Consider the following 228,709-nt stretch of genomic DNA (forward strand, 5'->3'; position numbering starts at 1 on the left):
ATCGAACCCTACGAGAACCGCAAGCTGTGGCTCCTCAACGGCGCCCACTCGCTCCTGGCCTATGCCGGACAGCTGCGCGGCCATGCCACGGTGGCGGCGGCATTGGCGGACCCGGGGTGCCTGCAGGCCGTCGAGGAGTTCTGGGACGAGGCTGCCGCCAATCTGGCCACTGCGGACCGGCAACGCGCAGAGCTGCGGATCCCGGAGTATCGTGCCCAACTCCTGGCCCGCTTCCGGAACGCCCGCATCGCCCACCACCTCGCCCAGATCGCCGTGGACGGAAGCACCAAGCTTCGGATGCGGGCCGTTCCGGTGCTGCAGGCCGAGCGCGCCACGGGCCGTACCGGCGGGGCGGCCGCGCGGCTCATTGCCGCCTGGATGGACTACACCCGGCTGGACTTCCCCGGCGCGGCACCGCAACTCGCCGACCCTCTCGCCGCAGAAATCCGGGTCGCCAACAGCCTGTCGGGCACCCGGCGGATCGCCACCCTCCTGGGACTGCTCAGCCCAGGACTCGGCGAGGATGCCGCCGTCGTTTCGCTCATTGAGAACCTCTGCGGAACGCTCACGGAGCCGGCTGTCTCCGAATAGCGTCCCGCAGGGCCTCACTGCCCGGCGTCCGGTCATGCCGGAAGCCGGGCAGTGTCGTAAACAAACTGGCAACCGCTTGCCAAATGATTGCCAAGTGACTAGCATTACATTCAGAAGCAAACCCCTGCGGCCCGGCCGCCTATTTCTTCCCTCCCGGCTCAGCCGCAAAGATGCGTTAGGACCCGAAAAATGCTCAAGCCCCAAGCCAGCGAAACCCGCGAAATGGTCAATCTGGACGGAATCTACCGGTTCAAGGTTGACTTCGACCGCGCCGGCCACCGGCAGGAATGGTTCAAGACGCCGCTGGCGACGGACCTCGAAATGGGTGTTCCGGCCAGCTACAACGACGTCTTCCCGGACAAAGCCATCCGCGACCATGTGGGCTACGTCTGGTACCAGCGTGAAGTGCGGGTGCCCCGCGGCTGGGCAGGGGAGCGGATCCACCTCCGCCTCGACTCCGCCACGCATGAGGGCATGGTCTGGGTGGACGACGTCCTCGTTGCCCAGCACACCGGCGGTTACATGCCCTTCAGCGCGGACATCACCGATCACGTGTCACCGGGACAGGCGTTCCGCCTCACCATCTCGGTCAACAACGAATTGACCCAGGCCACGATCCCGCCGGGCAGCATCACGGTCACCGGCGACGGCCGCCGCCAGCAGAGCTACCTCCACGATTTCTACAACTACTCGGGCCTGCACCGGAGCGTCTGGCTCTACAGCACGCCCGCCGTCACCGTCGATGACATCACGGTCGTGACCGGTTTCGAAGGCGGCACCGGCACGGTGGATTACACCATCGCAACCGCCGGCGGCACCGGAAGCGAAACGGTGAAGGTCTCCCTTCGCGCTGCGGACGGCACCGAAGTGGCCACCGGGGAAGGCGCCGCGGGCGCCTTGGCGATCGACGGCGTCGTACTGTGGAAGCCGGGTGCCGCGTACCTGTACAGCCTGACAGCTGAAATCCGCGACGGCGGCCGGCTGGTGGACACGTACACGCTGCCGGTGGGCGTGCGGACCGTTGAGGTCAGCGGCAAGGAATTCCTCATCAACGGCGAGCCGTTCTACTTCACCGGCTTCGGCATGCACGAGGACCACGTGGCGATCGGCAAGGGCCACAGCAACGCCCAGATGGTCAACGACTTCCAGCTCCTGGACTGGGTGGGCGCCAACTCGTTCCGAACCTCGCACTACCCGTACGCCGAAGAGGTCATGGAGTTCGCCGACCGCCACGGAATCGTGGTGATCGACGAAACGGCCGCCGTCGGGCTGCACCTCGGCTTCGGTGCCGTGTTCGGAGGCATCGCCAAGAAGACCTACGTCGACGGCGGCGTGGACGCCAGGACCGCGGAGAACCACCGGCAGGCCATCGCTGAGCTCGTGGCGCGGGACAAGAACCACCCGTCTGTAGTGATCTGGTCCATCGCCAACGAGCCCAACGGTTCAGAGGAAGGCGCCCGCGAGTACTTCCAGCCGCTGGCCGAACTCACCCGCCAGCTGGACCCGACCCGCCCGGTGGGCTACGTGAACGTCATGTTCGACACCCCGGAGAAGGAACTGCTGGGCGACCTCTTCGACGTCATCATGCTCAACCGCTATTACGGCTGGTACCTGAACAACGGGGACCTCGAATCCGCCGAGCAGGCCCTGGAGAAGGAACTGCGGGAGTGGGAAGCCAAATACGGCAAGCCCATGATCATGACCGAGTACGGACCGGACACCATGCCGGGCCTGCACTCCATCTATGAACAGCCCTGGAGCGAGGAGTACCAGGCCGCGTTCCTGGCCATGTACCACCGCGTCTTCGACCGCGTCGATGCCATGGTCGGCGAGCAGGTCTGGAACTTCGCCGACTTCCAGACGTCCAACGGCATTATGCGCGTGGACGGCAACAAGAAGGGCGTCTTCACCCGGGACCGCCGCCCCAAGCCAGCCGCGTTCGCCCTCCGCCAGCGCTGGACCGGGCTGGCCGGAGTCAAGAACGTCAGCGACAAGAAGCTTAACAACAACTAGCGTTTTCACCATTTTTTCGCCTGCCCCACCGGACAGGCACCGGGTAAAGGAGCCCATCCATGAAAAAGCTGAACAACCTGAGCATCATCGGCTACGGCGCCGGCGACGCCGCCAACAACCTCGCCTTCACCACTGCAACCATGTTCCTGCTCGTTTACTACACGGACGTGGCCGGCATCTCCGCGGCCGCCGCCGGCACGCTGCTGCTGGCGGTCCGGATCTTCGATGCCTTCGCCGATGTCTTCGCAGGACGGGTGGTGGACCGGGCCTACAGCAAACGCTTCGGCAAGTTCCGCCCGTTCATCATGTTCGGCTCCCTCCCGCTGCTCCTGCTCAGCGTGGCAACGTTTTCCGTGCCCCAGATCGGCGAAACGGGCACCCTGCTGTACGCCTACGTCACGTACGCGGCACTGGGCCTCGCCTACAGCCTGGTGAACATCCCCTACGGCTCGCTGGCCGGCGCCATGACGCAGGACCCGGGGGAGCGGGCCAAACTCGGCTCCGCCCGGATGGTCGGCGCCCTGCTGGTCGGTTCCGCCCTCGGCATCTTCGTGGCCCCGCTGATCAAGCCCGGCGCGGACCTGCAGTCAACGTTCACCACGGTCACGCTGGTCTTCGTCGTCATCGGCGCGGCGCTGTACTTCTTCACCGTGCTCACGGCCAAGGAACGGGTGCACCGAGCCGTCCCCAACGTCACCTTCAAGCAGAGCATGGACACCCTCAAGGGCAATAAGCCGCTGCTGATGCTCTGCCTGAGCTCATTCTTCTTCCTCACCGGCTACCTCGCCCTGACCTCCGTGCAGCTGTACTACCTCCGCGACGTCCTGGGCCGCCTGGACCTCTATCCGGTGCTGTCCATAACGCAACTTGTCCTGACTTTCGTGCTGGCCGCCTTCATGCCCAGGCTGGTCCGTTCGCTCGGCAAGAAGCGCGTGTACATCCTCTCGTCACTGCTGACGGTGGCCGGCGGCACCCTCATTTTCCTGACCCCGGCCAGCCAGGTCTGGCTCGGTTTCACCGGCCTGGTGATCAGCCTTGTGGGCGTCCTGGCCGTGAACATCGTGGTCTGGGCGTTGGAAGCCGACACCGTGGAGTACGGCGAATGGAAAACCGGTGTCCGCACCGAAGGCATCACCTACGCGCTCTTCTCCTTCACCCGCAAGAGCGGACAGGCCGTCGGCGGAGCCCTCGCCGCCTATGCCCTGGCCCTGGGCGGCTACAAGTCCGGTGCCGTGCAGACGGCGGATGCAGTCTTCGGCATCCAGGTAGCCGCCGGCGCCATGCCCGCCATCATGACCATCCTGGCCGTGCTGGTGATGTCCAAGTACAAGCTCACGGACGCGATGCACGCCCGCATCCTCGACGAGATCACGGCCCGCCGCGAACGCGGCGACGGTCCCCAAACGTCCGGTGCCGCCGAGCAATCTTCCGACGGCACCGGAACCGCCACTTCGCCCACGCCGCTCGCGGCGCGCACCAACTGACCCTGACCAGTCCCTCCGAAAGGACCTGTTGTGAAAATCATTGCCGCGGAAGTCTTTGTGACCAGTCCCTCCCGTAACTTCGTGACGTTGCGGATCACGACCGAGGACGGGGTGACCGGGATCGGGGATGCGACCTTGAACGGGCGTGAGCTCGCGGTCGCGGCGTACCTGAAGGAGCACGTTGTGCAGCTGCTGATCGGGAAGGATCCGCACCGGATCGAGGACACCTGGCAGTTCCTGTACCGGTCCTCGTACTGGCGGCGGGGTCCGGTGACGATGGCCGCGATTGCCGCGGTGGACATGGCGCTGTGGGATATCAAGGGCAAGCTGGCGAACATGCCGGTCTACCAGCTCCTCGGCGGGGCGTCCCGGAACGGGCTGCGGGCGTACGGGCACGCCTCGGGGGCGGACCTGGAATCGTTGTTCGATTCGGTGCGGGAGCATTTGGAGCTGGGCTATAAGTCGATCCGGATCCAGACCGCGGTGCCGGGGATCAAGGCCGTGTACGGGGTTGCGGCGCAGGCGCAGGCCTCGGGGGAGCGGTATGACTACGAGCCGGCCGGGCGGGGGGCGTTCCCGCTGGAGGAGGACTGGGATACCCGGGCGTACCTGCGGCACCTGCCCTCGGTGTTCGAGGCGGTCCGGAACGAGTTCGGCCCGGAGCTGCCGCTGCTGCACGACGGGCACCATCGGATGACTCCGATCCAGGCCGCGAAGCTGGGCAAGGCGCTGGAACCGTATGACCTGTTCTGGCTGGAGGACTGCACGCCGGCGGAGAACCAGGAGGCGCTGCGCCTGGTCCGGCAGCACACCACCACGCCGCTGGCGATCGGGGAGATCTTCAATACCGTGTATGACTACCAGAGCATCATCAAGGAACAGCTGATCGATTATGTCCGCGCCGCGTCGACGCACTTCGGCGGGATCTCGCCGCTGAAGAAGGTGATGGACTTCGCCGCGCAGTACCAGATCAAGTCCGGCTTCCACGGGCCCACGGACATCTCCCCGGTCGGGTTCGCCGCTCAGCTGCACGTGGGCCTGGCGATCCATAACTACGGGATCCAGGAGTACATGCAGCATTCGGACGCCACGAACACCGTGTTCGAGCAGTCGATGACCTTCGTCGATGGCTACCTGCACCCCGGGGACAAGCCCGGCATCGGCGTCGAGTTCAACGAGGAAGCCGCCGCGGCCTACCCCTACCAGCAGGCCTACCTGCCCTACAACCGCCTCGTCGACGGAACGGTCCACGACTGGTGATGAGCCCTTCAGGTTCCGCGGCCGCCGTGGTGCGGGCGCCCCGCGTGATCGTCATGGGCGTGTCCGGCTGCGGCAAGACCACCATCGGCGACCTCGTGGCCCGCGAACTCGGTGTCCGCTTCCTCGACGGCGATTCGCTCCACCCCGTGGAGAACGTGGCCAAAATGGCTGCCGGCACTCCGCTGACCGATGAGGACCGCTGGCCGTGGCTCGCGACCGTGGGCAGCGAACTGGCTGCCGCCGGTTCGGACGGCCTGGTCCTGGCCTGTTCAGCCCTTCGCCGCAGTTACCGGGATGCCATCCGCGCCCAGGCACCGGACACCGTGTTTCTGCACCTCCACGGCAGCAAGGAGGTGCTGGGCTCCCGGCTGGAGGGCCGGAGCGGCCACTTCATGCCGGCGGCCCTGCTCGAGTCGCAGCTGGCAACGCTGGAGCTGCTCGGCCCGGGCGAAGCCGGCGTCGTCGCCGACATCGCCTCACCCGTGGCTGAGGTGGTGCGTGACGCGCTGGAGGGCCTGGCGCGCCTGCGTCCCGGGGCACAGTCCGGCCTGGCCGGGCAGCTGAAGTCCCTGTAGGCCCGAAGCAGCTGATGCCGCCGGCCGCGGAGGGCCGGCAGCATCAGGAAAGCGAGGGCGGCAGGTGGCCGCCCCGCCGCGTGCCCGGTCAGGTCAGCTGGCCGGGATCACCAGGCCCTTGAACTTGGTCTGAATGAAATCCTTCATCTCCTGTGAGGTCAGGATCTTGTACAGCTTCTGCACGCGCGGATCGTCCTTCATCTCGGCCTTGACCGCCAGGACGTTGTAATAAGCGCTGTCACTGCCTTCGACCAGCAACTGCTTGTCAGCGCTCAGGCCGGCGGGAAGGGCGAATGCCAGCGTCACGATGGCCGCGTCCTTGTCGTTGAGGGCCTGCGGCAGGCTGGCGTTTTCGATCTCCGTGAACTTGAGGTTCTTCGGGTTTGCCTTGACATCTTTGAGGGTGATCGGGTTGTCGGTGACTTCGATCAGTCCCTTGGACGCCAGCAGCTTCAGGGCGCGGGACTCATTGGTGGGGTCGTTCGGGATGGCGACGGAGGCGCCGTCGGGAAGTGCCGCAAGGTCGGCCACGTTGTTGGAGTACAGGGCCATCGGCGGGAGGTACACCTTGCCGACGCTGACGAGGTTCTTGCCCGAGGCCTTGTTGTAGGTTTCCATGAATGTGGTGTTCTGGAACAGGTTGGCGTCGATGTCGCCGTCGCTCACGGCCGGGTTGGGCGTGTTGTAGTCGCTGAACTCCTTGTACTCCACGGTGAGCCCCTCCTTGGGGGCGAGCTCCCGCTGGACATGTTTCAGCATGTCCCCGGCCGGCACGGCCAGGGCGCCCACCTTGATGGTCTCGGTGGGTCCGGCGGAGGTGCTGGAGGTGCCGGCCCCGCAGGCGGACAGGGCGAGGATCGCGGCCACTCCGGTTGCGGCGGCCTTCAGGATTGGGAAACGGAACATTGGAACTCTTTCGCAGAAGGGGTTGTGTTGTGGGGATGGACACTGCGGTGCGGGGCGGCGGCTACCGGTGGGATAGGCGCCGGGCCGCGAAGTTGCCCAGGGACTGGAACACCTGCACCATCAGGACCAGGAGGATGACAACGCCGAACATGTATTCGGGGCTGTAACGCTGGTAGCCGTACCGGAAGGCGACGTCCCCGAGGCCGCCGCCGCCCACGGCGCCAACCATGGCCGAGTAGCCGATGAGTCCGACGACGGTGGTGGACAGCCCGAGGGCCAGAGCCGGAACTGCCTCGGCAACCATGACCTTGGTCAGGATGGTCCACCGAGTGGCGCCAAGGGACTGGGCGGCTTCGACGAGTCCCACGGGCACTTCGCGGATGCCGATCTCCACCAAGCGGGCGAAGAAGGGTATGCCGGCGATGGTCAGCGGGACAATAGCCGCGGTGGGTCCGATGAAGGACCCGACCAGCAGACGGGTGAACGGAATCAGCAGGATCATCAGGATGATGAACGGGATGGACCGCCCGATGTTCACCAACAGGTCCAGCACACGGTTGACGACGAGTCCCAGCGCCCGGCTGCCGAAGAGCTTCGACAGCAGGCCGCCGGACTCGGTGGTCACTAGGAGGACCCCCGCGGCCAGGCCGAAAACGACAGTGAAGAGCAGGCTCAGGCCCACGGTGTAGAAGGTCTCACCCGTTCCCTTCAGGATCGTGTCCAGAAGGTCCGACCAGAAGTAGGGGTCATTGCGGTCGATCACTTGATTACCTCCACGAAGAGTCCCTGGGAACGGAGATCGGCCACGGCGGCCGCCACGGTCCGCTCGTCGCCGGGCAGCTCGAGCCTGGTGCGTCCTGTTTGGTGTCCGTGGATGGTTTCAACCGCAGCACCCAGGATTCCGACGTCGATGCCGTGCTGGCGCGCCAGCTGGGCGATCACAGGACGGTCCGTCTTGACCCCGTTGAAGGTGATTTCAACAATTGCGTTGGACGTCTCCGGGATTTCCCCCAGGGGGAACAGCGCCTGGCCCAACAGCGACTTCTCCGTTGTCAGCAGCTGTTCCACGGGCCCCTGCTCCAGGATCCGCCCCCCGCTCATGACGGCGGCTGAATCGCAGATTCTTTTCACGACATCCATTTCGTGCGTGATGAGCAGCACCGTCAGGCCCAGGTCCTTGCTGAGCTGGCGGATCAGGTCGAGAATCTGCCGCGTCGTTTCGGGGTCCAGTGCCGACGTCGCCTCGTCACTGAGCAGGACTGAGGGATTGGACGCCAGCGCACGGGCAATCCCCACGCGCTGTTTCTGTCCGCCAGACAGCTGTGCGGGATAGGAGCGGGCCTTGCCGTGGAGGCCTACCAGTTCGAGGATCTCGAGAGTCCGGGTCCGCCTCGCTTCGCGCCCCGCGCCGGTGATCTCCAGGGAGAGCTCCACGTTTGCCTGCACGGTCCTGCTGCTGAGAAGGTTGAAGTGCTGAAAGATCATGCCGATGTTGTGGCGTGCCTCGCGCAGCTCTTGGCCGGCCAGGGTGGTCATCTCGCGGCCGTCGACTCTGACGCTTCCCGAATCGGGACGTTCCAGTGAGTTGATCGTGCGGATCAGCGTGCTCTTGCCGGCGCCGCTTTGGCCAACGACGCCGAAAATCTCGCCGCGAGCGACGGACAGCGAGACGTCGTCAAGTGCCCGGACCGCGGTCGACCCGGAGCCGTAGCTCTTCGAGACCCGGTTTACGGAAATCATGGTGTTCCCTGTGGTGGATGGAATCTTCACGAAAGCCTCCGCAAAGCTGGCGGGACGTCGTCCGCACCCAATCTATAAATTCTGCCAAGGCGGGGTTGCCGGCAACAAATCCGAATTTGTATCGCAGAAACCCGCGGTCGCGCCCGGATAATTCTATGGATCCACGGAGGCTGGCCCGGAAGCGGCCGCCGCGTATGGAAGTGCCCGGACAATCGGGAAGTCCGCCGGTATCCACCGGAGACTGAGAGCTTCGTCACTGTGACCGCGCGGGAAGACCCTGTCCGGTCGTGCGGTTCCGTGCAAGCATGGGTGCTCAGCGAAGATGCCACCTGAGGGGACTTGATGAAAGCCAACGAAGTGCTGCTGGACGCCTTCGGCCGGATCCGTGAGACCGTGGCCGCGACACTTGAAGGGGTCGACGACGAATCTCTGGTCCGTCGTCCCGCCGGCACCGGCAACTCGATTGCGTGGTTGATCTGGCATCTCGGCCGGGTGGAGGACGCGCAGGTTGCCGCCGCCGGCGGCCTGGAACAGGTCTGGATCTCGCAGGGGTTTGCCGGCCGCTTCGAGCTGCCGCTGCCCGAACGTGACACGGGCTACGGCCATTCCACCGGCCAGGTCGACGCAGTGCAGGCCGCGCCGGAGCTGTTGCTGGAGTATTACGACGCCGTCCACCGGCAGACTGTGGAGCTACTGGAAACGCTCGGCGACGACGACTTCGACCGCATCGTCGACACCCGCTGGGACCCGCCGGTCACGCTCGGGGTGCGGCTGGTCAGCACTATTGCCGATTGCCTCCAGCACGTGGGCCAGGCCGCGTATGCCAAGGGCTTGAACGCCGGGCAGGATTAGCCGCGCCCTTGCCAGGTCGCGATGTCTACGACGTTGCCCTCGGGGTCGATCAGCGACACCCACGCGGGCGCGTAGCGATCTCCGAGGACCCGGCCGCCGGCCGCGACGATCGCATCGATACGAGCTTGGGCCTGGTCGTGCGGAACCGACACGTCGATGTGGATGCGATTGCGGGGCGTCCGATGCTCCTTGTCCTGGAACCAGGCCGAAGGTCCGATGAGATTCGGCTCGACGAGGTCCTCCTCGCTGATGGGCAGGTAGTTGAGCGCTGCACGCCAGAAGCCCATCACGGCGCGGCGGTCAGTTGCGTCGAACGCGAGCTGGACATGTTGCACGGCCGACGGGTCCGCCGTCAGTCCGAGCCGGGCCGCGGCGGTCGAAATACGGCGGGCAAGCTCCAGGTCGAGGTCGCTCAAGCCCACCCCTGGTGTGACGACCTGGACTGTCACGGTCTCCTGCCTCAAATCGACGAGAGGGGAGTGGCCGAGCGAGTGCTCGATCTCCGCGATCGCGGTGACCAACCGTGCACCGGTGGCGAAGTCACCTGTCTGATAGAGGGTTTTCGCACCCCAAAAGAGCACCCGCCAGTCCGCGACGCCGTCGGCGGACGAGAATTCGGCATCGGAAATCAGTGTGGCCATACCCTGAAACTATTCGGGTCCCGGGATCACCAGTCAATGCCCGGGAGGAATTTTTGCAGCAATCCCGGAAGGCTGCCGCAAAGTGCTGATCGGCAACGCATCTTCCAGAAGGTCAGCCGGCGCCGCGGGCCGGTGGTCGGGGACGTTGGCCGGAGCGAAGGCGAGCACGACGAGCGCCGACGCGAGGATCGCCATGCCGGCCCAACCGATGGTCCCGAGCCGTTCTCCCACCACGATAACCGCAAGCAGGGCGGCGACCGCCGGTTCCGCCAGGGTGAGGGTGGTCGCCGTGCTCGGGCGTACCCGGGCGAGCCCGACGCCGAACAGGAAATACCCCAAAAACATCGGCACCAGGGCCATATACGCCGCGACCGCAAATGACTGCGCCGACGCGACCAGCGGCGCCCCCGTGACGAGCAACACGGGGATCAGGAGTGCCCCGCCGGCCCCGAAGACCGCGCCCATCGACGCCGCCCGCCCCACCTGGTGCTGCATCAGGCGGTGGACTACCCACGAATACAGGGCATAGGTTGCGCCCGCCACTAACCCGAGCCCGACGCCGGCGGCAGTCGCCGCGGTCGACACCGCCGGCTCGCCGGCCCGCGACACGCACAGCAGGACGCTGCCGAGGACGCCCAGGAAGGCGGCCAGCATCCACCACCGGCTCAACGGCCTGCGCTCGAGGACCCGTTCCAGGATGCCAGAAGCCAGCGGAGCCGAGGCAAGCGAAACGACCGTCCCGATTGCGACCCCGCCCAGATGCATCGCGCTGTAGAACGCCAGCGGGTAGACCGCCACCGCAACTGCCCCAACGGCCACCAGTCCCGCGTGGGCCCGCAGCGCCTGCCGGGCGCGAGCCAGCGAGGGGAGCGCGATCGCCGCTTGCAGCAGCCCGCCAACACCCAGGGCGGCCGCCCCGATCGCCAGCGGGCCGGCGTCGGGAGCGAACGTCGCGGCGGTTCCCGTGGTTCCCCACAAGAATGATGTGACCAGGATCGCGGTAACGCCGCCGGTAGCCCGGTTCACAGCGCGGTCAGCATCTCGGCGGCGAACTCGCGGGCGTGGAGCAACCGCGTCGACTTACCCTCCAGCCCGGCCCGGGCCATCGCCCCCTCCAGCAGAAAGCTCAAGCGTTCCGCCAGCCGCTGCGCCGCTGAAGGGTCGGTCAACGTGCTCAAGTGTTCGGCGAGGAGACGCTCGACCTGCTCCTTGTGCCGGCGGACCGCGGTCCGCGCAGGGTCGTCCGCACCAAGTTCAGCTGCGGCATTCAGCAGTCCGCAGCCGCGAAATCCGTGGTCGTAGGCGGCCGCGGCGTGATCGATGTAGGCATCGAACACGGCCAGAACACGCTCCTGCGCTGTGGCCGTGTCCGCGATCCGGGCTCGATAGAGGCCCAGCCACTCCTCATGACGGACATCGATGTAGGCCTCGACCAGCGCAGCCTTGGACGCGAAGTTGTTGTACAGGCTCATCTTCGCCACGCCGGCCGACGCGGTGATTACATCGATGCCGGTCGCGGCAATGCCATCGGCGTAGAAATGCCGGGACGCAGCGTCCAGAATCCGCGCGCGGGCAGGGCTCTGGCGGGAGCCATCGCTCCCTGGGCTTTTTGTCATGGCGCTCCCCCTTGACTAGGTAGACCAGTCTACCTATTCCAGCACTGTGCAGCAATCGTCACAATTAGTCCCTGCGGACCTCCACAAGTTGGACATCCACTAGGTTGCCGCCGTCGACGCTGGCGGTCAGGTAAGTGCAGGCCGGCTGGCGCCGGCGGTCGGTGGGGGAGCCGGGGTTCAGCAGGCGGAGGCCGTTCGGGCCGGTCGTGTCCCAGGGAATGTGGCTGTGGCCGAAGACAAGGACGTCGGCGTCCGGGTACATTGCCTCGGACCGTTGCTCCCGGCCTTTGGCCGGACCCGTCTCATGCACCATGGCGAATTTCACGCCGTCCAGGGTCACCGAGGCGATTTCCGGCAGACGCCTGCGGAGCTCCGGGCCATCGTTGTTGCCGTAGACGGCAATAAGCCTTCGGCTTCGCTGTTCAAATTCGTCCAGCAGGGAGGCTGTCACCCAGTCACCGGCGTGGAACACCACATCGGCGCGCTCGACGGCGGCCCAAACCTGGGAGGGAAGCGTCCGCGCGCGGTTGGGGACGTGGGTATCGGAAACGAACAGGAGGCGTAGCGGCATGGCGGAATCCTCCCACGAAAGCCGGGCACCGCACCGCATGACGGGTGCCCGGGCAGCTCAGTGTCCCGGTCTTGCCACACGCATGTAGCGTCGGGGCAGGAGAAGCCGGGGGGAGCAGATGACCGAGAGCAATAGGGCCCAGCGCCGCCGGCGGTGGTGGATCGTGGTGACCGTCATGGCGGCGCTGGCCGCCGTTCCCGCGCAGGACGTCACACCGGCGAGCTGTGGATAATGACGCCGATGGTCACCAACTTGAGAGAAGCCGAAACGTCGTCACTCTCGCCAAGTAGTTGGGCATCCGGTCGCCGGCGTCATGGCAGAAATGCCGTCTGGCACGACTGTCGAATTTCTTCTTCTCCATGTATCGCGTGCTCGACGGCGTGCGTCAGCGGTCGGTGATCAGGTCGTGGGTCACGTGCCGTGTGCGGCGCGAACCGCTCTGCGATCATAAGACGGTGGCGAAAAAGTTGACGGTGCGAAGGATCATGCCGCTCGCGACCGTGTTCGTCGTCGTCGGGCTCCTGATTGGCATGCCGTGGTTCTTCCAACGCTCGCTCATCTATTTTCCCGACCGCGGCCAGCCACGCCCGGCCGCCGAGTTGTTGCCCGGAGCCCAGGAAGTCACGCTCACGACGAGTGACGACCTCGAGCTCGGTGCCTGGTACGTGCCAGCCGCAGTCGGCTGCCGCGCGACCGTGCTCGTCGCACCGGGCAACGGCGGCAACCGGGCTAATCGGGCAGGGCTGGGACGAGCGATCAGCGAGCTCGGCTTCGGCGTGCTGCTCTTCGACTATCGCGGTTACGCGGCGAATCCCGGGTACCCGTCCGAGGACGGTCTCGCGCGCGATGTCCGCGCCGCTCGCGAATTCCTGACAGGTGCGGCAGGAGTACCGGCGGACTCGCTCGTCTATTTCGGGGAGAGCATCGGCGCCGGCGTGGTCACGGAGCTCACCACCGAGCACCCTCCAGCCGCGATGCTGCTGCGCTCACCTTTTACCTCGCTCGCCGACGTCGGCCGGGCGGCCTACGGCGTGCCGGTGGGCTGGATGCTTCGCGATCACTACCCGGTACGCGAGAACGTAGTGCGAGCGGACATCCCGACCGCCGTGGTCTACGGGAGCGCGGACACCATCGTGCCCGCCCAGCAGAGCCGGGACGTGGCTCAGGCGGCCCGGGACGCCGGAAACTACGTCATCGAGGTGGAGGTAGCGGCGGCGAACCACAACGATGCAGCACTGGCGCTGGGTCCCGAACTCATCGGTGCCCTCGTCGACGTGGCTGGCCGCGGCGGGGCGACCGGGTGCCCGTGACGGCTCAGGAGGCCGGGTACACGCGCGTTTCGGCCGCTCACCACACACGCTTCACCCCAATGGCCAGGTGGAAGTCCCCGGCGGAAGGCGTCCAGACGCCGCAAGAGCACATGTGTCTCCAACTTTTCCCATTGCACGGACTCCCACCAGACGGGCCCAACGGAACGGTAGCGTCGGATATTCCACTAATTCACAAGCCACCCCGGCTAGGTCAGATCGGTAGCGTTGGTATTTGGGCCGGGGCCGATAGCCGCGGCAACCAAACGATCGAAGCTGGCGGTGCCGTTCTCCGGAGGAATTACGGTGAAGACCGCAGACCATTTTTCCGGGGCATTTTTCTCAACTACCGGAGCCCGTTCCACATGCAGGCTCAACCCCGGCACGCCGCTGACAGGCAGCGGAAGCGGCTCGCCGCTTTTCACCAGGTGACGAAACTGCTTGACCGACAGTTGGGCACCAGGCGTGCTGGTCACTTCAACGATCGTGTCATTGACCCGCTTGGTCAGCCCCTGCGTCAATCGCCTCTGGCTCGACACCGTGGGAGCCGTGAGAATTAGCGCGAAAATGGCCGTGAACGAGGCAACAGCACCAAAACTTCTGAGGCCGGCCAGGACGATCATCAGGATCAGGCACAGGATTAAACCGAAGATGCTGAACTGCACGAACTTCACAAAGGGATCTTGGCCTGGTTTCTTCGACCATCTGACCAGAGTGACGGCATTCTTCCCGGGCTCATCGTGCACCGAATTATCCATTCCTAGTGCCCCTTCACTTCCATAAGCGCTTCAGCCAAGATGACGGCCTCGCGTGCTTCCTTGAGATCCCCAAACAGGCCCAGGTCGGAGATGGTTCCGGCGGCATCGGCGGAGCCAGCAAGCTCGGAAAAGACCCTGCTGAGCTTCTCGCGGTCCTGCGACAGCATCCGGGACGAATTCAGTTTGACCCTGCTCATGTCGAGCTCCAGCAGTGACTTGTCGATGGCAACGCGACGCCCCTGCATGATCATTAACTTTTCCGCGACACTCTGGGTACGGGCACGCAGCATCGCTTCCATCTTCACAGCCATCTCGTGGAGCTCGCTCAGGGCGGTGTAAGTCTGCGGGGTTCCCGGGTGACGGTCCAGGTGCTCACCAACCTGGACGCGGCGCCGTTCCCATTTCCGGACGGCGGATTCATAGGGACCCAGGAGCAAAGTAACGGCCGATATCGCTTTATCCAGCGCGGCGGCCCGCGTGCTCAAGCTTGTTGTAGCAGCGTCCAGCCTCGAAAGGAATTCGTCATAGTTGTCCGGCGGAGGGGCGTTTCGGGAATTCATGTGCCGCTCGATCGCGATACTTCGCCGGACAACTGGGCTAAACGTCCGGCCGGGAGTAGCCGCCGGTGCACCGGATCGCGCTCACGCTGGCGCGATTCCCCTCGCCAACATGCGCCCCCGGCTCTCATGGCAAGAGAATAGAGGCTCGGAGCCGGATGGGATAGAGCCGGACGTGAACCTTCGCGAACATCAGCGTCGGCACGCTTGTTGAGTATGGCGTGGGGGCTAACGCCGGGGGGTCGCTAGCGGTCTAAATTGACCGTGATGTCGAGGCGGATGCCGTTGGTGAGCAGCCGGTCCTCCAAATACCTGGCGAGGCTCACCTCGTTCGCGGTGTGCTCACCTTTGGCTATCGCGCCCCGCAGGCACGCCATCGTGTCCGTCGACCTGACCGTGGACAACGGCGCGCGGTGATCCGATGTCAACCGTTCGATATCTGTCCGGAAGGACGGCTGGTGGCCTTCTCGGGCTGTGGCGCGCAGGGTGAAGGGGATATAAGAAGTGGGCAAGAGGCATCCTTTTTTCTGGCGGCGGCCACCTGGCCCCGCTGTCTGGAACAAGCCCTCCAAGGCTCCTGCTATTCCTCCGACAGCACTTCTGAGGCTGAACTCACGCCGTGCTCCCCGGCCCTCCGAGGAGCCACGGTGACGGAGGCGACCCGTTCCAGCCGGGGGTGCAGGTGGTCGCCGTCGTTCACCACCCCTGTCTGCCACCACAGTTTCAGCCCCTCCGGCACCACCTCGAGGCAGGCCAGGTTGTTGTCAAACCACGGCCCCTTGATGCCTGACCAGCGGAACGGCGGGTCCGGGACCTTCGCGGAGCGAGCGGCCAGGGAACCTGCCGCTTCGCCCAGGCCGTAGGACGTGATGGCCGTGAAGGACCTCAACAGCCGGGGGAGCGGGTTGCGGATAGGGGAGCAGACTGCCTGCACGATCCGGCTGCCCGAGGAGCGCTCCACTTCCGAAACGTAGGAGAAATGTACGTCTCCGGAGAGGAAGGTGACGGTTTCCGGTGCCGGGCCCCGTTTGCCATCGGCGACTTCAGCCGTCATGGCCGCCACCTTCTGGAAGCTCCTCTGGAAGGCGCCCCAGTGTTCAAGGTCCAGCGCCTGGCGCAGCTTCTCGCCGGCCCGGGCGGCCAGTTTCCCCCACGCACCTTCGGACACGGCCTCATCCCAGGCCTCGATGTGGTGCAATCCCATCGGCAGCAGGAAAGGCAGCGACGTCGCCACCAGCAGGTGGCGGAAACCGCCGCGCATCCGGCCGTCGAGCCAGGCTATTTCCGCTTCGTCAAGCAGGGAGCGGTCTTCCGGCGCCAGGTTCCGGGCGGCGCGGGAATCCACCACCACCAGCCGTGTGTCCCCGAAATCCCGGCAGAAGCTCCACCGGTAGGATGTCGGGTCCTGGTCTGCCCGTTCCGCGAAGGTGTCCAGTTCCGCGCTCAGGTCGAGCTCCGGCTCGCCACCGTGCCGGGCGATCCGCTGCCAGATAGGGTCCTCGACGCGCTCCTGCGGCGACAGGTTCCCAAGATGCTGATAGACCCAGTACGAGGCCAGCCCCGCGACAATCCGTTCACGCCACCAGGAGGTGGCCTCCATTGCCTTTTTCCAGGTCAGCGAGGAGTTCCAGTCGTCGCGGACGTCGTGGTCGTCGAAGATCATGGCGCTGGGCAGGGTGGACAGCAGCCACCTGTTCGCCGGGTCCGACCAGGCCAGATAGTAGAGGTGGGCGTATTCCTCGTAGTCCCTGAGCTCCCCGCCTGGCGGTTCTGCGATGTCCCGGCGGGCGCGGATGAACTGCTGCATCTGCTCGCTCGTCGAGTCGGCGTACACCTGGTCCCCGAGGAAGGCCACCAGATCCGGCCACGCCAGGTCGTGGCCGAAGGCCATCCGCAGCGCGTAGGCACGCAGCGAGTCGACGCCGTGGGTCCGGTTACCGGACGCATCGTGCGGCACGCTGGTGCGGCACGAGCCGAAGGCCATCCGCAGCGGCTTGCCGGGCTTCAGCGTGGTGATCATTGGCGGCGGGAACCCGGACGTGGGGTCGGGCCAGACCTGTGATCCGTTGATCTCGAGGGTGTAGGGCGTGACCGTTCCCGGCTCCAGTCCGTCCAGCTCCACCAGCGCGTAGTGATGGCCGTGCACCCCGAATGTGCGCGCCTCCCAGTCCTTGCCGTCGGCATGGACCGAGACCCGCGCAGGAGTCCGGGTCTCCACCCAGATACTCGCCGAGGTCTCATCCACGTACCGCATCATCGGGCCGAGCGCCAGGGGCGAGGTCGTCATCACTCAGTTGTACCTGCTTCAGCCCGCTCCGGCCATGGCTCAGGGGCACGCAGTGCTTCCAGTGGCCGTGACATGACCCCACCGCGGGTGTGGTCGCTCATTCCTGGTGTCAGCAACCAGACGAAGCACGACCGCGCAGTTGAAGGCATCAAAACCCTGGTCACCGACCCGGGCTCCATCGACTGGGGAGCCGTATGGTCCTCCGCCATTCACGAGGAGGAGGCCAAGACCAACCCGTCCTGGGCCGGAGGGGCGAACGTCTTCAGCGTGGCGTCGCTGTTCATCCCGGGAATCGGCGTGGGAGCCAAGGCCGGGACAGTGGCGAACAAAGCCGGTTCGGTTGCGGGAAAGATCGTCACCGCCACGGCGGACAGTACACGGCTCGGCAAGCTCTCCCCGCTTTTCGGAGGCGCTGCCCAGGGTTTGAGTACCACCGGGGCCTTCCTCTCCAAACCCGGATCCTTCGCCGTGAAGGTATCCAACCTCGTCATGCCCCAAACCGCCGCCAAAGTCCTTGACACCCTGGCAGCCATTAAGGTCAAGGTAGCTCCCGGTGTTGCCCTGCCGGATCCGGCGGGGGGTATTCCTGACGCAGCCAAAATCGCTCCGGCCCATGTCGCTGACGACGTTGCAGCCGCTCCGCCTCATGTTGCGGACGACGCCGTTGACGCCGTGCCGGCTACCGTTGGGGACGATGTTGCAGACGCCGTTGACGCACATGCAGAGCAGGAGGCCGCTGATACCCCGATCGACCCGGACCTGACGGATGAGTCGGTACTCGCGGAGGCAGCAACCAAAGTAGAGATCCTCGACACGACAGACATCGCCCACTACGCGCCGGACGGCAGCGCCACCCACACCAGTGATCTAGTCCACCCCCGGGCGGACCAGGGGACCTACCCGAACGGCGCCCCTAAGATCAAATCCGATGTCTGGCCCGACAAAGAGCTGCATCCCCAGGGGTTCCTCGCCCCGGAAGCCAGGACCCCCGTGGTCTCAAACCCGGACACCTCATCGACCGCTACGGCTTACCCAGGGGAAACTTCACTTCGCCTGTCGGTGAGAATTTCCCCGACCGCGCACTGCCGGACTTCAGCCTGGAAAAATTCGGACGGCGGGATGGATACCATCAGTACGAAGTCCTCCACGAGATTCCTGCGTGGGCCGGACCTGCCGCACCGGCCTTCGGCAAAGCCGGAGGCGCCACCCAGTACTACACCAACCTCAAAATCAACGAGCTGTTGGACAAAGGTTTTATAAGAGAGGTCACAGCATGATGATTCCGATGAACGTCGGCGAGCTGGAATACATGCTTCAGCAGGCCGGCATCGACCCGGAGGCGTACTGGATCGGCGAATTTAGAGAAGAATACGCATGCATCATGCAAGCGGATGACGGTATGTGGGAAACCTTTGTGGGGCAAAGAGGCGAAAAAGACGATCTCCGACGGTGGGACAACGAAGGCGACGCCTGCGTGTTCTTCATCGGCATGCTCTGGTCAGAGATCTCCAGCGAACTTCGTAGGCGAGCACGCCACTAGGCTCTGATTCGCCGATGGATAGACGTCAGGCGAATGAAGCACTGGGACGGGTCGCTGAACCGTATATGAGTGCAACTAACAGGGCGAATGTCCGGGGATGCGTTGGCGGCCGAAACCTTGGCCGCTTCAATTGGTTTGAAGATCGTGGCCCCCGCGCTAATGAGGTTGGAATTGTCGCGCAAAGTGCGGGGTGGCGGGTTTATTCGACTGATGAAAGGGCCTACGAACAATATGAGGAAGTCTATGGAGACGAGGAAGAGGCTCTCGCCGATTTCCTGAAGAAGGTGCGAGCAACGAATCGCTATTTCGCCCGGCGTGCGGAACGCCTGCAAGGTGAGGTCACACCGTAATGATTCCACGGAGCGTTCGTCAGCTCGAATATCACCTGAAGCAAACTGCAATTGACCCAATGTCGTCGTATTCCACGGTGAATTCGCGGATGACTGCGCTTTCATCGTTGCAACCGAGGATGGGATGTGGGAAACCCTCACGGGGGAACGAGGAAAAAATACGTCCTCAGACGGTGGGACAACGAAGGCGACGCCTGCGTGTTCTTCATCGGCATGCTCTGGAGAGAGATCATGGATCTTATTTAGGCCTTGGCCGCTTTAACTGGTTCGAGGACCGTGGTCTCGAAATCGAGGAGGCGGGAATTGCGCGGGTGCGAGCAGTTAACAAACCGTTTTTCTGCGCGACCAACGTCTTCGGAAGCCAGCAGACGCCTGGGATGCCTTAGTGGTTCTAAGCGCTGGTACTCGGAACGCGACGATTGCATCTTCATGCCCGGCGGATCGCGTGCACCAAGGGGTTGTTGCCAAAGTGACCCCCAGAGGCCAAAGTGAAGGTGTTCCACCGCGGCCGGAAATCTGACCCGGTGGTCTAGGTTTCCGCGTAGCGACTGTGGAGGTCAATATGAGCACGACTTCTGAAGAAGTGTTTGATGCGACTCCCGAAGGCGATGAGCCCGAACTCAAGCGGGTCCTCGGACCCAAGCTGCTGCTCCTGTTTATCGTCGGTGACATCCTCGGCGCCGGGGTCTATGCCGTCACGGGAACCATGGCCGGCACGGTCGGTGGCATCGTCTGGCTGCCGTTCCTGCTCGCCTTCATCGTCGCGACGCTGACCGCCTTCTCCTATCTGGAGCTGGTCACGCAGTACCCCCAGGCAGCGGGAGCGGCGCTGTACACCCACAAGGCGTTCGGCATTCATTTCGTGACCTTCCTGGTCGCGTTTGCCGTGGTCTGCTCCGGCATCACGAGCGCCTCGACGTCGGCGAACGTACTTGCGCAGAATCTATTCGGGGGCCTCGAGCTCAACGGCTGGATGGGCGCACCCGGACAGGGCGTGGTCACCGCCGTTGCGCTGGGCTTCATGCTGCTGCTGGCGGCCATCAACCTGCGCGGCGTGGGTGAGAGTGTGAAGTTCAACGTGGTGCTCACCCTGGTCGAGATGATCGCCCTGTGTATTGTGATCGGCGTCGGGTTCTACGTCATGGGCCAGGGCACCGGGAACTTGGAAGAAATCACCGTCTTCAACGACTACCAGGACAAGGGTTTGTTCCTGGCTGTCACCGCGGCCACCTCCATCGCGTTCTTTGCGATGGTCGGCTTCGAGGACTCCGTGAACATGGTGGAGGAGACGCAGCACCCCGAGCGGATTTTCCCCCGGACCATGCTGACCGGTCTCGGCGTCGCAGTGATCCTCTACATGCTTGTGGCCGTCTCCGTGGTCAGCGTGCTCTCGCCCACCGAACTCGAGGGGATCCGGGAGGCCGAAGGGGCCGCGCTCCTCGAGGTGGTGCATAAAGGCTCGCCGGACTTCCCGATCGACAGGATCTTCCCGTTCCTGGCGGTCTTCGCGGTCGCCAACACCGCGTTGATCAACATGCTGATGGCCAGCCGCCTGATTTACGGCATGGCCCGCCAGAACGTCCTGCCGCGGCCGCTTGGAAAGGTGCTGCCGGGCCGCCGGACGCCGTGGGCCGGCATCGTGTTCTCGACCATCCTCGCACTAGGGCTGATTTTGTACGTCACCAGCGACCCGGACAGCAACGTCGTCGCCAACCTCTCCGGAACGACGGCGTTCCTGCTGCTGTGTGTGTTCACCGTGGTGAACGTGGCCTGCGTTGTACTCCGTGGCAAGCGGGACCCCAACCGCAAGGTGTTCTTCACGTCTCCTGGGCCAATGCCGCTCGTGGCGGCCCTGCTGTGTGCCTTCCTCGCCGGTCCGTGGGTCGGCCGCAACATCATCCAATACCAGATCGCCAGCGGCCTGATGGCGATCGGCGTCGTGTTGTGGTTCATCACCTGGTTGATCAACAGGAGGACCAACAGGAGGACCAACAACGGTCAGGGCGAACCGGTCGACACGCAGCACGTCGCTAAGGACGACTAAGTCCGGCGGCCGCCCGGCCGGTGGATCAGGGCTTGGTCATGGATTCGGGCGGCGGCGGAAAGGCAGCGGCCGGGTAGAGCCCCGCAACCTGTTGCATGTAGTTCGCCCACTGCGGGCCGGCGAGCATGTATCCGTCAATGGCCTTGTAAAAATTGCCGTTGATGGTGACGTTCTGGCCGGGCCGTTTCTGACCCTCGAGGGTGTCACCGAAGAAGGAGGCGGTGGCGAGGCCGGAGGTGTAGCCGACCACCCAAGTCGCGCCGTTGTTGTTGGAAGTGCCGGTCTTAGCAGCCACCGGGACCTGGTTCTGGACCTTCGGATTGATGTACACCCCGGACCCCCGCTTCAGCACGTCCTGAAGCACGAGATTCACGCCGCGGGCCACCTCGGGTTTGACGGCGTCGCGGCAGTTCGCGGCCTCCGCCGGAAGCTTCCGTCCCGTTGCATCGGTCACGTCCACAAGGGCGATCGGCGTGCAGTACTTGCCGTCACTGGCAAACGTCGCAAACGCGTTGGCCAGGTGGAGCGGCGCCACGCCAATGGCACCAAGGAGATTGCCAAGCTGGTGCATGTTCACCGGGGCGTTATCCACGCCGCTGTGGAGCCCCACGGCGTCCACCATTTTCTGGATGCCGCAGAAATCAAGTTGCGCCGCCTCGGCGAAAGTTGCGGTGTTAATTGAGTTGTAGAGCCCGTAATCGACCGCCATAGGGCGGTAGTACCCCTCATCGTTGTTCTGAAGGTCGTCTGCGGCGCCGAGGCCGGCGTTCTTCTGTTCCGTGCTGTAGGCACCGAGCACCTTGCCGCAACTGGACTTCCACGGAAAATCGAGTGGGTACGTCCGCCGGGCGGCGTCCACCATGGCCGTCAGGGACTTGCCCTCATTGAGCCATTGGGCGAAGGTGAACGGTTTCATGGTGGATCCGGGCTGGAACCCGCCGGCGCCGTTCAGGTCGTTGCCCTGGGCGTCCTTGGCGTCGACGTTGAAGTTCAGCTGGGTGTCGAATTTTCCAGGTTGCGGGAGAAATACGGTGTTTTGCGCCATTGCCAGGATCTTGCCGGTTCCGGGGGCGACGGAGACCAGTGACGCACCCCACCTGTCCGGGTTAGCCCCGGCGGTGGCATCGACCTGCGCCTGCGCGGCCGCCTGCAGCCGACTGTCCAGTGTTGTGGTGATGGTCAGGCCGCCGCGGTACAGCTTCTTCTCCCGTTCGGCCGGGCTGGCGCCATAGGCCGGGTTATTGAGGATGAGGTGGGAAACGTAGTCGCAGAAGTACGGGGCCATGTCCGCGTGGGCGCAGCCCTGCTTGCCCGGAGTGATCTTGAGTTCCACTCCGGTGGCAGTGGCGGCGTCGTGTTCAGCCTGGGTAATCTTCTGCTGGTTGAGCATGCTGTCCAGCACCTGGTTGCGCCGTTGGATGGCATTCTCGGGGTGGACGGTGGGGTCGTAGACGCTGGGGCCGTTCACCAGGCCCGCGAGAAGGGCGGCCTGGGGGAGGGTGAGGTCCTTGGCGGTGGTGCTGAAGAAATACCGTGCCGCGGCTTCAACGCCGTAGGCGTCACGGTTGAAGAACACGATATTGAGGTAGCCCTCCAGGATCTGGTCCTTCGTGTATTTCTTCTCCAGTTCGATGGCGAGCTTGACTTCCCGTATCTTGTCGCCCACGCTTTTTTGCCCGCTGAGGATCACCTGACCGGCCTTGTCCGCCGACAACAGGGACTCGTTGATCACGTTGGTGACGTATTGCTGGGTCAGCGTCGAGGCGCCCTGCCGCTCGCCGCTGGTGACGTTGGACGTCAGGGCCCGGAGTATCCCTTGCGGATCCACCCCCGCGTGCTCGTAGAACCGGCTGTCCTCGATCGCGATAATCGCGTCCTTGATATAGGGGGACATTTGGTCCAGCCCGACCTTTACACGGTTCTCCGCGTAGAAGGTGGCGATGGGCTTTCCGTCAGCGCTCAGCACTTTGGTTGACTGCGACGGCGTCTCCACTGTCAGTTCGGACGGCAGGTTGTTGAAGAAGATGATCGAATTCCGGACGGCAACGCCGGCGGCAGCAACGCCCGGAACCACCAGGCTGGCGGCCAGAACCCCGCAGAGCACGCTGACTGTCAGCAGTACGAGGACCCTCCCAAGGGCCGCGACCAGGCGAGATCTTATTCGGTTGTTCCGCGCCATCTTTTGTCCAGCCATCGCGCTCGAAAACGTGTATTCAGGATACGCCGGAAAGGCCACTCCTGTGCAGACGGAGGCACGGATCCAGGACCTAGGGCCTCGTGCTGGATGAGGGCGTCCGATGATTTGTGGCTGCTCCTTGGGTGAGGGCTTATGGGAGTGTGAGTACTTATGAAACGGATCGGTTTTCTCTCCTTCGGCCACTGGCGCGACGTCCCGGGTTCGCGCGTGCGCTCCACCCAGGACTCCCTCCTGCAGGGATCGAGTTGGCCGTGGCCGCTGAGGAAGCCGGCATCGACGGTGCGTACTTCCGCGTTCATCACTTCGCTGAGCAGCAGGCCTCGCCGTTTCCCCTGCTCCCCGCGATTGCCGCCCGCACCTCCCGTATCGAGATTGGCACCGGAGTCATCGACATGCGGTACGAGAACCCGCTCTACATGGCTGAGGAGGCCGCCGCCGTCGACCTCATCAGCGCAGGGCGTCTGCAGTTGGGGGTGAGCCGTGGTTCCCCCGAGTCAGTGGTGGCCGGCTACGAGGCCTTCGGTCACCTCCCGGCCGAGGGCGAGTCCGCCGCCGACATGGCCCGCCGGCACACTGCGCTCTTCCGGAGCGCCATCTCGGGCGCAGTCATTGCCGCTGCCGATCCGCAGGCCAGCGGGCCGCATCGGACTTGTCCCGGTCCAGCCGCTGTCCCCTTCGCTCCCCGAGCGAATCTGCTGGGGTGCCGGCAATCGTGCCAGCGCCCGGTGGGCCGGGCACGAGGGCATGAACCTCATGTCTTCGACCTTGCTGACCGAGGATACCGGGTTCCCTTCGACCAGTTGCAGGCCGAGCAGATCGCCGGCTACCGCGAGGCCTGGGCAGCCGCTGGCCACCGGCGCACTGCGCGGGTGTCTGTGTCGCGAAGTATCGTTCCGCTGATTGATGACGACTCCCGCCGATACTTCGGCCTGCGCGCCCAGGCCGAAGCCCGGGACCAGGTGGGGTACATCGACGGCGGGCTGGCCCGCTTCGGGCGGCGCTACATTGGTGAGCCCGAGCGGCTCGTTGAGGAGCTGTCCCGGGACGCGGCGGTGGCCGCGGCGGACACGTTGCTCGTCACCGTCCCGAACCAGCTTGGCGTGGACTTCAACGTCCGGCTGCTCGGATCGATTTCCCGCGACCTCCGGCCCGCCTTGGGCTGGGACTGACCCGGACGTGTACCAGCTCGGGGGGCCGGCGGTGCTAGCTCCCGGGATGGGAGGCGGTCGGCCCGCCAAAGTCCGGTCCTCCCGGGAAGGGCCCTCTGAAGTCTGGTGCTCCCGGGAAGGGCCCGCCCAAGCCATCTCCTGCGCCACCGGTCCCGCTGCCGAGGAGGCTCCGGGTCAGGGCTTCGCCGTCGGCCATCAGGTCCTCCACCGCCTTGGCCAGGTGGCTGTCCCCGACCGGAACGCCATCCAAGGCGGCCGCGACGACGGCCCGGCGCACGAGCTCGCGTGCGAACGAGGCCGTTGTTCCCGCGGTCCGCGCTGCCGCATCCTGAACCGCTTCCCGGCTGAACGGAATCTCACGGGCGTACAGGTTCACCAGCCCGACCCGCTCCGCCTGGGCCGGGAGGGGAATATCCACGGCCAGATCCACACGTCCGGGCCGCTGCGCCAAGGCGCGTTCGAGCATGTCCACGCGGTTGGTGGTGAGAATGAACGCAACATCGGCGTCATTGTCCAGGCCGTCCATGGCGTCCAACACCTCGAACAGCAGCGGCTGGGGGCCGTGCCCAAAACTGCGGTCCTCGGCGATGAGGTCGCAGTCCTCAAGTACCACGATGGAGGGCTGCAATGCCCTGGCCATGGTGGCAGCCTCTGAGATCCGGGCCAGTGATCCTCCGGACAGCAAAATTGCGGTGGCGCCTTCGCTCTGGCTCAACAAATACTTCACTGTGTGCGTCTTGCCGGTCCCCGGCTTGCCATAGAGCAGGATTCCCCGCTTGAGGTGTTGCCCGTAGTGGTTGAGGGAGTCCCGGTGCTTGGCGATGCCGACGGCGTGGTCCGACACCTTCTGCAGCAGGCCCTCCGGCAGGATGACATCAGACGCGGAGAGGGCAGGCCGGGCATGGAAGGTCACTCCCGCCGCGCTCGGGCCATACTCGCCCATAACAAGTGAGATGACCTGGCCCTTCAGGACACTGCGGTTCTGCATCCGTCGACGGAACGCCGAAAGGAAGCCCGCGGCGTGGCTGGTATCGCCTGCCAGCACTTCGAGCGAAGCCGACTGCCGCCCGTAGCGGGGGTTGGCGTCGCGCTGCAGCACCGCCACCGGGCTTCCTGCGTGGCTGAACAACCACAGCCCCAGGGCCACCACCTGCCGCTGTTCGTCCGGGCCCACCGCCAGATTGGTGTAGTCAGGCTGGGAAATCGGGAATTGGGGGAAAAACTGGGATTGCTGCAGCATGTCGCTGAGCGATTGATGGTGGCGCGGGTCCCCGCCACCGACACCCAGCAGCCGGAAATCCGCGTCCTCGGCGGCGAGCCCGGCCATCAGGATGTCTGCGTCGACGAAGCGGTGCGGCGGAATCTCTTCCACCACGACGGACAGCGATTCCGCCGGAACCGCCAGATGGTCCGTCAGGGTTGTCAGCAGCTGGATTCCTGCCGGCACCCGGTGCTGTCCCGACTGCGCCAGTTGCACCAGCTCGGCAAAATTGTCGATGAACTTCCCCAAATTTTCATCCATGGGCAGACCCTATCAGCGGCATGGGGATCACTGGGCGGGAAGGTTTGATGAAGTCCTATGGGCCTGCGGTCTGCGCTTGCCACATCCATAAGGTTCTCACGGTCCCTTGAGGATGTGGCCGGCAGGCATAAACTGGAATCTCCATATCGCATCTATTGCGGAGGCTGGAATCGCAATCACCGGCGCATGTCCGATGCGCTCTCTCTTCCAAAGTTCGGCCTTTGCAGCCGCTGATTCCTCGGAGAATCTCGTGAAGAATTTCAGAAACCTGAAATTCCGGGCAGGTGTGTCCGTCCTGGCTTCAAGTGCCGTGCTGGCCCTTTCGGCCACGCCGGCGGCAGCCGCTCCTCCGCACCACTTCGTGTTCGCCGAAGTCTGCAATTACGTTGCAGCCCCGTACGATCATCTCGTCTGCATCAGCCAAGCCGGACGGTTCAGTCAAACCGATACCCCCAGCGGTAAGACCATCACCCAGTCTGCCGTCACGACCAGCACCACGGTCTACCAAGGGGCCAGCAAGAATGGCATTGTGACCGCCTGGTCGGATAGTACCCAGCGATTCAGTGCTCTGGTGAAAAGCGGCGAACCTGCCCTGTTCCAACTGCGGCAGGTGATCAAGGACGATAGTGTCCTCTCGAAAACCTCCTGCATGATCAATGTTCGGTTCGTCATAAGGGGAACGCAAATCCGGCAGACCCACACCGAGGCCAGCTGTCAGTGACGTACGACGGCGTCCCGGTGAGGCGCGCGTCTCACTGGCCAAAGCGGCCCCGCACGCGGGCGGGGCCCTTTCCACGGGGAAGCCCCGCCTAGTGTCCTGCGCCTGAAATTCGCTTCGTAATTATAAAATCAGGATATGGCGAATGTCGGGCGGCCGAAGGCCTTGCTGGATCTGTCGGCTGAAGAACGCGGGACGCTGGAGCGGTGGGCCCGGAGACGGAACTCATCCCAGGCGTTGGCGACACGGTCGAGGATCGTGCTGGCCAGCGCCGAGGGTCTGACGAACGTGGCTGTCGCAGCCCGGTGCGGTGTCGAGCCGCATACTGTGGCGAAGTGGCGGCGCCGGTTCCTGGAGCACCGGCTGGACGGACTGGTCGACGATCCCAGGCCCGGACGGCCGGCCTCGATCACCGCCGACCAGGTCGAGGACGTGGTCGTTGCGACGCTCGAATCCACGCCGGCGAACGCCACGCACTGGTCGAGGGCGAAGATGGCCGAACGCTCCGGGCTCTCGAAGTCCACGATCGGACGGATCTGGCGGACCTTCGAACTCAAGCCCCACCGCGCCGACGGCTTCAAGCTCTCCAACGATCCCTTGTTCGTCGAGAAGGTCTACGACGTGGTCGGTCTCTATCTGAATCCCCCGGAATCGGCGGTCGTGCTCAGTGTGGACGAGAAGTCCCAGGTCCAGGCGCTGGCCCGGTCCCAGCCTGCGTTCCCCATGATGCCCGGCATGCCGGAGAAGCGGACCCACGACTATGTCCGGCACGGGACCACCACCCTGTTCGCCGCCCTGAACACCGCGGACGGGTCAGTGATCTCCAGCCTGCACCGCAGGCACCGGGCCGCCGAGTTCAGGAAGTTCCTGGCCAAGATCGACACCCAGGTCCCCGAGGGCCTGGACGTCCATCTCATCTGCGACAACTACCAGACCCACAAGACCCCGACCGTGAAGACATGGCTTGAGAATCACCCGCGTTTCCACATGCATTTCACCCCGACCTACTCCTCCTGGCTCAACCAGGTCGAGCGGTTCTTCGGATTCGTCACCGAGGACCTGCTGCGCCGCAGTGACCACCGCAGCGTCCAGGCCCTCGAAGCGGACATCCGCAAATGGGTCAGCGAATGGAACACCAACCCCATACCCTTCACCTGGACAAAGACCGCGGAACAGATCCTCGAATCCCTCGGGCGACTTCTGAAGCGAATTTCAGGCGCAGGACACTAGTTTTTGTCGACGGACTACTGCCTCGACGGACTACTGCTCAGCGCCGCCATGCAGGGCGTCGTCGCTGCTGTCGCTGGACCGTGAGGTGCCCGTGTTGTCGGGAGGCAAATCCAAGTTCCCCCGGGCCTCCTCCAACGTGGGCCCACCGGACGGGACGCTGTAGGTGTCCGGCCGGATGCCGTGGGCCTGTTCCTGGATCAAAGCCTGTTCTTCACTGAAGCGGATCACGTTCGCTTCATCGCCGGCGTCGCCTGGGACGTCCTCGCGGAGCTTCGAGGGATCCGGAACTATAAAACCGTCTTCGCTGTCGTTTTTGCCAGTCATGGTCTCGTCCTTTCCGTGCAGCACTGTCCTTTATATCGTAAGCCTACTTTCCATCTGGTGAGCCAGCCCTGCCCGACGCTCCCAACCACTGCGTGGGCCTTGCGCTGCAAAGGCAGCAGGTGCATGTCCCGGAGACGGGACATGCACCTGCTGCTGGTGATGGTTCACTGATCGCGTTCGCGGCTAAGGGGTAGAACTGCCTCGGCGGTGGGGAGTAAAGTCTCCCCACCAAGCAAGGAGGCCCCTCATGGCAATGAAGGTTCACCACGTCGCCCAGTTGGACAGGGACGTATCGGGGGACGTCACCCAATGGCTGGAATACCTGAAGGGCCAGGTGACAAGCGTTCAGTTCCTCACCACCGCTGTACCTGACCCCCAGGCTCCCGAGAAATGGCGCGTGCAGTACGAGGCCTACATCACTTACCAGCAGTAAACGGCCCTCGTGGCAGCGTCGTTCCTTAGCTGGCTTGGGTGTAGCTTCCGGCGGTGTCGTCCCCGCGCCGGTTGGCGAGGGTGACGTAGTGCCCCTGGGCGCGGTGGCGATTTCCCGATCCTCCACCGGGCGTCGTCACGTAGCTGCCTTCTGTGTGCGAACCCGCGGGGAAGGTGCTGGTGGTTACGTAGTTTCCTCCCCGGGGCGCCGTGGGGACGGATTCGGGGCGGCGGGTGGTGGGGCGTGCGGTAGTTCGGTCGGCCTGGAAAGTCATGGTCTGCTCCTAATTAAGCGAGGGTAGTAGGTCGGTGGTCTCTTTCGGCGGGCACCGGCGTCCAAACAGCGGGCCGCTGTGCCGGGCAGCGGGCCGCCGGCGGTGCGGCCACAACTGCCGTGCGTCCGTCGCGGACGTCGGCATAAGGTCGCGGACGTCGGCATAAGAAGGAGTCGGTTGAACCATCAGCCCGTCGCTAGAGCTGCCTGCTCCTGGCAGGTCCTGCACAGCCCGTTGTAGGCAACGTCGGCCCGCGAAACAACAAAACCGGAATCATCCGACGGCTGCAGGCATGGTGCCTGGCCGGCGACGAAGTACACGTGGTTAACCGGGCCGCAGCGCAAGTCGTGGCGCTGGGACCTTCAGTCCGGCTGCGCGGATGGTCGGGGGCTTCAATATCCGGCCCCATATCCTGCCGTTGCCCGCTGTTGTAACGCTAGCAGTTATTGTGACTAGATCAAAATAAGAACTTCCCCAACAGGTATTCCCTGGGAGGAGATCTTGCTATCGTCGGTATTGGACAGCCGGCGGGCAGTGCAGCCGGCGAGCCCTGCCGGCTCCAGGATTGAGGACCAACATGAAGCGCACACCACTTTCCGCTATCGGTCTCTTTGCCGCTGCAGCACTGGCCCTGGCCGGGTGCGGGTCGGGGCCGACGACTCCGGTCAACTCGACGCCGGCGGGTGGCGCAGACACTTCCCTCAGTGACGTCCAGAGCGCGGGCACTCTTAAAGTCGGCACCGAAGGAACCTATAAACCCTTTTCGTTCCACGCCGACGGCAGCGGCGAACTGACCGGCTACGACGTCGAGATGATCACCGCCGTCGCCGGCAAGCTTGGCGTCGAGCCGGCCTTCCAGGAAACCCAGTTCGACGCCATCTTCGCCGGCCTCGAGGCCCGGAGGTTCGACGTCGTCGCGAACCAGGTCTCCATTACGGATGAACGCAAGGCGAAGTACGAATTCTCGACCCCGTACACCGTGAGCACGGGGGTCGTGGTGACCAAGGCCGACAACAACGGCATCAACTCGTTCGAGAGTCTCAAGGGCAAGACCACAGCCCAATCGCTGACGAGCAACTGGTACAAGCTGGCGCAGGAAAGCGGCGCCACCGTCGAGGCCGTAGAGGGATGGGCGCAGGCGATCACACTGCTCAAGCAGGGCCGTGTCGACGCAACCATCAACGACAAACTGACGTACCTGGACTACCAAAAGACCGCGAAGGACAGCGAAATCAAGATCGCGGCCGAGACCACGGACAAGTCGCTGAGCGCTTTCGCCTTCCGCAAAGGATCAACCAGCCTCGTGGAGGCAGTCAACAAAGCCCTCGGCGAGCTGCAGGCCGACGGTACGCTGACAAAAATTTCGCAGAAATACTTCGACGCGGACGTCACGAAGTAGCCGGGCGGAAGCCGTCGGCGAACGCTGCGTCAGCGGATGAATATCAACTGGGATCTCGTATGGGGGTCGCTGGGTCCAATTCTTGTGGGCGCGGTCACCGGCACCATTCCCTTGGCGCTGGCCTCGTTCGGTATCGGCCTGTTGCTGGCCCTGCTGGTGGCACTGATGCGGCTAAGCCGCAATCCAGTCTTTGCCGGTGTCGCCCGGATGTACATATCGGTTATCCGCGGCACACCTCTCCTGGTCCAACTGTTCGTCATTTTCTACGGGCTGCCTTCCATCGGACTCACCATCAGCCCCTGGCCCAGCGCGATCATCGCCTTCTCGCTCAATGTGGGCGGTTACGCGGCAGAGGTCATCCGCGCCGCCATCTTGTCCGTTCCCAAGGGGCAATGGGAGGCCGGACACACCATCGGCATGTCGCGCCGGCAGTCGCTGGTACGGATCATCCTGCCGCAGGCCGCCCGCGTCTCGGTCCCGCCCCTGTCCAACACGTTCATCAGCCTGGTCAAGGACACCTCGTTGGCTTCCCTGATCCTCGTGACCGAGCTGTTCCGGCAGGCGCAGCAGGTGGCCGCCTTCAGCCAGGAGTTCATGCTGCTGTACCTGGAGGCCGCCGTCATTTACTGGATAATCTGCCTGTTCCTGTCCGGCGGACAGTCCGCCCTGGAAAAGAGATTGGACCGCTATGTCGCACACTGACTCCACCGCCCCGGACGCGGCCACCATCCTGACGGTCCGGGGGCTGCGCAAGGCGTTCGGTCGGCACGAGGTGTTGAAATCGATCGACGTGGAGGTGCGCCGCGGCGAAGTCGTTACCCTGATCGGGCCGTCAGGGTCCGGTAAGACGACGGTCCTGCGGTGTCTTAACGGGCTTGAGGTGCCCGACGCCGGCATCGTTTCGTTCGCGGGCGAACTCACCGTCGACTTCTCCGCACCGGTGGCGAAGAAGCAGTTGAATGCCATGCGGGACCGGAGCGCCATGGTGTTTCAGCACTACAATCTCTTCCCGCACAAGACCGTCGTGGAGAACATCATCGAAGGCCCGGTCCAGGTCCAGAAGCGCCCCAAAGCCGACGCCATGAAAGAAGCCCGGGAGCTATTGGCCCGCGTTGGTCTGGACGACAAGGAGAACAGCTACCCCTTTGAGCTCTCCGGCGGACAACAGCAACGCGTCGGCATCGTGCGTGCGCTTGCCCTGCGCCCGCAGCTGCTGCTTTTCGATGAGCCGACGTCGGCACTGGACCCGGAGTTGGTGGGCGACGTCCTGACCGTCATCAAGGAACTCGCAGACGAAGGCTGGACCATGGTCGTGGTCACCCACGAGCTCGCCTTCGCCCGCCAGGTCGCCGACGAAGTCATCTTCATGGACGGAGGCGTCGTCGTCGAACGCGGCCACCCGGACACCGTGCTGCGCGACCCGCGGGAGGAACGCACCCGGCAGTTCGTGGACCGGCTGCTGAACCCGTTCTGAGCCAGCGGACGATCCGCCCTCCGGATTGGCAAGGAAGCACACATAGAGCGGTCGACCGGCTGCCATCGGCGGCGTTACCGTTGAGGTGGAGCCCCGGATGGACGAGTTCGACGAATTGCTGGCCTTGGCGCGGACGGCGTACGCCCGTGGGGACTGGCATGCCGCCCACCGGCAGCTCACGCAGGCCCGCACATTGTCGGAGCTGGCCACCGGGGACTTGAATCTTCTGGGCAGCGCGGCGTGGTGGCTCGGACGGGTCAAGGAATCGTTGGGGATTTCCGAGGAGGTCTACCAACGCTTCCAGGACGACGACGATGCCCCCGGTGCCGCCATGAAAGCCGTGAACCTCGGGCTGCTATGGTTCATCCGCGGGGACCTGGTCATCGCTTCCGGTTGGGTAAACCGCGCCCGGCGGCTGCTGCAGGAACTTCCCGAAGGCCCGGAGCACGGCTATCTGCTCTACCTCGACGCCGCCCTCGCGCTGGGCATCCCCGACCTCGCGCCGGCCCGGGAGGCCGCGGCGCAGCTGCAGGACTTAGGACGGCGCCTTCGCGCCCCGGCGCTCACGTCATTCGGCTTGGTTCTTGCCGGCCTGGCGGACGTGCGCAGCGGCGGCACCGCGTCCGGTTTTGCCCAGCTGGACGAAGCAATGCTGCCGGTGCTCGCCGGCCAGCTGCCGCCGGAATGGGCTGGCGAAATTTACTGCACTGTGATCCATGCGTGCCACGAGCTGGCCGACCTGCACCGGATGCGGGCCTGGACCCAGGCCACGGAGCAGTGGTGCGAGCAGTTCCCCGGCGAGGTGGTGTACTCGGGCATCTGCCGCATCCACCGGCTGCAGCTGCTGAGCATCGAAGGCGGCTGGGAGGCGGCGGAACACGAAATCGAGCGGAGCGGGACAGAGCTCGTGGGCCGGAACAACTGGGTTGCGGGCGAGGCCTTCTATCAGGTGGGCGAGATCCGTCGGCTGCGGGGGGACAGCAGCGGCGCCCAGAAAGCCTATGCCCGGGCCCGCGACCTGGGAACCGAACCCCAGCCTGGCGAGTCCCTGCTCCAGCATGCCGCCGGGAAGAGTGACGCCGCGTGGGCCGGTCTGCGTGCCGCCCTGGCCGGGCGGGACCGGCTGGCGTGCGCACGGTTGCTGGAGTCCGGCGTCGAAATCGCCCTCGCCCTCGGGAAAGTGGAAGAGGCGGAGCGGCTGTGTGGCCAACTGGAGGAAACCGCCGCCGTGTTCGCCACCGCAGGCTTTCGCGCCTGGGCCGGCCAGGCCCGGGCCGCCGTGCTGATCGCGGAGTCGCGGCATGCCGATGCCCTGCCCGTGCTGCAGGCTTCCGCCCAGGAGTACCGCGGGCTGCATGCCCGCTACGAAACGGCCAGAATCTACGAACTGCTCGCTCAGGCACACCGCGGGCTGGACCTCCCCAGCGTCGCCGCCGCCGATTCGGCGACAGCGCTGGCTATCTACCGCGAACTAGGCGCACTTCCGGACGTTCAGCGGCTCGACGGCGGCCGGCTGCCCGGAGGGCTGACCGAGCGCGAGGCGGACGTGCTCGCTTACACCGCCGCGGGGGCCAGCAACAAGGACACCGCCGAGGCGCTGTTCATCAGTCAGAAGACGGTCGGCAGACACTTGGCCAATATCTTCGCCAAGATCGGCGTCTCCTCACGCACAGCGGCCGCGGCCTGGGCCCACGAACACGGTCTGCGGCCGCGCCGGTAATCATGCTGCATCCAGTAAAACGGCCTGCACCCGCAACACGGTCGGGACGCACTGAGCCAGTTTGGCCACCGGCTGCATCATTCGCCCCATCGGCCTCCGGACAGAACGCATTATTCGCCCGATGCCGGCCCCCTGCCGGCATTCCTACGCTGGAATCAATCGGGCGGGGAAAGCCCGTAGCAACCGGAGGAAGAAAATGACTGTCGATCAAGAAACATCACCAGTGGAGTTTGACGCCGAGGCCTCCCAGGCCTTCGCCGGACGCTTCGTGGGCATCCTCAACGATGCGGCAATCGCCCTGCTGACCAGCGTCGGTCACCAGACCGGCCTGTTCGAGACGCTGGCGGGACTGCCGGCCGCCACCAGCGAGCAGATCGCGGACGCCGGCGACCTGGATGAGCGCTATGTGCGCGAATGGCTCGGTGGCATGACCGCGGCACGCGTGGTCCGCTATGACTCGGCCGCCGGGACCTACTGGCTGCCGCCCGAGCATGCGGCCGTGTTGACCAGAGCTGCAGGCCCGGACAACATGGCGATCCTGATGCAGCACATTTCGATGATGGGCGAAGTGGAACAGAAGATCATCGAGCGGTTCCGGCACGGCAGCGGGCTGTCGTACGCGGACTACCCCCACTTCCACAAGAACATGGCCGAGACCAGCGCAGCGGTGCACGACGCTGCCCTGCTGGACGTGATTCTGCCGCTCGCACCGGGACTGCCCGGGCGGCTCAAGGCCGGGATTGACGTCGCCGACTTCGGCTGCGGCAGCGGCCACGCGATCAACCTCATGGCCCAGGCCTTCCCTGCCAGCCGGTTCACCGGCTATGACTTCTCCGAGCGGGCCGTCCTGACGGCCCGTGCCGAGGCCGAACGGATGGGGCTGGCGAACGCGGGCTTCGAGGTAGCTGACGTGGCCCGCCTGGACGTTGAGGCCTGCTTCGACGCGGTGACCGCTTTTGACGCCATCCACGACCAGGCGCATCCGGCAGCGGTGCTGCGCAACGTCCGCCGGGCGCTGCGGCCGGGCGGAATATTCCTGATGGTGGATATCAAGGCCTCCAGCAAGGTGGAGGACAACCTCGACATCCCGTGGGGCAGCTACCTGTACGCCATCTCGACCTTTCACTGCATGAGTGTTTCGCTGGGGCTCGACGGCGACGGGCTGGGCACCGTGTGGGGCGAACAGCTTGCGCTGTCGATGCTCGCCGACGCCGGCTTCGGGAACGTGGAGTCAAGGGAAATCGACTCGGATCCGTTCAACGCCTACTTCATTGCCAAGAAGTAACTCTGGGAGCCGCGTCAGTCCGAAGCCACGGAATCCGGGCTTCGGACTGACGCCCTGTCCGGAAGGCGTCACTCCGCAGGTATCGCTGTGAGCGGAGGGTTGCCGGATGTCGGATCGGCGCTCATACTGGCAGCGTCGCGGACCGGATGAAGGAGCTGGGGGTCGCGTGGAGCACAGACTGCAATTGCGTAGACGGAGTTTGCACGGGCAGGGGCGGCAGTCCCGGAACGACGACGGCGCGCTGGCCGGGCGGCCCGGGGTCCACCATGGGTTATCCCTGCAGCTGCTTCCCTCCGTGCTCGTCTCGTTGTCCGGTTTTGTTCTTTTTGTGCTGGAGCACAAAATTGCCGGCTTTGGCCTCCTGGCGCTGGCGCTCCTGCTGGCAGCTTGGATAGACGCGGCGCTGCTGCGGGATCTGGCCCTTATCGCCGTCGGACTCATGGCAATGAGCCTCGTTCCGATCACCACCGATATCAGCACGGAGCACATGGCGGTCATGGGATTCGCCATGATCCTGGCCGTGGGAATTCCCTACGCTGTCTCGCGCTTTGCCTTCAAGGACTATGCGATCAGGTTTCCGGTGCTTACCGGGAAGGCCTGGACCCGGGCCGAGAAGTGGTATCTGCCCGCCGTCGTCATCATGGGGTACGCGGTGCTGCCGGCCTACATGGTCAATACCGGCGTCTACCGTAATTGGCCCGCGGTTTCGGATCCGGACGGAATCGCACGACTTTTCCTGGGTACTAATGTCCTGGGCATTTGGGACGAGCTCTTCTTTATCTGCACGGTCTTTGCGCTCCTGCGCCGGCATCTGCCCGTGGGCCAGGCGAACGTGCTCCAGGCCGTCCTTTTCACCTCGTTTCTGTGGGAATTGGGATTCCGCGCCTGGGCGCCGTTGTTCATCTTCCCCTTCGCCCTCCTCCAGGCGCTCATATTCACGCGAACCAAATCCCTGTCCTACATCGTGAGCGTCCACCTGCTCTTCGATTTCGTCCTGTTCCTGGTCCTGATTCATGCCCACAACCGCGCCTGGATCGACATCTTCATCTACTGAGGAAACGCAGATCCTCGAAAGCGAGGCTGACTGGAGGCAAACGTGATCACAGGGACGGACCGGAGGGCGTCCGGCTTGAATCCCGGCGCTTCGGGAACAGGATCCGGTCAAGATCGTTTGCGGCCACGACGGTGGCGCCGCCCGCGCGAGCACGGGCTTGCCCGGCGAGTGGCGCGATGTCGCCGTAGCGCGACGAGAAGTGGGTGAGGACCAGGGTGCCCACGCCGCCGTCGGATGCCAGGACGCCGGCCTGTCCGGCGGTGAGGTGACGATACTGAGCCGCGAGGTCGGCGTCGTCATCGCTGAAGGTGGACTCGGCCACGAGCAGGTCGACCCCGTGGGCAAGGTCTTCGGCGCCGCGACAGGGCGCGGTATCCATGACGAAGGAGAAACTCTGGCCTGGGCGTGGGACGCTCACGTCTTCCAGCCGCACTCCGTTCAGGCTTCCTTCGCGCTGCAGGCGGCCGACGTCCGGCCCCGACAGCCCCGCGGCAGCCAGCCGGTCAGGCAGAAGAGTGCGGCCGTCCGGCTCGACGAGGCGATAGCCGTACGTCTCGATGCGGTGCCGCAGGGGCCGGACCTCTAGGCCCGGCGCGACCGGACCGGCACTTCCGTGTGGGTGCAGCCGCAGGTCGGGGCCGGGGGAGGAGAGCGACACGAGCGCGCGGACCGCCCCGTCCCCGGAGGCGGGATAGTGCAGATGGATCGGGTGCGTCACACCGTCGAGGGCCAGGCGGGACAGCACACCGGGTAATCCGAAACAGTGGTCGCCGTGGACATGCGTGAGGCAGATGCGCGTGATCTGGGAGGCCGACACGCCGGCATGGATCATTTGCCGCTGGGTGCCTTCCCCGGGGTCAAAGAGCATGCCCTCACCGTCCCAAAGCAGCAGGTAGCCGTTCTGGTTCCGTGTCCGGGTGGGGACCTGTGAGGCGGTGCCGAGAATGACCAGTTCGCGCATGGAACCGAGTGTCTCACCCGGTTGCGGGCCGGACCACTGTGATTAATCTGGAACGGCCCCGCACGCCGAGGCGTGCGGGGCCGTTCCCCTCCGTCAATAGCAACGGGCGGAGTCGGTGTTCTCTACTTGTAGACGCGAACCCAGTCGACCTGCATCTCGGATGGCTTCGTGGCGGATCCGTCAGGGAACCAGTCGAGCTGCAGCGTCTGGTGCATGCCCACGGTGGGCTGGTGCGCCGGGTTGGTGTCGCTGAAGGTCTTCACTCCGTCGATGTACCCGGTGATGCCGGCCGGGGTCCACTCCACGGCGTAGTTGTGCCACTGGGTGCTGTCGACAGGCTTTGCCGCGTGGGTCTGGAAATCCTTGCCATCGCACTCGTAGTGCAGGAAGAACTTCATCATGGACGTGTCCGTACTGCTTTCGGCATAGTCGATTTCGGCACAGTTGGGCGACGAGTTGTCATTCGGCCAGAGGATCAGGACCGGGTGGTACTCCGGGTCCCGATCGTTGGTCCTCATGCGGGTTTCCCAGCGGCCGTACTTCTGCTGGGCAAACTTGGCGGACATGCCGCCCGTGGTGCCGGCGGCGTCACCCTTGACGGTGGCCACGCCGTTGCCGACCGACCAGGCCTGCGGGCTGCGGATGCCTTGGCGGTGGTGTCCGGGACCTTTGAAGACACTCCACTTGGTGGAGTCCGGTGCGCCGGTATTAGAGAACTCGTCCCCGGCCAGGACCGGGCCCCAGTTGAAGTTGGTGGCTGCCTGGGTGCCGCTGCCCGTTGTTGCTGCTGCTGCAGCCGGGGGAGCGGCCGGGGGCGCTGCCGCCGGGGGAGCGGCGGGGGCTGCCGGAGCTGCAGTCGGAGCTTTGACAGGCGCTGCAACAACCGGTGCTGCTGCACTCGGAGCCTTTGCAGCTGAAGCTCCAGCAGCCGGTGCTGCGGCGGGCGCCGGGTCCGGAACAGTAGCAGCAGCGGCATCAGCCTCGGCCAGGGCGTCCGTGGCAGGCGCTCCGGCGGAATCGGTGGCCTTGGTGGTCTGCCCCGGCGCCGGGGTAGCTTTCGCGGTCTTCGCCGCTGCAGGGGCCGACTTTGCCGGCGCTGCCGATTCGCTGGCACTCGCTGGCGGTGCGGCCCCATCGGATGGGGGAGCGATGCTGCACCCGGTCAAGGACAGCGCGCCCATCGTGAGCGTGATGGCTATTTTCTTAAGCAAGAGACCCCTTCGGGCTTAGGACTGACGCAAACGGCAGCCTGCACTGAGGCGATGACGAGTGCTCGAAGCTTCGTTCGAGCCCCTGCACTGGGCGGGAGCGAGCAGGCGCCGATCGGCGCAGCGGTGCCCGGCATCCGGACCTCCGGGGCCCTGCGTGCGGGCCAACCCCTCAGGGCCAGCCGCCACGTTACCTGACCGTGACCTTCGCCCGCAAACTGCGGGATCTCCGGATCATCGGCATACGAGACTCGGGAGCGAAGACCGGGCGGCTCGCCGGCTCGGAGTCGAAACTGGTGGCTCGACGCAGCATGCCTATCGAAGGCAGCTCGAGCGGCCACTGCCCCCACGAGTGCCGCTACGCCGCCTTCAGCCGGTGGGCGCGGGCGTTTCTCTCGACCTTGGCGTCGTGTCGCTGGCGCCGGCCGTGTTGAGCGTCGGGTCTCGCTGGTGCGGTGGTGCGGTGGAGTGGTGGCTGTGGCCGGTGGGGGTGGTGAGGTCGAGGCCCTGCCTGTGTTTGTTGGTGCCGGCGGGCCCGGGGCGTGGCCGGCTTGTCCAGCCGGGGGTTTCCTTGGTGTAGTTGCAGGCTTCGCAGCGCCCGGCACCGTTGGCCGAGGTGGTCGGCCCGCCGTGCTGCCACGCAATGATGTGGTCCAGATGCCGGATCGGGGCGTCGCAGTAGGGGGTGCGGCAGGTGTCGTCGCGGGCCTGGAGGAAGCGTCGGAGCCCGGCGGGGAAGAGCCGGGCCCGGGAGTCCATCGCGACCAGGTCCCCGGTGCCGGGGGCGGTGTAGAGCCGCCGCAGCCAGGTCTGCAGCTGGCGGTCGCCGTCGCCGCTGTCGCCGCCGCTGCCGCTGCCGCTGCCTTTGCCTCCGGTCCCCGGACCCGAGTCGCCGGTGCCCGGCGCTGCGCCGGCGTTTTTGATCAGCTCGCGGGCCCAGCCGGCGGGGACGATGCCGTAGCCGGGGAGCCGGGCGGGTTCGCTGTCGCCCTGGAACAGGGTCCGGTCGGTCGGAACGAGCTGGATCTCGATGCCGGTGATACCGCCGGGGGTGCCGGTGAGGCGTTCGACGAGCCCGTCGGCCATCAGCTGCCCGCGGCCCCGGGGATCCCCGCCGGCGCGGAGCGACTCGGCCTGCCTGGACAGGGCGGCGTAGGCGGCGACGCCGGCGGAGACCGGGAGCAGCGCGGTCAGGTACGTCATGGTGTCCGGCGCGGGGCGGAGGCTGACGTGCCGGTCACCGGCGGCGTGGCTGGCCCGCTCCGTGACCGAGCGCGGGTCCCGCCGGTAGGCGCAGGCCCGGGCCGCGGCAACAACGGCCCGGTCGCCGGCGCCGGTGAAGGATCCGGTGTCGGCGGCGAGTTCCTCGTCGACGGCGCAGCGGTCCGCGGCGGACAGGCACGCGGTTTCCCTGACCAGGAGGGTGGCGCGCCATTCGTTGAGCTGCCCGGTCTCGAGCGCGGCGAGGGTGTGCGGCATTTCGGTCACGAGGGCTTTCGCCAGGCCCAGGAGCCGGCCGCCGCGGGCGGGGGATTCGCGCCGGGCGAGGGCGACCTGCGCCGCGACCCCGGCCCCGAGCTCGGCCGCCGGCATGCCCTGTGCCCGCTAGGCGCGGCGCTGGACCAGATCGAAGGCGACCGCGATCCGGGCCTGCAACGCTGCCGCGGCGGACTTCAGGTCCTCGAGCTCCCGGAACTGGTCAATCAGCCCGGCCCCGGCACCGCCGCACCGGCCCCGCCGTCGTCGTCGTGTTCGGCACCGAAGGCCCCGCCGCCGTCGTCGTCGTCGCCGAAATGGGAAACACGGACCGTGGCGAGCAGGCGGGCAACATCCGGGACCGTCGCGCCGCGTCCAGCGCCGCCCCGTCCTCCCCGAACCACTTCGGGCTCCTGATTGCCGTCCATGGAAACACTCTGCCAGCGACCTCCGACACTAAAGGCCCGGGGGAATCACCGGACAGTGCCGGTGAATTCGTCCGTCGGGACTGAGGGGAAGCCCCGCGGAAATGGGAAAGAATGGACGCATGAGCGACGCCGGCGGCCTTATCGATGCATCGCTTCAACGGGAAGGATCCTGGCTTCGGGCAGAGGACCTGCAATCCCGGTGGGGGAGCGGACTCCAATATTACGGCGCTTCCGTTGGCGCGGTGCGCGGAACAGTCCGTGACGCCTTGCGCCGGCACCGGGACCTGACGCATGACGAGATCACCGCGCTGAGTTCCGAGCTGTGGTCGGTGCCGGTTTTCGAGCGCCGGCTATCGGCTGTTGTTCTTCTGCAGTCCAGGGTCAGGATGCTGGACAACGCCGATCTGACCCGGATTGAAGGCTTCCTGAGAACCGCACGGATGCGCGAACTGTCCGATCCCTTGGCCATCGACGTCGTCGGTCCGCTGGTTTCAGCGCTGGACCTGCCGGGCAGGGTGCGGGCAGACAGTGTGCTCGACCGCTGGGCTCGGGAACCGGACGCCTGGCTGCGCCGGAGCGCCCTGCTCTCGCCGCTGCGGGCGCTCCGGGCTGGAGGGGGAGATTGGCCCGCGTTTGTCCGCCATGCCAAGCTGGCGCTTGCCCACCCCTCGAAGCAAGACGATGAGACCGCCCTCGTCCGGGAGGCGGTCGCCGTCGTGCTGGATGACGTGGCTAAACATCGGCCCGAGCTGGAATTCACGGCGGATGCGACGTGATGGAAGTCCTGTGCCTTAGCCGCTAATCCGTCGTTCCACCACCGCATAGGCCTTGCCGTCCAGGAACTGCCAGTCGGTCACGACCATGAATCCGAGGGCATCGGTGCGGTCGTTCAGCATTTTGACATCGAAGCCTCCGTCGCGCGGTTCGGCGTCCCAGGTTGAGATGCGGACGGCGTCGCCCTCGAGGATCAGCAGCTCTGTGTTGATGTCAAAATCCTCCTGAGGCTGGTCGCTCAGTTGGCAGATGGCAACACAGTGGCTGGTCATTTTCGAGCCTCCGCTTCAAGAGACACTGATCACTTAATCCTATGTCGCCGCCCCGTGATTCCAAGGGACTAGGATCTGGACGGTGCACCGGCCCGTTACCTCGATGTGACTTTTCGTAATCATCCCGTTACCTTTGTCAGGTGCCTGTTGTCTCCGATACGGGCGCTCCCCTGCCGATTGCCTAACTCTGCCGCGGCCCGGGGACACCTCGCATCAACATCCGGCAGAGACGGGGAAACCACTTTTTGACCGGATATGCCGGTCTTGGGGTGAAGTCGCACGGCCCGCCACGCGGGCCCCTGCGGCCGGGTGCCTCCCATCCGAATCCGACAGCTCACCTCGCAGGCATTGGGAGAGGCTACATTCATGACTTCACGCAACACTTCCGCGCGCCATCGTGGCGTCAAAACCACCAGCCGACTTTCGGCAATTTCCTCCGCCTTTGCCGGCAACGCAGGCACCATCGGCCGCCAGGCGGCCGTGATTGCAGCCGCGTCCGGTCTGGTGCTCAGCAGCGCCATGGTGGCAAACGCGGCTGAAGCCCCCGTCGAGCGCGACTCCGCACCGGCGTCCGTCGACGTCAAGGACCAGCTTTCGGCTCCGGTCAGTGCGGATTCCACCGTGCAGGTCACGTTCGAGCGTCCGGCCGTCATCTCGACCCCGGCGCCCGTCGTTGAACAGCCCAAGCCGGTTGCTGCTGTCCCTGCCATCGCCCCGCAGGTGGCTGCCGCCCCGAAGGCGACAGTCAAGGTCCAGGCGGCTGCCCCCGCCGCTGCCCCCGCCCCGGCAGCTGCTCCGGCGGCCGGCGGCGCAAACGCCGTTCTGCTTTCGGCCGCCTACGGCCAGGTCGGAATCACTCAGGACTGCACCGCGATGGTTGAAAAGGCCCTCGGCGCAGCCGGCATTCCGGTTGGCAACATCGGCCCGACTGCTTTCCTTAAGTACGGCAAGGTCGTTGCGACTCCCCAGCCGGGCGACATCATCGTCCAGTCCGGCCACGTGGCCATCTACGCGGGCAACGGACAGGCCGTCAGCGGCGGCATGAACGGCGTCAACGCAACCATGGCCCACCCGCTCTCCTGGCTGACCGCCACGGGCGGCGTGACCTTCGTCCGCGCCGGAGTCTAACGCGCCCGGAGCCTCAGGTCTTGAAGCCTGGAGCCTCAGGACCGCGGCTAAACCTCGGTCCAACCCGCCAGGCGGCATGTAGGCCGGTGATCAGTTGCCTTGGGGGCAACGGATCACCGGCCTCTGCCGTCCCTGCCGGGCGGCGGCAGTCGCGGCGGTCCCGCCTTTGCCCCTGGCGGCATGCAGGTTCCCTGGCGGCCGGCCCTGTTCCCGGCCGTTGCCCGTCCCTGCGCTATTCCCGGCCTTGTTCCCGGCCCTCCGGCCCGTCCCGGCCGACTCCAACTGTCCTACCTAGCCGGCGTTGCGCGGGGAAAACATGATGACCGCGACTCCGACCAGGCAGATTGCCGATCCGGCGATATCCCAGCGGTCGGGCCGGAACCCGTCGAAAACCATCCCCCAGGCCAGGGACCCCGCCACAAACACGCCTCCATAGGCGGCCAGGATCCGGCCGAAGTGCGCGTCCGGCTGGAGCGTCGCGGCGAAGCCGTAAAGCCCCAGGGCCAGGACCCCGAGTCCGGCCCACCACCAGTCCTTGCCCTCCCGCACCGCCTGCCAGACCAGCCAGGCGCCGCCGATTTCCGCGGCGGCGGCCAGGACGAACAGGAGCACGGTTTTCGCGATAGTCACCGGCTCATCATCGCAGGCGTCGTCAGGAAGTGCGTGTCGTCCCCAGCCGCAAGCGCAGCACGCGGTACACGACGCCGGCCGCGAACATCAGCAGGCCCGCGATCACGGACTCCGCCGGCAGGGTGGCGACCAGGACGGCGCACGCGACGGCGCCGGTGAACTGCAGGGCCTTGGGGTAGCGGCGGTTTTCGCCGGTCTGCGTGTACGCGGCGACGTTGGCCACGAGGTAGTAGATCAGGACGCCAAAGGACGAAAATCCGATGGCGCCCCGCAGGTCGGCCACGCTGATGATCACGCAGATGACCGTAGCCAGCACTAGCTCGGCCCGGTGCGGGACTTTGAAGCGTGGATGGACGGCGGCCAGCCAACGGGGCAGGTCAGCCCCGCGCGCCATGGCAAGGCTGGTCCGGCCCAGACCGGCGATCAGGGCCAGCAAGGCGCCCAGCGCTGCCAAGGCCGCCCCCACCCGGACAACCGGCGAGGCCCAGTCCCATGAACCGACGGCGACGGCGGCGGCTAGCGGCGCCGGTGTGCCCGCGATTCCGTCCGCGCCGAGCACAGCCAGGATACTGATGGCGATGGCGGCGTAGACGACGACGGCGATCCCCAGCGCCGTCACGATGGCGCGCGGGATGGCCCTGCTGGGGTTGATGACTTCCTCACCCATCGTGGCAATCCGGGCGTAGCCGGCGAAGGCGAAGAAGAGCAGGCCCGCGGACTGCAGGACGCCGTACCAGCCATGGGCGAGGACGCCGCCGTCGAACAGTCTCTGCGGATCAGCCGCACCGGGGACGACCCAGCAGGCGGCAACGACGATGGCCAGGACCACCAGTACGGCGACGACGATGATCCGGGTCAGGCCGGCGGTGCGGGTCACGCCCCGGTAATTCACGGCCGCCAACAGGACGACGGCGGCGATCGCCACCGGCCTCTCCCACCCGGCCGGTGCCGCATAGGCGGCGAAGGTCAGCGCCATCGCCGCGCTGCTGGCTGTCTTGCCGATCACGAAACCCCAACCGGCCAGGAACCCCGGCCAAGGGCCAAGCCGTTCGCGCCCATAGACATACGTCCCGCCCGACGTCGGATACTCCGCCGCGAGCTGGGCCGATGCGGTCGCATTGCAGAACGCGACGGCGGCGGCGAGCAACAGCCCGATGAGCAGCCCTGATCCGGCGGCCTGGGCCGCGGGGGTAAAGGCCGCGAACACGCCGGCGCCGATCATCGAGCCGAGGCCGATGACGACCGCATCAAAGGTCGTCAGCCTGCGGGCCAGCCGGGGATGGGGACTCAACGCTGGCAGCCTTCCTTGGAGTACGGCGATGACGGCCTGCGGACCGCCTGTCCCAACTTTAGCGAGCGCAGCGCGCCGGCTCACGTCGCGTAGCGAAGCAGCACCACACCATTTCCGAACGCACGGGTTTCCACAAGGCGAAGTGGGGCGTTGGCGCCGGTCGGCTGGAACAGGCGCTTGCCGCGACCGATCAGCACGGGGTGAACGTAGATTCTGTACTCATCGATCAGGCCAAGGTCACGGAAGGTCGCGGCGAGATCAGCGCCGCCGAGGGCCAGGTCCCCGCCTGGCTGCGCCTTGAGCGCCATCACATCGTCAACGACGACGTCCCGCACCACCGTGGTATTCCAGCCTGCTGACTCCAGCGTCCGGGAGTACACAAACTTGGGCATGTCACGCCAGATGCGGGCGAATTCGACCTCCGGTGGGGTGCTTGCCGGGTCGCTGTCCGCTGTCGGCCAGAAACCTGCCATCAGCTCGTAGGTGACCCGGCCATGCAGGAACGCCCCCAGCGTCCGGAGCTCGTCGTTGAAGTGGCTGTGGAGTTCGTCGTCGACCCGATGCCAGCTCAGGTCCTGGCCTGGCCCTTCGAAATAGCCGTCCAGGGACACCTGCATCATCAGGATGATTTTCCGCACAAGGACTCCTCCCGTTTCTACCGACTCAGCGTACGCCGTTGTCCTTGCAACCGGGGCTCGACCCGAGACTTTTCAATGGTTCAGGCTTGCGTTCGCGTCCCGCCTGGGCAACAATTCAGGAGATCCAAAGTCCTGTGCAGCTTTACATTCGGAGGGAACGCATGCCTGCGGACGTACGTCTGGCGTCAGCCATTACGGGGAGCGTTCCCGCTATCCGACATAGTCCGATATGCCGGGAATGAGATCCTATGGAATCGATAGACCCGCGCCCGCAACTTCGTTCCGGCCGCCGCAGACAGGGCGCCGATAGTCCGGTTCGCGGGCTGTTCCGCAACCGCCGCGCCCAAGTCCTGACGGCAGCTGCGGCGGCCTTGACCCTGCTTTCTGCGACCGCTGTCTACGCTTCCATCCAGGCAGGTCCGTCGGCTGACGCGGTAGCACCGCCGGGATCGTCGGTCTCGGGAAGCCCGACCATACCGGGCACGGCCGACGCAGGAAGCAACGGGGGCGCCACGACAGAAGCGACCTCGCCCACTTCGGCATCGCCCGCGTCGCCGACTACGGTACCCCCGACAGCTCCGCCAGCCGCCGCCGCTCCGGACGGTGGCGCGGCGCCTTTCAGCCCCGCCTTCGATGCCCCGATCAACGCCATCATCGACGCCAACAGCCGGTACGCCGTGGGAGTGGCTCTCATAGATGTGAAGGACGGCGTGGTCCATGAATACGGCGACAAAACCAAATTTGTAGCAGCCAGTACGGCCAAGATCCTGGCGGCTGCGGCCTACTACCATCTGGTGGAAACCGGCCAGGCCTCGCTGGCCACCCGGATGGGATCGTCAACTGCCGCGGTCCAGATCCGGCAGATGGTCCAGCAGAGCAACAACGACTCGTGGGCGCTGATCCTCCGCGCCGTCGGACATCAGGGTTTGACGGCGTACGCGGCGTCGTTGGGCATCAGTTATGACCGCACCGTTAATCACCTCTCCCCGGCCGAAACAGCAAAGACGCTCTCTCTGCTGTACTCCGGCCAGCTGCTCAACCCGGAAAATAGCCGGCAACTGCTCTCCTATATGCAGCAGACCAACTACGAGACTCTCATCCCCGCCGCGGTCCCGGCGGGCATCGAGGTCTTCCACAAGTACGGCCTGCTCTCCGGGAACCTGCACGACGCAAGCATCCTGGTCCAGGGCGACAGGGCGTTCGTTTTCGTGGTGTACACCCTCGGCCAGAGCGGGGCGGACATGCCGGCCCGCACCCGCGTCATTCATCAGCTGACGCAAACCGTGGCCGAAGGGCTGTTTTGAGGGGCCGTCGCTCGGCCCTGAAGAGGGTTCTCCGCCCTCGCGGGATGGCCCGGAATGGGCTGCCCGTTCCGCGCAGGGGCGGAGAATCGTAGGCTGGATTAAGGAGGTGATTGGAATGAAAGCAGCTGAAGGAGACCGCATCATTATCCGGGGCCACACCGTGGAGTCCGCGGACCGCCACGGCGAGATTCTCGAAGTCAGGGGCGCCGACGGAGCGCCGCCGTACCATGTCAGGTTCGACGACGGCCACGAGACAATCCTGTTTCCCGGTGGTGACTTCGTCGTCGAAAGCAGCCAGAAGGGCTAGCGACCGCCCCTTGGCGCCGCAGCCCTAGAACTTCGACGAGCTGCCGGAGCCGGAGAAACTTCCGCCGCTGCTCCCGTAGCCGGTGGTGCTGCTCCCGCTGCCGCGGGCACTGGTGACACTGCTCACGCCTGTGTCAAAGCCGGAGTTAAAGGAGGACACCGAGAAGAAGTAGTAGGACGGGTAGACCGTGCCGAGGATGCTGGGCTCGTAGGTGCGGCCGTACCTGGCTTTCGGGCCGGCTTTGACCTTCTCCATTTCCTCACGCATCAGACCGGCCTCCGTTTCGTTCCGGGCGAAGCCCTCGATGACGGCGTCGGCATGGTCCTTCAGGAGTTCGGAGAGGTGCGTGCGGGCGTTCCGCAGCCGGTCGAGCGCCGTTTCGGGGGTGATGGTGCCCTCGGCGAGTTCCGAGGTCCATCGTTCCAGCTCCCGGTCACTCTCCTCGCGGAACGACCGCAGGGCCGCAGCCGTTGTGGTGTCGCCCCCGGCGTGCCGCTTGCCGAGCATCGGCTCAAGGGCGGCGAGGTCGTTGCGGAACGGTGCCAGCTGCCGGTCCCAGGCCGTTGCCCACGACGATCCGCGGTTGAGCAGCGCGTTGGTGTCGGCAATGACGTCGTCCAGGGCGTCCAGTTCTGCGGCAGCGTCGGCGTAGCTCCGGACCAGTTTCAGTTTGGGCCGGCGGCCCAGGTCCTTGGCGGAGAGTGCGTGTACCTGGTTGGAGAGATCCGTGGCCGTGCTGTACTTCGCCAGAAAGTTGCGGTGCTTCTCCAGTACGACGCTGCCGTAGCGTGACGATTCCGGGATGGTGCTGGCGTTGAGCTCGGTGACCGGCAGGTCCATGCTGACATTCGCGTAGCTGGCATCCCCGCGGGCGAGCTCCTTTCGGCTGCTGACCCGGGTCCGCCAGCGGACGATCAGCAAGGTTGCGGCGCCTGCCAAGGCCGCCGCCGCCGTCGTCCACGCCGTAACGACGAACGCGGTGGACCGGTACCACGGCTGGTTGATCAGCTCGGCCCCGCGCCTGATGCCTGCGATGGTGCCGTCGGTCCACTGGGCGTCACGGAGCAGATCCTTGGACGCGTTCTGGATGTCATCGCGCTGTTCAAGGCTGACCTTGCGGTCCTCGCCCATATACGTCCCCACTTGCCGGCCCACCGGGTCCAGCGCAAAGATGAAGAGCCCGTCCGCCCACTTCTGCCCGTCCGCGCTGATCCAGTCTGCATGCTCGGCGCGGGCAAAGCGAAGGACTTCCTCGTTGAGGTTGTCCGAGGCCGCTCCGTTGTAGGTGTATACGGCCACCGTGGTGGGCTGATGGAAGTCAACGGACTGCACCGCAGACAGGAGGGTGTTGCGGTCCAGTACCCCCGCTCGGTCCTCCACCACCACGTCGGCCGGCGGGACGGCGAGTGCGGCCGTCGCGGCGCCCGTCAGCCCGAGGATCAGGCCGAGGACCATGCCGCCGAAGAGTTTCCGCATGATTCCCATTTGCTGAGCGTAGTGCTTGCCGAAGACGCCGTCGACGGCGGGTGGGCATCACCGCGGGCTGCGGTTCGGCTAGGCTGGCCACACCGCCGTCCGGCTCAAGGAAGGGGCGCGCAGCCGAATGTTCGAGAATTCAATCTGATGGCGGGCACCAAGGAGGCCACCAGCCCCGTTGACGACCTCACCGGGATCGTCGGTTTTGCCGCCCGCGCCGTCGACTCGCTGGGCGAGTGGGGCGTTGGTCTGTTGATGCTGGCCGAAACGGTGTTCCCGTTCATTCCGAGCGAGGCCGTTCTGCCGCTGGCGGGTTTCCTCGCCCGGCTGGGTTCAATGAACCTCCTGCTGGTCCATCTCACGAGCACTTTAGGTGCCTACGCAGGCGCGCTGGTGCTCTACTGGCTCGGCGCGAGGCTGGGACTGGAGCGTTCGATCCGCTGGCTTTCCAGGTTGCCCCTCGTCGACCGGGAGGATTTCGAGAAGGCGGCCGGCTGGTTCATGCGGCATGGCCGGTCCGCAGTTTTCTTCGGCCGCCTGCTGCCGGGCGTGCGGAGCCTCATTTCGCTGCCGGCCGGTGCCCAGAGGATGAACCTTGGCACCTTCAGCCTTTTCACCGTCGCGGGAAGCGGTCTCTGGAACGGCCTGCTGATCGGGCTTGGCGCCCTGCTGGGACCGCAGTACCGGCTCATCGATGAGTACACGCGCTTCCTGAACTATGCCGTCTCCGCCGCCGTGGCTTCCGTTGTCGGCTGGTTGATCCTGAGAAGCATCCGCCGCCGACACGGCCCGCCGTCCGGGCGGGATGGGGCGCAAGGGCGCGGCGGAGCGTAAGGGCGGCCCGCTACGAGGAAGCGGGCCGCATCCGTAAATCCCGGATTAGGCCTGGACTGTCGGGAGCATGAGCTCTGCCGGGTCAGTTCAGGGATCCCCTGTCGGGGTCAGTAGGCCTCCAGCTTCTATACCCTGCTTCTGCGGCCAGCAACGGCGCCGTAGATCAGCAGCACGATGATGGAGCCGAGGATGGCGAGAAGCCAGGTCCGCAGATCGAAGAATTCAGCAAGGCCTCCGCCGAAGATCAGAGAACCGATCCAGCCTCCCAGTAACGCGCCGACGACGCCCAGGACAAGAGTGACGACCCAGCCTCCGCCCTGCCTGCCGGGAAGGATGGCTTTAGCAATTGCTCCTGCGATAAGTCCGAGAAGGAGAAATCCGAGGATTCCCATGTCTGTACTTCCTTTCGGTCTGACGGTCGCGCAATTGCGGCCGTAACCATGAGTTTCCCAGCATGCTTACGGGCGTTCAAGACCCTACGCTCTACGCATCGACGATTAGTGGTGATCCGTGACAGATTCCCCTGCTGGGTGTTCTTCCTTTGCCGGATGCCGGGCCTGTTCCAGGTGGTGTGCCAGCTTTTCCTCAGCCTCCGCGCGCCGCTGCCCGACGATGCGCATTTGCTGAGTTGTCGGGTTTTCGTGACGGACAGAATGACCGGGCTGGCGGGCTCGTGCCGTGCCCCCCGGGACGCCGTCGGGCGGGTGAGGATCGGTGTTTTCGCTCATAAACGAATCGTCCCACAGCACTTGTCGGAGAAGAAGAGTATATTTCGGCCGGTGCGGCCGTGCGCGCCTGTCTGCATTCCGGCCCGAGCTACCCTGATGATTGCGGGCAGCCGGCTGCTACCGCGGGATGCGCCGGCCGCCGGAACGGGCCAGGATGAAGAGCAGAACGGCGGTCACCAGAAGAACCGGCGCGATCCAAAGGAGAAACGAGACCGCCTGGATGGTGCCACCGAGAAGGAGAGCGACGATGGCCAACACGCCGACGATCCAGATCAACCTATTCATGACGTTCCTGTCTTTGCTCCGCTGAACAGATCCTTGTGGTTTGCCGGCGTTGGCCGCTAAACCTGATCAAATGGACTCTGTCGGGGTGCGGACGGTCCGCCGGTGGCCGGTGGGGTGGCGTCGGAATGCCCTGGCGCGGTGGCTTCGCTGGTGGTGTCAGACGTGCCTAAGCCCACTGACTCTTCACCAGAGGCTGTGGCCGTGCGGCTCACGGGGACCTTTCGGCTGGGACTGGCAGCTTGTTCCGGTGTGGGAACGCGGACTTCGAGGACGCCATCGGTATACGACGCCTTGATGTCTTCCTCCCTTGTGCCCTGCGGCAACTGGATACTGCGTGTGAACGCGCCATACTGGAATTCGGAGCGGTAGTTGTGCTTGCCCCTGTACTCCGACCTTTCCTCACGCCTGGCCTCGATGGTGAGCGTAGTGCCCGAGACGGTGATATCGACGTCCCGCTCGGGGTCAATTCCGGGCAGTTCGGCCCGGACCACCATTGTTGAGCCGTCCTGGAATTCCTCGACCCGGAGCATGGATCCGGTCTCGCCGTGCAAGAATCGGCGGAATGGCTCGGGCACATCGAAAGGGACGTGCCGCATGATGTCGCTCATGATTTCCTCCCGGGGATAAAAAGAAGTTGGCCGACGATGATGGGCTAGTGGCGTCGCCCAGCCGGTATCAGTAAAGCTACGCCTGCGGCCGAATATCCGAAAGGGAGTCTTAACGCCGATCGGCTAACCTCCGGCCCGAAGCGTGGGCGTGTATATCCGGTCTCCCCGTTGACGGAGTAAGTTGCGCTGTGTAGCCGGTAATCCGGCGTACCTCCCGGGCGGCCGGGAGCTGACTGTAGACCTGAAGAGGGCGAGTGCATGACAGCTAAGCTCAGCGGTGCAGCGGGACTGGCGTTTGCCGCCGTGTTCAAAGCGATTAAGATCCTGCGCCCAGACCGGCCCATACATCCCTCGGGGGTTGCTTTGACCGGTACCATCGAAAGGCGCCCCGGCGACACAGCGAGCGGAATCAGCTGGATCGACTCCCCGGGCACCGACCAGGTGACTGCCCGGTTATCACGGTCCCTCGGCACGCCGCCGGGCTGGCCGGACGTCATCGGACTGGCCATACGAATAACCACGGAGGCCGGGCCTGCGGACGTTCTGCTGGCTTCCACACTGCTGCCGTGGCCCGGCCGCGTCTTGCTCATTCCCCACCGCCATGCCAGCAGGAGTAACCTGACCTCGCTCATGCCTTACAAAGGGGCTAGCGGCCCGGTCCTGCTGGCGGCGCGCACGGAACCAGGAAATCCGAGCCTTCCCGCTGCACCGGACGGCTTCCGCAAAATGCTGGGTGGCGGAACATGGACCCTGGGCCTTTATCACGCCCGGCCCACCCGGCGCTGGATCCGCTTCGGCACCCTCACCCTTGCCCTTGATCCTGATACAGCGGACACCGCAACGCGGTTTGATCCGCTGGTTAACACGCTGCCGGGCGCAGGAAATTACCGATGGGCGAGCAGGCTCCGTGAGCCGTCGTACTCCGCTGCCCGGAAGCCGCTGGGGTAGCATCCGCGAGCCCTGCCGGGACTCTGCCTGGAACGGTCAGCCGGTGGCCGGGGCGTCCTGACCGTACTCGGCCGATATCAGGATGGGGAGGTGGTCGGAGGCGCCGCGGGGGAGGGTTTCGACATTTTCGATCACAAGGCCCTGCGACGTGGCGAAGTCGAAGTGTCCCTTAAAGACCTTGTACCGTGTGTAGGTCCGCCGGTCGCTGAGGGTCAGGTCGTAACCGGCGTCTTTCATCTGGGCGGTGAGGTACTTGGTGAAAAACGGGTAGTTGAAGTCACCCACCATGAGCGACATCAGGCCGCCGCCCATGCTGAGCAGTTCGGCGTGCGCCGCGTGGATCTGGTTTCGCCGGAGCGAATTCGAGGCGGTCAGCGGGGCCGCATGGAACGACGCGATGACGAGATCGTGGTCCGTTTCCCTGTCGATCACGCGTGTGCCGATGAGGCGCTCGTGCGCGGGCGACAGGATGCGGTCATGCATGGACTTCTTGAGCGCGAAGGTCTTGGTTTCATAGGCAGTGAACCGGCTCATGCGGTAGTAGATCGCCAGTCCCAGCCGGTTGCCCTTGGTGGCATCGGCCAGGTGCAGATCGCCGATGGTTTCCGGTAGATCCTTGGTGTCGCATTCCTGGAGGCACAAGGCGTCAATCTCGAAATCGCGGGCCAGATCAATCAGCTCACCACTGGCCTTGTGCTTACGGAGGTTGTAACTGATGACTCGGATCAGGAGAGCACCTCTTCGGAGGATAGTCGGAGAAACCTGATTCCGAGTTTACCCAGTCCTGCCGTTCCGGTGGCAATACCGCCGGCGCGCATCCGGCGGGTCCGTCGGGATGGCGGGTCCACGCCGGAAATGAACTGGGACCTCCCTGACCGCTCCCCCAACAGGGCGGTGTGTCTAAGGCCGCTCATTTTTGAGGGTTCTATACGCGTAGGCCTGGGCCTGGGCGCGGGTGTTAAATCCTAGTTTGGCTAGAATGCTGCCCACATGGTGCTCCACGGTCCGCTTGCTGATGAACAGGCGTGCTGCGATTTGGATGTTCGAATGCCCCTCGGCAACGAGCTGCAGGACTTCGGATTCCCGTGCTGTCAGGCGGCCTCCCAGCCGGGGAGCGGTGAGGGAGCCGTGTCCGAGCCGGCGAAGTTCCTGTGCAGCAGCGTCCACATCGTAGGCGGCGCCGAGCAGCTGGAAGTCCCTTATTGCGGTACGAACTTCGGAGGCAGCAAGCTCCGGTTCGGCGGAGGCCATAGTTCGGGCCAGTGCGAGCCGGCAGCGGGCCTGTTCGAGCGGCAGACCGGCCTCGCCGAAGAACGCCAGCGCCGCCTCCAAATGTGCCCGGGAACCGGCGTCGCCGGCCGCAAGACCCGCTATTCCCAGTGTGTACTCGGCAAGGGCGCGGTACTGCGCCAACCCCACGGCAGCGGCGATAGCATTCAGCTTTAACCCGAGGGTGGCCGCAGCATCGAGGCGTCCTGCAGCCAGATGCACCTCGGCCAGCAGCGCGAGTTCGGAGGCAAGGAGCACGGACCCGCCGGAATCTGCCACATGACGAACCAAGACGCTGGCCGCGCTGTCGATTTCACCGTTGGCCAGCCAAAGCCGGGCCAGTGGGCCCACCGCGTAGGAATCGGTTTCGTTGTTCTTGAGCAGGGAAGCCGCTTCCTCCAGCCGACCCTGGCGCAACCGCAGGTCGGCGAGCCGCACCACTGCGGCGGAGCGCAGGCCCCGAAAGCCGGCATCGTAATCATGGATGGCTGACACCAGGCGGTCCTCCGCCTCGGACCAGCGACCGGCAGCCGTAAGGATCCCCGCGTAATGCGTGCCGCAGATGGCCGGTACCCAGACTGCGTGAGCGCGTTGGCCGAAACGGTCAGCGACCTCCATCCACTGCTGAGCGCGTCGTACATCAAGAGTCAGCTCGGAACACAGGAGCATCTTGCAGTAAATCTCGCCGGCGGCCTGATAGTCGCGGACCTCGCCCGCGGTGGCCGCGGCGGCCGCCTCGTCGACAAGCCGCATGCCTTCGACGATGTGACCATCGAGAACCAACGACAGCCCCTCGTAGCTGCGGGCGCAGAACTCCAGATCCGGGTCCGCGAAGCGCTTGCCGAGTTCCGTTGCAGCGGCGGCATGGTCCCGGATGTGGGCTGGATTATCTGTAGCGAGGCATTCGGCCAGATGGACCCAGCCTCGCTCCACACATTCACCCGCTTCGCCCACCAAACGCAGGGCCTGTGCCATCCAGCCGTCCGCGGCCGCGGCGTTCGCGTAGACCGCGCCGTAGAGAAAGCTCAGCTCGCGAGCGGCGATAAGGGCCGGAAAGCGCACCTGGCCCTGCCTGCGGTACATCACGAAGGCTTTTTCATAGAGGCGGATGGCGCTTTCGAATTCTCCGGCCCATTCCACGGCCCTCGCCAACCCATACGCCGCCTCCGGCCCCGGTTCCGTCTTGAGCGCGAGCTCAAACAGCGAACGGGCGCTAAGCCAGTCCCCAGCATCGAGGGCGATACAGCCGTCATCGAGCAATTGCCCCGCGGCGGAAGCCATTCCTCATTTTACTGCCGGCTCACCCGCAGAAGCTGCAGACGTGTGAGGCCCGACGGGCGCCAGAGTCCGCATGGGGAGTCGAAAAATAGGTGCAAGCACCCATGTGGGCCTGTCGATGCGGAGCGGATCCTTGTGAATAACAGCCATTACCGGAGGGGCGATAACGATGACATCAGAGACATTCCAACTGGAACTTGCCGCGGCAGAGGCATATGAAGAGCGCTTTGTGCCGGCAATATTCGCAGAGTGGGCGCAGCTGCTGGTGGCAGAAGCCGGAGTCGCGCCCGGTCAGCGCATTCTCGACGTTGCCTGTGGAACAGGCATCGCGGCCCGCCGTGCCGCCGAAATTGCCGGGGCCTCCGCAGTGACCGGCGTCGACATCAATGACGCCATGCTTACGGTGGCCGCGCGCGTTCGCCCGGACATCACGTGGCTGCAGGGCGATGCAGCAGCGCTACCTTTGCGCGACGCGGACTTCGACACGGTACTTTGTCAGATGGCATTGATGTTTTTCCCTGATGCGGCGGGCGCTCTCAGGGAAATGGGTAGGGTTGCCGCCGTTGGCGGAACGATCGCGGCTGCAGTCCCCAGCCGGCTCGAGGACCAGCCGGCCTATGGGCCCTTCGTGGAGCTGGTGGCCCGGCATGCCGGGGCGGAGGCGATGTCCCTCTTGAGGGTGTACTGGGCTTGCGGCGATCCCGCACGACTCCAGCGGCTTTTCGTCGAAGCAGGCCTTACGGTCACGGCCATCCGGACCCACGTCGGAACGGCGCGCTATGCGTCAGCGGATGATTTCGTCGTGGGCGAAGTGGAAGGCACGCCCCTGATGGATCGGATGAACCAGGAGCAGTACGCCCAGGTGCGCCATGGAGCAAACGCAATACTCCAACCTTTCACGGACAGAGACGGATCAGTGGCGGCGCCGCTGCATGGCCTCATCATCGTCGCCCGGAGGTGACAGTTCCGCCCCTGCTGCACCGCGGTTCCCACCTGGATTGTCGAGGACCGGGCGCGCGACGGCGTCAGGATGCCCTCGCCCGCACAAGTGCATCCTGAGTGGCCTGTATGTGGCTACGTCGAGCAGTGCCGCTTCGACCAGGAGGTTGGCGGGAACGGCCCCAACGGCGACCTGATCCAGCGCATCAGGACCGGGGCTCCGGTGCCGACGGCCCGAAGGGATAGGGTGTTCTGAAATCACCAGCCACGCGAAAGGGCGGACGTTGACTGCTGTATTACCGGAGCTTGCCGAGGGCGACTTCTACTACGAGGTGCTGGGGGAAGGTCGATTCCGCTCCACCATCCACGCCCAGGGTGCATGGAATGACCACGAACAGCACATGGCGCCCGCGTCCGGAATTCTGGCGGACTGCCTGGACCGTCACGAGCCCCGTGAGGACATGCGCATGGCCCGCCTCAGCTATGAGATCCTCGGCCTGATCCCCGGCGGCGAGTTCGAGGTCATCACCACGACGCTGCGGCCGGGGCGGACTATTGAGCTGGTGCAGGCCGAGCTGGTGGCGGACGGCCAGGTGGCCATCCGTGCGACGGCATGGCGGATGATCATGTCCGACACGTCCGCGATCGCTGCCGTCGAAGATCCCCGGATCCCCGCGCCGGAAGCCTGCGAGCCGTACGACGCCGCGAGCGTCTGGCCGGGCGGGTACATCGCCTCGTTGCGGATGCGGATTGCCGAGGGCCACCGCGCCGGTTCGGGCACCGTCTGGCTGCACACCGAACATCCGCTGACAGACAAGGGCGACAGCAGCGAACTGGCCCGGCTGATCGGCCTCGTGGACACCGCCAACGGGATTGCGGCGCGCGTCCCGCCGGGCAGGGGCAGCTACGCCTTCCCGAACCTGGACCTGCAGGTCCACATGTACCGGCGGCCCGCGGGGGAATGGCTGGGGCTGGACAATGAAGTCTCGTTCGGGACGGACGGCATCGGCCTGACCTCGACGGTGCTGCACGACCTTCAGGGGCCGTTCGGCCGGGCGGAACAGATCCTGACCCTGCGGGCGTCCTAAGCTTCCCAGGGCGGCGCCGTAGCCCAGGGCGGTGAGCCGGCTGCCGCCGTCCGGCGCCGGGCAGCGCGAAGAAGACGATCCCGATGATGTACAGGACGTAGAACACGACGGCGTACCCTAGATGGGGCTGGTCCGCCATGAGGTGCCCGAGATTCCGCCGGTAGAACTTGCTCGTCGACTTGAGCCGGACGGAATCGAGAACGGCAAACGCGGCGGCAACAACGAGGAACTGCCAGATGATCATAAGGGAGCAAAACAACATGCCGGAGGCCGCTGGCGGACCACGGACGCTGACGATTGTCCGGCAGGAGGAATCCCTCGGTGCGGCCGGGGACCTGGACTTCGCGATCGAGCTGCTGCAGAAGGTCAAGGCCGGCCATCTGGGACCCACGCTGCGGCTTTACCGGCCGGTGCCCACCGTCGCCTTCGGGCAGCGGGACACGCATCTTCCGGGCTTCGACGCCGCCGCCCGGGCCTGCCGCAGCCTCGGCTTTGAGCCCCTGGTCCGCAAAGCCGGCGGCCGGGCCGCGGCCTATCATCAGGGGACCCTGGTGATCGACCACCTGGAACCGGAACGGGACGCGATCGTCGGCGCCAAGGGCCGTTTTTCCTTCTTCGGCGAACTGCTCGCGCAGGCACTCCGCAGCGCCGGGGTTGACGCCGCCGTCGGCGAGATCCCCGGCGAGTACTGCCCCGGCGAATTCAGCGTCCACGGCCGGAATCCGGAGCTGCCCTCGCACCAGGTGAAGCTGGTCGGCACCGCCCAGCGGGTTGTCGCCGGCGGCTGGCTGTTCAGCTCAGTGATCGTGGTGGAGGACTCGGCCCCGATCCGGGCCGTCCTGGAAGCCAGCTACGCCGCGCTCGGCCTGGCTTGGGACCCGGCGACGGCGGGAGCCGTCAACGACCTCGTCCCGCAGCTGGATGTCGACGCCATTGAGGCGGCCGTGATTGGAACCTACGCCCGCTACGCGCAGCTCGGCCACGGAGCCTTCGCCGGCCTGCGCGGCTGAGCGGCATAGGAAAGGCCGGGCACCAGCGGTGCCCGGCCTTCGATGTCAGCCCTCTATCGCCGGGCTCAGTGCCCCCGGGTGATCCATTCCTCCAGCTGCGGCGCCTCGGCGCCGACCGTTGTCGGGTCGCCGTGGCCGGTCAGCACCACGGTGTCCGCCGGGAGCGTCAACAGCTTGCTCCGGATGGATTCGATGATGGTGGGGAAATCGCTGAAGGACCGGCCGGTGGCGCCCGGCCCGCCCTGGAACAGCGTGTCGCCGGAAAAGACGGACCCTTCGCTGTGCAGGTAGAAGCAGGTGGAGCCGGGTGAATGCCCCGGCGTGTGCAGCGCCACGAGCCGGGCTCCGGCGACGTCGAAGGTGTCCCCGTCCGCGATGGCGTGCTCCGGTTCGGTGCCGGGGAACACGCGCTCCCAGAGCATCCAGTCCTCGCGGTTGAGGTACACCGGAGCTCCGACCCGGTCACGGACCTCGCCGACGGCACTGATGTGGTCATCGTGGCCATGAGTCAGGAGGACGGCGGTGACCCTGCGGCCCGCGACGGCGGCCTCCACCGCGGCCGGATCGTGCGCCGGGTCGATGATCAGGCATTCCTCGTCGTTGCCGACGATCCAGACGTTGTTATCGACATCCCAGGTGCCGCCGTCGAGCGAAAACGTGCCCGAGGTGACCAGCCGATCGATCCGCACGGTGCCCCCGGTTCCGGCGCTCACAGTTCGACGACCGAGCGCAGCACGGAGCCGGCGTGCATCTTGTCGAACGCTTCCTCGATCTGGTCGATGGTGATCCGTTCGGTGACGAAGGCATCGAGATCCAGCTTGCCCTGCCGGTAGAGGCTGATGAGCATCGGGAAGTCGCGTGAGGGCAGGCAGTCGCCGTACCAGGAGGACTTCAGCGAGCCGCCGCGGCCGAAAACGTCCAGGAGCGGCAGCTCCAGGGTCATCTCCGGGCTGGGGACCCCCACCAGCACCACGGTGCCGGCGAGGTCGCGGGCGTAAAACGCCTGCTTGTACGTCTCGGGGCGGCCGACGGCGTCGATCACGACGTCGGCGCCGAAACCGCCGGTCAGTTCACGGATCGCCTCGACCGGGTCGACCTCGGAGGAGTCAACGGTGTGGGTTGCGCCCAGTTCCTTGGCCCGGGCCAGCTTCTTGGCGTCGATGTCCACCGCAATCACGGTGGTGGCGCCGGCGAGCGCGGCGCCGGCGACGGCCGCCGTGCCCACTCCGCCGCAGCCGATGACCGCCACGGAATCGCCGAGCGAGACGTTTCCGGTGTTGATGGCGGCGCCGAGGCCGGCCATGACGCCGCAGCCCAGCAGGCCGACGGCGGCCGGGTCGGCGTCGGAGTCGACCTTCGTGCACTGGCCGGCGGCAACGAGGGTCTTTTCGGCGAAGGCGCCGATGCCCAGCGCGCCCGTGAGTTCGGTGCCGTCCTCCAGCGTCATCTTCTGCGTGGCGTTGTGGGTGTTGAAGCAGTACTGCGGTTTGCCGCGTCGGCAGGACCGGCATTCGCCGCAGACGGCACGCCAGTTCAGCACCACCCGGTCGCCGGGGGCCACCTCGGTGACGTCGGGTCCGACGGCGCTGACAACGCCGGTAGCCTCATGGCCCAGCAGGAACGGGAAGTCGTCGTTGATGCCCCCGAGCTTGTAGTGCAAATCGGTGTGGCAGACGCCGCTGGTGAGGATATCCACCAGCGCCTCGCCGGGTCCGGGATCGGGGACCAGGATGGTCTCCACCGTGACGGGGGCTCCCTTGGAGCGGGCTACTACGCCTTTGACTTTGTGGACCATGAGAATCTCCCTCTTGCGCGTCGCAACACGCGGTAAGGCGCGGCCCCTGAGGGGCCGCGCCGTCGTGGTTGAAGTCGTGCGTAAACCTGGTGGTTCTAGGCGGCGAGCCGGTTCTTGACCTCTGCCGCGGAAGGGTTGGTGGCTGCGGTGCCGTCCGGGAACAGCACGGTGGGGACGGTGCGGTTGCCGCCGTTGAGCTTCTCCACGAGATCGGCGGTGCCATCAACTTCTTCGATGTTAATCTCCGTGTACCCGATGCCCTGAGCGTCCAGTTGCTTCTTCAGGCGGTTGCAGTACCCGCACCAGGTGGTTGAAAACATGGTGATGGTGCCGGATTCGGGGGTGAAGTCCACGAAGTTCTCCTCAAAGCTGGTTGACGGTGCTGGTTGAGCGCCGGTTGCCGACACAAGTCGGACGTCACTCCCAATAACCGTAACCCGCGGCCCGCTATTCCCGCTGAGCCGGCGCGATGGCATGCTGGTGCCATGTGCGGACGCTATGTGATGGCCCGGGCCGTCGGAGACCTGTTGGCCGAGTTCGACGCCGGGCTCGAGGAGGAGATCGCCATCCCGCCGTCGTGGAATGTGGCCCCGACGGCAGACGTGCCCATCCTCCTGGAACGGCTGGTGGACGGCGAGCCGGTCCGCCAGCTGCACATTGCGCGCTGGGGCCTGGTGCCATCCTGGGCGAAGGACCCGGGCATCGGCTCGAAGATGATCAACGCACGCAGCGAAAGCGTGTTGGAGAAACCTGCTTTCCGGAAGGCCACGCGCTCCCGGCGCTGTGCCGTCCCGGCCGACGGCTATTACGAATGGAAGGGTGAGGGGCGCAGCAAACAGCCCTATTACGTGCACCCGAAGGATGGGCGCCCCATTGTCTTCGCCGGCCTCTATGAATGGTGGAAAGACCCGTCAAAGGCCGACGACGACCCGGAGCGCTGGATGCTCTCGACCTCGATCATGACTACAGACTCGCCGCCGGAAGGTTACGCCGGGGGGATGCTGGCGGAACTGACCGCGCTGCATGACAGGGTTCCACTGCCGATGGACCGCGAGACCATGCAGACGTGGCTGGACCCGCAGGCCGACGATGCCCCCGCCCTGGTGGGGCTGGTCCGGGCGGGGGCGCACGACGTCGCGGAGGGCTGGACCATTGACGCCGTGGGCACCGCCGTCGGGAACGTGAAGAACGACTCCCCGGAGCTCATCCAGCCGGTAGGAAGCCTGTTCTAAGTCAGAAGGCGAGCGTCAGAGCGTTACCCTGCCGCCGGCGTCGACCGCCCAGGTGGGATTGAAGGCGACCTCCCAGCGGTAGCCGTCAGGATCGGCAAAGTAGCCGGTATAGCCACCCCAGGGCTGGGTCTTGGCCCCGGCGACGATGATGGCACCGGCCGTCTCGGCGTCCGCCATCACCCCGTCGACCTCCACGGCACTGCCCAGGTTGTGGCTCAGCGTGATGCACGGAATGCCCGCCGGGGGATCGGTGGCCGCTTCGGACTGCATCTGCCCCGCATCCCAGAGCGAAAGGACCAGGCCGTGGTTGGCCTGGATGAAGAGCACTTCACCCGGGGCTTCCCGGTGGACGGGCCAACCGAGGCCGTCAACATAAAAGCGGCGGGAGGCGTCAACACTGCGGACACCCAGTGAAATTAGGTCGACTCGTGGCTGCATATTTCGATACTGTCATGCACATGTCCACAAATCACGCAGACGACAAGACCAGCCAGGCCGACCGGGAACAGCTCGCCGCCGTGCGGGTTGCAGTCGATGAGGTGGATGAGCAGATTGTGTCCCTGATCGGACGCCGGGAACGGCTCATCCGGATCGCCGGCACCCTCAAGGCTGACAGCGCCGAAGTGCGGGCGCCGGGGCGGGTGGAGCGTGTCATCGAACACGTCCGGGCCACGGCCGAACACAAAGACATCGACGTCGACCTGGTTGAAAAGACGTACCGGGCCATGATCGATGCCTTCATCACGCTGGAGCTGGAAGTCTACAAGGCCAGCTCCTAGCGGAGGCTTAGAGCGACTCTTCCACCGGAACGTTGGCCTGGTAGTCCCGGCCGTCACAGTCGCTGAAGGCGGTCATGAGGTGTCCTTTGGGGAGGCCGAGCACCGTCTCTATGGGGAAGCTGCCGGTGATGGAGTTGCCGGAGTGCTCCACGCCCTTGAGGTCGAAATTCTCTTCAGTTCCGTCGTGGTTGAAGTAGTAGAAGGAAATGGCCTCGCCGTTCATGAACTCAATCCCCAGCCTGCGTTGGTGGGAATAGTCCGGTTCGGCGGCTAGAAGGCCTACCACGAAGGCGCCCTGGCCTGGGATATTTCCGTCTATATCGAACTTCGCCACCAAGGCGGTGTCCTTGGCGGCGATGCTGACGTGCTTCAGGAGTGCGTTATGGGAGCTCATGGCTCAATCCTGCTACCTGTGCAGGCGTCCGTCCACCCCCGATCTAGGTTTTGTCCCGGCCCCGGCGTAGACTGGAACTGTTCGAAGATATATTCGAATAGCTGCCGGATGGTTTTAGCTACCGGGGTTTTACCGGTGGTTTTACTGGTGGGTTCTTACAGGGGTTGGTCCGGGAGGCACTTTGGGCATGTTCAGCGAGTCGGTTGACGTTGTCTGTACCCCTTCCGGAGTCCCGTTAAAGCTGGACTGGGCCGGCCGTCAGTACAGTGTCTGCGCCGAGCCGGTCCGCTGGTATGAGCGGCGCCAATGGTGGGCCGAAGAACAGCGGGCCCCGCTGGGGAGCGGCCCCGGGCTGGTGGACCATGAGATCTGGCGGGTCCAGGTACGCCGGTCCGGGTTCCCGGATCCGGAAACCCTCACCCTTGACCTGACCCGTCATGTCGGCAGCGGCCGCTGGCGGCTGTTGCGGATCCACGACGCACTGCTTCCTTTCCGGAAGCCCGAATCAGCATGAGCTTCACCCATCTCCACGTCTCCACCGCCTTCAGCGCCCACTACGGGGTTTCCTGGCCGGATGAACTGGCCGCCGCCGCTGCGGCCGACGGCGCCACCGCGCTTGCCTGCACGGACCGCGACGGCCTGTACGGGACGGTCAAGCACCTGAAGGCCTGCATGGCCGCGGGACTGGATCCGGTCGTCGGGGTGGACCTTGCGGTCTTTGACGACGACGGCGATCTCCGCACCCAGGTGGGCGGACGTGTCCTGGTCCTGGCCCACGGGCACAACAACGGCGCCGGCTACCGGGCACTGTGCCGGCTGATCTCCGACGCGCATGCGCGCACCACCGGCAAGGCCGGGGGAGCGGTGCCCGTCGCCGTAACCCGGGCGGAACTGGCCTCCCGGACCCTTCACCCGGAAACCCTGCAACCGGTCCTGACCGTCCTGATCGGGCCGGACTCCGACGTCGGACGGGAGATGGGCGGCCGGCGCTACCTGCGCCCCCGCACCCTGTTCAAACGCTGGCTGGACGCCATGCCGCCGGGGACGCTCGCCGCCGAGGTGGTCACGCAGCTCAGCCCGCCCGGCGAGCCGCTGAGCACCGCCCACGCGGTGCGGATGCTCAAACTCGCCGCGGAGCACGGCGTGCCCGCCGTGCTGAGCAATGCCGTGCGCTACGCCGCCGAGGACGGGGCCGCCACGGCCGATGTGCTGGACTCGGCCCGGACCCTGAAGTCGCTGCCGGAGCTTTCCGCCGCCCCGCTGCTTCAGCCCAACGGGCAGGGCTGGCTCAAATCGGCGGCGCAGATGCTGCAGCTGGGCAAAGAGATCATGCAGGCGGCGGGATACGGTACCGCGGACCTGAAACGGCTGATGGCCCAGACCGAGGCGCTCGCGGACCGTTGCCGGATGGACCCAGTCCGCGACATGGGGTGGAAGCAGCCGGTGGTTCCGGAGGCTTCCGTGATCGGAATCGCCGGGGATCCCCTCGTCGAGCTCAGCCAGCGGTGCGAGGCAGGTATCAACCGCCGCTTCCCCGGAATCGTTGGGAAAGCCGCCGAGCAACTGCGCAGCCGGCTCGAACACGAGCTGCGGATCATCGACAGCCTGGGCTTCGCATCCTATTTCCTCACCGTCGCCGAGGTCTCCCGGATGATCCTGGACCTGGGCGTCCGGGCCGCCGCCCGGGGATCCGGGGCTTCCAGCCTGGTCAACTACCTGATCGACGTCAGCCAGGTGAACCCCCTCCAGCACGACCTCATCTTCGAACGCTTCCTGTCCCGGGACCGTGCCACCTTGCCGGATATCGACATCGACGTCGAAAGCGCCGAACGGCACAACGTCTACCGGAAGATCTTTGAGCGCTTCGGCTCCGAACGCGTCACGCTGATGAGCATGCAGAACGGCTACCGCGCTCGCGGTGCCGTGCGGGATGCCGGACTGGCGTTGGGCATGGAGGAAGGCGAAATCGGGGATATTGCCAAGCAGCTGTGGCGGTTCTCTGCCCGCAACTTCCGTGAGGCGCTCGAGGAGAAACCGGAGCTGAAGGAATTCGCCGGCCGGGTGGAACAACGGGACTTCAACGGAAACCAGCAACTGGATCTGCTGGTGGACCTCACCGAGCGGCTGGACCGGCTCCCGCGCCACATCTCCATGCACCCGTGCGGCGTCATTCTCGGCGATGCCACCCTGCTGGACCGCACCCCGGTCCAGCCCAGCGGCCTGGGCCTGCCGATGAGCCAGTTCGACAAGCACGACATGGACCCCATGGGCATGCTCAAACTCGATGTGCTGGGGGTCCGGATGCAGAGCGCCATGGCGTTCGCCGTCCGCGAGGTCATCCGGCTGCATCCGTCCAAGGCCGAGGTGGTGGCGGCCGGGGCGCATCCGGCCGGTCCGGACGGTACGGGACCCGATTACATTTCCGCGGACGGCCATATTGACCTGAACACCGTACCGCTCGATGACGAACCGACGTACGAGCTGATCCGCAGCACCCACACCCTGGGTTGTTTCCAGATCGAATCCCCGGGACAGCGCGAGCTCATCGGCAAACTGGCGCCCCGGGAATTCAACGACCTCATCATCGACATCTCGCTGTTCCGCCCGGGGCCGATGAAGTCGGACATGGTGCGGCCCTTCCTGGAGCACCGGCACGGCTTCGCGCCGGAGGTCTATCCGCACCCGGATCTCAAACCGGTCCTCAAGGAGACGCACGGCGTCACCGTGTTCCACGAGCAGATCCTGAAGACCTTCGACGTGATGACCGGCTGCGGGCTGGCGCGGGCCGATGAATTCCGCCGGGCCTTGGGCAACGAGGTCCTGGAAGGCAGGGTCGAGGAGTTTTTCCGGAAGGAGGCCCGGGCCCGGAAGTACAGCCCCGAGGTGGTTGACAAGGTCTGGGGGACGCTGAAGGCCTTCGGGAGCTTCGGTTTCTGCAAGGCCCACGGGGCTGCCTTTGCCGTGCCCACCTACCAGTCGGCCTGGCTCAAGACCCACCACCCGGAGGCGTTCCTCGCCGGGCTGTGGGAGCACGATCCCGGGATGTATCCCAAGCGACTCCTGGTCGCGGAGGCCCGGCGGCTGGGGATCCCGATCCTGCCCCTGGACATCAACCTGAGCCGGGCCGAGTACCGGGTGGAGCGCGTGGCAGCCGGCCCCGACCGCGGCAAACTGGGCATCAGGCTGAGCCTGAACGGCATTTACGGCCTTTCCGGCACCGAGCTGAAGCGGATCGTGGCGGGACAGCCCTATGACTCCCTCGCGGACCTGCGCGCCCGGTCCCGGCTGAGTAAGCCGAGCATCCAGCGGCTGGCCCAGCTGGGGGCCTTCGATTCCCTGCACCGGGCGTCGGGGAATTCCGGCAACCGCGCTGACCTGGTCCAGCACCTGCAGAGCCTGCAGGGCCGCCCCCAGCGGAAAGGGACCGAGGTGATCGACGGCCAGCTGTCCCTGCCGCTGGGCGACGTCGAACTCAGCAACCTGAAGGCCGCCCTCCCGGCCCCGACCCTGGTGGACACCGTCCGGGCGGAACTGGATCTGATGGCCGTGGACGTCAGCGACCACCTGATGTCCAGCCACCGGCCGTTACTAAACCGGCTGGGTGTCACCACGGCCGACAAGCTGCTGGGGCTGCGCAACGGCACCGAGGTGCTGGTGGCCGGCGTCCGGATCGCCACCCAGACCCCGCCGATGCGCGGCGGCCGCCGGGTGGTGTTCATCAGCATCGACGACGGCACGGGCTGCGTGGATTCGGTCTTCTTCCATGAGGCCCAGGAGCAGGCAGGAGCCTTGCTGTTCGGCACCCGGCTGCTGCTGATCCGGGGGACCACCCGGCGGACCGGCCCGCGGGGGATCAGCATCAGCGCCAGCATGGCCTGGGACCTCAGCAACACCGGGACCCTGCCGTTCCCGGAGCCGGCCCCCGGCCTGCCCGCCTGCCGGGAACCGGAGCCCCCGGGCGCGCTGGACGGGATCACCCGGAATCTGGCCATCACCGGGCTGGGCAGCTGAAGACCCGGTCTCCGCCGCTCTCCAGGCGGCAACCGGGCGGCAACCGCCACGCCGCCGGCGGCGTTGGTTGGCCTCCGGAGAAACCGATAGCATGGACGAGGCTGGCTGTGGTCCCCGTACGCCACAAGCTACGAAGCCTTAACTTTGAAATAGGAGACACCCGTGTCAGATGCCCAGCAGATCACCCTTCTCGTCGATGGCGAAGAGACCAAGGTGACTATCGGGACCACCGGCGCGGAACTCTTCTTTGAGCGCCGCGACGTCGTTGTGGCCCGCATCAATGGCGAGCTGAAGGACCTTGACCAGCCGCTGCCCGAGGACGCCACGGTCGAGGCCGTCACCATCGATTCCCCGGACGGCCTCAACGTCCTGCGCCACTCCACCGCCCACGTCATGGCCCAGGCCGTGCAGCAGCTGCGCCCTGACGCCAAGCTCGGCATCGGCCCGTACATCACCGACGGCTTCTACTTCGACTTCGACGTCGAGGAGCCGTTCACCCCGGAAGACCTGAAGACCCTGGAAAAGATGATGCTCAAGATCATCAACCAGAACCAGAAATTCGTCCGCCGCGTCGTCAGCGAGGACGAGGCCCGCGAAGCCATGAAGAACGAGCCCTACAAGCTCGAACTGCTGGGCAGGAAGAACGACGCCGCCGACGCCGGTGAAGGTGTCAACGTCGAGGTCGGCGCCGGAGACATCACCATCTACGACAACGTGGACCGCAAGAGCGGGGACAGCATCTGGTGCGACCTGTGCCGTGGCCCCCACCTGCCCAACACCAAGCTCATCTCCAACGCGTTCGCCCTGACCAGGTCCTCGGCCGCCTACTGGCTGGGCAACCAGAACAACCAGCAGCTGCAGCGCATCTACGGCACCGCCTGGCCCACCAAGGACGCCCTCAAGGCCTACCAGGAGCGCATCGCCGAGGCCGAACGCCGCGACCACCGCAAACTGGGCGCTGAGCTGGACCTGTTCTCCTTCCCGGACGAGCTGGGTTCGGGCCTGCCGGTGTTCCACCCCAAAGGCGGCATCATCCGTAAGGCGATGGAGGACTACTCCCGCCAGCGCCACGTGGATGCCGGCTACGACTTCGTCTACACCCCGCACATCACGAAGGGACACCTCTACGAGGTCTCCGGCCACCTGGACTGGTACAAGGAGGGCATGTTCCCGGCGATGCACATCGACGCGGAACTGAACGAGGACGGCACCGTGCGCAAGCCCGGCCAGGACTACTACCTGAAGCCGATGAACTGCCCCATGCACAACCTGATCTTCCGGTCCCGCGGACGGTCCTACCGCGAACTGCCGCTGCGGCTGTTCGAATTCGGCTCCGTCTACCGCTACGAGAAATCCGGCGTCGTGCACGGCCTCACCCGGGTACGCGGCATGACCCAGGATGACGCCCACATCTACTGCACCCGTGACCAGATGAAGGACGAGCTCACCAGCACGCTGAACTTCGTGCTGGGCCTGCTCAAGGACTACGGCCTGGACGACTTCTACCTGGAACTCTCCACCAGGAACGAAGACAAGTTCGTGGGCGACGACGCCGCCTGGGACGAAGCCACCCGCACCCTCGCCGAAGTGGCCGAAGCCTCCGGCCTGGAGCTCATCCCGGATCCGGGCGGAGCCGCGTTCTACGGCCCCAAGATCTCCGTCCAGGCAAAGGACGCCCTCGGCCGCACCTGGCAGATGTCCACGATCCAGCTGGACTTCAACCTGCCGGAGCGCTTTGAACTCGAGTTCCAGGCCGCGGACGGCACCCGCCAGCGCCCGGTGATGATCCACCGCGCCCTGTTCGGTTCCGTGGAACGGTTCATGGGCGTCCTTACCGAGCACTACGCCGGCGCCTTCCCGGCCTGGCTGGCACCCGTGCAGGTCGTCGGCATCCCCGTGGCCGAGACCTTCAACGACTACATGTTCGACGTCGTGGACCAGCTCAAGGCGGCGGGCATCCGCGCCGAGGTGGACATCTCCTCGGACCGTTTCCCGAAGAAGATCCGCACGGCCAGCAAGGACAAGATCCCGTTCGTGCTGATCGCCGGGGGAGACGACGCCGACGCCGGCGCCGTGTCCTTCCGCTTCCGCGACGGCAGCCAGGACAACGGCGTGCCGGTGGCCGAAGCAGTCCAGCGGATCATCGACGCCGTCCGCAACCGGACCAGCTAGGGGCACGGCGTGCAGGAGACCACAGGAGCCGGCCCGGGGCATCCGGGCGACGACGTCGTGACAGACGACTTTGGCCTGGTTGGGGTGCCGGACGCCTTCCAGCGCCTGTGGACCCCGCACCGCATGGCGTACATCAAGGGCGGCCAGCATCAGTTCAAGAACCAGGACGACTGCCCGTTCTGCGTCGCACCGGACCGGGACGACGAGGATTCACTCATCGTGTACCGGGGCCGGACCAGCTACGTCGTGCTGAACCTGTTCCCTTACAACCCGGGGCATCTGCTGGTCTGCCCGTACCGGCACGTCCCGGACTACACGGATCTGACGGTGCAGGAAACGGCGGAGTTCGCGGAGCTGACCCAGACAGCCATGCGGGTGTTGCGCAAGGTGGCCAATCCCACCGGGTTCAACCTGGGCATGAACCAGGGTGTCACCGGCGGGGCCGGCGTCGCCGCCCACCTGCACCAGCACGTGGTGCCGCGGTGGGGCGGTGACGGGAACTTCTTCCCGATCATTGCCCAGACCAAGGCGATCACCCAGACCCTCGGGGAGGTCCGCGAGCAGGTCGCGGACGCCTGGCCGCAGGAGACGGGCAGCCCGCAGAAAACCGGCGGTGCACGGGAAACCCCTGCCGGGGAGCCAGATGCTGAATAGGCACGCACGTGGATTCTTCACCGCATTGTTTTCCCCGCTCGCCCGCTGGCTGCTCAGGATCGGTGTCTCGCCGGACGCCGTCACCGTCGTCGGAACCCTCGGCGTCGTCGTCGGTTCGCTCGTGTTCTACCCGCTGGGACAGCTCTGGTGGGGCACGCTGTTCATCACGGCCTTTGTCTTCTCCGACGTCATTGACGGCATCATGGCCCGGATGCAGCAGCGCGAGGGCCGCTGGGGCAACTTCCTGGACTCCACCCTGGACCGTGTGGCCGACGGTGCCCTGTTCGCCGGCGTCGCGGTCTGGTTCTTCACCGGCGGTGCGGACACGCTCATCGCGTTTGCCGCCCTCATCTGCCTGGTCCTCGGGATGGTGGTCTCCTACGCCCGGGCCAAGGCCGAGGCGCTCGGCTTCCACGCCAACGTCGGCATTGCCGAGCGCGCCGAGAGGCTCGTTTCCGTCCTCGTCGTCACCGGTTTCACCGGGCTGGGCCTGCCAACCGTGGTGCTTTTCATAACGCTGTGCCTGCTGGCCCTGGCCAGCCTCGTGACGGTGGTGCAGCGGATCATCGCGGTGCACCAGCAGTCGCTCGCGGAGCCTGAGGGCACAGCCTCGGAACAGGCCGCCTGAAGGTCCCGGTATCCCTGCTCCTGCGCCGGTAACGGGAATTCAGCCGTGTCGCGGCAGGGGACTAGTATTAGCACTACCGGCCAATGGATCCGGTAATCCGGTGTGTGCGGGAACGGCAGCTGTATGCCGTCCGCGCCCCGGCGAGGTCATCTATCTACCCATAGGGGTTTTTGTGTCTACACCAGATGTAAGCAGCGAAGCCGGCGCATCCGCCCAGAACGTGACGGGCAGCAACCGCGTCAAGCGCGGCATGGCGGAGATGCTCAAGGGCGGCGTCATCATGGACGTCGTCAACGTCGAGCAGGCCCGCATCGCTGAGGATGCCGGAGCGGTCGCAGTCATGGCGCTGGAACGCGTGCCCGCCGACATCCGCGCCCAGGGCGGCGTGTCCCGCATGTCCGATCCCGACATGATCGAGGCGATCATCGGGGCCGTGTCCATCCCGGTCATGGCTAAGGTCCGGATCGGCCACTTCGTCGAAGCCCAGGTCATCCAGACCCTCGGCGTGGACTACATCGACGAATCCGAGGTCCTGACCCCGGCCGACTACGCCCACCACATCGACAAGTGGAACTTCACGGTTCCCTTCGTCTGCGGCGCCACCAACCTCGGTGAGGCCCTGCGCCGCATCAACGAGGGCGCGGCCATGATCCGCTCCAAGGGTGAAGCGGGCACCGGCGATGTCTCCAACGCGACCACCCACATGCGCCAGATCCGTGCCGAGATCAACAAGCTCTCCGGCATGGCCGAGGACGAGCTCTACGTCGCCGCCAAGGAACTGCAGGCACCGTACGAACTGGTCAAGGAAGTTGCCGCCACCGGCAAGCTCCCTGTTGTCCTGTTCACCGCCGGCGGCATCGCCACCCCGGCCGACGCCGCCATGATGATGCAGCTCGGCGCCGACGGCGTGTTCGTCGGCTCCGGCATCTTCAAGTCCGGCAACCCGGCCCAGCGCGCCGCCGCCGTCGTGAAGGCCACCACCTTCTTCGATGACCCGGAAGAGGTCGCGAAGGCCTCCCGCGGCCTGGGCGAGGCCATGGTCGGCATCAACGTCGACGAGATCCCGGCCCCGCACCGCCTCGCCGAGCGCGGCTGGTAATTCGCGTTTCTTGGGGGCGACAGACGGCGTGATCCTCTGCGCGCTATTCCCCGCGCCCTGCTAGGCCGCTTCGCGGCGAGCTTGGGCGGGGGCCCCTTTTACGCGCGCTGCCGGATCAGCCCCGCCCTTTGCCTCTGCACTCCTGATGTACGACGCCGGTCCCTCACCTTCCTTGGGTGGGGGACCGGCGTCGTTGTTTCGTCGTTGTTTAGGGCTCAGTCCAGGCCGCGGCGCTTCAGCAGCGGTTCAAGTCGGGCGTCGCGGCCGCGGAAGGCGCGGAACGACTCGAGCGGATCCCGGCTGTTGCCGCGGGAGAGCAGCTCGGCCCGGAAGAAGTCGCCGTTGGCCCGGCTGAGCCCGCCGTTTTCCTTGAACCACTCCACCGTCTCGGCGTCCAGGACTTCGCTCCAGATATAGGAGTAGTAGCCCGCGGCATAGCCGGCGCCGGCGAAGATGTGCTGGAAGTACCCGGTCCGGTAGCGCGGCGGGATCAGGCTGTGCGCCACTCCCGCGGCGGCCAGCGCCTTGGCCTCGAACTCCAACACGTCCTCGGGCACCTCGGAAACGTCCAGCACATGCCAGGCAAGATCCAGCAGGGCCGCCCCCAGGTATTCGGTGGTCGCGAAACCTTCGCCCCAGAGCCGGGCGGCGTCGAGCTTCTCGACCGCCTCCTGCGGCAGCGCTGCACCGGTCGCGTAGTGGCGGGCATAGTTGGCCAGCACCTCCGGCCACATGATCCACATCTCGTTGACTTGCGAGGGATACTCCACGAAGTCCCGGGGCACCGAGGTGCCGGAGAACCGCGGGTACGTCACCGAGGAGAAGAGGCCATGCAGGGCGTGCCCGAACTCGTGGAAGGTTGTGCGGAGCTCGTCGAGGGTCAGGAGCGTGGGCTCCCCGGCCGGCGGCTTGGAGATGTTGAGGTTGTTGATCACCACAGGCCGGGTGTTCAGCAGCCCGGACTGGTCCACGAGGGAGTCCATCCAGGCCCCTCCGCGCTTCGATTCGCGGGTGTAGTAATCACCCAGGAACAGGCCCAGTTCCGTGCCGTCCGAATTCCGGACTTCCCAGACCCGCACGTCCGGGTGGTAACCCGCGAGGTCGCTGCGTTCGGTGAAGGTGATGTCGTAGAGCGCGTTGGCGGCGAAGAACACGCCGTCGTTCAGGACGCGGTCCAGCTCGAAGTAGGGGCGCAGGGCCTGCTCGTCCACCGCGTACCGTTCCCGCTTGACCTTGGCCGAGTAATACGCCCAGTCCCAGGCCGCCAGGGGGTGCCCGGCGACCTCGGCGAGTGCTTCTGCCTCGGCGTCGGCGTTCCGGACGGCGGCGGGGGCGAGCCGGTTCAGCATGGTCCGCACCGCCTCGAAATCGGGGGCGGTCTGCTGGTCCACGGTCAGCTCGGCAAAGTTGGTGAAGCCCAGGAGCCTTGCCTTCTCCGCCCGCAGCCGGACCATCTGCTTCACCAGGTCCAGCACATCGAGGCTGCCGCCGCCGCTGCCGCGTCCGGTCGAGGCCTCGTACAGCCGCCGGCGCACGTCCCGGTTTTCCAGGGCGGCCAGCGCCGGCTGGTTGCCGGGCTGGATGAGGGTGAGCAGGAACCTGCCTTCGTGTCCGGCGGCGCGGGCCGCCTCGGCGGCGCTGGACACATCGTCGGCCGGCAGCCCGGCGAGTTCGGCGGCGTCGTCCAGGAGCAGGGACGCGGACTTCATCCCCTCCTTGACCCGCTGGCCGAACTCCGTGCCCAGCCGGGCGAGCTCCGCGTTGACGGCCTTGAGCCGCTCCTGGCCCGGCCCATCCAGCTGGATTCCGGACTGGCGGAACTCCTTGAGGTAGTCCTCGACGAGCCGGGCGGATTCGGGATCGAGCTGGTCCGTCGGAATGGCGGCGAAGCGCTCGTACAGTCCGCGGTTCAGGTAGACGGCGTCCTGATGGGCCGAGAAGCGGGGGGACAACCGGGTCTCCAGCTCCAGGATCGTGTCCGAGGCGTCGGCGGAGACGAGGGTGAAGAACGACGCCGCCGCACGCTGCAGCAGCTGCCCCGACCGCTCCATCGCCAGTGCGGTGTTCTCGAAGGACGCCGGCTCCGGTGTCTCGACGATCGCCTGGAGCTCGGCCAAATGCTCGGCGAGGCCGGCCGCCACGGCTTCGGCGTAGTGCTCGTCGTCGATCTCGGCGAACGGAGGCAGGCCGTAAGGCAGCGTGCTGGGGCGCAGTAGGGGGTTGGTCATGAAGGAACTCTTTCATGCAAGCGGGAAGTTCTCAACGGTGGCTTCAGCGTTTTCGAACGGCGGCACCGTAGGATGTCCGGCATGGGGAACACCTCAGCAACGCCCCGCGGCCGGCTGCGCGCCGCAGCCGCCGCGGCGGCACTTATGGCATCCTTGGCCTCCTGCGGCTTGTTCGCGGCCGGGCCGGACGACAACACCTCGAGTCCCTCGGCGGGCGCCGGCGGGACCGCGGGGAACGCGGAGCCTCCGTCCCGCGCATCGACGCCGGCCACCCCGACACCAACCCCGACACCAACCCCGACACCAACCCCGACGCCGGGCCGGGGGCCCGGCTGCGCCGCCCTGCGTTGCGCCACCGTCGTTGTCACCGGGGACATGCTGGTCCACGCCCAGCTCTGGCAGCAGGCCCGCGAGGACGCCCGCAGCACTGGTGTGCCCGGGCTGGACTTCGGTCCGCTGCTGGAAGGACAGCGGCGGTACCTCGCAAGGAGCGATCTCGCGATCTGCCATCTGGAGACCCCCGTGGCTGACCCTTCGGGCCCCTTCTCCGCCTACCCTTCCTTCAACGTGCCGCCGCAGATCATCCCCGCCGCACGTGCCGTGGGCTATCAGGCCTGCACGACGGCCAGTAACCACACCATTGACCGCGGCACGGAGGGACTCGTCCGCACCCTCGATGCCCTCGACGCCGCCGGAGTGCAGCATACCGGCTCCTACCGCACGGAGGCTGAATCGCAGGGCGTACTGATCCTGCAGACCCCCGCGGCCAGGATCGCGGTGGTGGCCGCCTCGTACGGCCTCAACGGCCAGAGTCCCGAGCAGTCCTGGCAGGTGGACCTGCTGGAACCGGAGGCGATGATCGCCAAGGCGCGCCGGGCCAGGGCACTGGGCGCGGACATCGTGCTCGGGGCTCTGCACGCCGGCGACGAGTACTCCAGTGAGCCGAACGCCCAGCAGCACGACGTCGCCCATGCGCTCGTGGACAGCGGGCAGTTCAGCATGATCTACGGCCACCACAGCCACTCGGTGCTGCCGATCGAGCAGTACAAGGGAACCTGGATTGTCTACGGCCTCGGCAACGGCATCACCGAACTCTCGCCGTGGTATGTGGTGAACAACGAAGGGCTGCTGGTCCGGGCGCAGTTCAGCCAGAACGCGGCGGGAACGTGGGCCGCCTCGGACCTGGCCTGGGCGCCATCGGTGATGGTCCGCGGACCCTACCGCTGGTGCTCGGTAGCGGCCGACGCCCCGCAGGGCCCGTGCGCCGGCCCCGCCGCTGACGCCGCAACGCGCCTGCGCACCAAATCTGTCGTGGAATCACGGGGTGCCGCGGCGGCCGGTGCCCACGAGCTGCTCATCTCCAGGGAGCCCTAAGCTTGGGGACCATGGAGACTTTGAATGAACGACGGCGCACGGTCGCCTCGAAGGGCGCCGAACTCGCAGTGTTCGAGTTCGGCGCGGAGCCAGGACCGGAGGTGCCGACGCTGCTGTTGGTGCACGGTTACCCGGACGACCACCGGCTGTACCTGCCGGCCATCCGCGACCTCGCCCGGACCCACCATGTCGTGGCCTACGACACGCGGAACGCCGGCGCGTCCGCCGTCGTCGAGCTCCCGGGCGACTTCACCCTGACAACGCTCGTCGACGACATGTTCGCCGTGCTGGCAGCCGTCGACGCCGCCGACGTCCATCTCGTGGGCCATGACTGGGGATCGATCCAGGGCTGGGCCGCCGTCCAGGACGCCAGGGCCGCGGGCATGATCGCCCGGTACACCAGCATCTCGGGCCCGGACCTGCGGCACTTCGGACGCTGGGTGCGCAGCAGGTTTTCGCGGCCCCCCGCCTGGCCGCAACTGGCGGGACAGCTGCTCCGCCGCTGGTATATCGGCGCCTTCCTGCTGCCGAAGCTGCCGGAGGCCGCCTGGCGGCTGTTCCTCACCCGGCGTTATGAGCAGACGGCGAAGCGCGACGTCGGCAATGATCCCGTCCGCGGGCTGGCGCTCTACCGCGCCAATTTCTTCTCGGCCGGAAACTGGCCGTCCGGCGGCCGGGTGACGATTCCCGTCCAGGTGGTGGTGCCGATGAAGGATTCCTTCCTGACGCCGAACCTCGTGGAGGGGCTGGAGTCGTGGGTGCAGGACCTCACCGTGATCCGGGTGGACAGCGGCCACTGGTGGCCCGCCTCCCGGCCCGCGGAGTTCGCGGAACTGCTGCGGGGCGGCTACATCGGCCGGTGACGGCGGGCGCGGCGGGAAAACTCCGGTCGCGCCGGGGACAGGAGGCATGGATGGCACGAGTCGAGCAGGTCGAAGGTGCTGCCAGGACCGGAACGTTCCGGAACGGAATGGACTACCTGGGCTGGGGCATTGGTCCGAGGACATTGTTGCCCATTCAGGGCGGTCCGGGCAGTGCGGTGCCCCGGTGGCTGATGCGCCGGATGTTCCGGCGCCGGGCTGATTCCCGACTGCACCCTGGTCTGCTACGAGGGGCAAGGGCACCTCCGGGTCGGGTGCAGCAGCCGGGTAGCCCGCGACGTCCTGGCGTTCGTCAACCGTTCCTGAGCTCACGGGTCATAAAGACACTGTTCGGATCCAGGACGTAGCCGGCAAACGGGGCGCATTCGAGAAATCCGTGCCGGTGGTAGAGCCGGCGGGCGGGGGCGAAGAACTCCTGGCTTCCGGTCTCCAGAAACAACCGCGTGTAGCCGCTGTCCGGGGCCTCGGCCAGGATGCAGGAGAGCAGACGGCCGCCGATTCCCCGGCCACGGGCGTGGGCCGCCGTGCGCATGGACTTGATTTCGCCCTCGCCGGGTCCGATTTCCTTCAGCGCTCCGCAGCCGAGCACTTCGGCGCCCTGCCGGGCGGTCCAGAAGGCGATGGCGGGATCGGAGAGTGCTGCCGGCGCGAGGGCGTGCACGCTTTCGGCGGGCGAGGTGGCGAACATGTCCGCCAGATGCCCGGCCAGGAGTTGCTGGACGTCCTCGCGTCCAGGGTCATCCCGTTCGATCCGGATCATGGCCGCTGGCTCCTCTCCAGAGCGTTCCATCAGGCCCCGTTCAAATTCCGCGACGGCGGTCAGCGCGGCCGGCGGGCCGCGTGGTCGCGGGCCAGGACCGCGTAGGAGTCGTCCGGGCTGCCGGGGGAGAAGGTGCCGTACTTGCGTTCGACGGCCGTGCTGATCAGGAAGTCTGCCAGCTTCGGGTTCTTCGGCAGCAGCGAACCGTGCAGGTAGCTCGCCACGATGTTGCGGTAGCGGGCGCCCTCCTGGCCGTCGCTGCTGTTGTTGCCGGTGCCCTTGGCGGTGGTGCCCAGCGGGGCGACGCCCGGTCCCAGGGTGGTCTGGCCGCTGTGGTTTTCGTACCCGAGGATGCTGCCGAATTCCGGGGAGGACACCGCGACGTTGCCGATCAGCCGCTGGTCGGTGCCGTGCGTTTCCACGTCCAGGATGCCGATGCCCGGGATGACGGACCCGAGCCGGGTCTTGAAGAACCTCCCGAAGAGCTGGTAGAGGCCGCAGATCATGAGCATGGGCGTACCGTCCTCGGCGAGCTGCTTAAGCGTGGATTCCCGCGAGAGGAGATCGTCCTTGATGATCAGTTGTCCGCTGTCCTGCCCGCCGCCGCCGACGATCAGGTCCACGTCCGCGGGGAAGTCGTCGCCCACGTTGTATTCCAGGAGCTCCGGCGTGTAGCCGTGCCAACGGAGGCGCTGGGCGAGGACCAGGGCGTTGCCCCAGTCGCCGTAGATGTTCATGTCCCGCGGGTAGAGCTGCAGGATCCGGATGGTTCCCTTGCCCGGGGCGGGTTCCTCGGGCGGCAGCCTGTGTCCGAAGGAGAGGTGTTGCCCGGACTGCGGGTCGGACCGGGGGGTCATGAGACCACCTCCACTGTGGTGATTTTGGACAGCTCGCGGCGGATTGCGAGCATGGCGGTGTAGGTGCAGAAGATCCGTTTCGGCTTGTCCCCGGCGCCTCGGATGAAGGCCGCCAGCGCGGGCGCGATCTCGGTGTTCACGGCGCCGATGGGCACGTCGTCGTACTGCAGCCGGAGGGCCATGTCGTAGGCGCGCGAGCCGCTCAACTGGTCCACGCCGCCTTCCCGGAGGGTGTCGAATTCCACGTCCCAGAGCCAGGACATGTCCCGGCCGTCGGCGTAGTTGTCGTTGATCGCGATCATGGTCGCGTAGCCCGCGGCCGGGAAGGACTTCAGGCCCAGCCGGAAGCCGCTCGGGTTCTTCACCAGCACGAGTTCCAGCGGCAGGCCGTCGACCACGAGGCTTTCACCGCGGCCGAATGCCGGCGCCACCCGGGACAGCGCCGCGAGCAGGCCGTCGTTGTCCGGGACGGCTGATGTCCCCTTCACTGCGGTGGCCCGGGCCAGGGTCAGCGCGGCCGCGGCGTTGAAGATGTTGTAGACGCCGCGCAGCTTCATCCCGGTGGTGACGGTGACGCCGTCGTACTCAAAGTCAGCGTCGTCGGGACCCACCCGGCGCAGTACGACGTCGGCGTGCGGCCTTTCCGGCGCCGGCGGGACCGGGCTGCCGGGGGACGCCCGCATCTCGTCATCGTTGGGAAAGGTGCTCAGCAGGGAGTCGTCCAGCCCGAAGTACAGGACCTCGGGCCCGCTGAGGGTGTCCGCGATCCGCGCCACCCGGGGGTCCTCCCGGTTCAGTACGACGGTCCCGGTGGTCCTGGACGCAACGTGCTCCAGGAGCTGCGCGGTTTTATCGATTTCCCCGAAGCGGTCCAGCTGGTCCCGCAGCACATTGAGCAGCAGGCAGTAGCGGGGCGGCACCTGGTTGACGAAGTGCACGGCGTGCGCCTCGTCCAGTTCCAGCACGGCGATGTCGGCGTTAAGCCGGCCGCGCCAGTCCACCTCACCGAGCAGGGCGGCCGCGACGCCGCGGGTGAAGTTGCTGCCGGTGCGGTTGGTGAAGACCTTCAGGCCCTGGCTTTCCAGCAGCTCCACGACCATTTTGGTGGTGGTGGTCTTGCCATTCGTCCCGCTGACGACGGCGACGCCGAGCGGCAGCGTTGACAGTGTCCTCTGCATGAAGCCGGGGTCGATTTTCTCGACCACCAGCCCGGGAAGGGCGGAGCCCCCACCCCTGAGCCGGGAGACCCTGCGGACCAGCTTGCCGAGCGGAACACTGAAGTAAAACATGCTCTGTAATATATCCCAGCGCCGGCATGGAAGCCTGCCGGGCCGCTGTCCGGGTGCAGTTCCGGAAGACCCGGCAGCACTATGCTGGACAAATGACCAAACCCCTTTCTGTGCTTCCGTCCCGCGCGGGTGCAGGCCTGCGGATCGGAGTCCTGGCCCTCCAGGGCGACTTCCGCGAACACCTGCACGCGGTGGAGGAGGCCGGCGCCACCGGCATCGGAGTGCGCCGCCCGTCCGAGCTCGACGGCCTCGACGGCCTCATCATTCCGGGCGGGGAATCGACCACGATTGACAAGCTGTCCAGGATTTTCGAGCTTCGGGACCCGCTCTGTGACCGCATCCAGGGCGGGCTGCCGGTCTACGGATCCTGCGCGGGCATGATCCTGCTGGCCAGGGAGATCACCGATCCGGCCAAGGACCTCGCCGGCAATCCGCAGCAGACCTTCGGCGGCCTGGATATTACCGTCCGCCGCAACGCGTTCGGCCGGCAGCGTGAATCCTTCGAGACGGACCTGGATTTCAAGGGGCTGGAATTCAGCGCCACCGAACACGGCGTGCCCCCGGTCCATGCGGTCTTCATCCGCGGGCCTTGGGTTGAGCGCGTCGGGGACGGCGTGGAAGTCCTCGCCAGGGTGGAACAGTCCCGGGCCGGACACCCCGAGCCGTTGGACGGGACGGCTAGAATTGTTGCTGTGCGTTCCGGCCAGCTGCTGGCGACCTCGTTCCATCCGGAAGTCACGGGGGAGAAGCGTGTGCACCAACTGTTTATTCGAATGATCAGAGGAGAAGCGTAAAGCATGTCAGGCCACTCCAAATGGGCGACGACCAAGCATAAGAAGGCCATCCTCGACAGCCGCCGGGCCAAGTCGTTCGCCAAGCTGATCAAGAACATCGAAGTCGCAGCGCGCATGGGCGGGCCGGACCTCGCCGGCAACCCGAGCCTGGAACTGGCCGTCACCAAGGCCAAGAAGACCTCGGTTCCGGCGGACAACATTGACCGCGCCATCAAGCGCGGCGCCGGCCTCACCGGTGAAGTCGTGGACTACACCGAGATCATGTACGAATGCCGTGGCCCGCAGGGCTCGGCGCTGCTGATCGAATGCCTCACCGACAACAAGAACCGTGCCGCCTCGGAAGTCCGCCTCGCCATCTCCCGTAACGGCGGCACTATCGCGGATCCGGGTTCCGTCAGCTACCTCTTCAGCCGCAAGGGCGTTGTCTCACTGCCGAAGAACGGCCTCAGCGAGGACGACGTCCTGATGGCGGTCCTTGACGCGGGTGCCGAGGAAGTCAAGGACAATGGCGACAGCTTCGAGATCCACTCCGAGCCGACCGACCTGCAGGCCATCCGCGACGCACTCAAGGAAGCCGGCATCGACTACGAGACCGACGAGGCCGAGTTCGTGCCGTCCATGCAGGTGCCGCTGGACCTCGAGGCCGCCAGGAAGTTTCTGAAGCTCGTGGACGCCCTCGAAGAACTCGACGACGTCCAGAACGTTTACAGCAACGCCGACTTCAGCGACGAAGTGCAGGCCGCACTGGAATCCGAGTGACCCTTCGCGTCCTCGGCGTCGATCCGGGCCTCACCCGCTGCGGGATCGGCGTCGTGGACGTCGAGAAGAACCGCCGCGCCACCATGGTGGCGTTCGGCGTCGTCGGTACCTCGCCCGAGGAAAGCCTCGACCAGCGGCTGCTGGTCATCGCCACCTCCATCGATGACTGGCTGGACAAATACGAACCCCACGTCCTCGCCGTCGAACGTGTCTTCTCCCAACTCAATGTCAGCACCGTGATGGGGGTCGCGCAGGCCTCCGGCGTGGTGATTGCCGCCGCCGCGCGCCGCGGGATCCCGGTGGCGCTGCACACGCCGTCCGAGGTCAAGGCCGCCGTCACGGGCAGCGGAACGTCCAACAAGGACGCCGTGACCAAGCTCGTGACCAAGATCCTCCGCCTCGACGCCCCGCCCCGCCCGGCCGATGCCGCCGACGCCCTGGCGCTGGCGATCACGCATGCGTGGCGCGCCGGCAGCGGATCTTCCAACAAGGGCGGCGCAGCCACCTCCGGGCCGGGCAGCCAGTCACTGACGCCGGCCCAGCGCGCCTGGGCTGATGCCGAGGCCAAAGCGCGCCGTGCACGGTGAATGTCAGACTGTGCCGCCGCAGAGCTTGGTAGGGTATTCGTAGATATGTTCGGATAGCCGGGTTCTTCCCGGTTATATTGTCAGCTGTATTTTCGCTGTAAACCCAGGAGCCCGGCTTTGATCAGTTTTCTCCGCGGAACCGTAGCGCACGTCGGCCTGTCCTCGGCAGTGATCGACCTCAACGGGGCCGGCATGAGCGTGAACGCGACCCCGCAGACCCTCAGCAGCCTGAAGGTGGGTGAGGAGGGGAAGCTGTTTACCTCCCTGATCGTCCGGGAGGACTCCCTCACCCTGTTCGGTTTTTCCAGCGACGACGAACGCGAGGTGTTCGACATCCTGCTCAGCGTCAGCGGCGTCGGCCCCCGCCTGGCGCTGGCCGTGCTGGCCGTGCACGAACCCGAGGCCATCCGGGTTGCCGCCCACTCGGGCGACGGCAAGTCCTTCACGAAGGTGCCCGGGATCGGGCCGAAGGTCGCCGGCCGGATCGTGCTGGAGCTGGCCGGCAAGCTGGTCCCGCACGGGACCGGCGGCAGCACCGGAGGCGCAGCCGCCGTCCGGTCCGCCGAAACGGTCTGGAAGCCGCAGGTGGTCGCCGCGATGACCAGCCTTGGCTGGTCCGAAAAGGACGCCACTTCCAGTATCGACAAGTCCCTGGCTGATTCCCCCGGGCTGGCAGAGCAGGGCAATGTGGCGGAAATCCTGCGCGCCACGCTCCGCTGGCTGGGCCAGGACGGCGCCCGCGCCGGGAACAGGGTAGGCGCCCGTGGCTGAACCGTCCCTTGCCGGCGGGGGAGAGGAACCGGAGGAGCGGGTCATCGAGGCCGCGCTGCGGCCCAAGAACCTGCACGACTTCGTGGGCCAGCACCGGGTCCGCAAGCAGCTCTCCCTGGTCCTGGAGGCTTCCCGGATGCGCGGACGCAGCGCGGACCATGTCCTCCTCTCCGGACCTCCCGGGCTGGGCAAGACCACACTCTCCATGATCATCGCGGCCGAAATGAACGCCCCGCTGCGGATCAGCAGCGGTCCGGCCATCCAGCATGCCGGCGACCTTGCCGCGATCCTCTCCTCCCTTTCTGAAGGTGAGGTCCTGTTCCTCGACGAGATCCACCGGATGTCCCGGCCGGCCGAGGAGATGCTCTACATGGCGATGGAGGACTTCCGCGTCGACATCGTCGTGGGCAAGGGTGCCGGTGCCACCGCCATCCCGCTCGAGCTGCCGCCGTTCACCCTGGTCGGTGCCACCACCAGGGCCGGGCTCCTGCCGGGGCCGCTCCGCGACCGCTTCGGCTTCACCGGCCACCTTGAGTTCTATTCGGTGGAGGAGCTCGAACTCGTGCTGCGCCGCTCGGCCGGGCTATTGGACCTCAAGGTCAACTCCGCCGGTTTCAGTGAGATCGCCGGACGGTCCCGGGGCACACCCCGCATCGCCAACCGGCTCCTGCGCCGGGTGCGCGACTGGGCACTGGTGCACGGGATTGAGCAGATCGACGCCCGGGCGGCGTCCGCGGCACTGGACATGTACGAGGTGGACAAACGCGGCCTGGACCGGCTGGACCGTGCCGTCCTCGAAGCATTGATTACGAAGTTCGGCGGCGGACCCGTGGGTCTGTCCACCCTCGCGATCGCCGTCGGCGAGGAGACGGAGACCGTGGAAACAGTCGCCGAGCCGTACCTCGTTCGTGAGGGGCTGCTGGGCCGAACGCCCCGGGGGCGGATCGCCCTCGCTCCCGCCTGGACCCACCTCGGCTATGCGGTGCCTGCCGGGATCTTCGCGCAGGACCCGCTGGAGCTGTTCCAGGCCCCGGACCTCAGCGAAGAGCCCGGTGAGACAGCGGACCCGGAATGGATCCGTAACAGTCAATAACACCTTGCCGGAACGATTTCCCTTTAGACTGGAATAACGCTCGGCACGTTCGGGTCTTTGCTCTGTGGGCGGCAGGTATCTGGCCGCCGCTGGCCGGGCATGGTTTTCTGGCAGGTTGAACTGCCGGACAGTCTGCCCGATGGCCCGGAGTGAAGCGGACGTTGCTGAAACCCAGCTACGCAAGTACAGAACGGAACTATCCCTGTGTTCGGACTAATTTCTGCCCAGACCCAGCCGCAGGCCGGCGGCGGCATCGACATCATGACGATTCTCCTGTTCGTCATGCTCGGACTTTTCATCTTCATGATGTTCCGCCGCAACAAGAAGACGCAGCAGCAGCAGACCCAGCTCCAGTCGAAGTTCGCACCCGGTGTCGAGGTTATGACCAGCTTCGGGCTGTACGGCCGCATCGTGGAAATCGACGAGGAAGAAAACAAAGTCCTGCTCGAGCTCTCCCCGGGCAACACCGCCACCGTGCACCGCCAGGCCGTCACCAAGATCGTTGAGCCGGTTGTTGCAGCCGAGGAGCCTGCCGTTGTTCCGGACGACGCTTCCTCGCTGACCACCGAAACGGTGGACAGCCCCGCGCCGGCCGCTGACGAGCCGCGCAATGAGACACCCGACGAAACCTTGCGCCGCCTCAATGACGAAGGCAAAAAAGACAGCTAGTCTGCCTATCTGAGCTATCCCGCGTAGTAACGGCTGCGGGCATCCGTCGGTGGGGGTCTCCGTACCCGCACCGGCGGTTCCTCCGTAAATAAAAGAAAGATCGACAATGGCACGAACTGGCCCCAAAAACTCAGCCCTCAGGGTGCTGGTCTGGCTTGGCGTTATTCTCGCCGTCCTGACTGCCGTCCTGGCGGGCGGCACGATTGCCGGCCAGGCGAGCTGGGCTCCCAAGCTCGCCCTGGACCTTGAAGGCGGCACCCAGATGATCCTGGCGCCCAAGGTTGAGGGCGGTTCGGACATCAACGAAGAACAGCTCAACCAGGCCGTGGCGATCATCCGTCAGCGTGTGGATGGCTCCGGCGTCGCGGAAGCTGAAATCAGCACGCAGTCCGGCCGCAACGTTGTGGTCAGCCTCCCGGGCACGCCGTCCAAGGAAACCCGTGCGCTGATCCAGGCCTCGGCCGACATGAACTTCCGGCCGGTCCTGCAGGCCGGTCCCGGCGCAGCAGTCCCGGCGGAGTCACGGGCCCCGGCCGAGCAGCTGCCGCAGCCCACTGCGGAGCCGGCCAACGGCAGCGACGAAAACTGGATCACCCCCGAGATCTACCAGCAGTTCGAGGCGCTGGACTGTGACAACCCGGCCCAGGACCAGCAGGAGCGCTCCGACCCGGCCAAGCCGCTGGTCACGTGCGAACCCGCCTCCGCCAACTCTCCGGCCATCAAGTACATTCTTGGCCCCGTTGAAGTGAAGGGCTCGAACATCAAGAGTTCGTCCTTCCAGCTCCAGCGCGGAGCCCAGGGCGCGGTGACCAACGAGTGGGCTGTGAACATCCAGTTCGACGATGAAGGCACCGCGAAGTTCAAGGAAGTCACCGAGCGGCTGTACGAGTTCTACACCGCCGGCGGCGGGCAGACCGGTTCGGACCCGAAGGCCCAGTTCGCCATCGTCCTCGACGACCAGGTCATCTCGGCCCCGCGTTCCCTTGCCGTCATCACCGACGGCCGCCCGCAGATCACCGGCGGGTTCACCGAGGAATCGGCGAAGGCCCTCTCCGACCAGCTGCGGTTCGGTGCCCTGCCGATCAGCTTCGAAATCCAGAGCGAACAGCAGATCTCGGCAACCCTTGGCGGGGAACAGCTCCGCATGGGCATGCTCGCCGGCCTGATCGGGCTGCTGCTCGTGGTGGTCTACTCGCTGTTCCAGTACCGGGCGCTTGGCCTGGTCACTGTCGCCTCACTTGTGGTGGCCGGCGCGCTGACCTATCTGGCCATCGCCATCCTGGGCTGGACCGAGAACTACCGGTTGTCCCTCGCCGGCGTGGCAGGCATCATCGTTGCCATCGGCCAGACGGCGGACTCGTTCATCGTCTACTTCGAACGCATCCGTGACGAGCTCCGTGAAGGCCGTGGCCTCGTATCCGCGGTGGAGAACGGCTGGAAGCGCGCCAAGCGCACCGTCCTGGCGTCCAAGGCTGTGAATCTGCTCGCCGCCCTGGTGCTGTACTTCGTGGCGGTCGGCAACGTCCGCGGCTTCGCGTTCACCCTCGGTCTCACCGCGATCGCGGACCTTATCGTCGTCTTCATGTTCACCCACCCGACCCTGAAACTGCTGGCCCGCACCAAGTTCTTCGGTGAAGGCCACAGGTTCTCCGGGCTCGACCCGAAGCGCCTCGGCGCAGTTCCGCTGTACCGGGGAGCCGGCCGGATCCGCACTCCGGAGGACAGGCCCACGGTGGCGGTCCGTGCCAAGAACACCGGCGCCGCGGCCGAAGCCGAGCGCCGGATGACGATTGCGGAGCGCCGCCTCGCGGAACGTCAGGAACAGGAAAAGCAGGGCCAGCTCGCTGGTTCCTCCAAGAGCGCGTCCAAGGAGGGCAAGTAAATGGCCAGCTTCTCTAATTTCGGTAACGAGCTGTACACGGGCAAACGCTCGTACGATTTTGTCGGCTCCAAGAAGATCTGGTTCCTGATCGCTGCGGTCGCCGTGGCGGTCTCGATCCTGCTCCCGGTCGCCAAGGGCGGCTTCAACCTCGGCATCGAATTCCGGGGCGGGTCCGAATTCACCGTTTCGAATGTGGTGACCACGGATCCGGCGGTCGGCGAGAGGGCTGTCGAGGAAGTTGTTTCCGGCAGCGTCCCGCGCGTGGCGAACGTCGCCGGTAACACGATGCGCATCCAGACGGACAAACTCACGGACGACGAGACGCTGCAGATCAGGGAAGGCCTCACCCAGGCCTACGGCGTCACCGAGAACGAGGTGACGTCCACGTTCATCGGCCCCACCTGGGGTGCTGATGTTACCAGGCAGGCACTGTTGGGCCTGGTCATCTTCGTCGCCTTTGCCGCCGTGCTGATGGCGCTGTATTTCCGCACCTGGAAGATGTCGCTGTCAGCGATTGCCGGCATGCTCGTGACGATGTTCATCACGGCCGGCGTCTACGCCCTCAGTGATTTCGAGGTGACGCCGTCGGCCATCATCGGATTCCTGACGGTTCTCAGCTACTCGCTGTACGACACCGTGGTGGTGTTCGACAAGATCCGTGAAAACACCGACGACCTGCAGGCCTCCACGCGCCGGACCTTCGGTGAGGAAGTCAACCTTGCGGTCAACCAGACGCTGGTCCGCTCCATCAACACGATGATGGTGGCCATCCTGCCCGTCGGCGCGATCCTCTTCATCGGTGCCGGGCTCCTGGGTGCCGGAACGCTGCGGGACCTCTCGCTGGCGCTGTTCGTGGGCATCCTGATCGGAACGGCCGCGACGATCTTCATTGCCGCACCGCTCTACGCGTGGCTGCGCCAGAACGAACCTGATCTGGTCAAGCAGGCCAAGCGTGTTGAGCAGCGCCGGGCCGAGACTGCCGCCAAGAGCGCGCAGCCGGCCACGGCCTAGCCTGCGGCGGATCCGCCAGGTGCGGTCCGACGGGCCGGAGAACGTCATCCGTGACGCTCTCCGGCCCGTCGCCGTATCCGGCTCGGTTATCGAAGTATCCTGCCGCGGAATAGACTTGAGTAATTAACGGGTTGTGAGGGGTGCTTCATTGGAAGAACGTTCGACGCCGGTGCAGGCGGCACCAGCGGATAAGAGTGCCGGCCAGGCTTCACATACTGGCCTGGTGGCTCCTGTGCGCGCAGAGCCAGCCGTCCCGGTCGACAGCCCGGGGGCCCGGCCCACGTTCCCCGGCCGCCGTGAACGCACCCGGTCCCGGCTCGCCCGGTTGACGGGGCGCGGCGCCCCCGCGTATTCGCCCATCCTCGAGCCGTTGTTGCGCACCGTCCGCGCCAACAACCCTAAAGAGGACTTCGACCTCATCCAGCGCGCCTTCGTCGTGGCGGAGCGCTGCCACCGCGGTCAGAAGCGCAAGAGCGGCGACCCCTACATCACCCACCCTGTGGCGGTGGCCACCATCCTCGCCGAGCTGGGCCTCAGCGGCACCACCCTGGCCGCGGCGCTGCTGCATGACACCGTAGAGGACACCTCCTACACCCTGGCGGACCTCAAGGCCGAGTTCGGGCCCGAAGTTGCAATGCTGGTTGATGGCGTCACCAAGCTGGACAAGGTCAGCTTCGGCGAGGCCGCCCAGTCCGAAACGGTCCGCAAGATGGTCGTGGCCATGGCCAAGGACATCCGCGTGCTGATGATCAAGCTCGCTGACCGGCTGCACAACGCCCGCACCTGGCGCTTCGTCTCGGCGGAGTCCTCCGCCCGGAAGGCCCGGGAAACCCTGGAAATCTTCGCGCCGCTGGCCCACCGGCTCGGCATGAACACGATCAAATGGGAGCTGGAGGACCTGTCCTTCGCCGCCCTGTACCCGAAGGTCTACGAGGAAATCGTGCGGATGGTCGGGGACCGGACGCCGGAGCGCGAAAAGAACCTCGGCGTCATCCGCAACCAGATCACCGAGGACCTGCGCGAAGCCAAGATCAAGGCCACCATCACCGGACGGCCGAAGCACTATTACTCGATCTACCAGAAGATGATCGTCCGGGACAAGGACTTTGACGATATCAACGACCTGATGGGTGTCCGGGTCCTCGTCGACTCCGTCCGGGACTGTTACGCCGCCCTCGGCGCCATGCACTCCCGCTGGAACCCCCTGCCCGGGCGGTTCAAGGACTACATCGCGATGCCAAAATTCAATATGTACCAGTCACTCCACACCACCGTGATTGGTCCGGGCGGCAAACCGGTGGAGATCCAGATCCGCACCCATGAAATGCACCGCCGCGCCGAGTACGGCGTGGCCGCGCACTGGAAGTACAAGGACCAGCCGAACCGCACGGCATCCGGACCGGGCAGCCCCCGCGACGGCGACATGGGCTGGCTGCGTTCCCTCGTCGACTGGCAGCAGGAGACCTCGGATCCCGGCGAATTCCTTGACTCGCTGCGCTTCGAAATCAACGCCCGCGAAGTCTTCGTCTTCACCCCCAAGGGCGAAGTCATGGCCCTGCCGGCCGGTTCCACGCCGGTCGACTTCGCCTACGCCGTGCACACCGAGGTGGGCCACCGGACCATCGGCGCCCGGGTCAACGGCAAGCTGGTGCCGCTCAACAGTGAACTGAACCACGGCGACTGGGTGGAAATCTTCACCTCCAAAGCCGAAGGGGCCGGCCCCAGCCAGGACTGGCAGCACTTCGTCAAGAGCGCCCGGGCCCGCAACAAGATCCGGCAGTGGTTCAGCAAGGAACGCCGCGAAGAGTCGATCGAGCGCGGCAAGGAACTGCTGACGAAGGCGATGCGCAAGCAGAACCTCCCGCTGCAGCGCCTGATGACGCACGACGCCCTGGCCGCGATTGCCGAGGACTTCAAGTACGTTGACATCTCCGGCCTCTACGCCGGGGTCGGCGACGGGCACACCTCCGCCCAGTCCGTCATGGAACGCCTCGTGGAGAGCCTCGGCGGCAACGACACCCCTGAAGACGACCTCACCGAAGTGTCCATTCCGACCCAGGTGACCAAGGCCCGGTACTCCGATTCCGGCGTCGTGGTCCGCGGTGTGGATGACGTCTGGGTCAAACTCGCCCGCTGTTGCACTCCGGTCCCGCCGGACCCCATTCTGGGCTTCGTCACGCGAGGCTCCGGCGTCTCGGTGCACCGGACGGACTGCACCAATGTGAGCGGCCTGCTGGAGCAGCCGGACCGGATTGTTGAGGTGGACTGGGCGCCCACGCAGTCCAGCGTCTTCCTGGTCGAAATCCAGGTCGAAGCGCTGGACCGCAAGTCCCTGCTCTCGGATGTCACCCGGATCCTCTCCGAAAACCACGTCAACATCCTCGCGGCCAGCGTGCACACTTCCACGGACCGGGTCGCCATTTCCAAGTTTGCCTTCGAGATGGGCGACCCCAAGTACCTGAGCCACGTGCTGAGCGCCGTGCGCCGGATCGATGGCGTCTTCGACGTCTACCGGACCACCGGGAACCGGCGGCGCAGCTAAGGCGGCTGTGCGGTCTCGAGAACGGCGAGTCGCTCCAGCGCCGCCTTCTTGTGCGGCACCCGCGGGCTGGCTTCCACGGCGAGCCTGAGCAGGCGCAGCCGCACGCCGAGCTCGGTCCGGTCCAGAAATGCGGCCAGGACCGGCAGCGCCCGGTCCGATTCCACATGCAGGGCGATGTCGAGGGCAGTCCGCAACGGACTGGAGACCATCAGTCCGCCGAGGCTCACGACGTCCAACGCGCCCAGCCGCACCTCATGGAAGGTGCATCCGCGCGTGGACCTCAGGCTCGAAATTCTCCGGCTGGCATCCACCAGCAGCGCCAACCGGTCCGGTTCCTGCGCACAGCCGTAGACCCAGGCGGCCGTCAGCCTGCCTGCCACCACGCGCTGCCTGATCGGCGGTGGGATCATGGCGCCCAATGCGCGGGCCCGGAGTTGCGGGGTGGAACGGGTTCCCGGTGGCAGGTAGCCGCGCTGGTACAGCTGCGTCAGCACGCCGTCGGACGCCATTGCCTGCAGCTCAGGCCAGGAGAAAAGCAGACCGGGTGAGTACAGCTCTGCCGGGAGGGCAACGGGGGCAACCGGGTCAGCGGCGCCGGGCGGGTGGACCATACAGCAATCGTCCCGGCTGCCCGGACAAGGAAACAGGCCCCGCGGCGGTCATGTGGATAACCGAAACGGGGCCTGGATTGTTTTCCGGCGGAGCGCTAGGAGAGCTCGCTCGCTGAGCGTTCGAGCTGTTCCAGCCACGCCTGGCGGGCTTCGAGAGCCTCCCGGGCTGCCTTGATCTTGCGTTCGTCGCCTGCCTTCTCCGCCTTGGCAAGGTCATCCGTGAGACCGGCGATGGCGGATTCCAGCTGACTCAGCGCGCTGTTGGTGCGGGCCTTCGTTTCCGGGTTCGACCGCTTCCAGTTCTCCTCCTCGGCATGGCGGACGGCGTCCTCCACCTTCCGGAGCCCGGCTTCGACGCGGCCCATGTCGGCGCGCGGCACCTTGCCCGCTTCTTCCCAGCGGTCGCGGATGGACTGGAGGGCCTTCTTGGTGGCAGCGAGGTCCTTGATGGGCAGCAGCCCGCTGGCTTCCACCAGCAGGGCTTCCTTCACGGCCAGGTTCGCGCCGTACTCCTGGTCGATCTCGTCGTTGGCGGCCTGCCGGTTGGTGAAGAAGACGTCCTGCGCGGCCCGGAATCGTGCCCAGAGGGCGTCGTCGTCCTTGCGGCTCGCGCGGGGTGATGCCTTCCACTGGTCCATGAGGCGGCGGTACTCGCCGGCAGCGAAGCCCCAGTCGGTCGAGGAGGAGAGCGCCTCCGCCTCCGCGATCAGTTTCTCCTTGGCGGCCTTGGCTGCCGAGTTGTTGCTGTCCAGCTGCGAGAAGTAGGCGCGGCGGTGCCGGTCAAAGACGGTGCGGGCAGCGCGGAAGCGCTTCCAGAGGGTGTCTTCGTTGCTACGCCCCAGCCGAACGCCGCTCTTCTGTGCCGTCTTCCAGCTCTCGAAGAGCTCGTTCATCCGGGCGCTGGAGGTCTTCCACTGGATCTGCGCGGGGTCATGTCCGGCAATCTCTTCGGCTTCCGCAACGATGGCCTCGCGGGCAGCCAGTTCGGCGGCCCGGACGGCGTCGTGTTCGGCTTTCTCGGCCTTCTCGAGCTCGCTGATCTGCGTGACCAGGACATCCAGGCGGGCCTCGGCGGAGCGGATGTCGCCCACCATGTTCCGCTCGGCCAGCTGTTCGCGCAGGTGTGTGACGGTCTTCTGCATGTCGGTGGTGGGCGCTTTGGAGCTGACGCGCTGTTCCAGCAGGACGATCTGCGCGACGACGTCGTCGTACTTCCGGGCGAAGTAACCCAGGGCCTCATCGTTGCTGACATCCGGGTACTGTCCGACCGGGTGCTCCTCGCCGTCCACGGTCAGGAAGACGTGGCCGTCGCCTTCGACGCGTCCCCAGCGTGCGGCCTCGGCAAGGGAGGCGGCGGAGGAAACGGAGGCCGGTGCGGCAGCCGGTGCGGCGGGGGAGGGCTTGGCCTTGGGCCGGGCCGCGAAGGCTGCCGGCGACGGCGCAGGCCGGGCCGGGGCGGGGGCGGCTGTCTCGGCAGCAGCCTCAGCGGCGGGTGCTGTGGCAGGGGCGGGGGCTGCAGCCTCCGCGGCGGGTGCTGTGGCAGCCTCGGCGGCTGCCTCAGGCTCAGCGGCAGCCTCGGCTGCCGCTTCCGGGGCAGCCTGAGCGTCGGCCGGCGGCTCCGTGGCGTCGGCCGGCTCGGTGGCGTCGGCCGGCGGCTCGGTGGCGTCGGCCTCGATTGCCTGCGGCTCTACTGCCGCTTCCGGTGCTGTGTCTGTGGCAGTGTCGGTCGCCTTTTCTGCCTCTTGTCCCGTTGCCGGTCCTGGGGCTTGTCCCGGTGCTTGTCCTGAGGCTTGTCCGTTGGACGTTGCCTCGGTTTCGGTCTCGTTGGCAGCTGCTGCTGACACTGTTTCGTCGGATTTCTGACTGTCTGTCACCGCTAGAAGTCTTTCGCTTGGAGGGAAATACCGGCACCGCGGCCACGGGGGCCGTGGCTGGTTACTTCAGTGAGAACGAGTCTATCGTGACTGGTTCCACAGGTGCGCCGTCGGTGGCGTTATCACCGGGTTTGAGGCCTGCGGCAGCGATCCCGGCGACCACCTCCAGGCCGGAGGTAACCCTGCCGACCACGGTGTAGCCGCCGGCGGCGTCGGCCGGAATAACGGTGTCCTTGTACACGATGAAGAACTGGGTGCCGTTACCGTTGGCATTCCCGCCTGTCCTGGCCACCGCGATGGTGCCGGCCGGATAGTTGTTGTCCGGCGGGGTGTTTTCCAGCGGGCCCCAGGTGTAGGCCGGATCGCCGCTGCCGTCGCCGGACTTGGAGCCGCACTGCAGCACGCCGAAGGTTTCGCCAGTGGTGAGCCGGTGGCAGCTGAGGCCGGCGTAGAAGTTCTGGTCCGCCAGGGACTTGAAGACGGCCGCGGCCTGCGGGGCCCTGGTGCCGTCCAGTTCGACGCCGAGCGTGCCGGCGTTGAGCTTGAGCTCGCCCGTGAAGGTCCGGCCGGCCGCGGTGTCCGGTTTCGGGATGTTCTCGCCGTTGCTGGGCGAGGCCGACGGCGTCGGGGACGGGGACGCCAGGTCGGCCTGCACCGCGGCGACCTCCGCCTCTGTCGGGTTGGAGGAAAAGACCGTCAGCTGGAGGACGAGGGCGAGGGCCACCGCCGCGGTGCCGGCGCTTATGGCGAGGACGTTGTCGCGCTTCCGGCGTTTGTCCTGTTCCCGGCGCAGCTCGCGCTTCGCCTCCATCTGCTGGACGCGCCGCTTGGCATCGCGGGCGCTCCGTGAACTGGCCGCCAAAAGTCCTCCTGGTTGTCGGGCCGGAACCCCGGCGGGCCGTGGCGCCGTCGCGGTTTCAGCTGTAAAGCTGGAGGCAGCCCCACGCGTGCCCGGCCGCATTAGAGAAGCCGGCGTTCAACGCATAAACTGACTGCCGCACACAGTTTATGCACGACTGGCCGGTCTGCCGCCTATCCGTTCCCCGTTTCGGACAACCCGTTACGGCCCGGACGCGGCGCCAGTTCCCCGGCCGGTGATACCTGAGGAGAAAATTTCCACCATGGCACGCACCGCCTCCCTGTCCGGATTCCCCGAGTGGCTTCCCGAGGAGCGGCTGGTGGAGCTGCACGTGCTGGACACCCTGCGCCGCGTCTTTGAGCTCCATGGCTTCTCCTCGATCGAGACGCGGGCCGTGGAGACGGTGGGCCAGCTGCTGCGCAAGGGTGAGATCGACAAAGAGGTCTACGGCCTCAGCCGGCTGCAGGATGAGGAAAGCGACGAAGCCAAGTCCCACAAGGGCGACCCGCACGCCCTCGCCCTGCACTTCGACCTCACAGTCCCGTTCGCCCGCTACGTCGTGGAGAACGCCGGCTACCTCGCCTTCCCGTTCCGCCGCTACCAGGTCCAGAAGGTCTGGCGCGGCGAACGGCCGCAGGAGGGCCGCGCCCGGGAGTTCACCCAGGCGGACATCGACATCGTCGGCGACGGCGAACTCCCGTTCCGTTACGACGTCGAGATTGCCCTGGTGATTGCCGAGGCGCTGGGCGCCCTGCCGATCCCGGACTTCCTGCTCCGGATCAACAACCGGAAGCTGGCCGAAGGCTTCTACAACGGCATCGGCCTTACGGACACCGCCGGCGTGCTGCGCAGCATCGACAAGCTGGAAAAGATCGGCCCCGCCAAAGTCGCCGGGCTGCTGCAGTCCGAACTCGGTGCCTCCCCGGAGCAGGCCGAGTCGGCGCTCAAGCTCGCCTCGATCCGCACGGAGGACACGTCATTCGTGGAGCAGGTCCGGGCGCTGGGCGTGAGCAACGAACTGCTCGAGGAAGGCCTCAACGAGCTGGAGCAGGTCATTGCTGCCGCCGCCCAGCGCGCCCCCGGCAGGGTGGTCGCCGACCTTAGCATCGCCCGCGGCCTGGACTACTACACCGGCACCGTGGTGGAGACCGTCCTCGTGGGCCACGAACAGCTCGGCTCGATCTGCTCCGGCGGACGCTACGACGCGCTGGCCAGCAAGGGCAACCGCACGTTCCCCGGCGTCGGGCTCTCCATCGGCGTGACCCGGCTGGTCTCCCGGATCCTCAGCCAGGACCTCGCCAAGGCCTCGCGCTCCGTGCCCACCGCCGTGCTCGTGACGCTCGCCAGCGACGACAGCTGGGGAGCGGCCCAGGATGTCGCCGAGCAGCTGCGCGCACGGGGCATCGCCACCGAGGTCGCCGCGAAGGCCGAGAAGTTCGGGAAGCAAATCAAGTTCGCCGACCGCCGCGGCATCCCCTTTGTCTGGTTTACCGACGACGGCGGCAAGCACCAGGTCAAGGACATCCGCTCCGGCGAACAGGCCGACGCCGATCCGGCCAGCTGGGCCCCGGCGGACGAAGACCTGCACGTCCGGGTCACCACGGCCTAGGAGTGGCCCCGCCCTGGCGGCTGTCATTCCGGGACGGGCCCCGCCAGCGGGTAAACTCGGACGGGACCGTTCCCGTAGCGGTCAACTCCACCTTGATTCTGTCTTCCCTCTGTCTTCTTCAGAAAGGCGTGCTGTGCTGCGCACACATGACCTCGGATCCCTTCGCTCCGAGCACATTGGACAAACCGTAACCCTGGCCGGCTGGGTCGGCCGGCGTCGTGACCACGGTGGTGTCGCATTCGTTGACCTGCGCGACGCTTCGGGCGTCGCCCAGGTCGTCGTCCGCGAGGAAGAGGTCTTCCACGGACTGCGCAACGAGTTCGTGCTGCAGATCATCGGCACCGTCTCCCGGCGCCCCGAGGGCAACGAGAACGCTGCGCTGGCCACCGGCGAGATCGAGGTGCTGGCCGAAAAGGTCACGATCCTCAACACCTCCGATCCGCTGCCGTTCCAGATCGATGAGCACGTTGAAGTGGGCGAGGAGGCACGCCTCAAGCACCGCTACCTGGACCTGCGCCGCCCCGGCCCCGCCCGCAACCTGCGCCTGCGCTCCGAAGCCAACCGAGTTGCCCGCGAACTGCTCCACGAGGACGGCTTCGTCGAAATCGAAACCCCCACGCTGACGCGTTCGACGCCGGAAGGCGCCCGCGACTTCGTCGTCCCGGCACGCCTGGCCCCCGGCTCCTGGTACGCGCTGCCGCAGTCCCCGCAGCTGTTCAAGCAGCTCCTGCAGGTCGGCGGCTTCGAGAAGTACTACCAGATCGCCCGCTGCTACCGCGATGAGGACTTCCGCGCGGACCGCCAGCCCGAATTCACCCAGCTCGACATCGAAGCCAGCTTCGTGGAGCAGGATGACATCATCCGCCTCGGCGAAGCCATTGTGAAGGCACTCTGGAAGCTGATCGACGTCGAGATTCCGACGCCGATCCAGCGCATCACCTACCACGACGCGATGGCCCGCTACGGTTCGGACAAGCCGGACCTGCGCTTCGGCCTGGAGCTCACCGAGCTCACCGAATTCTTCAAGGACACCAACTTCGGCGTCTTCAAGGCTCCCTACGTCGGGGCAGTCGTCATGCCTGGCGGCGCCTCGCAGGCCCGCCGGGCGCTCGACGCCTGGCAGGAATGGGCCAAGCAGCGCGGCGCCAAGGGCCTGGCGTACGTCCTCTTCAAGGAAGACGGCGAACTGGCCGGCCCCGTCGCGAAGAACCTCACCGACACCGAGCGCGCCGGCCTGGCGGAGGCCGTCGGCGCCACGCCGGGCGACTGCATCTTCTTCGCCGCCGGGGAGAAGTCCGCGGCCCGTGCCCTGCTGGGTGCCGCCCGCGTGGAGATCGGTCACCGCACCGGTTTGATCAACCCGAAGGACTGGGCGTTTGTCTGGGTCGTGGACGCCCCCATGTTCGAACCGGCCGCAACCGCCGTCGCTTCCGGCGACGTCGCCGTCGGAGCCGGCCAGTGGACCGCCGTGCACCACGCGTTCACCTCACCCAAGCCCGAGTTCATGGACAGCTTCGAGAAGGATCCCGAATCGGCGCTGTCCTACGCCTACGACATCGTCTGCAACGGAAACGAAATCGGCGGCGGCTCCATCCGTATCCACGAGCGCGACGTCCAGGAACGGGTCTTCGAGCTGATGGGACTGGACAAGGCAGATGCCCAGACCAAGTTCGGTTTCCTGCTCGAAGGCTTCAAGTTCGGCGCGCCCCCCCACGGCGGCATCGCCTTCGGCTGGGACCGCGTGGTCGCCCTGCTGGCCGGGGTTGAATCCATCCGCGACGTCATCGCCTTCCCGAAGACCGGCGGCGGCTTCGACCCGCTGACCCAGGCGCCGGCGCCGATCACGGCGCAGCAGCGCAAGGAAGCGGGCGTGGACTTCAAGCCGGAAGCCAGGAAGGCAGAGCCAGTGGCCACAACGGCCGAGGACGCCACCAAGTAGCTGCACTGACGGCGGCAGGGCTCTCCGGGGAACCGGGGGGCCTTTGCTGTCCCGGAAGTGCTTTCCCAGCAGTGCTTTCCCAGCGGTACCGGACCGGAGGACCCCAGTGGAACGCGTAACGATGCCCGGGCTTGAGGCGCTGATGGACGCCGCCTGGCCTGCCGCCGAGCGGGAGGAATCCGGCGGCTGGATCCTCCGGGCGGCCTCCGGCGTGACGCAGCGGGCCAACTCCGTCTGGCCCCGCGAACCCGGCGACGACGCGCACCGGCAGCTCGCGGCCCTCCGTGACGCTCGGCTCTGGTACCGGAGCCACCGCCTGCCGCTGATCTTCCAGATCTTCGAGGACCCGCGCTCGGCATCGCTCAACGCCGTCCTCGACGCGGAAAGCTTCACCCGGCAGTCCGAAACCCTCGTGCTGGTCCGGGAGGCCGGGGCGGAGTCCGGACTGGCGGATGCGGGCGTCGAGCTTGCAACGACGCCCTCTGCTGAGTGGCTGCGGCTCTGGTGGAGCGTCGACGGCCGCGGCGACGAGGCGGCGATGGCTGTCGCCCGGGGAATCCTCGAAGGCTGCCCCGCGCTATATGCGCTGCTCCGGGACGACGACGGCGTGCCCGCCGCCGTGGGACGGCTTGCTGTTCCTCCCGGCGGGGCAGGCGGCCGGGGCGGGCTGTATTGCCTGGCGGCCCGTCCGGACGCCCGTCGTCGGGGCTATTCCACCCGGATCCTGCAGGCGCTGATGGGCGCGGGGGCGGACCGCGGCCTGGGCGCTTACTGGCTGCTGGTGACGGCCGCCAACACCGGGGCGCGGGAGCTCTACGCCCGGTCAGGTTTCTTCGAGGCCGGCCGGTACCTCTACCGGCAGGAGCGGCCCAAGCGGCACCTGACCGGCTGCTGATCCCGGTCGTTTACGACGGCGGGTCGGTCACCCGGATCCGCACCGCGCACAGGTCCGCGGCGGCCTTCTTCAGCACCGCGGCGCGGGGGTCCGGGACATCCAGGAACGGCAGCCTCGCCAGGGCGGCGTACGGCTTCAGCACCGGCTCGGCGAGGACCAGTTCCGCCAGGGTCTGGTCGCCGCCGGGGGCGAGGTACTCGATCCCCTGATCCGCGAAGATCCGTGCGGCATGCTCGGCGACGGCCTCGACGAGTGCATCGGCCTGGTTGGCCCGACGCCGGGCGAAGCGCTGCTGCGACCAGCCGCCGGCCGCCGTGCGGGACTGGACGTGCCGTGTCCCGGTCTTCGCGGCGAGCACTGCACCGCCGCTGACCGCCGCCACCGAGTAGCCGCCCCGGCGGACCAGCACGGCGCCGATACGCCGCGGCTGCCCGGCGAGGGTGGCCAGCCGGGACACCGCGTCGCCGCCGCGCCCGGGCCGTCCGTCCACCGGCCACGGCGCCTGGAGCAGTGCGACCGCTCCGTCGGCGGCGCGCAGCTGCAGTCCGCCGTCGAGCTCCTCTTCGGCCACCGCGCCGTGGCTCACGGCGAAGCGCTCCACCCAGCCGGGCCAACCTGTCACCGGAAACGAACGCCAGGCGGGTGTCGGGGGTGGCCATGAGGCGGGGCTCCGTCGGTAGGTGTCGGGGCGGGCAGGAACTAGACGTAGCCTATCTAGGTGGATGATCTCTTTGGTGCAGGGCAGGATAACGCCGGTGGAAACGACGACGACGCCGAAGAGTCCGGGGACGGCCGGCCTGCTGGCGGCGGCACCTCGTCGCCCCGCAGCCCGCTGGCCGTCCGGATGCGGCCACGGACGCTGGACGACGTGGTGGGCCAGCAACATCTTCTGGGCCAGGGGTCCCCGCTGCGCCAGCTCGCGGCCGGAACGGACGCGACCGGTCCCGCCGGCCCGAGCTCGCTGATCCTCTGGGGGCCTCCCGGCACCGGCAAAACCACGCTCGCCCATGTGATAGCCAAGGGTCCGGGCCGGAAGTTCGTGGAGCTCTCCGCGATCACCGCCGGCGTCAAGGACGTCCGTCGCGTCATGGAGGAGGCCCTGACTGCCCGCGACCTCTTCAAGACCACCACCGTGCTGTTCCTGGACGAGATCCACCGCTTCAACAAGGCCCAGCAGGACGCCCTGTTGCCCGGCGTCGAAAACCGTTGGGTGGTGCTGGTGGCTGCCACCACCGAAAACCCCTCCTTCTCCGTTGTCTCCCCGCTGCTCTCCCGATCCCTGCTGCTGACCCTGAAGCCGCTCACCGACGCGGATGTCGAAGGCCTGCTGCTGCGCGCCACGACGGATGTCCGGGGGCTTAACGGAAAGGTCGAACTCAGCGCCGCGGCCCTGGCGCACCTTGTCCGGCTTTCCGGCGGGGACGCCCGCCGGGCGCTGACAGCCCTTGAAGCGGCCGCCGGGGTCGCGTTTGGTGACGCGGACGATACTGACGCAGTCGTAGCCGGCGCAGCCGCCGGGACGGCCGGGCCCGCTCCGGTCGCGATCGAGCTCAAGCACACGGAGCGGGCCCTCGACGTCGCGTCGGTACGGTACGACCGGGCCGGAGACCAGCACTACGACGTCGCCAGTGCCTTCATCAAGTCCATCCGGGGCTCCGACGTCGACGCCGCCCTCCACTACCTCGCGCGGATGCTCGAGGCTGGGGAAGACCCGCGGTTCGTTGCCCGGCGGATCGTCATCTCCGCGGCCGAGGACGTCGGCATGGCCGATCCCACGGCGCTGCAGACCGCCGTCGCCGCCGCGCAGGCCGTGCAGCTGATCGGGATGCCCGAGGGCCGCATCATCCTGGCCGAGGCAGTGGTGCACCTGGCCACGGCGCCCAAGTCCAACGCCGCCTATCTCGGCATTAACCAGGCGATCGCTGACGTCCGGGCCGGGCTGGGCAACGGCATCCCCGCGCACCTGCGGGACGCCCATTACCCCGGCTCCAAGCAGCTGGGCCACGGGAAGGGCTACAAGTACGCCCATGACGCACCGCACTCGGTGGCGGCCCAGCAGTACCCGCCGGACGACCTGGTGGGCCGCAACTACTATGAACCGACCGCCAACGGCGCGGAGCGGGACATCTCCACCCGGCTGGAGCGGCTGCGGAAGATCATCCGCGGCCAGTAATCGCGGTCGGCCTAACTGCCCGTTGACTTACTGCTCGTGAGGTCTAACGTTGAAATACGGCAGCATGATCTGCTGCACGTGCGTGCTCGTCAGCGTCCCGTCCCGGGTCGTCCCCGTTCTCAGGTTGAGTCCCATGTCCGTAAATTTCGTCACAGCTATGGCTATCAAGTCCTTCGATGTTCCCGACAAGAAACGGTGTCCGGACGACAATGCCGAATTCGATCTCGTCACTGTGGACGACTACTCCGTGGCACGCCTCATCCTGGGCCCGGGCTGGCGGTGGTCTGAGTGCATGAAGCCGTTCGAGCAGACCGAGCAGTGCCAGCACCACCATCTCGGATTCTGTCTTTCCGGGGCGATGGACGTGGAAACCACGGAGGGCCTGCGTTCCAGGATCCAGGCCAACGACACATACGCGATCCCGCCGGGCCATGACGAGTGGGTGGTGGGGTCCGCCTCGTTCGTGGCCGTGGAATTCCTGGGTGCGGCCTCGTTCGGACGGCGCGGCAGCCGCGGCGTGCACGCGAGGATCTGACGGCCCGCCGGTCCCACCGTGGTAGGCTTGTTCGTTGTCTGGCAAGGCACGGACGCACAATCCACCGGTATTCAGCATTTTATGCTGTCCTGAGTCTTTTTTCCGGTGGGCTGGCGCCCGGCGCCCAGTAGCAAAAGGCAGCGGTTGGCCGATGCTCTCCATCGTGGAGGCCAGTAACACTGACACACCGCAGATATTGGAAGGACACAAGTGGCTAACAACACTCGTGCTCGCCGTACCGCACGCCTTTCGCGTGCACTCGGCATCGCTCTGACCCCCAAGGCCGCCAAGTACATGGAGCGCCGCCCGTACGGCCCCGGTGAGCATGGCCGTGCCCGTAAGAAGCAGGACTCCGACTACGCCGTACGTCTGCGCGAAAAGCAGCGTCTGCGCGCCCAGTACGGCATCCGCGAAGCCCAGATGACCCGCGCCTTCGAAGAAGCCCGCCGCACCAAGGGCCTGACCGGTGAAAACCTGATCGAACTGCTCGAGATGCGTCTCGACGCCCTCGTGCTGCGTGCCGGCTTCGCCCGCACCATCGCCCAGGCCCGCCAGCTGGTTGTGCACCGCCACATCCTGGTTGACGGCATCCGCGTTGACCGCCCGTCCTTCCGCGTCGCCGAGGGCCAGCTGGTCCACGTCCACAGCCGCAGCGAGACCATGGTTCCGCTCCAGGTTGCAGCAGCCGGCGCCCACCGCGACGTCCTGCCGATGGTTCCGGCATACCTAGACGTCAAGCTTGACGCCCTGCAGGCACGCCTCGTGCGCCGCCCCAAGCGTTCCGAGGTCCCCGTGACCTGCGAAGAGCAGCTCGTCGTGGAATTCTACGCCCGCTAGATTCAACGCAACACCTTACAAAGAAGCCCGTGGCAAGCGCCGCGGGCTTCTTTGTATGTAAGGTACTTGGGGGAGTTCTGCGGCTGCCGGCTGTGCCAGTCGGAGCAGGCCGCAGGAATACGACGTAACAAGGAGATGAACGACTATGTCTGGTGGCGATATTGCCGGCCTGATCGCGGCCGGAGTGTTTGCACTGCTGGTCCTGCTGCTCGCCGTGCCGATTCTGAAGCTCGGGGGAGTCTTCGACGAAGTGCGCTCTTCCATCCGCTCGATCAGCGACGGCGCCACCCCGCTTCTGGACGAAGTCACCGCCACCGTCTCCACGACAAACGAGCAGCTGAAAAAAGTCGACGGGATCGCGAACAACGTCTCGGACGCCTCGGCCAACATCTCCGCGCTGTCCTCCCTCGTGGCCGCCACCGTGGGTTCACCGCTGATCAAGGTTGCCGCGTTCAGCTACGGCGTGCGCTCCGCCCTCACCGCCCGCCAGAAGCCCACCACCGGCCGCCGCAGCCGCTAGTCCCGCTGGAGACACTGATATGAACAGAATCATCTGGATGGGAATCGGCGTCGCCATCGGCGTCATCGCCTTTCGCAAGGTCACCGAGGCGCAGTCCAATCTGGGCCCCGCGGGCCTTAACCGGGCCGTAGGCCGGCTCGCCGACGGCCTGTTCGACTTTGCCGGCGCCGTCCGGGAGGGCATGCAGGAGCGGGAAACCGATCTCCGCACGGCCCTTGGCCTCGACACAGGCCTCGACACAGCCCTCGATAACGGCGCAGCCCCCGGCGGCACCGGCCGCAAGGATGCAGTCCGGCGCTAGCCGGGAGAGAATTAGTAAAGGGCCGTGCCCCGTCAGGGCGGCCAGGCCGGTCCGCGGACCGGAAACCATATTGTCCCGCGGCGTACACGCGTGGACCACGAACGCAGTGCATATTGAAGGGTAAGTAATCAGCTCATGAAGTCGCAGGAGATCACCAAGCGCTGGATCGACTTTTTTGTCAGCAAAGGGCACACGCCGGTCCCCTCCGCCTCCCTGGTTTCCAGCGACCCCTCCCTGCTGTTCACCGTGGCCGGCATGGTGCCGTTCATCCCGTACCTGACCGCGCGGGAAGAAGCCCCCTACCAGCGGGCCACCAGCGTGCAGAAGTGCATCCGTACCGGCGACATCGAGGAAGTCGGCAAGACCGCCCGCCACGGAACTTTCTTCCAGATGTGCGGCAACTTCTCCTTCGGCGATTACTTCAAGGAAGACGCCATCAAGTTCGCCTGGGAACTGCTCACCGCCAGCGTTGACGACGGCGGCTACGGACTGCCGCCGGAACTCCTGTGGGCCACCGTCTACGAAGAGGACGACGAGGCCGAGCAACTCTGGCTCAAGAACACCGGCATGCCGGCCGAGCGGATCCAGCGGATGGGCAAGGCGGACAACTACTGGTCCACCGGCCAGCCCGGTCCCGCCGGCCCCTGCTCCGAGATCTACTTCGACCGCGGCCCCGCGTACGGCGTCGAAGGCGGTCCGATCGCGGACGAGAACCGTTACGTTGAAATCTGGAACCTCGTGTTCATGCAGTACCAGATCGACAACGTCCGCTCCAAGGTGGACTTCGACATCGTCGGCGAACTGCCCAAGAAGAACATTGACACCGGCCTCGGCATGGAGCGCCTCGCGATGATCCTGCAGGGCGTCGAGAACATGTACGAGACGGACCAGGTCCGCCCCGTGATCGACAGGGCCGCGGCGCTGTCCGGCCGGGAGTACACCTCCGCCGAATCCGCCGATGACCCGCACCACACCGACGACGTCCGGATGCGCGTCGTCGCCGACCACATCCGCTCGGCCCTGATGCTGATCGCCGACGGCGTCACCCCCTCCAACGAAGGCCGCGGCTACGTGCTGCGCCGCCTCATCCGCCGCGCCGTACGCTCCATGCGCCTGCTCGGCGTCGAAAAGGCCTGCCTGCCCAAGCTGCTGCCGGCCTCCCGGGACGCCATGAAGGGCGTCTACCCGGTCGTGGAGACGGACTTCGAGCGCATCAGCCGGATCGCCTATGCCGAAGAGAAGGCGTTCCTACGCACCATCGCCTCCGGCACGGCCCGGCTGGAGGACGCGGTCCAGGAGTCCAGGACGGCCGGCCGGCCGCTCTCCGGAGCGGACGCGTTCGCCCTGCACGACACCTACGGCTTCCCGATCGACCTCACCCTCGAAATGGCCGAGGAGGCCGGGCTGAAGGTCGACGAGCCGGAGTTCCGCAAGCTCATGCTGGAACAGCGCCAGCGCGCGCAGGCCGATGCCAAGGGCAAGAAGGGTTCCCACGCGGACCTCAGCGCCTTCCAGGAGCTGCTGTCGGCCGGCGAAACCGTGTTCACGGGCTACACCGAACTCAGCGGAGAATCCAAGGTCCGCGGCATCCTGTCCGGCGGCCGGAAGGTCTCCCAGGCCGCCACGGGCGATGAAATCGAACTGGTCCTCGCCGAGACCCCGTTCTACGCCGAGGCCGGCGGCCAGGCGGCCGACACCGGGCTCATCACCGGCGACGGCTTCGTCGTCGAGGTGCTGGATGTGCAGCGCCCGATCAAGGGCCTGAGCGTGCACAAGGCAATCGTCCGTGAAGGCGAAATCGGTGCCGAGTCGCTCGTCCAGGCGGCCGTGGACCGGGAACGCCGGCACGCCGCCGAGCAGGCCCACACCGGTACGCACATCGTGCATGCGGCCCTGCACCAGATTCTCGGCCCGGAGGCGCTGCAGCGCGGTTCCTTCAACAAGGCAGGCTACCTGCGCTTCGACTTCGCCTGGGGCGAGGGCCTCAGCGCAGCCACCCGGTCCGAGGTCGAGGAGGTTTCCAACCTCGCCATCCGCAACAACTACCGCGTCGAAACCAAGGTCATGGGCCTGGCCGAGGCGAAGGCACTCGGCGCCATGGCACTCTTCGGCGAGAACTACGGCAACGAAGTCCGCGTCGTGGAGATCAACGGCGCCTGGTCCCGGGAGCTCTGTGGCGGCACGCACGTCGAGAACACCTCGCGGATCGGCAGCCTGTCCCTGCTTGGGGAGCAGTCCGTCGGTTCAGGAAACCGCCGTGTCGAGGCCTTCGTGGGCATGGACGCCTTCCGGCACCTTGCCGCGGAACGCGCCCTCGTCACGGAGCTGACGGAAATGCTCAAGGTTCCGTCCGGACTGCTCGCGGACCGGATCGCCACCACGCTGACCAAGCTCAAGACGGCCGAGAAGGAACTGGAGCGCCTGCGCAAGGAACAGCTCACGGCTGCCGCCGCACAGCTCGTCGGAACCGCCAAGGACGCCGCCGGGGTCAAAGTCATCGCGCACGACGCCGGCCAGGTCAGCGGCGCGGATGATCTGCGCGGTCTGGCGCTGGACCTCCGGACCCGTCTCGGCTCCGAGCCCGCCGCCGTCGCGGTGGCCGGCGTCAGCAACGAGCGCCCGGTCATCCTCATCGCCACCAACGAAGCCGCCCGTGCGGCGGGGGTCAAGGCCGGCGCGCTGGTGCGGCTCGCCGCCGGAATCCTCGGCGGCGGCGGCGGCGGCAAGGACGACGTCGCCCAGGGTGGCGGCACGGACGCCGCCAAGGTCGGCGCGGCCCTGGCCGCCGTCGTGGACTCCATTACCCGGCGCTAATGGACAACCGGTGAACGAAGCTGCTGTGCCCGGCGACTACCCCCAGGGCGTGAAGCTGGGGGTGGACGTCGGCACCGTCCGGGTGGGTGTGGCGGTCTGTGACCGCGACGGCATCCTGGCCACACCCCTGCGCACGCTGGAACGGAACGCGAAGAAGAATACCGACGTGCGGATCCTCGCGGCGCTGGCCGACGAGCTCCATGCCGTCGAGATCTTCGTGGGCCTTCCGCGGACGATGAAAGGCGAAGAACACGCTTCGGCGCGGATGGCCACGGACTACGCAACGCTGCTGGCGGATGCCCTCCGGAACCGCGGTTCCGAGGTCCCGGTACGGCTGGTCGACGAGCGGTTGAGCACGGTCACCGCACACCGCAACCTGCACGAAGCTGGCATGAGCAGCCGGAATCACCGTAAAGTAGTTGATCAGGTTGCGGCCGCAGGTATCCTGCAACATGCGATCGATATGCAAAAGGCCAGGGGAACGGAGATCGGAAGCCGCGTTTACGCGGAAACCGCTCCGGGGCCAACCGGGGGCGGCGCTTCTGCCGGCCCGGACGTACACACGCAATCTGCAGAAAACGGAAGGCTACAGTGAGCCCGGTCAACAGTGACGACTCCCCAGGGGACGCGTTCGGCGCCTCCGGCCGACCGCTGACGCGCAAAGAGATCAGGGCCCGGGAAAAGTCCCTGATGACCCAGGGCCACGAGATCATCCCGCCGCAGGCCTTCGAGACCGGGCAGGACAGCCCGACGGCGACGCCCGCCGCAGCCCCGCCCGCCGCACCCGCGCCCGGTCCCGCGGCGCCCGCGGCAGCGGCACCGCCAGTCCATGCGCCCACATCTCCGGCCGCCGGGCCGGCGGCGCATGAGGATACTGCGTCCCAGGACACCGTCCCGGCGGAGTCCGCATCCCAGGACGCGGTGCCTGAGGACGCAGCGCGCGAGTACGCCCCGCGCGAGTACGCCCGGCGCGAGTACGCCGGCGGCGTCATTACGGCGTCCGGGCCACACCACGAAACTGACCTTCAGCCCGGCTACGCGGCGCACCCGGGTGCGGGGTACTCCGGCTACGCGGCCCACAGCGACGATGTCTATGGCGATGACTCCAACCGCCACCCTGACTACCACCACGAGGAAGCCGGACACGAAGTAATGGCCGGAGCTTCCGCCAAACCCAACGGCAAGGCATCTGCCAGGAAAGTCCGCCGCCGCCGTTTCCTCGCCCTTGTGCTGACCCTGTCGGTCTTCGTGGCCGCGATCGCTGTGGGGGCGCAGTTCATCAAGCCCTTCCTTGGCGGCGACACGGTGGCCGACTACCCGGGACCGGGAACCGGCGAGGTGACGATTACGGTTCCCCCCGGTGCGGGACCCAAATCCGTGGCCTCGGAACTCCAGGACAAGAAGGTCGTGGCCAACGCCGACGCCTTCCTGAAGGAATTCGCAGCCTCCGGCGGAGCCCTGAGCCCGGGCGACTTCAGCCTGCGCCACGAGATGAAGAATTCCGACGCCGTAGCCGTGCTGCTGAACCAGGACAAGGGCAAGGTCATGTACTTCGCCCTCAACGCAGGCCTTCGGATCGGCGAGTCGCTGCAGGCGATTTCCGAGGGCACCGGGGTTCCGGTCGCCGAGCTGAAGAGCCTCAGCGACTCCCCGGCCCAGTTCGGCGTTCCGTCCAGTTCGAAGAACCTCGAGGGCTTCCTCGCGCCCGGGGAATACCGCTTCCCGCTTGGCACCCCGGCCAAGGATATCCTGCAGGAACTCGCGTCCACCACCCTGGATGAGCTCGAGGCCCAGGGCATCACGGACCCGGCCAAACAGTACGACGTCGTCACGGTCGCCAGCATTGTCCAGGCTGAGGGCGGACAGGCGGAATACGGGGACGTGGCCGGCGCGATCTACAACCGGCTCAAGCCCGGCAACACCGAAACCAACGGGCTGATCCAGTCCGACGCAACCGTGACCTACGGTCTCGGAATCCGGAGTTTCCATATCGACGAGGCGCAGAAAGCCGATACCTCCAATCCGTACAACACGTACGCAAACACCGGCCTGCCGGCTGGGCCTGTCGGCTCGCCCGGAAAGACAGCCATCGATGCCGCAGCGAAGCCCAAGTCCAACGACTACCTCTACTGGGTGACCATCAACCTGGACACCAAGGAGACCAAGTTCTCGAGGACCCTGGCGGAACACAACGGCTACGTGCAGCAGTACAACGCCTGGTGCGAGGCCAACGCCGGACGCTGCGTATGACGCTGCGGGCCGCCGTGCTTGGGCACCCCATCAGCCATTCGAAGTCACCCGCACTGCACCGGGCAGCCTATGCCCATCTCGGTGTCGAGATCGCATACTCGGCGATCGACGTGACCGAGGAGGACCTGCCGGCCCTCATGGCGCGCGTGCGGGAGGACGCCCGGCACGGCGAGGGCTGGCGCGGCCTGTCCGTCACGATGCCCCTGAAAACCGCAATGGTCGCCGAAGTCGACGAGGTCCGCGGCGTGGCCCGCGCGCTCGGCGTCATCAACACCGTGGCCTTCGAGCCGTCCGCGGCCGGTGGCCACCCTGTCGGGAACACCCCGGGATCCCCCCGCCTGGTCGGCTACAACACCGACGTCGCCGGCATTGTCAACGCCCTGCGTCACGCGGGCGCCTCGGCCGCCCCCACCGCCGCCATCCTCGGCGGCGGCGGGACCGCTGCCGCAGCCATCGCAGCCCTGAGGGAACTCGGCGCCCCCGGCGCGGATGTCTTTGTGCGCGATGTCGGCCGCGCCGTCGAAGCGCGGGCCGCCTCCGCCGCCGTCGGGCTGCCGATTCGGGTGCGTCCGATCACCGGAGCCGCGGCGGGCGTGGCCGCCGCCGACGTCGTCATCTCCACGCTGCCGCCCCGCGCCGCCGATACCTTGGCAGCGGAGCTGCAGCAGGCCTTTGCGGGGGAGCGCGCCCCGGAAACCGCCCGCAACCGTCCCGGCGTGCTGCTGGATGTGGCCTACGATCCCTGGCCGAGCCGGATCGCCGCGGCGTGGCAGGATGCCGGCGGCACGGTGGTCCCCGGACTCGAGATGCTGATCTACCAGGCGGTGGAACAGGTACGCCACTTCAGCCGGCTTGGCGACGCGGTCCCGGAGGAAGTCATAGATGTGATGTGTGTCGCAGTGGGGGCACCCCGACGGGTGTTCTGAGGACCTTACATGGCAGGATGGAAACTATGTTGCGTTGGTTGACTGCCGGAGAATCCCATGGTCCGGCCCTGGTCGGAATTATTGAAGGCGTGCCCGCCGGTGTTGAACTCACCAGCGTCCAGATCGCGGATGCGCTGGCGCGCCGCCGGCTCGGTTACGGCCGCGGGGCGCGGATGAAGTTCGAGCAGGACGTGGTGACCATCCTCGGCGGCGTCCGTCATGGCATCAGCCAGGGCGGACCGGTAGCAATCCAGGTCGGCAACACCGAATGGCCCAAATGGGAGCAGATCATGTCTGCCGACCCCGTGGACCCGGAGATCCTCGCTGACCAGGCCCGCAACGCCCCGCTGACGCGGCCGCGGCCGGGTCACGCTGACTTTACCGGCATGCAGAAATACGGCTTCGACGAGGCACGTCCGGTGTTGGAACGCGCGAGTGCCCGCGAAACCGCCACCCGGGTGGCCCTCGGCACCGTGGCCTCGGCTTTCCTGAAGCAACTCGGCATCGAACTGGTCTCCCACACCGTCTCGATCGCCAGCGTTGCCGTCCCGGAAGGCCGTCCGCTGCCGCTCCCGGGCAACGTCCTGGCCCTCGACGCGGACCCCTTGCGCTGCTTCGACCGCGAAACCTCCGACGCCATGGTGGCCGAGGTCGACGGCGCGCATAAGGAAGGTGAGACTCTCGGCGGCGTGGTCGAGGTGCTCGCCTACGGGCTTCCGCCCGGACTCGGCAGCTACGTCCACTGGGACCGCCGCCTCGATTCGCGCCTCGCCGGTGCCCTGATGGGCATCCAGGCGATCAAGGGCGTCGAAGTCGGCGACGGCTTCCTCACCGCTTCCCGCCGCGGCTCGGCTGCCCATGACGAGATCGTCAAGGACGCGGACGGCAGGATCATCCGCACGTCCAACCGGGCCGGCGGCATCGAAGGCGGCATGAGCATCGGCGATGTACTGCGCGTCCGCGCGGCCATGAAGCCGATTGCCACCGTGCCGCGTGCCCTCCGGACCGTGGACGTCAGCACGGGGGAGGCCGCCAAGGCCCACCACCAGCGCTCCGACGTGTGTGCGGTCCCGGCGGCCGGCGTCGTCGCGGAAGCCATGGTGGCCCTTGTCCTCGCCGAAGCCGTCACGGAAAAGTTCGGCGGCGACTCGGTGGAGGAAACCGCCCGCAACATCAAGGGTTATCTGGACAGCATTCCGGCGGCCCTGGACTCGATCGGCCAGTAGTGCCGGCCGAGAACAATGCCGCCTTCCGACCCATCGCGCTGATCGGTCCGATGGCCGTGGGCAAGTCGGCCATCGGACGGCAGCTCGCCGAGCAGCTGGGGGCGGCCTTCGTGGACACCGACGTCGCGATTGTCGCGACGCACGGGACCATCGCCGAAATCTTCGCGGTCCGGGGCGAGCACGCCTTCCGTGAACTGGAGGCCCGGACCGTGGCGAAGGCCATCGAGGACGCGCAGCTCACCAGCACGGTGGTGTCCCTGGGCGGCGGCGCCGTGCTGGACTCCGGAACCCAGCAGCTGCTGGAGCAGTGCACCGTGGTGTACCTCGAATGTGACGCGGAAACGGTAGCGGAACGCATCGCCAGGAACTCCGGCCGCCCGCTGCTGGCGGGTGACGCCATGGAACGATGGAAGGCCCTGTTCGCCACCCGCCGGCCCGTCTACGAGCGGCTGGCCGATTTAGTATTCGACGTCCGGAGCGGATCCGTTCCGGACCTCGCCCACCGGCTGCAAGATGCGCTGGGTGGGTCCGTCGCCGCGAAAACCGCGGCAGGATCCACGCCGGCGGCGACAAAGGAAGTTGAAAAGTGATTACCGAATCAACCGTCATCAAGGTCACCGGCCAGACGCCCGGCGAAAACTACGACGTCGTGGTGGGCCGCGGCCTGCTGGCCGGGCTTCCGGCCCTGCTGGGGGAGCGCGTCAAACGGGTCCTCGTCATCCACCCCCGCGCCCTGCGGCTCACCGGAGACACCGTCCGCGAGGAGCTGGCCTCCGCCGGCTTCACCGCACTGACGGCCGAAATCCCTGACGCCGAAGAAGGCAAGCACATCGAGGTGGCGTCCTTCTGCTGGCAGGTGCTGGGACAGAACGACTTCACCCGCTCGGACGCCGTCGTCGCCGTCGGCGGCGGAGCCGTCACCGACCTGGCCGGCTTCGTGGCAGCCACCTGGCTTCGCGGCGTCAAGATAATCCACATGCCCACCAGCCTCCTGGCCATGGTTGACGCCGCGGTGGGCGGGAAAACCGGGATCAACACGGCCGAGGGCAAGAACCTCGTCGGATCATTCCACCCGCCCGCAGGGGTCCTCGCGGACCTCGACACCCTCGACACGCTGCCGAAGAACGAGATCATCTCCGGCATGGCCGAGGTCATCAAGTGCGGCTTCATCGCCGACCCCGCCATCCTCGAGCTGATCGAACGGGATCCTGCCGCGGTCTCCGATCCCCGCTCCGATGCCGTGCGTGAACTGATCGAACGCGCCATCACGGTCAAGGCCAGGGTCGTGTCGGCGGACCTCAAGGAGGCCGGCGAGCGTGAAATCCTCAACTACGGCCACACCCTGGGTCACGCGATCGAACTCGTCGAGCGCTACTCCTGGCGCCACGGCGCAGCCGTCTCCGTCGGCATGATGTTCGCCGCGGAGCTGGCCCGCAGCGTCGGCCGGCTCAGCGACGCCGACGCCGATCGGCACCGGAGCATCCTGGAAAGCCTCGGGCTTCCCATCACCTACCGCCGGGACCGCTGGCAGGCGCTGCTGGACGGCATGCGGCGGGACAAGAAGTCGCGCGGGGACCTGCTGCGTTTCGTCGTGCTCGACGGCATCGCCCGTCCCGGTATCCTCGACGTCCCGGACACTTCGCTGCTGTTCGCCGCCTACCAGGAGATCGCCTCCTGATGAACGGCCTCGGGGCCGGCACCAGCGAATGGCCTGATGGCGGGTTTGCCGGGATAAGGATCAATCCGGTCAGCCTGATGCCGGAGATCGTCAACGAGGACGCCTGCGCCGAGGCGCTGTCGGCTTCCGCGGATCCCGCGGACCTGATCTTCGTGCGCCTCGTCGAGGGGCACGCCGGCGAAGCAGCGGAGCTGCTGGCCGAGGCCCGGTACAAGGACCCGGATTCGCTCCGGCTGCGCATCTTCGAGGCTGACGTGCTGCGGGTCTCGAACAGCTCCGACCGGGCCGTCGAGCTGTTCCGGCAGCTGCTGGCGGAAACCCGGGGTACCCCGGACGAAGCCGTCATCCGTCAGCAGCTCGGCCGCTCCTACTTCGCCGGCGGCAATATCGCCGCCGCCGTGGAGTCCTTTGCAAGAGCGCTGGATCTCCGCGTGGCCGGTTCCGCCGACGCGGCGCTGATCTACGCCTCCACGGTGGCCCTGCAACGGGCCCGGGACGTGCTGGATCTCGCCTCCTAAGCCTCGATCCACCGGTTGTGTTTGATGGGGCAGGGTCGTTCTGATCTGGGTCCGGGTTCGGTCGATGGGCATGACGGGGTTGCCGGCCTTGCTGCCGGTGGTGTTCCTTGGTCCTGGTTGCGCCGAGTCGGCTGGGTGGTCAGATGGTGGCGGTCCGTGGTGGCCCGCAGGCCGCTTCGAAGAGATTTGACCAGCTGGTTTCCCAGGGCCAGTTGGCGGGCAGGTGCAGGATGATTCTCCGTGCCGAGGTCGCGATCCTGGCGGGGACGGTGATGATTTTTCGGCGGATGGTTCCGCTGCGTGCCTTGCCCAGGTCGGTGCTGGCGAGGGTGCCGATGGCGCGTGAGAGGTTGAAGGCGATGGCCGCCAGGACCAGCCAGGCTGCGTTGGCGGTGAATTTTCCCGAGGGCAGGTGCGCCAGGGCACTGTCTTTGAGGTCTGCGTTGACCTGCTCGATTATGGCGTGTTGGCGGTGGGTTTTGTCTGCGGTGACGGTGTCTAGGGCGCTGGTGGTGAAGAAGGCGTGGAAGCGGTGGGTGTCGAACAGGGTCTGTTGCCCCGCGCTGGCTTTGGCGTTCAGTTCCGGGATCCGGCGCACGACCAGGCGCCCGTGGATGCGTTCGGCTTTCTTTCGGCCCACGAAGGCAGTGAAGGCGGTTTCGGCGACTTCCGCCGAGGAAATCCAGGCTCCGGTGGTTTCATCGCGGACTGCGTCGGTGTATTGGATTGTGGTCCAGGCCTGCTCGTTGATGGTGGCGATGGAGCGTTTGACGGCCGGGTCCATCCTGGCGGTAATGGACACTTTTGCGCCTGCGCGGTGGGCAGCGGCGACAACTGAGTGGCCGTAGAACGCGCTGTCGGCACGCAGCAGCACCAGCCCGGTGGCGTCCTTGCCACGCAGCCGTTTCACGGTGGCAAGGATGTCACCGATGAACTTCCCCGCCCCGCGCGGGGACCCGGAGCTTCCCTTGCGCAGCCTCGCGCCGATGATGACCGGCGCCGCGGTCGCGGTCGAGAGGATCCCGATCAGCGCGTTCAATCCCCGGACCCCTGAGTAACCGTATCCGGAACCCTGTTTCCGGTAGCCGTGGACTTCCTTGATGGTGTCGTCGATATCGACCAAAGCGTAATCATCGATACCGGAGGCGATCGGGGCCACGGCGGCGACGTTCACCAGCCACCGGGCCGCGAGGGCGTCGAGCTGGCGGACATGGCCGAAAGTGAACGCCCTCAGGAACGATCCCAGAGTCGACGGGGCATATGCGCCGGCGAAGAGTTTCTTCATCCCGCCGTGCCGCAGCAAGGCCATGTCATCGATGGAATCGGCCCCGGCGACCATGCCCGCGACCATCGCAGTGACCTTCAACCCCGCATTTGCGCCGAAGTATCCGGGCAGCGTCAGCCACTGATCAGCGAGTTCGCCCAGGCAGGTTTTCATCGCCAGCGCCATCGCCGGGACCAGCCCTGCGGCCGACACGAGATTGGAATCATCGAACGCGGCTGACACGCGCGTGGATCTATGGAAAAGTTGCACCTACGAGATGCCTCTCGGATTGGCCAAACGGAGTTCTAGACAAACCCCATTTTTGCCGATCCGACAGGCATTCTCCGTTTAAACCGCCGCTCCAACCTCAACCCGACCGGTGGATCGAGGCTAAGGCGCCGTGCCGGAGGCAGCCAGGAAGCCCGTCCGGCGGGGGGCCGCCGGACCCGGTAGAATGGTTCTTGGATTTTTGATAATTACGCGCTGGCGGGCCGCATGGCATGCCTGCCCGACATAAGCAGCTGGCAGCCAGAACCAGTTCGAAAAGAAACCAGAGGATACAGTGGCAACCACTAACGACATCAAGAACGGCACCGTCCTTAAGCTTGAGGGCCAGCTCTGGAACATCATCGAGTTCCAGCACGTCAAGCCCGGCAAGGGTGGCGCGTTCGTGCGCACCAAGATGCGCAACGTGATGTCCGGCAAGGTCGTCGACAAGACCTTCAACGCCGGACTCAAGATCGAGACCGCCACCGTTGACCGCCGCGATTACCAGTACCTGTACCAGGACGGCGCCGACTTCGTGTTCATGGACACCACGGACTTCGACCAGCTGACCGTGCCCGGCGCCACCGTTGGCGACGCCACCAACTTCATGCTCGAGAACCAGATGGTCAACATCGCCATCCACGAGGGCAACCCGCTGTACATCGAACTTCCCCCGAGCGTCGTGCTCGAGATCACCTACACGGAACCGGGCCTGCAGGGTGACCGTTCCTCGGCCGGCACCAAGCCCGCCACGCTTGAGACCGGTTACGAGATCCAGGTGCCCTTGTTCGTCGAGAACAACACCAGGGTCAAGGTCGACACCCGCGACGGCAGCTACCTCGGCCGGGTCAACGACTAGTGAGCGCCCGCGGTAAGGCCCGCAACCGGGCCCTGGATGTACTCTTCGAGGCCGAGCAGCGCTCCGTCTCGGCGTTCGACGTGCTGAAGTCCCGTCGCGAACAGACGGACCAGATCGTCAATCCGTACACCCTCGAAATCGTCGAGGGCGTCGTCTCCCACCAGCCGGCGATCGACGAGTTCCTGGAAACCTATTCACAGGGCTGGACCCTGGAGCGGATGCCGTCCGTAGACCGCATCATCCTGCGGATCGGCACCTGGGAGCTGCTCTACAACGATGATGTGCCCGACGGCGTTGCCGTGAGCGAGGCCGTGGCGCTGGCCAAGACCCTCTCCACCGACGAGTCGCCGCAGTTCATCAACGGCCTGCTGGGCCGCCTGCAGCAGCTGAAACCTTCGCTGCTCGCCTGACACCACGCAGAAGGAACCCCGTTCAGCTCACCTGGACGGGGTTCCTTTTTTGTCCGCAACCTCCTTTGACCGGCAGCCCCGGGCGGATATCGTGGGCGGGTGACTCAAGATCCAGTGCTCGCTGCGGCGCTCAGGACCGGGCTCGGGCCGCGGCCTTCCCGGTTCGCAGCCGCCGCCGTGACCATCGATGATGTAACTCTGGCGGTCGACGGCGTCGCACCCGATGCCGACTTCGAAATTGGCTCCATCTCCAAAGGGATCACCGGCCTGTTGTACGTGGACGCGTGCGCGCGGGGCGAGATTCGTCCGGACGCGACCCTGGGGGAGTTGTTGCCGCTGGGCGGCGGTGCCGTCGCTGGCCTCAGGCTCCTGGACGTGAGCCGGCATTCCTCCGGGCTCCCGAGGCTGCCCCCGGGACTTCCGGGGGCGGCTTCCCGGCTGAAGCGCACGGTTTCATACCTCGTGCACGGGACAAATCCTTACGGCGGGAGCCTCGTGGAACTGCTGGAGCAGGCACGCGCGGTTCGGCTCCAGCCGCCGCGGCCGCGGTACTCCAACCTCGGCTTTGAACTCCTCGGCCACGCCATCGCTGCCGGGGCCGGGATGGGCTACCGGGAACTCGTCGCCACCCGCCTCTGTGCGCCGCTGGGTCTCGACTCGGTCTACCTGCCCGCCACGCCCGCCGAGCTGCGACCGGAAGCCCTCACCGGCTGCAGCCGCTCCGGTCGCGCGAAGGAACCCTGGACGGGGGAGGCCCTGGCACCCGCCGGAGGCATCCGGGCGTCCATCCGCGACATGGCCAGGCTCACCCAGGCGCTTCTGGACGGTTCGGCCCCGGGGCTGTCCGCCCTGGACCCGGTGGCGGACTTCGCCGGTCCGGCGGCTCGCATCGGCGCCGCATGGATCACGCTGGAGGTCAAAAGACGCCGGATCACCTGGCACAACGGCGCGACCGGGGGATTCCGCAGCTGGATCGGCCTGGACCGGGAGGCGGGTGCCGGTGTCGTGTTGCTGTCGGCTTCCTCACAGCCGGTGGACCGCCACGGCTTTGCGCTGCTGCGGGAGCTGGCGGCGCACTGAAGGCGCTCCCCTTCGGTTAACGGACGACGGCGGCGCGCAGGCCGACGACGTCGGAGAGCAGGCGTTGCTCGTCGTGCTGGTGGGCCGGTACGTCCCGGCCGCTGAGGATCCGCTGCCGGGTGAAGGCAAGTTGCGTCGCGGCGTGCAGGAAGGCCTTCATCTGCGGACCCCGGTCGACGGATCTGGCCCAGCGCAGGGCCGTACGCCGGCCCGCAGGTGTGGACACCATTTCCACCTCCGCGGGCGTGAACCAGCCGGTCGCCGCGTACTCCTTGAGCCGCTGGCGGGTCAGCCGCCGTTCCGCGACCCGCAGCAGCACAATGACCAGGACCGCCAGCAGGAAGATCGGCACCTGGACCAGGATGTACTGCGCCAGGAAGTCCTCTCCCATGCTGTTCCAGCCGCTGTGCAGCAGCATTGCGGGGATCAGGCCGACGGCGAACGCCACCACGGACAGCCCGTTATGCCAGCGCCGTGCGGCAATGCCAAGAATGAGTCCGGTGGTCCCGGTGAAAATGGCGTGCGCGAAGGGCGACATGACGCCGCGCAGGAAGAACACCACCGCGAGATCGGTGCCGGGGTCGGAAGATTCGGCGATGGCCCGGCCGAAGTACAGGATGTTCTCGGTGAACGCGAAGCCGCCGGCGACCGTGAAGGCGAACACCACGCCGTCGACCGGGCCGTCGAAGTGCCGGCGCGCGAACAGCAGGAGCAGCAGCAGGCCCAGCGACTTGGCGAACTCCTCGACCACCGGCGCCTGCACGGTGACGGCGAAGGTCCGGTAGTCCAGTCCGGACGCCGGTCCGGCGGCGAGCGAGAAGTATGGCTGGATCAGAAGGGTGACCGAGATGGAGACCACCGCCCCCCAGACGAAGGCGAAGAGCAGCAGACGCTTGGGCTCGGGCTCCCAGCGGTCGATCACGCGCACGGCGAGCAGAACCGCGCCAAGCGGCAGCAGCGAAGCGACGAAGCCGACGACGAAGCCCGCGATACCGGTGCTGCCCAGGACGAACGGCAGGACCGTGAACAGGCTGATGAAGCCGAGCGCCCCGCCGCCTGCCACCAGCCCCACCGCGCCGGTGGAACGCCGGCTGCTGCGGGCGGCCGGAACGGCGGGAGGCAGGGCGGTCTGGGGCCGGCCCGCGTAGTTCGCCGGTGCCGGCCGGTAATGCTGTTCCGGGACGTGCCCCATCCAGCTCGGGTTGGCTTGCTGCGGCAGCGGCGCGTGGCCGCCGGAATGCGGATTGGAGCTCGTCATGGACAAGAGCCTAGGGGATTTCCTCGTTAGCGGGGGTGAGACTCCCGGACCTGCCGGTCAGGCGCTGTTTCGGCAGGTTCCGGGCGTGGTTTACTTCAGCACCGGGTGCGGATGAGGTGACTTTCTGGGCCAGTTGGCGAGGTTGGTCCTGCGTTGGAGTGGTCTCGCTGAGCGTCCGTCAGGTCAAGCACTATTTCCGTCAACCGAACATCGGCCGCGCCGCCAGCCCCGGTGGGATTGGCGAAAGGCTTCGGGAACTTGCGGTGGCCTGCCCTGCCCTGGCTTTTGCCGGGGAGCCTCCGGCGGGCAATGAGTGCCAGGCGGTGAAGGAGTGCCGGGCTGTGAATTGGTGCCAGTCCGGGAAGGGATCGGTGGGCAGTTCCGGTTCGGGATTCCGGGACAGTTCCGGTTCGGGATCGCGGCCGGGGTCCTGGCCGGGGTCCTGGCCGGGGTGCCCGATGGGCGCCGGGTCCGGCTGATGGCCTGGATCTGCGGGCAGGCCGTGGTCCGGGCCGGGGTCTGGGCCTGGGTCGGTGTCTGTGTTTGGGTCGGTGGTCAGGATGTGGTGTGGCCAGTGGGGTGGTTCCCAGTCCTGGTGTTCGCTGGGGTAGTGCCGCCGTGACGGGGAGGTCCACCCGGGTGGGTTGTCTTTGCTGGCCCCGGTTGGTTTCCAGGCGGAGCCGTGTTTGAGGCGGTGGTGCCGGGGGCAAGGTTGGCCGAGGTTGGAGATGCCGGTGGTGCCTCCGTCGGCCCAGGCCAGGAGGTGGTCTGCTTCGTTGTCCAGGGAGTGGTTGTTGCAGCCGGGGAAGGGGCACCTGCCGTCGCGGAGGCGGAGCCATTGGCGCTGGGTCTTGTTGAGGCGGTAGCTGGTCCGTCCGATTTCCAGCGGGGCGCCGTCGCGGGGGTCGGTCAGGACGCGGTAGAAGGAGTCGGCGCCGTCGGTGATCAGGCGGCGGGCCATGGACGGCGGGATCGGCCCGTACCCGTCCAGGGTGGCTGGTTCCTCGGTGACGCCCAGGAGGGACAGGACCGGGACGGTGATCAGGACCTGCGCCCGCGGGGACGGCACACCCCCGCCCCCGGCAATACCGCCCCCGGCAATACCGCCCCCGGCCATGCCGCCGGCGCCGGTGCCGGTGCCGGTGCCGGTGCCGTGGCTGGTGAGGAGCCAGGTGGCGGTGATGTCGGCGCGGAGCTGGGAGAGGGGCCGGGCCTCGTGGGGGCCTTGGAGGGCGCGGGCGGCGGCGGTGGTCCGTTCCCAGATCCCGGCGGGCGTGTCGGCCGGGAGGTAGGCGGAGAGCCAGGCCATGCCGTCCCGGTCCGGGAGGAAGTCGACCCGCCGGTCCCCGGCGCTTGTGCTGTGGCGTTTTTCGATGCTGACCGGGTGGTGGCGTTCGCGCCAGGCGCGTGCCTTGGCGCGGAACCGGGCCGGGACGAGGTCCCCGGCCGGGGCCCCGCGGGCGGGGTTTGAGGCGTCGGGGTCCAGGAAGTGCGCTTCCAGCGCGGCCGCTCCGTCCGGGTCCAGGCCGCTGGTTTCCTCGACGATGATCCGGGCGTGCTGCCAGGAGATCGCGCCGGCCTGCAGGGCCGTCAGGGTCAGCGGCAGCGCCGTCGTCAGTGCCTGGCATTCAGACAGGAGGGCACCGGCGGTCCGTTCACTGACGGTCAGGACACACGCGACCTCAGCGACCAGGGCCATCTCCTGGACGGTGCATTCCCGCGGGGACGCCGCCGGTGACGCCAGGGCCCGGGTTGCCTGCACGTATTCCGCCGCCAGCCGCACCTTCAGCGCCGCGGTCCGGGCTTCCAGCCGGGCCACCTCGGCGAGAGCGTCCAGGCAATCATCCGCCAGATCCCGCAGCGGATCGGCGTCGTGCAGGGAAACGACGCCGGGCGGATCCGGGCGGTCCGCGCCGGAGCCGGTGCCGGCAGCAAGCACAGCAGCGGACGCGGCGACGGCCTCCAGGGCCTCCCTGCTTTCGACACTCCAGGCTGTTCTGCTGTCCATACCCCCACCCTAAGAGGAGGCACCGACATTCTAAGGAGGCACGTCTTAGGTCATACACCTAGGGACTGGGAATCCCTTGCTGACCTCCCAGGGAGGCGAGAGTGCGCCCAAGCTGAGGTGTATGCCGGCCTGTTCGGCCTGTTCGGCCTGTTCGGCCTGTTCGGCCTGTTCGGCCCGGCGGCGCGGCTGTGACGCACAACGCCCCGGTCCGGGGCAGGTCCGGGGCGGCCGCTGTGGTAATTTGAAAGGGCAAATGATCCTTTTTTAATTCCGTCCCGTGAGGCGGGGAAAGGGGAGACGAGCGTTGACTTCTGTTCCAGAAGCACCGGTTCCGGCCAAGGTTGTTCTTACCCGAGTGGTACTCAGCCAGGCGGACATCGACCGTGCACTCACTCGTATCGCCCATGAAATCCTCGAGTCCAATAAGGGCTCCCAGGACCTGGTCCTGCTGGGCATCCCGCGGAGGGGCTACCCCCTCGCCGTCCGGCTCGCCGAAAAGATTGCCGCCGCAGATCCCACCGTGGACGCCGCCGCGATCGTGGGCCAGCTGGATGTCACCATGTTCCGCGATGACCTCTCCCACCAGCCGACCCGGCCGCCGTACCCCACCCAGCTTCCACGCACCGGAATCGACAACAAGGTCGTTGTGCTGATCGACGACGTCCTCTACTCCGGGCGCACCATCCGCGCCGCCCTCGACGCGATCATCGACCTCGGCCGTCCGCGCATTGTCCGCCTCGCCGTGCTGATCGACCGGGGCCACCGCGAACTGCCCATCCGCGCTGACCACGTCGGCAAGAACCTGCCCACCTCCTCTTCAGAAAAAGTCCGGGTCCGGCTCGAAGAAACCGACACCGTCGACGGGGCGCCCGACGGCGTCCGCGTCAATGAAGTGGTCATCGAGGCCACCGCATGAGGCACCTGCTCTCCACCGAAGACCTGAGCCTGCACAACGCCGTCCGCATCCTCGACACCGCCGAGGAAATGGCCGCCGTGGGGGAGCGTGAGGTCAAGAAGCTCCCCGCGCTGCGCGGCCGTACCGTGGTGAACCTGTTCTTCGAGGATTCCACCCGCACCCGGATCTCCTTCGAGGCCGCCGCCAAGCGGCTCTCGGCGGACGTCATCAACTTCGCCGCGAAGGGCTCCTCCGTGTCCAAGGGCGAGTCGCTCAAGGACACCGCCCAGACCCTGGCCGCGATGGGCGCCGACGCGGTCGTGATCCGGCACTGGGCTTCGGGCGCGCCGCACCGGCTTGCCGCCACGGACTGGATCGACGCCGCCGTCATCAACGCCGGCGACGGCACGCACGAACACCCCACGCAGGCGCTGCTGGACGCGTTCACGATGCGCCGGCACTGGTCCAGGCTTGCCGGAACCCCGTCCGCCGGGGCGGACCTCACCGGCATGCGGGTTGCGATCGCCGGTGATGTCCTGCACTCCCGGGTGGCCCGCTCCAACGTCTGGCTGCTGCGGACCCTGGGCGCCGAAGTCACCCTCGTGGCGCCCCCGACCCTGCTGCCGATCGGCGTCGAAAAGTGGCCCTGCACCGTCAGCTACGACCTCGACGAGACCCTCGCCAAGGGCGTGGACGCGATGATGATGCTCCGCGTGCAGGGCGAGCGGATGAACGCCTCGTTCTTCCCGACGACGCGCGAGTACTCCCGACGCTGGGGCTTCGACGACAACCGGCTCCGCGCCCTGGACGGCCTGGGCCTCAAGGACACCATCATTCTGCACCCCGGCCCGATGAACCGGGGGCTGGAAATTTCCGCCGCAGCCGCGGACTCGCCCCGCTCCACTGTGCTCGCGCAGGTGCGCAACGGCGTCTCCATCCGGATGGCCGCCCTTTACCTGCTGCTCTCCGGGGACACCCGCGAACCAGCCGCCAATTCCACGAAGGAGAGCCACTGATGGCATCACAGCAACAGGACACCGGCACCAACGGCGCCTACCTGATCCGTGGCGCCGCCATCCTCGGCGGGGTCGCTGAAGACCTCCTGATCCGGGACGGCGTCATCGCCGAACGCGGCCACGGTCTGTCCGCCGACGGGGCGACCGTGATCGAGGCCGCGGGCCTCGTCGCACTGCCCGGCATGGTGGACATCCACACGCACCTGCGCGAACCCGGCCGCGAGGACGCCGAAACGGTCGAGACCGGCACCCGCGCCGCGGCCCTGGGCGGCTACACGGCCGTGCACGCGATGGCCAACAGCACCCCGGTGGCGGACACCGCCGGCGTCGTCGAACAGGTCCTGACCCTCGGCCGCACGGCCGGCTGGGTGGACGTGCGCCCGGTCGGGGCCGTCACCGTGGGCCTCGCCGGGGAACAGTTGGCCGAACTCGGTGCCATGGCCGATTCCCGCGCCCGCGTCCGGGTCTTCTCCGACGACGGCATCTGCGTCCACGACCCCGTGCTGATGCGCCGGGCGCTGGAATACGTCAAGGCGTTCGACGGCGTCGTGGCCCAGCACGCCCAGGAACCCCGGCTGACCGCGGGTGCCCAGATGAACGAGGGCGAAGTCTCAGCCGTCCTCGGGCTCACGGGCTGGCCCGCCGTCGCCGAGGAAAGCATCATTGCCCGCGACGTCCTCCTCGCCCAGCACGTCGGTTCGCGGCTGCACGTCTGCCACGTCTCCACCGCCGGGTCCGTGGAAATCATCCGCTGGGCGAAGTCCCGCGGCGTCAACGTCACGGCCGAGGTCACCCCGCACCACCTGTGGCTCACGGACGAGCTGGCCCGCAGCTACGACCCGGTCTACAAGGTCAACCCGCCGCTGCGCACCGACGCCGACGTCCAGGCCCTGCGCGCCGCGCTGGCCGACGGAACGATCGACGTCATCGGCACCGATCACGCCCCGCACCCGAGCGAACACAAGGAATGCGAGTGGGCGCAGGCCGCGATGGGCATGACCGGGCTGGAAACCGCGCTCTCCGTGGTGCAGCACACCATGATCGAAACCGGGCTGATGGGCTGGGCGGACTTCGCCCGCGTCACCTCCGCCGCCCCGGCCGCGATCGGCCGGCTGGAGGACCAGGGCCGCCCGCTCGACGCCGGTGAACCCGCCAACGTCACACTCGTGGATCCGGCTGCGCGCTGGATCGTGGACCCTTCTAAGATGGCAACCATGGGCCGTAACTCTCCGTTTGCCGGCCGGGAACTTCCGGGCAAGGTGGTGGCGACGTTCTTCAAGGGCCACCCCACCGTCCTCGGCGGCGAACTCAACACCCCGTACCGGTGGCTCCCGGAAGCGCCGGGCAGGTCCGACAGCGCCGCGGCGGGCCGCAACTGATGGTCAAGGACCTTTCTTTGCTCCTCACACTGGTCCTGACCGGCGTCGCGCTTACGCTGATCTGGCTCGGCTGGCGGAACCGCCTGCGCCGCCAGGCCTACGTCGAGCCCTTGCCCGAGGTCCCGGCGGAACTCGGCTCCCCGCTGGCGGCGGCCGAAGGCCAGTACGTCGCCTCCACCACCGCCGGTGACTGGCTGGACCGCATCGCGGTCCACAACCTCGGAATCCGGACGAACGCCGAACTCAGCGTCCACCCCGAAGGAGCGCTCTTCGAGCGCTCCGGCGCCGGCCCCGTCTTCATCCCGGCCGCCCGGCTCACCGGCGTGCGCCAGGAAAGCGGCATGGCCGGAAAGTTCGTCGAAAAGGACGGACTCCTGGTTCTCAGCTGGATGCTCGGCGGCCATGAGCTGGACACCGGGTTCCGCACCCGGCACGCCGACGACAAAACGACCCTCCTCAACGCCCTGCAAGATCTGATCTCCGCAGCCCCTCAGGCCAATGCCGATAGTGGAAAGTAACAACGTGACGGAAAACCCCACAGTGACAGAAGCGGAAGCGACGGCAAACGCAGCCGCCTCCACCCCCGCGGCCCTCGTGCTCGAGGATGGACGGATCTTCCGCGGCACCAGCTACGGCGCCACCGGAACCGCGCTCGGCGAGGCTGTGTTCGCCACCGGGATGACCGGCTACCAGGAGACCATCACCGATCCCTCCTACGCCCGCCAGCTTGTGGTCCAGACGGCCCCGCACATCGGCAACACCGGCGTGAACAAGGACGACGCCGAGTCCCGGCGCATCTGGGTGGCCGGCTACATCGTCCGCGACGCCGCCCGCCGCCCGTCCAACTGGCGCTCCGAGCGGTCCCTCGACTCCGAGCTGGTGGAGCAGGGCATCGTCGGCATCCAGGGCGTGGACACCCGCGCCATCACCCGCCACCTGCGTGAGCACAAGACCATGCGCGCCGGGATCTTCTCCGGCGATGCCGCCCGCGCCACGGACAAGGAACTCGTGGACACCGTCCTGGCCAGCGCCCCGATGGAAGGCTCCCGCCTCGCCGAGGAAGTCAGCGTGGACAAGGCCTACACCGTCGAGCCGAAGGACTGGGGCTGGGACGGCGAACCGCGCTTCAGCATCGCGGCGATCGACCTCGGGATCAAGCGGATGACCCCGATCCGCCTCGCCGAGCGCGGCGTCCGCGTGCACGTGCTGCCGGCCACCTCGACCATCGAGGACGTCAACGCGGTGAACCCGGACGGCTTCTTCATGTCCAACGGTCCGGGCGACCCGGCCACGGCGGACAACCAGGTGAAGCTGCTCCGTTCGGTGCTGGACGAGAAGATCCCGTACTTCGGCATCTGCTTCGGCAACCAGATCCTGGGCCGGGCCCTGGGTTTCGGCACGTACAAGCTCCGCTACGGGCACCGCGGTATCAACCAGCCGGTGCTGGACCGCCGCACCGGCAAGGTGGAAATCACCTCGCAGAACCACGGCTTCGCCGTCGACGCCCCGCTCAACGGCGCCACCCAGGCGCCCGAGGAACGGTTCGGCCGCGTCGAGGTCAGCCACGTAAGCCTCAACGACGACGTCGTCGAAGGCCTGTCCTGCCTCGACATCCCGGCATTCTCGGTGCAGTACCACCCCGAGGCCGCCTCCGGCCCGCACGACGCCGCCTACCTCTTCGACCGCTTCATCGACCTGATGGCGGACAGCAAGAAGGAAACGGCCAAAACTTCCACCGAATCCAAGACTGAGGACAAGAAGTAATGCCTAAGAGAACTGACCTTAAGAGCGTCCTGGTCATCGGTTCCGGCCCGATCGTGATCGGCCAGGCGGCCGAATTCGACTACTCCGGCACCCAGGCACTGCGCGTCCTCAAGGAGGAAGGCCTGCGCGTCATCCTCGTCAACTCCAACCCGGCCACCATCATGACGGATCCCGAGTTCGCCGACGCCACCTACATCGAGCCGATCACCCCCGAGGTGGTTGAAAAGATCATCGCCAAGGAACGCCCGGACGCGATCCTGCCCACCCTGGGCGGCCAGACCGCACTCAACACCGCGATCGCGCTGGACAAGAACGGCGTGCTGGAAAAGTACAAGGTGGAACTGATCGGCGCCAACATCGCCGCGATCGAGCTCGGCGAGGACCGCGAGAAGTTCAAGGGCGTCGTGGAACGCTGCGGCGCGGAATCGGCCCGCAGCCACATCATCCACACCATCGACGAGGCCCTGACCGCGGCCGAGGATCTCGGCTACCCGATGGTCGTCCGGCCCTCCTTCACCATGGGCGGCCTCGGCTCCGGCCTCGCCTACGACGAAAACGACCTCCGCCGGATCGTCGGCCAGGGCCTGCAGTACAGCCCCACCAGTGAGGTGCTGCTCGAAGAGAGCATCCTCGGCTGGAAGGAATACGAGCTCGAGATGATGCGCGACAAGAACGACAACGTCGTGGTCGTCTGCTCCATCGAGAACTTCGACCCGGTCGGCGTCCACACCGGCGACTCCATCACCGTCGCCCCGGCCCTGACCCTGACGGACCGCGAATACCAGCGCCTGCGCGACATCTCCATCGCCGTGATCCGCGAAGTCGGCGTCGACACCGGCGGCTGCAACATCCAGTTCGCCGTCGAACCGGACACCGGCCGCGTCGTCGTGATCGAGATGAACCCGCGCGTCTCCCGGTCCTCCGCCCTCGCCTCCAAGGCCACCGGCTTCGCGATCGCCAAGATCGCCACCAAGCTCTCGCTGGGCTACACCCTGGACGAGATCCCCAACGACATCACCCAGAAAACCCCGGCCTCCTTCGAGCCGACCCTGGACTACGTCGTCGTGAAGGTCCCGCGCTTCGCTTTCGAGAAGTTCCCGGCGGCCGACCCCACCCTGACCACCACCATGAAGTCGGTGGGCGAGGCCATGGCGATGGGGCGTAACTTCACCGAGGCCCTGCAGAAGGCGCTGCGCTCCCTCGAGCAGAAGGGCTCCCAGCTGGACTTCAGCCACGTCCCGGAGTGGGAAGTCGCCGAGCTGATCGAGAAGTCCAAGCGCCCCACCACCGACCGCCTGCACCAGGTCCAGCGCGCCCTGCTCGGCGGCGCCACCGTCGAACAGCTTTTCGAAGCCACCAAGATCGACCCCTGGTACCTGGACCAGCTCCAGCTGCTGAACGAGATCTCGCTCGAAATCCGGCAGGCATCCGCCCTGACCCCGGAGATGCTGCAGCGCGCCAAGCGCCACGGCTTCTCCGACGAGCAGATCGGTGCCCTGACCCACAACTCGGAGGACGTCGTCCGCGGCGTCCGGCAGGCCCTCGGCATCCGCCCGGTCTACAAGACCGTGGACACCTGTGCCGCCGAGTTCGCCGCGTACACGCCGTACCACTACTCCTCCTACGACGAGGAGGACGAGGTCGCGCTGCACGCCAAGCCGTCCATCATCATCCTCGGCTCCGGCCCGAACCGGATCGGCCAGGGCATCGAGTTCGACTACTCCTGCGTGCACGCCTCGATGGCGCTCCGCAAGGCCGGTTACGAGACCGTGATGGTCAACTGCAACCCGGAGACCGTCTCGACTGACTACGACGTCTCCACCCGGCTGTACTTCGAGCCGCTCACCCTCGAAGACGTGCTCGAGGTCATCGCCGCCGAGGAACGCACCGGCGGCGTGATGGGCGTCTTCGTCCAGCTCGGCGGCCAGACCCCGCTCAAGCTCGCCCAGCAGCTCGCCGACGCCGGCGTGCCGATCCTCGGCACCTCCCCGGAAGCGATCGACCTTGCCGAGCACCGCGGCGCCTTCTCCCGCGTCCTCGACCAGGCCGGGCTCGTCTCGCCGAAAAACGGCACCGCCGTGTCCTTCGAGGACGCCAAGAAGATCGCCGACGAAATCGGTTACCCGGTGCTGGTCCGCCCGTCCTACGTCCTCGGCGGCCGCGGCATGGAAATCGTCTACGATGAGCCGAACCTGTCCCGCTACATCGCCAACGCCACCGAAATCACCACGGAGCACCCGGTGCTGATCGACCGCTTCCTCGAGGACGCCGTCGAAATCGACGTCGACGCGCTGTACGACGGCAAGGAGATGTACCTCGGCGGCATCATGGAGCACATCGAGGAAGCCGGCATCCACTCCGGCGACTCGGCCTGCGTGCTCCCGCCGATCACGCTGGGCAACAACGTGCTCGAACGCGTCCGGACCGCCACCCTGGCGATCGCGGAAGGCGTGGGGGTCCGCGGCCTGATCAACATCCAGTTCGCCCTGGCATCCGACGTGCTCTACGTCCTGGAAGCCAACCCGCGGGCCTCCCGCACGGTCCCGTTCGTCTCCAAGGCGACCGGCGTGCAGATGGCCAAGGCCGCTGCCCTGATCGGCACGGGCGTCACCGTCAACCAGCTCCGCACCGCCTACAAGATGCTGCCGGAAACCGGCGACGGCTCGACGCTGCCGCTCGACGCCCCGGTCTCGGTCAAGGAAGCCGTGCTGCCGTTCAGCCGCTTCCGCACCCCCGAGGGCAAGGTGGTCGACTCGCTGCTCGGCCCCGAGATGCGTTCCACCGGCGAGGTCATGGGCATCGACAAGCACTTCGACACCGCCTTCGCCAAGAGCCAGGCGGCCGCCAACAACGCGCTGCCGACCGAGGGCAAAATCTTCGTCTCGGTCGCCAACCGGGACAAGCGCTCGGTCATCATGGGCGTCAAGCGGCTCTCGGACCTCGGCTTCGAGATCGTCTCCACCGGCGGCACCGCCGACGTGCTGCGCCGCAACGGCATCCAGGCCACCCCGGTCCGGAAGGTCGCCGAGGGTTCCAGTGCCGAAGGGGAAGGCACCATCGCCGACCTCGTCATCGCCGGCGAGATCGACATGGTCTTCAACACCCCCTCCGGTGGCGAAGCCCGCAGCGACGGCTACGAACTGCGCGCCGCCGCGACCTCAATCGGCATCCCGTGCATTACCACGGTCGCGGAGTTCAATGCCGCGGTCCAGGCGATCGAGGCGCTGCGCACCTACGAATGGTCCGTCACGAGCCTGCAGGAGCACGCTGCCGCCCTGGCGGCCTCGCAGGCCGCCTCGCGAAATTCGGCCGCGCAGACCGCTTCGCAGATCGCGGCCCCGCAGAATGCCTGAGCCTGAGGCACCAGCAACGGCCGGCCGGAAGTCCTTCGGCTTCCGGCTGGGCCGGGCCATGGCCGAGCGCGGTCCGCTCTGCGTCGGGATCGACCCGCACCCGGCGCTGCTGCAGCGCTGGGGCCTGAACGACGACGCCGCGGGGCTGGAGCGCTTCTCGCTCACCGTGCTGGAAGCGGTGGGTCCGCTCGCTGCCGCGGTCAAGCCGCAGGTCGCCCTGTACGAGCGCCACGGCTCCGCGGGGATGGCCGTGCTGGAACGGACCCTGGCCGCGGCCGCGGAGGCCTCGGTCCTGACCATCGCCGACGCCAAGCGCGGCGACATCGGCTCCACCATGGCGGCCTACGCCGATGCGTGGCTGCGGGACGGTTCGGCCCTGGCCGCCGATTCGGTAACCCTGAGCCCGTATCTGGGCTTCGAGTCACTGCGGCCGGCCCTCGACCTGGCGGCGCAGAGCGGGCGCGGAGTGTTTGTTCTCGCCCTGACCTCCAACCCCGAGGGCGCGTCGGTGCAGCACGTCGGCGGCGCGGATTCCGTGGCCCGTCGGATCGTGCAGGCGGCAGCGGCGGAAAACCTCCGGTACTTCGCTTCTGCAACCGCCGGGGATCTGGCGTCCGTCGGTCTCGTCGTCGGCGCCACGGTCGGCTCCGCCCTCACCGAACTGGACCTGGACCTCGCCGCCGTCCGCGGCCCGATCCTGGCCCCCGGCCTGGGCGCCCAGGGTGCCACCGCGGCGGATCTGCGCCGGACATTCGGGACGGCCTACGGGCAGGTGCTGGGAACCTCCAGCCGGGAGATCCTCGGCGCCGGACCGCGGATCCAGGACCTGCAGAACGCGGCCCTGCGCACCCTCGAGCAGCTGCGCGCGGCCTGACCTTCGGACAAGCTGGGACCGGGGCAATCATCCATTGATTTCTCCCGCGTCCAGACTGTAGGTTCAGGACACGCCCACGGCAACGGCCTTGGGCGCTGTCTCGCAGGGCCATTCCACCGGAGCCTTTTGACGTACCGCCAGACAGGCCCGGCAGCGCAGCAGGGAGGACTTCAGTGAGTTTGCGACCCCTCACTCCGCAGGAGCGTGCCGACGCCTTGGGTAAGGCGGCTGCCGCCCGGACCACCAGGGCGGCGGCCAAGGATCGGCTGAAGTCCGGGGAGCTGAGCATCGCGCAACTGCTCAGCTCCGGCGACACCGATGACGCCATCGCCCGGATGCGGATCGTGGAACTGCTCGAGGCCTTGCCTGGGATCGGGCGGGTCCGGGCCGCAGCCATCATGGAGCAGCTCGGGATTGCCGCCTCGCGGCGGGTCCGCGGCCTCGGCGTTCACCAGCGCCGGGCGCTGGTAGATTTTATAGACGACAAATAGCTTCACCGGCTATGCCAAAACACCGCCCAAAGGAATACGTGAGCAAGAATCCGGGACTGACAGTCCTCGCCGGCCCGACGGCTGTTGGTAAAGGCACTGTGTCCACTTACATCCGGGACAACTATCCCGGCGTCTGGCTTTCCGTCTCGGCGACCACCCGGCCGCCGCGCCCCGGGGAGGTGGACGGCGTCCATTACTTCTTCAAGACCGCCGAGGAATTCGAATCCCTGGTGGAAAACGGCGAGCTGCTGGAGTGGGCCGTGGTCCACGGACGCAACCGCTACGGCACGCTCCGCAGCACCGTGGAAGCCGCGATCGCCGAGGGCCGGTCCGTGCTGCTGGAGATTGACCTACAGGGCGCCCGGCAGGTCAAGCAGGCCGTCCCGGAGGCCCAGTTCGTGTTTCTGGCGCCGCCGAGCTGGGATGAAATGGTGCGCCGCCTGGTGGGCCGCGGCACGGAAACAGCCGAAGAACAGCAGCAGAGGCTGGAAACCGCTAAACTAGAACTTGCCGCTGAACCGGAGTTTGACCACACCGTCATCAATGATGACGTTCGACGGGCAGCGGACGAGCTTGTTTCACTCATGGGGCTGACCCCGAACCCACGCTAGGCGCCGGGACGTATCGGCCCGTTAGAATTTGGAGAATTCGTGTCCACGAACCTTGAAGGCATCATCAACCCGCCGATCGACGAGCTGCTGAAGGCCGCCGACTCGAAGTACGGACTGGTAATCTTCGGCGCCAAGCGCGCACGTCAGATCAACGCCTACTACGCCCAGCTGCACGAGGGCCTGTTCGAGTACGTCGGCCCGCTGGTCGACACCAAGCTCAACGAGAAGTCGCTTTCGATCGCCCTGCGCGAAATCAACGAAGGCAAGCTCGTCTCCACGCCGGTCGAAGCTGCCGAGTAATTACGTAGCCGTAGACGGAGGTCACGTGCGCATAGTCCTCGGAGTCGGGGGAGGGATTGCCGCCTACAAGGTGGCGTCGCTCCTCCGGCTTTTTACTGAAGCGGGCCACGACGTCACGGTCATCCCTACGGAGGCCGCAACGCGCTTCGTCGGCGTTGCCACCTGGGAAGCCCTGTCCGGGCATCCGGTCAGCAACAGCGTCTTCGACGACGTCCACACCGTCAACCACGTCCGCCTCGGCCACGAGGCCGAGCTGATTGTGGTGGCCCCCGCGACCGCGGACCTGCTGGCGCGCGCGGCAACGGGACAGGCTGACGACCTGCTCACCAACACCCTGCTGATGGCCGGCGGCTGTCCGGTGCTGATGGCACCCGCCATGCACACCGAGATGTGGCAGCACGCCGCCACCCAGGCCAACGTCGAGACGCTGCGCAGCCGCGGCGTCACCGTGCTGGAACCGGCCTCGGGCCGGCTGACCGGCACGGACTCCGGGCCCGGCCGGCTGCCCGAACCCGAGGCCATCTTCGAGGCGTCCATGGCCCTCGCCGGCGCCCCGGCGGTGCCCAACGCCCCGGCCGGGCTGCCGGCGGAAGACCTGCCGGCGGGGGGCCTGCCGCTGTCCGGGCTGACGGTCACCATCAGCGCCGGCGGCACCCGCGAACCGCTGGACCCGGTGCGTTTCCTCGGCAACCGTTCCTCCGGCAAGCAGGGCGTGGCCCTCGCGGTCGCCGCCCGCGAGGCCGGCGCGAAAGTCAGACTCCTCGCCGCCCACATGGAGGTCCCGGCTCCCGAGGGCGTTGAACTGGTCCGGGTGGAGACCGCCCTGGAGCTGCGGAAGGCCGCGCTGCAGGCAGCCGCGGACTCCGACGTCATCATCATGGCCGCGGCCGTCGCCGACTTCCGCCCCGCGGACATCTCCGGCACCAAAATCAAGAAGCGCGACGACGTCGCCGATCCCGTCATCTCCCTGGTCCGTAATCCGGACATCCTGCGGGAGCTTGTCGAGGTCCGCGACGCCGCGTCCCGGAACCAGTTCATTGTCGGCTTCGCGGCCGAGACCGGGGACGCCGACGGTGACGTCCTGGCGTACGCGGCGGCCAAGCTGCGGCGCAAGGCCTGCGACCTGCTGGTGGTCAACCAGGTGGGCAAGGACCGGGTTTTCGGCGAGGACACCAACTCGGTAGTCATCCTTTCCCGCTCCGGCTCCGAACCCCAGGAGGCCTCGGGTGCCAAATCCGATGTTGCGGCTGCCGTCATCGACCGGATCAGCGCCGAGTTAAGCCGGCTTGTGCCGCCGGCCTAGCCCTGGCGTAAGCAACGTCTCCTTAGCACAGGGACACACGCCGCCGGACGCCCGTTTTCCAACCAGTAAGGTAGTTGAGTGACTTTACCGCTGCACATCCCCGACTTCCACGGGTCCACGCCCGCTTCGCTCCGGCTGTTCACGTCCGAGTCGGTGACCGAGGGACACCCAGACAAGATCTGTGACCAGATCAGCGATGCGATCCTCGACGCCCTGCTGGCCAAGGACCCCGAGTCCCGGGTGGCAGTGGAGACCCTGGCCACCACCGGGCTGGTGCACGTGGCCGGCGAGGTCACCACGGACGCCTACGTTGAAATCCCGCAGATCGTCCGCGAGACCATCCTGGGCATCGGCTACGACTCTTCGGCCAACGGCTTCGACGGCGCCCGCTGCGGCGTGTCCGTGTCCATCGGCCAGCAGTCCAACGATATTGCCGGCGGCGTATTCAACTCGCTGGAAGCCCGCGAAGGGCGCCAGGAAGATGACTACGACCTCCAGGGCGCCGGCGACCAGGGCCTCATGTTCGGCTATGCCAGCGACGAGACCGCCTCCTACATGCCGGTCCCGATCTGGCTCGCGCATCGGCTCTCCGAACGCCTCACCGAGGTCCGCAAGAGCGGCGAACTGGCCTACCTCCGCCCGGACGGCAAGACCCAGGTCACGGTCGGCTACGACGGGGACCGTCCCGTCTCGGTCGAGACGGTCGTCATCTCCAGCCAGCACGCCGAAGGCGCCAGCCTCGAACAGCTCCGCGCCGACCTGGCAGCGTACGTCGTCGACCCGGTGCTGGCGATGTCCAACCTGGACATCTCGCGGGCACGCAACATCCTGAACCCGGCCGGTGCCTTCGTCATCGGCGGCCCCGTTGGCGACGCAGGCCTCACCGGCCGGAAGATCATCGTGGACACTTACGGCGGCATGGCCCGCCACGGCGGCGGTGCCTTCTCCGGCAAGGATCCGTCCAAGGTGGACCGCTCGGCCGCGTATGCGATGCGCTGGGTCGCCAAGAACGTGGTCGCTGCCGGACTCGCCAAGCGCGCTGAAATCCAGATCGCCTACGCGATCGGCCAGGCCCGCCCGGTCGGCACCTATGTGGAGACCTTCGGCACGGAGACCGTTGACCCCGCGAAGATCAGCGCCGCAATCGCCGAAATCTTCGACCTGCGTCCGCGTGCCATCATCGACGCCCTGGACTTGAAGCGGCCCATTTACGCCAAGACCGCCGCGCACGGCCACTTCGGCCGGGAGGATCCCGACTTCACCTGGGAGCGGCTCGACCGGGTGGACGAGCTGAAGGCTTTCTTCAACGCCTGAATGTCATAGCCGTGTGATGGACTTTAGCCAGGCCGCCGTTCCGGGGGCCTGGCTGGTCTTTTTGTTGATGTGCTGCCGTTGAACTGGCGCCGATGAGCTGCCGTTGGGCTGCCGCCGCTGCCGCCGGACTGCTGCAGCGCTGTCGCGGAACTGCTGCCGGCCGAGTTGGAACGTCTGAACGGAGGTAGGTGCCCATGGCCCAGGTCCCTTCCGGCGTGCCGGCGCATGATGAGCCCTTCCAGCTGTCGCTGCTCTCCGGCTTCCCAAGCTCCTCCACTGCCGCTGCGACCTCCGGACCTGCCCTCGCCGCCGAACTGCCGGTGGCGCGGGTGCTGATCGAGTCATCCCTCCCGCACCTGGACCGGCCCTTCGACTACAGCGTCCCCGCGGACCTCGACGCCGCGGCCCGGCCCGGTGTGCGCCTGAAGGTCAAATTCAATGGCCAGGAACTTCCCGGCTACCTGTTGGAGCGGGTCGCGGAATCCGACGCGGGCCACGCCCTCGTGCCGGTGCACCAAGTCGTTTCGCCGGTCCCCGTTCTTATGCCCGCCGTTGCGGAGCTCGCCGGGCGCGTGGCGGCCCGTTACGCCGGAACCACCAGCGACGTCCTGCGCGTCGCAGTGCCGCCGCGGATGGCGAAACTGGAAAAGGAATTCGCTCCGGACGGTCACCTGGACCCCGCCCTGTTTGCGGACGCCGGGGCTGACGGCGGTGCCGGAGCGGCAATTCCTGCCGGCCTGGAGGCCTCCAGCTGGGCGGGTTACCGCAACGGTCCCGCGTTCCTCCAGCATCTCTGCGCGGGGGAGTCGCCCCGGGCCGTGCTGGCCGCGCTCCAGGGCTACGGCGCCGGGGGCTGGCCCCGGATGATCGCCGAGGCGGTCGCTGCCGTCCGTCTGTCCGGCCGGGGCGCCGTCGTGGTGGTGCCCGACTACCGGGACCTGGACCGGGTGGAAGCGGCCCTGCTGGATCTCCTGCCCGCCGGGGACGTCGCCCGGCTCACCGCCGACGACGGCCCGACACCGCGCTACCGGAGCTACCTGCGGATCCTCAGTGGGGCCGCCGGAGTCGCCGTCGGCACCCGCTCCGCCGCGTACGCGCCGGTCCACAACCTTGGTCTCGTGGTCTGCTGGGACGACGGCGACGACCTGCACATCGAGCAGCGCTCACCGTACGCCCACGCCCGCGAGGTCCTACTGCTCCGTGCCGGCCAGGAGGGGGCAGCCTGCCTGCTCGCAGGACATACCCGCAGCACCGAAACGCAGCGGCTCGTCGCCTCCGGCTGGGCGTGGCCCGTCGAGGCGGACCGCACCGTGGTGCGCCGCACCGTTCCGCGGGTGCAGAACACCGCGGACAGCTTCGAGCTGGAGCGCGACCCGCTGGCCCGGGTCGCCCGCCTTCCCGGCGCAGCCTGGCGGGCTGCCAAGGAGGGCCTGGAACGCGGGCCCGTCCTCGTCCAGGTAGCCCGCGCCGGCTACGCCCCCTCGCTGGCCTGCGAGACCTGCCGCGAACCCGCCCGGTGCACCGCCTGCAGCGGTCCGCTGGCGATTGCGGGGTCCACCGGTAACTCCGCCGTGCCGCAATGCCGCTGGTGCTCGGCGCCGGCTCCGGCCTGGCGCTGCAGCACCTGCCACGGGATCCGGCTCCGGCGGGGCGCCACGGGGGCACTCCGCACGGCAGAGGAACTCGGCCGCGCGTTTCCAGGCACACCCGTTCTCACCTCCTCCGGCGACCGGGTGCTGGCCGCCGTCCCGGACACGAAGGCGCTCGTCGTGGCGACCGTCGGGGCGGAACCGGTCGCCGCCGGCGGTTACGCTGCCGCCCTGCTGCTCGACGGCGACTCGCTGCTGCGCCGCGAAAACCTCCGGGCCGGGGAAGACGCCGTCCGCCGCTGGTTCAACGCCGCGGCCCTCGTCCGGCCTGCCGCCGAGCGGGGCCTTGTGGTCATCACCGCGGACGACACCGCTGGCGTGGGCGCCCTGCTGCGCTGGGATCCCGCCGGCTACGCGCAGCGGGAACTGGCGTTGCGGCAGGAGCTGCAACTGCCCCCGGCCGTGCGGATAGCCTCCGTCACCGGCGGCCGGACCGCCGTCGGACACTTCATCCAGGCCGTCGAGCAGCGGCTGGGCGGGCAGGGGATCGTGCTGCGGGCCGCCGGACCGGCACCACTCGTCCTCGCGGCCGGGCCAGGCGCCGGGACAGGCACCGGGGCAGGCGCCGGATCCGGCGGTGCCGTGAAGGCCGCGGCCCGGGCCGGTGAAGACGTCCGCACCCTGCTGTTCATTCCGTATGCCCAGGCCGGGGATGCCACCAGGGTGATGCGTGCGGTGAAGGCCGCGGCGGCCGCGAAACGCAGCGACGACCCGGTCCAGCTGCGCCTGGACGGGGTCGACGTCCTCTAGGACGTTCCCGGTGGGTCAGCATTGTTTCCTGACTGGTTCTTCCGGCGCTGGCGCAGCAAGCCGGTGACCGGCCCCGCCCTCACAGCGCCTGAAGCCCTGTCGGGTGCTGGCATCTTCAGCCCGGAACCGCACGGCTGAGGCGCTGGCGACACCATCGCCGGACGGGCCGACTCCAGGACCACGGGGATTGCATGGTTGTGCCCGCTCGCCGCCCATTCGCCGCAAATGGCCGGAATGGCGGTCCTATTGCGGCCATCTATGGCAAATGGGTGCTCCGCGGAGTCCGGCCCTACTCGTGGACGTGCCGGCAAGTACCCCCTCGCCTTAGGTGTCAGGTCGGCGTTGATATGCGAACGGCGCCCTGTTCACAACCTCCGGGAGGAACTACCTGCAGGACAGTTCCCGGCCGTCAGGCTTGCTGACGGTTTGGTTCTTCGGGGCGGCTATCTCCGTCCCGGCTCTTTCCGGGGTCCGGGGCGCCGTTGCTGCGGGAGCGTTCGCTTGGAACGGCCCCGGCGAAGTGCCGCGGCCTCTTCGGCAGCTACAAGCAGCCTTCGCGCGGACTCGTCCCAGCTGAAGTCGGCCGCGCGTTCCACCGAACGGCGTGAGCGTTGCTTCCAGATCTCCGGTTCCTCCAGTTTGCGCACCGCCGCCGAGAATTCAGCCGGGGAGTCCGGGTGGACATAGCTGACCGCGTCGCCGCCGACCTCGCGGAAGATCGGGATGTCACTGGCGATCACGGGCGTGCCGTGGGACATGGCTTCGACGAGGGGCAGCCCGTAGCCTTCCGCCCGGGAGAGGCTGATCAGGGCGGTGGTGCGGGCCAGCATAGCCTCGTACTCGGCGTCCGTTACGCCGTTGTGGAACACGATCCTGGCGCCGGCCGGGGCCAGGGCTTCCAGCTCCGCGCGGCGCTCGGGCGTGATGCGGCTGAGCAGGTGCAGCGTGAGGTCGGGCAGTTCGGCCATGCCCCGGATCATCGTCTCCACGTTCTTGTAGGGCATGAACGATCCCATGTAGAGCAGCGTCTTGTCCGTCCCGGCTCCGGGATCACGGGGACTGTGGCCGGACTGCGGGGCGTTGCCCACGATCCGCACCGGGCGCCTGGTGAGCCGGTATTTGGAGATCAGCGCCGCTGTCGTGGAGCTGATGGTCGCGACGACGTCGGCCCGGTTCAGCAGGAGCCGCTGGGGCCAGTAGGCCTTATGGTACAGGCGCCACAGGATCCGTACCGGCGCCGGGAGGAAGCCGGGCGGGGCGGGGTGCTCGTAGTAGATCAGGTCGTGCAGCGTCAGGACGAGGGCGTATTTCCGGCCCCAGCTCCCCATCGTCTGCATCGGGCACACGACGACGTCGGCGCCGAGTTTGTTGATCCGGCCGGCGACGAACAGCTCGGCCGGGGACAGCGGGCTGTTGATCAGCGTATACGGAACATCCGGCAACAGGGCCAGCTGCCGGACGTCACTGACCAGCATGGAAACGTCCGCGATCCGGGCCGTGGCGGCGATGAGGCTCGCACCGTAGCGGCTGATCCCGTCGTGGTGGTCCAGGCGGGTGAAGCGGGCATCAATGAGGATTTTCACGCGGTGTGGTCCTTCACGAAGCGGCGGATGAAGCCGGCGGCGGGCTCCGGAGTTTCATAGTGGATCAGGTGCCCGACGCCGGGGATCACGTCGAGGTGGCCGTCCGGCAGCAGGGCGAGGAGTTTGTGCTGGTCCGCGAGGGCGGCGATCTCGTCCTGTTCGCCGGCGATGAGGAGGACCGGCAGGGTGAGCCGGCCGGCGACCTCCGCGACGTTGTTCCCCACGGAGGCCTTGAACGCTTCCAGCAGGCTGTCGCGGTTGGCGAAGGCGGAGAAATAGGCGCTGTGTTGGGCGTGGACGAAACGCCGCAATGCCTTGTCCGGGGTCTTGGCCATTGCCTCGCTCATCACGCGGACGATCAGCCGGCTGCGCAGCAGGGCTTGCCCGAGCCGCCGCGGGAGCCGGGCAGCGGCCTCGTAATAGAGGATGGCAAGCTTCGTCATCAGTCCCTTGGCGCCCTCGAGGGCAGGGGCCGCGATGGGATTGATGAGGATCAGCCCGGCGACGGCCCCCGGGTTGGCCGCCACGAAATGGCCCGCGACGATCGACCCGAACGAGTGGCCGAGCAGCACCGTCTCCGGGCCCAGGTCCAGCGCGGCCATGAGCTCGGCGATGAAGCGTCCGTAGCGTTCCACGCTGTGTTCGTCTGCCTCGAACGCCGCGGAGCCTCCGAAGCCAGGGAGGTCGGGCATGATCAGGCGCATCTCGGGGAGCTGGTCGGCCACCCGGAGCAGGCCGTGGTGGTCACCTCGGAAGCCATGGATCACCAGGATCGTCCTGGTTTCGGGCGTGACGCGGAGCGGTTCGTAGCTCCAGCACGCCACGCGCGCGCCGCCCAGGACCACTTCGGCGGGTACGGTGCGTCGCTCGAGGTCGCTGCTGAACAGGGGCGTAGGGGAGGACTCGGTGTCCACGGTGTCCATTCGGTTGGGTCCTAGTTGACGTTGTCGGGGTGGGAGCCGGTGCGGAAACCGCGGTCCACCGCTGCGATGTCGGCAAGATCCGTGGCGGAGAGTTCGAAGTCGAACACCGCCCGGTTTTCCCGGATCCGGTCGGAGGAGCTGGCCTTGGGAATCGTGATGTTGTCCAGCTGAAGATGCCAACGAAGGATGATCTGGGCCGGCGTGCGCCGATGTTCGGCGGCCAGGGACAGAATCACCGGGTCGTGGAGCACCTGTCCCCGGCCCAGCGGGCTCCAGGCCTCCGTGCGGATGCCGAGTGCGTCGTGTTTCTTCCGCAGCTCAGCCTGCTGCAGCCAGGGGTGCAGCTCAACCTGGTTGACGGCCGGGACCACTTCCGCGGTCTCCATCAGCCGGTCCAGATGGTCGGCTTGGAAGTTTGACACGCCGATCGCCCGGACCTTGCCCTCATGGTAGAGCGTTTCCATGGCGCGGTAGCTTTCCGGAAACAGCCCTTTCCGGGGGCAGGGCCAATGGATCAGGTATAGGTCGATGTACTCCAGTCCCAGGTTGGCCATGGATGTATGGAACGCCCGCAGCGTCGCGTCGTATCCGTGATCGTCGTTCCAGACCTTGGTGCTGACGAAGAGGTCCTCGCGGGACAGGGCGGGGAACAATTCGCCGGACCCGCCACCGGCTCGCTCGGACCCGGCGAGGCCGCCGATGGCCCTGCCGACTCCGCTTTCGTTGCCGTACATGGCTGCGGTGTCAAAGTGCCGGTAGCCGGCTTCCAGTGCCATGGTCACCAGCCCGGTGGCCTTCCCGGGCGGGACCTTGTAGAGCCCGAATCCCAGCCGGTCGATCAGCACGCCGTTGTTCAGGGTCGTCCGGGGGGAGATTCTCATAGCAACGACTCTACCCATTGCCCCGGCCGCGCCGCCGCGGACAGGCCGTCGCGGACCCCCACGTCGCTGCCTGTCCGCCGGTCAGGAGACGCCGTCGAACCGTACCAGCCGCCGGGCGCTGGCCTCATCGAGGATCAGGTCCGTGGCCAGACCGGCGGCGAGCGCCCCGCGCAGCCCGTTGATCTTGGACGCCCCGGATACCACGCAGATCCGCCGCCGGACCTGGCGCAGCTGCGCGATGTCCGGCCCGGTGGACCGCTCGTTGAGGACGATTCCGTCCGAGGAACCGTCCGCGCGGAAGAACACGGTCGCCACGTCACCGACGACGTCGGAGCTGGCCAGGATGTCCAGGTCGTCCTCGTCGAGGTAGCCGCCCGCATAGACGTGGCTGGGGTAGTCGGCGTCGACGGATCCGACGCCGAAGATGGCGATGCTCATCCGGGCCTGCATTGCCAGAATGCGCTGCACACTTCGCTCATTCCACATCGCCTTCTTTGTTGCGGCGTGGTCAAAAAACGCGGGCACCGGGAACTGCTCCACCCGTGCCCCGTACGCGCTGCCGAAGCGGCGCATGATGTCCGAGGCGTAGGTGATGCCGGTGGTCTGCATGTTTCCGGCCCCGTTGAGCTGGACGATCACGCTGTCATGGGTGATCTTCCGGGTCAGATGCCGGCTGACCGCGCTCAGGGTTGAGCCCCAGGCGACACCGATGATGGCGTTCGAATCCACGAGCGGGCCGATGGTGCGGGCCGCCTGCATGGCCACTCTGTCCAGTGTTTCCGCCTCATTGAGAGTGTCGACCACTGGAACGACATGAACGTCCACCTTGTACTCGGCCCGGATCATGTGCTCCAGCTCGGGGCCGGTGTCCAGCGGATTGCGGATCTGGACCTGCACCAGACCGGATTCCCGCGCCGAGGAGAGCAGCCGGGACACGGTCGACCGGGAGGTCCGGAGTTCCCGCGCGATCGCGTCCATGGTCAGGTCCTGGAGGTAGTACAGCTGGGCGGCGCGGAGGGCGTCGGACTGGCGTGAACTCAATTCGGATCTTCCGTTCTGCACGTTTGTGCATAGAGCTTGACTCCATTTTCCATTATTCCAAACAATAGTCTTGAACGGCGACGCGCCACGGGGCGCGCCGCGCAGAGCCAAACCCAAGGGAGCAGTTTTGGGACAGAAGGATTCAGCCCGCAACCACCGGCCGGCAAGCACCCGCGCGCCGGTGCAGAGGCTGCGGATGCGACCGAAGGCCCAGGTGCTGATCATCGGCGGCGGAATCAACGGAGTGGGCACGTTCCGGGACCTTTCCCTGCAGGGCGTGGATGTAGCGCTCGTGGAGCGCGGCGATTACTGCCAGGGCGCCAGCGGTGCCTCCTCGCACATGATTCATGGCGGCATCCGGTACCTCGAAAACGGGGAGTTCCGGCTGGTCCGGGAATCTGTGGTCGAGCGCAACCGGCTGCTGCGCATCGCTCCGCATTACGTCAAACCGTTGCAGACCACGATCCCCGTTTTCAGCACCTTTTCCGGCGTCCTGGCGGCGCCGCTTCGTTTCCTGACCCACAAGCAGCAGGGTGCACCCAAGGAGCGCGGCGCCTTCCTGATCAAGCTGGGACTGAGCCTTTATGACTTCTTCTCCCGCGACGGCGGAACGGTACCCCGCCACCAGTTCCGCGGGCGCAAGCGGGCCCTGGCGGAGCTGCCGCGGCTGCATCCGGGCATCAAATATGCCGCCACGTACTTCGACGCTTCCGTCCACAACCCGGAGCGGCTCACCCTCGACGTGCTGCAGGACGGCGAACGGGCCGGCGGTTCCGGGGGCACGGCCCGCGCCAGCAACTACGTCTCGCTCGATTCGATGGAAGGAGCGGCCGGTTCCGGGCCCGGCAGTACGGTCCGGCTCCGCGACGAACTTACCGGGGAGCTCTTCGACTTCAGCGCGGACGTAATCGTCAACACCACGGGCGCCTGGGTCGATCTGACCAATGAAGCCCTGGGTGCGGCGTCCTCCTTCATGGGCGGCACCAAGGGATCGCATATCGTCCTGGACCACCCGGAGCTGCTCGCGGCCTGCAACGGCCGCGAAATCTTCTTTGAGCACAACCGACGGACGGATTGTGCTGATCTACCCGATGGGGGACCGGGTCCTGGTCGGAACCACGGACGTCGACGCGGACATGGCCGAGGAAGCTGTCTGCACGGAGTCCGAGATCGACTATTTCTTTGACCTGATCGGCCACGTTTTCCCCGACATCCAGGTGGACCGGGGACAGATCGTCTACACCTTCTCCGGGGTGCGTCCGCTGCCCAAGCACGACGCGACCCAGCCGGGCTTCGTCAGCCGGGACTACCGCATCGAGCGTCGTTCGGCCCCGGCGCGGCTGGCCGGGGGAGCCGGCGGCAGCGGCGCCGTCGTGCTCAGCCTCGTCGGCGGAAAGTGGACCACCTTCCGCGCCCTGGCCGAGCACCTGAGTAACGACGTCCTCGCCGAACTCGGCATGGAGCGCAAGGTCTCGACGGCGAAGCTCGCCATCGGCGGCGGCGCCGGATTCCCGGAAAGCGAGGACGGCGTCCAGCGCTGGATCAAGGAGCACATGTCGGACCGCCGCGACGCGGACCGTACCGCCGGCCTGCTCACACGCTACGGCTCCCGCGCCGAGGACGTCATCCGCTTCCTGGACAGTGACAGTGACAGTGACAGCGGCAGCGCCGGCAGCGCCGACCGGCTGCTGCACTCCACCCGCGAACTCAGCGTCCGCGAACTCGAATTCATGGCACAGAACGAGCAGATCGGGCACCTGGTCGATGTCCTGATCCGCCGCACGTCCCTGGCGTTCCGGGGACTGGTGACCGGCGAGCTGCTGAACGAGGTTGCCGAAATCCTGTCCGGCCCGCTGGGCTGGGACACGGCAACGCGAGCCTCCGAGATCAGCCACGCTCAGGAGGTGCTCAAGCGGTTCCACGGAGTCCAGGTTCACAGCCTGGTCTCCTGACAAAACCTCGGCGCCCGGACGGGGGACGTCCGGGCGCCAGGACTGCGGGGCCCATGACGGGACCGGCGCAGTTGCCGGCCGGCGGCGCCCACACGCTGCCGGCCCAACAGCCCTTCAAATCGCGAGGGGCTGACAACAGAAAATAGAGGAGTCAAAGATGTCTCTTGGAATAGTTTTCCTGTCCGAAGTATTCGGTACCGCAATGCTGACCCTGCTGGGTTGCGGCGTTGTGGCGAACGTTGCGCTCAAAGGCACCAAGGGCAACAACGGCGGGTTCCTGATGGTCACCTGGGGATGGGGCATTGCCGTCTTCGCCGGCGTCTACGTCGCAGCCAGGTCCGGGGCACACCTGAACCCAGCCGTCACCTTCGGCTTGCTGCTCAACGGCAAGCGGGAGTACGCCCCCGGCGTTCCTGTCGACTTCGCCTCCACGCTCACCTACTTCGGCGGTGAACTTACCGGTGCCTTCCTGGGCGCCGTGGTGATGTGGCTGGCCCACAAGCAGCACTTCGACGCCGAGCCTGAGCCCGCCAACAAGCTGGGCGTTTTCTCCACCGGCCCGGCGATCCGCTCCACCCCGTGGAACCTGGCCACGGAAATCATCGGCACCTTTGTCCTCGTGTTTGTCATCCTGACCTTCGGCGGGACACCCTCCGGGCTCGGCCCGCTGGCGGTGGCCCTGCTCGTGGTGGGTATCGGCGTCTCGCTCGGTGGACCCACGGGCTATGCCATCAACCCGGCCCGTGACCTCGGCCCCCGGATCGCGCACGCGCTGCTCCCGATCAAGGGGAAGGGTTCCAGTGACTGGTCCTACTCCTGGATCCCGGTCGTCGGACCGCTGATTGGCGGGGGCATCGCCGGGCTCGTCGCCCTCGTGGTGCCGATCATCGCCACCGCCGCGGCCTAGTTTCCCCTCGTCAGTACCCCCCATAACCGCAGGACAGTAGACAAGGACGTCAACATGAACCAGTATGTAATCGCCATTGACCAGGGCACCACCAGCACCCGCGCCATCGTGTTCGACCACAGCGGCAACGTCGTCTCCTCCGGGCAGATGGAGCACGAGCAAGTCTTCCCGCAGGCCGGCTGGGTGGAGCACGATCCGGCAGAGATCTGGAACAACACCCGTGAAGTCATTGCCTCGGCCCTGTCCAAGGCGAACCTGACCCGCCATGACATTGCCGCCGTCGGCATTACCAACCAGCGCGAAACCGCCGTCGTGTGGGACAAGACGACCGGCAAGGCGATCTACAACGCAATCGTCTGGCAGGACACCCGTACCCAGCCGATCGTCGATGAGCTGGCCAAGGACGGCGGACCGGAGCGCTTCAAACAGAAGGTGGGCCTGCCGCTGGCGACCTACTTCTCCGGCACCAAGATCAAGTGGATCCTGGACAACGTCGAAGGTGCCCGGGCCAAGGCTGAGGCCGGCGATCTGGTGTTCGGCAACACGGACTGCTGGGTGCTCTGGAACCTCACCGGCGGGACCGACGGCGGCGTGCACGTCACGGATGTGACCAACGCGTCCAGGACCATGTTCATGGACCTGGCGACACTGTCCTGGGACCAGGAGATCCTGGACGCCTTCGGTGTTCCGGCCTCCATGATGCCGGCCATCAAGTCCTCTTCCGAGGTCTACGGCATGGTCCACACCTCCCAACTGCTGCGTGAGGTTCCTGTTGCCGGCATCCTGGGTGACCAGCAGGCGGCGACCTTCGGCCAGGCCGCGTTCGACACCGGCGAGGCCAAGAACACCTACGGCACGGGCTGCTTCCTCATCTTCAACACCGGTGAGGAGATCGTGCACTCCAAGAACGGGCTGCTGACCACGGTGGGCTATAAGCTCGGCGATGCGGCTCCGCACTACGCGCTGGAGGGCTCGATCGCCGTCACGGGGTCGCTGGTCCAGTGGCTGCGTGACAATCTCGGCATGATCAGCAGCGCCCCGGAAGTGGAAACCCTCGCCGCTTCGGTTAAGGACAACGGCGGCGTCTACATCGTTCCGGCATTCTCCGGCTTGTTCGCGCCCTACTGGCGCTCCGACGCCCGCGGCGCGATCGTCGGCCTGACCCGCTTTGTGAACAAGAATCACATCGCCCGTGCGGCGCTGGAGGCGACCGCCTTCCAGACCCGCGAGGTCCTCGACGCCGTCAACGCGGATTCCGGCGTGCCGCTGACGGAGCTCAAGGTCGACGGCGGCATGGTTGCCAACGATGCGCTGATGCAGTTCCAGGCGGACATCCTCGGCGTCGCGGTGATCCGGCCGAAGGTCGTCGAGACCACCGCCCTCGGGGCCGCCTACGCCGCAGGGCTTGCCGTCGGCTTCTGGAAGGACCTGGGCGAGTGCTCGGCCAACTGGTCCGAGGACAAGCGCTGGGAACCGCAGATGGACCAGGCGGAGCGGGAGCGTCAGATGCGGCTCTGGAAGAAGGCCGTCAGCAAGTCCATGGACTGGGTCGACGAGGACGTGAAGTAAAGCTGTTCAGCACAGAAGAGCTCCGGCCGGGTTCCCGGCCGGAGCTCTTCTTGTCTGCCTGCTCCTGGTGTGACCGCGGCTAGACCGACGCCCCGACTGGTTCGGGCTGACGGGGCGGGCGCTGACGTGCCGGACCCTTCTTGGCGAACCGCAGGTACAGCGAGGGGACGATGAACAGGTTGACCAGCGTCGACGTGACGAGGCCGCCCAGAATCACCACCGCCATCGGGTGTTCAATCTCATGACCGGGAATATTGCCCATGACCACCAACGGCACGAGGGCCAAGGCGGTAGCCAGGGTGGTCATGAGGATCGGGGCCAACCGCTCGGCAGCTCCGCGCAGCACCAGGTCCTTGCCGAAGGGCATGCCCTCGAACTGTTCCAGGTGCTGGCAGTGGTTGATGAGCAGGATGCCGTTGCGGGCCGCGAGGCCCATCAGTGTCAGGAAGCCGACCAGCGACCCCAGGGAGAGGATGCCGCCGCTCATGTGCGCGGCGATAATACCGCCCACGAGGGCGACCGGCAGCGTCAAAATGGACAGTACGGCAAGCCGCCAACTGCGGAACGCCGCCTGGAGCAGCAGGAAGACCACGATGACCGCGCCGATCGAGTAGAGCATGAGCCGCTGCGAGGCGGCCTGGCGCTCTGCGTATTCACCGAGGACAACCGCTTCGTAGCCGACCGGGAACTCGACCGACTTCATCTCGGATTCCAACTTCTCGACAACCTTCGCCAGATCGCCTTCCTTGACGTTGGCACTGACATCGATGCGCCGGGACCCCTCCGAACGCTCAATGACGTTCGGCGTGGGCTTGACCGCAATCGATGCGACATCGGCCATCCGGATCTTCTGCCCGCTCGGAGTATCGAGCGGGAGGTTCTCGATGTCCGTGACGCTTGTCCGGATTTCCGGCGGGCTCCACACCTGGACATCGTAGGCCTTGCCGTCCCGGTAGATGTCGCCCACTTCCTCGCCGGCGACCAGGGTGGCTGCGGCGCGGCGTATGTCGCCCGGCTTCAGCCCGTAGCGGCTAGCGGCCTCCACGTTCACTTCCACATTGACCTGTGGAATGCTCGCCTGGAGCGCGACCTTCGCCCCCACTGCTCCCTCGATGCCGGCCAGGATGGTTTTGAGCTTGTCAGCCTCCTTTTTCAGGGTATTCAGATCGTCGCCGTACACGCGGATGACGACGGCGTAACCAGTGCCTGTCAGGACCTCGCGGATGCGCTCCTTAAGGTAGGTCTGGACGTCTCGGACTATGCCCGGATAGCCGTCGACCACTTCCTGAACTGCCGCGAGTGTCTCGTCGTAGTCGACCGCGGGGTCGACGCTGATCCAGTTTTCACCGAAGTAGACGCCCACCACCTCATCGGCGTTGAAGGCCTGTCCGGTGTGCGCCCCGCAATTGTTCACCCCCGGGATCGTCATGAGTTCCCTGCAGGCCAGCTCGCTGACGCGCACTTCCTCCGAGTTGGACGTGCCGGGCTGCGTGAGCCAGTGCATCAGGAAGTCCCGTTCCTTGAAGGACGGCAGCAGCGATTGGCCCAGCAGTGGGGCCGCCACAATGCCGACGACGCCCAAAGCACCCAGGGCAAGGTACCCCGGAACGGGTCGGCGGACGATGGGGCGGAGCGCGCTGGCGTACCAGCGCTTCAGCACCCGCACGACTGGCGGGTCGCGATCCTCCAGTTTGGCGTTCCGGAGGACGATGTACGCCAGCGCCGGAGTGACCGTGAGCGCCACGAGCATGGATGCCATCACCGCGAGGGTGTAGGAAGTGGCCAAGGGCCGGAAGAACGCCCCCGTCAGCCCGTCCAGGAAGAAGATCGGCACCGTGGCAGCAACGATGATCAGGGTGGCGTATACAATCGGTCCGCGGACCTCGAGCGAGGCGTTGACCACCACCCTGGCAGTACTTTCGGTGCCGCCACTTGCCCGGTGTTGCCGGAGCCGTCTGACGATGTTTTCGACGTCGATGATCGCATCGTCCACGACCACCCCGACGGCAATCACCAACCCCGCAAGCACCATCGTGTTAATCGTGCCTCCGGTCCAATACAACACGAGGGCCGCGGCCGTGAGTGACAACGGGATGGCCGTCACGCTGACCAGGGCCGTCCGCCACTGGAAGAGGAAGACACTGAGCACCAGGATGACCAGAAGGCATCCGAGCAACAGAGCCACGCCCAGGTTGCCCAGGGATTCCTCGATGAAGGTCGCCGGCCGGAAAATGGCGGTGTCCACAGCGATCCCGGTAAGGCCGGGTTCGAGTTGTTTCATCGCCTCTTCGACCCCACGCGTCACTTCGAGCGTGTTGCCCCAGGGGAGCTTCTCGACGATCAGCATGAGCCCGGGACCACCGTTGATGACCGCGTCACCGATCAGCTGCTGATGGTCTTCCACGACGTTGGCGACGTCGGAGAGCAGGAGCGGGGCCTGGCCCGCACGGTCCGCCACCGCCACCTTCGCCAGCTGTTCCGGCGACGTGATGGGCTGGACGTGCCGGATGCCCAGGGACTGGGTGGGCGTCTCGATAGCTCCGCCGGTTCCGATGATGGAACCCGGGGAATACTGCAGCAGCCCTGCATCGAGGGCGTCCCCAGTGGAGGTCATGACCGTTTCCAGTGTGACATTGTGGGCCGCCAGCTTGGCAGGATCAACCTGCACCTGAAGCATCTGGAGGCGTTCGCCCCAGATCGCCACGTTGGCCACGCCGGGCACCCGGAGCAGATGAGCCCTGATGTTCCAGTACGAAATCATGGACATCTCGATCAGGGACCGGGTGTCCGAGGACAGCCCGATTTTCATGACACGGCTGGTCGAGGACAGCGGCTGCAGCATCATCGGCGGCGATGCCCAGGTGGGCAGGGTAGGGATGACCGCCGCCATCCGCTCTGACACCAGTTGCCGGGCCCTGAGCAGATCCGTGCCGTTCTCGAATTCCATCACGATCGACGACAGCTGGGGGACGGACTTCGACCGCATATGGTCGAGGCCGTCGATGCCGTTGAAGGCCTCTTCCAGGGGAACGGAGACGAGTTCTTCGACTTCGGCGGCGGTGAGTCCCAGGCAGATTGTCTGGACCTCGACCTTCGGCGGGGCAAACTCGGGGAACACGTCCACCGAGGCACTGCTGAGTTGCGCACCGCCTACGATCATCAGCGCCGCCGCCATCGCGACGATGATTGATCTGAACCTCAGGCTTGCGGCGACTATCCGGCGCATGTCATTTGCCCGTGTTGAATTCGGCGCCGAACAGCTCAGCCGCGCCTACCGTGACCACCAGGGTTCCCGCCGGAGGACCGGCGGTGGCCCTGACCACACCGGCTTCCACCCGGCTTACGGTGATCCCCTGGCGCTCGTAGACCCGGGGGCCGGGGCTGGTGTAGACCCAGGTCTTCCCCTCGGCGTCGTACATCAGGGCGCCGTAGGGAATCAGGACCTCTGTTCCCGTGCCCGCCGTAATGGGCTCGGTTTTGAGTTCGAGCCGATCCACGCCGCGCTGGGTAAGGGTCAGCTTCGCGATGCCGGTGGCTGCGTTCTTCTCCACTTTGGCCGGGGCTTCACCCACGGCTGCCGGGGCGGCGACGGGCGCGGCGCAGGCCGGGAGGGAGAACACGAGGGCTGCACAGACAGCGGCCGCCAGGGGCAGGCGCCGTTGGGGCTTTTGGCTGGTCATTTTGCTTCCACCTTTTCCTGCATAACGGGCTGAACGGGGACTTCCGATTCGTAGACTTCCGACCACTCTTCGGGTGCGGTGCGGGGACCGAACCACAGGGTCAGGAGAGGGAACACCAACAGCGCCACAAGCGTCGTGGTAAGGAGGCCGCCCACAATGATCAGCAGCATCGGGACGATCAAGGCCTGGCCGACGGTTCCTCCGAGAAGAGCCGGTGGTATCAGGACCACGACTGGGATGAGGGCTGACTTCAGGACCGGCGATACCCGCTCCCGGGCTGCCGTCAGAACGACCTCCGAACGGGACGTGTGCGGCGCGGAACGCCACAGCTCATCCGCCCTGGCTGACAACAGGGTCGCGTTGCGCGCAGCGATGGCCAGCACCGCAGCAAACGCGGTCAGTGAGAGCCAGGAGAGCGACGCTGCACCGATCCACGCGACCACCGCCGCGCCGGCAAGCGCGGCCGGCAGTGCCAGGAAGACGGCGAGGGCCAGCTTCCAGCTCCGCACTGCTGTCTGGAGCAGAAGCAGGATGCCCACAAGGGCGGCCGCTCCAACCCAGAGCACCACAGCGTCGGCAGCGCGCAGCTCGCTGTACTTCGCGGGAATCTCCGCGTGGTATTCAAGCGGGAACTGGATTTGCTTTATTGCCGCTTCAATATCGCGCTGGATGTCGGCCAAGGGCCGTCCGCTGACGTCGGCTACGATGTCGATCCGCCGCGAGGTGGCGTCGTGCTCGATGACTACCTCGTTGGGGACCATCCGGACCGCGGCGATCGCGCCCAGCTGGACGTGCCCGCCGTCGGGGGTATCGAGGAGCAGTTCACGGATGCTGGTCAGGTCATCCCTGACGTCGAGCGCGCCGCGTACGACCACTTCAAACACCTTCTGTTGCTCGAAGAGGTTGCCGACGATGACACCCTGCATCAGGGTGGCGGCAGCGCGCCTGGCGTCGCCGGGCTTGATGCCGACCCTTTGTGCCGCCTCGAGGTTGACCTCGACCTCGACGATCGGCGTCATGGGCGTGGCATTGATGGTCGGGTTCTGCACGCCGCTGATGTTCGAGAGTGCCTTCCGGACCTCTTCGGCCTTTTCGCGCAGGACCGGCATCTCCGTGCCGTAGACCCGGACCGCAAAGCCCGGTTCCATGCTGCTGCGCCTGTCGCCGATTTCCTGCTGCGAGTAGTTCGAGACGTTATGGGCGATACCCGGGTAGCCCTGGACCACGTCCCGGACTGCCTGCTCTGTTTCACTGAAGTCGGCATCGGCGGCAACCGACACCCAGAGTTCGGCTGCATTGTTTCCGACAACCTGGTCCGAGGTGATGGCCCGGCCGATATGGCCGCCAACGCCGGTTACGCCCGGCACTGCCCGCAGTTCCTCTGAGGCTTTGGATGCGATCCGGCGGACCTCGTCAGTGGATGTACCGGCCGCGGTGTCCCACTGAACCAGCAGGGTCCTGTCCGGCAGGGTGGGAACGAGCTGCCGGTTGGCCATCAGTTGGGATCCGGCGGCGAGGCCGAGTACACCGATGACGGCAACGGCGACCAGACTGAGGGCGCGGCGGGAACGGGCGGCTTCCACGGCCCGGCCGTAGTAGGCACGCGCGCGTCCTGCGGTTGGAGACTCCGGGCGGGTTGCAGTGTCCCGGGGCAGCAGCATCTGCGCCAGTACGGGCGTCACGGCGAGGCCGACAAGCAGCCCGGCCGCAAGAGCCAGCGCCAGCGACCAGAAGAGCGGCTGGAAGAAGGAGCCGCCGACACCGGTCACGAACAGCGTCGGAAGCAGGGCGACCAGCATGATAAGTGAGGCGTGGAAGAGCGGCGTGCGGACACCACGGACCACGTTGATGATGCGGGACCTCAGGGTGGCATCCGTTTCCGTGGCCACAGTGATCAGTGGCCGACGCCGCTGTGCCTGGACATCCTCCACGATGTCGCCCACGATCACGGAAAACGCCGAGCAGGATGCCGAGCAGAATGGTGATGTTGAGCGTGGCGTTCTGTGCGTGGAGCACTACCGCCGCCGTCATGACGGTGGTGGTGATCGCCACGAGCGCGATCACGGCGACCCGCCAGGAACGGAAGAGCAGCCAGAACAGCGCCACTGCGATCAGCAGGCTGATCAACAGCGCTACGCCAAGACCGTCCACGGTGTCCTGGACGGCAGTGGCGGGACGGAACACGCTGGTGTCGATCTCGACGCCGGTAAGCCCGGGCTCCATGTCCCTCAGGGCTGCCTCGACAGCCTCGGTGACCTGCACTGTGCTGGTGCCTGGGAACTTTTCAATAACCAGCATCAGGCCCGCATCCTGGCCGACGACGGCGTCGCCGATCAGGGGCTGATGGTCTTCCTTGACTTGGGCGATGTCGCCCAGCACCATCGGCTGGGGCGCGTCCTCCACACTTACCTTGGCCAGATCGGCCGGGGTGCGGATCGGAAGGACGTGTTGGATGCCCAAACGCTGGCTGGGTGACTCTACAAAACCGCCGGTGCCCGGCGTCGAGGCCTCAAGGAAGGTCAACGGTGAAACCCAGACGGCATTGCCGGTGGTCCTGATGATCTGTTCCAGGGTGATCCCCTTGTCGCGCAACTGGGTGGGAGTGACCTCAACCTGCAGCTGCTGTTCACGCTGGCCCCAGATGGACACGTTTGCCACCCCGGCAATGCCGATCAGCCGCGGCTTGATCTTCCACCGCGCCAGGACGGACATCTCGATGCCGGAGAGCTGCTTGGAGTTCAACCGGACCATCAGCACACGGCTGGTGGAGGACATCGGTTGCATGAGGAGCGGCGGAGTCGAGACGTTAGGCAGGGCGTGCGCCTGCGTCATCCGTTCCGCCACAAGCTGGCGGGCGCGGAGGAGGTCCGTGCCGGGCTCGAAAACGAGTTCGATCGATGACAGCCCCGGTACGGATTTCGACCGGATCTCATCCAGCCACGCCACTCCATTGAGGAGATCGGCCTCCATCGGGGAAGTAATGAGCTGTTCAATTTCAACAGCGGACAGGCCCAAGGCCTCAGTCTGGATCTCAACATGCGCCGGTGCGAACTCAGGCATGGTGTCCACCGCAATGTGCGGAACGTTAACAACACCAAGGGCAATGAGCCCGGCCGCGAGGGCGAGTACCAGGATGCGGAACTGGATACTGAACCGCGTTACCCAGCCAAACATGGCTAGCCCTTTTCCTGGTGGCTGCCGAGGGCGGTGTTGCGCCCGGACAGCAGAAATATTTGTTGCAGAACAGAAACACTCAATAGATACATGACAGACTCCTCAACCCGAGACCTTATACGAATCCCCCCAGGGACCTTGGGAGAATAGTGTTCCTATTAGCAACGTTTGGCAAGACTGTCGGAATTACTCCATCCGGCCGGTTTTCGATGCACCTAAACCGTCAAAGTGTTGTATCTTTCGCAGCGGCTACCGGACTACCCGAAACGAGGCCTGGGATTACTGGCATGGGCGTTATTTTCTACCTGCTAATTAGTGCGGACTACTCGGAAGGCCATTTTCTGTACTCGCCGCCACCGACGCGGATATTAAAGTACATACGCTCTTTTTCCAAGTGATACGTTTATAACAATTTGAATGCGCATCAGGTCCGGGAAATTTCCTTCCGGCCTGCCGGGCCGCTCCCGTCAGGCTGCTGTCCCGCTTCGCTCCCGACAGGGACACGGCCGGAACGGCCGGACGGGGCCGCGCGTGCCGCCCGCGGACCAGCCGGAGGCGCTAAAGTAGATGTATGCGTGCGAACCTTCTGCTTAGCTAGCCGCCCGGCATCCCGAGGAGAACTCGGACTGTCGAGCGGCCGCCCCTCCGCGTCGAGGGGCTTTTGTGTGTCTGGGGCCCTTTCGGGCCGGCAGCAGGGGACAGGGGCCAGAGCGGGACGGCCCCGGAAGTACGGACTTGACGGTAATCAGGCTTGAAGAACAGAAGAGGCCAGCAGTGAGCGTTCAGCCGGAGACAGAGACCGGAACAGCAGGAGTCGGAACGGACGGCCCGGAAGAGGGTGCCTACAGTTTTGCGGCGATGGAAGCCAGGTGGCCGCAGGTCTGGGAGGACCTCAAGGTCTTCACGCCCCTCGAAGACGGTTCCAGGGAACCCCGCTACGTGCTGGACATGTTCCCTTACCCGTCCGGCGACCTGCACATGGGCCACGCCGAGGCGTTCGCGATGGGCGACGTCGTCGCGCGTTACCTGCGCCAGCAGGGCTACGACGTGCTGCACCCGATCGGCTGGGACTCCTTCGGTCTGCCCGCGGAAAACGCCGCGATTAAGCGCAACGCCCACCCCAGCGAGTGGACCTACGCCAATATCGAGACACAGGCCGCATCCTTCAAGCGCTACGCCATTTCCGCCGACTGGTCCCGGCGGATCCACACCTCGGACCCGGAGTACTACCGCTGGACGCAGTGGCTGTTCAAGCGCTTCTACGAGCGCGGCCTGGCGTACCGCAAGGATTCGCCGGTTAACTGGTGCCCCAGGGACCAGACGGTGCTCGCCAACGAGCAGGTCGTGAACGGCGCCTGCGAGCGCTGCGGCACTCCCGTCACCAAGAAGTCCCTGAACCAGTGGTACTTCAAGATCACCGAGTACGCTGACCGTCTGCTGGACGACATGGACGAACTGCGCGGCCACTGGCCCGAGCGGGTTCTGGCGATGCAGAAGAACTGGATCGGCCGCTCCGAAGGCGCACATGTCCACTTTGTGATCGAGGCCGACGGCGAGAAGCCCGCCAAAGATGTCACGGTCTTCACCACCCGGCCGGACACCCTGTACGGCGCCACGTTCTTCGTCGTCGCCGCTGATGCCCCGCTGGCCCTCGAGCTGGTGACCGGGGAGCACTCCGCGGCCCTGGCCGCCTACCGCGAACAGGTCAAGGCCCTCTCGGAAATTGAACGCCAGTCCACCGAGCGGGAGAAGACCGGCGTCTTCACCGGCCGCTACGCCATCAACCCGCTGAGCGGCGAAAAGCTGCCGGTCTGGGCCGCCGACTACGTACTGGCTGATTACGGCACCGGCGCCATCATGGCGGTGCCGGCCCATGACCAGCGCGACCTCGACTTCGCGAGGACCTTCGGCCTGCCGGTGCGGCCGGTCCTGGACACCGGTGAAGAAGATCCCGCTGTCACCGGGAAGGCGACCACAGGTGAAGGGACCCTGGTCAACTCGGGCGCGCTGAACGGACTGCCGAAGGAAGAGGCCATCCCGGCCGCCATCGAGATCCTGCAGGAGCAGGGCACGGGGGAGAAGTTCGTGAACTTCCGGCTGCGCGATTGGCTGCTGAGCCGGCAGCGCTTCTGGGGCACACCGATCCCGATCATCCATTGCCCGGCCTGCGGCGAGGTCCCGGTCCCGGACGAGCAGCTTCCGGTTGAGCTGCCGGCGGGGCTGCGCGGCGAGGACCTGTCCCCGAAGGGCACGTCACCGCTGGCCGCCGCGGAGAGCTGGGTCAACATCGAGTGCCCGAACTGCCACGGCCCGGCCAAGCGGGACACCGACACCATGGACACCTTCGTGGACTCGTCCTGGTACTTCCTGCGGTTCGTGTCCCCGCAGTACACCGAAGGTCCCTTCGATCCCGCGAAAATCAACGACTGGATGCCGGTCGGCCAGTACGTCGGCGGCGTCGAACACGCCATCCTGCACCTGCTGTACGCACGGTTCTTCACCAAGGTCATCCATGACCTGGGCCTGATCGAGGCCGACGAACCCTTCCGGGCCCTGCTGAACCAGGGCCAGGTGCTCAACGGCGGCAAGGCCATGAGCAAGTCGCTGGGCAACGGTGTGGACCTCAGTGAGCAGCTGGACAAATTCGGCGTCGACGCGGTCCGCCTGACAATGATCTTCGCCTCCCCGCCGGAAGACGACGTCGACTGGGCGGATGTCTCGCCGTCGGGCTCCGCGAAGTTCCTGGCCCGCGCCTGGCGCCTGGGGCAGGACGTCACGAGCGCGCCCGGCGTCGACTTCTCCACCGGCAACCGTGCCCTGCGCACGGTCACCCACCGCACCATTGCCGACGCCGAAGCCCTGCTGGACAACAACAAGTTCAACGTCGTCGTGGCGAAGCTGATGGAGCTGGTCAACGCGACCCGCAAGACCATCGACAGCGGCGCCGGCGGCGCGGACCCGGCGGTCCGCGAGGCCGTCGAGGCCGTCGCGGTCATCCTGAGCCTGTTTGCGCCATACACGGCCGAGGATCTGTGGAACGTGCTGGGTCACCCGGCCTCCGTAGCCAACGCCGGCTGGCCCGCGCACGACGAGGCGCTCCTGGTGCAGGACACGGTCACCGCCGTCGTGCAGGTTCAGGGCAAGGTGCGGGACCGCCTTGAGGTTGCCGCGGGAATCGGCGAGGACGAACTGCGCGAGCTGGCGCTGGCGTCGGAGAACGTCCAGCGCGCCCTCGAGGGGCGCGGGATCCGCACTGTCATCGTGCGGGCGCCTAAGCTGGTCAACATCGTCCCGGCATAAACCGGACAGGGCAATCAACAGCGGCCGCCGGCGCATGCGGGCGGCCGGCTCAAACGTACTGACCAGGAGAGCAGGAGGTGCTCTGTGCCCGACCGCGAGCCAGCAGGATGGCCGTGGCTGAGGGAGCGCCTTACGCGGCTCCGTCCGGCCACCCGTTCCGGAGCCGATTCCGTGCCTTCCGCCGGCTCGGTGCGGACTGCCGTGGTCACAGACTCGGCGGCCGCCCTGCCTGTCGAGTGGGTGCGGGCTTTCACGGTCGACGGCCGGTTGACCGTAGTGCCGATGCCCGTCATGGTGGGCGCGGAAATCTACGGTGAGGGTGAGGACGACATCACCGAGACGATCGCCGTGGCCATCGCCTGCGGCAGGTCGGTCAAGACGTCACGGCCTTCCCCCGGACAGTTCGAACAGGCGTATCTGGCGGCGAAGCGGCGCGGCTTTGAATCGGTCGTGTCCGTCCATATTTCCGGCGAACTCTCCGGAACGGCCGACGCCGCCCGCCTCGCGGCCGGCAGGGTCGCTATCCCGGTGCAGGTCCTGGACTCCCGCACCGTCGGGATGGCAGAGGGGATGGGGGTCCAGAGCGCTGTCGTCGCTGCGGCGGAGGGCAGGAACGCGGCGGACGTCCGCGCTTTCGCCGAGGAACGGCTGGCCCTCACCAAGGTCTACTTCTACGTTCCGAGTCTTGAGCAGTTGCGCCAGGGAGGGCGGATCGGCGCGGCGGCTGCGCTGTGGGGCACCATGTTTTCCATCAAGCCCATCCTTGCGGTCGAGGATGGGAAGATCGTCCCGCTGGAAAAAGTCCGGTCCGCCGCCAAAGCCGTGGCGCGGTTGGAGGAGATCGTCGCAGCCGACGTCGCGGCCAGGCCGGTCGGGCACGCCAGAATCGCCATTCACCATTTCGGTAACCAGCCGGAGGCCGAACGGCTCGCGGCGCGGCTCGCCGTCGCTCTGCCCGATTGTCCGGCGGCGCAGATCAGCGCCCTCCCGGCCGCGCTGGCCGCCCATGCCGGCCTCGGGGTGCTGGCTGTGATTGTGGGGGAGAGCAGTACTCCGCCGGCCTTGTCCGGACTGCTTTCCACATAGACCCGGCACGGGATGGGAACACGGGCGGGGAGTTCCTACCGTTGGTCCTATGTCACGCCGGAGCCTGTCACACCGGAAGCCCGGAACTGAACTGCCCGCCGGCGTTCCCGCTGCCCGGCACCGGCTGTCAGCCATGCTCGGCGCGCCGGATGGCAGCGGGGTCGGGAACGGCCTGCTGGAGCCCATGCCGGCGGCCGACCCCGTCGCGGACCAGCCTGACCGAACCCGTCCGGCTGCGACCGGAGACAGTCCGGCTGCGCCGGGACTCGGTCGGGCCGCGCCGGGACACAGTCCGGCCGCGCCCGGAGTCCGGAGCCGCACCGGCCTGAGGGCCTCCGCCCTGCTCGGAGCGGTTGCCGCCGTGCTCGGCGGCTGGTTTTGGTGGCGTGCGGTGACCGGCGCGCCGGAGATGGTCCCGCTGGGAGACGTGTCCTCAGTCGGCGTTCAACAGCAGAACGCAGGGCCCCGCCCCGAGTCTTCGCAGGCCCGGGATGGCACGAGCTCAGAGCCGACGAGGATCATTGTCCATGTGGCCGGCGCGGTGGTACGTCCTGGCGTGGTCGAGCTGCCGGCGGGGAGCCGCCTGCACGAAGCCCTCACCGCGGCCGGCGGCACCACCGGCTCGGCAGAACCAGATCGGCTCAATCTCGCCGCGGTTGTCGAGGACGGCCAGCAGATCGTCGTGCCCGAGCGGGGGCAGCCGGAGGCCTCGTCCGGCGAAGCCGCCGGCTCCAGCGGCCAAGCCGCCGGCACGGGCGGTTCCGGGAGCGCCGGCACGGGGAGTGCCGGACCAGGGGGTGCGGCCGGCGGAACCAGGATCAATCTGAACACCGCAGGCGTCGAGGAACTCGGCACGCTGCCCCGCGTCGGGCCGGTTCTGGCCCAGCGCATCGTGGACTGGCGCAAGCAACACGGCCGCTTCCAGACGGTGGACGAGCTCGATGCCGTCGACGGAGTGGGGCCCAAGCTGCTTGAGACCTTGCTTCCGCTGGTGCGGGTCTGATGGCGCGGCAGAGCCGCTGGCAACGGTACGTTGACGCAGCGGTCGACGGTCCGCCGTCAGCCGGCCGCGGCGACACCCGGCACCGCGTTGCCAGCACGACACCGCCGCGACTGGCCGGACCTGCCCAGGCAGGGGAAGGACGTGCCCGGGCGGGCACCCGGGCAGGGGCCGGACGTGCGGACATCCGCGTCTGGCTGAGGGACCGGCAGCTGGCCGCCACAGCTCCGGACCGTTCCGGTCCGGAGCATTCCGGGGAGCCGGCACGCCGGACGGACCTGCGGCTGGTTCCGGCGGCGCTCCTGGCCTGGGCCACAGCGGCCGCCGGAGGCTGGCTGGACCCCGGCGCACTCGCTGTCCTGTGCGCTGCGCTTCTGGCAGGCTCCGGAGCGTTGTTGCTGCGTGTCGCGGCCCGGGCAGGAGGCCGGACCGCCACCACCGAATCATCCGGACGGAGCGGGTCGGCGCCCCGCAGCTTGTTGGCTACTGCGGCGGTGGCGCTGCTGCTTTCCGCCGTGGCGGGCTCGCACGCAGCCGTTGCTTCGGCTCAGCGCCACGATGCGGACCTGGCAGGCGCTGTGGCGGCCAACGCTCCGGTGGTGGCTGAAGTCGTCGTTGCCGGTGCCCCGCGGCGGCTCTCGTCGCCGGGACGGTCTGGACTGGCCGACCGGTGGGCCGTACCGGCCATGTTGGTCGCCATGGACTGGGACGCCCGCAGGATCCGGGCGGCCGCCGGTGTGCTGGTGTTGGGTGGCCCGGATTGGGAACACGCCCTGCCGGGGGAGCGGATCCGGACGACCGGAAAACTCAGACCGGCGGAGCCGGGCCAAATCGCGGCGGCCGTCCTCTCGGCCTCCTCGGCGCCGCGAACGCTGGCAGACCCGGGCCCACTGCAGCAGGGTGCCAGGTCGCTGCGGGAGGACCTGGCCAGTGCAGCAGGGCGCTTCGGAGGGGACGCCGCGGGCTTGCTGCCGGGGATGGTCACGGGCGACACCAGCAGCCTCGACCCGCACCTGGAGAGCTCGATGAAAACGGTCGGAATGACCCACCTTACGGCCGTCAGCGGGGCCAACTGCAGCATCATACTGGGGGTGTTCCTGCTGCTCGCCCGCGGCCTCCGCCTGGGCCGGGTTGCCGCCGCAGCCGTGTGCCTCGCCGGGCTGGGAATGTTCGTCCTGATGGTGGGACCGGACCCCAGCGTCCTGCGGGCCGCCGTGATGGGCGCCATCGGTCTCGTTTCCCTGGTCGGCGGCCGGACCGGAGGCGGTCTCAGCTTCCTGTGCCTTGCCGTTATTGGCCTGTTGCTGACGGATCCGGGATTGTCCACGAGTTTCGGGTTCCTGCTTTCGGTGCTGGCCACGCTGGGCATTGTGGTGACCGGAAGGCCGATCATGTCCTGGCTGCCCAGGGCTGTGCCGCGCTGGGCGGCTGCCGGACTTGCCGTACCGTTGGCGGCGCAGGTTTTCTGCGGCCCGGCGATTGTCCTCCTTCAGCCTCAGTTCTCGACCTACGCCTTGGCCGCAAATCTTGTTGCCTCCGCGTTGGTCCCGCCGGTCACCCTGTTCGGGACGGCCGCCGTACCGCTCGTGCCGATTTCGCCCGGGCTCGCCGCGGCTCCGCTGGCGGTTGCGGCGGTCTTCGCAGGCGGGGTCGCCGGCATAGCACGCTTCTTTGCGGATCTCCCCGGGGCCGTCCTGCCCTGGCCGGAGGGCCCCTATGGCATGGCCACGATGGTGCTGTTCTCCGTGGCGGTCCTCACCTCGGTGTGGCTGGTCCTGCACCCCGCCGCCGTCGTCGCACGGGCAGTGGCGGCCCAGAGGCGGACGGTCGCCATCCTCACCGGGCTGTCGTGCGGCCACCCCGGCCTGCAGGGGCCGGTCGGACGCGTCCAACGCGGCTTGGTGGACCGCCCGGGCCGTGGCACGCTTAGAGTCTGCAAACGAACTTCCCGGAGGAATCACGAGTGGCTGCTGCCCAGACCCAACGCCCCAGGACCGCCGCGACGATCACGGCCACCTGGCGTGATGTGACGCCGGCGGCCGTCGTGCTGATCGGCGGTCCGGAGGACTACCTGGGTATCCGCGCGATGGACCGGGTCCGCTCCCAGGTGCGCGCGGCCGCGCCCGATGTCGAAGTCAGCCGGCTCAGTGCCGGCAGTTACGAGCCGGGCTCGCTCGCGATGAATGTCAGCCCGTCCCTGTTCGGTGAGCGGAAGCTCATCGAAGTCGAGGGGCTCGAGGCCATGAACGACGCCTTCCTGGCCGACGCGCTGAAGTACCTGGCGCACCCCGAACCCGATGCTGTACTGGTCCTCCGCCATGGCGGTGGCGTGCGTGGGAAAAAGCTGCTGGATGCCATCAAGGCGGGCGGCTGGCCGGTGGTTGACTGTCAGCCGCTGAAGAAAGACGCGGACAAGGTGGCCTTCGTGACCGGAGAGTTCAAGGCCGCGGCCCGCCGCATTGACCCCGACGCGGTGCACGCACTGGTTAACGCTGTCGGCGCGCACCTGGCGGAACTGGCGGCTGCCTGCACCCAGCTGATCGCAGATGCCGCAACCGGAGTGGACGCCGCCATGGTGGACCGGTACTACGGCGGCCGCGTGGAAGCAACGGCCTTCAAAGTCGCCGATGCTGCCCTCGCCGGGAATGCCCCGCTGGCGCTGTCCACCCTCCGGCATGCCCTGGCCACCGGCGCCGACCCTGTTCCGCTGGTAGCTGCGCTGGCTTCAAAGCTGCGCAGCCTGGCTAAGGTCGCGGGGGCACAGGGCTCATCGGCCCAAATTGCCAAGCAGCTGGGGATGCAGCCGTGGCTGGTCGAGCAGGCGCAGCGCGAGGTGCGCCGCTGGACGCCGGAGGGACTGGTCCGGTCCATTCAGGTGACGGCTGAAGCGGACGCGCAGGTCAAGGGACTCTCCCGGGACCCCGTCTACGCCGTGGAACATGCCGTGACCGTGATAGCGACCTCGGTCCGCCGCTGAGGCACTCCTGGGCGGCGGATGATCCCGTCCCCGAGCGGAGCCGGCGCCCTGGCCGGGCCAGGGACGAGTCTGAGCCGGTTTATGGTAGTGCCAACCCATTCTGGCAGTGGCTTTAACTGGACGTGGCCGGCACCGTGAGGGGGCCGGCCACATTCATCAGTTCAGTTGAACTGGAAACCTTACAGCGCGTTGACCTTCTTGGAGATCGCGGACTTGCGGTTTGCAGCGTTGTTCTTGTGAAGAACTCCCTTGCTGACAGCCTTGTCCAGCTTGCGGCTGGCAGAAACCAGTGCAACAGCCGCGGCATCCTTGTCGGTGGACTCAACGGCGGTGTTGACGGCGCGGATGGCCGTCTTCAGCTCGGACTTGACTGCGTTGTTGCGCAGGCGAGCCTTCTCGTTGGTGAGGATGCGCTTCTTCTGGGACTTGATATTAGCCACGTGTGAACTCTCTTTTTCAATGCGGAAAATGGTCTAGAGGGCTTTCAGATTGGCCATTGACTGAGCGGCGTGGGGATACCTATGGCGACCAACCATATGTGGCCGTCGACCTGCACGGACACACAGCTGTAAATCATAGCAGAGACGCCGGTCCGGGAGCGATCCGGGAGGGCAAGCGGTCAGGACCAGCCGTGACGGGTCCGCAGGGCCGAGGCGACCAGGCTGAAGCGGCCGGAGTCCAGGACTGCCCCTTCCCGCCGGACGTCTGCAGGGTTGATCTGCAGGATGCGGTCCAGTTTTGCCTCGCTGGGGCGCCGCTGCCGGTCCCAGGGCCCGGTGCCGATGTCCACGTAATCCTCGGCGCGGCGTCCACCGTTGTCATGGTCTTTGCTGGTCAGCATGACCCCCAGCAGGTAGCCCCCGGTGTCGCCTACCAGCAGTACCGGGCGGTCCTTGCCCTGCGAATGGTCTTCTTCATAGGGCACCCACGTCCAGACCACCTCACCGGGCTCGGGAAGGCCATTGGGGGAGGGAGTGTAGCGGACGGCCCCGGTTCCGCGGAAGTCCCCCGGGTAGTTCCCGGCGGTACCCGCCGCGCCGGCGGACTTCCCCGGGCGGGGTGCCGTCTTCGCCCGCGCCGGAGCCGTTTTTCCCCGCGGCGCGGGGCTCGTACCGCGGGGCGGGGCCGGGGCCGCCGAGAGCGTGCCGGAGCTGCCGGATACAGAGCCGGTCAGCCGGTCCAGGAGGCGCAGGGTGGTGCGGACGGCGTTGCCGATCACGCGCAGGTTCAATGCCATGGGGAAACCTTACCGGGGCCACCAGCGGGGCCGCCCGGTCGCGGAGGGCACTAATGCACTTCGCCGCGCCGGGACGTGGGAGACTATAAGTTCAGATACGCGGCACGTCGCGGGATGTCACCACCATCCGCACGGACCGTGCAAATGCCAACAGTAATGCCAACAGTAAGGACCCTGCGTGTCTCCCATGGCCCGCACCGCCCCGGTGCCTGCCGCAACAGATCCGGCCACCATCCGGAACTTTTGCATCATTGCGCACATTGACCACGGCAAGTCCACGCTGGCCGACCGGATGCTCCAGTACACCGGCGTCGTCAAGTCCCGTGACATGAAGGCCCAGTACCTGGACCGGATGGACATTGAGCGCGAACGCGGCATCACCATCAAGTCCCAGGCCGTCCGCATGCCGTGGGAGCTCGACGGCACCAGCTACGCGCTGAACATGATCGACACCCCCGGGCACGTCGACTTCACCTACGAGGTCTCCCGTTCACTCGCGGCCTGTGAGGGCGCCGTGCTTCTCGTGGACGCCGCTCAGGGCATCGAGGCGCAGACCCTTGCCAACCTCTACCTGGCGATGGAAAACAACCTCACGATCATCCCGGTGCTGAATAAGATCGACCTCCCGGCCGCGCAGCCCGAGAAGTATGCGGCGGAGCTGGCCAGCCTCATCGGCGGCGATCCAGACGACGTGCTCCGCGTCTCCGGCAAGACCGGCGCCGGCGTCGAGGTCCTGCTGGACAAGATCGTCCGCGACCTGCCCGCCCCTGTGGGCGACCCCAACGCCCCGGCCCGCGCCATGATCTTCGACTCGGTCTACGACACGTACCGCGGCGTGGTGACGTACGTCCGCGTGGTCGACGGCATGCTGCACCCCCGCGAACGCATCCAGATGATGTCCACCCGCGCCACCCACGAACTCCTCGAGATCGGCGTCAGCTCCCCGGAGCCCACCCCCTCCAAGGGCCTCGGCGTCGGCGAAGTCGGCTACCTCATCACCGGCGTTAAGGACGTGCGCCAGTCCAAGGTCGGCGACACCGTCACCAACCTGGCCAAACCGGCCACGAAGTCGCTCAGCGGCTATGCGGATGCCAAACCCATGGTCTTCTCCGGCCTGTATCCCCTGGACGGCACCGACTATCCGGTGCTCCGCGATGCGCTGGAGAAGCTGATGCTCAACGACGCGGCGCTCGTGTACGAGCCGGAGACGTCCGCCGCGCTGGGATTCGGCTTCCGCGTGGGTTTCCTGGGCCTGCTGCACCTGGAAATCACGCGCGAGCGCCTGGAACGCGAATACAACCTGGACCTGATCTCCACCGCCCCCAACGTGGAATACGAGGTGACGCTGGAAGACAAGAAGATCGTCCACGTGACCAACCCCAGCGAGTACCCCTCCGGCAAGGTCGCCGAAGTCCGCGAGCCGATGGTTTCCGCCACCATCCTTGCGCCGAGCGAGTTTGTCGGCGCCATCATGGAGCTCTGCCAGAGCCGGCGCGGCGTTCTCGGCGGCATGGACTACCTCTCTGAGGACCGGGTGGAAATCCGGTACCGGCTGCCGCTGGCCGAAATCGTCTTCGATTTCTTCGACATCCTCAAGTCCAAGACCCGCGGCTACGGCTCGCTGGACTGGAAGGCCGACGGCGATCAGGTCGCCGACCTGGTCAAGGTGGACATCATGCTCCAGGGCGAACAGGTTGATGCCTTCTCCGCCATCACGCACCGCGACAAGGCCTATGCCTACGGCGTGATGATGACGGGCAAGCTGCGCGAACTGATTCCGCGCCAGCAGTTCGAAGTGCCCATCCAGGCCGCCATCGGTTCGCGGATCATCGCCCGTGAAAGCATCCGCGCCATCCGCAAGGATGTGCTCGCCAAGTGCTACGGCGGTGACATCACCCGAAAGCGCAAGCTGCTGGAAAAGCAGAAGGAAGGCAAGAAGCGGATGAAGATGGTGGGCCGCGTCGAGGTCCCCCAGGAAGCCTTCATCGCAGCCCTCACCACGGACGAATCCAAGGACAAGGCCAAGAAGTAGCAGTGTCGGTTAGACAAGAAGTAGCAGTGTCGGTTAGAACTGTCCAAAATCAGCCGGGCGGGTCCCATGCCTAGCGCTCTTCCGCTGGGCGACCCGGCGCCGCCGGACGGGCTGTTGCCCGCCCAGGCGCTGGAGGGCGCCGCCGGGCGGGCCTTCGGGCTCTACGTTCACATCCCGTTCTGCGCCGTCCGCTGCGGCTACTGCGACTTCAACACCTACACCGCCACAGAGCTCGGCGGCGGGGCGTCACAGGACGCCTACGCCGGCACGGCCATCGCAGAGATTGACTTCGCCGCCCGGGCACTGACCAACAGTGGCCTGCCAGCGCGTCCGCTCGGAACGGTCTTCTTCGGCGGCGGGACGCCCACGCTGCTGCCCGCCGAGGACCTGGCGCGTATCCTGACCGCCGCGATCTCGGCCTGGGGCCTCGCGCCCGGCGCCGAGGTCACCACGGAAGCCAACCCCGACTCGGTCACCCCCGAATCCCTGCAGCTGCTCGCCGACGCCGGCTTCACCCGCGTCTCGTTCGGCATGCAATCGGCGGTCCCCCACGTGCTGAAGGTCCTCGACCGGACGCACACCCCCAGCCGCGTGCCGCAGGTGGTCCGGTGGGCACGGGAAGCAGGCCTGGCGGTCAGCCTCGACCTGATCTACGGGACCCCGGGGGAGTCGCTGGAGGACTGGCGCTATTCGCTGGAGACGGCGCTGTCCTACGGCCCGGACCACATCAGCGCCTACGCGCTGATCGTCGAGGAAGGCACCAAGCTCGCCGCCCAGATCCGCCGCGGGGAAGTGCCGGGGATCGACGACGACGATCACGCCGCCAAGTATGAACTCGCCGACCAGCTCATTTCGGCCGCCGGCCTCGGCTGGTACGAAGTCAGTAACTGGGCCCGCACGCCTGAACAGGCCTGCCGCCACAACCTCGCGTACTGGCGGGGTGACGACTGGTGGGGGATCGGCCCGGGGGCGCACTCACATGTGGGCGGCGTCCGCTGGTGGAACGTCAAGCACCCGACCGCCTACGCGAACCGGCTGGGTTCCGGGCTCTCACCGGCCGCCGGGCGGGAAACCCTCGACTCGGAGACCCGCACCGTGGAGCGCGTCATGCTCGAAGCGCGGCTGAACACCGGGCTGGAGATCAACAGCCTGGGCGGTCCGGGGGACACCGGCCGGCACTCGGTGGCGGGGCTGATTGCCGACGGCCTGGTGGAGCCGGCGGCGGCATTCAAGGGCCGGCTGGTGCTCACGCTCAAGGGCCGGCTGCTCGCCGATGCCGTGGTCCGCAGGATCCTGCCGGACTGACCGGGCCGGACTCAGCAGACCGGACTGACCAGACAGGGCCGCTGGAGGCCGGACCTACGCGCCGGACTGCGCCGCTGCGGCGCCCTGCGCGCTATTTGATCCAGCGCAGGTTGAAGTCGTAGCGGTGCGGCTGGCCGCGGTTGACGTGGATGCCCGCCGCGACGGAAAAGCAGGTGACCGCAATCCAGATCACCGTGGCGAGGACCGCGAAGATGTTTCCCACCACGGGGACGAAGACCAGCAGGTTCGCGACCACGGCGGCGATCGTCGGCGGCAGCGTGAAGTTGAGGGCTTCTTTGGACTCCTGCGCCGTAAACGGGCCACGGTCCTTGAAGATCAGGTAGATCAGCAGTGAAGGTACGCAGCCGAGGATGCCGCCGAAGTGCGCGAGCGTGGCCCACTGCCGATCCTCGCTGGCCGTCAGCGGCAGCGCGTTGGCGGGAACGCCATGGTACGGGGGCTGGCCATGGCCGGCCTGGTTGCCCGTGTGTTCGCGTGCGTCATCTGCCACGGTTTCGTCCTTCGGATTGCTGTGATGCGTCGTTGCCTGGAGCTGCGGGGCCGCGCCGGATGCGCAGCCGCCGATCCCAGAATACTTGCTCGGAGGCCGAATCAAGGATCGGGACCTCATGGAACCGTCAGGAAATCGATGACCTCTTCCACGCGGCCCAGCAGGGAGGCCTCCAGATCCGCGTAGCTGCGGACGGCGCCGAGGAGCTTCTGCCAGCCCAGGCCGATATCCTCCTTCGTGCTGTGCGGCCAGCCGAAGGCCGTCAGGATGCCGGTTTTCCAGTCCGTGTCGCGGGGGATCACCGGCCACTTCTCGATTCCCAGAACCGCGGGCCGGATGGCCTGCCAGACGTCCACGTACGGATGGCCGACGATCAGGACGTTCCCGGCCGCGCCGGGGGTCGCCATCACCGCGTCGGCGATCCGGGATTCCTTGGAATCGGGCACCAGATGGTCCACGAGTACGCCGAGGCGGCGTCCGGGGCCAGGGTGGAACGCCGCGACGGCGGCGGAGAGGTCGTCAATGCCGTGCAGCGGCTCGACGACGATGCCTTCCACCCGGAGATCGTCGCCCCAGACCTTTTCCACCAGCTCGGCGTCGTGCTTTCCCTCCACCCAGATGCGGCTGGCCTTGGCCACCTGGGCGCGCTGGCCGTCGACCCGGACCGATCCGGAGGCGGTGCGGCCTCCGGCCGGGGCCCGGGCCGGCCTTGGGGCCGGTGGCATCAGCCGGACCGGCTGGCCCTCCAGCAGGAAGCCGAAGCCGAGCCGGAAGGACCGCGACTTGCCGCGGCGGTCCTCCAGTGCCACCACATGCATCCCGCCGGACTTCTCGACCCGGGTGACGGCGCCGACCCAGCCGGACTGGACCTCCTCAAGCACCATCCCGCGTTCCACCGGGACTTCGGGCAGCCGGGACTTGGCGGGGGCGGACAGGTCCTGCGGTCCCCAGTTCTGGTACGACATCTGTTACACACTGCCTTGCGCTTGGAGTGACACGGCGGGCTGTGCCCGAAAACACCCGCCCCGGGAACAACGCCTGGAGCGAATCCAATGCTAACAACGCGGCGACTCATATTAGACTGGTTAGCACTTAGGCATGTCGAGTGCTAACCCTGCTCTCTGCGGACCGCCAGCCAGGCGCGGCCGGACCGGGCGGCACCGTATGCGGGAAAGCCGATTGGAGGTGGAGCGTGAGCGAACCACGCAAACTGGAAGTGCTGCGCGCCATCGTGGAGGACTACGTCCATTCCCGCGAACCCGTTGGCTCCAAAGCCCTCGTGGAACGGCACCACCTCGGCGTGTCCAGCGCCACCATCCGCAATGACATGGCAGCGCTGGAAGACGAAGGCCTCATCACGGCCCCGCACACGAGCGCCGGACGGATTCCCACGGACAAGGGCTACCGGCTCTTCGTGGACCAGATTTCCGCCGTCAAACCCCTCTCTCCGGCGGAACGCCGGGCCATCCAGGCCCTGCTGGAAGGTTCCGACGACCTGGACGACGTCCTGGACCGGACCGTGCGGCTCCTTGCGCAGCTGACCAACCAGGTCGCCGTCGTGCAGTATCCGCATCTGAGCCGCGCCAAGGTCCGGCATGTCGAATTCGTCCTGCTGGCACCACGGAAGGTGCTGGTGGTCCTGATTGCGGACACCGGCAAGGTGGAGCAGCGGGTGATCGACGTCGGCCAGGACCTTCCGGACGAGGCCGTCGCGGAACTCCGGACGCGGTTCCTGGCCAGCCTGTCCGGGACGTCGCTGAACCTGCTGCCGCAGTCACTGCAGTCCGTGATCGCCAGCTGCCCGCCGGCACGGCGCACCGCGGCCCAGGCGCTGGCCCGGGGTCTCGAAGCAGTGGCCACGAGCAGCCGCGAAGAGCGGATCGTCATGGCCGGCACGGCAAACCTGGCCCGCTCCAACGTGGACTTTCCGCTGAGCATCGGCCCGGTGCTGGAAGCCCTCGAAGAGCAAGTGGTGATGCTCCGCCTGCTCAGCGACATGGCGGCGGATCCCCGCAGGGTGACCGTCAGCATCGGCCGGGAGAACCCCTACGACGGGCTCGCCGAGGCCTCGGTGGTGGCCACCGGCTACGGCCCGGACGCCACCGCGAAGGTCGGCGTGCTGGGTCCGACCCGGATGGACTATCCGACCACGATGGCCGCCGTCCGTGCGGTGGCCCGCTACCTTTCCCGGATCCTCGGGCCCTGACCGTCCACGCAGCAGGCCGACGTGCCGCTGTTGACCAGACTTCTTGCCCCCAAACAGGCAGTACAACCAGGAAGAGATACGAACTTTGAGCAGCCACTACGACGTTCTTGGAGTCTCCCGCGAAGCAACCGGGGAAGAGATCAAGAAGGCTTACCGCAAGCTTGCGCGGACCCTGCACCCCGATGTGAACCCGGGCGACGACGCTTCAGACCGTTTCAAGGCCGTCACCCACGCCTATGAGGTCCTCTCCGATCCGCAGAAACGCCGGGTCTACGACACCACCGGCAACGAGAACGGCACCGATAACGGCTTCGGCGGCGGCAGCTACGCCGGCCAGGGCTTCGCCTTCCAGGACATCTTCGACACCTTCTTCGGCGCCGGCGGCCAGGCCGGTCCCTCCTCCCGGGTGCGCCGCGGGCAGGATGCGCTGATCAGCGTCCGGATCGAGCTCCGCGACGCGGTGTTCGGCGTGAACAAGAAGCTCGAAGTGGACACCGCCGTCACGTGCCCCACCTGTGCGGGCTCCTGCTGCCGGTCAGGCACCCACCCGGTGCGCTGCGACATCTGCGGCGGCAGCGGCCAGGTCCAACGTGCCGTCCGGTCCATCCTGGGCCAGGTCATGACGACCGCACCCTGCGGCAGTTGCGAAGGCTTCGGCACCGTCATCAAGGATCCCTGCAACGAGTGCGCCGGCCAGGGCCGGATCCGCAGCCGCCGGACCCTCACCGTGAAGGTCCCGGCCGGCGTCGCCACCGGCACCCGCATCCAGCTCTCCGGGCAGGGCGAGGCGGGCCCCGCCGGCGGCCCCGCCGGCGACCTCTACGTGGAGATCAGGGTCAACAACGACGCCAGCTACGTGCGCGACGGCGACGACCTGCACGCGAGCCTGAACATTCCGATGACGGCCGCCGCGCTCGGCACCGAACTGACCCTCGACACCTTCGACGGCCAGCAGGAAATCGACGTGAAGGCCGGCACCCAGTCCGGCGAGGTCATCACCCTGCGCGGACTCGGCGTCACCCACCTGCGCGGTTACGGCCGCGGCGATCTCAAGGTCCACCTTCAGGTCGAAACCCCGGCGAGGCTCGACGCCGCCCAGGAGGACCTGCTCCGGCAGTTGGCGAAACTGCGCGGCGAACAGTTCACCGAAGGAAAGCTCGCTGCGGGCGGCGGAGTCTTCGCCAAGCTCCGGGACCGGCTCGGTAACCTGTAGCGGTGAGCAACCCGGTCTTCTTCACCGCCCCGGGAACCCTGGACCAGCAGGTCCCCGGTTCCCTCTTTGTCCTGGACGGCCCTGAGGCCCGCCACGCGGTCACGGTAAAGCGCCTCGCCGTGGGTGAAACGGTGGATATCGCAGACGGCGCCGGCAAGCGGCTCACGGGATCCGTGGCCGCCGTCGCGTCCGGCGAGCTGACGGTGGAGTGCGCCCGGCTGAACGCGGAACCGCGGCCGGACATCCGGCTGGTGCTGGTGCAGGCCCTCGCGAAGGGCAACCGGGACGAACAGGCGGCCGAAACCGCCACCGAACTGGGGATCGACGCCGTCGTCCCGTGGCAGGCGGAACGCTCCATCGTCCGCTGGAAGGCCGAACGGGCGGCGAAGGCCCATGCCAAGTGGCAATCAGTGGTCACGGCAGCCGCCAAGCAGGCACGCCGCGCCTGGATCCCGGAGGTCCGCCCGGCCGTCGACGGCGCCGGGCTGCAGGCGGCTGTCGCCGCAGCAGGTCTGGCCGTCATCCTGCACGAGGATGCCGTGCGTCCGCTGCGGCAGGTGCTGGAGTCCTGGCGGGCAGCAGCCGGCACAAACACCGATGCGGGGTCCGCCGGCGCGCCGGAGGCCGCCCGGGAGGTGCTGCTGATCGTCGGCCCGGAAGGCGGCATCAGCCCCCGTGAGGTGACGAGACTGTGCGACGCCGGTGCCGTCACCGCGCTGCTCGGGCATCACGTGCTGCGCTCGTCCACCGCCGGCCCGGCCGCAACCGTGCTGGCAAGCGACATCCTGGGCCGCTGGTAGCGGCGCTCCCGCGGGCGCCGCGCGCCGCAGCTTGACGCCCCGGATAACGGCCGCTGGTCGCTACCTGACCGTGAAGCCGCGGGTGTCGACGTTGAGGTCCTGGGACGGGTTGCCGTCCTGAAGCTGGGACACCCTCACCTCGTAGTTCCCCGGACCCAGGTTCACCGGGAGGGTGAACAGCCCGGACTGGGTTGCATCGGTGGACGCGGTCACGGTCCCGTTCAGGTAGCTCGTCTTGACGGTTCCGTCGATCCGCAAGATCTCCCAGCGGAGCTGCCCGCCCGGGACGGTGCTCCTGCCGCTGATCTTGACCGCGCCGTCCTCCAGCGAGGTGGCTTCCTGGGGGTCGATGATCCAGACCGGGGCAACCATGCCGGAGCTGCGGGAGGTCGGCGATCCGAGGCGGACATGGTTGAACGCGACATAGTCCGTATGACCGTCGACGAGCACCACGACCTGGATCTGCTGCCCGGCGTCGATCAGCCCAGCGCTGGCACCGGCTGCTGTTGCGGTGTACACGAGCTGCTGGACCGCGCGTTCGGCCATCGCCGCGTCCACGTTGCTGTTGAAGGCGTCATCCGAAAGGTCCACGGTGATGACGTTCTTGCCGGAGATGGAGGTGGCGATCTTCTTGGGATTCTGCCAGGGGGTGAAGAAGTCCGGATCGAGCGGCTTCTCGGACATCATGACCCGGAGCGCGCGGGTGACGGGGTTGTCCTGCTCCGGAACGTCCCGGAACTCGCGGTAGAGGAACATGCTGTCATTGCTCCGGCCGATCCAGTACACGGGAGCCTTGTTGGAGGCCTGGGTGGTTTCCAGCGGAGCGCTCGTCGTCGGCGCTCCGGGCGCGGCCGGACCCGACTGGAACTGGGAGGGGGTATTCGCAGTGGTGACGCCGGGCTGGGGAGTGGCGACGCAGCCGGACAGGAGAAACGCCGCGGGCAGCACCAGCAGCAGCGCGCCCGGACGCATGCGCCGCCCGCCGGCTGGCTTCGAACTGGTTCCACGCTGCCTGATGGCTGCTTCCTTCCTTCGCCCTGACCGAAATGACCAGCCCCCGCCATGGTCAGCCACCCCGCCGGGATTACTCCCGCCGGGCGGCCGATTCCCAGCATGGCATACGGTCCCCGCGCAGCATGGCGGTTTGGGGCCGGCCAGCGGAACTGCAACGGGAACGATATGAGGCCGATACGAAGTTGATATCTAAGGCCGGGAAATGCGGCCCGCCGGTGGCCGGCATTTCCCGGCGCTGCCGTCGCATGGGCCGCCCGGCGCTGGCGTAAGATGGAAGGACCCGCTGAACCCGGGACCGGAAGGCGAGCACCGCCGTCGGGCCGGATCAGGGGGACAGACCATTCCCGACTGGAGGGGACCAGAGGCCCGCGGGCCGACACCATGACTGAAGCAGCGAACAGTAAAGCCCGGATCGGCGCCGGAGAGCGCCCCGCAGGCGAATTCCCACACTCCCTCCCCGGGTTGCGGACGGAGGTGGTCCTGTTCGACAACTCCGACCAGATGGTCCAGTCCCTCGGCAGTCATGACGAAGCCCTGCGTTACATTGAGACCCAGTTCCCGGCCGTGGACTTCCATGTCCGCGGCAATGAGCTCTCGATCAGCGGGCCGTCCGCCGATGTCCCCCGGATCATGCGGCTGCTCAACGAAGTGCGCGGCCTCGTCTCCCGGGGTACGGTCATCACCCCCGCCGTGCTGCAGCAGCTCGTGTCCCTGCTCCGGAGCCAGTCGCTGCAGAACCCGGTGGATGTGCTCACCCACAACATCCTTTCCAGCCGCGGAAAGACCATCCGGCCGAAGACGCTGAACCAGAAGAACTACGTGGACGCCATTGACGCCAACACCGTGATCTTCGGGATCGGGCCTGCCGGCACCGGCAAGACGTACCTGGCCATGGCCAAGGCCGTCCAGGCGCTGCAGCAGAAGGAAGTCACCCGCATCATCCTGACGCGCCCTGCCGTCGAAGCGGGGGAGCGGCTCGGATTCCTGCCCGGCACCCTCAGCGACAAGATCGACCCGTACCTGCGCCCGCTCTACGATGCCCTGCACGACATGATGGACCCCGAGTCCATTCCGCGCCTGATGGCCGCCGGCACCATTGAAGTCGCGCCCCTGGCCTACATGCGCGGCCGGACCCTCAACGACGCCTTCATCATTCTGGACGAGGCCCAGAACACCACGCCCGAACAGATGAAGATGTTCCTCACGCGGCTCGGCTTCGGCTCCAAAATGGTGGTCACCGGTGATATCACCCAGGTGGACCTGCCGTTCGGGACACGTTCGGGGCTGCGGATCGTGGAAGAGATTCTGCAGGGCATCGAGGACGTCAACTTCACCATCCTGGACTCGTCCGACGTCGTCCGCCACCGCCTGGTGGGAGACATCGTCAATGCCTACAGCATCTGGGACGACATCCAGAGAAACCGGGTCAAGCACTCGGTCACCCGGGAAAAGCGGGGCGAGAACCCATGAGCATCGAGGTCAACAACGAATCCGGCGTGGCGGTCGACGAATCCCAGCTGGTCTCGCTCGCCAGGTTCATTTTCGAACGCCTCTTCATCCACCCGCAGGCGGAGCTGTCCATCCTGCTGGTGGATGAGCCCGCCATGGAGAAGCTGCACATCGAGCTGATGGATGAACCCGGTTCCACCGACGTACTGTCCGTCCCGATGGACGAACTGACGCCGGGCACACCGGACAAGCCGACGCCAGAGGGCATGCTTGGCGACATTGCCATCTGCCCGCAGGTAGCAGAGGTCCAGGCGAAGAACGCCGGCCACTCGACCCAGGACGAGATGCTGCTGCTCACCACGCACGGCATCCTGCACCTGCTCGGATTCGACCATGCCGAACCGGAAGAGAAGGAAGAAATGTTCGGCCTCCAGCGCGAGCTGCTGTCCGCCTTCACCGGCAAGGACGCCCCGTCCGAGACGATTCAGTGACCCCACTGATCCTCGCCGGCATGGCGTTGGTGTTCCTCAGCTTTGCCGCACTGCTGACCGCGGCGGAGTCCGCGTTCAACTACCTGCCCCGGCACGACGCTGAACAGGCGGTCCTGCAGCGCAATGGCACGGCGCTGAAACGCATCCTCGCACAGCCTGTCGCCCACATGCGCGCCCTGAGATTCTGGCGGATCTGGTTCGAGATGGCCTCTGCCGTCGCCGTGGCCGTGCTGCTGTCCAGTCTCCTGGACAACGTCTGGCTCGCAGGGCTGGCGGCCACCGGCATCATGGCGCTGCTTGGCTTCGTGATCGTCGGCGTCTCGCCCCGCCAACTCGGCCGCGTCCACTCCGCCAGCCTGGTCCGGTTCGCGGCGCCGCTCATCCGTTTCCTGTGCGCAGTGCTCGGTCCCATTCCGGGATGGCTTGCCCTGGTGGGCAGCGCGGTGGCCCCCGGGGCGCCGGCGGACGACGAAGCCTTCTTCAGTGAAGAGGAATTCCGTGAACTGGTCGACCGCGCCACGGAATCCGACGTGATCGAGGACAACGAGGCGGAACTGATCCAGTCAGTCTTCGACTTCGGCGACACCCTCGTCCGCTCCGTCATGGTGCCGCGGACTGACATCGTCTTCATCGACTGCGGCTCCAGCCTGCACGGGGCCATGTCGCTGTTCCTGCGCTCCGGGTATTCCCGGATTCCGGTCATCGGCGAGAACACGGACCAGATTCTCGGCATCGTGTACCTCAAGGACGTGGCCGAGGTCCTCCACAACCTGGGCCCCGGGGTGGAACCCCCGGTCGTCGACGACCTGGCCCGGGAGGTTCGCTACGTGCCGGATTCCAAGCCGGTCAGCGAGCTGCTGCGCGAACTCCAGAAGGAATCGACGCACGTCGCGATCGTCATCGACGAGTACGGCGGAACGGCCGGGCTGGTCACCCTTGAGGACCTGATCGAGGAAATCGTCGGCGAGATCGTCGACGAGTACGATACTGAAAGCGCGGAGGCGGTGGCGCTCGGAGACGGCACCTACCGGGTGAGCGCGCGGATGAGCATCGACGACCTCGGCGAACTGTTCGACCTCGAGCTCGACGACGACGAGGTGGACACCGTGGGTGGCCTGCTCGCCAAGGCCATCGGGCGGGTGCCGATCGTCGGCAGCACGGTCGAGGTCCACGGCCTGTCCCTCCGCGCGGACCGGCTGGAGGGCCGGCGGAACCGGGTAAGCCACATCATTGCCTCCGCGGTTCCAAAGGAAGAAACTGACCTTCAAGACCTCCTCCGCGAGGCAGCACCAATCCAGCAGGGAGTACCACGTGAGCAAGCAGAATAAGTCCGACGGCGAAGCGGCCTACGGCGGCTATCGCGCCGGTTTCTCGGTGCTGGTGGGCCGGCCCAACGCCGGAAAATCCACCCTTACCAATGCCCTCGTCGGCAAGAAGGTCGCCATCACCTCGGCGAAGCCGCAGACGACGCGGCACACCATCCGCGGCATTGTCCACCGGGACGATGCCCAGCTGATCCTCGTGGACACGCCCGGCCTGCACCGTCCGCGCACGCTGCTCGGCAAGCGCCTCAACGAACTCGTCGCCGACACCCTCGCCGAGGTCGACGCGATCGGCTTCTGCCTGCCGGCCAACGAGAAGATCGGCCCGGGGGACAAGTTCATCGCCGCGCAGCTGGCCGCCGTCGGCAACAAGCCGATCATCGCGATTGTGACCAAGGCGGACACGGTGGACCGACAGGCCCTCACCGAGCAGCTCCTGGCCGTGGCGGCCCTGGGCCGGGAGGTCCTCGGCGAGGACGGCTGGAAGGACATCGTTCCGGTGTCCGCGACGGACGGCTTCCAGGTCGAAACCGTGGCGGATGTGCTCATCAGCCACATGCCGCCGTCGCCGCCGCTGTACCCGGACGGACACCTGACGGACGAGCCCGAAGCGGTCATGGTCGCCGAACTGATCCGCGAAGCCGCGCTGGAGGGCGTGCGCGACGAATTGCCGCACTCCCTGGCCGTAGTGGTAGACGAAATCGTTCCCCGCGAAGGCCGGCCCGAGGACAGCCCGTTCCTCGACGTCCGGGTCAACGTGTATGTCGAGCGGCCCTCGCAGAAGGCCATCATCATCGGCAAGGGCGGCGCCCGGCTCCGTGAAGTCGGTACCACCGCACGCAAGGGAATCGAGGCGCTGCTGGGCACCCGCATCTACCTCGACTTGCACGTCAAGGTCGCCAAAGACTGGCAGCGCGATCCCAAGCAGCTGGTGAAACTCGGCTTCTGAGCCGCGCTCCGGAGAGGAACTCCGGCCGGGCCGCCACTCCGCTCGCAGCGGCCATCGGGGATTTCCCAGATACGGAAACTAAAATAGGCGGACTCCCGTTCGTGAAAGAAGGCTTAACCTGTGGCTCGACTCCGCCCAGACCGTGCAGACGGCACCACACCGCCGGTTCGGTCAGTTGCCGCTGCCCGGCACTCGGACGATCCTGCCGTCGGCCCGGCCCGGCACCTGGGCATTCCCCGGCGGTTGCCGGCCTGGCTGAAAATCGGCACGGCGGTGGTCTCGGTCCTCCTGGTCGGTGTCCTGGCCTTTGGCGCCTACTGGGTGGTCCGGCTGCAGGGCAACATCAGCAAGGCTTCACTGGGGGCGGGCAGCAGCACGACCGAGCGGGCCGTGAACGAATCCCACGACCGGATGCAGATCCTGATTCTCGGCTCGGACACGCGCGACGGCAAGAACTCGCAGTACGGTACGGCGGATGACTCCACAGGCTACGGGCATTCGGACGTGATGATGCTGATGGACATCTCGGCCGACAACAAGCGTGTGAACGTCGTCAGTTTCCCCCGCGACCTGCTGGTCGACATCCCCAAATGCAGGGACCAGGAGACCCGGACCGACTATCCGGCGCAGCAGGATGTCATGATCAACGCGGCGATGTCGGAAGCCGGCATCGGCTGCGCCGTCGACACGGTCAACAAGCTCACCGGCCTCGAAGTCGACCACTTCATGATGGCCGACTTCAACGCGGTCAAGGAACTCTCCAACGCGGTGGGCGGCGTGGAAGTGTGCATAAGCGACGCGGTCTTCGATCCCGATTCGCAGCTCCGGCTTCCGAAGGGCACGTCCGCGGTGCAGGGCGAGCAGGCGCTGGCGTTCCTGCGCACCCGGCACGCCTTCGCGGACGGCGGCGACCTCGGGCGGATCAAGGCCCAGCAGGGCTTCCTGTCCTCGCTGACGCGCAAGATGAAAGACGAAGGCACCCTCGGCAACCCGGCGAAGATGCTCCAGATCGCCGATGTCGTCACCAGGAACCTCACCGTCAACGAAGGCCTGGCCTCCATCCCGACGCTCCTGGCCGTGGGCAACCGCCTGAAGGACATCGACGTCGGGAAAGTCGCGTTTGTGGCGGTCCCGACAGTTCCGGCGGCGATCGACCCGAACCGCCTTCAGATGGCCGAGCCCGCCGCCTCCCAGCTCTTTGCCGCGATGCGCAAGGACATCGACCTGACCAACCCGACGGCGTCCCCGACCAATCCGACGGCGTCCCCGGCCGATCCGGGCGCCAGCGCTGCACCGACGGCCAGCGAGACGGCCCCCGCCTACGACAAGGCCTCGCAGCCTGTCACCGTGGCCAACGGCTCCGGCGTGCCGGCCCGCTCCGCCGAGATCATGCAGTCGCTCATGACCGGGGGGTTCACCCAGCTGGCCCAGCTCACGGCCCGGCCGGTCGCCACCACCGCTGTCTACTACGGTGCGGGGTACGGCGACGTGGCCGCGGACGTTGCCGCGCTGCTGGGAGTTCCCGCCGCCCAGGTGCTGCCGGTTGCCACCGTTCCGGGCGTCCAGGTCTATCTGGGCAGCGACCGTGTCGGCGGCGCCGCCACCGGAAACCCCCCCGTTGCGCTGCCGCCGGACATCGTCAACCAGACGGCCGGGGACACCGTGTGCCAGCAGGCCAACCCGGCGCTGATCACGCGCTGACCAGGCGCTGGGGTGGCCGGACGGCGCATTCCTACCAGATACTGACCCGCTCCGCCGGCGGCATCCACATGCCGTCCTGTGCAGTCACGCCGAAGCCCTCGTGGAATGCATCGAGGTTCATGGCGATCTGGTTGGTGCGGAACTCGTTGGGGGAGTGCGGGTCCGTGGCGAGGCGGCGGATCGCTTCCTCAGTCCGCATGACCTGCCGCCAGCCGGCAGCCCAGGACGCAAAAAAACGCTGGACGCCGGTGAATCCGTCCAGCACCGGCGGTTCCTGTCCGGCCAGGCTGATCAGGTACGCCTTATACGCGATGGTCAGGCCGCCGAGGTCGCCGATGTTCTCGCCCAGGGTCAGCTTCCCGTTGACATGGTGCCCGGGAGCGGCGTTCGGGGAGAGCGCGTCGAACTGTGCCACGAGCTTCGTGGTCAGCGCCTCGAACGCGGTGCGGTCACCCTCGGTCCACCAGTTCCGGAGCAGTCCGCTGCCGTCGTACTGGGAGCCCTGGTCGTCGAAGCCGTGGCCGATCTCGTGGCCGATCACAGCCCCGATCCCGCCGTAGTTGACGGCGTCGTCGGCGTCGGCGGTGAAGAACGGCGGCTGCAGGATGGCCGCCGGGAACACGACCTCGTTGAGCAGCGGGTGGTAGTAGGCATTGACGGTCTGCGGTGTCATCAGCCATTTCTCGCGGTCCACCGGCTTGCCCACCTCGTCCAGGTGGCGGTCGACGTCGGCGCTGTGGGCACGCTCCACGTTGCCCAGCAGGTCGGACGGATCGATCTCCACGGCGGAATAGTCGATCCACTTGTCCGGGTAGCCGATCTTGGCCCGGAAGGAGTCGAGCTTCTTGAGCGCCTCCTGCTTGGTTTCCTCGCCCATCCAGCCCAGCCCGGTGATGGACTCCCGGTACGCTTCGATCAGGTTTGAGACCAGCGACTGCATGCGGGCCTTGTGGGATTCCGGGAAATGCCGGGCCACGTAGATCTGGCCGACGGCCTCGCCGAGCGCGGCCTCGACGACGGCGACGCCGCGCTTCCAGCGGTCCTTGTTGCGTGGCGTGCCGCTGAGGGTGGTGCCGTAAAAGGCGAAGTTGGCATCCACGACTGCGGCCGACAGGTACGGAGCGGCCGCGCTGATGACCCTCATGGCGAGCCATTCCTGCCAGCTGGCCAGCGGCACCGTGTCCAGCAGGGACGCCGCTCCGGTGAAGAAGTCCGGGGTGCTCACGACAAGTTCGGCGCGCTTGTCCGGGGCGATTCCGGCAGCGTCGAACCAGTCCGCCAGCAGCGGGAAGAGCTGCGCGGCCTCCTCGGCGGACTTGAGGTTGTACGTCTTCTGCGGGTTGCGCAGCGTGACGTTGTCCCAGTGGTACGACGCCAGAGCGGTTTCCAGCTCCACCACCCGGCCGGCGGCGGCTTCCGGATCGGCGAGGCCGGCCAGGCCGAACATCGTCTTTACATGCCCGCGGTAGGCCTCGACCATCGGGGCGAACTTCTCTTCGCGGTAGTAGGACTCGTCCGGCAGGCCCAGCCCGCCCTGGCCGGTATACAAAAGGATCCGGTCCGGGTTTCCGGCGTCGGGAGCGGGATAGATGTAGAAAAGGCCACCCACGTCCGCACGGAACAGCCGTCCGGCCAAGGCCACGAGCTCGGCAACGGACGCCGTCGCAGACACCGCGGCCAACCGCGCCCGTACCGGTTCCAAACCCTTGGCCTCCACCGCGGCTTCGTCCATGAAGCTGTTGTAGAGCCCGCCGATTTTCCGCTCGATACCCGTGGCTTCCCCGTTCCGGGCGGCGGCGTCCTCGATGATCTCCTTGACGGCGAGTTCGGAGCCGTCACGCAACGCCGTGAATGTCCCCTCCAGGGGGCGGTCATCCGGGATCTCGGTGCTCTTGAGCCAGGCGCCGTTGACGTGCTGGTACAGGTCGTCCTGCGGCCGGACGCTGGTGTCTATGGTGGACAGGTCGATCCCCGAAAGTGGCACGGATGCTCCTCTGAGAGGCAGCCCGAAACGGCGCTGGCGCCGGCACCGGGTCTGCATGGTGGACGTTAGGAAAGTCTGGCTCCTTCATCTTACGCACGCGTGTTACTGTGAAATGGTGCGCGCAGAACTGCTCCTTCTTAGCTGCCGCGGCGAGGCTTCAGACGCGATCTAGCGCAAGGCCTACCCTCGCTGCGGAGTTTGTGTTGCCCGGCCTCCCTTTCATCAGGATTCACAGAAAAGGCCCCGATAGTAATGCGAAACGCACAGAAGCCCTCAGGAATGCCCGTCCACCGATACGTCCCTTTCCAGGACATGATCACGGTGGAAATGCCGGACCGCACCTGGCCTGACAAGGTCATCACCAAGGCCCCGCGCTGGTGCGCCGTTGACCTCCGCGACGGCAACCAGGCGCTGATCGATCCGATGAGCCCGGCCCGCAAGATGAAGATGTTCGACCTGCTGGTCCGGATGGGCTACAAGGAGATCGAAGTCGGATTCCCGTCCGCCTCGCAGACCGATTTCGACTTCGTCCGGCAGCTGATCGAGGGAAACCACATCCCCGATGACGTCACCATCCAGGTGCTGACCCAGGCCCGCGAGCACCTGATCGAGCGGACTTACGAGTCGCTGGTCGGGGCCAGGCAGGCGATCGTGCACCTGTACAACTCGACGTCGGTCCTGCAGCGCCGGGTCGTCTTCAACCAGGACGAGGACGGTATCCTGGACATCGCCCTGCAGGGCGCACGGCTGTGCAGGAAGTACGAGGAGACCCTCGCGGACACCCACATCACCTACGAGTACTCGCCGGAATCCTTCACCGGGACCGAGCTGGCGTACGCCGTCCGGGTCTGCAACGCCATCGCGGATGTGTTTGAGGCCTCGGCCGACCGCCAGGTCATCATCAACCTGCCGGCCACCGTCGAAATGGCCACCCCCAACGTCTACGCCGACTCCATCGAGTGGATGAGCCGGCACCTGCACCCGCGGGAAGGCATCATCCTGTCCCTGCACCCGCACAATGACCGTGGCACCGGAGTGGCTGCCGCCGAACTGGGCTACCTGGCCGGCGCGGACCGGATCGAAGGCTGCCTCTTCGGCAACGGCGAGCGGACCGGCAATGTGGACCTCGTGACCCTGGGCCTGAACATGTTCGTCCAGGGCATCGACCCGATGATCGACTTCTCCGATATCGACGAAATCCGCCGGACCGTGGAGTACTGCAACCAGCTGCCGGTGGCCGAGCGCGCGCCCTACGGCGGCGACCTCGTCTTCACCGCTTTCTCCGGCTCGCACCAGGACGCCATCAAGAAGGGCCTGGAAGCGCTCGAGAAGGAGGCTGCCGCCGCCGGCAAGGAGGTCGCCGACTTCACCTGGCAGGTTCCGTACCTGCCGGTCGACCCGAAGGACCTGGGCCGCAGCTACGAGGCCGTCATCCGGGTCAACTCGCAGTCCGGTAAGGGCGGCGTCGCCTACCTGCTGAAGAATGAGCACAACCTGGACCTGCCGCGCCGGGCCCAGATCGAGTTCTCCGGGGTCATCCAGAAGCAGACCGACACGGCCGGCGGCGAAGTCAGCGGCGCCCAGCTGTGGCAGGTCTTCCAGGACGAGTACCTGCCCTCCACGGCTGCCGACACCCAGTGGGGCCGTTATGCGCTTGGCGCGATCAGCACCGAAACGGACGAGGACGGGTCGATGACCCTGACCGCTTCGCTCAAGGTCGACGGCAGCCAGGTCCGCCGCACCGGCACGGGCAACGGCCCGATCGCGGCGCTGCTGAGCATCCTGCGCGAGGACGGCGTCGACGTGCGGGTGCTGGACTACAGCGAGCATGCCTTGTCCGAAGGGGGCAGCGCCCTCGCCGCGGCCTACGTCGAATGCGCCGTGGGGGAGCGGGTGCTGTGGGGCGTCGGGATCGACGCGAACACCAGCACGGCTTCGCTCAAGGCGGTCATCTCGGCCGTGAACCGGGCCATCCGGGACGCCCGCGCCTAGGAGGGCGCTGAACAATTTGAGTCGGCATTTGGAGAGTTTAAGGCGCGCCTGCTGGACTTGTCGGAATGGTGCTTAAGACTGGTCTTATGCAAGGACGTGAGCAGAGGTAGCGGAGGCTGTTGGTCGTGGAAGCGCTGGCCGGGGAGTTGCTGGCCCCGGGCAGCGTTTTCGCGTTCCTGGCCGATCACCGGGACAGGTTGTTCGGCGCACGAGGCGGCCGTCGGAGGTGGCGGTTTGCCGGGTTGCCCGGCGGACGGCTATCCGGTGGTTGCGCCCGGGTGTTGGGGTCGCGGTTCCTGCTTGATGGGTGTGCCGTTGGTTCCTGAGCCGGCCTTTCCCCGGCTCCAGTACCCTCGGAATTCGGAGTGTTTGGGGTCCAGTCCCACCTGGTTTACGAGGTACCGGCGCAGGTTCTTCACGGTGGCTGCTTCGGCCGCGATCCAGGCATACATGACTGCCCCGTCTGGCCGCCCGGCCGGGATTCCAGGCGGGACGGCCCGGCCGGGTGCCGCGTGCCGTTCACAGGTTTCTTTGCAGCCTGAATCCGTCGGGCGGGAAGCCGGAATGGCTGCCCGCACGGCTGCATACAGCAGGTGACCCCGGGGAGCATCTGATGGAGTCCGGGCCAGCCAGGTGATGCGGACGGCGGATCCGGTGCCGATCTCCCGGAAGTCGCTGGAGTCCTGGACCTCCAGGAACGCATGCCCGCTGACGTTCCCCGGCAGGGTTTCGAGGATGGAACTGATCGCGGGCACAGCCGTCTCATCCCCGGCCAGAAGCACATGGCGCACCCCTTGCGGGTTCCATCTGATTCCGGTTTCGCTCTGCGGGGTGGCGCCGGTGATGGCCTTGTCGTCGGGCCCGATGATGACTGCGGTGGTGCCCGGTGCGGCGGCCCTGGCCCAGTTCGAGCCGGGGGCGCCGGAGTCGGCATCGTCGGGGTGGATGACAAAGTCAACGTCCAGTTCCCGACCCTGGGCGGTGGTGCGTAAAGCGCCGACGGTGTAGCTGCGGATCCAGCCCCGTCCTGGCTGTTCGACCCGGAGCCAGTCCTGATACCAGCCCTCGTGCAATTGCCCGTCCGGCGCTCCCGGCCGGGCCAGCTGATGCCCAGGTACGGGGAGAAGCAGCTTGATCCGCAGGTCCAGTGCCGGTCCCGGCACCCCGAAGCGGTCCAGTGCCGCGCCGGCGAAGGTGATGCGGCGGAAATGTGCGCTGATGTCCTGAACCCGGTTGACGACGGCGTCAAACACACGGAGCGGGTGAGCCGGGGGGACGGCGGCGGAGCTCATGGACCGGCTTTCTGTGGCGGGGGTTGGGGCGGTGCTGACAAAGTGCTTTAAAGCGGTGCTTTGAAGCGGTTATCGGGCGGCACGGCCTGTCCGGACAGGCTGGCTGGCGGGCCGGAGAGGTGTGCTGTCATGCCCTGATCCTGGAGCTGGGGGTGCGGCACAGGCGGCGGCCACTGGATGCTGTGGTTCCCGAATATGGCCGCCGCCTCCGGTCCTGTTACGGCAGGCGCGGGTCTACGCCGTAGCGCTTGGCCAGATCGGTGATCACGGCGTGGGCGCCCTGGATGCTGACGGAGGCCAGGAAGGTCGCGTCATCGACATGAATGACCTCACCCTGCAGGCGCTGCCACAGCGGGTTCGATTCGAACTTTTCCTGCTGGGCGCGTGCCTTGTCGCCTTCGGCGCCTGCCGGGGTGAACGCGCTGACCATGACCAGGCCCGCGTCACCCTGGAGGATCTGCTCGGCCGAGAGCGGCACGAAGATTTCCTTGTCGCTGTCGGGGGCGTCCTTGGGCCGCGGGATGCTCATGTCCGTCATGATTTCCCCGATGAAAGACTTCGACGAGTACAAGCGGGCGGTATCGCCGCCGGTGAAACGGACCAGCGAGTAGGTTGCGTCCGGTTTTTTGGCCAGAATGTCGGCCCCGACTTTCTGGGCGCGGTCCTCGTAGGCTTTGACGAGTTCTTCAGCCTTGTCTTTTTTGCCCAGCGCCTCACCGAGGAAGACGACGTTCTCTTTCCAGGTCGGGCCTGTGCTCACAGAGAAGATGGTCGGGGCGATCTTGGACAGCTGCGGGTAGAGGGCCTCATGGCGGACCTTGGCGGAGACAACCAGGTCGGGCTTGAGCTCGAGGATTTTTTCCAGGTTCGGTTCAGCGAGGGTGCCCACATTGACGGAGTCCTTGGTGGCGTCCGCGACGTCACCGAGGTACGGGGCGAAGGGCGCGTTCGGGTCCTGACGGTACTGGACGTAGCCGACCAGGTCCGCGCCGAGCAGGAGGGCGGCATCGATGTAGCTCGGGTCCAGTGCGACGACGCGCTTCGGGACCGCCTCGATCGAGGTCGAGCCCATGGTGTGTTGCATGGTCAGCGGGAATCCCGCCGATGCGGCGGCAGCGGTGGTGGTTTCGGTGGTGGCGGCCGGGGCGCCGCAGGCCGCGGTGGCCAGCAGGGCCAGACCGGCGGTGACAGCACTCAGCTGCTTAAGGATGCGTGTTTTCACGAAGTCGCTTTCAAACGATGTGACGGGGAATTCGACTATTTAGGTAAGGCTTACCTGTGTCTGGGCTAGACTGTAGCAGGAATTTCGGAAATAGCTCACAGATAAATGACGTAATAGAAGGACCTATGTGAAGACACTCGATCCGGGCCAGGCCCCCGTAGCGGGGGCGCGGACGGGAATCTCCCGGCATGGACCGCGGCCGGCCCGGCGGGCGCCCGGCGTCCGGTGGCTTGCGGTTTCCGCAACGGCCATGCTCGCTGCGGCCGCTTTGAGTATCTGCATCGGCGGGCAGCCCTCATCCCTCCAGGATGTGTTGCATGCGGTGTTCACCCCGACTGGATCGGTGATGGACGTGACCATCCGTGAACTGCGCTGGCCCCGCACCATCCTGGCAGTATGCGCCGGAATCTGCCTGGGGCTGGCCGGAGCCCTGGTCCAGGGCCACACCCGTAACCCGGTTGCCGATCCGGGTCTGCTCGGCATCAACCAGGGCGCGGCGCTGGCCATCGTCGCCGCGACCGCCGCCGCCGGGGAGGTGCCGGCCCTGTCCCAGGCGCTGCTGGCGTTCGCCGGCGCACTGGCAGCCAGCGTCCTGGTCTTCATGATCGGCTCAGCAGCCCGCCACGGCTCCACCCCGGTGACGCTGGTGCTGGCCGGGGCCGCCGTGACGGCGCTGTGCTCGGGGCTGGTGGCCGGGATCGTCCTGCTTAACGACCAGGCCCTGGATACCCTGCGGTTCTGGCAGGTCGGTTCCCTGGCCGGCCGCAGCGACGTGCTCTCCGTGGTCTGGCCGTTCATCCTCGCCGGGGCAGTGCTGGCGGTGCTGAATATCAAGCCGTTGAATGCGCTGGCCCTGGGGGCTGATACCGCCGTCTCGCTCGGGGTTCCGGTGTTCCGGGCCAGATCCGCCGGAATCGCCGCGGTCACGCTTCTGGCCGGTTCTGCCGTCACCATGGCCGGGCCCATCGCCTTCGCCGGGCTCCTGGTGCCGCACATCACCCGGGCCATGACCGGTCCCGACTACCGCTGGCTGATCCCTGTCTCGGCGGTGACCGGCGCCACAGTCCTGCTCCTGGCCGACACGGCAGGGAGGGTGATTGCCCGTCCCGGGGAACTGTCCGTCGGTGTGGTCCTGGCTGTCGTGGGTGCCCCGTTCTTCGTGTATCTGGCGCGCCGGCGCAGGCTGGCCATCCTATGACGGTCCTTCGCGAAAACCGGCGGACCGGCGCCGCCACGATCCGGGTGCTGCGTGCAGGTCCGGTCTCCGTCCGCCTCAACGGCCGGGGTGTCCTCGTGGCCTGTGTCCTGGGCGCCGTGCTGATCGCCGCGATGGCGCTGCACGTCGCCTTCGGTGGAACACCGATGGCGTATCCGGATGTCCTCCGGGCGTTGCTGGGCGACGCGTCGGATCCCCGGACCCACCTGGCGGTCACGGAATTCCGGGCGCCGCGGATGATGGCCGCCGTCGTCGTCGGCGCCTCACTGGCCGCAGCCGGCGCCATCACCCAGACCGTGGCGCGGAACCCGCTGGCCAGCCCGGACCTGCTCGGCGTGACGGCAGGCGCGTCACTGGGCGCGGTCACAGTGCTCGTGCTTGCAGGCGGCGGACATGCCGGGCTCAGCGGCCTCGCGGCAACCGTGGGAATGCCGGCCGCGGCATTCACTGCAGGCATCATCAGCGGTGTCGCCGTCTACCTGCTGGCGTACCGCCGGGGACTGGACAGCTACCGCCTCGTCCTGGCAGGACTGGGCATCTCCGGCCTGGCCGCCAGCCTGACCACCTGGATCCTGACGCTCGGGGATGTGACCAGCGCAGCGCAGGCCCTGACCTGGATGACGGGCTCCCTCAACGGCAAGGACTGGGCCACCGTGCAACCGATGGCCGTCAGCGCCGCAGTCCTCATCACCGCAGCGCTCTTCAGCGGCCGGTGGCTGCTGTTGACCAGCCTCGGCGAGGACACCGCCGTCGGCCTCGGCGCACGCACCGGCGCGACCCGGCTGGTAGTTCTCAGCATCGCCGTGTTGCTCGCATCAGTCGCCACCGTCACCGCCGGCCCGGTCGCATTCGTGGCCCTGGCCAGTCCGCAGATTGCACGCTCGCTGACCTCCGCTGTGGTTCCTCCAGTGGGTGTTTCGGCCCTCGTTGGTGCGGTGTTCGTCCTGATTGCCGACACGGTCTCGGCCAACGCACTCAGCGTCCCGCTGCCTGTCGGTGTCGCCACGGCCGTCGTCGGTGCGCCGTTCCTGATCCACCTGATCCTGAAATACCAGCGGAGGCTGAGTTGAACACCCCCAGAGAACGGCGCGACGGTTTGAGGGCAGAAAACCTCAGCCTCGGCTACGACGGCCCGGACATCATCCGCAATTTGTCCCTGACCATCCCGGACGCCCGGGTCACCTCGATCATCGGACCCAACGGTTGCGGCAAGTCCACCCTGCTCCGCGGACTCGGCCGCCTGCTCGCACCCCGCTCCGGCCAAGTGCTCCTGGACGGTGTACCACTGGCCAGAGAGTCCACCCGGCAGATCGCCACCAGAATCAGCGTCCTGCCCCAGACACCCACCGCCCCGTCCGGGCTGACCGTGGCCGATCTCGTCTCCCGCGGCAGGCACCCTCGGCAGAAGTGGTACCAGCAGTATTCCCCCGCAGACCAGTCCGTCGTGGAGGACGCCCTCCAAGCCACCGACATCGCCGGACTCGCAGACACCCCGCTCGAGGACCTCTCCGGAGGCCAGCGGCAACGGGCCTGGATCTCCATGACCCTCGCCCAGGAAACCGGCATCCTCCTCCTGGACGAACCCACCACGTATCTGGACCTCGCCCACCAGGTCGACGTCCTGGAACTCGTGCGCCTCCTCAACCGCCGGCACCGACGCACGATAGTGATGGTGCTCCATGACATCTCCCTCGCGGCCCGCTACTCCGACCACATCGTTGCCATGAAAGACGGCCGCATCCTGGCCCAGGGAACCCCGGCCGACGTGGTCACCCCCGGGTTGCTGAGGGACGTTTTCGGTCTGGACGCACATGTCGTCTCCGAACCGACCGAGGGCCGGCCCCACGTCATCCCCCTCGGAACGTCAGGGACGATGAAGCCGCTGTTGGAAACAGGAACGGCAGGGCGTTGATCGGCAGACCGGCCCGTCCGGTGGCGCAGTGCGTCCGTCCGTTTTTACCGAGAGTCATTGTTTACCGAAAGACAGTGCGAAGATTAACCGTGGCCCAACCGTCTTCCTTTGCAGCCCGCGCCTACCGCGATGACGCCGTCGTGCTGCGTACCCACAAGCTGGGCGAGGCGGACCGCATCATCACCCTGCTGACCAAGCACCACGGCCAGGTCCGGGCCGTGGCCAAGGGGGTCCGCCGCACCAGCAGCCGCTTCGGAGCGAGGCTCGAGCCCTTCATGGTGGCGGACTTGCAGCTGGTGTCGGGGCGCACCCTCGACGTCGTCACCCAGGCCGTCGCCAAAGGTGCCTACGGAAGCAACATTGCCGCGGACTACGGGCGCTACACGGTGGCCGCCGCGATGACAGAGACCGCGGAAAAGCTGACCGACGTGGACGGCGAGGCCGGGACCGCCCAGTACAACCTGCTGGTCGGTGCACTGGCCTCCTTGAGCCGCGGCGACCACACTCCCGAACTGATCCTCGATTCGTACCTGCTCCGCGCCCTGTCCACCGGCGGCTGGGCGCCCAGCTTTACCGTGTGCGCGCGGTGCGGCGCGCCGGGACCGCACGGCGCGTTCTCCGCGCCGCTCGGCGGCATGGCCTGCGCCCGGTGCCGGCCGCCGGGTTCCCCGGCGCCCGCCGCGGAGACCGTCGTGCTGCTCGGCGCCCTGCTGACCGGGGACTGGACGACGGCGGACGCCTCGGTGTCCGTGCACCGGCGGGAGGCTGCCGGCCTGGTGGCGAGCTACCTGCAATGGCATCTGGAACGCGTCCTGAAATCCCTCAAACATGTGGAGCGAACTTAACAGTGGTGTTGGGCAAGAATGCGGGAAAGAACCCGGCGAAGAAGAATGCACCGGTCCGGCAGCGGAGCGCCCCGGTGGTGAAACCGTACCCGCACCCCTCGGGCGCTGTACCTCCCGCCATTCCGGCGGAATTCATTCCGCGGCACGTCGCGATCGTGATGGACGGCAACGGCCGCTGGGCGAACCAGCGGGGACTCCCGCGGATTGAAGGCCACAAGGCGGGGGAGCCCGCCCTGCTGGACGTGATGGCCGGAGCGATCGAGCTGGGGATCGAACACGTCAGCGTGTACGCCTTCTCCACCGAAAACTGGCGCCGTTCACCGGAGGAAGTCCGCTTCCTGATGGGATTTAACAAGGACGTACTACGCCGGCAGCGGAACCAGCTGGACGAATGGGGTGTGCGGATCCGCTGGTCCGGCCGACGCCCCAGGCTCTGGGGCTCGGTCATCCGGGAACTGGAAGAGGCCGAGGACTACACCCGCGGCAACAGCACCTGCACGTTGAACATGTGTGTTAACTACGGCGGTCGCGCCGAGATTGCCGACGCCGTGTCCGCCATCGCCGCGGAGGTGGCCGCCGGACGCCTCCGTCCCGGAGCCATCACCGAGAAGACCATCCAGAAGTACCTCGATGAACCCGACCTGCCGGACGTGGACCTCTTCCTCCGCAGCTCCGGTGAGCAGCGGCTGTCCAACTTCATGCTCTGGCAGTCGGCGTACGCGGAGTTCGTCTTCCTGGACACACTCTGGCCCGATGTGGACCGGCGCACCCTGTGGGACGCGGTCGAAATCTACGCCCAGCGTGACCGCCGCTACGGCGGGGCCGTCGACGCCGCTGTTCCAGCCTCGGGTGGTCCGGGCGCCTAGGACGTCAGGACGGCCCGGCCTCCACCATGGTCACTCCGGACCGCCGTCGTCCAGGGCATAGGCCCGGACCCAACGGGCCAGCCGGGCATAGGCGTCCTCGCGGACCCGTGGGGCGGACAGGAACACATCGTGCAGCGCCCCGTCGATGCGCTCCAGCGTCACGGTACGGCCCAGGCCCAGCGACCGGAGGGCGATCGTGTTCACATCCAGCACGGCATCGGTGCTCCGCATGGATTCCTTCCACACCATCCCGTTGGCGCTGGCCCCCGAGATCAGGACGAGGATGGGGATATCGAGGTTCAGGCCCCGCGCCACCCGGGCCTGGCCGGCGAGTACTGCGCTGAGCCAGCCCGCGCGGACGGGAAAGGCGTGCGGGGGCCGGAACTCGTCGTTGAGGGTCCATTCACCCTCGGCCGAGCTGCTGATGCTGCGCCAGTAGAACCCGCGTTCGGGGAGCCGGAGCACCGACTCCGGCCGCAGCCACGCCAGAGGGCCAAGGATGGTGCGGGCCGCCCGCCGGACGGCAGGGCTGCCGTACATTTCCAGCCAGGGGCTGTTGAGGATCAGCTGCGACGCGCCCCCGGGGTGCCGGCTGGCCCAGAGCGCGGCAACCAGGCCCCCGGTGGAGTGCCCCATCAGCGTCACGGCCGGCAGCGGTGAACCCTCCTGGCGGAGCGAGCCAATGATGTCTATCGCCCCGGTGATCTCGGCGTCGTAGTCTGCCAGATCGGCGACATAGCCGCCATGGGTATCCGGGCGCAGGCTCCGCCCGTGGTTGTGCAGGTCCAGCGCGAAGAAGCGGAAGCCGCTGCGGGTCCAGAATTCCGCGAGTTCCGTATTGAAGAAATAGTCGCTCCAGCCGTGCAGGAACAACACCGCCCGGACCGGGCGAGGCCCCGGGTGGAGGATCCCGTCCGCCTCGGGGGCGGCCCGCGGACGAAGCGCCGGGCCGGAGTCTCCGGCCCCGCGGGGGACGTGCCGCACCAGGGTGGCGGTGCGGGCGACACCTTCCGGACCCACCGCCCGGAAGGCGCAGGCTTCGAAATCGTCTCCGAGGATGTCGGCGTGCCATTCCGCCGTTCCCCGGGCCGGGACGGCGCCTTCGCTGGTCATGGCATCATGCTAACGCGCGGAACTGCTGCCGCCGGGCCGCCCGGCTCTGGTCACACCGGCCAGTGACTACCGGGAAGGGCGGCGGGCCCGGTTTGGTCTGGGCCGAAAGAACGGCAAAACTAGAGCCATGCGCGTATATCCGACTTTCTTCCGGCTGGCCTTCTCATGGATGGACGCCGAACGCGCCCACAAAATCGGGTTTCGGGCCATTCGCCTCGTCCACAGCTGCGGCGCCGGACGGGTGCTGCAGCAGTTCACCGCTCCGGCGGCCTCCCTCCAGACGCACGCGTTCGGCCTGACCTTCCCGTCCCCGTTCGGGCTGGCAGCCGGCTTCGACAAGGAGGGCCACGGCATCGAGGCGCTCACCGGGCTCGGCTTCGGCCATGTGGAGGTCGGGACCATCACGGGCCAGGCGCAGCCGGGCAACCCTGCTCCGAGGCTCTTCCGCCTCGTCGAGGACAGGGCCGTGATCAACCGGATGGGATTCAACAACGACGGCGCCGCCGCCGTCGCACCCCGGCTGAAGTCGGCCCGGGCCGCCCTGCAGCGAAGGCATCCGGGGGTCCGCCCGGTGGTCGGCGTCAATATCGGCAAGAGCAAGGCCGTGGAACTGGACGACGCGGTGGAAGACTACCTCGTCAGTGCGCGCAGCCTGGCCCCTGCCGCAGATTACCTCGTGGTCAACGTCAGTTCGCCGAACACTCCGGGCCTCCGCCTGCTGCAGGATGTGCAGACGCTGCGTCCCTTGTTGACCGCCGTGGGGGAGGAGGCGGACAAAGCGGCAGGCCGCCGCGTGCCGCTGCTCGTGAAGATCGCGCCGGACCTCAGCAATGAAGATATCGACGACGTCGCGCGCCTGGCGCTGGACCTGAAACTGGACGGCATCATCGCCACCAACACGACCATCGGTCGGAGCGGGCTGGCTTCGAGCCCGGAAAAGGTTGAGGCGTGCGGTGCCGGTGGACTATCCGGGGCGCCGCTCAAGCAGCGTTCACTCGAAGTGCTGGCGCGGCTCAAGGCCGCAACCGGCGGTGCGCTGACCCTGGTCTCCGTCGGCGGTGTCGAAACGGCGCAGGACGTCCAGCAACGGCTCGACGCCGGGGCCACTCTCGTGCAGGGCTACACGGCCTTCCTGTATGAAGGTCCTTTCTGGGCCGCCCGCATCAACCGGCTGCTCGCGAAACACCCGTCCCGGCGCTAGCCGCCAAGGCCCCGGAAACGAAGAAGCCCCGGCGGGAGATCTGCCGGGGCTTCTTTTGACGAAAAATCAGGCTGGGAACTCGCCGCGCTTGACCTGCGGCTTGGGCAGGCGCAGGCGGCGGAACTGCAGGGAGCGCATGGAGCCGTACCAGACCGTGCCGCGTTCGACCTCACCGAACTTCCCGGTGAGGCGCTTCTTGAGCTTCCGGGAGAGGATGAAGACGTCGACGAAGACCGCCAGGAACATCACCCAGAAGCCGCCCAGGACGTAAATCATCTGTTCACTGGAAGCGGGCACCAGGAGTGAGACGATGACGAAGATCAGCGCACCGAACATGAGGTACTCGCCGAGGCTGAACCGGGCGTCCACGTAGTCCCGGGCAAAGCGCTTCTGCGGGCCCTTGTCGCGCAACGGCAGGAACCTTTCGTCCCCGGTATCCATGGCCTGCCGCATCTTGAGCCGCTGGTCCTGGATCGCCACGCGTTCGGCCGCCTTGGAGGCCTTGCGGTCCTCCGGCACGAGGGGCCGCTTGCGTGCCGCCACCTGCGCACTGCGCTTGGGCGTGGGCGCTCCCTTGCCCATGGCGGCGTCCCGGGCTGAAGCCGCGGCCGCCTGCTGGTCAACTATTTCCTGCGCCGAGGGCGCTTCCTTTTTTCGTCCAAACACCCATATAGAATACCCCGCGGCGACAGGCCCGGACCCCGTCAGGGCGGCGATGGCACTGTTTGTGGTGATCCGCGACACGGGTAGTGTTTCCGCCATGACGTCAATCCCTGCGGCGAACCCGCAAACCGCTACCGGACAGGTCGGGAACATCGACGCCGAGGCGCTCCGTCAGGCCGTCGCCGAATCGTTCGATGCCACGATCAGCCAATTGAAGGAACTCGTTGCGATCCCGGGGATCGCGTGGCCCAGCTTCGACCCGGCCCCGCTGAACGCCAGCGCCGAGGCCGTCGCCGGACTCGTCCGGGCAAGCGGGTTCGACGACGTCCGGATCCTGCGCTGCGACAAGGCAGACGGCACCCCCGGCGGCCCCGCCGTGGTCGCCCGGCGCCCGGCCGCCGAAGGCCAGCCGACCGTCCTGCTGTACGCCCATCACGATGTGCAGCCGACCGGGGATCCGGCGCTGTGGGAAACCGAGCCGTTCACCGCCGTCGAACGCGAAGGCCGGCTGTACGGCCGCGGCGCCGCCGATGACAAGGCGGGGATCCTGGCGCATATCGCGGCCTACTCCGCCGTGGCCCGGGTGCTGGGCGACGATCTGGGCCTGGGCGTGACGTTCTTCTTCGAAGGAGAGGAAGAAGCCGGCTCCCCGACGTTCCGGTCCTTCCTCGAAAGCCACCAGGAGCTGCTGCGCGCCGACGTGATCGTCGTGGCGGACTCGAGCAACTGGAAGGTCGGCGTCCCGGCCCTCACCACGAGCCTGCGCGGACTCGTGGACGGCACCATCGAGGTCAAGGTCCTGGACCACGCCGTGCACTCCGGCATGTTCGGCGGCCCCGTGCTGGACGCCCCGACCCTGCTGGCCCGCCTGATCGCGACGCTCCACGACGCGGACGGCAGCGTCGCGGTCGCCGGCCTGGTCAGCCGCGACAACGTCACGGTCGACCTTACGGAAGCGGAGTACCGTGCCGACGCCTCGGTGCTCGACGGCGTGAAGCTCGCCGGCACGGGAAGCATCGCCTCGCGGATGTGGACCAAGCCCGCCTTGTCCATCATCGGCTTCGACGCCCCCGCAGTGGACGTCGCCTCGAACACGCTGCTGCCGCGGGCGCGCGCCAAGTTCAGCCTGCGTCTCGCCCCCGGCCAGGATCCGGCGGACGCCATGGACGCGGTCCGGCAGCATGTCGAGGCCAACGCACCCTTCGGCGCCCACATCGTGTTCACCCCGGGGGAGAGTGGCGACTCCTTCCTGACGGACACTTCCTCGAAGGCCGCGAGGATCGCCTTGTGGGCCCTCGGCGAGGCCTGGGGCGTCCCGGCGGTGGAAATGGGGATCGGCGGTTCCATTCCGTTCATCGCAGACCTGACCGAGTTGTACCCGGACGTCCAGATTCTCGTCACCGGCGTGGAGGATCCCGATTCGCGCGCCCACAGCGCCAACGAATCGCTCCATCTGGAGGACTTCCGGAATGCCATCACCGCCGAAGCCTTCCTGCTGGCGCGCCTTAATGCGGAGGGACTGGCCTGATGCGCCCGCGCCGTCCGGCGTCCGGGGAACATCCGGCGGGTTCGGACGGTTACGTCGGGAGTTAGAGCTACACGGCTGATCGACGTAGCATGTAGCTATAGCCCGCACCGTTTAAGTAGGCGCGGCGCCGCGCCAGCGGAGCCGCCACCACCGTCGTAAGAAGGTAGGCCATGAGCACTACAACCAATGAAAACAGCGCCGACACCACCGCTATTGCCGGCGAGGAGCTGGCCACGCACGAGGTCAAGCTGACCGACGTTGCCGCCGGCAAGGTCCGCAGCCTGCTCGAGCAGGAAGGCCGCACCGATCTGCGGCTCCGCGTTGCCGTGCAGCCGGGCGGTTGCTCCGGCCTGATCTACCAGCTCTACTTCGACGAGCGGCTGCTCGACGGAGATGCCGTCCGTGACTACGACGGTGTTGAAGTTGTCGTCGACAAGATGAGCGTCCCCTACCTCAGCGGGGCCAGCATCGACTTCGAGGACACCATCGCCAAGCAGGGGTTCACCATCGACAATCCCAACGCCGGCGGCTCCTGCGCCTGCGGTGATTCCTTCCACTAAGGCCGGGCGATTTGCCCGGCCTTAGTGCCGCCCTAAAAGGAGGCGGGCCGGGCCGGTAAAAAGGGTTGCGACCCACGGTAGGACATGTGGGCGAAAACTCCCGGGGAGCGGTAAGCTCTACACCGAGTAGTAAAACTTTTCGTGTGCCCGGAGCGCCATCGGCGGCCGGGCGACAGCAACAAGTAGGAAGGGCCGTCTGTGAGTTCGCAGAACCGAACCGGCAGCCGACGCAAAAAGATCTCTACGATCACTGGCTTGGCACTAGCCGGCGCGTTGGCTTTGACTGGATGTTCACCAGAGGTACAGAAGGGGTGGCTGCCCACCGAGCGTGGTACCACCAATCACACTGACCGCATCATGGACCTCTGGGTCAACTCATGGATTGCCGCGCTGGTCGTCGGCATCATTACCTGGGGCTTGATGATCTGGTGCATCGTCGCCTACCGGCGTCGGAAGGGCACCGTAGGGTTCCCCCGCCAGAACAGCTTCAACCTGCCGCTTGAGGTGTTCTACCTGACCGTTCCGCTGTTCATGGTGCTGGTGTTCTTCTACTTCACCGACCGTGACCAGCAGGCGATCGACAACCGCAGCCAGCCCGCCGACGTCGTAGTGGACGTCCGCGGCAAGCAGTGGGCCTGGGACTTCAACTACAAGCAGGGCGACGTCATCACGGGAGACGTCTACGAGGCCGGCGTCCAGGCGCACCTCACGGGCGCGGAAGTGGACAAGGAAAAGTTGCCCACGCTGTACCTTCCGGTGAACAGGTCGGTTGACCTCGAGCTCAACTCACGCGATGTCATCCACTCCTTCTGGGTTCCCGCCTTCCTGCAGAAGCGCGACATGATCCCCGGCAAGACCAACTACATCAGGTTCACCCCCACCAAGGAGGGGACCTACGACGGCAAGTGCGCCGAACTCTGTGGCGAATACCACTCCGAAATGCTGTTCCGCGTGAAGGTTGTCTCCGAGTCGGAGTTCCAGGCGCATCTGGAGCAGCTGCGCCAGGACGGCAACACCGGCCTGCTCGGCGAAGAGTACGACCGACTCCCGGCCAAGACCGAGAACAAGTAAGGGAGCGCGACGTGGCAACCACCTACAGTCAGCCCTCCGGGATCCTTGAGGCTCCCGTAGTACCCAGGTCCAAGGGACGCATCGTCGTCAACTGGATCACCTCGACGGACCACAAGACCATCGGGTACATGTACCTGATCGCGTCCTTCGTGTTCTTCTGCCTCGGCGGCGTGATGGCGCTGCTGATCCGCGCCGAGCTGTTCGAGCCCGGGATGCAGATCCTGCAGACCAAAGAGCAGTACAACCAGCTGTTCACCATGCACGGCACCGTCATGCTGCTGATGTTCGCCACGCCGCTGTTCGCCGGCTTCGCTAATGTCATCATGCCGCTCCAGATCGGCGCACCCGACGTCGCGTTCCCCCGGCTGAACGCGCTGGCCTTCTGGTTCTTCCTGTTCGGTTCCACGATTGCCGTCTCCGGCTTCATCACCCCGCAGGGTGCGGCATCGTTTGGCTGGTTCGCGTACGCCCCGCTGTCGAACACCACCTTCAGCCCCGGCGTGGGCGGTGACCTCTGGGTCTTCGGCCTGGCGCTCTCCGGCTTCGGCACCATCCTGGGTGCGGTCAACTTCATCACCACGATCATCTGCATGCGTGCACCGGGCATGACCATGTGGCGGATGCCCATCTTCACCTGGAACATCCTCGTCACGGCGATCCTGGTCCTGATGGCGTTCCCGCCGCTGGCCGCCGCGCTCTTCGCCCTCGGCGCGGACCGCCGCTTCGGTGCCCACATCTTCGATCCGGAAAACGGCGGTGCCGTCCTCTGGCAGCACCTGTTCTGGTTCTTCGGCCACCCCGAGGTGTACATCATCGCGTTGCCGTTCTTCGGCATCGTCTCCGAAATCTTCCCGGTGTTCAGCCGCAAGCCGATCTTCGGCTACAAGGGCCTCGTCTACGCGACAATTTCGATCGCCGCGCTGTCCGTGACCGTGTGGGCGCACCACATGTACGTCACCGGCTCCGTGCTGCTGCCGTTCTTCGCCTTCATGACCATGCTCATCGCCGTTCCGACCGGTGTGAAGTTCTTCAACTGGATCGGCACGATGTGGCGGGGCTCGCTGACGTTCGAGACCCCCATGCTCTGGAGCATCGGCTTCCTGGCCACCTTCCTCTTCGGCGGCCTGACCGGCATCATCCTGGCCTCCCCGCCGCTGGACTTCCACGTCTCCGACTCCTACTTCGTCGTGGCGCACTTCCACTACGTGGTCTTCGGAACCGTTGTGTTCGCGATGTTCGCCGGCTTCTACTTCTGGTGGCCGAAGTGGACCGGGAAGATGCTCAACGAGCGCCTCGGCAAGATCCACTTCTGGATGCTGTTCCTGGGCTTCCACGGCACCTTCCTCATCCAGCACTGGCTGGGCGTCGAGGGCATGCCGCGACGCTACGCGGACTACATGCCGCAGGATAACTTCACCTGGATGAACCAGTTCTCCACCTACGCCTCCTTCCTGCTGGGCGCCTCGTTGATCCCGTTCTTCTGGAACGTCTACATCACCTGGCGCAGCAACGAGAAAGTGGAAGTGGATGACCCGTGGGGCTTCGGCGCCTCGCTCGAATGGGCAACCTCCTGCCCGCCGCCGCGCCACAACTTCACGTCGCTGCCGCGGATTCGTTCGGAGCGTCCTGCCCTGGACCTGCACCACCCCGAGCTCTCCCAGTCATACACCGTCGAGTCTCCTGCCCCGGCAGCAGCAACGCTCGGTAACGCCGACCAGAAGGACACCGCCCAGTGAAGATCGAATCAAGGCTTTTTGGACTCGGAGTCTTCTTCTTCGTCCCGGTCGCAGTGGTCTACGGATTCATGACCCACTGGTCCGAGTGGGTCGGCATCCTCGGCATCCTGCTGGTGGCCGGCCTGGCCGGCATGATCGGCGCCTACCTCGGCTTCACCGGCAAGCGCGTCGGGATGCGTCCCGAGGACCGCAGCGACGCTGAGATCCATGAAGGCGCCGGCGAGCAGGGACACTTCAGCCCCTGGAGCTGGTGGCCCCTGATCCTCGGCCTGGCCTGTGCCACCGGGTTCCTCGGCATGGCCGTCGGCTTCTGGATGGTCTACATCGCGGCCGGTTTCGCGGTCATCGCCCTCGTCGGCTGGGTTTACGAATACAGCCGTGGTGACCACGCACACTAACCCCGGATAAGCACGACAACAGCACAAACAACGGCGGGTCCCACCTCTTGGTGGGGCCCGCCGTCGTTGTACGTTGGGTCCTTGCGCTGGGTCGATTCCGCTGGCTCGTTGCGTTGGGTCGATTCCGCTGGGACGCCGCGCAACAGGCAGGGAGAGGCCCTCAGCCGGATTGTGCGGACTCCAGGAGGAGCCGCAGCCTCTCCAGGGCCTCCTCGACCTCGGCGAGGCTGTAAGCGGCAGGGATGGCGCCGGCCGCGACCGCAAGTTCGACCTCGCAGCCGCAGGCGAAGTCTTCGGTCATGACCTCGAGCAGTGACCGGGCATCGACGCCCGGATTTCCGTTTTTGCTGATGGTGACCGGCAGCCCTGTTTCCGTCACCGCCCGGACAAACACCGCCGCCGGACGGGCGTGCAGGCCGATGGTGGCCTGGACGATTGCCTTGCGTACTGGCAACGGGACTCCTTAGTTCGGGGGTGTTTCAAGCCTAGCCGGGCGTGGGGGCAGCCGACGAAACGAGGCGCGCGTGGTCTAGACCTCTGCCGGTGGTGGCCTACCCTTGAGGTATGAACGAATACGGCGGGCAGTGCCATGGCGTCCTCTGATGCGGCGCGGATGGCCGGCGATATCGACCGGCAGAACGGCACACCCATCTATGTCCAGCTGAGGGAGATCATCAGGTCGCACATCGTGAAGGCCTGCCCGCCGGGTTCGGCGCTGCCATCCGAGCGGGACCTCGCCGTCCGGTTCGGACTGGCCCGGATGACGGTACGCCAGGCCATCGATGCCCTCGTGGGCGAGGAGGTCATTGAGCGTGTCGTGGGCCTGGGAACGTTCGTCCGCAAACCGAAGTTGGACCTGCAGGTGAAGCTGACTTCCTACAGCGAGGAGATGCAGAGGCGCGGCATGGTGCCGGCGGCCAAGGTCCTCAGCTTTGAACAGATCGGGGCCAGTGCGTTCCTGGCCCGCGAGCTGCAGCTGGAGGAGGGGACCCCGCTGGTGCGGTTCCGCCGGCTGCTGCTGGCCGACAACGAGCCCATGAGCGTCGACGAAAACTTCATCCCGGCGCACCGGGTTCCCGGACTGCTCGACGGCGAGCCTCCGACGTCGCTCTACAACGTCCTGAGCGAGCGGTTCGGCCTTGTGATGGAGTGGGGCGAGGACATGATCGAGGCCACCGCGGCTTCGCCGTCGACGGCCAGACTGCTCAACGTTGAAGTGGGTTCGCCGTTGCTGAAGATCCAGCGCCACGCCTTTGTGGCCCGGGCCATGGTGGACTACTCGGTGTCATACTACCGGGCCGACCGCTACAAGCTGTGGGTGCCGCTGCAACGGCCCGGGGTCCGGCCGACGCGGAATTACGCCTCGGGGTACCGGCAGTAGCCATCTGCGGGTACGGGAAAGGCCCGGTCCTGATGGACCGGGCCTTTCCCGTACTGCGGTGGTACTAGTGGCTGAGGGTCTTCTGCGACTCGGTCGCCTCGATTGCCTCGTGCCCGCCGTGGTGGCCGTGGGCCGCCGCCAGCTCAGCGGGTGTGGCCGGGGCAACCCGGTCCTCGAAGAACCACCGGGAGAGCATCGCGCGGCGCTTCTCCTTGCTGTCGACAACGCCGTGGTCGTTCGGCTCCGCGGGGAGCGGGGACGGCGACTCGAAACCGACCAGCTTGTACCGCTTGTACTCATCCAGCGGGGCGTGGACCTCGATGAACTCGCCGTGCGGCAGCCGGACGATGCGGCCGGTTTCGCGGCCGTGCAGGGCGATCTCGCGGTCCTTGCGCTGCAGGGCCAGGGCGACGCGCTTCGTCACGGCGAACGCGATGACCGGGCCGATGAAGAACAGCGCACGCAACCAGTAGGTGACATCGTTCAGCGACACGTGGAAGTGCGTGGCGATGAGGTCGGAACTGGCCGCGGCCCACAGGACGCAGTAGAACGTGAAGCCGGCCATGCCGATTGCCGTGCGGGTCGGGGCGTTCCGGGGGCGGTCCAGGACGTGGTGCTCGCGGTCGTCCTTGGTGATCCAGCGTTCGATCCACGGGTAGGTGAAGAGCACCGTGAACACAATGCCGGCCGGCACCAGGGCAGGCAGCAGGACGTTGAAGCTGAAGACGTGGCCGAACCACACCTGTTCGATCTTCCAGTCACCGATGATGCCCGGCATCAGGCGCAGGGCACCGTCGACCCAGCCGATGTACCAGTCAGGCTGCGTGCCTGCCGAGACGGGGGAGGGGTCGTAGGGGCCGTAGTTCCAGATCGGGTTGATGGTGAAGAACGCCGCCATCAGGGCAACGACACCGAACACGATGAAGAAGAAGCCGCCGGCCTTGGCCGCGTAGACCGGGCCCAGCGGGTAACCGACGATGTTGCTGTCGTTGCGTCCCGGGCCGGGGTACTGGGTGTGCTTGTGCACGACCACCATGAAGAGGTGCAGCACGATCATCAGGAGGATGAGAGCCGGAACCAGCAGGATGTGCAGCATGTACAGGCGGCCGATGATGACGGTACCGGGGAATTCTCCGCCGAAGAGGAAGAACGAGATGTAGGTGCCGACGATCGGAATCGACTTAACCACGCCGTCGATGATGCGCAGGCCGTTGCCGGAGAGCAGGTCATCGGGGAGGGAATAGCCGGTGAAGCCGGCAGCGAGCGAGAGAATGAGCAGGACACCGCCCACCACCCAGTTCAGTTCGCGGGGTTTCCGGAAGGCGCCGGTGAAGAAGACGCGCAGCATGTGCACCGCAACCGAGGCGCAGAACAGCAGTGCCGCCCAGTGGTGGACCTGGCGCATGAAGAGCCCGCCGCGGACATCGAAGGAGATATCCAGCGAGGAGCTGTAGGCAACCGACATTTCAACGTTCTTCAACGGCGTGTATGAGCCGTTGTAATGCGTTTCAGCCATCGACGGATCGAAGAAGAACGTCAGGAAGGTGCCGGAGAGCAGCAGGATGACGAAGGAGTACAGCGCCACCTCACCGAACATGAAGGACCAGTGGTCCGGGAAGACCTTGCGGCCGAATTCGCGGAGCATGGCGGAACCGCCAACGCGCTGGTCAACGAAGTCGGTGACGCGGCCGGTCTTGGTCTTGGCGACGAAGGTGGGGGCATTAGGCGTCGGTGTTGCGCTCATGCTCATCACGCTCCCAATAGCTAGGTCCTACAGGTTCTTTGAAGTCGCTGGTGGCGACGAGGTAGCCCTCGGAGTCAACTGCAATCGGCAGCTGGGGAAGAGGCCGGCTTGCCGGGCCGAAGATAACCTTGCATTCCTGAGTCAGGTCGAAGGTTGACTGGTGGCACGGGCACAGCAGGTGGTGCGTCTGCTGCTCGTACAGGGCAACAGGGCAACCGACGTGGGTGCAGATTTTGGAGTAGGCGACGATCCCGTTGTAGCCCCAGTCCTCGCGGCCTGCGGAGGGCTTGAGGGACTCGGGGTTCAGGCGCATGAGCAGGACCACTGCTTTGGCCTTCTCGTTCAGCTTGCCTTCATGCAGCTCGTTGAGGCCCTCCGGAATGACATGGAAGGCGGAGCCGATGGTCACGTCGGAGGCCTTGATCGGGGTGCCGTCCGGATCGCGGGTAAGCCGCTTGAGCTTGCCCTCCTGCGGTGCCCACATGGTGTGCGCCAACTTGTTGTCCGGCCGGGGACCGAGGTCACCGAAGATGGCCAGGGCCGGCAGGGGAGCGAGTGCGACGGCGCCGAGCAGGGTGTTCCGGATCAGCGGGCGGCGCTTGATGCCGCTTTCCTCGACAATGTCGTCGACGATCCGAACGGCGGCCTGGCGGTCATCCTCGGTCCGGACCGGATGGCGCTCCTCCGAGACTTCATGGTCCGGCATGAGGGCCTTGGCCCAGTGCACGATTCCGGTGCCGATGCCGAGCATGGCAAACGCGGTGCCGATGCCCAGCAGGGCGTTCTGCAGCCGGATGGTCGCGATCGTGGTGTCGTCTCCCAGATCGATGGCAAAGTACGCCACCAGGAATATCAGGGTGCCGACAACGGAGGCCCCGAAAAGTAGGGCTACCTGCCGTTCTGCTCGCTTTGCGGCCCTCGGGTCCGTGTCAGCCAGGCGCAAACGATGCGGGGGAATTCCAGGATCCTGGAACTTCTCCACCTCATTCTGACCAGCCGTAGCTACGGTGCCCGAGTGGTTCGGACTGCCGTCACTATGGTTGCCCATAATTCGCCTCATCCCTCTCTCGTCCCGGCGTCTGCCGGGTTAGCTTTCAATTCGAACTGCTGAAGGGTCAGCAGAAACTTCGTACAGGTGCAGCAGGCGCGCTAGGACGTCCGCGAGGTCAGCCAGATGGTGAACGCAATGATCACGCCCAGACCGACGACATACACAAACAGGCCTTCGGACACGGGACCCAAGGCACCAAGATCGGCGCCGCCGGGTGAACCGTTGGCCTCAATCTGCTTCAGGAAGGTGATGATGTCGCGCTTGCCTTCGGGCGAAATGTTGGCGTCACTGAACACCGGCATGTTCTGCGGGCCGGTAACCATGGCTTCGTAGATGTGCGTGCCGGAGACGTCGGCCAGGCCCGGGGCGAACTTGCCCCGGGTCAGGGCGCCGCCGGCTGCGGCAGCGTTGTGGCACATGGCGCAGTTCACGCGGAACAGCTCTCCGCCCTCGGCGGCGTTGCCCTTTTCGTCGAGGAGATGCTCTTCGGGGATGGACGGGCCGGGGCCCAGGGTGGCAACGTACGCAGCCAGCTGGCGGGTCTGCTCTTCGTTGAACTGGGCGGGCTTTTTGGCGGCCTGGGGGCCGTTCATCTGCATGGGCATGCGGCCAGTGCCAACCTGGAAGTCAACGGCAGCGGCGCCGACACCTACCAGGGAGGGTCCGTCCTGTGAGCCGCTGGCGCCCATGCCGTGGCAGGTGGCGCAGTTGGCCTCGAAGAGCTTGCCGCCTTCCTCCGCGTCGTTAGCGGTGAAGCCGGTGGTGGCCTTGGCCTGATTGACGGTGGTAGCAACGGCGTACAACCCACCCGTGACCAGGAGGCCCATCAGTAGCAGCGCTATTGCTGCCAGTGGGTGACGTCGCTTCTGCGAAAGTGCCTTCACGTGGTGGTTCCTCTATTCGATCCTGCGTTGGCTCGGGGAGCCACTTCTAGAAATTCTGCCTCTTGTAGAAAAGGAGTCATGTCGCGGCTACTTGAGGACGTAGATGACCAGGAAAAGGCCGATCCACACGACGTCGACGAAGTGCCAGTAGTACGAGGTGACTATCGCGGAGGTTGCCTCGAAGTGGCCGAACTTCTTCGCTGCAAAGGAGCGGCCGATGATGAGCAGGAAGGCAACCAGGCCGCCGATGACGTGCAGGCCGTGGAAGCCTGTCGTGATGTAGAACGCCGAGCCGTAGGCGTTGGAGGAGAGTGAAACATGCTCCGATACGAGCATGGCGTACTCCGTCGACTGGCCGGCCACGAAGATGCCACCCATGATGAAGGTCAGGGTGAACCATTCGTTCATTCCCCAGCGGGTGAAGCTGAGGCGGCCGCCGCTTCGGCGCGGCTGGAGCCGCTCAGCGGCGAAGACACCCATCTGGCAAGTAAAGGAACTTGCCACAAGGATGATCGTGTTAACGAGCGCAAAGGGGAAGTTGAGCTTGGCTGTCTCTTCGGCCCACATCTGTCCGGAAGTCGAACGGAGTGTGAAGTACATTGCGAAGAGACCGGCGAAGAACATCAACTCACTGGACAGCCAGACTACGGTTCCAACGGAAACCATGTTCGGGCGATTCAGCGTCGGGTGCGCCGGGGTACTGGGGGCATGGGTCGCAGATGTCACATAGACATTATGTCTATAAAACTCCCTCCTGCCCAACGCGAACCGCGTTTTCGAAGGACTTTTTCTACAAAGGCGCGAATTCGCGCGGAAAAGTTCCCGCATCCGTTCACATTGGTCATAGCGGTCCGCACCTCGATAGCATCGGGAGGTGACTTCTCAGGCATCTGCACGGCCCGCAGGCAACACCTGGCCGCGGCTCATCGGCGCACTCATTGACGGTACGGATCTCACGACCGACAGCACGCAGTGGGCGATGAACTCGATCATGTCCGGTGAGGCCTCACCGGCGCAGGTAGCGGGGTTCCTGGTTGCGTTGCGGGCCAAGGGCGAGACGGTGGATGAGCTGGCCGGGCTGGTGGAGGCGATGATCTCCAACGCCAACCCGGTAGACATCGCCGGCGAGAAGCTGGACATCGTCGGCACCGGCGGGGACCAGCAGAACACCGTGAACATCTCCACGATGGCCGCCCTGATCGCGGCCGGCGCGGGCGCAAAAGTGGTCAAGCACGGCAACCGTGCGGCGTCCTCGACGTCCGGCTCAGCTGACGTCCTGGAAGCCCTCGGCGTCCGGTTGGACCTTCCGGTTCCGCGTGTCGCGCTCAACGCCGAGGAGGCCGGAATCACGTTCTGCTTTGCCCAGGTCTTCCATCCTTCGATGCGGCACGCCGCCGTCGCCCGCCGTGAACTAGGCGTGCCTACGGCTTTCAACTTCCTCGGTCCCATGATCAATCCCGCACACGTCCAGGCCTCGGCCGTCGGCGTCGCCAACGAACGGATGGCACCGCTGGTGGCCGGCGTACTGGCCAAGCGCGGCAGCCGCGGACTCGTCTTCCGCGGCAGCGACGGGCTGGACGAACTGACCACCACCGGACCGTCACGGGTCTGGGAAATCAGGAACGGCGGGGTTGCCGACGAGACCTTCGACCCGCGGGAACTCGGAATCCGTCGAGCAACCCTTGAAGAGTTGCGCGGCGGGGACGCGGCAGCCAACGCCGCCGTCGTCCGTGCCGTCCTGTCGGGTGCTCCGGGATCCGCCCGCGACGCCGCCCTGCTGAATGCCGCTGCAGGCCTGGTGGCTTTCGACCTTGATGCAGTGGGCCCGCTCAAGGATCGGATGGCGGCGGCGCTGAAGCGGGCCGAGGAATCGATCGAATCCGGCGCGGCGGCCGAAGTGCTGGACCGCTGGGTCGCGCTCTCCCGCAGCTGAGTCACGCGCCCAGGAGGCGGTACGGACCCGAATGGCGGTGCCGTGCCGACGGCTACTGTTCGAAGCCGAGGGCGAAGGCCGCGTCGAGGTCGTGCTGCGAATAGGCGCGGAAGGCAATCTGGGTGGTGGTGTGCACGACGCCGGCAACCTTGGAGAGCTTGTCCGCGATCGCGTCCGCGAGATCCTCGTGCTTCGGCACCCTGGCGATGGCAATGAGGTCCCATTCGCCGGTCACGGAATAGACCTCGCTGATGCCTTGGATCGCGGAAATCTCTTCCGCGGTTTCCGGGATGCGGGAAGCGTCTGTCTTGATCAGGACGAAAGCGGTGACCACATCTGTTCCTTTCCGGATCTGCTGCGCCGTTGCCGGCCGATCATGTGCCCCTGGGGGCTGTGCCATATCCCTGCAAGCCTAGTACATCAGGCCTGCCGGCGGCGTGCCCGGAACCGGTCCACCCCGGAGACCAGGATCCGGTATCCGAGCAGGAAAACGCCCAGCGCCAGCAGCGCCACGACGACGAACGGCAGAACCACCGTCTGCCCGGTGGCGGCCCGCAGCAGCATGCCGACGGCCACAGTCCCCAGCCAGACGCCGACGCCGGTCGGCCACAGCGCGAGGGGAGCGCGCCAGGCGCGCAGGACGAGCCAGCTTGCCGCGGCGCCGGCGAGGAAGGGCCAGGCAGTGGCCAGGACCCCGGTCACGATCTCACCGCGCTGGTGCGCGTCCCTGCCGATGGCGGCAAAGACCAGGATCAGCGCCGCGTCGGCCACGGCGGCCGGCGCCCGCCTGAGGCTCGAACCCCGGTCGGAAGCACGCGGGAGCGGGGGCGTGGATGACGTCATGGTTTCAAGCCTAGCCCGGCGGCCAGGCCCGGGCGGATCAGTCCATCACCGCAGTGCCGTCGGGGGCCGGGACGTTGTGTCCCCGATGCCGCGGGACTAGGCTCTGGCTCAACCCGCACCGCCGCCGGACACAGCCTTGCGGCACGGGCAGAGCGGAAAGAGCGTGTGCAGTGAGCGAAAAAATCACCACCTGCCTGTGGTTCGATAACCAGGCCGAGGAGGCCGCCGAGTTCTACGTTTCCGTCTTCGAGGACGGCAAGGTCCTGGACGTGGCCCGCTACGGCGAGGGCGGCTCCGGACCCGCAGGCCAGGCGATCACTGTCCGTTTCGAGATCGGAGACCGGACCTTCACCGCGCTGAACGGGGGACCGGCCTTCACCTTCAGCGAGGCGGTCTCCTTCGTCGTCGACTGTGCCTCACAGGAGGACGTGGACCGCTACTGGGCGGCGTTGAGCCAGGGCGGCTCCGAAGGCCAGTGCGGCTGGCTCAAGGACAGGTACGGTGTCTCCTGGCAGGTCATACCGTCCGTGCTGGGCCAGCTGATCGGCGGCCCCGATCCGGTGGGTTCCCAACGGGCCATGCAGGCCATGCTTGCGATGCACAAGCTGGACATCGCCGCACTGCAAAAGGCCTACGACGGCCGCTGAGCCGCGAGCAAGCCGGGGGCCCCGGGAGCCCGAGGGGCCCGAGATTGGCTGGCATCTTGCTGTCTGCTCCCTGCAGGGTGTCAAATCCTTAACACAAGCCCTTCCGCCGCACGGATGCGGACCATGGATACAACGCCAGGAGGTACTCATGCCGACGAAGGATGCAAAGGTTCCGGCGAAGAATCCCGGCCGCGGCGCCGACCTCCGGCGGGCGGACGCATCCGACGGACTTCCGCCGGACCGACCGGAACAAATCCGGAACGTGGCCCTCATCGGCCACTCGGGATCAGGCAAGACCCTGCTCACCGAGGCGCTGCTCGCCGCCACCGGCGCCATCTCACGCAAGGGCTCGATCGCGGAAGGCACAACGGTCAGCGATTCGGAACCGGCAGCCATCCACCAGCAGCGTTCCGTCGCGCTCTCAGTGGTGCCCGTCGTGGTCAACGGCGTCAAAGTCAACCTGCTCGACACTCCCGGCTACGGGGAGTTCATCGGCGAGCTGCGCGCCGGACTGCGGGCCGCGGACGCGGCGCTGTTCGTCGTCTCGGCGGTCGACGATATTGACGCAGCCACAAGCGCCCTCTGGGCAGAGTGCCAGCGCACCCGCATGCCCCGGGCGGTCGTGATCAGCCGCCTGGATCATCCCCGGGCAGACTTCGACGCTGCCCTTGCCAGATGCCGGCAGGCTTTCGGTGACGCGGTGATGCCGCTCTACCTTCCGGTCCGCTCGGGGGCCGCCACCTCGGGCTTGCTCGGGCTGCTCTCCGGCACCGTGTCGGAACTGCTGCCCAACAACCCGGTGCCCGCCCTCCGGAACGCCGACGACGTCGAACGCGGCGCGTCGGAGACTGTGCGGAGCGCACTCATCGAAGGCATTATCGCCGAGAGTGAAGACGAGACGCTGATGGACCGGTACCTTGCCGGTGAGGACATAGCGCCGGAAATCCTGATCCAGGACCTGGAGACGGCGGTGGCCCGGGCCTCCTTCCATCCGGTGCTGCCGACCTCCGCAGAGTCCGGCCTCGGCCTGGCAGAACTGCTGGAGACAATGACGCGGGCGTTCCCGTCCCCGCTGGAGCGTGAACTGCCGCCCGTGACGGATCTGGCGGGTGGCCCGGTCGGACTGACGGGCTGTGACCCGGCAGGTCCCCTGGCCGGTGAGGTCGTGCGCACCACGATCGACCCGTTCCTGGGCCGGGTCTGCCTCGTCCGCCTTTTCTCCGGCACGCTGCGGGAAGACTCGGCGGTCCATGTCGGCGGCCGCGGCCTGGCGGACCGGGGCCATGAAGACCACGACAGCGACGAGCGGGTTGCGCACCTGTACTCCCCCTTGGGTTCGAGCCTGCGGCCGGTTCCATACTGTGTGGCCGGAGATATCTGCGCCCTCACCAAGCTGGGCGCCGCCGAGACCGGGGACACCATCTCGGCCAAGGAGCTGCCGCTCCTGGTCCAGCCGTGGGAGATGCCCGAACCGCTGCTGCCCGTCGCAATCGAGGCGGCCTCGCACGGTGACGAGGACGTCCTGGCCAGGAGCCTGGGAAAGGTCGCAGCCGGCGACCCGACCCTCCGGGTCGAGCGGAACTCCGAGACCCATCAGCTGATCCTGTGGTGCATGGGTGAGGCGCACGCGGAGGTGGTCCTGGGCAGACTGAGGGACCAGGGGGTGAACCTGCATACGGTGGAGGTGGTGACACCGCTGCGGGAGACTTTTGCGGTCCGCGCGGCAGGCCACGGCCGGTACGTCAAGCAATCCGGCGGCCACGGCCAGTATGCCGTCTGCGACATCGACGTCGAACCGCTCGAGCGTGGTGCCGGCTTCGAATTCATCGACAAGACCGTGGGAGGCGTGATTCCGGGGCCTTTCATCGCTTCGGTGGAAAAAGGGGTACGGGCACAGATGCGGAAAGGTGTCGCCGCGGGCTTCCCGGTGGTGGATATCCGGGTGACGCTGCTCGGGGGCAAGGCCCACAGTGTGGACTCCTCGGATGCCGCATTCCAGGCGGCCGGCGCGCTGGCCCTGCGCGAGGCGGCTGCGGCCACGCGTATCCAGTTGCTGGAGCCCGTCTCGGAGGTGATCATCAGCGTTTCAGACGAGCACGTGGGCGCGGTGATGAGCGGTTTGTCCGCCCGCCGTGCACGCCTGACCGGCACAACGTCCGCCGGGGGAGACATCACCGAAATCGGCGCCGAGGTCCCGGATCAGGAACTGTTGCGGTATTCGATTGAATTACGCGCGCTGACCTCCGGGAGTGGAAGGTTCAGCCGGAGCTACCTGCGGCACGAGCCGGTGCCCGCGAGCGCCGCCCGACCAGCCGCGAAAGCTTGAGGAACAGTGTCGACGGCGACGCTGCCTCTTCCGAGAGGAAGCGTGCCTACCGGGACGACGGCGGCAACGACGGCGGCGGGGCGGCCTTTCCGGCCGCTGAGCGGAACCCGGGACCATCACCCCGTGAGGGCTCCCCGGCAAGCGCTGTCGCCTGGACGGCGGGTGGCTGGGTAGCGGGGGTGACCACTTTCGGCAGAGCGGCAATGTCCTTCTCAACGCCGCTCAGATGCAGCAACAGCGCGACTTCCGGATCCCAAGGATGCTCCCTGACAAGATTCCGCAGCCGGACCCGCACCTCTTCCAGTTCGGGCCCGGTGCTGTTGAGGAGGCTTGCGATGATCTCGAGGACCTGCAACCGGAGCGAAGTGCCGGCATACTGCTCGGAACCCGGGTCCTGAGGCACGGCGCCGCTTTGCCAGTCCCGGCCTTGATGGTCGCCGCCATCACTCCCACCGTGACGTACCGGAGCGATGATCCGGCGGCCTCGCATGAACGCCAGTTGCTGCCCAGCAACAGCTCGTGGGATCCTGCCCGTGCGTCGCCCATGTCCTATGACGCGCAGCTCACCGGCGACTACACCTTCAACGTGCGGGCCGCCGACGCCGCGGGTAATGTCGGGGCGCCGGCAACCTTTGCCTGGCGAATCGGCGATCCGGACACTGTAGTGCCGACCCTGACCGCGCAGTCCGCGGCGGCGAATGCCACCGTCACCGGCGTGAACGGTACGTCCTTCGTCCTGCAGGACGCGAACGGCGCCGTCGTCCCGGCTGCGGCGACGTATGACACGGTTGCCCGAAGGGCAACCCTGGATCCGACGGATCCCCTGGCAAGCAACACCAGGTACACGGCGTCCTTGAAGAACACCGCCACCGATCCCTCGGGCAACGCTACGCCGGCGCCACGTGGCCTTCAACACGGCGGATACCGTCGTTCCGGCCGTGACAACGCGGACACCCGCGGCGGACGCAACGGCCGTAGCCGTCGGCACGAATATCACGGCCACGTTCAATGAAGCCGTCCAGGCAGTGAGCGGCACGACGTTCACGCTGCGGACGGGAACGGCCACCGGAACCGCCGTTGCCGGTGCGGTCACGTACGACGCCGCCACCCGGGTTGCCACCCTGAACCCGACGGCCAACCTGTCCGCGGGCACCACCCACACGGCCAGCCTGACCGGCGGCGGTACGGCCATCCGGGACGCGGCAAACAACGCCCTGGCGATGGCGGCGAACACCCGGTTCACGGCCGGGCTGACTGCCGGCATCGTCGACGCCGGGACCCAACCCCATCCCGGCCACGACCTGGAGCTTCACCGCCGGCCCGTGATGTAGCACGAGCGGGACGCTCTCGAACTATGGCCCCCGGATGGTCCTTACCGGCCATTCGGGGGCCATTGGCGTGCCAGCGGGGGAGCGGGGTCCCATCTGCTGCACGGCGCGTGCGCCGCGCTAGAAATCGGTCCGCATGACGGCGCGCCTCGGCGTCGGTCTACTCACCTCGGTGAACCCGGCGTCGACAAAGATGTTGCGGCTGCCCACAAAGAGTTCACCCCACGAAAACTCCTGCCCGGGACGGGTGATGATCGGATAGCCCTCGACGGCGCGGGCGCCGCGGCTCCGGGCAAAGCCGACTGCGGCGTGGGCCAGGGCGCGGCTGATGCCGCGACGGCGGAAGCCGGTACGGGTGACAAAGCAGGTCACGGCCCATACGCCGTCGTCGTCCTTGTCCTCCTCCCTGCCGGTCCACGGGATCCGGGCCCGGAGCAAACGCACATAGGCCGTGCGGGGCTCGACGGCGCACCAGCCGGCGGGTTCACCGTCGAGATACGCCACGAGCCCGCTCGTCGAGTCCGCTGCCGGTCTGCCGCAGCCGCTCTGCAGGCGTAGCCGTTCGGCGCGTTCACTGACCGGGACGGAACTCCAGTCCCGGTCCCGGATTTTGAACCACTGGCACTGGCACCCGGACGGGTCGCCGCGGGTGCCGAAGATCGTCCGGAGGTCGTCCCAACTTGCCTCGTTCGCGGGCACGACAGAGATCGCAGCCATCAAGCGAGTGTCCTCCCGTCGGCCAGCGATGTCCACCGGGCGCCAGCAGTCGTATTCGGACAGCCGATCCGTTGAACGGGGATGCACGAGGTTCTGTCCCGGCAGCTTCATGTTGTTGCGTGGGTCACATTTCCTGCCTACCCTAGACGGGGGTTGCAGCGTCGCAGCCCGTCGATGGAGGTGGCATCATCATGAACGATAAGCTCAGCATCCTGGTTCGAGTCGATCTGGATTGCGCGAAGGCGCAAGTGGCAGCCAGAGGTCACGTGACACTACAAAGCATTCAGGCCCTCTACGTTGTCGTAAAGCGTGCCAATGCCCTGCTCGAAGGGCTGGTCATGGAAGTTGACGTCTCGCACGCCAAGGTCGATCCCGTCGCACTGGTGCAACTCCGGGCCTTCTCCCGGTCCCGTCATTTGCCTGAGCTCATCGATCCGTTTCAGGCTGACTGTCGTTTCAGCATTGTGGGACCCGATGACGCGTTGACCCCGGCCTCACCAATGCGCTTGGCCGCCTGAAGCCCCGCCTTAGGCGCCAGCATTGTCTTGGGGGATCACTGGTTGATGCGCTCATTGGATGGCAGCGGCTGCTGGATTTGAACTAGCAGCCGTCTCTTCCCGAGGCGGGGACCTGGTGGCACGATGCCAATATGAGCGAAAAGAAGGACGAGAAGTCGCAAAAGCATCAAGGCCAGGATGATTACGTCGGTTCACCGACCACGGAGCAAATGCGCACTGTCGGTCAGCGTCGACGGGAGGCGGAAGAGAAGCTGGAGCATCATCTGGAGGAGGTCCGCCACAAGGAGGACTCCGGCAACGCCAGTTCCGCCAAGGAGGATGACGTCGGAGCGCCGTCGACCTACGGCAGGGACGTTGCTGACATCCAGAACGACGACCGGCTCACTCCCGCTGATCGCGTGGATTTGATCGCCAACCAGGTACTCGCGAGCGACGACGATGGCGGGTCTGAGAAATCGTGAGCAGACGTACGGGTCATCCCATCATTTCCTGGAGTGAAACGAACGAAATGCCGCACGCCACGTAGTGAAATGGAAACGATGCAACCGGCATGCTGGTGCAACAATTTCCGTTCATTGGCAGGACATATTTTTGCTTGATGTATTTAGTCTTCGCGTAGCGTTTGCCGTAGCAGCGCTTACGCTGCTGGTCCTTTTTTACTTGGTGACGTTTCGTTCGACCAAGTCTGAATACAGCGCATGGTGGTGCCTGGCCGTGGTTGCCTTTCTCCTGGGATCCTCCGCCTATCTGCTGAACGGGACCTGGCACCAGCGGTGGGCGAACCCCGCCGGAAACGCCGTGCTGGTGCTGGGTGCAGGCTGTGTGTGGGGCGCCGTCCGTTCCTTGCGGCTGAAGAAGGTCAAGCGCTGGCAACTCGCGGCCGCTCCCATCGTCACGGCGACTATGTCGGCGCTCGATCATCCTTCGACCAACAACTGGTCGGGTGGCCCGTATTTCCTGATGTCGATGTCCCTCATGATCGGGCTTGCATCTTGGGAGTTATGGCGGCGAAGAAGCGTGTACCACGGGGCGGAGCTGCCGATGGCTGTCACCTCCGGGGTCGTTGCGCTCTTTTACCTGTTCCGCTGCGGGGCATTCATCCTGGGCGGGGCTGATGGCGCAATTTTCCGAACCTACTTCGGTTCTGCCGCCACAACGCTTCTGACCATCACGCTCCTGATCGTGGTGTCTTTCAGTATCGCGGCCCTCAGCGCCGAACAGGTGACGCAGGCACTCCGGGTTCGTGCCAGCCATGACGGCCTCACCGGCCTGCTGAACCGTGCCGCGTTCCTGGGTCTGCTGGAGGATAAGTTGGGTGGCCGGCGTGGGGCCGAAAGCTTCGGATCTCTCGTAATGGCGGATCTGGACCACTTCAAAGCCGTGAACGACCGGAGCGGTCATGCGGCCGGTGACGCTGCCTTGAACGCTTTCGCCTCTGCTTGCAGGAATTCGGTCCGTTCGAATGATCTCGTAGGCCGGTATGGTGGGGAGGAATTCATCCTTTATCTTCCTGGGGCTACGCCTGAGCAGGCGGCCCGCGTGACGGAACAGATCAGTCTGACAATGAAGGACTCTGACCCGGCGCTTCTGCTGCCCACCGTCAGCTACGGCATTGCCGCCGTGAACGCCGCCGGCGATGCCCTGAAGGCAGCCATCGCTTCCGCTGACGCGGCACTCTACCAAGCCAAGGCACAGGGCCGGAACCAGGTATTTTTGGCCACCACCTTGGCGCTATAAAACCCGGGCTGTCGGACGTTCTTGACGGCCGGGATTTGATCGCGGTTACCCGCTCGAGAACCTGCCGCCCACTGCGGGTTAGACCTCCCTGTACCCGGTTCAGGTGCGTCAGCGCGCTTCGTCGGATGCCCTCCGGCCGGTTCCACCCGACCTGGTCACCTTTCCGGTCCTTGTCGCGATCCGGGGCGTCATCTTCGCCGGCGCCGCCCATCGAACTGGTCGGCTCAGCGGCTGGCAAAACCGAGCACCCCGAAAAAGTCATGCCAAAGGCAATCAACGCCGTCGTCTTCCGGATCGGCGTGTTCACGTCGGATCCGTCCTCCTGCTGTCCTGCGTGCTCCCGTACACCGCCTACAAGACAGGGGACTGCCCCTCGGGACGTACTTCGGATCCACGATGCCGGGGCACTCCTTCCGGACCCGGTTGCAGCGAATTCCGAATGGTCGGCCGGTCAGTCGGTCGCTCACCATGAACCCTGGGCACAACTGGTCAGCGCCGTAGTTGAGGTGCAAACGGCACGGCCGGCACTGTTCTGGCTGTGAGTCTTTGAGTATGCGCCCATACTACGGACATTGGACTGCCTGCTGGGGAAACGTTGGAATGGGGAAACGGTTCCACGGCGCACGCCCATGCCCTGCTCGACAACTACAGCTGCGGATGCATCCTCCAAGAGGCGGCTCTTCCCTTCAGTGGACGAGCAACGGTGGTCGACGCAGCTGAACCGATGATCCGGCGGTTCTCCGCCGGCGACAATCCTTACCCGGTCGAGATGGCCACCGAACACGTCCTCCGGCCCGGTTACGATTTCGGCGACGAGTCCGAAATGGGCTCGATGTCCTCGAAGCACGCGCACGATGAATCCCCGACGGCCTGGACTAGGCCCAGGTTCCTGGCTGCAATCATGGCTGTTTGGTGAGAATCGTGTACTTTGCCTGATCCTTTGGGGCGTTGGCCGGGCTCGGTCCGGTGACTAGCCAGAGCGCGAGCCAGAGCACGGATGCTGCAAGGATGATCAGTCCCAGGTCGAGGATAACCTCGGGCACAAGGTTGCGGAATCCGATGGGAATCGCGGCCAGTGCGTACGCCACGGTAGGAATCCTGGGTGCTGTTTCATCTCTGAAGAGTGCGATGCAAAACAGCAGCGAGCCCGCGAGGAACACTACCGAAGCAACCAGGAATGCAGTCCCCAGAGGGCCCGAACGCAACGCCGTGATGTGTGAGGCGTCGAGTTGCGCGAATACCAGGTTGATCACCCATTCGGTTCCGGTTGCTGCAGACAGCCCAACGAGATTCATGCCGACTGCTACGGCGGAAAACCGTCCTGCCTTGCGCAGGGCGACCTGCGCGATCCCGATGATCAGCACAATCGCGAACGCCTGTGCCAACGGCGCTATCAACTGCGTGAACGGACTGAGGGGTATGAATCCGGCACGCTTGCCGGCATTCACGAAAAGGATTGCGGCCGCAAGTATGCCGGCGACTGCGGCGAATCGGAGCGGATAGTTGAGGGAACCGTTCCCGGGTTCAGCCATGGATGACATTAGATCTCCTTGCTTCGACTGCTAGGAAGAGCAGTCGGTTAGTTGGTTGGTGAGTGGAAGCAACGTGGCCCGGGGGCGTGTGCCGGGGACAACTAGAAGCTACCGAGGCATGTGGTGACGCCACATCACCATCCGTGGTGATCGATGTGGTGATCGACTTTCAGCGCCCTGGGCAGAACAGGCCGCCGCTCCTTGGCCTGGTGAACGGCCGCTGGGGCGGCTGTTCACTTCAAGCTTGGCGAAAATGCGCTCGTGTTTCGGTATGACCGAGTCGCCTGACGGCTGTCCCGACCAGGCACCCGGGCGCAGATCACATGAGGCACCAGCTGATTGGTGATCCGCCCCAAGTCGATTGGTGCGGTGGCGTCTCCCTGAGGCCGCATCCCCTCCGCCTATACTTGGGGCATGCCGACGCCTGTGCTGGCTCCGAAACTCTTCGTTCCCGCCCCGCGCCCGCAGATTGTTGCCCGGCCTCGGCTGCTCATGCGTCTCCACGGGGAGCTGGGTTCAGGCCGGAAGCTGACGCTCGTTTGTGCCCCCGCAGGCTTCGGCAAGACCACGCTGCTCAGCGCATGGATCGCTGAGCGCAGGCGGCATAACCCGGCGGCGCGTCTCGCCTGGTTGTCGCTGGACGAAGGCGACAATGATGTCTCCCGCTTCCTGACTTATGTCGTCGCGGCGTTACAGGGAACCGACGCGGAAATCGGTTCAGAGGTGACGGGCCTTGTGCAAAGCGACCAGGTCCTGCCGGTGGAACTGGCCCTGACCTCTCTCATCAACGGCGTGGCGCGGTCGGGCAAGGAGTTCATCCTCGTGCTTGATGACTACCACGTGATTGATGCACGGCCGATCCATGAGGCCCTCGTTTTCCTGCTCGACAATCTGCCGTCGCAGCTGCATCTGGCAATCGCCAGCCGGTCGGACCCACCGCTCTCACTGGCTCGCTTGCGGAGCCGGGGCGAGCTAAACGAGTTCCGGGCCTCCGACCTGCGCTTTACGCCCGACGAAACGGCGGACTTCCTCAACCAGGTGATGGGCCTGGGCCTTTCGACCGATGACATCGCTGCCCTTGAGACCAGGACCGAAGGCTGGATCGCCGGCCTGCAATTGGCGGCACTCTCCCTGCGGGAGCACGGTGACGTATCCGGGTTCATCCAGGCTTTCACGGGAAGCCACCGCTTCATCGTTGATTACCTGGTGGAGGAGGTGTTGCAGCGCCAGTCCGATGAGGTCCGCAGCTTCCTGCTGCACACCGCCGTTCTGAACCGCCTGACCGGTCCTCTGTGTGAAGCCGTCACCGGGGTGAGGGGCGGCAGCGCGATGCTCGAGGCATTGGAGCGGGAGAACCTGTTCGTCGTTCCATTGGACGACAGCAGACAGTGGTATCGCTATCACCACCTGTTCGCTGAAGTGCTGCGGGCACGGGTCCGGAAGGAACTGCCGGACCGTGCGCCTGCGCTGCACCGCCTGGCCAGCGAATGGTACGAGCGCAACGACCTGCCTGAGGAGGCGGTCAGGCACGCGCTGGCCGCCGAGGACTTCGAACGGGCGGCGGGCCTGATCGAGTCGGTTCTGCCGGCTATGCGACGGACCAGGCAGGATGCAATGGTGCTGGGCTGGCTGAGGGCACTTCCTGATGAGGTGGTCCGCACCCGTCCGGTGCTCAGTGTCTTCTGCGCCTGGAGAATGCTCGTCTCCGGCGACCTCGAAGCGGCCGAATCCTGGCTGCGGATCGCTGAGCAGGGACTGGAAGCCCTGGCAGGCGGCGGTGAGGTTCCAAGAGATCCCGCTCAGGCATCAGTCCGCGAACAAGAGCTCCATACGCTGCCGTCGATCATCGCGATGTACCGCGCGTCGCTGGCTCAGGCGCGGGGGGACGTGGCCGGCACGGCGGAGCACGCACGGCAGGCGTTCGAACTCACCCAGCCAGGAGACCACTTCGCCCGTGGCGCGGCAGCCGCTTTCCTGGGGCTGGCAGCCTGGGCACAGGGTGACCTCGACACAGCGGTCCGAACCTTTTCAGGTGCGGTGGTGAGCCTGCATGAGGCCGGCAACCTGACAGATGAACTAAGCAGCACCATTCTGCTGGCGGATATGTGGATCGCCCGGGGGCAGCTGCAGGAAGCACGACGCATCTACGAACGGGCACTTAAGCAGGCGGCAGCACAGGGGGATCCGGTGCCGCGTGCGACAGCCGAACTGCACGTGGGGTTCAGCGAGCTTCGCCGCGAGTTCGATGACCTGGAGAGCGCCACCCAACATCTGCAGACGAGCACGGCATTGAGCCGGCGCGCCGCACCACTGACCGAACATGGCTACAGGTGGTTCGTTGCGATGGCACGGGTCAGGGAAGTCGAAGGAAACCTGGAGGGCGCCATCGAGTCCCTCGACCAAGCTGAGCGCCTGTACCTGCGCGGCTTTTTCCCCGAGGTCCGCCCGATCGCGGCACTGAAGGCGCGCGTCCGAATCCGGCAAGGCATGGTGCCTGAAGGCTTGGAGTGGGCTCGCAGCTGCGGGCTGTCGGCCGCCGGGGACCTCAGCTATCTGCGGGAATTTGAACACATCACCCTGGCGCGTCTGCTCATCGCGCAGTACAGGCTCCGGCCGGCAGAGAGCACCATTGGCGAGGCCCTGGGACTGCTGCTCCGCCTGCTCCATGCCGCAGAAGCATCCGGACGCAACGCCAGCACGTACGAGATCCTCGTCCTGCAGGCTCTCGCCCTGCAGGCGCAGGGCAAACGCTCACCGGCGCTGGTGCCGCTGGAACGGGCCCTGGTGGAAGCCGGACCGGAGGGCTACGTCCGGCTGTTTCTCGATGAAGGCGCCCCCATGGCGGCCCTGTTGCACGAGGCCGGGCAACAGGGAATCGCCCCGGCCTTCACCGGCCGGCTGCTCCGGGCCTTCGGAAAAGTGGGTAAAGAAACTGTCACTGCCGCCATCCCGGAGCCCGGATCGGAGGGGCTCAGCAGGCGCGAACTGCACGTACTCAGGCTGCTCGACACGCCACTGAGCGGACCGGAGATCGCCCGCGAACTGTTCGTCTCCGTTAACACCCTGCGCACCCACACCAAGCACATCTTCGCCAAGTTCGAAGTGAACAGCCGCCCGGAAGCCGTCCGCTACGGCAAAGAGCGGGGCTTGATCTGACGGCGATCAGTCGGGAATCACCACATCAGTCACCAAGGTTGGTGATGTGGAGTCACCACATGCCTCGGTAGCTTCGAGTTGTCCCCGGCACCGGTCCCGGGCCGCCCAGAAAAGAGAGCGACCATGAACATCACAACCACGAAACTTATACGGGCGGCCGGTTTGTCCGCTGTGCTGGCCGGGATGTTATACATCGTCAGACAACCGATCCATCCGTCGGACGACGTTTCCGCCGTCACCGGCAGCGCGTGGGCGATTGTGGGTTACATGACGCTGTGCATGTCCGTCCTGGGACTGGTGGGCGTGACGGGAATCTACCTCCGCCAGGTCAAGGAAACCGGCCTACTCGGCCTGATCGGCTATCTCATGTTCGGTTTATGGTTCGTGCTCTTGACGGCTTTTACCTTCGCTCAAACCCTCATCCTGCCGCCGTTGGCCCCCGAGGCGCCGCAGTTCGTTGACAGTTTCCTGGGGATATTCAGCGGCTCCGGCGGCGAGATAAGCCTGGGAGCCCTGGGGGCGATGAGTCTGGTGTCGGCCGTGCTCTATATTCCCGGCGGCCTGCTGCTGGGTATCGCAATATTCCGTGCACGCATCCTTTCACGCTGGGGCGCTGCCCTCCTGGTCGTCGGGATGGTCATAACCCCTCTGGCTTCAGTTTTCCCGCATACAGCCGGCAGCATTTTCGCCGTACCGGTCGGATTGGCTCTGATCTGGCTGGGATACTCGCTCTGGTCCGAAGAGCGGAAGAGCACGGCGTTTCCCGTGACCAGCATGCGAAGCCCACAGCCCGACCAAACCGCGGCCGCCTGAAGGCCCAACGGGGCCGGCAATCGACACGCAGCGTCGCTGCGGCCGCAACCTTTTCTCCGAGAAGCCCAAGCCGGATAACGTTCTTCGTACCTAGCCTTCACCGCCCAGGCAGTCATCTCGAGGACCAGCTAACCAGAGGATTCCCATTGAATGCCATCCGAAAGACAGCCACTGCCATTGTCGGCACACCGGGCACCCCGCGTCCCGCCGCCCGCGAGGCACCCGGAAAGCAGTGGCTCGTGCCTACGGCCCTGGTTGTCCTGAGCCTCATCCCGATTCTCGGCGGGACGTTGCGTCTGAGCGAGTTGACGGGCGGAGCCGACATCACACCGAAGAACGAGAGGTTCTTCGCCTCGCCCATCCCGGTGGTGATCCACATTGTCAGTGCCGCCGTGTACTCCTTGCTCGGAGCGTTCCAGTTCGTTCCCTCACTTCGTCGAGCCAGGCGCGGCTGGCACCGCGTGTCCGGACGCATTCTGGTACCCGCTGGTCTGCTCGTTGCCCTCTCCGGCCTGTGGATGGCAGTCTTCTACGCTCTGCCACCCAGCGACGGCGTCATTCTTCTCATTCTTCGGCTGATCTTTGGCAGCGTAATGCTGATGAGCATCGTCCTGGGATTCCTCGCAGTTCGACGTCGGGATTTCGTCCGGCACAGCGCATGGATGACCCGCGCCTATGCGATCGGACTCGGCGCCGGAACCCAAGCCCTGATCCTCATCATCCCGGAACTTCTTTCCAGCCCGCCCGACGTGACGAGCCGGGCTGTGCTCATGGGGGCAGCCTGGATGATCAACCTGGCGGTGGCCGAGTACCTTATCCGACGCCGTTCCCGGTTGTCTACGCGTGCGTCCCGTACCTCCGGCCGCTCCGTGGAGCCCCATGCGGCCGCCTCGCGATGAGGGCCGGCTTGTACCGGCGGTACGGACCTCCGGAGATCGTCCGGGTCGAGGAGGTACCGACACCATCACCGGCGCACGCGACGTGCTGGTCAAAGTCCACGCGAGCACGCTCAGCGCCGCCGGTCACCGGGCGCGCAGCCGCAGCCTTCACAAAGGATTGCGAGTGCCCGGTGTCCCACGGGTTTTCGGGCCCCGCATCCGCATCCTGGGCATAGATGTTGCCGGCGTTGTCGCCGCCGTGGGCGCGGGCCTGAGTGCGCTCACACCAGGCGATGAGGTGATCGCCGTGCTCGGCGCCAGGTTCGGCGGCCATGCCGACGTCTTGATCAACGATGCCTCCTGCGCCGTGGGAAGGGCTGCGGTACAGCCCGGCAAACGCGTGGGCGCGCAGGTCACCGGCGTGTGCACCGCTGAAGACTGGCAATCCTCGTCAGCCTCGCGGAATCGGCCCGGTACCAGGCAGTCACCGACCGCACCCGGGACCCTCCGACACCGTCGAAGCCCACCGCTTCGTCGACACCGGACGCAAAAAGGGCAAGGTAGTCGTGCGGGTCGCAGGCAGCGGATGACCATCCTGCCGCTCGCAGCCCCTGGAACTCGACAAAATGCACCCATGCCGGGATCGACGGACGGTACGGGCTCCGAACGAACCTTAGGACGACACATGAATGATGCACCTGCCGAAACCGGGAGTTGGAGCAGCAAAAGGGTGGTGGTCGTCATCGGTGCCGGCTACGCCGGCGTCATCGCCGCGAACAGATTGGCATCATCGTTCACGATTGAGGAGGCGGCGCGCACGCACGTCGTCATCATCAACCCGACAGACTCATTCATTGAGAGGATCCGGCTTCACGAAGTTGCGGCCGGGACGATCCCGACTGCCGCAGTTCCGCTCTCCAGCGTCCTGCACCCGGACGTCCGGCTGCTGGCAGGGACGGCGGTACTTATTGATCCGGTGAATCAGATCATCGGGGTCCGAACCAATGCCGAAACGCTGACACTTCACTACGAGTTGATGATTTACGCAGTCGGAAGCCGGACCTCAACCGGGATTCCCGGCGTCGGCGCCTACGCCTACCCGCTGGCGGATGTCGACGGGGCTCTCAGAGCCCGGTATGCCATCGAGCAGGGCCCGCCCGGTCAGCGGATCGTCATCGTTGGCGGCGGCTTCACCTCCGTGGAAGCAGCATCTGAAATCGCCGAGCAGCATCCCGACGCCGGTGTGATCCTTCTCTGCGGCGGGGAGCTTGCCGAATCGATGACACCCCGGGCCCGGGCAAGCATCCGCCGGTCACTGAACCGTCTGAACGTGACCATCCGGTCGGGTGAACGCGTGGCTGCGGTGACCCCGGAGGGCGTGGTCCTGGAATCCGGTGAACTGATCAGTGCCGACGTGTGTATCTGGTCTGCCTCGTTCGGCGTTCCCGAGCTGGCGGCGGTCAGCGGCCTCGCCACCGACGGGATCGGTCGGCTCCGGGTTGACGCGTGCCTTCGCTCGGTGGAGTATGCGAGCATTATCGGCGCCGGGGACGCCGTCGTCGTCCCGGCATCGGTTGGAAGCCACCTGCGGATGGGATGCGCGGCGGCACTTCCCCTGGGCGGCGTCGCAGCCCAGACAGCTCTGTCCCAACTCAGGGGCGTTGAACCGGAGCCGGTGTCGGTAGGTTACGTTCTTCAGTGTTTGAGCCTGGGCCGGCGGGACAGCTACATACAGGTCGTCGGACCGGACGACTCGCCCCGGCGGCTGCGATTCCGGGGCCGCACGGGTGCCTGGATCAAGGAGGCCATCTGCCGGATGACGGTCCGCGCCCTCCAGAAGGAGCGCCTCCGACCCGGGGCCTATAAAACACCGAAAGGACCGCCAATTGCTTCGCATCAGGATGTTTCCATACAAACAGACCCGGATCACGATGCCATTCCACGCCCATGACTCCGCAAGGTGCGCAGGATGCTTCCACAAGCATGTCCTTCCTCGAAGCTTCCCGAAAGTTCTCAGCGCCAGGGGGTTGAGAATCATGTCGAACCGCGGCACCCGTGCCGCCGCCCTCGCATTGGACGTGCGGACGGTCCACGGGCGGGCGACCCGTACAGCTGCGGCCGTCAGGATCCGGGAACGGGGATGAACGAAATGCCTGCAGAACACCAGGAGCCTGGGCGATACGAACTCCGCATCAGGGGACACCTCGACACTTGCTGGGCCGATTGGTTCGGAGGCCTGGTTCTCACCCGGGAGGGCGATGGAACGACCATATTATGCGGTCCGGTGGTCGATCAGGCGGCGTTGCATGGCCTGCTCGCTAAAGTGCGGGACATCGGTGCGACGCTGATTTCGGTGAATTTCATCGACGCTCCGAGCCCCCACGACGAGATCCACGGGTGCTAGTGCACTGCCTGCAGCGGCCCCAGCGTCGTGGTCGGCAGCAATACGCCGCCCGGCAGGAGGCAGGATGACCCGCCCGGTTCCGGCGCAGTGCCAACCGCGCCGGACGTGAGAGAACCCGCCCGGGCACCACCACCGAGTCCGCTACGCGGCCGTCGGCACCGTCTCAAGAAGAAGGTGGGGGCGTGGCGAGGCTGGCTGCGACGGCCCGGAGTTGGGTCAGGACCGTTTTCACGTTCGCCCGTTCGAGGGTTTCGGGGCGGGCGAGGCAATCGATATGCCGGCCGGGCCCCAGACGGGAAATCGGACGGAGGACAAGGTCCGGATGATGATGCATGTCCGTGGTGTAGCGGGGCATCAACGCGACGCAGTCGCTGGCGGCGACCACGGCAGCGGCTACGAAAAACTCGTTGATCCGGTGAACGATGCGCGCTTCGGCACCTCCGATGCCGGCGATTTGTTCGATGGCGCTCTCAAGGGGAAATCCCTGGTGCACGGCCACCCAGGTTTCTTCGCCGAGGTCCTCCGGCGCGACGGAGTCTTTGGCTGCCAGCCGGTGGTCCTTGCGGACTACGAGGTCCAGGGGTTCGAACAAGAGCGGTTCGACGCGCACCGCCCCCGGCCACGGCGGACTGCCCGTCAGTCGGTGCGCGATGACCAGGTCGTGATCCTGGGCGAGGGCGGGGAAGCTTTCCTGGGCCACGTCGAAGTCGCTGAGGGCAACGCCGGGCTGGCCCGGGGCGCTCACCTTGGTTAGTAGCGGGCCGAAGAGGGCCAGTGCCGCACTGTGGAAGGCCGCGACCGCCACGGTCCCGTGCGGTTCGCTCTGGAACTGTGCGACCGCCTGCTCCGCACGTTCAAGCGCCACTTCCACATCCACGGCCGCCAGGGCCAGGGCGCGCCCGGCGTCGGTCAGTGCAGTCCGTCGTCCGTCTTTGAAGGTCAGTGGGGCAGCCGAGCGGCGCTGCAGGGAGCTGAGTTGCTGGGACACAGATGACGGAGTGACGCGGAGGGCAGCGGCGACTGCGGCGATGCTGCCCCTGTCGCCCAGTTCCCTTAAAGCGCGAAGCTGACCGAGTTCCATTAGTCCAAACTAATGCATGTTGAGCAAAAATGGCCTCTGGTACTAATGCATGTACACGGAGACCATGGGGTGGATGATTACTTTCCTTGCACCGTTCCGGGTCGATCTTCTGTTGCTTCTGGTGGCCGTGTCCTGGGGATCGACCTATCTCGTGGCGAAGGAACTTGTCTCAGCGGGCACGGTGCTGGCGCTTCTCGCTTTGCGGATGCTGCTCGCAGCCGGGGTCATGGCTGCAATTGCGGGTGTCCGGGGGAAGCGCCTGACCCGTACGGAGCTGTTCGCCGGCATACCGATTGGGGTGCTGCTTGCAGCGGTCTTTGCATTTGAAACATTCGGGATCGCGCATACCTCGGCGACGAACGCAGGGCTCATCATCAGCCTCACCATGGTCTTCACTCCGGTCCTTGAGTCCGTCGTGTCGCGCCGGCGGCTACCTGGCACATTCTTTGCAGCGGCCACAGTTGCGGTGGCCGGGGTAGTTCTACTGGCCGGCAACGGCACCTTCGACCCGCCCAGCGCCGGAGACCTGCTCGTGCTGGCCGCCGCGGTAGTACGCGCCGCGCACGTCGTCTCCATGCACAAGCTCACCGGCGGTAAAGCCATGGATTCACTGCACCTCACGACCGTGCAACTGGGCACCTGCGCGCTTCTATTTACGACAGGTTCGTTCCTTTACGGCGATTCCATCCCGCACTACCTCTCCCAGCTGGATCCCCGACAGAGAGTGATGTTCCTCTATCTGGTGCTCATCTGCACTGTGTTCGCGTTCTTCGTTCAGATCTGGGCGGTCAGGCGGACTTCTCCATCAAGGGTCAGCCTCCTACTCGGCACCGAGCCGATCTGGGCAGCCACCATTGGAATCACCATCGCCCACGACAGCATAGGGATCGCGGGGTACTGCGGCATTGCCCTCGTTCTCACCGGAACTGCCTGGGGGCGCTCGGCGGAACAGCGGCATCGCCTGGCCGTGGGGGAGTCGCATCCGCTCCGCTCAGAGCTCAAGGCAGCGATCCCGGAGAAGGAAATCGCAGGACCCTGACCAAGAGTCTCCCTATGAGCGCGGCTGACGACTGGCCGCCCGTTGCAGGTTCCGCGGCGTTCGAGGCCTCCCAAGTGGGCTTCAAATATTCTCTCGGAGGGGCCGAATTTGAAGTTGACCACTCAGCCCTCCACAAAGGAACGGGAAGTCGCCATTTCAAGCTGCGATTTAATCGCCACCTTCAACTAACAGCGGCACGATGCGCCCGGACCGTATCGGCGTTCACCGTGCACCCGCGTCACGCGCGTCCGTGGAAGGGCGGCGCTGTCCGCCCGTACAGGTCTGCCCGCGCAATGAAGCGGGATGCCACAGTCACCTCGTCCACGAGGAACTGCTGCCCGTCGTCGAGGACGACAGCTCTCAGCACATCGTTCTCAGCGTACAGCCGGTCGGCGATGCCGTTCACGACCCGGATGTCCAGGACGGCGAGCTGGTCTGATGCCTCGCCGACCGGGGCGGGCATCGTGTGGAGGAACAGCGTGACGTCATCACTGAGCTGCCGGAACAGGAGACCCTGGTGGACGCTGGGGGAGCTCGTGCCGAGAACACCCATTCGCTGTCCGCGCACTTGCCACCCATGGCAGTAGGTGCAGTGCAGCACGGGGTCTGAGGAGGATCGGTAGGAAGATTGCGTTTAGGGGCGGCGGTGCGAATTCCGGCTTCTGATGGCGGAATCTCTCGGTTCTGGACCACCTGGACCTCCCCACCGTACTGCTGACAGCAGGTGCGGCCCGGGACTCAGGCCCGGTAAAGCGCTAAAGTATCGCCTTAGCTGATGGTGTGGCGTGATTGGAGTGATGACCGATGCTGATCGAATGGAGGGGCCGCTTTCGAGGCCACAGCGGACTCGCCGTGGAAGCAGCCGGCTTCATCGGAGCTCTTCGCCGGGCAGGGTTTGCTGTTCGAGAAGTTCCTGTCGGCTCCCTTCCGGTCGGAACCGGCCCGCCCCCAGCGACCGGGGCTATCCCCGTGCTGACCATTGTGCACCTTCCCTGGCACGACAACGGTTGGGAAGACCTAAAGGGCACCATCATTTGGAGGGCTGTCTTCGAAACCGCATCCATACCCCGTCCATGGGTTATGCGGGCGGAACAGGTGGACGAAGTCTGGGTTGCCTCAACCTTCAACGCACAGACTTTCGCCGCGGCTGGTGTGGCGGAAGAGAAGCTTCATGTCATACCTCAGGCTCTTTCTGCTGGCTGGTACAACCTTCCGATTTCCACGGGCGCCGGGAACGGTCCGTTCAGGTTCCTCTCGGTTTTCAGGTGGCAGCAGCGAAAAGGATGGGACGTCCTGCTCAAGGCGTATCTCAGCGAGTTCGACGCCGATGACGACGTGGAGTTGGTCATGCGTGCGGACCCGTTCGGACCCACCGGCTACGACATACCTGCTGATATTGCCGCGGTCACGGCCGAAATCAGGCCACGGAACCCGCCCCGGATCACCCTCTTGGCTGAACCTCTGTGCCTGCAGGATCTGCAGGAGCTTTATGCCCGTTCAAATGCCTTCGTTCTTCCTACCAGGGGTGAGGCCTGGGGGCGCCCCTACCTGGAGGCCATGGCATGCGGCCTCATCACCATCGGAACCGGGTGGGGAGGACAGCTGGACTTCATGAATGACACGAATTCCCTCCTGATCGATTATGACCTCATGCAGGTCTCAGAAGCAGCAGCCCTGGAGTGGCCCAATTTTGAAGGACAGATCTGGGCAGAGCCTTCCGTTCCCAGCCTGCGCCGGTGTCTTCGCCGCGCAATGGAAGATGGCCCCGGAATTGAATCCAGACGCCGGAACGCTGCAGCCACCATCCGCAGGCAGTTCCCGCCAGCAACGATAAATCAAAAATTCCTGTCGGAAATCCGCCGCGTCCTTCGATCCCCGGTGACCGCCCCGGGCATGTCCGTTCCTGCCGTCCGGGACAGACTCAGCTGATTTCGGCGTTGCAGAGTGCTAAACGGCTGGCTACCTGGGCATCGGAAACGGGCTCGAAGTATTCATACGCCCGGTCCGCTGATGCAGGCACGGACAGCCCCAAGGACAGACGATGTCATTAACGATTCCCTCCGACTGTCTGGCGGGGGAGAATCACAAACGCCGTGGCCGGCGGGCTCTAAGTCCGGTCAACCGCTTCCGTCTGGCCGGAGTGACGGGCGCAGTGGGCGCAGCAGTACAGCAGTACATTTCCTCCGCGCTCTCCGTCCCGTGTCCGAGAATCCGGCAGCCACAGTGTGCGCAGGTCGGGGCCAAGGCCTGGATGGCGCACTCAAAGCTGTCGAAGGTCCCGGACTGGTCGCCTCTGGTGATGGTGAACGTCTTGTCGTAGTCGTTGCCGCAGGTGTCGCAAATGGCCATGATAGGTTCCTTTCAAAACGGGTGGTGGAGCAGGGTGCCCGGACGAACCGGCCTCTGGAGGAGATTGACATCTCAGCCATGGGCACGACGGCATGACTTCTTCAGGCTCATCCAGGCACCGGTATTTGTGCAGGTATCGCCCGGCTCAGTTCTGCTGGCCCACATGCCATGCTGCGATAGCGGACCTCGAAGAGAATCCGAGTTTTCTCAGCGTGTTGCTCACATGGTTCTCCACGGTGCGCTCCGATACGAACAAGGTGGCGGCAATGGCCCGGTTGCTCAGGCCTTGGGCCACAAGGGCCGCCACTTCGGATTCCCTGGCGCTAAGCTGGCCGTCGGCCTGCTCGTGCGTTTCTAATTTCGCCCGTGCCATTGCGGCGAAGTGGACCGAGTTGATGCCCTCGGCCAACCGCAGCGCGGTGAGGAAATGTTCGCGGGATGCCGCGGTGTGACCGAGCAGGGCCGCCAATTGACCGAGGTAGTAGGCCACCGGACCTGAAGACGGGGTCTGTGAGTCTGCGATCGACTGGAAATTCTCGAAGGGAAGGAGATCGGCGTACAGGGCTGGCGCCGCGGCCCGATCCTTGAGATAGATGCACAGTGTGGCATGGCCTGTCGCTGCGATGAGCCACTCCGGGGCGCGCCGGGGGAAATCCTGGAGGTGGGGGACCATGGCCTTCCACAGCGACTGAACTTCTTCTTTCCTGTCCATTGCGGCAAGGATCTTCGCCAGCCAGCCCTTGGCAAAATACGGCGTGTTCTCGAGCCGGCGCCGTACAGCCTCTTCGGCCTCCTGAAGTCCGATCCCGGTCCGGAGGGCGACGCTCGAGGTCATCACCAGATGCAGGAATGGAATGGTTTCGTCCTCCGTCCTCGCGCTGATCCGCAGTGCGGTGTCGGCATGCAGGAGCGCGTCGGAATACCGGCCTTCGAGGTGCAGCAGAACGGCGCGGATCAGTTCGATCCTGCACGTCCACAGATCCTCCCGCATCCTGTCGGCAATGCTCGAGAGCACGTCAAGCTCCGCCGAAACATCCACGATCCGCCCGAGTTGGAGGAGTGCTTCGATGCGCCACAGGAGGCCCCAGGCAAGGTATTCATCCATCCCTCTCCGCCTCCCGAGCTCCACCGCACGGTCGGCGATCGCCAGGCGATCCATGACATGCTCGGCACCGAGGAACCGGGCATGCCGGGCCTGTAAGCCGAGGAACGCCGTATCAGGGTCTTCGGCGTTCACAGTGGCGATGTCAGTTTCGCCGTCGAGATCGAAATAGGGCTCGCTGACCCAGATGCTGCCGGTCACGGCCAGCTGCGCGCGAAGGCGGGCGCAGCGCACCGGGTCGGAGTCGCCGAGCAAGGCCAGTGCCTCGAGGCACAGCGCGTGCAGCTGAGCCCTGACCGGGGAGTAGGTGATGCCCCGAAGCACGACCGCGGCATCGGCCATCGCGGGCCCGTCACCGGTCTCCCGCGCGATATCCGCGGCAGCACTGCATGTCTTCCAGGCGAGTACGACGTTTCCGGCGTGGAACCGGCTCGTGGCCAGCTCCAGCAGGAGGTCCACCTTGCGGATGGGCGAAGGCGCGGTTTCGTCGATGAGTTCGATGGCGGTGCAGAGGAGGGTGCTGGCCTCGGCATGGGCGCGGCGGGCACTGGCCTCGCGGGCTGCACGGATTGCGGCCTCAAAAGTCTCCGCTGATCTGCCTGCCCCCACCGTCATGTGCTCATGCTATCCCGTCGTAGGTGTCAAGACAGGTGGTTCCACGGATGCCCCGGGGGCAATCGGCGAGCATCATGAACGCAATGTGCACACAATTCAGCAAGCTCACAACAAAGGGAGGACTCCGCGATGGCACTCAAATCAGCTGAAACTACCCGGCACGGAAGTGGACCTGTCCGGCGGCTCGGCGCGATCGGATTCTGGGGAGGAATCGCGGGCGCCCTTTCGGCCTTCGTGTTGATCGTTTATCCGCCAGCGGTTGTCCCGGAGCAGTTCAGCTACCCGTTCAACGGCGCCGGATTTACCGTTGCCCAGGTGTTTTTTGCCGTGCAGAACGCGACGCAGGTGGCAGTGATCGTGGCGCTGCTGCGGACCCCGGCTGTTGGTTCGTCGCGGCTCGTGCGGGCCGGCCTGTTCACCGGTATCGCGGGTCTGGCTTTGCTCTCCCTCCTGGAGCTGGTGGTCATCGCAGCCGCGCACTCCGTTTCCGGGGAGCCGCTGTACGACCTGTTCCAGGCGCTCTTTGGAATCCCGACGATGATCACTGGGATCGGACTGGTCCTGGGCGGCATCGGCGTCCTTCGGGTTGGCGCTTGGAAAGGTGCGAAGCGGTTCCTACCGTTGGTATTGGGAGTGTATGTCTTCGTGCCGCTGACTCCAGCCGTCATGGGCCCCCACATTGCGGGCCGGATCGGCATCGGGATCTGGGTGCTGCTCTTTGCCCTCCTCGGCTGGATCCTCTGGCGCGGTGACGGCGCTGGCAGCCGTGATGTCGTGGGCTCGGAGGTGGCCGGCTCAAGCGGGCCCAGGCAGCGGTGAGACCTGTCCTGGCACCGGGTGTGGCGGTGGGTGCGCTGCTCGGTTGGGCAGAACATCTGCGGCGAAGCGGCGGCCGTCGTGGATGGCGCCGGCTGGCCCTGCCTCCGCTGCTGTTCGCCGCCGCCCCGCTGGCCATGCCGGGCGCCCTGACATCACTGCAGACCACCGGGATCGGCGGCGGGCGGTTATGGTGCCGCTCATTGGACTGGCAGGCGGCTACGCATTGTGCGGGCACGGGCGCGGCTGGACCTGTGGCCGGGGTTGGTCAGTCCGTGGCGCTAAAGGCCATCGATGAGCGGGCCTAGACATGACACCGGTGGCTCGGCGCAACATGCAACGTATCCGTCCGAACTACGCGGCCTTCGGTCCGATTGGAGAAACCATGGAAAGCATCCAGCCCTTGCCCGGCGACCGCAGGGCCGGAGCCTTCGCCTACGCGGCCGGTGCGGTTGGAATAATCACCTTCACCGCATTAGGCCTCATGTACGGCGTGGAAATGTCCAGACCCGGACCGCGGCTCTTCGGCCCAATCAGCGACATCGGAAGCGGGCTGTTCAACCTCTTGGCCGTCCCGGTCATCTTGCAGCTCCACAAACGCCTTTCCCCGTCACACTGGACAGGGCCAGGGCTGGCGGTCGTCGTCGTGCTGTCAGTTGCCGGGGCAACCGGCTCGTTCCTGCTCGTGGCCAAGGTGCTCGGCTTCGCCGTCGCCACCACGGCGGCAATGCTGGCACTCGCCGCTCAAGCAGTTTGGCTTGTGTCCGCGCACACCAAACTGCTGAGACGCGGCGGCTACCCGCTGCGGCTTGCCAAACTGGGCAGATTCGTGGGGGCGGCATTCCTTGCCGGAGCTGCGATTGTCGCATTCGGGTTCCTGGTTCCGGGCGGATGGATGCAGTGGACCGTATTCGGTATCGGCGGACTGATCGGCCTGACAGGTTGGGTGGGCATGCCATTCTGGTTTCTTATGGCGGGCCGGCGGCTCGTCCACAAACGCTCAACACCGAGGACTTCACCGACGCCCAAGCCATCGCCCGCATCACCCGAGGCAACTTCCGGCTCGTCCCAGGCGATTCACCCAGATCGAACGAGTCATGAAAGTCAATGATCCCAGCACGACCACCGACGACGTCGTCGATGAAGCGGGCCACCCGACCCTGGTTCATCAGCGTTCATCGGCATCAGCTAGACCGCCGGGTGGGTGGCCGGGGTCAGGTGACCTGGTAGCCGGTTCTGATGCTCCTATCGTGTGTCAAGCGGTGGCGAGCCAGTTTCTGTAGCGATCGGCGAGTTCGGGCAGCGGCCGGGCTTTGCGCTCGATATCGGAGATCCGGGCGGGCCACGTGCTTAAGGCTACGGCCACTTGACTGAGGGTGATGTTCTTTTTCGTGCGAATGGCGCGGAGGTCGGCTTGGACCGTCCTTACTGCTGGGCTGGTAAGGATGCGGTAGATCTCTCGGACGATGGCCCTTTTGAGGCAGCGGATGATTTCCTTCTTGCTCTTGCCATCCTGTGTGCGGCGCTCGACGTAGGCGCGGGTTTTGGGGTCGTGGCGCATTCGGACGAGTGCGATGCGGTGGAGGGCGGCGTTACCCTGTCTGTCGCCGCCACGGTTGAGCCGGTGGCGGGTGGTGCGCCCGGAGGACGCCGGGATTGGCGCGGCGCCGCAGAGCGCGGCGAACGACGCTTCGTTGCGGATCCGCTCTGGGTTGCCGCCCGCGGTCACGACGAGTTGCGCGGCGACCAGGGTCCCGACGCCGTAGACATCCAGCAATGCTGGGTGGTGCGCCTGGACGAGTTCATGCAATTGCGTCTCGATGCCGGCGACGCGGTCTGAGAGCTCCTGGTGGGCGCAAGCCATCGTCTTCAGGGCCAGCCCGGCGGCGTCTTCAGGGCCGGCCAGATCGGATCCAGGACGACTACTGGCCAGACGGCGCAGCAGCGCGTCCGTGTCCAGGTCCCGGTATCTGGCGCGGACCGGTTCTGGAGCGGTGATCAGCAGCCCTTTAATGGCGTTGGAGATCGAGGTCATGGAGGAGACGAACCGTTTCCGCGCGCCGAGCAGGAATCGGATGGATTCAGCGGCGGTGTTGGTGTCTTTCGGGATGGAGATGCCACGGCCGGAAAGCACCGTACGGGCAGCTTCGACTGCGTCGACAGGATCTGATTTCCCATTCATCCGGCGCACCTGCCGGGTAGGGCGCAGGACTTCCAGCACGGTGTGTCCGGCGGACTGAAGGGCCCGGGTCAGGCCGGCGCCGTAGGAGTTGGTGCCCTCGACACCGATCCCCCGGACGGGGCCGGCTGAGGCTACGGCATCGATGAGCGCGGCATAGCCACGGCTGTCCGCCGTGAACGTCGCGGTGGAGACCACCGCGCCGTTCTCGGTGAGAATGGCAAGGGTGTGAGTGTCGGTGTGGGTGTCGACCCCGGCGACGCGTCCGGCCGCGTCGACATCCGCTCTCGCGTGTGGCATATGGTGTCCTTCCAAGCAACGGTTCGGGTTGTCACCGTTGGCCCTGTCGGCCGCAGACAGGACGCTGAAGGGACGCGCACCATGGCAGGGCCAACTGGTCATGGGATCGGTCATGCTCCTATGAGGTCATGAACCGGCAGAGCCCACGGCTGGTCCCGGGAACGCAGGACAAATCAGGTCAAGGACAGGTCCCCCGAAGGGGGCCGCCAGTCAAGTATCGGGTCACTGCATTCCCGGACCCTTCCAGTATCAGCGTCAAGTTTTCGGTGTAACTGGTTTTGATTTTATTTCTTGCCGGCGGACAGGCGTCCGTCGAAGGTGACTTCGAAGGCATTGAGCGCAGCCTTCCAGCGGTTGGACCAGCGTTGTCGGCCCGTCCCGGTGGGGTCCAGACTCATGACCGCCAGATAGACGCATTTGAGCGCGGCCTGCTCCGTGGGGAAGTGTCCGCGGGCATTCACGGCTCGCCGGATGCGCGCGTTGATGCTCTCTATGGCGTTGGTCGTGCAGATGATGGTGCGGATCTCGCGGTCGAACTGCAGGAAGGGCACGAATTCGGCCCAGGCGTTGGTCCAGAGCCGGATGATCGCCGGGTAGCGCTTCTCCCACTTCTCGCTGAACTCCACGAACCGGTCCAGGGCATCGGATTCCGACGCCGCCGTGTAGACGGGCTTGAGGTCCTTCGCGATCGCGGACCAGTCCTTCTTCGACGCGTAGCGGAACGAGTTGCGCAAAAGGTGAACAATGCAGGTCTGGGTGATCGTCTGAGGCCAGACGGTGGCGATGGCCTCGGGCAGGCCCTTGAGCCCGTCACAGACCACAATCAGGCAGTCCTGGGTGCCGCGGTTCTTGATCTCGGACAGGACCCGCAGCCAGTACTTCGCCCCCTCCCCGTCACCGTGCTCGCCGGCCCAGAGCCCAAGGATGTCACGGGTGCCCTCGCAGGTCACCGCCAGCGCCACGTAGATCGGCCGGTTCGTGACCTGCCCGTCGCGGATCTTCACGTTCACCGCGTCGATGAAGATCACCGGATAGACCGGATCCAGCGGCCGGCTCTGCCAGGCCGACAAACCCTCCAAGACCTTCTCCGTGATGGTGGAGATCGTCTGCTTGGAGACCTCCGCGCCGTAGACCTCGGCCAGGTGGGCGCAGATCTCCCCGTGCGTGAGTCCCTTGGCGGACAGCGAGATGACCAGGTCATCGAGCCCGGACAGGCGGCGCTGCCGCTTCCTGACCAGCTCCGGGGTGAACGAGCCGTCCCGATCCCGCGGCACCGCGATCTGCACCGGACCGGCCTCGGTCAACAGCTCCTTGGACCGGGTGCCGTTCCGCGAGTTCCCGCCGCCCCTGCCAGCCGGATCGTGCCGGGCGTAGCCCAGATGGTCCTCCATCTCGCCCTCCAGCGCCGATTCCACGACCATCTTCGTCAGCCGGGACAGCAGCCCGCCCTCACCGGTCAGCCGCAGGCCTTCCGCACGCGCCCGCTCACTCAGCTGCTGCACCAACTGCTCATCCAGCGCGTCCGCCGGAGCCGGCGCAACCATGCTCGTCGCAGCAGTCACATCACTAGTCACATCAGTCACGGCAACCTCCTAATTCTCTGGAGTTACACCGTTTAAATTACAGTCCCGGTAGCCGAGTGCATTAAGGCGTTTGACGGCGTCGTTTTTGGCTTGGACTGGGTCGCGTCGGGTGAAGATGGTGGCTCCGGGGTCTTGGTAGCACTCCCCGTAGGCGAGCATGTGCCAGGCGGCGGTGAGGATGGAATGCTGGGTCGCGCCGATGGCTTTCATGCGTCCGTGCCGGGCGATGCGGGGGGAGCAGCTGTTGGGCCTGCTGGCAATCGGCATTGCCGCGGTGCCCAAGGCTGCCTTGAGGTAGGGGTTGCCCGGCCGGTTGAGCGTGGCCATCCGGCGCCCGGCGGGCTCAGGGACGGCGGGCCGCCCAGGCGGTCCGGCTGTCTCGGACCATCAGGTCGGTGCGGCGCAGGAGACCGTCGGAGTCGTCCGCCGTCAAGAGGTAGTCAAGAGTGGCGAGGTCGTCGGTGGCCAGCCGGCCGTCGACGGCTTTGCGGATACTGCGCACGACGGCGTGCGCGTAGCGGCCGGTGCTTGGCGGTGCCGGGTTCGCTTCGACGCTGAAGCTGCACTGTTCAGCGATCTCGAATCCGGCGCGCGCCAAGTGCGGCCGCCAGTGCGGGTGCGGGTTCCATCCTGCCTGGTTCATCGCCTCATCTAAGTTGACCAGCGAAAACCCCGGAAACTCGCGGTTGGACCGACTGTAGTGAGACAAAATTTCCCGATTTGTCGCACTACAGTTGGCCTGTGGATCGCAGCGATAAGTAGCGGCGTTTTCGCAGCGCTAAATGTCACCCTTAGGGCCCGTTAGCCGATCCCGGAGAGGGCGCCCGCCCGAGCGTCTGCTTGATGAACGGTGTTCGCCCCAGGAGAGGCCGGAATCGGAGCCGTCTACCGCACCGCTGTGTTCTCGCGCCGTCATCGCTTGGATTCGGCCCGAGGCCGACCGCCGGTGCTCCTGATTGCCCCATCGCTTGTTCGATCGAGTCCCGGACTCTGGTGCTGTTCGGTCCGGCTCGATAGCGTGTAACGCATGGCCATCAAACTTGAGAACGTCGGCATTACGGTTCGCGACCTGGAAGCGACGATCGCCTTTTTCACCGACCTCGGCCTCACAGTCGTCGGCCGTGACACGGTCAGTGGCGAGTGGACCGACATCGCCGTCGGACTCGACGGCAATCATGCCAACATTGCGATGCTCCAAACACCAGACGGTCAAGGTCGCCTGGAGCTGTTCGAGTACATCCACCCCGAAGCTATCGAGTCGGGACCCACTCGCCCGAACGAGATCGGGATGCACCGCGTCGCCTTCTCAGTCGACGACATCGACAAAGCCCTTGAGATAGCCGCGAGGCACGGCTGCCGACCGCTACGCGGTGTGGCAACGTACGAGGACGTCTACAAGCTCACCTACGTCCGCGGTCCCAGCGGCATCCTTGTGATGCTCGCCGAGGAACTGAAGAAGAACTGACGGCCGGATCGCCGCTCGCCCTCGCCGCACCAACCATTCGGCAGCAGATCGGAGACGATCGTCGCGACCCGCTTCGTTGCCGCAAGCAAATCAGCCATCGCTCCGACGCCCGCGAGCCGGCCGCCCGCCGGGACATTCTGGCCTTCAGCCTTTCCAGCCTGCCCCACTTATCCCTGGCCGGCTCCATTCCCAAATGACCAGACCGAGAAAATGTCCGGCGAGGGCAGACAAACGGGACACGAACTGGATTAAGCCCTGACAGCTGCTGTCTCGAAAAGCAAGGCCGGCCAGGAACCTTTGGATGTGCAGCAGCATCGGCTTCGCATCTACACGGAAGACTGAGCCAGCGAGAGGAACGCCCATGCCCGCCAAGGACGAGAATGACGATTGACGCCGCTTCCTGTTCGCGGATCTCGGCGGGATTCCGCGGCACCTCCACCGATCCCGCCCGACACGCCGGCACTTCTTAGCACCAAGGAGCACCGGCGCTTCACGGAGTTTGCCACCGCGGTGCGCACCAACCGCCACATCGGCGTCTGCTACGGCCCGCCCGGCGTTGGCAAGACCCTTTCAGCACGCGTTCAGCACGCGGCTACGCCGGCGCGACGGAACGCGACGGAATGGGAACAATGGCAGCGGACCGGTCACACCAACACAGAGCCCATCCCTGCTCGTGTGCTCAAAGCCAAAACGGCATTCTGGACCCCCACCGTGACCATCAGCCTCTGAGAGATCGACCGGCAACTGCCCCGGACCTGCCAGAGAATCTCCTGGGCAATCGAATACGCCCGGGAAGGTAACATCGACGTCTTCGAGCACCGCAATTCCCGAGCGTCCGGCCTGACCGAGCTCCTCATCATCGACGAGGCAGACCGTCTCAAACCTCCAGGGCTTGAGCAGGTCGGGGACTACTGCGACCGTGACACCAGCCGCCTCGGCTTCGC

Annotated in this window: 208 protein-coding genes, 6 pseudogenes and 1 riboswitch (2 of these 215 cut by a window edge); of the genes and pseudogenes, 132 read left to right on the forward strand and 82 right to left on the reverse strand. The window is 66.5% G+C overall.

Going from position 1 to position 228,709, the window contains the following annotated elements; all coding sequences use genetic code 11:
* The 5 genes from QFZ69_RS08235 to QFZ69_RS08255 all read left to right on the forward strand — a co-directional run.
* On the forward strand, positions 1-591 hold the 3' portion of the coding sequence (locus QFZ69_RS08235) for a mannitol dehydrogenase family protein (protein ID WP_306917172.1). 876 nt of this gene lie to the left of the window's left edge; 591 of the gene's 1,467 nt are visible here — the last part of the coding sequence; its start codon lies off the left edge, out of view; it ends in the stop codon at positions 589-591.
* Between the two features lie 189 nt (positions 592-780).
* Positions 781-2,604 carry a beta-glucuronidase gene (gene uidA / locus QFZ69_RS08240; RefSeq protein ID WP_306917174.1) on the forward strand — a complete coding sequence of 608 codons (1,824 nt, stop codon included), beginning with the start codon at positions 781-783 and terminating at the stop codon, positions 2,602-2,604.
* 59 nt (positions 2,605-2,663) lie between these two features.
* Positions 2,664-4,088 (forward strand): glucuronide transporter, encoded by a 1,425-nt coding sequence (gene uidB / locus QFZ69_RS08245; RefSeq protein WP_306917176.1) that lies wholly within the window; start codon positions 2,664-2,666, stop codon positions 4,086-4,088.
* Between the two features lie 30 nt (positions 4,089-4,118).
* Positions 4,119-5,348 (forward strand): D-mannonate dehydratase ManD, encoded by a 1,230-nt coding sequence (gene manD, locus QFZ69_RS08250; protein WP_306917178.1) that lies wholly within the window; start codon positions 4,119-4,121, stop codon positions 5,346-5,348.
* A complete protein-coding gene (locus QFZ69_RS08255; protein WP_306917181.1) occupies positions 5,348-5,923 on the forward strand; it encodes a gluconokinase in 576 nt (191 codons plus the stop codon). Before manD ends, QFZ69_RS08255 begins: the two co-directional genes overlap by 1 nt.
* A gap of 93 nt (positions 5,924-6,016) precedes the next feature.
* On the opposite strand, the gene QFZ69_RS08260 is transcribed toward QFZ69_RS08255, so the two are convergent.
* The 3 genes from QFZ69_RS08260 to QFZ69_RS08270 form a co-directional block, all read right to left on the reverse strand.
* Positions 6,017-6,829: a MetQ/NlpA family ABC transporter substrate-binding protein gene (locus QFZ69_RS08260; RefSeq protein WP_306917182.1), complete on the reverse strand. Its 813-nt coding sequence runs from the start codon at positions 6,827-6,829 to the stop codon at positions 6,017-6,019.
* Between the two features lie 61 nt (positions 6,830-6,890).
* On the reverse strand, positions 6,891-7,592 hold the full coding sequence (locus QFZ69_RS08265; RefSeq protein ID WP_306917184.1) for a methionine ABC transporter permease: 702 nt from the start codon (positions 7,590-7,592) through the stop codon (positions 6,891-6,893).
* Complete coding sequence (locus tag QFZ69_RS08270) at positions 7,589-8,569, reverse strand: methionine ABC transporter ATP-binding protein (RefSeq protein ID WP_306917186.1); 981 nt, start codon at positions 8,567-8,569, stop codon at positions 7,589-7,591. The genes QFZ69_RS08265 and QFZ69_RS08270 overlap by 4 nt, the downstream gene beginning before the upstream one ends.
* A gap of 342 nt (positions 8,570-8,911) precedes the next feature.
* On the opposite strand from QFZ69_RS08270, the gene QFZ69_RS08275 reads away from it, so the two are divergent.
* Positions 8,912-9,421 carry a DUF664 domain-containing protein gene (locus tag QFZ69_RS08275; protein ID WP_306917188.1) on the forward strand — a complete coding sequence of 170 codons (510 nt, stop codon included), beginning with the start codon at positions 8,912-8,914 and terminating at the stop codon, positions 9,419-9,421.
* Here the strand turns inward: QFZ69_RS08275 and QFZ69_RS08280 are convergent.
* The 4 genes from QFZ69_RS08280 to QFZ69_RS08295 form a co-directional block, all read right to left on the reverse strand.
* Positions 9,418-10,062, reverse strand: coding sequence for a VOC family protein (locus QFZ69_RS08280; protein WP_306917190.1), 645 nt, complete (start codon positions 10,060-10,062; stop codon positions 9,418-9,420). The genes QFZ69_RS08275 and QFZ69_RS08280 overlap by 4 nt on opposite strands.
* 33 nt (positions 10,063-10,095) lie before the next feature.
* Entirely contained in the window at positions 10,096-11,088 is a 993-nt protein-coding gene (locus QFZ69_RS08285; protein WP_306917192.1) for a DMT family transporter, read from the reverse strand.
* The gene (locus tag QFZ69_RS08290) at positions 11,085-11,678 is read right to left on the reverse strand and encodes a TetR/AcrR family transcriptional regulator (RefSeq protein WP_306917194.1); all 594 of its coding nucleotides are present in this window, start codon (positions 11,676-11,678) and stop codon (positions 11,085-11,087) included. Before QFZ69_RS08290 ends, QFZ69_RS08285 begins: the two co-directional genes overlap by 4 nt.
* Before the next feature lie 64 nt (positions 11,679-11,742).
* Positions 11,743-12,249: a metallophosphoesterase gene (locus QFZ69_RS08295; RefSeq protein WP_306917195.1), complete on the reverse strand. Its 507-nt coding sequence runs from the start codon at positions 12,247-12,249 to the stop codon at positions 11,743-11,745.
* Positions 12,250-12,734: 485 nt separating this feature from the next.
* Between QFZ69_RS08295 and QFZ69_RS08300 the strand changes: the two genes are divergently transcribed.
* Positions 12,735-13,559 (forward strand): alpha/beta hydrolase, encoded by an 825-nt coding sequence (locus tag QFZ69_RS08300; RefSeq protein ID WP_306917197.1) that lies wholly within the window; start codon positions 12,735-12,737, stop codon positions 13,557-13,559.
* 206 nt (positions 13,560-13,765) lie between these two features.
* Here the strand turns inward: QFZ69_RS08300 and QFZ69_RS08305 are convergent, their stop codons facing one another.
* The 4 genes from QFZ69_RS08305 to QFZ69_RS08320 all read right to left on the reverse strand — a co-directional run bounded on the left by QFZ69_RS08305 (position 13,766) and on the right by QFZ69_RS08320 (position 17,158).
* Positions 13,766-14,230 carry a hypothetical protein gene (locus QFZ69_RS08305; protein WP_306917198.1) on the reverse strand — a complete coding sequence of 155 codons (465 nt, stop codon included), beginning with the start codon at positions 14,228-14,230 and terminating at the stop codon, positions 13,766-13,768.
* An 86-nt stretch (positions 14,231-14,316) separates the two neighbouring features.
* Positions 14,317-14,874: a hypothetical protein gene (locus QFZ69_RS08310; RefSeq protein ID WP_306917200.1), complete on the reverse strand. Its 558-nt coding sequence runs from the start codon at positions 14,872-14,874 to the stop codon at positions 14,317-14,319.
* Positions 14,875-15,116: 242 nt separating this feature from the next.
* On the reverse strand, positions 15,117-15,383 hold the full coding sequence (locus QFZ69_RS08315) for a hypothetical protein (protein ID WP_306917201.1): 267 nt from the start codon (positions 15,381-15,383) through the stop codon (positions 15,117-15,119).
* 68 nt (positions 15,384-15,451) lie between these two features.
* On the reverse strand, positions 15,452-17,158 hold the full coding sequence (locus QFZ69_RS08320; RefSeq protein ID WP_306917203.1) for an alkaline phosphatase D family protein: 1,707 nt from the start codon (positions 17,156-17,158) through the stop codon (positions 15,452-15,454).
* A 1,013-nt stretch (positions 17,159-18,171) separates the two neighbouring features.
* Between QFZ69_RS08320 and QFZ69_RS23310 the strand changes: the two genes are divergently transcribed.
* From QFZ69_RS23310 to QFZ69_RS08340, 4 genes are all read left to right on the forward strand, one after another.
* Positions 18,172-18,435 (forward strand): TNT domain-containing protein, encoded by a 264-nt coding sequence (locus tag QFZ69_RS23310; protein ID WP_373461932.1) that lies wholly within the window; start codon positions 18,172-18,174, stop codon positions 18,433-18,435.
* A complete protein-coding gene (locus QFZ69_RS08330) occupies positions 18,432-18,698 on the forward strand; it encodes a hypothetical protein (RefSeq protein ID WP_306917207.1) in 267 nt (88 codons plus the stop codon). The genes QFZ69_RS23310 and QFZ69_RS08330 overlap by 4 nt, the downstream gene beginning before the upstream one ends.
* A 65-nt stretch (positions 18,699-18,763) precedes the next feature.
* Complete coding sequence (locus QFZ69_RS08335; RefSeq protein WP_307000032.1) at positions 18,764-19,048, forward strand: hypothetical protein; 285 nt, start codon at positions 18,764-18,766, stop codon at positions 19,046-19,048.
* Between the two features lie 562 nt (positions 19,049-19,610).
* Entirely contained in the window at positions 19,611-21,092 is a 1,482-nt protein-coding gene (locus QFZ69_RS08340) for an APC family permease (protein WP_306917211.1), read from the forward strand.
* 25 nt (positions 21,093-21,117) lie between these two features.
* On the opposite strand, the gene QFZ69_RS08345 is transcribed toward QFZ69_RS08340, so the two are convergent.
* Positions 21,118-23,271 (reverse strand): transglycosylase domain-containing protein, encoded by a 2,154-nt coding sequence (locus QFZ69_RS08345; protein WP_306917213.1) that lies wholly within the window; start codon positions 23,269-23,271, stop codon positions 21,118-21,120.
* Positions 23,272-23,540: 269 nt separating this feature from the next.
* On the opposite strand from QFZ69_RS08345, the gene QFZ69_RS08350 reads away from it, so the two are divergent.
* On the forward strand, positions 23,541-24,458 hold the full coding sequence (locus QFZ69_RS08350; RefSeq protein ID WP_306917215.1) for an LLM class flavin-dependent oxidoreductase: 918 nt from the start codon (positions 23,541-23,543) through the stop codon (positions 24,456-24,458).
* Positions 24,459-24,492: 34 nt separating this feature from the next.
* On the opposite strand, the gene QFZ69_RS08355 is transcribed toward QFZ69_RS08350, so the two are convergent.
* Complete coding sequence (locus QFZ69_RS08355; RefSeq protein ID WP_306917218.1) at positions 24,493-25,980, reverse strand: ATP-binding protein; 1,488 nt, start codon at positions 25,978-25,980, stop codon at positions 24,493-24,495.
* Positions 25,981-26,230: 250 nt separating this feature from the next.
* On the opposite strand from QFZ69_RS08355, the gene QFZ69_RS08360 reads away from it, so the two are divergent.
* Both QFZ69_RS08360 and QFZ69_RS08365 read left to right on the forward strand, forming a co-directional pair.
* On the forward strand, positions 26,231-26,701 hold the full coding sequence (locus QFZ69_RS08360) for a hypothetical protein (RefSeq protein WP_306917221.1): 471 nt from the start codon (positions 26,231-26,233) through the stop codon (positions 26,699-26,701).
* A gap of 135 nt (positions 26,702-26,836) precedes the next feature.
* Positions 26,837-27,928, forward strand: coding sequence for an IS630 family transposase (locus tag QFZ69_RS08365; RefSeq protein WP_306912900.1), 1,092 nt, complete (start codon positions 26,837-26,839; stop codon positions 27,926-27,928).
* A 30-nt stretch (positions 27,929-27,958) separates the two neighbouring features.
* Here the strand turns inward: QFZ69_RS08365 and QFZ69_RS08370 are convergent, their stop codons facing one another.
* Positions 27,959-28,252: a hypothetical protein gene (locus QFZ69_RS08370; RefSeq protein WP_306917223.1), complete on the reverse strand. Its 294-nt coding sequence runs from the start codon at positions 28,250-28,252 to the stop codon at positions 27,959-27,961.
* A 247-nt stretch (positions 28,253-28,499) separates the two neighbouring features.
* Here QFZ69_RS08370 and QFZ69_RS08375 point away from each other — a divergent pair, with 247 nt between their 5' ends.
* Positions 28,500-28,685, forward strand: a complete 186-nt coding sequence (locus QFZ69_RS08375; protein WP_306917225.1) for a hypothetical protein — start codon at positions 28,500-28,502, stop codon at positions 28,683-28,685.
* 25 nt (positions 28,686-28,710) lie between these two features.
* Here the strand turns inward: QFZ69_RS08375 and QFZ69_RS08380 are convergent, their stop codons facing one another.
* Positions 28,711-28,959 (reverse strand): hypothetical protein, encoded by a 249-nt coding sequence (locus tag QFZ69_RS08380; protein ID WP_306917227.1) that lies wholly within the window; start codon positions 28,957-28,959, stop codon positions 28,711-28,713.
* A gap of 577 nt (positions 28,960-29,536) precedes the next feature.
* On the opposite strand from QFZ69_RS08380, the gene QFZ69_RS08385 reads away from it, so the two are divergent.
* The 6 genes from QFZ69_RS08385 (at position 29,537) to QFZ69_RS08410 (ending at position 35,891) form a co-directional block, all read left to right on the forward strand.
* Positions 29,537-30,358, forward strand: coding sequence for an amino acid ABC transporter substrate-binding protein (locus tag QFZ69_RS08385; RefSeq protein WP_306917229.1), 822 nt, complete (start codon positions 29,537-29,539; stop codon positions 30,356-30,358).
* Between the two features lie 36 nt (positions 30,359-30,394).
* A complete protein-coding gene (locus tag QFZ69_RS08390) occupies positions 30,395-31,060 on the forward strand; it encodes an amino acid ABC transporter permease (RefSeq protein WP_306917231.1) in 666 nt (221 codons plus the stop codon).
* The gene (locus QFZ69_RS08395; protein WP_306917233.1) at positions 31,047-31,832 is read left to right on the forward strand and encodes an amino acid ABC transporter ATP-binding protein; all 786 of its coding nucleotides are present in this window, start codon (positions 31,047-31,049) and stop codon (positions 31,830-31,832) included. The genes QFZ69_RS08390 and QFZ69_RS08395 overlap by 14 nt, the downstream gene beginning before the upstream one ends.
* A 97-nt stretch (positions 31,833-31,929) precedes the next feature.
* Positions 31,930-33,552 carry a response regulator transcription factor gene (locus tag QFZ69_RS08400; protein ID WP_306917235.1) on the forward strand — a complete coding sequence of 541 codons (1,623 nt, stop codon included), beginning with the start codon at positions 31,930-31,932 and terminating at the stop codon, positions 33,550-33,552.
* Between the two features lie 196 nt (positions 33,553-33,748).
* A complete protein-coding gene (locus QFZ69_RS08405; RefSeq protein ID WP_306917237.1) occupies positions 33,749-34,837 on the forward strand; it encodes a class I SAM-dependent methyltransferase in 1,089 nt (362 codons plus the stop codon).
* Between the two features lie 283 nt (positions 34,838-35,120).
* The gene (locus tag QFZ69_RS08410; protein ID WP_306919637.1) at positions 35,121-35,891 is read left to right on the forward strand and encodes a type II CAAX prenyl endopeptidase Rce1 family protein; all 771 of its coding nucleotides are present in this window, start codon (positions 35,121-35,123) and stop codon (positions 35,889-35,891) included.
* Between the two features lie 46 nt (positions 35,892-35,937).
* Here the strand turns inward: QFZ69_RS08410 and QFZ69_RS08415 are convergent, their stop codons facing one another.
* The 3 genes and pseudogenes from QFZ69_RS08415 to QFZ69_RS08425 all read right to left on the reverse strand — a co-directional run bounded on the left by QFZ69_RS08415 (position 35,938) and on the right by QFZ69_RS08425 (position 39,891).
* Positions 35,938-36,852: a ribonuclease Z gene (locus QFZ69_RS08415; RefSeq protein ID WP_306917238.1), complete on the reverse strand. Its 915-nt coding sequence runs from the start codon at positions 36,850-36,852 to the stop codon at positions 35,938-35,940.
* A 122-nt stretch (positions 36,853-36,974) separates the two neighbouring features.
* Positions 36,975-38,063 carry a glycoside hydrolase family 16 protein gene (locus QFZ69_RS08420; protein WP_306917241.1) on the reverse strand — a complete coding sequence of 363 codons (1,089 nt, stop codon included), beginning with the start codon at positions 38,061-38,063 and terminating at the stop codon, positions 36,975-36,977.
* 366 nt (positions 38,064-38,429) lie between these two features.
* Positions 38,430-39,891, reverse strand: a pseudogene (locus tag QFZ69_RS08425) (DUF222 domain-containing protein).
* A gap of 192 nt (positions 39,892-40,083) precedes the next feature.
* Between QFZ69_RS08425 and QFZ69_RS08435 the strand changes: the two are divergent.
* Positions 40,084-40,740, forward strand: a complete 657-nt coding sequence (locus tag QFZ69_RS08435; protein ID WP_306917246.1) for a DNA alkylation repair protein — start codon at positions 40,084-40,086, stop codon at positions 40,738-40,740.
* 15 nt (positions 40,741-40,755) lie between these two features.
* On the opposite strand, the gene QFZ69_RS08440 is transcribed toward QFZ69_RS08435, so the two are convergent.
* On the reverse strand, positions 40,756-41,010 hold the full coding sequence (locus QFZ69_RS08440; protein WP_306917248.1) for a hypothetical protein: 255 nt from the start codon (positions 41,008-41,010) through the stop codon (positions 40,756-40,758).
* Positions 41,011-41,178: 168 nt separating this feature from the next.
* A riboswitch (cyclic di-AMP (ydaO/yuaA leader) is annotated at positions 41,179-41,372 on the forward strand.
* A gap of 4 nt (positions 41,373-41,376) precedes the next feature.
* Between QFZ69_RS08440 and QFZ69_RS08445 the strand changes: the two genes are divergently transcribed.
* On the forward strand, positions 41,377-42,138 hold the full coding sequence (locus QFZ69_RS08445; protein ID WP_306917251.1) for a hypothetical protein: 762 nt from the start codon (positions 41,377-41,379) through the stop codon (positions 42,136-42,138).
* A gap of 291 nt (positions 42,139-42,429) precedes the next feature.
* Here the strand turns inward: QFZ69_RS08445 and QFZ69_RS08450 are convergent, their stop codons facing one another.
* The 3 genes from QFZ69_RS08450 to QFZ69_RS08460 all read right to left on the reverse strand — a co-directional run bounded on the left by QFZ69_RS08450 (position 42,430) and on the right by QFZ69_RS08460 (position 44,697).
* Complete coding sequence (locus tag QFZ69_RS08450; protein WP_306917253.1) at positions 42,430-42,768, reverse strand: YnfA family protein; 339 nt, start codon at positions 42,766-42,768, stop codon at positions 42,430-42,432.
* Between the two features lie 22 nt (positions 42,769-42,790).
* The gene (locus tag QFZ69_RS08455) at positions 42,791-44,059 is read right to left on the reverse strand and encodes an APC family permease (protein WP_306917255.1); all 1,269 of its coding nucleotides are present in this window, start codon (positions 44,057-44,059) and stop codon (positions 42,791-42,793) included.
* An 80-nt stretch (positions 44,060-44,139) separates the two neighbouring features.
* Positions 44,140-44,697, reverse strand: a complete 558-nt coding sequence (locus QFZ69_RS08460) for a dihydrofolate reductase family protein (RefSeq protein ID WP_306917257.1) — start codon at positions 44,695-44,697, stop codon at positions 44,140-44,142.
* 248 nt (positions 44,698-44,945) lie between these two features.
* On the opposite strand from QFZ69_RS08460, the gene QFZ69_RS08465 reads away from it, so the two are divergent.
* Together QFZ69_RS08465 and QFZ69_RS08470 are read left to right on the forward strand one after the other, a co-directional pair.
* Complete coding sequence (locus tag QFZ69_RS08465; protein ID WP_306917260.1) at positions 44,946-46,001, forward strand: serine hydrolase; 1,056 nt, start codon at positions 44,946-44,948, stop codon at positions 45,999-46,001.
* A 115-nt stretch (positions 46,002-46,116) separates the two neighbouring features.
* A complete protein-coding gene (locus QFZ69_RS08470) occupies positions 46,117-46,308 on the forward strand; it encodes a DUF1918 domain-containing protein (protein WP_306917261.1) in 192 nt (63 codons plus the stop codon).
* Positions 46,309-46,332: 24 nt separating this feature from the next.
* Here the strand turns inward: QFZ69_RS08470 and QFZ69_RS08475 are convergent, their stop codons facing one another.
* Positions 46,333-47,793, reverse strand: coding sequence for a DUF5129 domain-containing protein (locus QFZ69_RS08475; RefSeq protein WP_306917263.1), 1,461 nt, complete (start codon positions 47,791-47,793; stop codon positions 46,333-46,335).
* A gap of 138 nt (positions 47,794-47,931) precedes the next feature.
* On the opposite strand from QFZ69_RS08475, the gene QFZ69_RS08480 reads away from it, so the two are divergent.
* Positions 47,932-48,618, forward strand: a complete 687-nt coding sequence (locus tag QFZ69_RS08480) for a DedA family protein (protein ID WP_306917265.1) — start codon at positions 47,932-47,934, stop codon at positions 48,616-48,618.
* A gap of 125 nt (positions 48,619-48,743) precedes the next feature.
* Here QFZ69_RS08480 and QFZ69_RS08485 read toward each other — a convergent pair whose 3' ends face one another.
* The 4 genes from QFZ69_RS08485 to QFZ69_RS08500 all read right to left on the reverse strand — a co-directional run bounded on the left by QFZ69_RS08485 (position 48,744) and on the right by QFZ69_RS08500 (position 50,239).
* Complete coding sequence (locus QFZ69_RS08485; RefSeq protein ID WP_306917267.1) at positions 48,744-49,010, reverse strand: GlsB/YeaQ/YmgE family stress response membrane protein; 267 nt, start codon at positions 49,008-49,010, stop codon at positions 48,744-48,746.
* Positions 49,011-49,115: 105 nt separating this feature from the next.
* Entirely contained in the window at positions 49,116-49,346 is a 231-nt protein-coding gene (locus QFZ69_RS08490) for a hypothetical protein (RefSeq protein WP_307000035.1), read from the reverse strand.
* A gap of 117 nt (positions 49,347-49,463) precedes the next feature.
* A complete protein-coding gene (locus QFZ69_RS08495; RefSeq protein WP_306917268.1) occupies positions 49,464-49,631 on the reverse strand; it encodes a hypothetical protein in 168 nt (55 codons plus the stop codon).
* A 56-nt stretch (positions 49,632-49,687) separates the two neighbouring features.
* Positions 49,688-50,239 (reverse strand): Hsp20/alpha crystallin family protein, encoded by a 552-nt coding sequence (locus QFZ69_RS08500; RefSeq protein ID WP_306917272.1) that lies wholly within the window; start codon positions 50,237-50,239, stop codon positions 49,688-49,690.
* Positions 50,240-50,497: 258 nt separating this feature from the next.
* On the opposite strand from QFZ69_RS08500, the gene QFZ69_RS08505 reads away from it, so the two are divergent.
* A complete protein-coding gene (locus tag QFZ69_RS08505; protein WP_306917274.1) occupies positions 50,498-51,187 on the forward strand; it encodes a hypothetical protein in 690 nt (229 codons plus the stop codon).
* A 36-nt stretch (positions 51,188-51,223) separates the two neighbouring features.
* On the opposite strand, the gene QFZ69_RS08510 is transcribed toward QFZ69_RS08505, so the two are convergent.
* A complete protein-coding gene (locus tag QFZ69_RS08510) occupies positions 51,224-51,913 on the reverse strand; it encodes an endonuclease/exonuclease/phosphatase family protein (RefSeq protein WP_306919638.1) in 690 nt (229 codons plus the stop codon).
* A gap of 174 nt (positions 51,914-52,087) precedes the next feature.
* On the reverse strand, positions 52,088-53,737 hold the full coding sequence (locus QFZ69_RS08515) for a LuxR family transcriptional regulator (RefSeq protein ID WP_306917277.1): 1,650 nt from the start codon (positions 53,735-53,737) through the stop codon (positions 52,088-52,090).
* Positions 53,738-53,903: 166 nt separating this feature from the next.
* Here QFZ69_RS08515 and QFZ69_RS08520 point away from each other — a divergent pair, with 166 nt between their 5' ends.
* Entirely contained in the window at positions 53,904-54,695 is a 792-nt protein-coding gene (locus tag QFZ69_RS08520; protein ID WP_306917279.1) for a class I SAM-dependent methyltransferase, read from the forward strand.
* 262 nt (positions 54,696-54,957) lie between these two features.
* Positions 54,958-55,761, forward strand: coding sequence for a thioesterase family protein (locus tag QFZ69_RS08525; RefSeq protein WP_306917281.1), 804 nt, complete (start codon positions 54,958-54,960; stop codon positions 55,759-55,761).
* 112 nt (positions 55,762-55,873) lie between these two features.
* Here QFZ69_RS08525 and QFZ69_RS08530 read toward each other — a convergent pair.
* Positions 55,874-56,023, reverse strand: a pseudogene (locus QFZ69_RS08530) (hypothetical protein); the annotation flags it as partial.
* Between QFZ69_RS08530 and QFZ69_RS08535 the strand changes: the two are divergent.
* Positions 56,022-56,771 (forward strand): lipoate--protein ligase family protein, encoded by a 750-nt coding sequence (locus QFZ69_RS08535; RefSeq protein ID WP_306917282.1) that lies wholly within the window; start codon positions 56,022-56,024, stop codon positions 56,769-56,771. The pseudogene QFZ69_RS08530 and the gene QFZ69_RS08535 overlap by 2 nt on opposite strands.
* 65 nt (positions 56,772-56,836) lie before the next feature.
* On the opposite strand, the gene QFZ69_RS08540 is transcribed toward QFZ69_RS08535, so the two are convergent.
* The 3 genes from QFZ69_RS08540 to QFZ69_RS08550 all read right to left on the reverse strand — a co-directional run bounded on the left by QFZ69_RS08540 (position 56,837) and on the right by QFZ69_RS08550 (position 58,919).
* A complete protein-coding gene (locus QFZ69_RS08540) occupies positions 56,837-57,484 on the reverse strand; it encodes an MBL fold metallo-hydrolase (RefSeq protein WP_306917284.1) in 648 nt (215 codons plus the stop codon).
* Complete coding sequence (locus tag QFZ69_RS08545) at positions 57,481-58,566, reverse strand: S-(hydroxymethyl)mycothiol dehydrogenase (protein WP_306917286.1); 1,086 nt, start codon at positions 58,564-58,566, stop codon at positions 57,481-57,483. Before QFZ69_RS08545 ends, QFZ69_RS08540 begins: the two co-directional genes overlap by 4 nt.
* Before the next feature lie 95 nt (positions 58,567-58,661).
* Positions 58,662-58,919 carry a mycoredoxin gene (locus tag QFZ69_RS08550; RefSeq protein ID WP_306917288.1) on the reverse strand — a complete coding sequence of 86 codons (258 nt, stop codon included), beginning with the start codon at positions 58,917-58,919 and terminating at the stop codon, positions 58,662-58,664.
* Between the two features lie 132 nt (positions 58,920-59,051).
* Here QFZ69_RS08550 and QFZ69_RS08555 point away from each other — a divergent pair, with 132 nt between their 5' ends.
* Positions 59,052-59,798, forward strand: coding sequence for an SOS response-associated peptidase (locus QFZ69_RS08555; RefSeq protein ID WP_306917290.1), 747 nt, complete (start codon positions 59,052-59,054; stop codon positions 59,796-59,798).
* A gap of 15 nt (positions 59,799-59,813) precedes the next feature.
* On the opposite strand, the gene QFZ69_RS08560 is transcribed toward QFZ69_RS08555, so the two are convergent.
* Positions 59,814-60,236, reverse strand: a complete 423-nt coding sequence (locus QFZ69_RS08560; protein WP_306917291.1) for a VOC family protein — start codon at positions 60,234-60,236, stop codon at positions 59,814-59,816.
* 14 nt (positions 60,237-60,250) lie between these two features.
* On the opposite strand from QFZ69_RS08560, the gene QFZ69_RS08565 reads away from it, so the two are divergent.
* Positions 60,251-60,577, forward strand: a complete 327-nt coding sequence (locus QFZ69_RS08565; protein ID WP_306919639.1) for a chorismate mutase — start codon at positions 60,251-60,253, stop codon at positions 60,575-60,577.
* 7 nt (positions 60,578-60,584) lie between these two features.
* Here QFZ69_RS08565 and QFZ69_RS08570 read toward each other — a convergent pair whose 3' ends face one another.
* The gene (locus QFZ69_RS08570; protein WP_306917293.1) at positions 60,585-60,971 is read right to left on the reverse strand and encodes a hypothetical protein; all 387 of its coding nucleotides are present in this window, start codon (positions 60,969-60,971) and stop codon (positions 60,585-60,587) included.
* A 181-nt stretch (positions 60,972-61,152) separates the two neighbouring features.
* On the opposite strand from QFZ69_RS08570, the gene QFZ69_RS08575 reads away from it, so the two are divergent.
* The 6 genes from QFZ69_RS08575 (at position 61,153) to pdxS (ending at position 69,535) form a co-directional block, all read left to right on the forward strand.
* Positions 61,153-61,485, forward strand: a complete 333-nt coding sequence (locus QFZ69_RS08575; RefSeq protein WP_306917294.1) for a DUF6504 family protein — start codon at positions 61,153-61,155, stop codon at positions 61,483-61,485.
* Positions 61,482-64,982, forward strand: a complete 3,501-nt coding sequence (locus QFZ69_RS08580; protein WP_306917295.1) for a DNA polymerase III subunit alpha — start codon at positions 61,482-61,484, stop codon at positions 64,980-64,982. Before QFZ69_RS08575 ends, QFZ69_RS08580 begins: the two co-directional genes overlap by 4 nt.
* Positions 64,983-65,144: 162 nt before the next feature.
* Positions 65,145-67,154 carry a threonine--tRNA ligase gene (thrS, locus tag QFZ69_RS08585; protein WP_306917297.1) on the forward strand — a complete coding sequence of 670 codons (2,010 nt, stop codon included), beginning with the start codon at positions 65,145-65,147 and terminating at the stop codon, positions 67,152-67,154.
* A 9-nt stretch (positions 67,155-67,163) separates the two neighbouring features.
* A complete protein-coding gene (locus QFZ69_RS08590; RefSeq protein ID WP_306917299.1) occupies positions 67,164-67,808 on the forward strand; it encodes an HIT domain-containing protein in 645 nt (214 codons plus the stop codon).
* Entirely contained in the window at positions 67,798-68,436 is a 639-nt protein-coding gene (gene pgsA / locus QFZ69_RS08595) for a phosphatidylinositol phosphate synthase (protein ID WP_306917300.1), read from the forward strand. Before QFZ69_RS08590 ends, pgsA begins: the two co-directional genes overlap by 11 nt.
* Positions 68,437-68,608: 172 nt before the next feature.
* The gene (pdxS, locus tag QFZ69_RS08600) at positions 68,609-69,535 is read left to right on the forward strand and encodes a pyridoxal 5'-phosphate synthase lyase subunit PdxS (RefSeq protein ID WP_306917303.1); all 927 of its coding nucleotides are present in this window, start codon (positions 68,609-68,611) and stop codon (positions 69,533-69,535) included.
* Between the two features lie 215 nt (positions 69,536-69,750).
* Here pdxS and QFZ69_RS08605 read toward each other — a convergent pair whose 3' ends face one another.
* Complete coding sequence (locus tag QFZ69_RS08605) at positions 69,751-71,763, reverse strand: M3 family metallopeptidase (RefSeq protein WP_306917305.1); 2,013 nt, start codon at positions 71,761-71,763, stop codon at positions 69,751-69,753.
* Positions 71,764-71,844: 81 nt separating this feature from the next.
* On the opposite strand from QFZ69_RS08605, the gene QFZ69_RS08610 reads away from it, so the two are divergent.
* On the forward strand, positions 71,845-73,137 hold the full coding sequence (locus QFZ69_RS08610) for a CapA family protein (RefSeq protein ID WP_306917306.1): 1,293 nt from the start codon (positions 71,845-71,847) through the stop codon (positions 73,135-73,137).
* An 11-nt stretch (positions 73,138-73,148) separates the two neighbouring features.
* Positions 73,149-74,000: an alpha/beta fold hydrolase gene (locus tag QFZ69_RS08615; RefSeq protein ID WP_306917307.1), complete on the forward strand. Its 852-nt coding sequence runs from the start codon at positions 73,149-73,151 to the stop codon at positions 73,998-74,000.
* A 310-nt stretch (positions 74,001-74,310) separates the two neighbouring features.
* Here the strand turns inward: QFZ69_RS08615 and QFZ69_RS08620 are convergent, their stop codons facing one another.
* The 3 genes from QFZ69_RS08620 to QFZ69_RS08630 are packed head-to-tail and all read right to left on the reverse strand — an operon-like array spanning position 74,311 to position 76,924.
* Complete coding sequence (locus QFZ69_RS08620; protein ID WP_306917309.1) at positions 74,311-74,778, reverse strand: GNAT family N-acetyltransferase; 468 nt, start codon at positions 74,776-74,778, stop codon at positions 74,311-74,313.
* Between the two features lie 59 nt (positions 74,779-74,837).
* Positions 74,838-75,635, reverse strand: coding sequence for a type 1 glutamine amidotransferase (locus tag QFZ69_RS08625; RefSeq protein ID WP_306917311.1), 798 nt, complete (start codon positions 75,633-75,635; stop codon positions 74,838-74,840).
* Positions 75,632-76,924, reverse strand: a complete 1,293-nt coding sequence (locus QFZ69_RS08630; protein WP_306917314.1) for a Mur ligase family protein — start codon at positions 76,922-76,924, stop codon at positions 75,632-75,634. Before QFZ69_RS08630 ends, QFZ69_RS08625 begins: the two co-directional genes overlap by 4 nt.
* Positions 76,925-77,016: 92 nt before the next feature.
* Between QFZ69_RS08630 and pdxT the strand changes: the two genes are divergently transcribed.
* The 9 genes from pdxT (at position 77,017) to QFZ69_RS08675 (ending at position 87,032) form a co-directional block, all read left to right on the forward strand.
* The gene (gene pdxT / locus QFZ69_RS08635; protein ID WP_306917316.1) at positions 77,017-77,718 is read left to right on the forward strand and encodes a pyridoxal 5'-phosphate synthase glutaminase subunit PdxT; all 702 of its coding nucleotides are present in this window, start codon (positions 77,017-77,019) and stop codon (positions 77,716-77,718) included.
* A 3-nt stretch (positions 77,719-77,721) separates the two neighbouring features.
* Complete coding sequence (locus QFZ69_RS08640) at positions 77,722-78,477, forward strand: YebC/PmpR family DNA-binding transcriptional regulator (protein ID WP_306917318.1); 756 nt, start codon at positions 77,722-77,724, stop codon at positions 78,475-78,477.
* The gene (ruvC, locus tag QFZ69_RS08645) at positions 78,474-79,064 is read left to right on the forward strand and encodes a crossover junction endodeoxyribonuclease RuvC (protein ID WP_307000037.1); all 591 of its coding nucleotides are present in this window, start codon (positions 78,474-78,476) and stop codon (positions 79,062-79,064) included. Before QFZ69_RS08640 ends, ruvC begins: the two co-directional genes overlap by 4 nt.
* A 117-nt stretch (positions 79,065-79,181) precedes the next feature.
* Positions 79,182-79,835: a Holliday junction branch migration protein RuvA gene (gene ruvA / locus QFZ69_RS08650; RefSeq protein WP_306917320.1), complete on the forward strand. Its 654-nt coding sequence runs from the start codon at positions 79,182-79,184 to the stop codon at positions 79,833-79,835.
* Positions 79,828-80,928 (forward strand): Holliday junction branch migration DNA helicase RuvB, encoded by a 1,101-nt coding sequence (gene ruvB / locus QFZ69_RS08655; protein WP_306917322.1) that lies wholly within the window; start codon positions 79,828-79,830, stop codon positions 80,926-80,928. Before ruvA ends, ruvB begins: the two co-directional genes overlap by 8 nt.
* Positions 80,929-81,189: 261 nt before the next feature.
* Positions 81,190-81,597, forward strand: a complete 408-nt coding sequence (gene yajC / locus QFZ69_RS08660) for a preprotein translocase subunit YajC (protein ID WP_307000466.1) — start codon at positions 81,190-81,192, stop codon at positions 81,595-81,597.
* Between the two features lie 106 nt (positions 81,598-81,703).
* The gene (gene secD / locus QFZ69_RS08665) at positions 81,704-83,479 is read left to right on the forward strand and encodes a protein translocase subunit SecD (RefSeq protein ID WP_306917323.1); all 1,776 of its coding nucleotides are present in this window, start codon (positions 81,704-81,706) and stop codon (positions 83,477-83,479) included.
* A complete protein-coding gene (gene secF / locus QFZ69_RS08670; RefSeq protein ID WP_307000039.1) occupies positions 83,480-84,490 on the forward strand; it encodes a protein translocase subunit SecF in 1,011 nt (336 codons plus the stop codon).
* Positions 84,491-84,638: 148 nt separating this feature from the next.
* Entirely contained in the window at positions 84,639-87,032 is a 2,394-nt protein-coding gene (locus tag QFZ69_RS08675; RefSeq protein ID WP_373461836.1) for a bifunctional (p)ppGpp synthetase/guanosine-3',5'-bis(diphosphate) 3'-pyrophosphohydrolase, read from the forward strand.
* Here the strand turns inward: QFZ69_RS08675 and QFZ69_RS08680 are convergent.
* The 3 genes from QFZ69_RS08680 to QFZ69_RS08690 all read right to left on the reverse strand — a co-directional run bounded on the left by QFZ69_RS08680 (position 87,029) and on the right by QFZ69_RS08690 (position 90,379).
* Complete coding sequence (locus QFZ69_RS08680) at positions 87,029-87,643, reverse strand: type IV toxin-antitoxin system AbiEi family antitoxin (RefSeq protein WP_306917326.1); 615 nt, start codon at positions 87,641-87,643, stop codon at positions 87,029-87,031. The genes QFZ69_RS08675 and QFZ69_RS08680 overlap by 4 nt on opposite strands.
* Positions 87,644-87,738: 95 nt before the next feature.
* Positions 87,739-89,517 carry a DUF349 domain-containing protein gene (locus tag QFZ69_RS08685; RefSeq protein ID WP_306917328.1) on the reverse strand — a complete coding sequence of 593 codons (1,779 nt, stop codon included), beginning with the start codon at positions 89,515-89,517 and terminating at the stop codon, positions 87,739-87,741.
* Between the two features lie 61 nt (positions 89,518-89,578).
* Positions 89,579-90,379 (reverse strand): peptidylprolyl isomerase, encoded by an 801-nt coding sequence (locus tag QFZ69_RS08690; protein ID WP_306917330.1) that lies wholly within the window; start codon positions 90,377-90,379, stop codon positions 89,579-89,581.
* A 259-nt stretch (positions 90,380-90,638) separates the two neighbouring features.
* Between QFZ69_RS08690 and hisS the strand changes: the two genes are divergently transcribed.
* From hisS to QFZ69_RS08705, 3 genes are all read left to right on the forward strand, one after another.
* Complete coding sequence (hisS, locus tag QFZ69_RS08695) at positions 90,639-91,985, forward strand: histidine--tRNA ligase (protein ID WP_306917332.1); 1,347 nt, start codon at positions 90,639-90,641, stop codon at positions 91,983-91,985.
* Positions 91,986-92,118: 133 nt separating this feature from the next.
* Complete coding sequence (gene aspS / locus QFZ69_RS08700; protein WP_306917333.1) at positions 92,119-93,924, forward strand: aspartate--tRNA ligase; 1,806 nt, start codon at positions 92,119-92,121, stop codon at positions 93,922-93,924.
* A gap of 121 nt (positions 93,925-94,045) precedes the next feature.
* Positions 94,046-94,819 carry a GNAT family N-acetyltransferase gene (locus QFZ69_RS08705; protein WP_306919641.1) on the forward strand — a complete coding sequence of 258 codons (774 nt, stop codon included), beginning with the start codon at positions 94,046-94,048 and terminating at the stop codon, positions 94,817-94,819.
* A gap of 10 nt (positions 94,820-94,829) precedes the next feature.
* On the opposite strand, the gene QFZ69_RS08710 is transcribed toward QFZ69_RS08705, so the two are convergent.
* The gene (locus tag QFZ69_RS08710) at positions 94,830-95,441 is read right to left on the reverse strand and encodes an acVLRF1 family peptidyl-tRNA hydrolase (RefSeq protein ID WP_307000041.1); all 612 of its coding nucleotides are present in this window, start codon (positions 95,439-95,441) and stop codon (positions 94,830-94,832) included.
* A gap of 96 nt (positions 95,442-95,537) precedes the next feature.
* On the opposite strand from QFZ69_RS08710, the gene QFZ69_RS08715 reads away from it, so the two are divergent.
* From QFZ69_RS08715 to QFZ69_RS08775, 13 genes are all read left to right on the forward strand, one after another.
* Positions 95,538-96,992 carry a replication-associated recombination protein A gene (locus QFZ69_RS08715; protein ID WP_306917335.1) on the forward strand — a complete coding sequence of 485 codons (1,455 nt, stop codon included), beginning with the start codon at positions 95,538-95,540 and terminating at the stop codon, positions 96,990-96,992.
* A 133-nt stretch (positions 96,993-97,125) separates the two neighbouring features.
* Positions 97,126-97,527 (forward strand): cupin, encoded by a 402-nt coding sequence (locus tag QFZ69_RS08720; RefSeq protein ID WP_306917338.1) that lies wholly within the window; start codon positions 97,126-97,128, stop codon positions 97,525-97,527.
* 210 nt (positions 97,528-97,737) lie between these two features.
* On the forward strand, positions 97,738-98,364 hold the full coding sequence (rpsD, locus tag QFZ69_RS08725) for a 30S ribosomal protein S4 (protein WP_306917339.1): 627 nt from the start codon (positions 97,738-97,740) through the stop codon (positions 98,362-98,364).
* 145 nt (positions 98,365-98,509) lie between these two features.
* Entirely contained in the window at positions 98,510-98,884 is a 375-nt protein-coding gene (locus tag QFZ69_RS08730) for a DUF948 domain-containing protein (RefSeq protein WP_306917341.1), read from the forward strand.
* 19 nt (positions 98,885-98,903) lie between these two features.
* Positions 98,904-99,185 carry a hypothetical protein gene (locus tag QFZ69_RS08735; protein ID WP_306917344.1) on the forward strand — a complete coding sequence of 94 codons (282 nt, stop codon included), beginning with the start codon at positions 98,904-98,906 and terminating at the stop codon, positions 99,183-99,185.
* A 135-nt stretch (positions 99,186-99,320) separates the two neighbouring features.
* Complete coding sequence (gene alaS / locus QFZ69_RS08740; RefSeq protein WP_306917346.1) at positions 99,321-101,999, forward strand: alanine--tRNA ligase; 2,679 nt, start codon at positions 99,321-99,323, stop codon at positions 101,997-101,999.
* 10 nt (positions 102,000-102,009) lie between these two features.
* Positions 102,010-102,594 carry a Holliday junction resolvase RuvX gene (gene ruvX / locus QFZ69_RS08745; protein ID WP_306917348.1) on the forward strand — a complete coding sequence of 195 codons (585 nt, stop codon included), beginning with the start codon at positions 102,010-102,012 and terminating at the stop codon, positions 102,592-102,594.
* Positions 102,591-104,249: an endolytic transglycosylase MltG gene (gene mltG / locus QFZ69_RS08750; RefSeq protein ID WP_306917351.1), complete on the forward strand. Its 1,659-nt coding sequence runs from the start codon at positions 102,591-102,593 to the stop codon at positions 104,247-104,249. The genes ruvX and mltG overlap by 4 nt, the downstream gene beginning before the upstream one ends.
* A complete protein-coding gene (locus QFZ69_RS08755) occupies positions 104,246-105,175 on the forward strand; it encodes a shikimate dehydrogenase (RefSeq protein ID WP_306917352.1) in 930 nt (309 codons plus the stop codon). Before mltG ends, QFZ69_RS08755 begins: the two co-directional genes overlap by 4 nt.
* A gap of 26 nt (positions 105,176-105,201) precedes the next feature.
* Positions 105,202-106,401, forward strand: a complete 1,200-nt coding sequence (gene aroC, locus QFZ69_RS08760; RefSeq protein ID WP_306917354.1) for a chorismate synthase — start codon at positions 105,202-105,204, stop codon at positions 106,399-106,401.
* Entirely contained in the window at positions 106,401-106,991 is a 591-nt protein-coding gene (locus QFZ69_RS08765; protein WP_306917356.1) for a shikimate kinase, read from the forward strand. Before aroC ends, QFZ69_RS08765 begins: the two co-directional genes overlap by 1 nt.
* A complete protein-coding gene (aroB, locus tag QFZ69_RS08770; protein WP_306917357.1) occupies positions 106,988-108,079 on the forward strand; it encodes a 3-dehydroquinate synthase in 1,092 nt (363 codons plus the stop codon). Before QFZ69_RS08765 ends, aroB begins: the two co-directional genes overlap by 4 nt.
* Positions 108,079-108,597 (forward strand): tetratricopeptide repeat protein, encoded by a 519-nt coding sequence (locus tag QFZ69_RS08775; protein WP_306917359.1) that lies wholly within the window; start codon positions 108,079-108,081, stop codon positions 108,595-108,597. The genes aroB and QFZ69_RS08775 overlap by 1 nt, the downstream gene beginning before the upstream one ends.
* Before the next feature lie 139 nt (positions 108,598-108,736).
* On the opposite strand, the gene QFZ69_RS08780 is transcribed toward QFZ69_RS08775, so the two are convergent.
* Entirely contained in the window at positions 108,737-110,131 is a 1,395-nt protein-coding gene (locus tag QFZ69_RS08780; RefSeq protein ID WP_306917360.1) for an IS1380 family transposase, read from the reverse strand.
* Between the two features lie 292 nt (positions 110,132-110,423).
* Between QFZ69_RS08780 and efp the strand changes: the two genes are divergently transcribed.
* The 3 genes from efp to QFZ69_RS08795 all read left to right on the forward strand — a co-directional run bounded on the left by efp (position 110,424) and on the right by QFZ69_RS08795 (position 112,477).
* On the forward strand, positions 110,424-110,987 hold the full coding sequence (efp, locus tag QFZ69_RS08785; RefSeq protein ID WP_306917362.1) for an elongation factor P: 564 nt from the start codon (positions 110,424-110,426) through the stop codon (positions 110,985-110,987).
* The gene (gene nusB / locus QFZ69_RS08790) at positions 110,987-111,397 is read left to right on the forward strand and encodes a transcription antitermination factor NusB (RefSeq protein WP_306917364.1); all 411 of its coding nucleotides are present in this window, start codon (positions 110,987-110,989) and stop codon (positions 111,395-111,397) included. The genes efp and nusB overlap by 1 nt, the downstream gene beginning before the upstream one ends.
* A 99-nt stretch (positions 111,398-111,496) precedes the next feature.
* Positions 111,497-112,477: a serine hydrolase gene (locus QFZ69_RS08795; RefSeq protein ID WP_306917366.1), complete on the forward strand. Its 981-nt coding sequence runs from the start codon at positions 111,497-111,499 to the stop codon at positions 112,475-112,477.
* A 16-nt stretch (positions 112,478-112,493) separates the two neighbouring features.
* Here the strand turns inward: QFZ69_RS08795 and QFZ69_RS08800 are convergent, their stop codons facing one another.
* Together QFZ69_RS08800 and QFZ69_RS08805 are read right to left on the reverse strand one after the other, a co-directional pair.
* On the reverse strand, positions 112,494-113,735 hold the full coding sequence (locus tag QFZ69_RS08800) for a PrsW family intramembrane metalloprotease (RefSeq protein WP_306917368.1): 1,242 nt from the start codon (positions 113,733-113,735) through the stop codon (positions 112,494-112,496).
* A gap of 199 nt (positions 113,736-113,934) precedes the next feature.
* Positions 113,935-115,743 (reverse strand): DUF222 domain-containing protein, encoded by a 1,809-nt coding sequence (locus tag QFZ69_RS08805; protein ID WP_306917370.1) that lies wholly within the window; start codon positions 115,741-115,743, stop codon positions 113,935-113,937.
* Positions 115,744-116,047: 304 nt separating this feature from the next.
* On the opposite strand from QFZ69_RS08805, the gene pyrR reads away from it, so the two are divergent.
* The 13 genes from pyrR (at position 116,048) to QFZ69_RS08870 (ending at position 131,442) form a co-directional block, all read left to right on the forward strand.
* Positions 116,048-116,659, forward strand: a complete 612-nt coding sequence (gene pyrR, locus QFZ69_RS08810) for a bifunctional pyr operon transcriptional regulator/uracil phosphoribosyltransferase PyrR (RefSeq protein ID WP_306917371.1) — start codon at positions 116,048-116,050, stop codon at positions 116,657-116,659.
* Positions 116,656-117,654, forward strand: coding sequence for an aspartate carbamoyltransferase catalytic subunit (locus QFZ69_RS08815; RefSeq protein WP_306917373.1), 999 nt, complete (start codon positions 116,656-116,658; stop codon positions 117,652-117,654). The genes pyrR and QFZ69_RS08815 overlap by 4 nt, the downstream gene beginning before the upstream one ends.
* A complete protein-coding gene (locus QFZ69_RS08820; protein WP_306917375.1) occupies positions 117,654-119,033 on the forward strand; it encodes a dihydroorotase in 1,380 nt (459 codons plus the stop codon). The genes QFZ69_RS08815 and QFZ69_RS08820 overlap by 1 nt, the downstream gene beginning before the upstream one ends.
* Complete coding sequence (locus QFZ69_RS08825; protein WP_306917377.1) at positions 119,033-119,551, forward strand: hypothetical protein; 519 nt, start codon at positions 119,033-119,035, stop codon at positions 119,549-119,551. The genes QFZ69_RS08820 and QFZ69_RS08825 overlap by 1 nt, the downstream gene beginning before the upstream one ends.
* Complete coding sequence (carA, locus tag QFZ69_RS08830; RefSeq protein ID WP_306917379.1) at positions 119,532-120,797, forward strand: glutamine-hydrolyzing carbamoyl-phosphate synthase small subunit; 1,266 nt, start codon at positions 119,532-119,534, stop codon at positions 120,795-120,797. Before QFZ69_RS08825 ends, carA begins: the two co-directional genes overlap by 20 nt.
* Complete coding sequence (carB, locus tag QFZ69_RS08835) at positions 120,797-124,150, forward strand: carbamoyl-phosphate synthase large subunit (RefSeq protein ID WP_306917381.1); 3,354 nt, start codon at positions 120,797-120,799, stop codon at positions 124,148-124,150. Before carA ends, carB begins: the two co-directional genes overlap by 1 nt.
* Positions 124,143-125,024 (forward strand): orotidine-5'-phosphate decarboxylase, encoded by an 882-nt coding sequence (gene pyrF / locus QFZ69_RS08840; RefSeq protein WP_306917384.1) that lies wholly within the window; start codon positions 124,143-124,145, stop codon positions 125,022-125,024. The genes carB and pyrF overlap by 8 nt, the downstream gene beginning before the upstream one ends.
* 173 nt (positions 125,025-125,197) lie before the next feature.
* Positions 125,198-125,515 carry an integration host factor, actinobacterial type gene (gene mihF, locus QFZ69_RS08845; protein WP_306917386.1) on the forward strand — a complete coding sequence of 106 codons (318 nt, stop codon included), beginning with the start codon at positions 125,198-125,200 and terminating at the stop codon, positions 125,513-125,515.
* Positions 125,516-125,553: 38 nt separating this feature from the next.
* Positions 125,554-126,126 (forward strand): guanylate kinase, encoded by a 573-nt coding sequence (gene gmk, locus QFZ69_RS08850; RefSeq protein WP_306917388.1) that lies wholly within the window; start codon positions 125,554-125,556, stop codon positions 126,124-126,126.
* 39 nt (positions 126,127-126,165) lie between these two features.
* Positions 126,166-126,426, forward strand: coding sequence for a DNA-directed RNA polymerase subunit omega (gene rpoZ, locus QFZ69_RS08855; protein ID WP_211881006.1), 261 nt, complete (start codon positions 126,166-126,168; stop codon positions 126,424-126,426).
* A gap of 25 nt (positions 126,427-126,451) precedes the next feature.
* Positions 126,452-127,729, forward strand: a complete 1,278-nt coding sequence (coaBC, locus tag QFZ69_RS08860; protein ID WP_306917390.1) for a bifunctional phosphopantothenoylcysteine decarboxylase/phosphopantothenate--cysteine ligase CoaBC — start codon at positions 126,452-126,454, stop codon at positions 127,727-127,729.
* 78 nt (positions 127,730-127,807) lie between these two features.
* Complete coding sequence (metK, locus tag QFZ69_RS08865; RefSeq protein WP_306917393.1) at positions 127,808-129,043, forward strand: methionine adenosyltransferase; 1,236 nt, start codon at positions 127,808-127,810, stop codon at positions 129,041-129,043.
* Positions 129,044-129,237: 194 nt separating this feature from the next.
* The gene (locus tag QFZ69_RS08870; protein WP_307000043.1) at positions 129,238-131,442 is read left to right on the forward strand and encodes a primosomal protein N'; all 2,205 of its coding nucleotides are present in this window, start codon (positions 129,238-129,240) and stop codon (positions 131,440-131,442) included.
* A gap of 443 nt (positions 131,443-131,885) precedes the next feature.
* Here the strand turns inward: QFZ69_RS08870 and QFZ69_RS08875 are convergent, their stop codons facing one another.
* The 4 genes from QFZ69_RS08875 to QFZ69_RS08890 all read right to left on the reverse strand — a co-directional run bounded on the left by QFZ69_RS08875 (position 131,886) and on the right by QFZ69_RS08890 (position 135,870).
* Complete coding sequence (locus QFZ69_RS08875) at positions 131,886-133,025, reverse strand: glycosyltransferase family 1 protein (RefSeq protein ID WP_306917395.1); 1,140 nt, start codon at positions 133,023-133,025, stop codon at positions 131,886-131,888.
* Positions 133,022-133,948: an alpha/beta fold hydrolase gene (locus QFZ69_RS08880; RefSeq protein ID WP_306917399.1), complete on the reverse strand. Its 927-nt coding sequence runs from the start codon at positions 133,946-133,948 to the stop codon at positions 133,022-133,024. Before QFZ69_RS08880 ends, QFZ69_RS08875 begins: the two co-directional genes overlap by 4 nt.
* 11 nt (positions 133,949-133,959) lie before the next feature.
* Positions 133,960-134,829, reverse strand: coding sequence for an aldo/keto reductase (locus QFZ69_RS08885; protein ID WP_306917401.1), 870 nt, complete (start codon positions 134,827-134,829; stop codon positions 133,960-133,962).
* Between the two features lie 81 nt (positions 134,830-134,910).
* Positions 134,911-135,870, reverse strand: coding sequence for a sugar-binding transcriptional regulator (locus QFZ69_RS08890; protein ID WP_373461838.1), 960 nt, complete (start codon positions 135,868-135,870; stop codon positions 134,911-134,913).
* A 196-nt stretch (positions 135,871-136,066) separates the two neighbouring features.
* Between QFZ69_RS08890 and QFZ69_RS08895 the strand changes: the two are divergent.
* The 3 genes and pseudogenes from QFZ69_RS08895 to glpK all read left to right on the forward strand — a co-directional run bounded on the left by QFZ69_RS08895 (position 136,067) and on the right by glpK (position 140,298).
* A pseudogene (locus tag QFZ69_RS08895) lies at positions 136,067-137,822 on the forward strand (glycerol-3-phosphate dehydrogenase/oxidase).
* Positions 137,823-137,979: 157 nt separating this feature from the next.
* Positions 137,980-138,729, forward strand: coding sequence for an MIP/aquaporin family protein (locus QFZ69_RS08900; RefSeq protein ID WP_306917403.1), 750 nt, complete (start codon positions 137,980-137,982; stop codon positions 138,727-138,729).
* A 54-nt stretch (positions 138,730-138,783) separates the two neighbouring features.
* Positions 138,784-140,298, forward strand: coding sequence for a glycerol kinase GlpK (gene glpK, locus QFZ69_RS08905; protein WP_306917405.1), 1,515 nt, complete (start codon positions 138,784-138,786; stop codon positions 140,296-140,298).
* Between the two features lie 79 nt (positions 140,299-140,377).
* Here glpK and QFZ69_RS08910 read toward each other — a convergent pair whose 3' ends face one another.
* From QFZ69_RS08910 to QFZ69_RS08925, 4 genes and pseudogenes are all read right to left on the reverse strand, one after another.
* The gene (locus tag QFZ69_RS08910; RefSeq protein WP_306917407.1) at positions 140,378-143,524 is read right to left on the reverse strand and encodes an efflux RND transporter permease subunit; all 3,147 of its coding nucleotides are present in this window, start codon (positions 143,522-143,524) and stop codon (positions 140,378-140,380) included.
* A gap of 1 nt (position 143,525) precedes the next feature.
* On the reverse strand, positions 143,526-143,978 hold the full coding sequence (locus QFZ69_RS08915; protein ID WP_306917409.1) for a hypothetical protein: 453 nt from the start codon (positions 143,976-143,978) through the stop codon (positions 143,526-143,528).
* On the reverse strand, positions 143,975-145,927 hold the full coding sequence (locus QFZ69_RS08920) for an efflux RND transporter permease subunit (protein ID WP_307000046.1): 1,953 nt from the start codon (positions 145,925-145,927) through the stop codon (positions 143,975-143,977). Before QFZ69_RS08920 ends, QFZ69_RS08915 begins: the two co-directional genes overlap by 4 nt.
* 67 nt (positions 145,928-145,994) lie before the next feature.
* Positions 145,995-147,152, reverse strand: a pseudogene (locus QFZ69_RS08925) (efflux RND transporter permease subunit); the annotation flags it as partial.
* A gap of 774 nt (positions 147,153-147,926) precedes the next feature.
* Between QFZ69_RS08925 and leuS the strand changes: the two are divergent.
* The 5 genes from leuS (at position 147,927) to holA (ending at position 155,515) form a co-directional block, all read left to right on the forward strand.
* Positions 147,927-150,452: a leucine--tRNA ligase gene (gene leuS / locus QFZ69_RS08930; protein WP_306917412.1), complete on the forward strand. Its 2,526-nt coding sequence runs from the start codon at positions 147,927-147,929 to the stop codon at positions 150,450-150,452.
* Positions 150,453-150,536: 84 nt separating this feature from the next.
* Complete coding sequence (locus QFZ69_RS08935) at positions 150,537-151,538, forward strand: DegV family protein (protein ID WP_306917414.1); 1,002 nt, start codon at positions 150,537-150,539, stop codon at positions 151,536-151,538.
* 49 nt (positions 151,539-151,587) lie between these two features.
* Complete coding sequence (locus QFZ69_RS08940) at positions 151,588-152,541, forward strand: helix-hairpin-helix domain-containing protein (RefSeq protein ID WP_306917416.1); 954 nt, start codon at positions 151,588-151,590, stop codon at positions 152,539-152,541.
* Positions 152,541-154,568: a ComEC/Rec2 family competence protein gene (locus QFZ69_RS08945; protein WP_306917418.1), complete on the forward strand. Its 2,028-nt coding sequence runs from the start codon at positions 152,541-152,543 to the stop codon at positions 154,566-154,568. The genes QFZ69_RS08940 and QFZ69_RS08945 overlap by 1 nt, the downstream gene beginning before the upstream one ends.
* Entirely contained in the window at positions 154,502-155,515 is a 1,014-nt protein-coding gene (gene holA / locus QFZ69_RS08950; protein WP_306917420.1) for a DNA polymerase III subunit delta, read from the forward strand. The genes QFZ69_RS08945 and holA overlap by 67 nt, the downstream gene beginning before the upstream one ends.
* 179 nt (positions 155,516-155,694) lie before the next feature.
* Here holA and rpsT read toward each other — a convergent pair whose 3' ends face one another.
* Together rpsT and QFZ69_RS08960 are read right to left on the reverse strand one after the other, a co-directional pair.
* On the reverse strand, positions 155,695-155,955 hold the full coding sequence (gene rpsT / locus QFZ69_RS08955) for a 30S ribosomal protein S20 (RefSeq protein ID WP_306917422.1): 261 nt from the start codon (positions 155,953-155,955) through the stop codon (positions 155,695-155,697).
* A gap of 179 nt (positions 155,956-156,134) precedes the next feature.
* A complete protein-coding gene (locus QFZ69_RS08960; protein ID WP_306917424.1) occupies positions 156,135-156,752 on the reverse strand; it encodes a type II toxin-antitoxin system PemK/MazF family toxin in 618 nt (205 codons plus the stop codon).
* Between the two features lie 178 nt (positions 156,753-156,930).
* Between QFZ69_RS08960 and lepA the strand changes: the two genes are divergently transcribed.
* Both lepA and hemW read left to right on the forward strand, forming a co-directional pair.
* Positions 156,931-158,784 carry a translation elongation factor 4 gene (gene lepA, locus QFZ69_RS08965; RefSeq protein ID WP_306917426.1) on the forward strand — a complete coding sequence of 618 codons (1,854 nt, stop codon included), beginning with the start codon at positions 156,931-156,933 and terminating at the stop codon, positions 158,782-158,784.
* Between the two features lie 66 nt (positions 158,785-158,850).
* Entirely contained in the window at positions 158,851-160,089 is a 1,239-nt protein-coding gene (gene hemW / locus QFZ69_RS08970; RefSeq protein ID WP_306917428.1) for a radical SAM family heme chaperone HemW, read from the forward strand.
* Between the two features lie 91 nt (positions 160,090-160,180).
* Here the strand turns inward: hemW and QFZ69_RS08975 are convergent, their stop codons facing one another.
* Both QFZ69_RS08975 and QFZ69_RS08980 read right to left on the reverse strand, forming a co-directional pair.
* Complete coding sequence (locus QFZ69_RS08975) at positions 160,181-160,600, reverse strand: DUF4870 domain-containing protein (RefSeq protein ID WP_264353903.1); 420 nt, start codon at positions 160,598-160,600, stop codon at positions 160,181-160,183.
* Between the two features lie 116 nt (positions 160,601-160,716).
* A complete protein-coding gene (locus QFZ69_RS08980) occupies positions 160,717-161,565 on the reverse strand; it encodes a DUF3097 domain-containing protein (protein WP_306917431.1) in 849 nt (282 codons plus the stop codon).
* Between the two features lie 227 nt (positions 161,566-161,792).
* Here QFZ69_RS08980 and hrcA point away from each other — a divergent pair, with 227 nt between their 5' ends.
* The 3 genes from hrcA to QFZ69_RS08995 all read left to right on the forward strand — a co-directional run bounded on the left by hrcA (position 161,793) and on the right by QFZ69_RS08995 (position 164,819).
* Positions 161,793-162,806, forward strand: coding sequence for a heat-inducible transcriptional repressor HrcA (gene hrcA, locus QFZ69_RS08985; protein ID WP_306917432.1), 1,014 nt, complete (start codon positions 161,793-161,795; stop codon positions 162,804-162,806).
* A gap of 85 nt (positions 162,807-162,891) precedes the next feature.
* Positions 162,892-164,019: a molecular chaperone DnaJ gene (gene dnaJ, locus QFZ69_RS08990; RefSeq protein WP_306917435.1), complete on the forward strand. Its 1,128-nt coding sequence runs from the start codon at positions 162,892-162,894 to the stop codon at positions 164,017-164,019.
* A 2-nt stretch (positions 164,020-164,021) separates the two neighbouring features.
* Positions 164,022-164,819 carry a 16S rRNA (uracil(1498)-N(3))-methyltransferase gene (locus QFZ69_RS08995; RefSeq protein ID WP_306917436.1) on the forward strand — a complete coding sequence of 266 codons (798 nt, stop codon included), beginning with the start codon at positions 164,022-164,024 and terminating at the stop codon, positions 164,817-164,819.
* Between the two features lie 60 nt (positions 164,820-164,879).
* Here QFZ69_RS08995 and QFZ69_RS09000 read toward each other — a convergent pair whose 3' ends face one another.
* A complete protein-coding gene (locus QFZ69_RS09000; protein ID WP_306917438.1) occupies positions 164,880-165,791 on the reverse strand; it encodes a GerMN domain-containing protein in 912 nt (303 codons plus the stop codon).
* A 423-nt stretch (positions 165,792-166,214) separates the two neighbouring features.
* Here QFZ69_RS09000 and QFZ69_RS09005 point away from each other — a divergent pair, with 423 nt between their 5' ends.
* The 5 genes from QFZ69_RS09005 to QFZ69_RS09025 all read left to right on the forward strand — a co-directional run bounded on the left by QFZ69_RS09005 (position 166,215) and on the right by QFZ69_RS09025 (position 171,745).
* On the forward strand, positions 166,215-167,303 hold the full coding sequence (locus QFZ69_RS09005) for a PhoH family protein (RefSeq protein ID WP_306917440.1): 1,089 nt from the start codon (positions 166,215-166,217) through the stop codon (positions 167,301-167,303).
* Positions 167,300-167,773, forward strand: coding sequence for an rRNA maturation RNase YbeY (gene ybeY / locus QFZ69_RS09010; protein WP_306917441.1), 474 nt, complete (start codon positions 167,300-167,302; stop codon positions 167,771-167,773). Before QFZ69_RS09005 ends, ybeY begins: the two co-directional genes overlap by 4 nt.
* A complete protein-coding gene (locus QFZ69_RS09015; RefSeq protein ID WP_306917444.1) occupies positions 167,770-169,101 on the forward strand; it encodes a hemolysin family protein in 1,332 nt (443 codons plus the stop codon). The genes ybeY and QFZ69_RS09015 overlap by 4 nt, the downstream gene beginning before the upstream one ends.
* On the forward strand, positions 169,085-170,044 hold the full coding sequence (gene era / locus QFZ69_RS09020) for a GTPase Era (RefSeq protein ID WP_264353894.1): 960 nt from the start codon (positions 169,085-169,087) through the stop codon (positions 170,042-170,044). Before QFZ69_RS09015 ends, era begins: the two co-directional genes overlap by 17 nt.
* A 120-nt stretch (positions 170,045-170,164) precedes the next feature.
* Positions 170,165-171,745, forward strand: a complete 1,581-nt coding sequence (locus QFZ69_RS09025) for an LCP family protein (RefSeq protein ID WP_306917446.1) — start codon at positions 170,165-170,167, stop codon at positions 171,743-171,745.
* 31 nt (positions 171,746-171,776) lie between these two features.
* On the opposite strand, the gene QFZ69_RS09030 is transcribed toward QFZ69_RS09025, so the two are convergent.
* Positions 171,777-173,729, reverse strand: coding sequence for a M13 family metallopeptidase (locus tag QFZ69_RS09030; protein WP_306917448.1), 1,953 nt, complete (start codon positions 173,727-173,729; stop codon positions 171,777-171,779).
* A 252-nt stretch (positions 173,730-173,981) separates the two neighbouring features.
* Here QFZ69_RS09030 and leuA point away from each other — a divergent pair, with 252 nt between their 5' ends.
* Complete coding sequence (leuA, locus tag QFZ69_RS09035; RefSeq protein WP_306917450.1) at positions 173,982-175,721, forward strand: 2-isopropylmalate synthase; 1,740 nt, start codon at positions 173,982-173,984, stop codon at positions 175,719-175,721.
* 257 nt (positions 175,722-175,978) lie between these two features.
* Here leuA and QFZ69_RS09040 read toward each other — a convergent pair whose 3' ends face one another.
* Together QFZ69_RS09040 and QFZ69_RS09045 are read right to left on the reverse strand one after the other, a co-directional pair.
* On the reverse strand, positions 175,979-177,013 hold the full coding sequence (locus QFZ69_RS09040) for a siderophore-interacting protein (protein ID WP_306917452.1): 1,035 nt from the start codon (positions 177,011-177,013) through the stop codon (positions 175,979-175,981).
* Positions 177,014-177,230: 217 nt separating this feature from the next.
* Complete coding sequence (locus tag QFZ69_RS09045; RefSeq protein ID WP_306917454.1) at positions 177,231-178,235, reverse strand: ABC transporter substrate-binding protein; 1,005 nt, start codon at positions 178,233-178,235, stop codon at positions 177,231-177,233.
* A 127-nt stretch (positions 178,236-178,362) separates the two neighbouring features.
* Here QFZ69_RS09045 and QFZ69_RS09050 point away from each other — a divergent pair, with 127 nt between their 5' ends.
* From QFZ69_RS09050 to QFZ69_RS09070, 5 genes are all read left to right on the forward strand, one after another.
* Positions 178,363-179,433: an iron ABC transporter permease gene (locus QFZ69_RS09050; RefSeq protein ID WP_306917456.1), complete on the forward strand. Its 1,071-nt coding sequence runs from the start codon at positions 178,363-178,365 to the stop codon at positions 179,431-179,433.
* Complete coding sequence (locus tag QFZ69_RS09055; RefSeq protein ID WP_306917457.1) at positions 179,430-180,521, forward strand: iron chelate uptake ABC transporter family permease subunit; 1,092 nt, start codon at positions 179,430-179,432, stop codon at positions 180,519-180,521. The genes QFZ69_RS09050 and QFZ69_RS09055 overlap by 4 nt, the downstream gene beginning before the upstream one ends.
* Positions 180,518-181,363: an ABC transporter ATP-binding protein gene (locus tag QFZ69_RS09060; protein ID WP_306917459.1), complete on the forward strand. Its 846-nt coding sequence runs from the start codon at positions 180,518-180,520 to the stop codon at positions 181,361-181,363. The genes QFZ69_RS09055 and QFZ69_RS09060 overlap by 4 nt, the downstream gene beginning before the upstream one ends.
* An 89-nt stretch (positions 181,364-181,452) precedes the next feature.
* Entirely contained in the window at positions 181,453-182,208 is a 756-nt protein-coding gene (recO, locus tag QFZ69_RS09065) for a DNA repair protein RecO (RefSeq protein WP_306917462.1), read from the forward strand.
* A gap of 8 nt (positions 182,209-182,216) precedes the next feature.
* Complete coding sequence (locus QFZ69_RS09070) at positions 182,217-183,074, forward strand: isoprenyl transferase (protein ID WP_306919644.1); 858 nt, start codon at positions 182,217-182,219, stop codon at positions 183,072-183,074.
* Between the two features lie 30 nt (positions 183,075-183,104).
* On the opposite strand, the gene QFZ69_RS09075 is transcribed toward QFZ69_RS09070, so the two are convergent.
* A complete protein-coding gene (locus QFZ69_RS09075; protein ID WP_306917464.1) occupies positions 183,105-184,187 on the reverse strand; it encodes an alpha/beta hydrolase in 1,083 nt (360 codons plus the stop codon).
* A 127-nt stretch (positions 184,188-184,314) separates the two neighbouring features.
* Between QFZ69_RS09075 and QFZ69_RS09080 the strand changes: the two genes are divergently transcribed.
* Complete coding sequence (locus QFZ69_RS09080) at positions 184,315-185,388, forward strand: quinone-dependent dihydroorotate dehydrogenase (protein WP_306917466.1); 1,074 nt, start codon at positions 184,315-184,317, stop codon at positions 185,386-185,388.
* 66 nt (positions 185,389-185,454) lie between these two features.
* Here QFZ69_RS09080 and QFZ69_RS09085 read toward each other — a convergent pair whose 3' ends face one another.
* Positions 185,455-186,054, reverse strand: coding sequence for a DUF3043 domain-containing protein (locus QFZ69_RS09085; protein ID WP_306919645.1), 600 nt, complete (start codon positions 186,052-186,054; stop codon positions 185,455-185,457).
* Positions 186,055-186,148: 94 nt separating this feature from the next.
* Between QFZ69_RS09085 and QFZ69_RS09090 the strand changes: the two genes are divergently transcribed.
* The 5 genes from QFZ69_RS09090 to QFZ69_RS09110 all read left to right on the forward strand — a co-directional run bounded on the left by QFZ69_RS09090 (position 186,149) and on the right by QFZ69_RS09110 (position 191,344).
* Positions 186,149-187,579, forward strand: coding sequence for a dipeptidase (locus QFZ69_RS09090; RefSeq protein ID WP_306917467.1), 1,431 nt, complete (start codon positions 186,149-186,151; stop codon positions 187,577-187,579).
* Between the two features lie 170 nt (positions 187,580-187,749).
* Entirely contained in the window at positions 187,750-188,139 is a 390-nt protein-coding gene (locus QFZ69_RS09095) for an iron-sulfur cluster assembly accessory protein (protein WP_264353884.1), read from the forward strand.
* Positions 188,140-188,337: 198 nt separating this feature from the next.
* The gene (coxB, locus tag QFZ69_RS09100; RefSeq protein WP_306917470.1) at positions 188,338-189,210 is read left to right on the forward strand and encodes a cytochrome c oxidase subunit II; all 873 of its coding nucleotides are present in this window, start codon (positions 188,338-188,340) and stop codon (positions 189,208-189,210) included.
* A gap of 11 nt (positions 189,211-189,221) precedes the next feature.
* Positions 189,222-190,946 (forward strand): cytochrome c oxidase subunit I, encoded by a 1,725-nt coding sequence (gene ctaD, locus QFZ69_RS09105; RefSeq protein WP_306917472.1) that lies wholly within the window; start codon positions 189,222-189,224, stop codon positions 190,944-190,946.
* Positions 190,943-191,344 carry a cytochrome c oxidase subunit 4 gene (locus QFZ69_RS09110; protein ID WP_306917474.1) on the forward strand — a complete coding sequence of 134 codons (402 nt, stop codon included), beginning with the start codon at positions 190,943-190,945 and terminating at the stop codon, positions 191,342-191,344. The genes ctaD and QFZ69_RS09110 overlap by 4 nt, the downstream gene beginning before the upstream one ends.
* Before the next feature lie 160 nt (positions 191,345-191,504).
* Here the strand turns inward: QFZ69_RS09110 and QFZ69_RS09115 are convergent, their stop codons facing one another.
* Positions 191,505-191,798, reverse strand: coding sequence for an HPr family phosphocarrier protein (locus QFZ69_RS09115; RefSeq protein ID WP_306917476.1), 294 nt, complete (start codon positions 191,796-191,798; stop codon positions 191,505-191,507).
* A 135-nt stretch (positions 191,799-191,933) separates the two neighbouring features.
* Between QFZ69_RS09115 and QFZ69_RS09120 the strand changes: the two genes are divergently transcribed.
* Complete coding sequence (locus QFZ69_RS09120) at positions 191,934-192,725, forward strand: GntR family transcriptional regulator (protein ID WP_306917478.1); 792 nt, start codon at positions 191,934-191,936, stop codon at positions 192,723-192,725.
* A gap of 64 nt (positions 192,726-192,789) precedes the next feature.
* On the opposite strand, the gene QFZ69_RS09125 is transcribed toward QFZ69_RS09120, so the two are convergent.
* The 4 genes from QFZ69_RS09125 to QFZ69_RS09140 all read right to left on the reverse strand — a co-directional run bounded on the left by QFZ69_RS09125 (position 192,790) and on the right by QFZ69_RS09140 (position 197,070).
* Positions 192,790-194,469, reverse strand: coding sequence for a cytochrome bc complex cytochrome b subunit (locus tag QFZ69_RS09125; protein WP_306917479.1), 1,680 nt, complete (start codon positions 194,467-194,469; stop codon positions 192,790-192,792).
* Positions 194,447-195,517 carry a ubiquinol-cytochrome c reductase iron-sulfur subunit gene (locus QFZ69_RS09130; protein WP_306917481.1) on the reverse strand — a complete coding sequence of 357 codons (1,071 nt, stop codon included), beginning with the start codon at positions 195,515-195,517 and terminating at the stop codon, positions 194,447-194,449. Before QFZ69_RS09130 ends, QFZ69_RS09125 begins: the two co-directional genes overlap by 23 nt.
* Before the next feature lie 101 nt (positions 195,518-195,618).
* Positions 195,619-196,404, reverse strand: coding sequence for a c-type cytochrome (locus tag QFZ69_RS09135; RefSeq protein WP_306917483.1), 786 nt, complete (start codon positions 196,402-196,404; stop codon positions 195,619-195,621).
* 87 nt (positions 196,405-196,491) lie between these two features.
* A complete protein-coding gene (locus tag QFZ69_RS09140) occupies positions 196,492-197,070 on the reverse strand; it encodes a heme-copper oxidase subunit III (RefSeq protein WP_307000050.1) in 579 nt (192 codons plus the stop codon).
* Between the two features lie 208 nt (positions 197,071-197,278).
* Here QFZ69_RS09140 and trpD point away from each other — a divergent pair, with 208 nt between their 5' ends.
* Positions 197,279-198,337: an anthranilate phosphoribosyltransferase gene (gene trpD / locus QFZ69_RS09145; RefSeq protein WP_306917487.1), complete on the forward strand. Its 1,059-nt coding sequence runs from the start codon at positions 197,279-197,281 to the stop codon at positions 198,335-198,337.
* A gap of 52 nt (positions 198,338-198,389) precedes the next feature.
* Here trpD and QFZ69_RS09150 read toward each other — a convergent pair whose 3' ends face one another.
* Positions 198,390-198,671: an Lrp/AsnC family transcriptional regulator gene (locus QFZ69_RS09150; RefSeq protein ID WP_306917489.1), complete on the reverse strand. Its 282-nt coding sequence runs from the start codon at positions 198,669-198,671 to the stop codon at positions 198,390-198,392.
* Positions 198,672-198,757: 86 nt separating this feature from the next.
* Entirely contained in the window at positions 198,758-199,180 is a 423-nt protein-coding gene (locus QFZ69_RS09155; RefSeq protein ID WP_306917492.1) for a DUF3054 domain-containing protein, read from the reverse strand.
* Positions 199,181-199,350: 170 nt separating this feature from the next.
* On the opposite strand from QFZ69_RS09155, the gene QFZ69_RS09160 reads away from it, so the two are divergent.
* Both QFZ69_RS09160 and QFZ69_RS09165 read left to right on the forward strand, forming a co-directional pair.
* Positions 199,351-199,827: a VOC family protein gene (locus tag QFZ69_RS09160; RefSeq protein ID WP_306917493.1), complete on the forward strand. Its 477-nt coding sequence runs from the start codon at positions 199,351-199,353 to the stop codon at positions 199,825-199,827.
* A 148-nt stretch (positions 199,828-199,975) separates the two neighbouring features.
* Positions 199,976-202,153, forward strand: a complete 2,178-nt coding sequence (locus QFZ69_RS09165) for an elongation factor G-like protein EF-G2 (protein WP_307000052.1) — start codon at positions 199,976-199,978, stop codon at positions 202,151-202,153.
* A 46-nt stretch (positions 202,154-202,199) separates the two neighbouring features.
* Here the strand turns inward: QFZ69_RS09165 and QFZ69_RS09170 are convergent, their stop codons facing one another.
* Entirely contained in the window at positions 202,200-202,556 is a 357-nt protein-coding gene (locus tag QFZ69_RS09170) for a hypothetical protein (RefSeq protein WP_306917494.1), read from the reverse strand.
* Between the two features lie 9 nt (positions 202,557-202,565).
* Between QFZ69_RS09170 and QFZ69_RS09175 the strand changes: the two genes are divergently transcribed.
* Positions 202,566-203,165 carry an Ig-like domain-containing protein gene (locus QFZ69_RS09175; protein WP_307000054.1) on the forward strand — a complete coding sequence of 200 codons (600 nt, stop codon included), beginning with the start codon at positions 202,566-202,568 and terminating at the stop codon, positions 203,163-203,165.
* Positions 203,092-203,484, forward strand: a complete 393-nt coding sequence (locus QFZ69_RS09180; protein ID WP_306917496.1) for an Ig-like domain-containing protein — start codon at positions 203,092-203,094, stop codon at positions 203,482-203,484. The genes QFZ69_RS09175 and QFZ69_RS09180 overlap by 74 nt, the downstream gene beginning before the upstream one ends.
* Before the next feature lie 117 nt (positions 203,485-203,601).
* On the opposite strand, the gene QFZ69_RS09185 is transcribed toward QFZ69_RS09180, so the two are convergent.
* Complete coding sequence (locus tag QFZ69_RS09185) at positions 203,602-204,198, reverse strand: GNAT family N-acetyltransferase (protein ID WP_306917498.1); 597 nt, start codon at positions 204,196-204,198, stop codon at positions 203,602-203,604.
* Between the two features lie 191 nt (positions 204,199-204,389).
* Between QFZ69_RS09185 and QFZ69_RS09190 the strand changes: the two genes are divergently transcribed.
* From QFZ69_RS09190 to QFZ69_RS09205, 5 genes and pseudogenes are all read left to right on the forward strand, one after another.
* Positions 204,390-204,716 (forward strand): hypothetical protein, encoded by a 327-nt coding sequence (locus QFZ69_RS09190; RefSeq protein ID WP_306917500.1) that lies wholly within the window; start codon positions 204,390-204,392, stop codon positions 204,714-204,716.
* A gap of 131 nt (positions 204,717-204,847) precedes the next feature.
* Positions 204,848-205,177 (forward strand): hypothetical protein, encoded by a 330-nt coding sequence (locus QFZ69_RS09195; protein WP_306917502.1) that lies wholly within the window; start codon positions 204,848-204,850, stop codon positions 205,175-205,177.
* A gap of 64 nt (positions 205,178-205,241) precedes the next feature.
* On the forward strand, positions 205,242-206,453 hold the full coding sequence (locus QFZ69_RS09200) for a GGDEF domain-containing protein (RefSeq protein ID WP_306917504.1): 1,212 nt from the start codon (positions 205,242-205,244) through the stop codon (positions 206,451-206,453).
* Positions 206,454-206,622: 169 nt separating this feature from the next.
* Positions 206,623-206,826: pseudogene (locus QFZ69_RS23315) on the forward strand (L-asparagine permease); the annotation flags it as partial.
* A 330-nt stretch (positions 206,827-207,156) separates the two neighbouring features.
* A complete protein-coding gene (locus tag QFZ69_RS09205; protein WP_306917506.1) occupies positions 207,157-207,369 on the forward strand; it encodes a hypothetical protein in 213 nt (70 codons plus the stop codon).
* Here QFZ69_RS09205 and QFZ69_RS09210 read toward each other — a convergent pair.
* Entirely contained in the window at positions 207,353-207,994 is a 642-nt protein-coding gene (locus QFZ69_RS09210; protein WP_306917507.1) for a hypothetical protein, read from the reverse strand. The genes QFZ69_RS09205 and QFZ69_RS09210 overlap by 17 nt on opposite strands.
* A gap of 405 nt (positions 207,995-208,399) precedes the next feature.
* Here QFZ69_RS09210 and QFZ69_RS09215 point away from each other — a divergent pair, with 405 nt between their 5' ends.
* The 5 genes and pseudogenes from QFZ69_RS09215 (at position 208,400) to QFZ69_RS09235 (ending at position 214,783) form a co-directional block, all read left to right on the forward strand.
* Complete coding sequence (locus QFZ69_RS09215) at positions 208,400-211,141, forward strand: LuxR C-terminal-related transcriptional regulator (RefSeq protein ID WP_306917509.1); 2,742 nt, start codon at positions 208,400-208,402, stop codon at positions 211,139-211,141.
* 123 nt (positions 211,142-211,264) lie between these two features.
* Entirely contained in the window at positions 211,265-211,954 is a 690-nt protein-coding gene (locus QFZ69_RS09220; RefSeq protein WP_306917511.1) for a hypothetical protein, read from the forward strand.
* 146 nt (positions 211,955-212,100) lie between these two features.
* Positions 212,101-212,853 (forward strand): DUF2306 domain-containing protein, encoded by a 753-nt coding sequence (locus QFZ69_RS09225; protein WP_306917513.1) that lies wholly within the window; start codon positions 212,101-212,103, stop codon positions 212,851-212,853.
* Positions 212,834-213,079 (forward strand): annotated as a pseudogene (locus QFZ69_RS23320) (hypothetical protein); the annotation flags it as partial. The gene QFZ69_RS09225 and the pseudogene QFZ69_RS23320, both read left to right, overlap by 20 nt.
* Positions 213,080-213,517: 438 nt before the next feature.
* The gene (locus QFZ69_RS09235) at positions 213,518-214,783 is read left to right on the forward strand and encodes an NAD(P)/FAD-dependent oxidoreductase (protein WP_306917517.1); all 1,266 of its coding nucleotides are present in this window, start codon (positions 213,518-213,520) and stop codon (positions 214,781-214,783) included.
* Positions 214,784-215,399: 616 nt separating this feature from the next.
* On the opposite strand, the gene QFZ69_RS09240 is transcribed toward QFZ69_RS09235, so the two are convergent.
* On the reverse strand, positions 215,400-216,317 hold the full coding sequence (locus tag QFZ69_RS09240) for a LysR family transcriptional regulator (protein WP_306917521.1): 918 nt from the start codon (positions 216,315-216,317) through the stop codon (positions 215,400-215,402).
* Between the two features lie 73 nt (positions 216,318-216,390).
* Here QFZ69_RS09240 and QFZ69_RS09245 point away from each other — a divergent pair, with 73 nt between their 5' ends.
* Complete coding sequence (locus tag QFZ69_RS09245) at positions 216,391-217,356, forward strand: DMT family transporter (protein ID WP_307000057.1); 966 nt, start codon at positions 216,391-216,393, stop codon at positions 217,354-217,356.
* 238 nt (positions 217,357-217,594) lie between these two features.
* Here the strand turns inward: QFZ69_RS09245 and QFZ69_RS09250 are convergent, their stop codons facing one another.
* Complete coding sequence (locus QFZ69_RS09250) at positions 217,595-217,924, reverse strand: hypothetical protein (RefSeq protein ID WP_306917525.1); 330 nt, start codon at positions 217,922-217,924, stop codon at positions 217,595-217,597.
* Positions 217,925-218,325: 401 nt separating this feature from the next.
* Here QFZ69_RS09250 and QFZ69_RS09255 point away from each other — a divergent pair, with 401 nt between their 5' ends.
* On the forward strand, positions 218,326-219,285 hold the full coding sequence (locus QFZ69_RS09255) for a glycosyltransferase (protein WP_306917527.1): 960 nt from the start codon (positions 218,326-218,328) through the stop codon (positions 219,283-219,285).
* Positions 219,286-219,850: 565 nt separating this feature from the next.
* Here QFZ69_RS09255 and QFZ69_RS09260 read toward each other — a convergent pair.
* Complete coding sequence (locus QFZ69_RS09260) at positions 219,851-221,422, reverse strand: helix-turn-helix transcriptional regulator (protein WP_306917529.1); 1,572 nt, start codon at positions 221,420-221,422, stop codon at positions 219,851-219,853.
* 129 nt (positions 221,423-221,551) lie between these two features.
* On the opposite strand from QFZ69_RS09260, the gene QFZ69_RS09265 reads away from it, so the two are divergent.
* Both QFZ69_RS09265 and QFZ69_RS09270 read left to right on the forward strand, forming a co-directional pair.
* A complete protein-coding gene (locus tag QFZ69_RS09265) occupies positions 221,552-222,241 on the forward strand; it encodes a hypothetical protein (protein WP_306917531.1) in 690 nt (229 codons plus the stop codon).
* A 382-nt stretch (positions 222,242-222,623) separates the two neighbouring features.
* The gene (locus QFZ69_RS09270) at positions 222,624-223,349 is read left to right on the forward strand and encodes a hypothetical protein (protein WP_306917533.1); all 726 of its coding nucleotides are present in this window, start codon (positions 222,624-222,626) and stop codon (positions 223,347-223,349) included.
* A gap of 144 nt (positions 223,350-223,493) precedes the next feature.
* Here the strand turns inward: QFZ69_RS09270 and QFZ69_RS09275 are convergent, their stop codons facing one another.
* The 4 genes from QFZ69_RS09275 to QFZ69_RS09290 form a co-directional block, all read right to left on the reverse strand.
* Complete coding sequence (locus tag QFZ69_RS09275; RefSeq protein WP_306912914.1) at positions 223,494-224,717, reverse strand: IS110 family transposase; 1,224 nt, start codon at positions 224,715-224,717, stop codon at positions 223,494-223,496.
* A 284-nt stretch (positions 224,718-225,001) separates the two neighbouring features.
* On the reverse strand, positions 225,002-226,261 hold the full coding sequence (locus tag QFZ69_RS09280; protein WP_306919647.1) for an IS256 family transposase: 1,260 nt from the start codon (positions 226,259-226,261) through the stop codon (positions 225,002-225,004).
* Between the two features lie 48 nt (positions 226,262-226,309).
* Positions 226,310-226,627: a hypothetical protein gene (locus QFZ69_RS09285; protein ID WP_307000059.1), complete on the reverse strand. Its 318-nt coding sequence runs from the start codon at positions 226,625-226,627 to the stop codon at positions 226,310-226,312.
* Positions 226,628-226,643: 16 nt separating this feature from the next.
* Positions 226,644-226,943: a hypothetical protein gene (locus QFZ69_RS09290; protein ID WP_306917535.1), complete on the reverse strand. Its 300-nt coding sequence runs from the start codon at positions 226,941-226,943 to the stop codon at positions 226,644-226,646.
* A 384-nt stretch (positions 226,944-227,327) separates the two neighbouring features.
* On the opposite strand from QFZ69_RS09290, the gene QFZ69_RS09295 reads away from it, so the two are divergent.
* On the forward strand, positions 227,328-227,765 hold the full coding sequence (locus QFZ69_RS09295) for a VOC family protein (RefSeq protein WP_306917537.1): 438 nt from the start codon (positions 227,328-227,330) through the stop codon (positions 227,763-227,765).
* A gap of 570 nt (positions 227,766-228,335) precedes the next feature.
* Here QFZ69_RS09295 and QFZ69_RS09300 read toward each other — a convergent pair.
* Positions 228,336-228,709, reverse strand: partial view of a hypothetical protein gene (locus QFZ69_RS09300; RefSeq protein WP_306917539.1) — the 3' portion only. The gene runs 205 nt beyond the window's last position; only the last 374 of its 579 coding nucleotides appear in the window; its start codon lies beyond the right edge, outside the window; its stop codon occupies positions 228,336-228,338.

Source organism: Arthrobacter sp. V1I7 (assembly GCF_030817015.1).
Classification (GTDB): domain Bacteria; phylum Actinomycetota; class Actinomycetes; order Actinomycetales; family Micrococcaceae; genus Arthrobacter.

Excerpts from the sequence above, each read along its gene's own strand:
- QFZ69_RS08775 (WP_306917359.1), top strand. The coding sequence starts at position 108,079 with ATGAACGGCCTCGGGGCCGGCACCAGCGAATGGCCTGATGGCGGGTTT.
- QFZ69_RS09290 (WP_306917535.1), bottom strand. The coding sequence starts at position 226,943 with ATGAACCAGGCAGGATGGAACCCGCACCCGCACTGGCGGCCGCACTTG.
- QFZ69_RS08625 (WP_306917311.1), bottom strand. The coding sequence starts at position 75,635 with ATGACCCCCCGGTCCGACCCGCAGTCCGGGCAACACCTCTCCTTCGGA.
- alaS (WP_306917346.1), top strand. The coding sequence starts at position 99,321 with ATGAAGTCGCAGGAGATCACCAAGCGCTGGATCGACTTTTTTGTCAGC.
- QFZ69_RS08945 (WP_306917418.1), top strand. The coding sequence starts at position 152,541 with ATGGCGCGGCAGAGCCGCTGGCAACGGTACGTTGACGCAGCGGTCGAC.
- QFZ69_RS09215 (WP_306917509.1), top strand. The coding sequence starts at position 208,400 with ATGCCGACGCCTGTGCTGGCTCCGAAACTCTTCGTTCCCGCCCCGCGC.
- QFZ69_RS09090 (WP_306917467.1), top strand. The coding sequence starts at position 186,149 with ATGACGTCAATCCCTGCGGCGAACCCGCAAACCGCTACCGGACAGGTC.
- yajC (WP_307000466.1), top strand. The coding sequence starts at position 81,190 with ATGACGATTCTCCTGTTCGTCATGCTCGGACTTTTCATCTTCATGATG.
- QFZ69_RS09245 (WP_307000057.1), top strand. The coding sequence starts at position 216,391 with ATGATTACTTTCCTTGCACCGTTCCGGGTCGATCTTCTGTTGCTTCTG.
- secF (WP_307000039.1), top strand. The coding sequence starts at position 83,480 with ATGGCCAGCTTCTCTAATTTCGGTAACGAGCTGTACACGGGCAAACGC.
- QFZ69_RS09155 (WP_306917492.1), bottom strand. The coding sequence starts at position 199,180 with ATGACGTCATCCACGCCCCCGCTCCCGCGTGCTTCCGACCGGGGTTCG.
- QFZ69_RS08880 (WP_306917399.1), bottom strand. The coding sequence starts at position 133,948 with ATGGACACCGTGGACACCGAGTCCTCCCCTACGCCCCTGTTCAGCAGC.
- QFZ69_RS08730 (WP_306917341.1), top strand. The coding sequence starts at position 98,510 with ATGTCTGGTGGCGATATTGCCGGCCTGATCGCGGCCGGAGTGTTTGCA.
- QFZ69_RS08470 (WP_306917261.1), top strand. The coding sequence starts at position 46,117 with ATGAAAGCAGCTGAAGGAGACCGCATCATTATCCGGGGCCACACCGTG.
- QFZ69_RS09190 (WP_306917500.1), top strand. The coding sequence starts at position 204,390 with ATGAACGATAAGCTCAGCATCCTGGTTCGAGTCGATCTGGATTGCGCG.
- pgsA (WP_306917300.1), top strand. The coding sequence starts at position 67,798 with ATGCTGAATAGGCACGCACGTGGATTCTTCACCGCATTGTTTTCCCCG.
- QFZ69_RS08515 (WP_306917277.1), bottom strand. The coding sequence starts at position 53,737 with ATGGCTTCCGCCGCGGGGCAATTGCTCGATGACGGCTGTATCGCCCTC.
- QFZ69_RS08900 (WP_306917403.1), top strand. The coding sequence starts at position 137,980 with ATGTCTCTTGGAATAGTTTTCCTGTCCGAAGTATTCGGTACCGCAATG.
- QFZ69_RS08345 (WP_306917213.1), bottom strand. The coding sequence starts at position 23,271 with ATGGCGCGGAACAACCGAATAAGATCTCGCCTGGTCGCGGCCCTTGGG.
- QFZ69_RS09280 (WP_306919647.1), bottom strand. The coding sequence starts at position 226,261 with ATGGTTGCGCCGGCTCCGGCGGACGCGCTGGATGAGCAGTTGGTGCAG.
- QFZ69_RS09165 (WP_307000052.1), top strand. The coding sequence starts at position 199,976 with ATGCCGACGAAGGATGCAAAGGTTCCGGCGAAGAATCCCGGCCGCGGC.
- uidA (WP_306917174.1), top strand. The coding sequence starts at position 781 with ATGCTCAAGCCCCAAGCCAGCGAAACCCGCGAAATGGTCAATCTGGAC.
- QFZ69_RS08340 (WP_306917211.1), top strand. The coding sequence starts at position 19,611 with ATGAGCACGACTTCTGAAGAAGTGTTTGATGCGACTCCCGAAGGCGAT.
- QFZ69_RS08260 (WP_306917182.1), bottom strand. The coding sequence starts at position 6,829 with ATGTTCCGTTTCCCAATCCTGAAGGCCGCCGCAACCGGAGTGGCCGCG.
- QFZ69_RS08275 (WP_306917188.1), top strand. The coding sequence starts at position 8,912 with ATGAAAGCCAACGAAGTGCTGCTGGACGCCTTCGGCCGGATCCGTGAG.
- uidB (WP_306917176.1), top strand. The coding sequence starts at position 2,664 with ATGAAAAAGCTGAACAACCTGAGCATCATCGGCTACGGCGCCGGCGAC.
- pdxT (WP_306917316.1), top strand. The coding sequence starts at position 77,017 with ATGACCAAACCCCTTTCTGTGCTTCCGTCCCGCGCGGGTGCAGGCCTG.
- QFZ69_RS08480 (WP_306917265.1), top strand. The coding sequence starts at position 47,932 with ATGGCGGGCACCAAGGAGGCCACCAGCCCCGTTGACGACCTCACCGGG.
- QFZ69_RS08270 (WP_306917186.1), bottom strand. The coding sequence starts at position 8,569 with ATGATTTCCGTAAACCGGGTCTCGAAGAGCTACGGCTCCGGGTCGACC.
- QFZ69_RS08365 (WP_306912900.1), top strand. The coding sequence starts at position 26,837 with ATGGCGAATGTCGGGCGGCCGAAGGCCTTGCTGGATCTGTCGGCTGAA.
- QFZ69_RS08565 (WP_306919639.1), top strand. The coding sequence starts at position 60,251 with ATGCACATGTCCACAAATCACGCAGACGACAAGACCAGCCAGGCCGAC.
- QFZ69_RS08255 (WP_306917181.1), top strand. The coding sequence starts at position 5,348 with ATGAGCCCTTCAGGTTCCGCGGCCGCCGTGGTGCGGGCGCCCCGCGTG.
- QFZ69_RS08980 (WP_306917431.1), bottom strand. The coding sequence starts at position 161,565 with ATGTCGTACCAGAACTGGGGACCGCAGGACCTGTCCGCCCCCGCCAAG.
- QFZ69_RS08330 (WP_306917207.1), top strand. The coding sequence starts at position 18,432 with ATGATGATTCCGATGAACGTCGGCGAGCTGGAATACATGCTTCAGCAG.
- QFZ69_RS08570 (WP_306917293.1), bottom strand. The coding sequence starts at position 60,971 with ATGAGCTCCCATAACGCACTCCTGAAGCACGTCAGCATCGCCGCCAAG.
- QFZ69_RS08445 (WP_306917251.1), top strand. The coding sequence starts at position 41,377 with ATGACTTCACGCAACACTTCCGCGCGCCATCGTGGCGTCAAAACCACC.
- QFZ69_RS09080 (WP_306917466.1), top strand. The coding sequence starts at position 184,315 with ATGCGCGTATATCCGACTTTCTTCCGGCTGGCCTTCTCATGGATGGAC.
- QFZ69_RS08385 (WP_306917229.1), top strand. The coding sequence starts at position 29,537 with ATGAAGCGCACACCACTTTCCGCTATCGGTCTCTTTGCCGCTGCAGCA.
- QFZ69_RS09055 (WP_306917457.1), top strand. The coding sequence starts at position 179,430 with ATGACGGTCCTTCGCGAAAACCGGCGGACCGGCGCCGCCACGATCCGG.
- QFZ69_RS09235 (WP_306917517.1), top strand. The coding sequence starts at position 213,518 with ATGAATGATGCACCTGCCGAAACCGGGAGTTGGAGCAGCAAAAGGGTG.
- QFZ69_RS08960 (WP_306917424.1), bottom strand. The coding sequence starts at position 156,752 with ATGGCATTGAACCTGCGCGTGATCGGCAACGCCGTCCGCACCACCCTG.
- QFZ69_RS09120 (WP_306917478.1), top strand. The coding sequence starts at position 191,934 with ATGGCGTCCTCTGATGCGGCGCGGATGGCCGGCGATATCGACCGGCAG.
- ybeY (WP_306917441.1), top strand. The coding sequence starts at position 167,300 with ATGAGCATCGAGGTCAACAACGAATCCGGCGTGGCGGTCGACGAATCC.
- QFZ69_RS08465 (WP_306917260.1), top strand. The coding sequence starts at position 44,946 with ATGGAATCGATAGACCCGCGCCCGCAACTTCGTTCCGGCCGCCGCAGA.
- QFZ69_RS08630 (WP_306917314.1), bottom strand. The coding sequence starts at position 76,924 with ATGTTTTACTTCAGTGTTCCGCTCGGCAAGCTGGTCCGCAGGGTCTCC.
- QFZ69_RS09210 (WP_306917507.1), bottom strand. The coding sequence starts at position 207,994 with ATGTCATCCATGGCTGAACCCGGGAACGGTTCCCTCAACTATCCGCTC.
- leuA (WP_306917450.1), top strand. The coding sequence starts at position 173,982 with ATGCGAAACGCACAGAAGCCCTCAGGAATGCCCGTCCACCGATACGTC.
- QFZ69_RS08560 (WP_306917291.1), bottom strand. The coding sequence starts at position 60,236 with ATGCAGCCACGAGTCGACCTAATTTCACTGGGTGTCCGCAGTGTTGAC.
- QFZ69_RS08395 (WP_306917233.1), top strand. The coding sequence starts at position 31,047 with ATGTCGCACACTGACTCCACCGCCCCGGACGCGGCCACCATCCTGACG.
- aroC (WP_306917354.1), top strand. The coding sequence starts at position 105,202 with ATGTTGCGTTGGTTGACTGCCGGAGAATCCCATGGTCCGGCCCTGGTC.
- QFZ69_RS08335 (WP_307000032.1), top strand. The coding sequence starts at position 18,764 with ATGAGTGCAACTAACAGGGCGAATGTCCGGGGATGCGTTGGCGGCCGA.
- QFZ69_RS08435 (WP_306917246.1), top strand. The coding sequence starts at position 40,084 with ATGAGCGACGCCGGCGGCCTTATCGATGCATCGCTTCAACGGGAAGGA.
- QFZ69_RS09195 (WP_306917502.1), top strand. The coding sequence starts at position 204,848 with ATGAGCGAAAAGAAGGACGAGAAGTCGCAAAAGCATCAAGGCCAGGAT.
- QFZ69_RS08815 (WP_306917373.1), top strand. The coding sequence starts at position 116,656 with ATGAGGCACCTGCTCTCCACCGAAGACCTGAGCCTGCACAACGCCGTC.
- QFZ69_RS09075 (WP_306917464.1), bottom strand. The coding sequence starts at position 184,187 with ATGACCAGCGAAGGCGCCGTCCCGGCCCGGGGAACGGCGGAATGGCAC.
- QFZ69_RS08295 (WP_306917195.1), bottom strand. The coding sequence starts at position 12,249 with ATGCCGCTACGCCTCCTGTTCGTTTCCGATACCCACGTCCCCAACCGC.
- QFZ69_RS09295 (WP_306917537.1), top strand. The coding sequence starts at position 227,328 with ATGGCCATCAAACTTGAGAACGTCGGCATTACGGTTCGCGACCTGGAA.
- QFZ69_RS09240 (WP_306917521.1), bottom strand. The coding sequence starts at position 216,317 with ATGGAACTCGGTCAGCTTCGCGCTTTAAGGGAACTGGGCGACAGGGGC.
- QFZ69_RS09125 (WP_306917479.1), bottom strand. The coding sequence starts at position 194,469 with ATGAGCGCAACACCGACGCCTAATGCCCCCACCTTCGTCGCCAAGACC.
- QFZ69_RS08415 (WP_306917238.1), bottom strand. The coding sequence starts at position 36,852 with ATGCGCGAACTGGTCATTCTCGGCACCGCCTCACAGGTCCCCACCCGG.
- QFZ69_RS08940 (WP_306917416.1), top strand. The coding sequence starts at position 151,588 with ATGTCACGCCGGAGCCTGTCACACCGGAAGCCCGGAACTGAACTGCCC.
- QFZ69_RS08605 (WP_306917305.1), bottom strand. The coding sequence starts at position 71,763 with ATGACCAACCCCCTACTGCGCCCCAGCACGCTGCCTTACGGCCTGCCT.
- QFZ69_RS08370 (WP_306917223.1), bottom strand. The coding sequence starts at position 28,252 with ATGACTGGCAAAAACGACAGCGAAGACGGTTTTATAGTTCCGGATCCC.
- QFZ69_RS09265 (WP_306917531.1), top strand. The coding sequence starts at position 221,552 with ATGGCACTCAAATCAGCTGAAACTACCCGGCACGGAAGTGGACCTGTC.
- hemW (WP_306917428.1), top strand. The coding sequence starts at position 158,851 with ATGCCTAGCGCTCTTCCGCTGGGCGACCCGGCGCCGCCGGACGGGCTG.
- QFZ69_RS08915 (WP_306917409.1), bottom strand. The coding sequence starts at position 143,978 with ATGACCAGCCAAAAGCCCCAACGGCGCCTGCCCCTGGCGGCCGCTGTC.
- QFZ69_RS08380 (WP_306917227.1), bottom strand. The coding sequence starts at position 28,959 with ATGACTTTCCAGGCCGACCGAACTACCGCACGCCCCACCACCCGCCGC.
- carA (WP_306917379.1), top strand. The coding sequence starts at position 119,532 with ATGCCGATAGTGGAAAGTAACAACGTGACGGAAAACCCCACAGTGACA.
- QFZ69_RS09275 (WP_306912914.1), bottom strand. The coding sequence starts at position 224,717 with ATGCCACACGCGAGAGCGGATGTCGACGCGGCCGGACGCGTCGCCGGG.
- QFZ69_RS08870 (WP_307000043.1), top strand. The coding sequence starts at position 129,238 with ATGGCCCAGGTCCCTTCCGGCGTGCCGGCGCATGATGAGCCCTTCCAG.
- hisS (WP_306917332.1), top strand. The coding sequence starts at position 90,639 with ATGGCACGCACCGCCTCCCTGTCCGGATTCCCCGAGTGGCTTCCCGAG.
- QFZ69_RS08535 (WP_306917282.1), top strand. The coding sequence starts at position 56,022 with ATGCCGGAGGCCGCTGGCGGACCACGGACGCTGACGATTGTCCGGCAG.
- QFZ69_RS08355 (WP_306917218.1), bottom strand. The coding sequence starts at position 25,980 with ATGGATGAAAATTTGGGGAAGTTCATCGACAATTTTGCCGAGCTGGTG.
- QFZ69_RS08610 (WP_306917306.1), top strand. The coding sequence starts at position 71,845 with ATGGGGAACACCTCAGCAACGCCCCGCGGCCGGCTGCGCGCCGCAGCC.
- QFZ69_RS08720 (WP_306917338.1), top strand. The coding sequence starts at position 97,126 with ATGTCCGTAAATTTCGTCACAGCTATGGCTATCAAGTCCTTCGATGTT.
- QFZ69_RS08620 (WP_306917309.1), bottom strand. The coding sequence starts at position 74,778 with ATGATCCGGATCGAACGGGATGACCCTGGACGCGAGGACGTCCAGCAA.
- QFZ69_RS08910 (WP_306917407.1), bottom strand. The coding sequence starts at position 143,524 with ATGCGCCGGATAGTCGCCGCAAGCCTGAGGTTCAGATCAATCATCGTC.
- QFZ69_RS08680 (WP_306917326.1), bottom strand. The coding sequence starts at position 87,643 with ATGGTCCACCCGCCCGGCGCCGCTGACCCGGTTGCCCCCGTTGCCCTC.
- QFZ69_RS09260 (WP_306917529.1), bottom strand. The coding sequence starts at position 221,422 with ATGACGGTGGGGGCAGGCAGATCAGCGGAGACTTTTGAGGCCGCAATC.
- QFZ69_RS09000 (WP_306917438.1), bottom strand. The coding sequence starts at position 165,791 with ATGCGTCCGGGCGCGCTGCTGCTGGTGCTGCCCGCGGCGTTTCTCCTG.
- QFZ69_RS08300 (WP_306917197.1), top strand. The coding sequence starts at position 12,735 with ATGCCGCTCGCGACCGTGTTCGTCGTCGTCGGGCTCCTGATTGGCATG.
- QFZ69_RS08280 (WP_306917190.1), bottom strand. The coding sequence starts at position 10,062 with ATGGCCACACTGATTTCCGATGCCGAATTCTCGTCCGCCGACGGCGTC.
- secD (WP_306917323.1), top strand. The coding sequence starts at position 81,704 with ATGGCACGAACTGGCCCCAAAAACTCAGCCCTCAGGGTGCTGGTCTGG.
- QFZ69_RS08495 (WP_306917268.1), bottom strand. The coding sequence starts at position 49,631 with ATGAATAGGTTGATCTGGATCGTCGGCGTGTTGGCCATCGTCGCTCTC.
- QFZ69_RS08640 (WP_306917318.1), top strand. The coding sequence starts at position 77,722 with ATGTCAGGCCACTCCAAATGGGCGACGACCAAGCATAAGAAGGCCATC.
- QFZ69_RS08490 (WP_307000035.1), bottom strand. The coding sequence starts at position 49,346 with ATGAGCGAAAACACCGATCCTCACCCGCCCGACGGCGTCCCGGGGGGC.
- QFZ69_RS09005 (WP_306917440.1), top strand. The coding sequence starts at position 166,215 with ATGACTGAAGCAGCGAACAGTAAAGCCCGGATCGGCGCCGGAGAGCGC.
- QFZ69_RS08555 (WP_306917290.1), top strand. The coding sequence starts at position 59,052 with ATGTGCGGACGCTATGTGATGGCCCGGGCCGTCGGAGACCTGTTGGCC.
- QFZ69_RS09095 (WP_264353884.1), top strand. The coding sequence starts at position 187,750 with ATGAGCACTACAACCAATGAAAACAGCGCCGACACCACCGCTATTGCC.
- QFZ69_RS09130 (WP_306917481.1), bottom strand. The coding sequence starts at position 195,517 with ATGGGCAACCATAGTGACGGCAGTCCGAACCACTCGGGCACCGTAGCT.
- QFZ69_RS08825 (WP_306917377.1), top strand. The coding sequence starts at position 119,033 with ATGGTCAAGGACCTTTCTTTGCTCCTCACACTGGTCCTGACCGGCGTC.
- QFZ69_RS08475 (WP_306917263.1), bottom strand. The coding sequence starts at position 47,793 with ATGGGAATCATGCGGAAACTCTTCGGCGGCATGGTCCTCGGCCTGATC.
- pyrF (WP_306917384.1), top strand. The coding sequence starts at position 124,143 with ATGCCTGAGCCTGAGGCACCAGCAACGGCCGGCCGGAAGTCCTTCGGC.
- QFZ69_RS09040 (WP_306917452.1), bottom strand. The coding sequence starts at position 177,013 with ATGAGCTCCGCCGCCGTCCCCCCGGCTCACCCGCTCCGTGTGTTTGAC.
- QFZ69_RS08800 (WP_306917368.1), bottom strand. The coding sequence starts at position 113,735 with ATGACGAGCTCCAATCCGCATTCCGGCGGCCACGCGCCGCTGCCGCAG.
- QFZ69_RS08520 (WP_306917279.1), top strand. The coding sequence starts at position 53,904 with ATGACATCAGAGACATTCCAACTGGAACTTGCCGCGGCAGAGGCATAT.
- QFZ69_RS08805 (WP_306917370.1), bottom strand. The coding sequence starts at position 115,743 with ATGGACAGCAGAACAGCCTGGAGTGTCGAAAGCAGGGAGGCCCTGGAG.
- QFZ69_RS09270 (WP_306917533.1), top strand. The coding sequence starts at position 222,624 with ATGGAAAGCATCCAGCCCTTGCCCGGCGACCGCAGGGCCGGAGCCTTC.
- QFZ69_RS08755 (WP_306917352.1), top strand. The coding sequence starts at position 104,246 with ATGACGCTGCGGGCCGCCGTGCTTGGGCACCCCATCAGCCATTCGAAG.
- carB (WP_306917381.1), top strand. The coding sequence starts at position 120,797 with ATGCCTAAGAGAACTGACCTTAAGAGCGTCCTGGTCATCGGTTCCGGC.
- QFZ69_RS08400 (WP_306917235.1), top strand. The coding sequence starts at position 31,930 with ATGGACGAGTTCGACGAATTGCTGGCCTTGGCGCGGACGGCGTACGCC.
- QFZ69_RS08885 (WP_306917401.1), bottom strand. The coding sequence starts at position 134,829 with ATGAGAATCTCCCCCCGGACGACCCTGAACAACGGCGTGCTGATCGAC.
- glpK (WP_306917405.1), top strand. The coding sequence starts at position 138,784 with ATGAACCAGTATGTAATCGCCATTGACCAGGGCACCACCAGCACCCGC.
- QFZ69_RS08705 (WP_306919641.1), top strand. The coding sequence starts at position 94,046 with ATGCCCGGGCTTGAGGCGCTGATGGACGCCGCCTGGCCTGCCGCCGAG.
- QFZ69_RS08545 (WP_306917286.1), bottom strand. The coding sequence starts at position 58,566 with ATGGTCCACAAAGTCAAAGGCGTAGTAGCCCGCTCCAAGGGAGCCCCC.
- QFZ69_RS08375 (WP_306917225.1), top strand. The coding sequence starts at position 28,500 with ATGGCAATGAAGGTTCACCACGTCGCCCAGTTGGACAGGGACGTATCG.
- QFZ69_RS08505 (WP_306917274.1), top strand. The coding sequence starts at position 50,498 with ATGACAGCTAAGCTCAGCGGTGCAGCGGGACTGGCGTTTGCCGCCGTG.
- QFZ69_RS09185 (WP_306917498.1), bottom strand. The coding sequence starts at position 204,198 with ATGGCTGCGATCTCTGTCGTGCCCGCGAACGAGGCAAGTTGGGACGAC.
- QFZ69_RS08580 (WP_306917295.1), top strand. The coding sequence starts at position 61,482 with ATGAGCTTCACCCATCTCCACGTCTCCACCGCCTTCAGCGCCCACTAC.
- QFZ69_RS08405 (WP_306917237.1), top strand. The coding sequence starts at position 33,749 with ATGACTGTCGATCAAGAAACATCACCAGTGGAGTTTGACGCCGAGGCC.
- QFZ69_RS08310 (WP_306917200.1), bottom strand. The coding sequence starts at position 14,874 with ATGAATTCCCGAAACGCCCCTCCGCCGGACAACTATGACGAATTCCTT.
- QFZ69_RS09285 (WP_307000059.1), bottom strand. The coding sequence starts at position 226,627 with ATGGCCACGCTCAACCGGCCGGGCAACCCCTACCTCAAGGCAGCCTTG.
- QFZ69_RS08440 (WP_306917248.1), bottom strand. The coding sequence starts at position 41,010 with ATGACCAGCCACTGTGTTGCCATCTGCCAACTGAGCGACCAGCCTCAG.
- QFZ69_RS09140 (WP_307000050.1), bottom strand. The coding sequence starts at position 197,070 with ATGGTTTCCGTTGGAACCGTAGTCTGGCTGTCCAGTGAGTTGATGTTC.
- QFZ69_RS08820 (WP_306917375.1), top strand. The coding sequence starts at position 117,654 with ATGGCATCACAGCAACAGGACACCGGCACCAACGGCGCCTACCTGATC.
- QFZ69_RS08390 (WP_306917231.1), top strand. The coding sequence starts at position 30,395 with ATGAATATCAACTGGGATCTCGTATGGGGGTCGCTGGGTCCAATTCTT.
- QFZ69_RS08485 (WP_306917267.1), bottom strand. The coding sequence starts at position 49,010 with ATGGGAATCCTCGGATTTCTCCTTCTCGGACTTATCGCAGGAGCAATT.
- QFZ69_RS08615 (WP_306917307.1), top strand. The coding sequence starts at position 73,149 with ATGGAGACTTTGAATGAACGACGGCGCACGGTCGCCTCGAAGGGCGCC.
- QFZ69_RS09220 (WP_306917511.1), top strand. The coding sequence starts at position 211,265 with ATGAACATCACAACCACGAAACTTATACGGGCGGCCGGTTTGTCCGCT.
- QFZ69_RS08290 (WP_306917194.1), bottom strand. The coding sequence starts at position 11,678 with ATGACAAAAAGCCCAGGGAGCGATGGCTCCCGCCAGAGCCCTGCCCGC.
- QFZ69_RS08500 (WP_306917272.1), bottom strand. The coding sequence starts at position 50,239 with ATGAGCGACATCATGCGGCACGTCCCTTTCGATGTGCCCGAGCCATTC.
- QFZ69_RS08735 (WP_306917344.1), top strand. The coding sequence starts at position 98,904 with ATGAACAGAATCATCTGGATGGGAATCGGCGTCGCCATCGGCGTCATC.
- QFZ69_RS08320 (WP_306917203.1), bottom strand. The coding sequence starts at position 17,158 with ATGACGACCTCGCCCCTGGCGCTCGGCCCGATGATGCGGTACGTGGAT.